The 229,701-nt window shown below is 66.8% G+C and carries 198 protein-coding genes, 2 tRNA genes, 2 rRNA genes and 1 other RNA gene (1 of these 203 only partly in view); 104 read left to right on the top strand and 99 right to left on the bottom strand.

All coding sequences use genetic code 11. The annotated features are described in order from the left end of the window. Nucleotides 1-149: the start of an NINE protein gene (locus tag ASD87_RS11245; RefSeq protein ID WP_056321190.1), read on the bottom strand. The gene continues 316 nt to the left of window position 1, outside the view; the window shows 149 of its 465 coding nt (coding positions 1-149); the start codon lies at nt 147-149; the stop codon falls past the left edge of the window. Between the two features lie 78 nt (nt 150-227). Between ASD87_RS11245 and ASD87_RS11240 the strand changes: the two genes are divergently transcribed. The 6 genes from ASD87_RS11240 (at nt 228) to ruvA (ending at nt 5,697) form a co-directional block, all read left to right on the top strand. Continuing rightward, the gene (locus tag ASD87_RS11240) at nt 228-1,397 is read left to right on the top strand and encodes a UbiH/UbiF/VisC/COQ6 family ubiquinone biosynthesis hydroxylase (RefSeq protein WP_056321188.1); all 1,170 of its coding nucleotides are present in this window, start codon (nt 228-230) and stop codon (nt 1,395-1,397) included. A gap of 116 nt (nt 1,398-1,513) precedes the next feature. Further along, nucleotides 1,514-2,539, top strand: a complete 1,026-nt coding sequence (gene dusB / locus ASD87_RS11235) for a tRNA dihydrouridine synthase DusB (RefSeq protein WP_056321185.1) — start codon at nt 1,514-1,516, stop codon at nt 2,537-2,539. Nucleotides 2,540-2,575: 36 nt separating this feature from the next. Next, complete coding sequence (locus ASD87_RS11230; protein ID WP_006217670.1) at nt 2,576-2,815, top strand: helix-turn-helix domain-containing protein; 240 nt, start codon at nt 2,576-2,578, stop codon at nt 2,813-2,815. A gap of 101 nt (nt 2,816-2,916) precedes the next feature. Further along, nucleotides 2,917-4,506: a bifunctional phosphoribosylaminoimidazolecarboxamide formyltransferase/IMP cyclohydrolase gene (gene purH / locus ASD87_RS11225; RefSeq protein ID WP_056321182.1), complete on the top strand. Its 1,590-nt coding sequence runs from the start codon at nt 2,917-2,919 to the stop codon at nt 4,504-4,506. Next, on the top strand, nt 4,506-5,054 hold the full coding sequence (ruvC, locus tag ASD87_RS11220; protein ID WP_056321180.1) for a crossover junction endodeoxyribonuclease RuvC: 549 nt from the start codon (nt 4,506-4,508) through the stop codon (nt 5,052-5,054). The genes purH and ruvC overlap by 1 nt, the downstream gene beginning before the upstream one ends. A 70-nt stretch (nt 5,055-5,124) precedes the next feature. Beyond that, the gene (ruvA, locus tag ASD87_RS11215; protein WP_056321177.1) at nt 5,125-5,697 is read left to right on the top strand and encodes a Holliday junction branch migration protein RuvA; all 573 of its coding nucleotides are present in this window, start codon (nt 5,125-5,127) and stop codon (nt 5,695-5,697) included. A gap of 6 nt (nt 5,698-5,703) precedes the next feature. Here the strand turns inward: ruvA and ASD87_RS11210 are convergent, their stop codons facing one another. From ASD87_RS11210 to ASD87_RS11190, 5 genes are all read right to left on the bottom strand, one after another. After that, on the bottom strand, nt 5,704-6,630 hold the full coding sequence (locus tag ASD87_RS11210) for a complex I NDUFA9 subunit family protein (RefSeq protein ID WP_056321172.1): 927 nt from the start codon (nt 6,628-6,630) through the stop codon (nt 5,704-5,706). Between the two features lie 104 nt (nt 6,631-6,734). Continuing rightward, nucleotides 6,735-7,700 carry a threo-3-hydroxy-L-aspartate ammonia-lyase gene (locus ASD87_RS11205; RefSeq protein ID WP_056321169.1) on the bottom strand — a complete coding sequence of 322 codons (966 nt, stop codon included), beginning with the start codon at nt 7,698-7,700 and terminating at the stop codon, nt 6,735-6,737. 103 nt (nt 7,701-7,803) lie between these two features. Next, entirely contained in the window at nt 7,804-8,877 is a 1,074-nt protein-coding gene (gene ruvB, locus ASD87_RS11200) for a Holliday junction branch migration DNA helicase RuvB (RefSeq protein ID WP_056321167.1), read from the bottom strand. Nucleotides 8,878-8,962: 85 nt separating this feature from the next. After that, nucleotides 8,963-10,549, bottom strand: a complete 1,587-nt coding sequence (locus ASD87_RS11195; protein WP_056321166.1) for an ATP-binding protein — start codon at nt 10,547-10,549, stop codon at nt 8,963-8,965. Continuing rightward, nucleotides 10,549-11,250, bottom strand: coding sequence for a response regulator (locus tag ASD87_RS11190; protein WP_056321163.1), 702 nt, complete (start codon nt 11,248-11,250; stop codon nt 10,549-10,551). The genes ASD87_RS11195 and ASD87_RS11190 overlap by 1 nt, the downstream gene beginning before the upstream one ends. A 219-nt stretch (nt 11,251-11,469) precedes the next feature. On the opposite strand from ASD87_RS11190, the gene ASD87_RS11185 reads away from it, so the two are divergent. Both ASD87_RS11185 and recQ read left to right on the top strand, forming a co-directional pair. Then, on the top strand, nt 11,470-12,807 hold the full coding sequence (locus ASD87_RS11185) for a fimbrial protein (protein WP_056321161.1): 1,338 nt from the start codon (nt 11,470-11,472) through the stop codon (nt 12,805-12,807). Nucleotides 12,808-12,900: 93 nt separating this feature from the next. Then, nucleotides 12,901-14,730 carry a DNA helicase RecQ gene (gene recQ, locus ASD87_RS11180; RefSeq protein WP_056321158.1) on the top strand — a complete coding sequence of 610 codons (1,830 nt, stop codon included), beginning with the start codon at nt 12,901-12,903 and terminating at the stop codon, nt 14,728-14,730. 52 nt (nt 14,731-14,782) lie between these two features. Here the strand turns inward: recQ and ASD87_RS11175 are convergent, their stop codons facing one another. Next, nucleotides 14,783-15,838: a cytochrome d ubiquinol oxidase subunit II gene (locus tag ASD87_RS11175; RefSeq protein WP_056321157.1), complete on the bottom strand. Its 1,056-nt coding sequence runs from the start codon at nt 15,836-15,838 to the stop codon at nt 14,783-14,785. After that, nucleotides 15,835-17,178 (bottom strand): cytochrome ubiquinol oxidase subunit I, encoded by a 1,344-nt coding sequence (locus tag ASD87_RS11170; protein WP_056321154.1) that lies wholly within the window; start codon nt 17,176-17,178, stop codon nt 15,835-15,837. The genes ASD87_RS11175 and ASD87_RS11170 overlap by 4 nt, the downstream gene beginning before the upstream one ends. Before the next feature lie 136 nt (nt 17,179-17,314). On the opposite strand from ASD87_RS11170, the gene ASD87_RS11165 reads away from it, so the two are divergent. The 4 genes from ASD87_RS11165 to minE all read left to right on the top strand — a co-directional run bounded on the left by ASD87_RS11165 (nt 17,315) and on the right by minE (nt 21,393). Then, nucleotides 17,315-19,081: a glutamine--tRNA ligase/YqeY domain fusion protein gene (locus ASD87_RS11165; protein WP_056321152.1), complete on the top strand. Its 1,767-nt coding sequence runs from the start codon at nt 17,315-17,317 to the stop codon at nt 19,079-19,081. 160 nt (nt 19,082-19,241) lie between these two features. Continuing rightward, nucleotides 19,242-20,174: a septum site-determining protein MinC gene (gene minC / locus ASD87_RS11160; protein WP_056321149.1), complete on the top strand. Its 933-nt coding sequence runs from the start codon at nt 19,242-19,244 to the stop codon at nt 20,172-20,174. 142 nt (nt 20,175-20,316) lie between these two features. Next, a complete protein-coding gene (gene minD, locus ASD87_RS11155; protein ID WP_008158705.1) occupies nt 20,317-21,132 on the top strand; it encodes a septum site-determining protein MinD in 816 nt (271 codons plus the stop codon). 3 nt (nt 21,133-21,135) lie between these two features. Further along, on the top strand, nt 21,136-21,393 hold the full coding sequence (minE, locus tag ASD87_RS11150; protein ID WP_006217654.1) for a cell division topological specificity factor MinE: 258 nt from the start codon (nt 21,136-21,138) through the stop codon (nt 21,391-21,393). A gap of 89 nt (nt 21,394-21,482) precedes the next feature. On the opposite strand, the gene ASD87_RS11145 is transcribed toward minE, so the two are convergent. The 4 genes from ASD87_RS11145 to ASD87_RS11130 form a co-directional block, all read right to left on the bottom strand. Then, complete coding sequence (locus tag ASD87_RS11145; protein WP_056321146.1) at nt 21,483-21,707, bottom strand: glycine zipper 2TM domain-containing protein; 225 nt, start codon at nt 21,705-21,707, stop codon at nt 21,483-21,485. 193 nt (nt 21,708-21,900) lie between these two features. Further along, a complete protein-coding gene (locus tag ASD87_RS11140; protein WP_056321142.1) occupies nt 21,901-22,434 on the bottom strand; it encodes an isochorismatase family protein in 534 nt (177 codons plus the stop codon). Between the two features lie 181 nt (nt 22,435-22,615). Then, nucleotides 22,616-24,289, bottom strand: coding sequence for an energy-dependent translational throttle protein EttA (gene ettA / locus ASD87_RS11135; protein ID WP_056321139.1), 1,674 nt, complete (start codon nt 24,287-24,289; stop codon nt 22,616-22,618). Nucleotides 24,290-24,381: 92 nt separating this feature from the next. Next, complete coding sequence (locus ASD87_RS11130; RefSeq protein ID WP_056321137.1) at nt 24,382-25,302, bottom strand: DMT family transporter; 921 nt, start codon at nt 25,300-25,302, stop codon at nt 24,382-24,384. Between the two features lie 220 nt (nt 25,303-25,522). On the opposite strand from ASD87_RS11130, the gene ASD87_RS11125 reads away from it, so the two are divergent. Next, nucleotides 25,523-26,041, top strand: a complete 519-nt coding sequence (locus ASD87_RS11125) for a hypothetical protein (protein ID WP_056321133.1) — start codon at nt 25,523-25,525, stop codon at nt 26,039-26,041. A gap of 51 nt (nt 26,042-26,092) precedes the next feature. Here the strand turns inward: ASD87_RS11125 and ASD87_RS11120 are convergent, their stop codons facing one another. From ASD87_RS11120 to ASD87_RS11095, 6 genes are all read right to left on the bottom strand, one after another. After that, the gene (locus ASD87_RS11120; protein WP_056321130.1) at nt 26,093-27,088 is read right to left on the bottom strand and encodes an ABC transporter ATP-binding protein; all 996 of its coding nucleotides are present in this window, start codon (nt 27,086-27,088) and stop codon (nt 26,093-26,095) included. Further along, nucleotides 27,085-28,071 (bottom strand): ABC transporter ATP-binding protein, encoded by a 987-nt coding sequence (locus ASD87_RS11115; RefSeq protein WP_056321127.1) that lies wholly within the window; start codon nt 28,069-28,071, stop codon nt 27,085-27,087. Before ASD87_RS11115 ends, ASD87_RS11120 begins: the two co-directional genes overlap by 4 nt. Nucleotides 28,072-28,079: 8 nt before the next feature. After that, a complete protein-coding gene (locus tag ASD87_RS11110; protein WP_056321125.1) occupies nt 28,080-28,994 on the bottom strand; it encodes an ABC transporter permease in 915 nt (304 codons plus the stop codon). Then, a complete protein-coding gene (locus ASD87_RS11105) occupies nt 28,994-29,983 on the bottom strand; it encodes an ABC transporter permease (protein ID WP_008158681.1) in 990 nt (329 codons plus the stop codon). The genes ASD87_RS11110 and ASD87_RS11105 overlap by 1 nt, the downstream gene beginning before the upstream one ends. A 58-nt stretch (nt 29,984-30,041) precedes the next feature. After that, entirely contained in the window at nt 30,042-31,613 is a 1,572-nt protein-coding gene (locus ASD87_RS11100) for an ABC transporter substrate-binding protein (RefSeq protein ID WP_056321122.1), read from the bottom strand. 187 nt (nt 31,614-31,800) lie between these two features. Continuing rightward, nucleotides 31,801-32,298, bottom strand: coding sequence for a MarR family winged helix-turn-helix transcriptional regulator (locus tag ASD87_RS11095; protein WP_056322688.1), 498 nt, complete (start codon nt 32,296-32,298; stop codon nt 31,801-31,803). 367 nt (nt 32,299-32,665) lie between these two features. Between ASD87_RS11095 and ASD87_RS11090 the strand changes: the two genes are divergently transcribed. The 14 genes from ASD87_RS11090 to ASD87_RS11025 all read left to right on the top strand — a co-directional run bounded on the left by ASD87_RS11090 (nt 32,666) and on the right by ASD87_RS11025 (nt 50,136). Continuing rightward, nucleotides 32,666-34,912 (top strand): indolepyruvate ferredoxin oxidoreductase subunit alpha, encoded by a 2,247-nt coding sequence (locus ASD87_RS11090; protein ID WP_056321119.1) that lies wholly within the window; start codon nt 32,666-32,668, stop codon nt 34,910-34,912. 13 nt (nt 34,913-34,925) lie between these two features. After that, nucleotides 34,926-36,470, top strand: a complete 1,545-nt coding sequence (locus ASD87_RS11085) for an indolepyruvate oxidoreductase subunit beta family protein (RefSeq protein WP_056321116.1) — start codon at nt 34,926-34,928, stop codon at nt 36,468-36,470. Between the two features lie 27 nt (nt 36,471-36,497). Further along, complete coding sequence (locus ASD87_RS11080; RefSeq protein WP_056321115.1) at nt 36,498-37,475, top strand: PDR/VanB family oxidoreductase; 978 nt, start codon at nt 36,498-36,500, stop codon at nt 37,473-37,475. Between the two features lie 20 nt (nt 37,476-37,495). Further along, the gene (locus ASD87_RS11075; RefSeq protein ID WP_056321112.1) at nt 37,496-38,815 is read left to right on the top strand and encodes an aromatic ring-hydroxylating dioxygenase subunit alpha; all 1,320 of its coding nucleotides are present in this window, start codon (nt 37,496-37,498) and stop codon (nt 38,813-38,815) included. Beyond that, the gene (locus ASD87_RS11070) at nt 38,812-39,303 is read left to right on the top strand and encodes an aromatic-ring-hydroxylating dioxygenase subunit beta (RefSeq protein WP_056321109.1); all 492 of its coding nucleotides are present in this window, start codon (nt 38,812-38,814) and stop codon (nt 39,301-39,303) included. Before ASD87_RS11075 ends, ASD87_RS11070 begins: the two co-directional genes overlap by 4 nt. A 9-nt stretch (nt 39,304-39,312) precedes the next feature. Next, nucleotides 39,313-40,953, top strand: a complete 1,641-nt coding sequence (locus ASD87_RS11065; protein WP_056321106.1) for an AMP-binding protein — start codon at nt 39,313-39,315, stop codon at nt 40,951-40,953. After that, complete coding sequence (locus ASD87_RS11060) at nt 40,950-42,119, top strand: thiolase family protein (protein WP_056321104.1); 1,170 nt, start codon at nt 40,950-40,952, stop codon at nt 42,117-42,119. The genes ASD87_RS11065 and ASD87_RS11060 overlap by 4 nt, the downstream gene beginning before the upstream one ends. Beyond that, the gene (locus tag ASD87_RS11055; RefSeq protein ID WP_056321101.1) at nt 42,116-43,363 is read left to right on the top strand and encodes an SDR family NAD(P)-dependent oxidoreductase; all 1,248 of its coding nucleotides are present in this window, start codon (nt 42,116-42,118) and stop codon (nt 43,361-43,363) included. Before ASD87_RS11060 ends, ASD87_RS11055 begins: the two co-directional genes overlap by 4 nt. Before the next feature lie 161 nt (nt 43,364-43,524). Further along, the gene (locus ASD87_RS11050; protein ID WP_056321098.1) at nt 43,525-44,310 is read left to right on the top strand and encodes a cyclase family protein; all 786 of its coding nucleotides are present in this window, start codon (nt 43,525-43,527) and stop codon (nt 44,308-44,310) included. 38 nt (nt 44,311-44,348) lie between these two features. Further along, nucleotides 44,349-45,077 carry an SDR family NAD(P)-dependent oxidoreductase gene (locus tag ASD87_RS11045; RefSeq protein ID WP_056321097.1) on the top strand — a complete coding sequence of 243 codons (729 nt, stop codon included), beginning with the start codon at nt 44,349-44,351 and terminating at the stop codon, nt 45,075-45,077. Between the two features lie 162 nt (nt 45,078-45,239). Further along, a complete protein-coding gene (locus tag ASD87_RS11040) occupies nt 45,240-46,391 on the top strand; it encodes an ABC transporter substrate-binding protein (RefSeq protein WP_056321094.1) in 1,152 nt (383 codons plus the stop codon). A gap of 165 nt (nt 46,392-46,556) precedes the next feature. After that, a complete protein-coding gene (locus tag ASD87_RS11035) occupies nt 46,557-47,597 on the top strand; it encodes a branched-chain amino acid ABC transporter permease (protein WP_056321092.1) in 1,041 nt (346 codons plus the stop codon). Continuing rightward, the gene (locus ASD87_RS11030; protein ID WP_056321089.1) at nt 47,594-49,390 is read left to right on the top strand and encodes an ATP-binding cassette domain-containing protein; all 1,797 of its coding nucleotides are present in this window, start codon (nt 47,594-47,596) and stop codon (nt 49,388-49,390) included. Before ASD87_RS11035 ends, ASD87_RS11030 begins: the two co-directional genes overlap by 4 nt. Next, nucleotides 49,387-50,136, top strand: coding sequence for an ABC transporter ATP-binding protein (locus tag ASD87_RS11025; RefSeq protein ID WP_056321087.1), 750 nt, complete (start codon nt 49,387-49,389; stop codon nt 50,134-50,136). Before ASD87_RS11030 ends, ASD87_RS11025 begins: the two co-directional genes overlap by 4 nt. On the opposite strand, the gene ASD87_RS11020 is transcribed toward ASD87_RS11025, so the two are convergent. Next, the gene (locus ASD87_RS11020) at nt 50,101-51,036 is read right to left on the bottom strand and encodes a glycosyltransferase family A protein (RefSeq protein WP_056321085.1); all 936 of its coding nucleotides are present in this window, start codon (nt 51,034-51,036) and stop codon (nt 50,101-50,103) included. The genes ASD87_RS11025 and ASD87_RS11020 overlap by 36 nt on opposite strands. 223 nt (nt 51,037-51,259) lie before the next feature. Here ASD87_RS11020 and ASD87_RS11015 point away from each other — a divergent pair, with 223 nt between their 5' ends. After that, nucleotides 51,260-52,225: a LysR family transcriptional regulator gene (locus ASD87_RS11015; RefSeq protein WP_056321082.1), complete on the top strand. Its 966-nt coding sequence runs from the start codon at nt 51,260-51,262 to the stop codon at nt 52,223-52,225. Between the two features lie 100 nt (nt 52,226-52,325). Here ASD87_RS11015 and ASD87_RS27495 read toward each other — a convergent pair whose 3' ends face one another. The 4 genes from ASD87_RS27495 to ASD87_RS11000 form a co-directional block, all read right to left on the bottom strand. Then, on the bottom strand, nt 52,326-52,454 hold the full coding sequence (locus ASD87_RS27495; protein ID WP_006226408.1) for a hypothetical protein: 129 nt from the start codon (nt 52,452-52,454) through the stop codon (nt 52,326-52,328). A gap of 129 nt (nt 52,455-52,583) precedes the next feature. Beyond that, nucleotides 52,584-53,516 carry a sugar kinase gene (locus tag ASD87_RS11010; protein WP_056321080.1) on the bottom strand — a complete coding sequence of 311 codons (933 nt, stop codon included), beginning with the start codon at nt 53,514-53,516 and terminating at the stop codon, nt 52,584-52,586. Then, entirely contained in the window at nt 53,509-54,159 is a 651-nt protein-coding gene (locus ASD87_RS11005; RefSeq protein WP_056321077.1) for a bifunctional 4-hydroxy-2-oxoglutarate aldolase/2-dehydro-3-deoxy-phosphogluconate aldolase, read from the bottom strand. The genes ASD87_RS11010 and ASD87_RS11005 overlap by 8 nt, the downstream gene beginning before the upstream one ends. Nucleotides 54,160-54,181: 22 nt before the next feature. Then, nucleotides 54,182-54,967 (bottom strand): IclR family transcriptional regulator, encoded by a 786-nt coding sequence (locus ASD87_RS11000; RefSeq protein WP_056322686.1) that lies wholly within the window; start codon nt 54,965-54,967, stop codon nt 54,182-54,184. A 227-nt stretch (nt 54,968-55,194) separates the two neighbouring features. On the opposite strand from ASD87_RS11000, the gene uvrA reads away from it, so the two are divergent. From uvrA to ASD87_RS10985, 3 genes are all read left to right on the top strand, one after another. After that, nucleotides 55,195-60,990, top strand: coding sequence for an excinuclease ABC subunit UvrA (gene uvrA, locus ASD87_RS10995; protein WP_056321074.1), 5,796 nt, complete (start codon nt 55,195-55,197; stop codon nt 60,988-60,990). Nucleotides 60,991-60,996: 6 nt separating this feature from the next. Further along, a complete protein-coding gene (locus ASD87_RS10990) occupies nt 60,997-62,133 on the top strand; it encodes an aminodeoxychorismate synthase component I (RefSeq protein WP_056321071.1) in 1,137 nt (378 codons plus the stop codon). A 68-nt stretch (nt 62,134-62,201) separates the two neighbouring features. Then, nucleotides 62,202-62,834 (top strand): aminotransferase class IV family protein, encoded by a 633-nt coding sequence (locus tag ASD87_RS10985; protein WP_056321068.1) that lies wholly within the window; start codon nt 62,202-62,204, stop codon nt 62,832-62,834. Between the two features lie 24 nt (nt 62,835-62,858). Here the strand turns inward: ASD87_RS10985 and ASD87_RS10980 are convergent, their stop codons facing one another. Beyond that, nucleotides 62,859-63,761 (bottom strand): LysR family transcriptional regulator, encoded by a 903-nt coding sequence (locus tag ASD87_RS10980; RefSeq protein ID WP_056321065.1) that lies wholly within the window; start codon nt 63,759-63,761, stop codon nt 62,859-62,861. A gap of 211 nt (nt 63,762-63,972) precedes the next feature. Between ASD87_RS10980 and ASD87_RS10975 the strand changes: the two genes are divergently transcribed. Genes ASD87_RS10975 through ASD87_RS10965 form a run of 3 tightly spaced genes read left to right on the top strand, consistent with a single transcriptional unit; the run spans nt 63,973 to nt 66,033 of the window. Beyond that, nucleotides 63,973-65,232 carry an aromatic ring-hydroxylating dioxygenase subunit alpha gene (locus tag ASD87_RS10975; protein ID WP_056322683.1) on the top strand — a complete coding sequence of 420 codons (1,260 nt, stop codon included), beginning with the start codon at nt 63,973-63,975 and terminating at the stop codon, nt 65,230-65,232. Between the two features lies 1 nt (nt 65,233). After that, a complete protein-coding gene (locus ASD87_RS10970; RefSeq protein ID WP_056321061.1) occupies nt 65,234-65,707 on the top strand; it encodes a nuclear transport factor 2 family protein in 474 nt (157 codons plus the stop codon). A 14-nt stretch (nt 65,708-65,721) separates the two neighbouring features. Further along, entirely contained in the window at nt 65,722-66,033 is a 312-nt protein-coding gene (locus tag ASD87_RS10965) for a non-heme iron oxygenase ferredoxin subunit (RefSeq protein WP_056321058.1), read from the top strand. 90 nt (nt 66,034-66,123) lie between these two features. On the opposite strand, the gene ASD87_RS10960 is transcribed toward ASD87_RS10965, so the two are convergent. The 4 genes from ASD87_RS10960 to ASD87_RS10945 all read right to left on the bottom strand — a co-directional run bounded on the left by ASD87_RS10960 (nt 66,124) and on the right by ASD87_RS10945 (nt 72,120). Beyond that, a complete protein-coding gene (locus ASD87_RS10960; protein WP_056321055.1) occupies nt 66,124-66,972 on the bottom strand; it encodes a ThiF family adenylyltransferase in 849 nt (282 codons plus the stop codon). Between the two features lie 570 nt (nt 66,973-67,542). Then, nucleotides 67,543-68,970: an efflux transporter outer membrane subunit gene (locus ASD87_RS10955; protein ID WP_056321052.1), complete on the bottom strand. Its 1,428-nt coding sequence runs from the start codon at nt 68,968-68,970 to the stop codon at nt 67,543-67,545. A gap of 5 nt (nt 68,971-68,975) precedes the next feature. Then, complete coding sequence (locus tag ASD87_RS10950; RefSeq protein WP_056321048.1) at nt 68,976-70,934, bottom strand: MacB family efflux pump subunit; 1,959 nt, start codon at nt 70,932-70,934, stop codon at nt 68,976-68,978. A gap of 1 nt (nt 70,935) precedes the next feature. Continuing rightward, a complete protein-coding gene (locus ASD87_RS10945; RefSeq protein ID WP_056321046.1) occupies nt 70,936-72,120 on the bottom strand; it encodes an efflux RND transporter periplasmic adaptor subunit in 1,185 nt (394 codons plus the stop codon). A gap of 311 nt (nt 72,121-72,431) precedes the next feature. Between ASD87_RS10945 and ASD87_RS10940 the strand changes: the two genes are divergently transcribed. The 6 genes from ASD87_RS10940 to purU all read left to right on the top strand — a co-directional run bounded on the left by ASD87_RS10940 (nt 72,432) and on the right by purU (nt 77,639). After that, a complete protein-coding gene (locus ASD87_RS10940) occupies nt 72,432-73,640 on the top strand; it encodes an MFS transporter (protein WP_128830020.1) in 1,209 nt (402 codons plus the stop codon). A gap of 2 nt (nt 73,641-73,642) precedes the next feature. Next, a complete protein-coding gene (locus ASD87_RS10935) occupies nt 73,643-74,299 on the top strand; it encodes a gamma-glutamylcyclotransferase (protein WP_155721867.1) in 657 nt (218 codons plus the stop codon). A gap of 114 nt (nt 74,300-74,413) precedes the next feature. Further along, complete coding sequence (gene pdxH / locus ASD87_RS10930; RefSeq protein WP_056321041.1) at nt 74,414-75,043, top strand: pyridoxamine 5'-phosphate oxidase; 630 nt, start codon at nt 74,414-74,416, stop codon at nt 75,041-75,043. Nucleotides 75,044-75,112: 69 nt separating this feature from the next. Continuing rightward, complete coding sequence (locus tag ASD87_RS10925) at nt 75,113-75,637, top strand: flavin reductase family protein (protein ID WP_056321038.1); 525 nt, start codon at nt 75,113-75,115, stop codon at nt 75,635-75,637. Next, nucleotides 75,634-76,743, top strand: a complete 1,110-nt coding sequence (locus ASD87_RS10920) for an NAD(P)/FAD-dependent oxidoreductase (protein ID WP_056321035.1) — start codon at nt 75,634-75,636, stop codon at nt 76,741-76,743. Before ASD87_RS10925 ends, ASD87_RS10920 begins: the two co-directional genes overlap by 4 nt. 41 nt (nt 76,744-76,784) lie before the next feature. Beyond that, nucleotides 76,785-77,639 (top strand): formyltetrahydrofolate deformylase, encoded by an 855-nt coding sequence (gene purU, locus ASD87_RS10915; RefSeq protein ID WP_056321032.1) that lies wholly within the window; start codon nt 76,785-76,787, stop codon nt 77,637-77,639. A gap of 3 nt (nt 77,640-77,642) precedes the next feature. Here purU and ASD87_RS10910 read toward each other — a convergent pair whose 3' ends face one another. Continuing rightward, entirely contained in the window at nt 77,643-78,554 is a 912-nt protein-coding gene (locus ASD87_RS10910) for a LysR family transcriptional regulator (protein WP_056321030.1), read from the bottom strand. A 120-nt stretch (nt 78,555-78,674) separates the two neighbouring features. Between ASD87_RS10910 and ASD87_RS10905 the strand changes: the two genes are divergently transcribed. The 4 genes from ASD87_RS10905 (at nt 78,675) to ASD87_RS10890 (ending at nt 84,143) form a co-directional block, all read left to right on the top strand. Continuing rightward, the gene (locus ASD87_RS10905) at nt 78,675-80,375 is read left to right on the top strand and encodes an acyl-CoA dehydrogenase family protein (protein ID WP_056321027.1); all 1,701 of its coding nucleotides are present in this window, start codon (nt 78,675-78,677) and stop codon (nt 80,373-80,375) included. A 70-nt stretch (nt 80,376-80,445) separates the two neighbouring features. After that, nucleotides 80,446-81,423: a tripartite tricarboxylate transporter substrate binding protein gene (locus ASD87_RS10900; RefSeq protein ID WP_056321024.1), complete on the top strand. Its 978-nt coding sequence runs from the start codon at nt 80,446-80,448 to the stop codon at nt 81,421-81,423. A gap of 14 nt (nt 81,424-81,437) precedes the next feature. Further along, a complete protein-coding gene (locus ASD87_RS10895; RefSeq protein WP_056321022.1) occupies nt 81,438-82,565 on the top strand; it encodes a CaiB/BaiF CoA-transferase family protein in 1,128 nt (375 codons plus the stop codon). A 186-nt stretch (nt 82,566-82,751) separates the two neighbouring features. Further along, a complete protein-coding gene (locus ASD87_RS10890; protein WP_056321019.1) occupies nt 82,752-84,143 on the top strand; it encodes an APC family permease in 1,392 nt (463 codons plus the stop codon). A 66-nt stretch (nt 84,144-84,209) separates the two neighbouring features. On the opposite strand, the gene ggt is transcribed toward ASD87_RS10890, so the two are convergent. Beyond that, nucleotides 84,210-85,970, bottom strand: coding sequence for a gamma-glutamyltransferase (gene ggt / locus ASD87_RS10885; RefSeq protein WP_056321016.1), 1,761 nt, complete (start codon nt 85,968-85,970; stop codon nt 84,210-84,212). 127 nt (nt 85,971-86,097) lie between these two features. On the opposite strand from ggt, the gene ASD87_RS10880 reads away from it, so the two are divergent. Then, the gene (locus ASD87_RS10880) at nt 86,098-87,063 is read left to right on the top strand and encodes a LysR family transcriptional regulator (RefSeq protein ID WP_056321013.1); all 966 of its coding nucleotides are present in this window, start codon (nt 86,098-86,100) and stop codon (nt 87,061-87,063) included. 78 nt (nt 87,064-87,141) lie between these two features. Here the strand turns inward: ASD87_RS10880 and ASD87_RS10875 are convergent, their stop codons facing one another. Next, nucleotides 87,142-88,134 (bottom strand): tripartite tricarboxylate transporter substrate binding protein BugE, encoded by a 993-nt coding sequence (locus ASD87_RS10875; RefSeq protein ID WP_056321009.1) that lies wholly within the window; start codon nt 88,132-88,134, stop codon nt 87,142-87,144. A gap of 161 nt (nt 88,135-88,295) precedes the next feature. Here ASD87_RS10875 and ASD87_RS10870 point away from each other — a divergent pair, with 161 nt between their 5' ends. Further along, nucleotides 88,296-89,273 carry an AEC family transporter gene (locus ASD87_RS10870; RefSeq protein ID WP_056321006.1) on the top strand — a complete coding sequence of 326 codons (978 nt, stop codon included), beginning with the start codon at nt 88,296-88,298 and terminating at the stop codon, nt 89,271-89,273. Between the two features lie 67 nt (nt 89,274-89,340). Here ASD87_RS10870 and fumC read toward each other — a convergent pair whose 3' ends face one another. Further along, the gene (gene fumC / locus ASD87_RS10865; protein ID WP_056321003.1) at nt 89,341-90,738 is read right to left on the bottom strand and encodes a class II fumarate hydratase; all 1,398 of its coding nucleotides are present in this window, start codon (nt 90,736-90,738) and stop codon (nt 89,341-89,343) included. Nucleotides 90,739-90,899: 161 nt separating this feature from the next. On the opposite strand from fumC, the gene tsaE reads away from it, so the two are divergent. Together tsaE and ASD87_RS10860 are read left to right on the top strand one after the other, a co-directional pair. Then, complete coding sequence (gene tsaE / locus ASD87_RS26570) at nt 90,900-91,439, top strand: tRNA (adenosine(37)-N6)-threonylcarbamoyltransferase complex ATPase subunit type 1 TsaE (RefSeq protein WP_082586257.1); 540 nt, start codon at nt 90,900-90,902, stop codon at nt 91,437-91,439. After that, nucleotides 91,367-92,749 carry an N-acetylmuramoyl-L-alanine amidase gene (locus tag ASD87_RS10860; protein ID WP_056320999.1) on the top strand — a complete coding sequence of 461 codons (1,383 nt, stop codon included), beginning with the start codon at nt 91,367-91,369 and terminating at the stop codon, nt 92,747-92,749. Before tsaE ends, ASD87_RS10860 begins: the two co-directional genes overlap by 73 nt. A 98-nt stretch (nt 92,750-92,847) precedes the next feature. On the opposite strand, the gene ASD87_RS10855 is transcribed toward ASD87_RS10860, so the two are convergent. Beyond that, nucleotides 92,848-93,486, bottom strand: coding sequence for a VTT domain-containing protein (locus ASD87_RS10855; protein WP_156403411.1), 639 nt, complete (start codon nt 93,484-93,486; stop codon nt 92,848-92,850). A 99-nt stretch (nt 93,487-93,585) separates the two neighbouring features. Here ASD87_RS10855 and mutL point away from each other — a divergent pair, with 99 nt between their 5' ends. Together mutL and miaA are read left to right on the top strand one after the other, a co-directional pair. Next, the gene (gene mutL / locus ASD87_RS10850) at nt 93,586-95,586 is read left to right on the top strand and encodes a DNA mismatch repair endonuclease MutL (protein WP_056320997.1); all 2,001 of its coding nucleotides are present in this window, start codon (nt 93,586-93,588) and stop codon (nt 95,584-95,586) included. Between the two features lie 25 nt (nt 95,587-95,611). Then, nucleotides 95,612-96,547, top strand: coding sequence for a tRNA (adenosine(37)-N6)-dimethylallyltransferase MiaA (gene miaA, locus ASD87_RS10845; RefSeq protein ID WP_056320994.1), 936 nt, complete (start codon nt 95,612-95,614; stop codon nt 96,545-96,547). Between the two features lie 187 nt (nt 96,548-96,734). Here miaA and purM read toward each other — a convergent pair whose 3' ends face one another. After that, nucleotides 96,735-97,784 carry a phosphoribosylformylglycinamidine cyclo-ligase gene (gene purM, locus ASD87_RS10840; RefSeq protein WP_056320991.1) on the bottom strand — a complete coding sequence of 350 codons (1,050 nt, stop codon included), beginning with the start codon at nt 97,782-97,784 and terminating at the stop codon, nt 96,735-96,737. A 281-nt stretch (nt 97,785-98,065) separates the two neighbouring features. Here purM and hda point away from each other — a divergent pair, with 281 nt between their 5' ends. From hda to ASD87_RS10820, 4 genes are read left to right on the top strand one after another with little or no spacing between them, the layout of a single operon-like run. After that, on the top strand, nt 98,066-98,767 hold the full coding sequence (hda, locus tag ASD87_RS10835) for a DnaA regulatory inactivator Hda (RefSeq protein WP_056320988.1): 702 nt from the start codon (nt 98,066-98,068) through the stop codon (nt 98,765-98,767). Continuing rightward, complete coding sequence (locus ASD87_RS10830; RefSeq protein WP_056320985.1) at nt 98,764-99,462, top strand: HAD family phosphatase; 699 nt, start codon at nt 98,764-98,766, stop codon at nt 99,460-99,462. Before hda ends, ASD87_RS10830 begins: the two co-directional genes overlap by 4 nt. After that, on the top strand, nt 99,463-100,824 hold the full coding sequence (gene pcnB, locus ASD87_RS10825) for a polynucleotide adenylyltransferase PcnB (RefSeq protein ID WP_056320983.1): 1,362 nt from the start codon (nt 99,463-99,465) through the stop codon (nt 100,822-100,824). It begins immediately after the preceding gene. Nucleotides 100,825-100,829: 5 nt separating this feature from the next. Beyond that, entirely contained in the window at nt 100,830-101,318 is a 489-nt protein-coding gene (locus ASD87_RS10820; RefSeq protein ID WP_056320980.1) for a 2-amino-4-hydroxy-6-hydroxymethyldihydropteridine diphosphokinase, read from the top strand. Between the two features lie 33 nt (nt 101,319-101,351). Here ASD87_RS10820 and ASD87_RS10815 read toward each other — a convergent pair whose 3' ends face one another. The 4 genes from ASD87_RS10815 to ASD87_RS10800 all read right to left on the bottom strand — a co-directional run bounded on the left by ASD87_RS10815 (nt 101,352) and on the right by ASD87_RS10800 (nt 105,165). Then, nucleotides 101,352-102,248 carry a sugar kinase gene (locus ASD87_RS10815; protein WP_056320976.1) on the bottom strand — a complete coding sequence of 299 codons (897 nt, stop codon included), beginning with the start codon at nt 102,246-102,248 and terminating at the stop codon, nt 101,352-101,354. Nucleotides 102,249-102,314: 66 nt separating this feature from the next. Further along, nucleotides 102,315-103,148 carry a CoA ester lyase gene (locus ASD87_RS10810; RefSeq protein ID WP_056320975.1) on the bottom strand — a complete coding sequence of 278 codons (834 nt, stop codon included), beginning with the start codon at nt 103,146-103,148 and terminating at the stop codon, nt 102,315-102,317. After that, entirely contained in the window at nt 103,145-104,338 is a 1,194-nt protein-coding gene (locus tag ASD87_RS10805) for a CaiB/BaiF CoA-transferase family protein (RefSeq protein ID WP_082586256.1), read from the bottom strand. Before ASD87_RS10805 ends, ASD87_RS10810 begins: the two co-directional genes overlap by 4 nt. After that, nucleotides 104,335-105,165 (bottom strand): MaoC family dehydratase N-terminal domain-containing protein, encoded by an 831-nt coding sequence (locus ASD87_RS10800; RefSeq protein ID WP_056320972.1) that lies wholly within the window; start codon nt 105,163-105,165, stop codon nt 104,335-104,337. Before ASD87_RS10800 ends, ASD87_RS10805 begins: the two co-directional genes overlap by 4 nt. Nucleotides 105,166-105,353: 188 nt before the next feature. On the opposite strand from ASD87_RS10800, the gene ASD87_RS10795 reads away from it, so the two are divergent. Further along, the gene (locus tag ASD87_RS10795) at nt 105,354-106,247 is read left to right on the top strand and encodes a LysR family transcriptional regulator (protein WP_056320969.1); all 894 of its coding nucleotides are present in this window, start codon (nt 105,354-105,356) and stop codon (nt 106,245-106,247) included. Between the two features lie 60 nt (nt 106,248-106,307). Here ASD87_RS10795 and paaG read toward each other — a convergent pair whose 3' ends face one another. The 3 genes from paaG to ASD87_RS10780 are packed head-to-tail and all read right to left on the bottom strand — an operon-like array spanning nt 106,308 to nt 109,447. Further along, nucleotides 106,308-107,114: a 2-(1,2-epoxy-1,2-dihydrophenyl)acetyl-CoA isomerase PaaG gene (gene paaG / locus ASD87_RS10790; RefSeq protein WP_056320967.1), complete on the bottom strand. Its 807-nt coding sequence runs from the start codon at nt 107,112-107,114 to the stop codon at nt 106,308-106,310. Further along, on the bottom strand, nt 107,111-108,223 hold the full coding sequence (locus ASD87_RS10785) for an acyl-CoA dehydrogenase family protein (RefSeq protein ID WP_056320964.1): 1,113 nt from the start codon (nt 108,221-108,223) through the stop codon (nt 107,111-107,113). The genes paaG and ASD87_RS10785 overlap by 4 nt, the downstream gene beginning before the upstream one ends. Nucleotides 108,224-108,256: 33 nt before the next feature. Beyond that, a complete protein-coding gene (locus ASD87_RS10780) occupies nt 108,257-109,447 on the bottom strand; it encodes an acyl-CoA dehydrogenase family protein (RefSeq protein ID WP_056320962.1) in 1,191 nt (396 codons plus the stop codon). Between the two features lie 213 nt (nt 109,448-109,660). Between ASD87_RS10780 and ASD87_RS10775 the strand changes: the two genes are divergently transcribed. From ASD87_RS10775 to ASD87_RS10745, 6 genes are all read left to right on the top strand, one after another. After that, nucleotides 109,661-110,065: a Zn-ribbon domain-containing OB-fold protein gene (locus ASD87_RS10775; RefSeq protein ID WP_056320959.1), complete on the top strand. Its 405-nt coding sequence runs from the start codon at nt 109,661-109,663 to the stop codon at nt 110,063-110,065. Continuing rightward, a complete protein-coding gene (locus tag ASD87_RS10770; RefSeq protein ID WP_056320958.1) occupies nt 110,062-111,234 on the top strand; it encodes a thiolase in 1,173 nt (390 codons plus the stop codon). The genes ASD87_RS10775 and ASD87_RS10770 overlap by 4 nt, the downstream gene beginning before the upstream one ends. Nucleotides 111,235-111,251: 17 nt before the next feature. Beyond that, a complete protein-coding gene (locus ASD87_RS10765) occupies nt 111,252-112,769 on the top strand; it encodes a class I adenylate-forming enzyme family protein (protein WP_056322671.1) in 1,518 nt (505 codons plus the stop codon). Between the two features lie 56 nt (nt 112,770-112,825). Beyond that, a complete protein-coding gene (locus ASD87_RS10760; protein ID WP_056320955.1) occupies nt 112,826-113,800 on the top strand; it encodes a tripartite tricarboxylate transporter substrate binding protein in 975 nt (324 codons plus the stop codon). A gap of 19 nt (nt 113,801-113,819) precedes the next feature. Beyond that, nucleotides 113,820-114,785 (top strand): nitronate monooxygenase family protein, encoded by a 966-nt coding sequence (locus ASD87_RS10755; protein ID WP_056320953.1) that lies wholly within the window; start codon nt 113,820-113,822, stop codon nt 114,783-114,785. Between the two features lie 588 nt (nt 114,786-115,373). Next, the gene (locus ASD87_RS10745; RefSeq protein ID WP_056320949.1) at nt 115,374-116,042 is read left to right on the top strand and encodes a lysozyme inhibitor LprI family protein; all 669 of its coding nucleotides are present in this window, start codon (nt 115,374-115,376) and stop codon (nt 116,040-116,042) included. Nucleotides 116,043-116,099: 57 nt separating this feature from the next. Here ASD87_RS10745 and ASD87_RS10740 read toward each other — a convergent pair whose 3' ends face one another. Together ASD87_RS10740 and ASD87_RS10735 are read right to left on the bottom strand one after the other, a co-directional pair. Continuing rightward, nucleotides 116,100-117,083 (bottom strand): tripartite tricarboxylate transporter substrate binding protein, encoded by a 984-nt coding sequence (locus ASD87_RS10740; RefSeq protein ID WP_056320948.1) that lies wholly within the window; start codon nt 117,081-117,083, stop codon nt 116,100-116,102. Nucleotides 117,084-117,377: 294 nt separating this feature from the next. After that, entirely contained in the window at nt 117,378-118,277 is a 900-nt protein-coding gene (locus tag ASD87_RS10735; protein WP_056320945.1) for a LysR substrate-binding domain-containing protein, read from the bottom strand. Nucleotides 118,278-118,429: 152 nt separating this feature from the next. On the opposite strand from ASD87_RS10735, the gene ASD87_RS10730 reads away from it, so the two are divergent. From ASD87_RS10730 to ASD87_RS10720, 3 genes are read left to right on the top strand one after another with little or no spacing between them, the layout of a single operon-like run. Further along, complete coding sequence (locus ASD87_RS10730; RefSeq protein WP_056320944.1) at nt 118,430-119,344, top strand: SDR family NAD(P)-dependent oxidoreductase; 915 nt, start codon at nt 118,430-118,432, stop codon at nt 119,342-119,344. A gap of 9 nt (nt 119,345-119,353) precedes the next feature. Next, nucleotides 119,354-120,214: a MaoC/PaaZ C-terminal domain-containing protein gene (locus ASD87_RS10725; RefSeq protein WP_056320941.1), complete on the top strand. Its 861-nt coding sequence runs from the start codon at nt 119,354-119,356 to the stop codon at nt 120,212-120,214. Beyond that, the gene (locus ASD87_RS10720; RefSeq protein WP_056320940.1) at nt 120,211-121,440 is read left to right on the top strand and encodes a CaiB/BaiF CoA-transferase family protein; all 1,230 of its coding nucleotides are present in this window, start codon (nt 120,211-120,213) and stop codon (nt 121,438-121,440) included. The genes ASD87_RS10725 and ASD87_RS10720 overlap by 4 nt, the downstream gene beginning before the upstream one ends. An 18-nt stretch (nt 121,441-121,458) precedes the next feature. Here ASD87_RS10720 and ASD87_RS10715 read toward each other — a convergent pair whose 3' ends face one another. The 3 genes from ASD87_RS10715 to ASD87_RS10705 form a co-directional block, all read right to left on the bottom strand. After that, nucleotides 121,459-121,905, bottom strand: a complete 447-nt coding sequence (locus ASD87_RS10715; RefSeq protein ID WP_056320937.1) for a carboxymuconolactone decarboxylase family protein — start codon at nt 121,903-121,905, stop codon at nt 121,459-121,461. A 153-nt stretch (nt 121,906-122,058) separates the two neighbouring features. Further along, on the bottom strand, nt 122,059-123,582 hold the full coding sequence (locus tag ASD87_RS10710) for a fumarate hydratase (protein WP_056320934.1): 1,524 nt from the start codon (nt 123,580-123,582) through the stop codon (nt 122,059-122,061). A 245-nt stretch (nt 123,583-123,827) separates the two neighbouring features. Then, nucleotides 123,828-124,595 carry a crotonase/enoyl-CoA hydratase family protein gene (locus ASD87_RS10705; protein ID WP_056320931.1) on the bottom strand — a complete coding sequence of 256 codons (768 nt, stop codon included), beginning with the start codon at nt 124,593-124,595 and terminating at the stop codon, nt 123,828-123,830. A gap of 337 nt (nt 124,596-124,932) precedes the next feature. Between ASD87_RS10705 and hisD the strand changes: the two genes are divergently transcribed. The 12 genes from hisD to def all read left to right on the top strand — a co-directional run bounded on the left by hisD (nt 124,933) and on the right by def (nt 136,935). After that, nucleotides 124,933-126,195: a histidinol dehydrogenase gene (gene hisD / locus ASD87_RS10700; RefSeq protein WP_056320929.1), complete on the top strand. Its 1,263-nt coding sequence runs from the start codon at nt 124,933-124,935 to the stop codon at nt 126,193-126,195. A gap of 45 nt (nt 126,196-126,240) precedes the next feature. After that, complete coding sequence (locus ASD87_RS10695) at nt 126,241-127,215, top strand: tripartite tricarboxylate transporter substrate binding protein (protein WP_056320925.1); 975 nt, start codon at nt 126,241-126,243, stop codon at nt 127,213-127,215. 38 nt (nt 127,216-127,253) lie between these two features. Continuing rightward, entirely contained in the window at nt 127,254-128,762 is a 1,509-nt protein-coding gene (locus tag ASD87_RS10690) for a M81 family metallopeptidase (protein ID WP_056320923.1), read from the top strand. Nucleotides 128,763-128,832: 70 nt separating this feature from the next. Beyond that, a complete protein-coding gene (locus tag ASD87_RS10685; RefSeq protein WP_056320920.1) occupies nt 128,833-129,381 on the top strand; it encodes a cupin domain-containing protein in 549 nt (182 codons plus the stop codon). 94 nt (nt 129,382-129,475) lie between these two features. Continuing rightward, the gene (glyQ, locus tag ASD87_RS10680; protein WP_056320918.1) at nt 129,476-130,387 is read left to right on the top strand and encodes a glycine--tRNA ligase subunit alpha; all 912 of its coding nucleotides are present in this window, start codon (nt 129,476-129,478) and stop codon (nt 130,385-130,387) included. Further along, nucleotides 130,388-132,526: a glycine--tRNA ligase subunit beta gene (gene glyS, locus ASD87_RS10675; protein ID WP_056320915.1), complete on the top strand. Its 2,139-nt coding sequence runs from the start codon at nt 130,388-130,390 to the stop codon at nt 132,524-132,526. After that, nucleotides 132,523-133,062 carry a D-glycero-beta-D-manno-heptose 1,7-bisphosphate 7-phosphatase gene (gene gmhB / locus ASD87_RS10670; RefSeq protein WP_056320914.1) on the top strand — a complete coding sequence of 180 codons (540 nt, stop codon included), beginning with the start codon at nt 132,523-132,525 and terminating at the stop codon, nt 133,060-133,062. The genes glyS and gmhB overlap by 4 nt, the downstream gene beginning before the upstream one ends. A gap of 4 nt (nt 133,063-133,066) precedes the next feature. Beyond that, nucleotides 133,067-133,795 carry a 1-acyl-sn-glycerol-3-phosphate acyltransferase gene (locus ASD87_RS10665; protein WP_056320911.1) on the top strand — a complete coding sequence of 243 codons (729 nt, stop codon included), beginning with the start codon at nt 133,067-133,069 and terminating at the stop codon, nt 133,793-133,795. Next, nucleotides 133,782-134,792 (top strand): M48 family metallopeptidase, encoded by a 1,011-nt coding sequence (locus ASD87_RS10660; RefSeq protein ID WP_200952180.1) that lies wholly within the window; start codon nt 133,782-133,784, stop codon nt 134,790-134,792. Before ASD87_RS10665 ends, ASD87_RS10660 begins: the two co-directional genes overlap by 14 nt. Before the next feature lie 45 nt (nt 134,793-134,837). Continuing rightward, nucleotides 134,838-135,980 carry a 2-aminoethylphosphonate--pyruvate transaminase gene (locus ASD87_RS10655; protein WP_056320908.1) on the top strand — a complete coding sequence of 381 codons (1,143 nt, stop codon included), beginning with the start codon at nt 134,838-134,840 and terminating at the stop codon, nt 135,978-135,980. An 11-nt stretch (nt 135,981-135,991) separates the two neighbouring features. Further along, complete coding sequence (gene gloA / locus ASD87_RS10650; protein WP_056320907.1) at nt 135,992-136,387, top strand: lactoylglutathione lyase; 396 nt, start codon at nt 135,992-135,994, stop codon at nt 136,385-136,387. A gap of 14 nt (nt 136,388-136,401) precedes the next feature. Next, nucleotides 136,402-136,935: a peptide deformylase gene (gene def / locus ASD87_RS10645; protein WP_056320904.1), complete on the top strand. Its 534-nt coding sequence runs from the start codon at nt 136,402-136,404 to the stop codon at nt 136,933-136,935. Here the strand turns inward: def and ASD87_RS10640 are convergent. Then, complete coding sequence (locus tag ASD87_RS10640; protein WP_235512685.1) at nt 136,932-139,337, bottom strand: acyl-CoA dehydrogenase; 2,406 nt, start codon at nt 139,335-139,337, stop codon at nt 136,932-136,934. The two genes, def and ASD87_RS10640, sit on opposite strands and share 4 nt — an antisense overlap. Nucleotides 139,338-139,480: 143 nt before the next feature. On the opposite strand from ASD87_RS10640, the gene ASD87_RS10635 reads away from it, so the two are divergent. After that, nucleotides 139,481-140,710 carry a nucleoside recognition domain-containing protein gene (locus ASD87_RS10635; RefSeq protein WP_056322665.1) on the top strand — a complete coding sequence of 410 codons (1,230 nt, stop codon included), beginning with the start codon at nt 139,481-139,483 and terminating at the stop codon, nt 140,708-140,710. A 10-nt stretch (nt 140,711-140,720) separates the two neighbouring features. On the opposite strand, the gene pyk is transcribed toward ASD87_RS10635, so the two are convergent. After that, a complete protein-coding gene (gene pyk / locus ASD87_RS10630) occupies nt 140,721-142,163 on the bottom strand; it encodes a pyruvate kinase (protein WP_056320902.1) in 1,443 nt (480 codons plus the stop codon). A gap of 105 nt (nt 142,164-142,268) precedes the next feature. Between pyk and ASD87_RS10625 the strand changes: the two genes are divergently transcribed. After that, nucleotides 142,269-143,411, top strand: a complete 1,143-nt coding sequence (locus ASD87_RS10625; protein ID WP_056320900.1) for a glycerate kinase — start codon at nt 142,269-142,271, stop codon at nt 143,409-143,411. 148 nt (nt 143,412-143,559) lie between these two features. Here ASD87_RS10625 and rsmA read toward each other — a convergent pair whose 3' ends face one another. From rsmA to ASD87_RS10610, 3 genes are read right to left on the bottom strand one after another with little or no spacing between them, the layout of a single operon-like run. Then, nucleotides 143,560-144,351, bottom strand: coding sequence for a 16S rRNA (adenine(1518)-N(6)/adenine(1519)-N(6))-dimethyltransferase RsmA (gene rsmA, locus ASD87_RS10620; protein WP_056320897.1), 792 nt, complete (start codon nt 144,349-144,351; stop codon nt 143,560-143,562). Nucleotides 144,352-144,369: 18 nt separating this feature from the next. Further along, on the bottom strand, nt 144,370-145,962 hold the full coding sequence (locus tag ASD87_RS10615) for a peptidylprolyl isomerase (protein WP_056320896.1): 1,593 nt from the start codon (nt 145,960-145,962) through the stop codon (nt 144,370-144,372). Further along, nucleotides 145,959-148,340 carry an LPS-assembly protein LptD gene (locus tag ASD87_RS10610; protein WP_056322662.1) on the bottom strand — a complete coding sequence of 794 codons (2,382 nt, stop codon included), beginning with the start codon at nt 148,338-148,340 and terminating at the stop codon, nt 145,959-145,961. The genes ASD87_RS10615 and ASD87_RS10610 overlap by 4 nt, the downstream gene beginning before the upstream one ends. Before the next feature lie 168 nt (nt 148,341-148,508). On the opposite strand from ASD87_RS10610, the gene ASD87_RS10605 reads away from it, so the two are divergent. The 6 genes from ASD87_RS10605 to ASD87_RS10580 all read left to right on the top strand — a co-directional run bounded on the left by ASD87_RS10605 (nt 148,509) and on the right by ASD87_RS10580 (nt 153,540). Beyond that, nucleotides 148,509-149,549 (top strand): aminoglycoside phosphotransferase family protein, encoded by a 1,041-nt coding sequence (locus tag ASD87_RS10605; protein ID WP_056320893.1) that lies wholly within the window; start codon nt 148,509-148,511, stop codon nt 149,547-149,549. After that, nucleotides 149,549-150,235, top strand: coding sequence for an N-acetylmuramate alpha-1-phosphate uridylyltransferase MurU (gene murU, locus ASD87_RS10600; RefSeq protein ID WP_056320890.1), 687 nt, complete (start codon nt 149,549-149,551; stop codon nt 150,233-150,235). Before ASD87_RS10605 ends, murU begins: the two co-directional genes overlap by 1 nt. 146 nt (nt 150,236-150,381) lie before the next feature. Further along, nucleotides 150,382-151,080: a DUF6776 family protein gene (locus ASD87_RS10595; protein WP_056320887.1), complete on the top strand. Its 699-nt coding sequence runs from the start codon at nt 150,382-150,384 to the stop codon at nt 151,078-151,080. Nucleotides 151,081-151,223: 143 nt separating this feature from the next. Then, a complete protein-coding gene (locus tag ASD87_RS10590) occupies nt 151,224-152,849 on the top strand; it encodes an FAD-dependent monooxygenase (protein WP_056320884.1) in 1,626 nt (541 codons plus the stop codon). Next, nucleotides 152,846-153,088: a hypothetical protein gene (locus ASD87_RS10585; RefSeq protein WP_056320882.1), complete on the top strand. Its 243-nt coding sequence runs from the start codon at nt 152,846-152,848 to the stop codon at nt 153,086-153,088. Before ASD87_RS10590 ends, ASD87_RS10585 begins: the two co-directional genes overlap by 4 nt. Next, nucleotides 153,085-153,540 carry a MarR family winged helix-turn-helix transcriptional regulator gene (locus ASD87_RS10580; RefSeq protein WP_056320881.1) on the top strand — a complete coding sequence of 152 codons (456 nt, stop codon included), beginning with the start codon at nt 153,085-153,087 and terminating at the stop codon, nt 153,538-153,540. Before ASD87_RS10585 ends, ASD87_RS10580 begins: the two co-directional genes overlap by 4 nt. Before the next feature lie 30 nt (nt 153,541-153,570). Here ASD87_RS10580 and ASD87_RS10575 read toward each other — a convergent pair whose 3' ends face one another. Continuing rightward, nucleotides 153,571-153,897 (bottom strand): 4a-hydroxytetrahydrobiopterin dehydratase, encoded by a 327-nt coding sequence (locus tag ASD87_RS10575; protein WP_056320878.1) that lies wholly within the window; start codon nt 153,895-153,897, stop codon nt 153,571-153,573. 70 nt (nt 153,898-153,967) lie between these two features. Further along, a complete protein-coding gene (locus ASD87_RS10570) occupies nt 153,968-154,612 on the bottom strand; it encodes an OmpA family protein (protein WP_056320876.1) in 645 nt (214 codons plus the stop codon). A 145-nt stretch (nt 154,613-154,757) separates the two neighbouring features. Here ASD87_RS10570 and ASD87_RS10565 point away from each other — a divergent pair, with 145 nt between their 5' ends. Further along, nucleotides 154,758-155,108, top strand: coding sequence for a hypothetical protein (locus ASD87_RS10565; protein ID WP_056320874.1), 351 nt, complete (start codon nt 154,758-154,760; stop codon nt 155,106-155,108). A gap of 56 nt (nt 155,109-155,164) precedes the next feature. Here the strand turns inward: ASD87_RS10565 and ASD87_RS10560 are convergent, their stop codons facing one another. Continuing rightward, nucleotides 155,165-157,090 (bottom strand): bifunctional UDP-sugar hydrolase/5'-nucleotidase, encoded by a 1,926-nt coding sequence (locus tag ASD87_RS10560; RefSeq protein ID WP_056320871.1) that lies wholly within the window; start codon nt 157,088-157,090, stop codon nt 155,165-155,167. A gap of 437 nt (nt 157,091-157,527) precedes the next feature. On the opposite strand from ASD87_RS10560, the gene ASD87_RS27550 reads away from it, so the two are divergent. Continuing rightward, nucleotides 157,528-159,438: a bifunctional diguanylate cyclase/phosphodiesterase gene (locus tag ASD87_RS27550; protein ID WP_056320868.1), complete on the top strand. Its 1,911-nt coding sequence runs from the start codon at nt 157,528-157,530 to the stop codon at nt 159,436-159,438. An 87-nt stretch (nt 159,439-159,525) separates the two neighbouring features. On the opposite strand, the gene ASD87_RS10550 is transcribed toward ASD87_RS27550, so the two are convergent. Continuing rightward, a tRNA-Lys gene (locus ASD87_RS10550) sits at nt 159,526-159,601 on the bottom strand. Between the two features lie 138 nt (nt 159,602-159,739). Continuing rightward, nucleotides 159,740-160,486 carry a 3-oxoacyl-ACP reductase family protein gene (locus ASD87_RS10545; protein WP_056320866.1) on the bottom strand — a complete coding sequence of 249 codons (747 nt, stop codon included), beginning with the start codon at nt 160,484-160,486 and terminating at the stop codon, nt 159,740-159,742. A 116-nt stretch (nt 160,487-160,602) separates the two neighbouring features. Here ASD87_RS10545 and ASD87_RS10540 point away from each other — a divergent pair, with 116 nt between their 5' ends. Together ASD87_RS10540 and ASD87_RS10535 are read left to right on the top strand one after the other, a co-directional pair. After that, complete coding sequence (locus ASD87_RS10540) at nt 160,603-161,250, top strand: TetR/AcrR family transcriptional regulator (protein ID WP_056320863.1); 648 nt, start codon at nt 160,603-160,605, stop codon at nt 161,248-161,250. An 11-nt stretch (nt 161,251-161,261) separates the two neighbouring features. Then, nucleotides 161,262-162,848 carry a sensor domain-containing diguanylate cyclase gene (locus tag ASD87_RS10535; RefSeq protein WP_056320860.1) on the top strand — a complete coding sequence of 529 codons (1,587 nt, stop codon included), beginning with the start codon at nt 161,262-161,264 and terminating at the stop codon, nt 162,846-162,848. Nucleotides 162,849-162,910: 62 nt separating this feature from the next. On the opposite strand, the gene ASD87_RS10530 is transcribed toward ASD87_RS10535, so the two are convergent. Continuing rightward, the gene (locus ASD87_RS10530; RefSeq protein WP_056320857.1) at nt 162,911-164,986 is read right to left on the bottom strand and encodes an AsmA family protein; all 2,076 of its coding nucleotides are present in this window, start codon (nt 164,984-164,986) and stop codon (nt 162,911-162,913) included. Between the two features lie 350 nt (nt 164,987-165,336). Between ASD87_RS10530 and ASD87_RS10525 the strand changes: the two genes are divergently transcribed. Beyond that, nucleotides 165,337-167,241, top strand: a complete 1,905-nt coding sequence (locus ASD87_RS10525; RefSeq protein WP_056320854.1) for an LTA synthase family protein — start codon at nt 165,337-165,339, stop codon at nt 167,239-167,241. Here the strand turns inward: ASD87_RS10525 and ASD87_RS10520 are convergent. Then, entirely contained in the window at nt 167,238-167,855 is a 618-nt protein-coding gene (locus ASD87_RS10520; RefSeq protein WP_056320852.1) for a DNA-3-methyladenine glycosylase I, read from the bottom strand. The genes ASD87_RS10525 and ASD87_RS10520 overlap by 4 nt on opposite strands. Before the next feature lie 220 nt (nt 167,856-168,075). Between ASD87_RS10520 and ASD87_RS10515 the strand changes: the two genes are divergently transcribed. Then, on the top strand, nt 168,076-168,537 hold the full coding sequence (locus ASD87_RS10515; protein ID WP_056320849.1) for a YkgJ family cysteine cluster protein: 462 nt from the start codon (nt 168,076-168,078) through the stop codon (nt 168,535-168,537). Nucleotides 168,538-168,570: 33 nt separating this feature from the next. Here ASD87_RS10515 and ASD87_RS10510 read toward each other — a convergent pair whose 3' ends face one another. Beyond that, on the bottom strand, nt 168,571-169,353 hold the full coding sequence (locus tag ASD87_RS10510) for an AraC family transcriptional regulator (RefSeq protein WP_082586255.1): 783 nt from the start codon (nt 169,351-169,353) through the stop codon (nt 168,571-168,573). Between the two features lie 107 nt (nt 169,354-169,460). Between ASD87_RS10510 and ASD87_RS10505 the strand changes: the two genes are divergently transcribed. From ASD87_RS10505 to ASD87_RS10495, 3 genes are all read left to right on the top strand, one after another. After that, nucleotides 169,461-169,901 (top strand): transcriptional repressor, encoded by a 441-nt coding sequence (locus ASD87_RS10505; RefSeq protein ID WP_056320848.1) that lies wholly within the window; start codon nt 169,461-169,463, stop codon nt 169,899-169,901. Beyond that, nucleotides 169,898-170,317 (top strand): hypothetical protein, encoded by a 420-nt coding sequence (locus ASD87_RS10500; RefSeq protein ID WP_056320845.1) that lies wholly within the window; start codon nt 169,898-169,900, stop codon nt 170,315-170,317. Before ASD87_RS10505 ends, ASD87_RS10500 begins: the two co-directional genes overlap by 4 nt. Before the next feature lie 108 nt (nt 170,318-170,425). After that, a complete protein-coding gene (locus ASD87_RS10495; RefSeq protein WP_056320842.1) occupies nt 170,426-170,716 on the top strand; it encodes a ClpX C4-type zinc finger protein in 291 nt (96 codons plus the stop codon). A gap of 11 nt (nt 170,717-170,727) precedes the next feature. Here the strand turns inward: ASD87_RS10495 and ASD87_RS10490 are convergent, their stop codons facing one another. Both ASD87_RS10490 and ASD87_RS10485 read right to left on the bottom strand, forming a co-directional pair. Further along, nucleotides 170,728-172,179, bottom strand: coding sequence for a GntP family permease (locus tag ASD87_RS10490; protein WP_056320840.1), 1,452 nt, complete (start codon nt 172,177-172,179; stop codon nt 170,728-170,730). Between the two features lie 2 nt (nt 172,180-172,181). Next, on the bottom strand, nt 172,182-173,168 hold the full coding sequence (locus ASD87_RS10485; RefSeq protein ID WP_369818535.1) for a patatin-like phospholipase family protein: 987 nt from the start codon (nt 173,166-173,168) through the stop codon (nt 172,182-172,184). A 423-nt stretch (nt 173,169-173,591) separates the two neighbouring features. Between ASD87_RS10485 and ASD87_RS10480 the strand changes: the two genes are divergently transcribed. After that, on the top strand, nt 173,592-176,681 hold the full coding sequence (locus ASD87_RS10480) for an autotransporter outer membrane beta-barrel domain-containing protein (protein ID WP_082586253.1): 3,090 nt from the start codon (nt 173,592-173,594) through the stop codon (nt 176,679-176,681). Nucleotides 176,682-176,821: 140 nt separating this feature from the next. On the opposite strand, the gene ASD87_RS10475 is transcribed toward ASD87_RS10480, so the two are convergent. The 5 genes from ASD87_RS10475 to ASD87_RS10455 all read right to left on the bottom strand — a co-directional run bounded on the left by ASD87_RS10475 (nt 176,822) and on the right by ASD87_RS10455 (nt 181,969). Then, nucleotides 176,822-176,897, bottom strand: a tRNA-Lys gene (locus ASD87_RS10475). 131 nt (nt 176,898-177,028) lie between these two features. Beyond that, nucleotides 177,029-177,826 (bottom strand): MetQ/NlpA family ABC transporter substrate-binding protein, encoded by a 798-nt coding sequence (locus ASD87_RS10470; protein ID WP_056320831.1) that lies wholly within the window; start codon nt 177,824-177,826, stop codon nt 177,029-177,031. Nucleotides 177,827-177,871: 45 nt separating this feature from the next. Continuing rightward, nucleotides 177,872-178,525: a methionine ABC transporter permease gene (locus ASD87_RS10465; protein ID WP_056320830.1), complete on the bottom strand. Its 654-nt coding sequence runs from the start codon at nt 178,523-178,525 to the stop codon at nt 177,872-177,874. Then, a complete protein-coding gene (locus tag ASD87_RS10460) occupies nt 178,482-179,570 on the bottom strand; it encodes a methionine ABC transporter ATP-binding protein (RefSeq protein ID WP_056320827.1) in 1,089 nt (362 codons plus the stop codon). The genes ASD87_RS10465 and ASD87_RS10460 overlap by 44 nt, the downstream gene beginning before the upstream one ends. Nucleotides 179,571-179,794: 224 nt before the next feature. After that, the gene (locus ASD87_RS10455) at nt 179,795-181,969 is read right to left on the bottom strand and encodes a TIM-barrel domain-containing protein (RefSeq protein WP_218895441.1); all 2,175 of its coding nucleotides are present in this window, start codon (nt 181,967-181,969) and stop codon (nt 179,795-179,797) included. On the opposite strand from ASD87_RS10455, the gene ASD87_RS27300 reads away from it, so the two are divergent. Continuing rightward, the gene (locus ASD87_RS27300) at nt 181,898-182,281 is read left to right on the top strand and encodes a hypothetical protein (protein ID WP_235512699.1); all 384 of its coding nucleotides are present in this window, start codon (nt 181,898-181,900) and stop codon (nt 182,279-182,281) included. The two genes, ASD87_RS10455 and ASD87_RS27300, sit on opposite strands and share 72 nt — an antisense overlap. A 7-nt stretch (nt 182,282-182,288) precedes the next feature. Here the strand turns inward: ASD87_RS27300 and mnmD are convergent, their stop codons facing one another. After that, entirely contained in the window at nt 182,289-184,160 is a 1,872-nt protein-coding gene (gene mnmD, locus ASD87_RS10450; RefSeq protein WP_056320822.1) for a tRNA (5-methylaminomethyl-2-thiouridine)(34)-methyltransferase MnmD, read from the bottom strand. Between the two features lie 136 nt (nt 184,161-184,296). Here mnmD and ASD87_RS10445 point away from each other — a divergent pair, with 136 nt between their 5' ends. Continuing rightward, nucleotides 184,297-185,172, top strand: a complete 876-nt coding sequence (locus ASD87_RS10445) for an inositol monophosphatase family protein (RefSeq protein WP_056320819.1) — start codon at nt 184,297-184,299, stop codon at nt 185,170-185,172. 9 nt (nt 185,173-185,181) lie between these two features. Here the strand turns inward: ASD87_RS10445 and ASD87_RS10440 are convergent, their stop codons facing one another. After that, nucleotides 185,182-186,882 carry an AMP-binding protein gene (locus tag ASD87_RS10440; RefSeq protein WP_056320817.1) on the bottom strand — a complete coding sequence of 567 codons (1,701 nt, stop codon included), beginning with the start codon at nt 186,880-186,882 and terminating at the stop codon, nt 185,182-185,184. Between the two features lie 77 nt (nt 186,883-186,959). Between ASD87_RS10440 and ASD87_RS10435 the strand changes: the two genes are divergently transcribed. Then, nucleotides 186,960-188,156 carry a M20 aminoacylase family protein gene (locus ASD87_RS10435; RefSeq protein ID WP_056320815.1) on the top strand — a complete coding sequence of 399 codons (1,197 nt, stop codon included), beginning with the start codon at nt 186,960-186,962 and terminating at the stop codon, nt 188,154-188,156. A gap of 7 nt (nt 188,157-188,163) precedes the next feature. On the opposite strand, the gene ASD87_RS10430 is transcribed toward ASD87_RS10435, so the two are convergent. Then, a complete protein-coding gene (locus tag ASD87_RS10430; protein ID WP_056320812.1) occupies nt 188,164-189,054 on the bottom strand; it encodes a LysR family transcriptional regulator in 891 nt (296 codons plus the stop codon). A 115-nt stretch (nt 189,055-189,169) separates the two neighbouring features. On the opposite strand from ASD87_RS10430, the gene ASD87_RS10425 reads away from it, so the two are divergent. From ASD87_RS10425 to pagP, 4 genes are all read left to right on the top strand, one after another. Then, nucleotides 189,170-190,264: a YeiH family protein gene (locus tag ASD87_RS10425; RefSeq protein WP_230965007.1), complete on the top strand. Its 1,095-nt coding sequence runs from the start codon at nt 189,170-189,172 to the stop codon at nt 190,262-190,264. 97 nt (nt 190,265-190,361) lie between these two features. Then, nucleotides 190,362-190,772 (top strand): acyl-CoA thioesterase, encoded by a 411-nt coding sequence (locus tag ASD87_RS10420; RefSeq protein ID WP_056320808.1) that lies wholly within the window; start codon nt 190,362-190,364, stop codon nt 190,770-190,772. Between the two features lie 10 nt (nt 190,773-190,782). Further along, complete coding sequence (gene mgtE / locus ASD87_RS10415) at nt 190,783-192,255, top strand: magnesium transporter (RefSeq protein WP_056320805.1); 1,473 nt, start codon at nt 190,783-190,785, stop codon at nt 192,253-192,255. A gap of 133 nt (nt 192,256-192,388) precedes the next feature. Then, on the top strand, nt 192,389-192,943 hold the full coding sequence (gene pagP, locus ASD87_RS10410; protein ID WP_056320803.1) for a lipid IV(A) palmitoyltransferase PagP: 555 nt from the start codon (nt 192,389-192,391) through the stop codon (nt 192,941-192,943). 5 nt (nt 192,944-192,948) lie between these two features. Here pagP and ASD87_RS10405 read toward each other — a convergent pair whose 3' ends face one another. The 9 genes from ASD87_RS10405 to ASD87_RS10365 all read right to left on the bottom strand — a co-directional run bounded on the left by ASD87_RS10405 (nt 192,949) and on the right by ASD87_RS10365 (nt 203,499). Further along, the gene (locus ASD87_RS10405) at nt 192,949-193,560 is read right to left on the bottom strand and encodes a gamma-glutamylcyclotransferase (RefSeq protein ID WP_056320800.1); all 612 of its coding nucleotides are present in this window, start codon (nt 193,558-193,560) and stop codon (nt 192,949-192,951) included. A 161-nt stretch (nt 193,561-193,721) separates the two neighbouring features. Beyond that, entirely contained in the window at nt 193,722-194,180 is a 459-nt protein-coding gene (locus tag ASD87_RS10400; RefSeq protein ID WP_056320797.1) for an Lrp/AsnC family transcriptional regulator, read from the bottom strand. 17 nt (nt 194,181-194,197) lie between these two features. After that, nucleotides 194,198-194,977, bottom strand: coding sequence for an SDR family oxidoreductase (locus ASD87_RS10395; protein ID WP_056320795.1), 780 nt, complete (start codon nt 194,975-194,977; stop codon nt 194,198-194,200). Between the two features lie 176 nt (nt 194,978-195,153). Further along, nucleotides 195,154-196,848 (bottom strand): thiamine pyrophosphate-binding protein, encoded by a 1,695-nt coding sequence (locus tag ASD87_RS10390; RefSeq protein WP_056320792.1) that lies wholly within the window; start codon nt 196,846-196,848, stop codon nt 195,154-195,156. A 68-nt stretch (nt 196,849-196,916) separates the two neighbouring features. After that, a complete protein-coding gene (locus ASD87_RS10385; protein WP_056320789.1) occupies nt 196,917-197,903 on the bottom strand; it encodes a tripartite tricarboxylate transporter substrate binding protein in 987 nt (328 codons plus the stop codon). Beyond that, on the bottom strand, nt 197,903-198,664 hold the full coding sequence (locus ASD87_RS10380; protein ID WP_056320787.1) for a GntR family transcriptional regulator: 762 nt from the start codon (nt 198,662-198,664) through the stop codon (nt 197,903-197,905). Before ASD87_RS10380 ends, ASD87_RS10385 begins: the two co-directional genes overlap by 1 nt. A 196-nt stretch (nt 198,665-198,860) precedes the next feature. Next, the gene (locus ASD87_RS10375; protein ID WP_056320784.1) at nt 198,861-199,580 is read right to left on the bottom strand and encodes a VOC family protein; all 720 of its coding nucleotides are present in this window, start codon (nt 199,578-199,580) and stop codon (nt 198,861-198,863) included. 18 nt (nt 199,581-199,598) lie between these two features. After that, a complete protein-coding gene (secA, locus tag ASD87_RS10370; RefSeq protein WP_056320781.1) occupies nt 199,599-202,334 on the bottom strand; it encodes a preprotein translocase subunit SecA in 2,736 nt (911 codons plus the stop codon). Between the two features lie 190 nt (nt 202,335-202,524). Then, entirely contained in the window at nt 202,525-203,499 is a 975-nt protein-coding gene (locus ASD87_RS10365) for a M23 family metallopeptidase (RefSeq protein WP_056322654.1), read from the bottom strand. 129 nt (nt 203,500-203,628) lie between these two features. Between ASD87_RS10365 and ASD87_RS10360 the strand changes: the two genes are divergently transcribed. Continuing rightward, entirely contained in the window at nt 203,629-204,036 is a 408-nt protein-coding gene (locus tag ASD87_RS10360; protein WP_081101088.1) for a DciA family protein, read from the top strand. Between the two features lie 204 nt (nt 204,037-204,240). On the opposite strand, the gene lpxC is transcribed toward ASD87_RS10360, so the two are convergent. The 16 genes from lpxC to rnpB form a co-directional block, all read right to left on the bottom strand. Continuing rightward, nucleotides 204,241-205,164, bottom strand: coding sequence for a UDP-3-O-acyl-N-acetylglucosamine deacetylase (gene lpxC / locus ASD87_RS10355; protein WP_056320776.1), 924 nt, complete (start codon nt 205,162-205,164; stop codon nt 204,241-204,243). 240 nt (nt 205,165-205,404) lie between these two features. Further along, complete coding sequence (gene ftsZ, locus ASD87_RS10350) at nt 205,405-206,589, bottom strand: cell division protein FtsZ (RefSeq protein ID WP_056320774.1); 1,185 nt, start codon at nt 206,587-206,589, stop codon at nt 205,405-205,407. Between the two features lie 187 nt (nt 206,590-206,776). Continuing rightward, nucleotides 206,777-208,003, bottom strand: a complete 1,227-nt coding sequence (ftsA, locus tag ASD87_RS10345; RefSeq protein WP_006217473.1) for a cell division protein FtsA — start codon at nt 208,001-208,003, stop codon at nt 206,777-206,779. Between the two features lie 4 nt (nt 208,004-208,007). After that, the gene (locus ASD87_RS10340; protein WP_056320771.1) at nt 208,008-208,832 is read right to left on the bottom strand and encodes a cell division protein FtsQ/DivIB; all 825 of its coding nucleotides are present in this window, start codon (nt 208,830-208,832) and stop codon (nt 208,008-208,010) included. A 12-nt stretch (nt 208,833-208,844) separates the two neighbouring features. Continuing rightward, on the bottom strand, nt 208,845-209,795 hold the full coding sequence (locus ASD87_RS10335) for a D-alanine--D-alanine ligase (RefSeq protein WP_056320769.1): 951 nt from the start codon (nt 209,793-209,795) through the stop codon (nt 208,845-208,847). Continuing rightward, nucleotides 209,792-211,198 carry a UDP-N-acetylmuramate--L-alanine ligase gene (gene murC / locus ASD87_RS10330; RefSeq protein WP_056320766.1) on the bottom strand — a complete coding sequence of 469 codons (1,407 nt, stop codon included), beginning with the start codon at nt 211,196-211,198 and terminating at the stop codon, nt 209,792-209,794. Before murC ends, ASD87_RS10335 begins: the two co-directional genes overlap by 4 nt. Beyond that, entirely contained in the window at nt 211,195-212,271 is a 1,077-nt protein-coding gene (gene murG / locus ASD87_RS10325; protein ID WP_056320763.1) for an undecaprenyldiphospho-muramoylpentapeptide beta-N-acetylglucosaminyltransferase, read from the bottom strand. The genes murC and murG overlap by 4 nt, the downstream gene beginning before the upstream one ends. Further along, nucleotides 212,268-213,461 (bottom strand): putative lipid II flippase FtsW, encoded by a 1,194-nt coding sequence (gene ftsW, locus ASD87_RS10320; protein WP_056320760.1) that lies wholly within the window; start codon nt 213,459-213,461, stop codon nt 212,268-212,270. The genes murG and ftsW overlap by 4 nt, the downstream gene beginning before the upstream one ends. A gap of 55 nt (nt 213,462-213,516) precedes the next feature. After that, complete coding sequence (gene murD, locus ASD87_RS10315; protein WP_056320755.1) at nt 213,517-215,049, bottom strand: UDP-N-acetylmuramoyl-L-alanine--D-glutamate ligase; 1,533 nt, start codon at nt 215,047-215,049, stop codon at nt 213,517-213,519. Next, entirely contained in the window at nt 215,046-216,215 is a 1,170-nt protein-coding gene (gene mraY / locus ASD87_RS10310) for a phospho-N-acetylmuramoyl-pentapeptide-transferase (protein WP_056320752.1), read from the bottom strand. Before mraY ends, murD begins: the two co-directional genes overlap by 4 nt. Continuing rightward, nucleotides 216,205-219,060, bottom strand: coding sequence for a bifunctional UDP-N-acetylmuramoyl-L-alanyl-D-glutamate--2,6-diaminopimelate ligase MurE/UDP-N-acetylmuramoyl-tripeptide--D-alanyl-D-alanine ligase MurF (gene murF / locus ASD87_RS10305; RefSeq protein WP_056320748.1), 2,856 nt, complete (start codon nt 219,058-219,060; stop codon nt 216,205-216,207). Before murF ends, mraY begins: the two co-directional genes overlap by 11 nt. Beyond that, nucleotides 219,057-220,787 carry a penicillin-binding protein 2 gene (locus tag ASD87_RS10300; RefSeq protein ID WP_056320746.1) on the bottom strand — a complete coding sequence of 577 codons (1,731 nt, stop codon included), beginning with the start codon at nt 220,785-220,787 and terminating at the stop codon, nt 219,057-219,059. Before ASD87_RS10300 ends, murF begins: the two co-directional genes overlap by 4 nt. Then, nucleotides 220,784-221,077 (bottom strand): cell division protein FtsL, encoded by a 294-nt coding sequence (gene ftsL / locus ASD87_RS10295; protein ID WP_056320744.1) that lies wholly within the window; start codon nt 221,075-221,077, stop codon nt 220,784-220,786. Before ftsL ends, ASD87_RS10300 begins: the two co-directional genes overlap by 4 nt. Then, nucleotides 221,077-222,174, bottom strand: coding sequence for a 16S rRNA (cytosine(1402)-N(4))-methyltransferase RsmH (gene rsmH, locus ASD87_RS10290; RefSeq protein WP_056320742.1), 1,098 nt, complete (start codon nt 222,172-222,174; stop codon nt 221,077-221,079). The genes ftsL and rsmH overlap by 1 nt, the downstream gene beginning before the upstream one ends. 7 nt (nt 222,175-222,181) lie before the next feature. After that, on the bottom strand, nt 222,182-222,610 hold the full coding sequence (gene mraZ / locus ASD87_RS10285) for a division/cell wall cluster transcriptional repressor MraZ (RefSeq protein WP_056322651.1): 429 nt from the start codon (nt 222,608-222,610) through the stop codon (nt 222,182-222,184). A 357-nt stretch (nt 222,611-222,967) separates the two neighbouring features. After that, an RNA gene (gene rnpB / locus ASD87_RS14345) (RNase P RNA component class A) lies at nt 222,968-223,373 on the bottom strand. A gap of 128 nt (nt 223,374-223,501) precedes the next feature. Between rnpB and ASD87_RS10280 the strand changes: the two genes are divergently transcribed. Further along, nucleotides 223,502-225,328: an ATP-binding cassette domain-containing protein gene (locus ASD87_RS10280; RefSeq protein WP_056320739.1), complete on the top strand. Its 1,827-nt coding sequence runs from the start codon at nt 223,502-223,504 to the stop codon at nt 225,326-225,328. A gap of 100 nt (nt 225,329-225,428) precedes the next feature. Here the strand turns inward: ASD87_RS10280 and pyrC are convergent, their stop codons facing one another. Both pyrC and ASD87_RS10270 read right to left on the bottom strand, forming a co-directional pair. Then, the gene (gene pyrC / locus ASD87_RS10275; RefSeq protein ID WP_082586252.1) at nt 225,429-226,493 is read right to left on the bottom strand and encodes a dihydroorotase; all 1,065 of its coding nucleotides are present in this window, start codon (nt 226,491-226,493) and stop codon (nt 225,429-225,431) included. A gap of 10 nt (nt 226,494-226,503) precedes the next feature. Beyond that, entirely contained in the window at nt 226,504-227,697 is a 1,194-nt protein-coding gene (locus ASD87_RS10270; RefSeq protein ID WP_056320737.1) for a M20 aminoacylase family protein, read from the bottom strand. Between the two features lie 147 nt (nt 227,698-227,844). On the opposite strand from ASD87_RS10270, the gene ASD87_RS10265 reads away from it, so the two are divergent. Next, nucleotides 227,845-228,123 (top strand): SWIB/MDM2 domain-containing protein, encoded by a 279-nt coding sequence (locus tag ASD87_RS10265; RefSeq protein WP_006217453.1) that lies wholly within the window; start codon nt 227,845-227,847, stop codon nt 228,121-228,123. A gap of 550 nt (nt 228,124-228,673) precedes the next feature. Here ASD87_RS10265 and ASD87_RS10260 read toward each other — a convergent pair. From ASD87_RS10260 to rrf (ASD87_RS10250), 3 genes are all read right to left on the bottom strand, one after another. After that, on the bottom strand, nt 228,674-229,039 hold the full coding sequence (locus ASD87_RS10260) for a hypothetical protein (protein WP_056320734.1): 366 nt from the start codon (nt 229,037-229,039) through the stop codon (nt 228,674-228,676). Between the two features lie 162 nt (nt 229,040-229,201). Beyond that, a 5S ribosomal RNA gene (rrf, locus tag ASD87_RS10255) occupies nt 229,202-229,314 on the bottom strand. 38 nt (nt 229,315-229,352) lie between these two features. Then, nucleotides 229,353-229,464, bottom strand: a 5S ribosomal RNA gene (gene rrf / locus ASD87_RS10250). Nucleotides 229,465-229,701 lie beyond the last annotated feature (237 nt).

The raw sequence follows: 229,701 nt of genomic DNA, 5'->3' as shown, positions 1-229,701 counted from the left end.
GTCACCAGCCAGGCGTGGCGCCGGCCCAGATACCACCAGTGCGCGCCAAACGCGCCGAACAGGCAGGCCAGGAGTCCCACCGCGACCTTGCTGCGGGGGCGGCGCGCGGAGACGGCGGAAAGCGAAGAGGAAGCCTGAGCCTGCGTCATGTCAATCAACCGGAAAAGGGGCGTAGGCGCCAAGCGGCGGCGGCTGCCGCGATTGTAGTGGACGGTTAAAATCCGGGCATGACTTCCTCCGCCTTCGACATTGCGATTCTTGGCGCCGGCCCCGTGGGCCGCGTATTGGCCCTGATGCTGGCGCGCGTGGCGCCGGACCCGGCGCGCATCGCCCTGCTCGCGGGCAGCGCACCGGCACCCGTCACCCCGGCCGCGGCCGTGCCCGCCGCCGATCCGCGCGTGCTGGCCATGAACCACGGCAGCCGGGTGCTGCTGGAGTCGCTGCATGCCTGGCCCGAACGCTCGGCCGACATTCGCAACATCCACGTGTCGCAGCGCGGCCGGCTGGGCCGAACGCTCATCCAGAACACCGATTTTGGCGTGCCCCAGCTGGGCAGCGTGGTGACCTATTCCGGCCTGTACGCCAAGCTGGACGACTGCGTGGCCGCGTGCGGCGTCTCCGTGCTGGCCGGCCCCCCGGCGCAGATCGGCATGCAGGACGCCGACGGCGTGCGCATCCAGCAGGGCGACACGGAAATCCTCTGCGGCGTCGCCGTGCAGTCCGACGGCGCCGGCGCCACGGATGTGCGGCGCGATTACGACCAGCACGCCGTGCTGACCACCGCCCACGCCACCCTGCCGCGGCGCGGCTGGGCCTGGGAGCGCTTCACCTCCGAAGGTCCGCTGGCGCTGCTGCCGCACCCGCAGACCCCGGATGCCTACTCCGTCGTCTGGTGCAGCGCGCCGGACCGCGCGGCCGAACTCGCGGCCCTGGACAACGTCGCTTTCTCGCATGCGCTGACGCAGGCTTTTGGCGACCGCCTGGGCCGCCTGACCAGCCATGCGCCGCGCCATGTCTTTCCGCTGGCGCTGTCCGCCCGGCGCGCCCAGGTGCACGGCCGGGTCGCGGCCATCGGCAACGCCGCGCAGACCCTGCACCCGGTGGCGGGCCAGGGATTGAACCTCGGCCTGCGCGATGCGGCGCGCCTTGCCCAGACGCTGACCGGCTGGCTGGCCCGTCCCGGCGCCAATCCCGGACCGGCCCTGGCCGAGTTCGCCAGCGCGCGCCATCTGGATCGCTTCATCACGGCCGGACTTACCGATTTCATGCCGCGCATCTTCGCCACGGGGCTGGCGCCCGTGGAGCACGCCTGCGGCGCCGCCCTGCTGGGGATGGATCTGGCCTCCCCGTTGCGCGCCCCGCTCGCCCAGCACCTGCTCCAAGGATTCCGCGCGTAAATCCCCGTCGGATCCGGCCCCGTTCAGGGGCCGGCTTCCCCTCGTTCCCCCCATCTGTTACCAGGCCATCGCCCCTCCAAAAATGAGGGTTCGATCGAGCCGGTTAAAATGTGAGCATGCGCATAGGCCAGTGGACCCTTCCCAACAACGTTCTTGTCGCGCCCATGGCGGGCGTGACGGACCGTCCTTTCCGCCAGCTTTGCAAGAAGCTGGGGGCGGGTTACGCGGTGTCCGAGATGGCCGCCAGCAACCCCAAACTGTGGGATAGCGTCAAGACATCGCGCCGCCTGAACCACGACGGCGAGATCGCCCCGATTTCCGTGCAAATAGCGGGGGCGGATCCGGCCATGATGGCCGAGGCCGCGGCGTTCAACGCCAACAAGGGCGCCCGGATCATCGACATCAACATGGGCTGTCCGGTCAAGAAAGTGTGCAACGTGGCGTCCGGGTCGGCGCTGTTGCGCCACGAAGACCTGATCGTCCGCATCCTGGACGCCGTGGTGGCCGCCTGCGCGCCGCTTGGCGTGCCCGTCACCCTGAAGACCCGGACCGGCTGGGACCGCAGCAGCCGCAATGCGCTGCGCGTGGCCAAGCTGGCCGAAAACGCGGGCATCGCCGCCCTCACCCTGCACGGGCGCACGCGGGCCGACCTCTATACGGGCGAGGCGGAATATGACACCATCCGCGCCGTCAAGGCTGAAATCGGCATCCCCGTGATTGCGAACGGAGATATCGACTCGCCCGCCAAAGCCAGGCACGTCCTGGATTACACTGGCGCCGATGCGGTCATGATTGGCCGGGCGGCCCAGGGCCGCCCGTGGATCTTCCGCGAAATCGACCACTACCTGCGCACGGGCGAAACACTGGCCCCTCCCTCTTACGGGGAAATGCGCGAGCTGCTGCTCGAACATCTCGACGACCACTACCGTTTCTATGGCGAGCACACCGGCGTACGTACCGCGCGCAAGCACATAGGCTGGTATGTGGACGGCCTGCCGGGCGCGGATTCGTTTTGCGCCCGCATGAACCTGATCGACAACACCCGCGACCAATGGCGGGCGGTGGCGGACTGGTTCGACACCCTCTCAAGCGACGGCAGCTGTACCCCGGCGCCGGCCGCAGAAGCCCTGCTGGCGGCATGACCGCCTCAACACCAACATAAAAATATCTGTACTCAAATGAGCAAGAAAGATGTCCTGGAAGAATGCGTGCGCGCCAGCCTGGAGCGCTATTTCGAAGACTTGGGCGAGTCCGAGCCCCACGATATGTGGGACATGGTCATGCGCTGCGTGGAGCGCCCGGTGCTTGAAGTAGCGTTGGAGCGGTCGGGCGGCAACCAGTCCCGGGCGTCCGAGATGCTGGGCATCACCCGCAACACCCTGCGCAAGAAGTTGCTGGCGCACAATATCCAGGTATAGATTTCCCTCGCGCGGGCGGCGCACGCGTCGCGCCGCCGCCGCTTCCAGATTTCCCATCCGACCAGAACGAGAAAGGCGCTCCCGCCCCACTCCGTCCCATCATGAAAATCGAAACCGCCCTGCTTTCGGTGTCCGACAAGACCGGCATCGTTGAATTTGCCCGCGCCCTGGCCGCGCGTGGCGTGCGCCTGCTCTCGACCGGCGGCACCGCCAAGCTGCTCGCCGAATCCGGCCTGACCGTCACCGAAGTGGCCGCTCACACCGGTTCGCCCGAGATCCTGGACGGCCGCGTGAAGACGCTGCACCCCAAGATCCACGGCGGCCTGCTGGCCCGCCGCGACAGCGCAGAGCACATGGACACCATCAAGGCGGCTGGCATCGATCGCATCGACATGCTGGTGGTCAACCTGTATCCGTTCCGTGAAACCGTGGCCAAGCCCGATTGCACGTTTGCCGACGCCGTCGAAAACATCGACATCGGCGGGCCCGCCATGCTGCGCGCCGCCGCCAAGAACCACGGCACCGAAGCCGGCGGCGTCACGGTCGTGATCGACCCGGTCGACTATTCGCGCGTCCTGGCCGAAATGGACAAGGGCGGCGCCACCTCCTACGGCCTGCGCCTCGCGCTGGCCGCCAAGGTCTACGCCCACACGGCCGCCTACGACGGCGCCATCGCCGCCTACCTGACCAGCCTGACCGCGGCCGAGCCCGAGCAGGACGCCGTGCCCGCCCGTAACGAATGGCCCGGCACGCTGACCCTGCAGGTCAAGCAGGAACAGGCGCTGCGCTACGGCGAGAACCCCCATCAAAGCGCCGCCTTCTACGTGGACGCGCAGCGTCCGGCGGGCCTGCTGGGCAACTACCGCCAGCTGCAGGGCAAGGAACTGTCCTACAACAACATCGCCGACGCCGACGCGGCGTGGGAATGCGCGCGCAGCTTCGAAGCGCCCGCCTGCGTCATCGTCAAGCATGCCAACCCCTGCGGCGTGGCCGTTGCAGCCGACACGCTGGGCGCGTACCAGCAAGCCTTCAAGACCGACCCGACGTCGGCCTTCGGCGGCATCATCGCCTTCAACCGTCCGGTCGACGCCGCGACGGCCGAGGCCGTGAGCGCGCAGTTCCTGGAAGTGCTGCTCGCCCCCGCCTACGACGGCGCCGCGCTGGCCATCCTGGCCGCCAAGAAGAACGTGCGCGTGCTGGAAGTGCCGATGGGCACCGGCCAGAACGCCTTCGACATCAAGCGCGTGGGCGGCGGCTGGCTGGTGCAGACGCCGGACGCCTACAACGTGCCGCGCGACGCCCTGAAGGTCGTCACCAAGCGCCAACCCACCGAGCAGGAAATGAACGACCTGTCGTTCGCCTGGAAGGTTGCCAAGTACGTCAAGTCCAACGCCATCGTGTTCGTGGGCGGCGGCATGACCCTGGGCGTGGGCGCAGGCCAGATGAGCCGCATCGACTCGGCGCGCATCGCGTCCATCAAGGCGGAAAACGCCGGCCTGACCCTGAAGGGCTCGGCCGTGGCATCCGACGCGTTCTTCCCGTTCCGTGACGGCCTGGACGTGGTGGTGGCGGCGGGCGCAACCTGCGTGATCCAGCCCGGCGGCAGCGTGCGCGACGACGAAGTCATCGCCGCCGCCGACGAGCACGGCATCGCCATGGTGCTGACCGGCACCCGCCACTTCCGCCACTGATGCGCGTCCTCGGCATCGATCCCGGCCTGCGCCGCACCGGCTTCGGTGTGATCGATGCCGAAGGCTCGCGGCTGCGTTACGTGGCCAGCGGGACCATCGTGGTCCCGCCGGCGCTGACGCTGTCCGAACGCCTGAAGGTCATCCTGGACAACCTGCGCCAGGTGGCCCGCGACACGCAACCCGACGTGGCCGCGCTGGAAATCGTCTTTCTGAACACCAATCCCGCTTCCACCCTGCTGCTGGGCCAGGCCCGCGGCGCGGCGCTTTGCGCGCTGGCCGACAGTTCGCTGGACGTGCACGAGTACACCGCGCTGCAGATCAAGAAGGCCGTGGTCGGCACCGGCCGCGCCGCGAAAGAGCAGGTGCAGATGATGGTGCAGCACCTGCTGGCGCTGGATGGCATGCCGGCCCCCGACTCGGCCGACGCGCTGGCCTGCGCGATCTGCCACGCGCACGTGGGACCGCTGCAGGACAAGCTGGAACGCCTGGGCAGCGCGCTGCGCATGGGTGGCAAGACCCGCATCCGCAATGGCCGGCTGATCGGCTGAGCGCCCTCCCGTATAGAATCCCCGCATTCGCCGCGCGTTCCGCGGCCGCCACCATTGCAGGCCTCTCACCATGATCGGAAGAATCACCGGAACCCTGATCGAAAAACTGCCCCCCACGATCTGCGTGGATGTGGGCGGAATCGGGTATGACATCGACGTGCCCATGAGCACGCTGTATTCGCTGCCCGAGACGGGCGCGCGCGTCACGCTCTACACGCACCTGACCGTGCGTGAAGACGCGCACATCCTGTATGGATTTGCCTCGGCCGGCGAGCGCAGCGCGTTCCGTGAGCTCATCAAGGTCAGCGGCATCGGCGCGCGCACGGCGCTGTCCGTGCTGTCCGGCCTGTCGGTCGCGGACCTGGCGCAAGCCATCACACTGCAGGAATCGGGCCGCCTGACCCGCGTGCCCGGCATCGGCAAGAAAACCGCGGAACGGCTGCTGCTGGAGATGCGCGGCAAGCTGGGCGCGGACATCGGCGCAACGGCGCACGTCACGCACGACAACCAGTCCGACATCCTGAATGCCTTGCTGGCGCTGGGTTACTCGGAAAAAGAATCGCTGTCGGCGCTGAAGACGCTGCCCGAAGGCGTGGGCGTGTCCGACGGCATCAAGCAGGCGCTCAAGGCGCTGGTGCGTTAACTGGCGCTAGGCTGCCTTGCCGTGCTGCAGGTAGCGCGGCGCCACAGCCTCCAGGCCCGTGGGCACCACGTGCAACTCGGGGGCGATGGGCCCGCCGCAGACGTTGTCGCGGCGCAGGGAGTCCAGGTTGTCCCGCGACATCAACGGCGTGCCCGGCATGCATTCGAACAGCCGGGCCTGCATGCGCCCCACTCCCATCGGCATGCTGATGACGGGGCGCGGATGCCCGCTCCAGGCGGCGCACAGCCGCGCGATCTCGCCCAGCGTGTAGACCTGCGGCCCGCCCAGTTCGTAGGTCTTGCCGCAGGTGTGGGTGTCGGCCAGCGCGTTGACCATGGCGGTCACCACATCGCCCACATAGATGGGCTGCATGCGCGCATTGGCGCCCGCCAGCGGCAGCACCGGCAGCCAACGCGCCAGCGACGCGAACATATTGGTGAAGTTGTCGTCGGGTCCGAAAAGCACCGACGGGCGGAAGATGGTCCAGCCAATGTCGCGCCGGTCCTGGTAGGCCGCTTTGATGGCTGCCTCGCCGTCGCCCTTGGAACGCTGGTACATGCTGTCGCCGCTGGAGTCGGCGCCCAGCGCGCTGACGTGAAGCAGGCGCCGCACGCCATAGCGCACACAAGCCTGCGCAATGCGCTGCGGCAGATGCACGTGAGCGCGCGCGAAATCGGACCCATACGGCCGGCCCACGTTGCCGTGCAGGATGCCCACCAGGTTCACGACGGCATCGCACCCTTGCACCATGCCATCGAGCGCGGCGTCGTCGTGGATGTCAGCCTGAAGCAGGGTGACGGTGGGAAGTAATTGCAGGTCGCGTCCGCGGGCAAGAAGCCGCGTGGGCACGACGATCTGATGCGGGTCCGCGCAAAGCCGTGCTACCAAGTGGCGGCCGATGAAGCCCGTGCCGCCAATGACAAGGATACGCATGGCGTAGCCTCCGGTTCGTCAGGATCGAGGTTCGATTCTGCCCTGCAAGGTCGGCATGCGCAAGCGCGCGCGAGCGAGGCGCCGCGCGCGCCGCTTGATGCGCGTCAGCCTGCCAGCAGCTTTGCGTAGGCCGGAAGATCGACGTTGCCGCCGCTGATGATGACGCCAACCCGGGCCCCGCGCACCGGCACCACGTTCTGCATGACGGCCGCCGCCGCCAGGCAGCCCGTGGGTTCCACGACCATCTTCATGCGTTCGGCAAAGAACTTCATGGTCGTCACGAGCTGTTCATCCGTCACCGTGACGATGTCGCGCACGTACTTCTGGATGAGGGGGAAGGTGAGATTGCCCAGATGCGTGGTGGCGGCGCCGTCCGCCAAGGTCTTGGGCGCGGGGATTCGGACGATTTCACCCTTGCGCAAGGACTGCTGCCCGTCATTGCCGGCTTCGGGCTCCACGCCGTAGACCAGGCAGCGCGGGCTGAGCGCGAAGGCGGACAGGGCCGAGCCCGACAGCAGGCCGCCGCCGCCCAGGCACACGAAAAGATAATCGAGCTCGCCGACTTCCTCGAACAATTCCTTGGCGGCCGTGCCCTGCCCCGCGATCACGTCTTCGTGGTCGTACGGCGGGATCAGCGTGGCGCCGGTTTCGGCCTGGATGCGGCGGGCGATGGTCTCGCGGTCTTCGGTGTAGCGGTCGTACGTGACGATCTTGCCGCCGTAGCCTTCGGTGGCCGCGCGTTTGGCCGCGGGCGCGTCCAGCGGCATGATGATGGTGGCCTGGACCCCTTGCAGCCGGGAGGCCAGCGCGATGGCCTGCGCGTGATTGCCCGACGAGAATGTCACGACGCCCGCGGCCCGTTGCTCGGGCGTGAGGCGCGCGATCGCGTTGTAGCCGCCCCGGAACTTGAAGGCGCCCATGCGCTGGAAGTTCTCGCACTTGAAGAACAGCGACGCGCCGGCGATGGCATCGGCGGTGGCCGAGGTCAGGACGGGCGTGCGGTGTGCGTTGCCGGCCAGGCGCTCGCTGGCGCGCGCGACATCATCATAGGAGGGCAATTCGGGCTGCATGGAATAAGGTCCTTAGATCGCGAGGGGGAAACGAAACCCTCGGATCATAAACCCGCCGGCGCGATTTGCGCGCCGCCCGAAGGCATGACGGCGCGAGGGCAGCCTATTTGCCGAAGAGGTCGCCGCTGCCGCCCGTGGTGCCTGCGGGCGGCGCGAGGCCCAGGTGGCGCCACGTGGTCAGCGTGGCCGTGCGGCCGCGCGGCGTGCGTTGCAGATAACCGTGCTGGATCAGGTACGGCTCGATGACGTCCTCGATCGTGTCGCGCTCTTCGCCGATGGCCGCGGCCAAGCTGTCCACGCCGACCGGACCGCCATCGAACTTGTGGACGATGGCTTCGAGCAGCTTGCGGTCCATCAGGTCCAGGCCCTGCGGATCGACTTCCAGCATGGCGAGCGCGCGGCCCGCCACGTCGGCGTCGATGGTGCCGCCCGCCTTCACTTCGGCGTAGTCCCGCACGCGGCGCAGCAGGCGGTTGGCGATACGCGGCGTGCCGCGGGCGCGGCGCGCCACCTCGGCCGCGCCGTCCGGCGTGATGACGGCATTGAGCAGGCCCGCGCTGCGCGTCACGATGCGGCCCAGATCCGCGGCGTTATAGAACTCGAGCCGCGACACGATGCCGAAGCGGTCGCGCAGCGGATTGGTCAGCATGCCCGCGCGGGTCGTGGCGCCCACCAGCGTGAAGGGCTGCAGGTCCAGCTTCACGCTGCGCGCGGCCGGCCCCTCGCCGATCAGGATGTCGATCTGGAAGTCTTCGAGCGCAGGGTAAAGGATTTCTTCGACTACGGGCGACAGGCGGTGGATCTCGTCGATGAAGAGGACGTCGTTCTTTTCCAGGTTGGTCAGCAGCGCGGCCAGGTCGCCCGGGCGTTCGAGAACGGGGCCGGACGTCTGCCGCAATTGCACGCCCATTTCGTGCGCAATGATGTGCGCCAGCGTGGTCTTGCCCAGGCCCGGGGGGCCGAACAGCAGCACGTGGTCCAGCGCCTCGCCCCGCTTTCTGGCCGCGGCGATGAAGATTTCGAGCTGTTCGCGGGCGCGCTGCTGCCCGACATATTCTTCCAGCGCCTTGGGCCGCAACGCGCGTTCGATCGACTCCTCGTTGGGCGACACCGGCTGCGGCGTCACGATGCGGGGGGCGTCGGGACGGGAGGAAAGCGAATCGGACTGGATGGCCATGGTGCGGGGTACGGGCAAAGGACGAAGCAGGATGAATCGTACCGTAGCGCGGGCTGCCCCGGGGCCGTCCCCGGGGCCAGGTCGGTCAGGCGGCCTGGGAAAGCGGCAGCCGCACGCGCACGCACAACCCGCCGGACGGAGCCTCGCGCAATTCGAGCGATCCGCCATGCGCCCGCGCAATGGCCTCGGCCAGCGCCAGGCCCAGGCCCACGCTGCCGGTCCGGGTACGCGCGTCGTCAAGCCGGCTGAAGGGCCGCAAGGCTTCCTGGCGGCGTTCCGGCACGATGCCCGGCCCGTGATCGGCCACGTCCAGGACCGCGTAGCCTTCCTCGCGCCGTAGCGCGACGTCCACCGGCGGCGCGCCGTGATTCAGCGCGTTGCCGATCAGGTTGTCCAGCAGGCGCCCCAACGCCACGGCGTCGGCCTGCACCACGGCGCCGCTGGCCTGAGCATCGGTGTTCAGGCCGATCGCGGTGCCGGCGCCCTGCCAGGCGCCCACGCGCTCGGTCAGCCATTCGGACAGCACGATGGGCGCATAGCGGTAGGCCGCCGGATCGGTGCCGCGCACGAAACCGATGAACTGGTCCACCATGTGCTGCATGTCGCGCAGGTCGGTGCGCAGCCCTTCCTTCAGCGTCGAGTCGTCGGCCATCTCGACGCGCAGCCACATGCGCGACAGCGGCCCTTTCAGGTCGTGCGGCAGCCCGGAAAGCAGCGTGCGCCGCACGGAATCGGACTCGGACAAGGCGTCCAGCATGGCATTGAAGCGTTCGCCCAGCACGCGGGTTTCGTGCGGACCCGAGGGTTCCACGCGCTGGGGCTGGCCCGCGGCAAGCTGGTCCGCGGCGTCGGCCAGCCGTGTGATCGGGCGCGTGATGTGCCACGAAAAACCCACCGCCAACAGCAGCAGCAATCCCAGCCCGCCCAGCCAGGCGGCGATGAAGGGCGTGGCGACGGGCGGATCCAGCCGGTCCAGCGGAATGACCAGCCACTCGCGCAGCCGCGGCGCATCTTCGGTGGCCGGGTTGGGCGCCAGCGAAATGAAGATCTCCGGCGTGGGGCCGCGCGACAGCGCCACGCGCGTGCCGTCGTTCAGGCGTTCGTTGAGCTGCTGAACCAGCACGCGCAGGTCGCGGCGAATATCGTCGGGCTCGGGCTCGGACTTGTGGCGGCGCGCGTGCTCCTCGCGGGCACGGTCGCCGTCGCGCTGGGCATCGCTGCCAGCGTCTGCTTGCGCCGCATCGGTTTCGCGTTCGTCGCCGTGCACCTCCGGCGGGGGCGGCGGCGGCGGACCGTGCAATTGCGAATCCTGGGCGGGCGGGGGTGCGGGAGGCGGCGGGCGCGGCGCGGCACGCGGCGGCGGACGGCGGCCATTGAAGCGCTGCAGCTTGGCTTCGGCGGGCAGCACGCGCGACCACAACCGCCACTGGTTCTGCGATGCGGCGCGCACGAAGTCGGCGCGGTCTTCGGCCGGCACCTGTGACACGGCGGCGCGCAGCGTGCGGATGGTGGTGACGATATAGCCGATGGCCACGTCTTCCATGAACTTGTGCCGGAAGTACGACACCGTCACCAGCGTGGCGGCCTGCGTCAGCAGGACCGATCCGAGGATCAGCAGGATCAGCCGCGCCCGCAGCGAGCGGGGCACGAGAATGCCGGGGGAAAAGCGCATCAGGGAGAGAACCGGTAACCGATGCCCCAGACGGTCTGGATCCAGCGCGGCTGCTTGGGATCGTCCTCGATCACGCGGCGCAGGCGCAGGATCGCGATGTCGATGGCGCGGTCGTTGCGCTCGCCGGCGTCGTCGTCGCGGGCCAGCGCCAGCAGGCGTTCGCGCGACAGCGGCTTGCCCGCATTGCGCACCAGGGCTTCAAGCAGGTTGATTTCACCGCCGGTCAGCTTGACCACGGTGCCCTCGCGGGACAGCTGACGCGTGGAGGGGTCAAAGACAAACGGGCCGAAAGCGACCGGCGCGTCCTTGGTGAGCGCGGACGGGCCGCGCTTGCGGCGCAGCACGGCCTCGATGCGGGCCAGCAGTTCGCGGGGGTCGAAGGGCTTGCCAACGTAATCGTCGGCGCCGGCCTCCAGGCCGATGATGCGATCCACGGCTTCGTCGCGCGCGGTCAGCAGGATGACGGGGATGTCCTCGCCCTGCTCGCGCAGGCGGCGGCAGGCATCGGCGCCGTCGCCGCCGGGCAGCATGCGGTCCAGCACCAGCAAATCGGGCGCGTAACGGGTGATGCGCGAGGAGAGGTCGGTCGCGTCCGGGGCCAGCAGCGTGTCGTAGCCATGCCGGTTCAGGTAGTCGGCCAGCAGCTGGCGCAGCGCCGGATCATCGTCGACGACCAGCAGCTTGGTGTGGGAATTGTCCATGGGCGTGATAGTGCGGCGCGGCGCGCTAGCCTGCAAGGGGCAGGAAATCATCTGAAATATACCCGTTGCACGATGTTGGCCGGATGTTTCGGGCTTTTCGCGATCGGACGTGCCCCAGACACGCGACTGCCCTAGAATGGCGCTTCGCCTGCCGCCCCTCGTGGACTTTTCTAAAGATCGTTTACAGATGCGCGGCAGCGCGCTCTCTACACTGTCCCCATGGTCGCCACAGCTAACATCTGGCGCAGAGGGCTGTTGCACGCGGCGTTGACGGCGGGCCTTGCCTGGCCGATGGCGCCTGCGTTTGGCGACGAGCCCGACGTGCCCCCGTTTACCTTGACGCCGCCCCCGGCGGGCGAGGTCACGCGCGTGGCGCGCGGCATTGGCGTGCTCTCGCCGGTTCAATCCCTGCCGGTGCGCCCCGCCCCGTCGCTGGACGACCGGGCCGTGCCGCTGGACCCCACGCCCTGCGACCTGCACGCGACCGAACCCGGCATGGACACCTCGGTGCGCGACGGCGGCCCGGATGCGGCCGACGGGTTCATCCCCGGCACGGGTCTGGGCCTGACCGGCAGCGCACCGCCGGTACCGCTGACGTGCGATCCGCTGGCGGCGCCCGCGTCCGCGGCGGACATCCCGCCGGATTATTCCTTTGCGCTTGAAGACGGCGACCTGCCGAGCGTGCCGGTCGTGGTGATCTCCGGCGTCTCCCGCCCCTCCCGCCCCTGGTTTTCGTCGGTGAGCGGACAGGACGGCCTGCGCTATGGCGGCAGCCGCAACTGGGTGTACCGCAATACCTCGGGCCCGTCCCTCACGGTGGGCAACGTCAACCCCAATGCGCCCGCCTGGGGCAGCGGCGCACCGGTGGGCGGGCTGCAGATCGCCAACTGGGGCGGCAGCGGCGCCACGTTGCCGGAAGGCAGCTTCGGTTATTCGTCCTCGCTGGGCAAGCTCAATCTCATGGACCCTGCCGCCCAGTCCGGGGCCGTGGACTACGGCGCGTCCGTCGGCAGCGGCAGCGTGCGCTACGGGCTCACGCCGGTGCTGACGGTGGAAGGCCAGATGCAGAGCGCGCCGTCGCTCACCACGCGCGGCGTGGGCACCACCTACAACGCCGGCGAATTCGGCACCTTCCGGGCAGGCGCCACGCAAAGTTCGTTCGACGCGGCCAGCGGCTACCGCTACCGCTTCGGCTACAGCGTCGATGTGGCCGACTCCGTGACGCTGGGCTACACCAACGAACAGATCGGCGCGGGCTACGGCGACCTGTCGACCTATTCCGACGGCGTCGCGTCCGCCCCGCAGACCCGCAATACGGTCTCTGCGGGCGTGCCGCTGTCGGGCTGGGGCACGTTGAGCGGCACGTATTCCGGCCTGCGTGAAGGGTCGGTGCTGGCCGAGCAGCGCGTGGGCCTGTCCCACAGCATGTTCGTCGCCCCCAAGGTCAAGCTGGCCGTGGGCGCGGACCGCGACATCGTGACGGGCGACTATGGCTGGCGCGCCAACCTGAGCATGCCCGTGGACACCTTCATGCGCGGCACCTGGCTCAGTTGGTAAGCGCCGGGAACGCGGACCAAAAAATCCCCCTGGGATGGGACCGGCCGGAATTGGGGCTTAAAATCCCTGCCATGATGCTTCCGGCCTACCCCCATGTCTGACGCGCGCGCCCTCGGCGTGTTGCAGCGCGTTTTCGGTTACGAATCCTTCCGCGGCGACCAGCAAGCCATTGTCGATCAGGTGATCGGCGGCGGCGACGCGCTCGTCCTCATGCCCACCGGCGGCGGCAAGTCGCTGTGCTACCAGATTCCCTCGCTGGTGCGCGAAGGCACGGGCATCGTCGTGTCGCCCCTGATCGCGCTGATGCAGGACCAGGTCGACGCCCTGACGGAACTGGGCGTGCGCGCGGCGTTCCTGAATTCGACGCAGGAATGGCGCGTGGCCCGCGACGTGGAGCAGGCGTTCCTGGATGGGGAGCTCGACCTTCTGTATGTCGCGCCCGAACGCCTCCTGACCGACCGCTGCCTGCAGTTGCTGGACCGCGGCCGCATCGCGCTGTTCGCCATCGACGAAGCGCATTGCGTGTCCCAATGGGGTCACGATTTCCGTCCCGAATACCTGGGCCTGTCCATGCTGCACGAGCGCTGGCCGGACGTGCCGCGCATCGCGCTCACGGCCACGGCCACCGCCGTCACCCGTACCGAGATCGCGCAGCGCCTGTCGCTGGACGAAGCGCGCCATTTCGTCTCGAGCTTCGACCGCCCCAACATCCGCTACCGCATCGTCGAAAAGAACGAGGTGCGCAAGCAGCTGCTGGACATGATCCGCACCGAGCACGAAGGCGAATCCGGCGTGGTGTACTGCCTGTCGCGCGCCCGGGTGGAAGAAACGGCCGAATTCCTGTGCAACCAGGGCATCGATGCGATGCCCTACCACGCGGGCCTGAGCGCCCAGGTGCGGGCGGCCAACCAGTCGCGCTTCCTGCGCGAGGACGGCGTGGTGATGGTCGCCACCATTGCGTTCGGCATGGGCATCGACAAGCCGGACGTGCGCTTCGTGGCGCACATCGACCTGCCCAAGTCGGTCGAAGGCTACTACCAGGAAACCGGCCGCGCCGGCCGCGACGGCCTGCCCGCCACCGCATGGCTGGCCTACGGCTTGCAGGACGTGGTGCAGCAGCGCCGCATGATCGACGAATCGCCTGGCGACGAGTCCTATCGGCGGCGCCTGGGCCAGCAGCTCGACGCCATGCTGGGCCTGTGCGAAACCGTGGAATGCCGGCGCGTGCGCCTGCTGGCGTACTTTGGCCAGCAGATCACCGCGTGCGGCAACTGCGACGTCTGCCTGGACCCGCCCCAGGCGTGGGACGGCACCGTCGCGGCGCAGAAGGTGCTGTCGGCGGTGTACCGGCTCTGGAAGGAACGCGGCCAGCGCTATGGCGCCGGCCACATCATCGACATCCTGCGCGGCAAGGTCACCGACCGCACCCAGCAGCATGGCCACGAGACGCTCAGCGTATTCGGCGTGGGCGCCGACCTGTCCGACACCGCCTGGCGCGGCGTGCTGCGACAGCTTTTGGCGCAGGGCCTCTTGACGGTGGACAACGAAGGCTTCGGCACGCTGGCCCTGACCGAAGGCAGCCGCGCGGTGCTCAAGGGCGAACGCCAGCTCATGCTGCGGCGCGAGTCCGAAAAGAAACCGCGGTCCGGCAAGACGGGCAGCGGACGGCCCAAGGCGGCGGCGATCGACCTGCCGGCCGAATTGCAGCCCGTGTTCGAAGCCCTGCGCGCGTGGCGCGGCGAAGTCGCCAAGAGCCACGGCGTGCCCGCCTACGTGATCTTTCACGACGCCACGCTGCGCGAGATCGCGCTGGCGCAGCCCGAGTCCATGGACGACCTGAGCCACATCAACGGCGTGGGGGCCCGCAAGCTGGAAGCCTACGGCGAAGAAATCCTGCAGCGGGTGGCGCGGCCGGTGCTGTAGCGCCGGCCCGGGCGCCACGCCTTTGCGGCATGGCGCCCGGCCCGCAAGACCCTTAGTAAGACGGCGGCGGCAGCAGCGGCACGCGGCGGCGTTCCTTGCCGAACACGGACCGGTACGCCAGGATGTTGAACACCAGCACGACCGGTATCCCCACCACCGCGCCGGCCATCACGAGCCGCATCGAGCCCAGCGCGCCCGCGCCGTCCCACAGCGTCATGTCGTCCAGGATCAGGTACGGGAACAGGCTGTAGGCCAGTCCGCTCAGCATCAGCAGGAACAGCGCGACCGTCAGCACGAACGGCAGCCAGCTGAAGCGGTCGGCGCGGCCGGGCAGCCGTGCCAGCAGCATTTCCGCGGCCACGAAACCGGCCAGCATCAGCACCCACACCGACGCCGCGAGGCTCAGGTGCGCGATGTTGCTCCATTTGTAGAAGATGCCGGCATTGGCCAGGCCCAGGGTGACCGCGATCGACACCATGCCCACGGCGGTCCAGCGGATCGCGTGGCGCGCCCAGTTGGCCGCGCGGCGCTGCAGGTCGCCATCGACGCGCATGACCAGCCACGCGGCGCCCAGCAGCACGTAGGCCGCCACCGCGCACAGGCCCACGAACATCGCGAACCAGCCATAGCCCGCATCGGACTGGTAGCCCGTGGCAATGCGGCCAAGCAGCACGCCCTGGCCAAAGGCGGTGATGAGCGAGCCCGCCCAGAAAGCGAAGATCCAGCGCGGCTTCAATTCGTTGCGGGCGCGGATGCGGAATTCGAACGCAACGCTGCGCAGCACCACCCCCAGCACCATGAGCGTCAGCGGTCCGTAGAGTTTGCCCAGCACGGCGCCCCAGGCAAACGGAAACGCCGCCGCGAACAACCCCATGCCCAGCAGCAGCCAGAATTCATTGGCGTCGCGCCACGGGCTGAGCAGGCTCATCATGCGGCCGCGCTCGTGCTCCGGCGCGATCTGCAGCAGGATGCCCACGCCGAGATCGAAGCCGTCCAGGACCATGCCCGCGGCAATCACGACGAACAGCAGCGCCATTAAGGCGAGCGGCATCCAGAAAGAAGGATCGTCGGGGCTCAGGCCTTGGGAGGCCGCCAGCATGGCGATCATGGCGCACCTCCGCTCAGCTTGCGCACGGGCACGACGCCGTAGCGCGCGGCATGGAACAGCATGCCGGCGAACGCGGCGAGCAGCAGCGCATACAGCACCCCGTAGCCGGCCAGGCCATACAGCACGGTGCTGGACGGCATGGAGCCCAGGACTTCGGATTGCGTGACCGTGCCGTTCACGACGAAGGGCTGCAGTCCGATGATGGACACCCACCAGCCCGCCACGACGGCGATGCCGCCGGAAAACATCATGCCGCACAGGACCCGCTGCCACCACGGCGGCAGGGCCGACGGGTCCAGGCCGCGGCGGAAGGTCCACAGGAAGGTCACGCAGGCCACGGCCAGCATCAGCAGGCCCAGGCCCACGGCCACGCGCACCGACCAGAAGGTCACGGCCACCGGGGGCAGCATGCCCGAATACTTGTCCAGGCCCTGGTAGGTGCCGTCCGCATTGCGGTGCAGCCACATGCCGCCCGCATTGTTGAAGGTAAGGTCGCCGACATTGACGTGCGCCCGGGCGTCCGGCCAGCCGAACAGCACCAGCTGCGGCACGGGACCGCTCTGCCAGAAGCCCGCCGCGGCGGCGGCCTTGGCCGGTTGCAGCTTGGCCATCATCTGGCCCGCGCCGGTTGCGACCGGCACTTGCAGGAAGGCGGCCACCACGGCCACCACCAGCGCCGTCTTGAACGCGCTGCGCTCGCCCTCGCCCAGCGGCCGGCGCAACGCCTGCAGCGCGGTCACGCCCATCATCAGGAACGAGGCGGCCAGCGCCGCGCCGACCATCACCACGGCCAGACGCCAGCCGACCGAGGGATTGAGCACCACTTTCATCCAGTCGTAGACCTGATAGCGGCCGTCGACCAGCAGCGCGCCATCGGGCGTCTGCATCCAGGATTGCAGGGCCAGCACCCAGAACACGGCCACGACCTGCCCCACCGCCACCATCAGGACGGCCAGCGTGTGCGCGCCATCGGACACGCGGCGCTGGCCGAACAGCATGACGCCCAGGAAACAGGATTTGAGAATGAAGACCGACAGGATGCCGTAGCCCAGCAGCGGACCGGCCACGTTGCCGATCTTGTCCATCAGCCCCGCCCACAGGCTGCCGATCTGGATCAGGACGGGCACGCTGGCGGCCAGCGTCAGCACGAAGGATAGGGCGAAGATGCGGACCCAGAAGCGGTAGGCCGCCGTCCAGCCGCCATGGCTGGACCACCGCGCGCGGATCTTGAAGAACAGCAGCACCCAGGCCAGGGCCAGGGAGACGGCGAGAAACAGCGCCAGGAAGCTAAGACTGGCCACGAACTGCGCCCGGGCCAGGGATAGGGTCGAGATATCCATAATGGCCCGTAGTGTAGAGCCAGTTACACGACTACGGGGGCGGATTGAAACCGGTTGCAGGCGTGACGAAAAGGGGCGCGGTGCGGAACGTGGCAAAATTGACGCTTTGTCGCTGCTTTTTCCTATTCTTTCAAGAATGACCTCCGCCACGACGCCGACCCCCGCCGCATCAAACTTCCTGCTCAACATCGTCCAAGACGACCTCGAAGCCAACCGCTTCCAGGGCAAACGCTGGGCGGGCAAGCCTGGCCCGGCGGCCTTGCAGCAGCAGGGGGAAGCGGACCCGGCCCGCATCCGCACGCGCTTTCCGCCGGAGCCCAACGGCTACCTGCACATCGGCCACGCCAAGAGCATCTGCGTGAACTTCGGCCTGGCGCGCGACTTCGGCGGTGTCTGCCACCTGCGCTTTGACGACACCAACCCCGAGAAGGAAGACCAGGAATACGTCGACGCCATCATCGAGGCCGTCCACTGGCTGGGCTTCGACTGGAAGGCCGACGGCCGCGAGAACCTGTATTTCGCCAGCGACTACTTCGGCTATATGTATGAGTTCGCCGAAGCCCTGGTCGAAGCCGGCCATGCCTACGTCGACGAGCAAAGCGCCGACGAGATTCGCGCCAATCGCGGCACCCTGACCGAACCCGGCACGGATTCGCCCTGGCGCAACCGCCCGGCCGCCGAGTCCATCGCGCTGTTGCGCGAGATGCGCGACGGCAAGCATCCGGACGGCAGCCTGGTGCTGCGCGCGAAGATCAACATGGCTTCGCCCAACATCAACCTGCGCGACCCGGTCATGTATCGCGTCCGCCACGCCACGCACCACCGCACCGGCGACCAGTGGTGCATCTACCCGATGTACAGCTGGGCGCACCCGGTGGAAGACGCGCTGGAAGGCATCACGCACAGCGTCTGCACGCTGGAATTCGAAGACCAGCGTCCGTTCTACGACTGGATCCTGGCGCGCCTGGCCGAACTGGGCAAGCTGGCCCAGCCGCTGCCGCATCAATACGAATTCGCCCGCCTGAACCTGAGCTACGTGGTCACCAGCAAGCGCAAGCTGCTGCAACTGGTGAAGGAAGGCCACGTGGACGGCTGGGACGATCCGCGCATGCCCACCATCTTCGGCCTGCGCCGCCGCGGCTACACGCCCGCGTCGATCCGCCTGTTCTGCGACCGCACCGCGGTGTCCAAGTCCGACTCGCGCATCGACTACAGCCTGCTCGAGCAAGCCGTGCGCGACGATCTGGACCCCATCGCAGCGCGTTCGGTCGCCGTGCTGGACCCGATCAAGCTGGTCATCACCAACTACCCCGAAGGCCAGACCGAAACCTGCACCGCGCCGCGCAATCCGCATGACCCCGAAGCCGGCGTGCGTGAATTCCCGCTGTCGCGCGAACTGTGGATCGAACGCGACGACTTCCGCGAGGAAGCGCCCAAGAAGTATTTCCGCCTGTTCCCGGGCAACACCGTGCGCCTGAAGTACGGCTACGTCGTGCGCTGCACCGGCTTTACCAAGAACGAAGCCGGCGAGGTCGTCGAAGTGCAGGCCGAGTACCTGCCCGACACCAAGAGCGGCACGCCGGGCGCGGACAGCGTCAAGGTCAAGGGCAACATCACGTGGGTGAGCGCGGCGCACGCGGTGCCTGCCCAGATTCACCTGTACGACCGCCTCTTTGCCGATCCGCGTCCGGACGGCGGCGACAAGGACTTCCTGGCCTGCCTGAACCCCAACTCCAAGCAGACCGTCACGGCCTGGCTGGAGCCCGGCACCGTGGCCACGCCCGGCGCCACCTGGCAATTCGAGCGCCTGGGCTATTTCACGGCCGACCTGAAGGACTCGACGCCTGACGCGCCGGTGCTCAACCGCATCGTGACCCTGCGCGATTCCTGGGCCCAGGGTTGACGCGCCCACGCGCGCAATACCGGGAAAAGGCGCCTTGCGGCGCCTTTTTCTTTCGCCGTGCGCCCGGCGCAGGCCGTCCCGGGCGGGTTATCATCCCCGACATCCCGCAGCCGGTCGAGGACGCCGTTTTCCGGCGTCCAGACCSCCAGCCAAAATCAAGATGAACACTGAATCGCTAGCCCTGGACTTCAAGAGCGCCACCCTTTATGCCATCCGGGTGGTTTTGCATAGTGCCGATCCCGAACGCCTGAACGCTGCGCTCGCCAAACGCATGGCCGATGCCGGCAGCTTCTTTGAAAACGAGCCCGTCGTCATCGACGCCAGCCGCGTCGAGGAAAAGATCGATTGGACGGCATTGGTGGCGGCGCTGCGCGGCCACAACCTGCCCCCGATCGGCGTGGTGGCCGAAGGCGCCAACCTGCAGGCCGCGCGCGAAGCCGGCCTGACGCCCGTCGAACTGTCCACGCCGGCAGCGCGCCCCGCCCCCGTGGTGGACACCGCGCCGCCCAACGACGTCGCCACGCCGGTGCCGTCCGTGCCCGCGGCTGCGGTCGAAATCGCGCCCGCGCCCACCGACACCTCGGCCCAGGCCGCGCCGGCGCCTGCGTCCGATGCGGCCGCGCAAGACAAGCCCGCGGCCGATGAAGCCGCCGATGCGCAGGCTGCCGCCCCGGCGCCCGATGCGGATCCCCTGCCCGCCCGCGCGGCCAGCAGCACCACGTCCGCGTCCAGTCCGACGGCCGCGGCGCCGCACTCGTCTTCGGCGCTGGTGATCACGCGCCCGCTGCGTTCGGGGCAACGCGTCTATGCCCGCCACACGGACCTGGTGGTGATCGGCATGGTCAGCCAGGGCGCCGAGGTCATCGCCGACGGCAACGTGCACGTCTACGGTCCGCTGCGCGGCAAGGCCATGGCCGGCGCGCGCGGCGATACGTCGGCGCGCATCTTCACGACGCATCTGGATGCGGAACTGCTGGCAGTGGCGGGCGTGTATCGCGTGGTCGAGGACAAGCTCGACCGCACGCTGCAGAACCAGCCCGCGCTGGTCCGGCTGGATGGCGACACGCTGCGCATCGAAGCGCTGAAGGCCTGATGCCGCGCGCTGTGTGCGGCATCCTGCAAGACGGCGGCCCGGCAGCGGCCCGCTCAAATCTCAACACATCCTGTAAGAAGCCTTACACGGGCTTTTTGCTTTACGATAACGCGATTTATTCGAACATAAGGGTTTGATCGTCATGACACGCATTGTTGTGGTGACTTCCGGCAAAGGCGGCGTGGGCAAAACCACGACGAGCGCCAGTTTTTCCGCGGGCCTCGCGATGCGGGGCCACAAGACCGCTGTCATCGACTTCGACGTCGGCCTGCGCAACCTCGACCTCATCATGGGTTGCGAGCGTCGCGTGGTGTATGACTTCGTCAATGTGATCCAGGGCGAGGCGACCCTCAAGCAAGCGCTCATCAAGGACAAGCAGCTCGAAAACCTTTTCATCCTGCCGGCTTCGCAAACGCGCGACAAGGATGCGCTGACGCAGGAAGGCGTGGAAAAGGTCATCAACGACCTGAAGGAAATGGGTTTCGACTACATCGTCTGCGACTCCCCCGCGGGCATCGAGACCGGTGCGCTGATGGCGGCCTACTTCGCGGACGACGCGCTGGTGGTCACCAACCCCGAAGTCTCGTCGGTGCGCGACTCCGACCGTATCCTGGGCATCCTGGCCGCCAAGTCCAAGCGCGCCGTCGAGGGTGACGAGCCCGTCAAGGAATACCTGCTGCTCACGCGCTACAACCCCAAGCGCGTGTCCGACGGCGAAATGCTGTCGCTGACCGACATCGAAGACATCCTGCGCATCAAGCTCATCGGTGTGATTCCCGAATCGGAAGCCGTGCTGCAGGCCTCGAACCAGGGTTTGCCGGCCATCCACCTGAAAGACACCGACGTCTCGGAAGCCTACAAGGACGTGGTCAGCCGTTACCTTGGCGAAGACAAGGCCCTGCGCTTTACCGACTACGAAAAGCCGGGTTTCCTGAAACGCCTGTTCGGAGGCAAGTAAGCGATGTCCTTCCTGTCGTTTCTGCTCGGTCAAAAGAAGACCTCCGCGTCCGTCGCCAAAGAACGGTTGCAGATCATCCTTGCCCACGAGCGTGGCCGCGGGGATTCCCCCGATTACCTGCCGCAACTCCAGCAGGAACTGATCGCGGTCATTTCCAAGTACGTGAAGATCAATCCCGAAGACATCAAGGTGCACCTGGAACGCCAGGACACGCTCGAGGTGTTGGAAGTGAAGATCGAAATGCCGCAGAACGAGACCTGATGTCTCTGCTGTGCGCCGGCCTTGCCGGCGCGCATTGCGCAAAAAAAACGCCCGGCATTGCCGGGCGTTGCTTTTGGGGCGACGAAGGCTTAGCGCTTGCCCACCTGGTCGCCGATCACACCGCCGATCGCCGCGCCGCCGACCGTGCCGAGCACGCCGCCGTTGGTGATGACGGCGCCCGCCACGCCGCCCAGTGCGGCGCCGCCCACGGTACTCTTCTGGCGATGGCTCATGCCATCCCACGATGAACAACCCGCCATGGTGGCAGCCAGCGCCACGGCGGCACAGATCTTGGAAAGCGATGCGATTTTCATGATGAAGCTCCTGTTCTTTTACCCGGGGCCGCACCGGTGAACCCAAACGCGAGCGCGCGGACCTTTTTTGGGGTTAGGAGCCTTCAGGATCGCAAAATATCCGGGGACATGGTGTTAGGTTTGCCCAGGAATTGTGTCAAAGGGAGAGCAAATCGTTGCGCTCTCCTGGGGACGATGTTGCAGGCGCGGGCCGCTATTTGACCAGACGTAACACGTCGCGAAAGCGCGGGTGCTCGCAGGTTTCCATCCAGTCGAAAATCGCCATTTCCGACGTGACGATTTCCGCGCCGTGCGCGCGGGCGCGGCGCAACGCGGCATGATGGTCCGACGGCTTGCGCGAGCCTGCCGCGTCCGCGACCAGCACGGCCTTGTAGCCCAGTTCCACCAGGCCGATGACGGTTTGCAACACGCAGATGTGCGCCTCGCAGCCGGCCACCAGCACCGTGCGGCGCGAGGCCGGCAGCCAGCCGTCGAAACCCGGTTCCCGGGCCGAGGAAAAGTGCATCTTCTGGAAGGTGGCCTGGACCAGTTCGCGCAACGGGTCCACGGTCACGCCCAGCATCTTGCTGTGGTGCTCGGTGGCCACGACCGGCACATCAAGCAGCCGCGCCGCCTGCGCCAGCTTGTGCGCGGCGTTGAGCACGGCATCGCCGTCGTGGATGACAGGCATCAGGCGGCCCTGCATGTCGACGATCAGCAGGGTGGAATCGGTGGCGGACAGCAGCATGGTGAAGACTCCCAGGACAAGCTGTCAGCATAACGCCTGGCCGAAAAAAATCCCGGCGCTTGGCCGGGATGCTTGGCGTGTATTCCTACTGGCTGGTGGTCTGACACCCTTGCGGCGGCGTCTTGAATTGACGCCAGTGCCACCTGGGTGTCAGACACCAGAGGAATCGGCTTTCGTCTTTTTACTTCAGCGCCTTGTAGCGCAGGCGCTTGGGCTTGGCGCCCTCTTCGCCCAGGCGGCGCTTCTTGTCGGCTTCGTATTCCTGGTAGTTGCCGTCAAAGAACACGACTTGCGAATCGCCTTCGAACGCAAGGATGTGCGTGGCGATACGGTCCAGGAACCAGCGATCGTGGCTGATGACCATGACGCTGCCCGGGAACTCGAGCAGCGCGTCTTCCAGGGCGCGCAGCGTTTCGACGTCGAGGTCGTTGGACGGTTCGTCAAGCAAGAGGACGTTGCCGCCAGCGATCAGCGTCTTGGCCATGTGCAGGCGGCCGCGTTCGCCGCCCGAGAGCTGGCCCACGACCTTGTTCTGGTCGCCGCCCTTGAAGTTGAAGCGGCCCAGATAGGCGCGCGACGACATTTCGAACTTGCCCACGGTCAAGAGGTCGGCGCCGTCAGCCACCGCGTCGAATACCGTCTTCTTGTCTTCCAGCGCGTCGCGCGACTGGTCGACGTACGCCAGCTTGACGGTCTGGCCGATCTTCACTTCGCCCGAATCCGGTTGCTCGCGGCCGGCGATCATGCGGAACAGCGTGGACTTACCGGCGCCGTTCGCGCCGATGATGCCGACGATGGCGCCCGGCGGCACCTTGAAGCTGAGGTTGTCGATCAGCAGGCGGTCGCCGTAGGCCTTGCTGACGTTGTTGAACTCGATGACCTCGTTGCCCAGGCGCTCGCCCACGGGAATGAAGATTTCCTGGGTTTCGTTGCGCTTCTGGTATTCGTACGAAGACAGTTCCTCGAAACGCGCCAGACGCGCCTTGGCCTTGGCCTGGCGGCCCTTCGGGTTCTGGCGCACCCACTCCAGTTCCTTCTTGATGGTCTTCTGGCGCGCGGATTCGGAGGACTCTTCCTGCTTGAGGCGGTCTTCCTTCTGTTCGAGCCACGAGCTGTAGTTGCCCTTCCAGGGGATGCCGTAGCCGCGGTCCAGTTCCAGGATCCATTCGGCCGCGTTGTCCAGGAAGTAGCGATCGTGGGTCACGCCGACGACGGTGCCGGGGAACTTGTGCAGGAATTGCTCCAGCCACTCCACGCTCTCGGCGTCCAAGTGGTTGGTGGGCTCGTCCAGCAGCAGCATGTCGGGCTTGGACAGCAGCAGGCGGCACAGGGCCACGCGGCGCTTTTCACCGCCGGACAGCTTGCCGACGATGGCGTCCCAGGGCGGCAGGCGCAGCGCGTCGGCGGCGATTTCCATCTGGTGTTCGATGTCGTCCGCGCCGCTGGAAGCGGCGGCGGCGATGATGGCTTCGAGTTCGGCCTGTTCAGCGGCCAGCGCATCGAAATCGGCGTCGGGTTCCGCGTACGCGGCGTAGACCTCGTCCAGGCGCTTCTTGGCGGTGACGACGGCGCCCAGGCCTTCCTCGACCGCCTGGCGGACGGTGTGCTCGGGATTGAGCTGCGGTTCCTGCGGCAGGTAACCGATGTTCAGGCCGGGCATGGGCACGGCTTCGCCTTCGATCTCGCGGTCGACGCCCGCCATGATCTTCAGCAGCGTCGACTTGCCCGAGCCGTTCAGGCCCAGCACGCCGATCTTGGCGCCAGGAAAAAACGAAAGCGAGATATCGCGCAGGATCTGCCGCTTGGGCGGCACGATCTTGCCGACGCGGTTCATGGTGTAGACGTATTGGGCCATGGGCTCGTAGGTGAGATATAGCTGAGAAACCGTTGATTGTAGGCCGGAACCCTGACCGGCGTGCGGCAGGCGTGATCCGGCCCCATGCCGCCTCAGCGGGTTTTTGCCGCGCGCCCCGGCATGCCCGGCGTGCGCATCTGCGCCAGCATCACGCCGGCCAGCGCCAGCGCGCCGCCGGCGATGTGAAAGAGATGCGGCTTTTCATCGAGGAACAGCGCCGCGATGGCCACCGTGAACACGGGCATGACGTTCAGGAAGATGCTGGCGCGGTTGGGCCCCAGATGGCGCACGCCCTGCATCCACAGATATGGCGCGAACAGCGACGGGAACACCGCGGCATACAGCACCAGCGGCACGTTGGCGGCATTGAGGGGCGACGGCGCGGCCATCAGGAAGGCGGGAAGCTGGAACAGGATGCCGAACGCGACCTGCACGTACAGCGACTGCCACGGCCCCACCGGCAGCGCCCAGCGCCGCAGCAGCACGCCGTACAGCGCATAGGCCAGCGCGCCCAGCCCCATCAGCACGTCGCCATGGTTGGCGCCCACCGACAGCAGCCGGGCCGGATCGCCCTCGCCGATCAGCAGCGCCAGCCCGGCCAGCGAGACCAGGCTGCCCAGCACGGCCATCGCCGAGGGCCGCTCACGCATGATGACCGCCATGACGGCGATGGTCATGAGCGGAATCATCGCGGTGATGAAACCCATGTTGGTGGCGGTGGTCGAGGCGGCCGCCACGTACGCGAGGCCCTGATACAGCGCCATGCCCAGTCCGCCCAGCACCGCGAACTTCGGCAGATGCGCCAGCACCTGGCGTCGCTGCGCCCAGACGCCAGGCAACGCAAAGGGGGTGAGCACGATGCCCGCCAGCGCCCAGCGGTAAAAGCCGATGGCGGCGGGCGCGATCACGCCGGCCGCCATCTTGGTCACGATCATGTTGACCGACCAGATCAGGGCGGCCAGCAGGGGAAACAGGAAAAAGCGGAGGGGAAGCTGCGGAGCGTCGGCGCGCATGTTTGAAACGGAAAGGCAGGAAGACGAAAGCCGGCCAGTGTAGGCCTCGTCCGGCTTGATGTATACGTCACCGATATGCAGCCGCCCCGGCACGCCATCCGGATACCGCACACGTTTGTTCGTAATCCAAGCGCCCGATGCAACGCAGCGCCGTTCGCGCGACAATAGCGCCTGACGTATCTGCCGTGCCGTCGCGGCTTCATCGCGCCCAGGAACCAACATGTCCGCCTCAGCCACTCCGCCCGCTTCCTTGACCCATTTCAGCGCCCCCGAACTGGACATGCTGGCCAAGACCGCGGACGCCCTCAGCGCCTATCTGGGCAAGCCTGTGCTGGCGGAAGTGGTGCTGGGCGACGAAGGCACCGAATGGGTGACCTACGGCGTCCCAATGGACGAGAAAGCCGAGGCCGACGAGGAACAGACGCACGTGCAGATGGGCGGGCCGGGCGCGCGCCTGCTCGGCAACCGCGGCGGCCTGCCGCAGTCCGATGACGACACCTACGACTGCCTGTACCTGTGGGCGATCCAGATCTCGCTGAACGACGGCGAGCGCTTCATCAAGCTGGACCACGACGGCGAAGAATCCGCCTGGTCCGACAACCTTGAGGAAGTGCTGCCTTTCGCCCTAACCGAGGAGCCGCAGCCCGATCCGGACGAAGAAGACGAGGAAGAGGACGACGACGCGGACGACGAGGACGACGACACGCCCTACGACGACGTCCACAACCACCGCCATTGAGCGCGGCGCGCCGCAGCCCGGGCAGGCGCCCGGTCCGCGGCGGCGGCAGGATCACACGGTGATCCGGCCTTCCTCGACGGCATGGCAGGCCACGATCGACACCCCCGCCAGCTTCGCGGCCGGCGCCTCGGCCTTGCATCGGTCGTTGGCGTGCGGGCAGCGCGGATGGAAGGTGCAGCCGGACGGCGGATTCAGGGGATTGGGCACCTCGCCCGCCACCGCCGTGCGCGGCTTGCCCGCGCCGTTGATGTCCGGAATCGCCTCGAGCAGCATCCGCGTGTAGGGATGCCGCGGCCGTGCAAAGAGTTCGTCGCGCGGCGCCACTTCCACCATGCGCCCCAGGTACATCACCCCCACGCGGTCGGCGACGTGGTGCACGACGGCCAGGTTGTGGGAAATGAACAGGTACGTCAGCCCCAGCTTGCGTTGCAGGTCCTTCATCAGGTTCAGCACCTGCGCCTGCACCGACACGTCCAGCGCCGAGGTGGGCTCGTCGCACACCAGGAACTCCGGATTGACCGCCAGCGCCCGCGCGATCGAGATGCGCTGGCGCTGACCGCCCGAGAACTGGTGCGGATAGCGGCCCTGGTCCGCCGGGTCCAGCCCCACCTGCCGGAGCAGATCGCCCACGCGCGCGACGCGCTCGTCTTGCGTCATCTGTGTGTGGGTCAGCATCGGCTCGGCGATGATGCGGCCCACGCGCCAGCGCGGATTCAGGCTGGCATAGGGATCCTGGAAGATCATCTGCAGGCGCTTTCGCAGGACGCGGCCGCCCGACTCGGACATGCGCGACAGCGGCTGGCCATCGAACTGGATGTCGCCGCGGGTCAGGCCGTACAGCCCCACCAGCATGCGGGCGACCGTCGATTTTCCGCAGCCGGATTCGCCCACCAATGCGAGCGTCTCGCCGCGGGCGATGTCGAACGACACCCCGTCCACCGCGCGCAGCATCACTTTGGGCTTGCGCGCCAGCGTGCGCTCCAGCCAGGGCGGCGACACGTCGAACCAGCGCGCCGCGTCCTTTACTTGAACCAAGGGCGTGCTCATGCGGCCACCTCCAACGTATTGCCTTTGTCATGCAGCCAACAGGCCGCGCGCGACGTGCCCGCAGGCATCAGCTCGGGGCGGTCGTGCGCGCAGCGCGGCAGGCGCTGGCCGCAGCGCGGGTTGAACGCACAGCCCGGGGGAATGGCGTTCAGCCGCGGCATGCTGCCGTCGATCTGCACCAGCCGCTCGATGTGGCCTTCGAGCGTGGGAATGGACCCCATCAGCCCCGCCGTGTAGGGGTGGCGCGGCTTGTGGATCACGTCGGCCACCGGCCCGATCTCGGCCACGCGGCCGGCGTACATCACCGCCACGCGGTCGGCGGTCTCGGCGATCACGCCCATGTCGTGCGTGATCAGCATGACGGCCGTGCCGTTCTCGCGGCACAGGCGCTTGAGCAGTTCGATGATCTGCGCCTGGATCGACACGTCCAGCGCGGTGGTGGGTTCGTCGGCCACCACCAGCTTCGGCTCGGCGGCCAGGGCCAGCGCGATCACCACGCGCTGGCGCATGCCGCCGGAAAACTGGTGCGGGTAGTGGTCGATGCGCTCGCGCGCGGCGGGAATGCCAGTGGACGCCAGCAGTTCCACCGCGCGGTTGCGCGCCTGCGACCACGTCATGTCCAGATGCGTGACGATGGTTTCGGCCAGTTGCCTGCCCACCGTGTACAGCGGGTTCAGGGAGGTCAGCGGGTCCTGGAACACCGCGCCGATCTCGCGGCCGCGCACGCGGCGCATCTGTTCGTCGGGCAGATTGTCGATGCGCCGGCCCGCCAGCAGGATCTCGCCGGCGGCAATGCGGCCCGGCGGTTCGAGCAGGCCGATGATGGAAGCGCCGGTCAGCGATTTGCCGGCGCCGGATTCGCCCACCACGCCCAGGACTTCGCCAGCCTGGATGGAAAAGGACACATCGTCCAGGGCGCGTAGCGTGCCGCGGCGCGTGGGAAATTCCACGCGCAGGTTGCGGACTTCGAGTAATGCGCTCATGGTTACCCTCAGTTCAGACGCGGGTTGAGTGCGTCGCGCAGCCAGTCACCCAGCAGGTTGACCGACAGCACCAGCAGCACCAGCGCCGCGCCCGGGAAAATGGTGATCCACCACTCTCCGGAAAACAGGAAATCGTTGCCGATCCGGATCAGCGTGCCCAGCGACGGCGCGGTCGGCGGCACCCCCACCCCCAGGAACGACAGCGTCGCCTCGGTGATGATGGCGGTGGCCAGGTGCACCGTGGCCAGCACCAGCACCGGACCCAGCACGTTGGGCAACACGTGGCGGAACATGATGACGGGCGAGGCCACGCCGATCACGCGCGCGGCCTGCACGTATTCGCGGTTCTTTTCGACCAGCGTCGAACCGCGCACCGTGCGGGCGTACTGCGGCCAGCCGGCCAGCGCGATGGCGCCGATCAGCACCGGAAAGGCGATGATCTCGTGCATCTCGCGCGGCACCGCCGCCCGCGCCACGCCGTCGATCAGGAGCGCGATCAGGATGGCGGGGAACGAGAGCTGCACGTCGGCGACCCGCATGATGAAGGCGTCGATGCGGCCGCCGGCATAACCCGACACCAGCCCGAGCACGATGCCGATCAGCATGGACAGCAGCACCGAGGCCAGGCCGATCAGCAACGACACGCGCGTGCCGTACAGGATGGCCGAGTACAGGTCGCGGCCCTGGCTGTCGGTGCCCAGCAGGTACGTGGCCTGCCCGTTGGGTTCCCAGGCCGGCGGCAGCAGCGCGTCCAGCAGTTCAACCTTGGTCAGGTCGAACGGATTGTGCGGCGCGACCCAGCCGGCCCCGAAGGAGCCGATCAGAAGGGCCGCGAGCAGCAGGGTGGCCACGATGGCCACGGGCGCCCGGCGCCAGGCCCAGGCAATGTCGCTGTCCCACCAGCGTTTGAGTACGGCGCGCATCAGTGAGCCCCCCCGCCGCGAGTCAGCCCGGAACGCAGCCGCGGGTCCACGACGAAATACAGAAGATCGACGATCAGGTTGATGACCACGAACACCAGCGCGATCAGGCACAGGTAGGCGGCCATCACCGGCACGTCGGCGAATTGGACGGCCTGGATGAAGAGCAGGCCCATGCCCGGCCACTGGAACACGGTCTCGGTCACGATGGCGAAGGCGATGATGCCGCCCAGCTGCAGGCCGGTGATGGTGATGACGGGCACCATCGTGTTCTTGAGCGCGTGGCCGAAGTGGATGGCGCGGCGCTTCAGGCCCCGGGCGCGCGCGAACTTGATGTAGTCCGAGCGCAGGACCTCCAGCATTTCGGAGCGCACCAGCCGCAGCACCAGCGTCATCTGGAAGAGCGACAGCGTGATGGACGGCAGGATGAGATGCTTCCAGCCCGTGGCGGTGAACAGGCCCGAGGTCCACCAGCCCAGGCTGACGGTATCGCCGCGCCCGTAACTGGGCAGCCAGCCCAGTTGCACCGAGAACACCAGGATCAGCAGGATGCCGATCAGGAAGGTCGGCAGCGACACGCCCAGCAGCGACCCGGCCAGCAGCATCTGCGAGACCAGGCTGTTGCGCTTGAGCGCGGTGTACACGCCCAGCGGCACGCCCACGACCAGCGCCAGCAAGGCAGCCACCATCGACAGCTCAAGCGTGGCGGGCAGGCGGGATTTCAGCAGGGTGGAAACGGGTTCGCTCTGGCGCAGGGAGATGCCGAAATTGCCCTGCACGGCGTTGGCCACGAAATGGCCGAATTGAACGATGGCGGGCTCGTTCAGGCCCAGGCGTTCACGCAGTTCGATGCGCTCGGCATCGGTGGCGTCCTGTCCCAGCATGATGGTGACAGGGTCGCCGACGTATTGAAAAAGCACGAAGGCCAGTAGCGCGACGGTGAGCATCACCGCTACGGCCTGCAACAGGCGACGCAGTATGAAAGCGAACATAGGCGGAAAAAAGCAAGACGGCGGAACCGGGTAGGTCCCGCCGTCTGGTTAGCCTGGATCAGTCAACCTTGACCCAATCGGCAACGAGGCGGTTGTCGGCACGGTGGATGACCGTGACGTTCTTGCGCATGGCCCAGGGGATGACCTGGTCATGCAGCGGGATGTGCCCGAAGTCCTTGGCGTGCCCTTCCAGCACGGTGATGATGTCGGCGTCGCGCTTCTTCGGATCGGTCTCGGTCTTGATCCGGTCGATGATGACGTCCAGTTCCTTGTTGCTGTAGTTGCCCAGGTTGTACATCCCGTCCGCGCCCTCGCCCTTGGTGCGGATCAGGTTCTGCAGCGTGTACATGGCGTCGAACGTGGGCACGCCCCAGCCGAACAGGTAGGCGCTGGTGTCGAACGACTGCACCTTCGGGAAGTAGGTGGAACGCGGCATGGCATTCATGGTGGCCTTGACGCCGACCTTGGCCCACATGCCGACGACAGCCTGACAGATGGCTTCGTCGTTGATGTAGCGGTTGTTCGGGCAGTCCAGCGTGAAGTTCAGCGTGCCGTCGTAGCCGGCTTCCTTCAGCAGGGCGCGGGCCTTTTCGGGGTCGTAGGGCACGCGCTTGTGCAGAGATTCGGCCCAGCCATGCACCTGCGGCGCGATCATCGTGCCGGTGGGCGCCGACAGGCCGCGCATCACGGCGCGTTTGATGGCGTCGACGTCGATGGCGCGGTACAGCGCTTCGCGCACGCGCACGTCCTGGAACGGGTTCTTGCCCTTGATGTTGGAGTACTGCAGCTCCGGACGCTTCTGGTCCAGGCCCAGGTAGATGGTGCGGTATTCGTTGCCCTCGACGACCTTCTGCGACTGGCGCAGGCGGTCCAGGTCTTGCGCGGCCGGATCCAGCACGAAGTCGATCTCGCCGGACAACAGCGCGGCGGTGCGCGTGGCGTTCTGCTTGATCGGGGTGAACACGACTTCGGTCACGTTGCCGACCTTGCCGGCCTTGTTCCACCAGTCCTTGTTTTCCTCGAAGACCGTGCGCACGTCGACTTCGCGGCTCTTGAGCTTGTAGGGACCGGTGCCGTTGGTGTTGCGCGCGCCGTAGGTTTCTTCCTTGTTGACGAAGTCCTGCGGCTTGGCGATTTTGTTCTTTTCGGACCAGGCCTTGTTCATGATGAACACGTTGGTCAGCTGGCGCAGCAGCACGGGGTTGGGCGCGGAGGTTTCGATCTCGACCGTCAGGTCGTCGATCTTGCGCGCTTCCTTGATGCCGGTGGTGTAGGCCTTGTAGTTGGACGTGGGCGCCATGGCGCGGTGGATCGAGAACACCACGTCGTCGGCGGTGAACGCGGCGCCGTCATGGAACTTGACGTTGGGGCGCAGCTTGAAGCGATACAGCGTGGGCGACACCTGCTCCCATTCCGTGGCCAGTCGCGGCGACACCTTGAAGGACTTGTCGTAGTCGACGAGCGGCTCGTAGATGTAGCTGTTGGCGGCGATCGTCATGCCCTCGTTTTGCGAGTGCGGATCGAACGTGAGGATGTCGCCCTGGGCGGCCCAGCGGAAGGTCTTGGCTTGCCCGATCGAGGGCACTGCCACGGCGGCGGCGATCGCGATAGCAATCAAAGTGCGGCGCATAAGTGTCAACTCCTGACAGTAGTCTGAATACCGGCGCGAGTGTGCCTAGCGGCGAGACCCGCGTCAATTCAGGGTTTGTGCGTACCGGAGGGGGTTTTCAGAGAGCGGGAGCAATCAGGGACGCATAAGCATGTAACGAAATAATCGGACCGAACGATGTTCGAGTGCGTGCTTGCAACGGAAGGCGTCACTCGTCGGTGTCGATGGGCAGTTCCAGCGGCACGTGCTCGGTCATCAGAACATCGAGCATTTCGATCAGCATCGCGGCCTTGGCTTCGCCGAAGGGCGCGAGCACCGCCTTTTGATGCTGCAAGGCCTGCTCGCACAGCCCGCCGATGAGGTTTGAGCCCTTGGCCGTGATGCAGACCCGCGTCTGACGGCGGTCTGCGCGTACGCCGGTGCGGGCCACCAGCCCGTCGGCCTCCATGCGCTGCACGACCTTACTGAGCGTGGGCTGCTTGGTGATGGCCAGCACCGCCAGGCTGCCGATGGTTTCGCCGGCGCTGCCCTGAAGACTGGCCAGCACGCGCCATTCGGTCACGGACAACCCGGCGGCCTTGACCTGTTGATGGAATTCCGCCGAGATGCGCTGGCTGGCCTGCGCGAGCAGGTAGGCCAGGTAGCCATCGACGAACCGCGGGCCCGTTGCGGCCGCGCGCGTGCCGCGTGGCTTATCTGCCTGCATGTTGGTTTGCTCCCACGCACCCATTTCGAAGGTCCGCCCCGTTGCCGAAAAGCGCATTGCACCACGACGGCGCAGCCGCGCGCCATGATGTACCGCAATGCTGTTGCGCAGCACAGGGTATACCCCAAATCGCAACCCGTTTTTGCACCATTGCAGCGCTCCGAAACCGTCAAAAAGCTAAAGGACAACCAGTATATACACCCTTGTTTTTGCGTGATATTTTTTAATTTCCATGAAATTTCATCTTTTTTATTGACAGCTAAAACGTTGACTCCTAAAGTATTTTTCAGGCGATGTTTTCGTGGCAGGACGATGCTGCACGGCAGCACGGATTAAGGACCCGCCCGGGTCCGCGTAAGGGATCCAGATGGCGGAAAGATCTTTCAAGAAAGAAGTCCAGCAGCTGCGCATCGGCGCGGGTGAGGAATTTCGCGGCGAAGGGATTCTTGCCGTCACGAAGGCGCTGCTTCAATCGGGCGTGGGCTACGTCGCCGGCTATCAGGGTTCGCCGATCTCGCATCTGATGGACGTGCTGGCCGACGCCAACGACATCCTGCAGGAACTGGGCGTGCACTTCGAGGCCAGCGCCTCGGAAGCCACCGCCGCGGCCACGCTGGCCGCCTCCGTCATGTACCCCATCCGCGGCGCCGTCACCTGGAAATCCACGGTGGGCACCAACGTCGCATCCGACGCGCTGGCCAACCTGGCGTCGGGCGGCGTCACGGGCGGCGCGCTGGTCATCGTGGGCGAAGACTACGGCGAAGGCTCGTCGATCATGCAGGAACGCTCGCACGCGTTCGCCATGAAGTCGCAGATCTGGCTGCTGGACCCGCGTCCGAACCTGGAAAGCATGGTCAAGGCGGTGGAAGACGGCTTTGCGCTGTCCGAAGCCAGCAAGACGCCCGTGATGCTGCAACTGCGCATCCGCGGCTGCCACGTGCACGGGCGCTTCATCGCCAAGGAAAACAAGCGCCCGGCCTTCAGCCTGGCCGAGGCGCTGGAAAGCCCGGCGCGCGACACCAGCCGCATCGTGCTGCCGCCGGCGTCGTTCCTGCACGAACAGGAAAAGATCAAGGAGCGCTGGCCCGCGGCCATCCGCTACATCAAGGAACACCAGCTCAACGAACACTTCGACGGCGAGCAGGACGATATCGGACTGATCCTGCAGGGCGGCCTGTACAACGGCGTGATTCGCGGGCTGCAGCTCCTGGGCCTGGCGGACAACTTCGGCAACAGCCGCATCCCGCTGTACGTCATGAACGTGACCTACCCCGTCATCGAGGACGAGGTCATCGACTTCTGCCGGGGTAAGCGCGCCGTGCTGCTGCTGGAGGAAGGCCAGCCCGACTACATCGAGCAGAACCTGCATGCGGTGCTGCGCCGCGCGGGTGTGAGCACGCAGTTGTCCGGCAAGGACGTGCTGCCGATGGCAGGCGAATACACCACCCAGGTCATGCGCGACGGCCTGCGCGAATTCCTCAAGCGCAACCGGCCCGAATCGCTGCAGACGCATCCGGCCGTGGCGGCGGATGGCCAGGCGCAAGCCCCGGCTGAACCGCAGGCGGAACCTGCCGCGATCTCGATCACCGAAATCTCGCGGCCCAAACCGCCGCGCCCCGCCGAGCAGCCCATCACCTTCCACAAGCACGTCGAAGGGCTGGCCGCCGTGGTGCCGCCGCGGCCCGCAGGCTTCTGTACGGGCTGTCCGGAGCGGCCGATCTTTTCGGCGCTGACGCTGGCGCAGGAAACGCTGGGCCAGCACCATATCTCGTGTGACATCGGCTGCCACCTGTTTTCCATCCTGCCGCCGTTCAACCTGGGCGCCACGACGATGGGCTACGGGCTGGGCGCCTCCAGCGCGGCCGCGTTCAACGTGCCGGCCGCCAAGCGGCCCATCTCCATCATGGGCGACGGCGGCTTCTGGCATAACGGGCTGGCGTCCGGCATCGGCAACGCGGTGTTCAACAAGTACGACGGCGTCATCGTCATCGTCGACAACTTCTACGCCTCGGCCACCGGCGGGCAGGACATCCTGTCCTCGCGCGCCGACAATCCCGACCGCTCGACCAACAACCCGATCGACCAGGCCGTGCGCGGCGTGGGCGTGAAGTGGGTGCGCACGCTGGACCGGACCTACGACGTCGCCAAGGTGCGCGCCACGATCGAAGAGGCGCTGACCACCGACATCAAGGGTCCGAAGGTCATCATCGCGCAGTCCGAGTGCATGCTGAACAAGCAGCGGCGCGTGAAGCCGCTCTTCAATAAGGCGGTCAAGGAGGGCAAGCGGGTCGTGAAGGAACGCTTTGGCGTGGATCCGGATGTCTGCACGGGCGACCACGCCTGTATCCGGCTGTCCGGCTGCCCGTCGCTGACGGTCAAGGACAGCGGCGATCCCCTCAAGGAAGATCCGGTCGCGCACGTGGAAAGCAGCTGCGTGGGCTGCGGCAACTGTGGCGAGGTCGCGCATGCGGCCGTGCTGTGCCCATCGTTCTACCGCGCCGACATCATCCACAACCCGACCGGCGCCGACCGCTTCGTGGCGCGCCTGCGCGGCGCGGTGATCGGCTTTCTGCAACGGCGCCGCGCGGCGCGCCTGGCGCACGACGCCCTTTGAGGAACCCAGCACCATGAACGCGGCGGTGATGCAACAAGGCAACCCCATCAAGATCGCCATCCTGGCCATGGGCGGCCAGGGCGGCGGCGTGCTGGCCGACTGGATCGTCGACATGGCCGAGCACGCGGGCTGGTGGGCGCAGACCACCTCGGTGCCGGGCGTGGCGCAGCGCACCGGCGCCACGATCTACTACCTGGAGCTGCTGCCCGAGGCCGACGTGCAGCGCGCGGGCCGCCAGCCGGCCCTGGCGCTGATGCCCACGCCGGGCGACGTGGACCTGGTGGTGGCCGCCGAATTGATGGAAGGCGGCCGCGCCATCCAGCGCGGTCTTGTGACGCCCGAACGCACGGTCCTGATCGCGTCGTCGCACCGCAGCTTTGCAGTCAGCGAAAAGTCCGCGCCCGGCAACGGGATCGCGGACCCGAACAAAGTGCTGGAAGCGGGACGCGCCGCCGCGCGCCGCTTCCTGTGTTTCGACCTGCAGGATCTGGCGGACCGTGCCGGCAGCGTCATCAGCGCCAGCCTTTTTGGGGCGGTGGCCGGCAGCGGCGCCCTGCCCTTTAGCCGCGACGACTTCGAGGCCACCGTGCGGCGCGCGGGCCTGGGCGTGGACGCGAGCCTGCGGGCGTTTGCGCTGGGCTTCGAGTCGGCCGACAAGGCGCCGGACGCGCCCGCCGCCATCGACCTCGCGCGTCCCGTTCCGCCTGTGCCCGAGCGCGCCGCCAGCCCGCGCGCGCAGGCCTTGCTGGACGCCATCCGGCGCGACTTTCCGGCCTGTGCGCAGCCCATGCTGACCGCGGGCGTGCGCCGCCAGATCGAATTCCAGGACCTGGCCTACGCCGAAGACTACCTGCGCCGCATGAAGGCGATCCGCGACCTGGACGCGCAGCACGGCGGCGACGCCCGCCAATGGGCGCTGACCTGTGCCGCCGCGCGCTACGTGGCCACGGCCATGGCGTACGACGACGTGATCCGCGTGGCGGACCTGAAGACGCGCGGCGCGCGCTTTGACCGCGTGCGTTCGGAAGTCGGCGCGCGCCCCGGCCAGCTCGTGGACACAACCGAATTCATGCACCCCCGGCTGGAAGAGATCTGCGGCACGCTGCCGGCGCGGCTGGGCCGCTGGCTGGAGGGCTCCAAGGCCTTCAGCGGCTTCGTGGGGCGCCGGCTCGGCAAGGGCCGCCGCCTGCGCAGCGGCACGCTGGGCGGATTCCTGATGCTGTACACGCTGGCCGGCATGCGGCGCTTCCGGCGCGGCACGCTGCGCCATCAGATCGAAGCCGAATCCCTGGAAACGTGGCTGGCGCTGGTGGCCCGGCTGGCGCCGCGCGACTACGCGCTGGCGGTCGAGACCGTCAACTGCCGCCGCCTGGTCAAGGGCTACAGCGATACCCATGTGCGCGGCGGCGGCAAGTACCGGCAGCTCATCGCGGCGGCGGACCAGCTGGCCGGCCGTCCCGACGCCGCCGACGCGCTGCGCGCGCTGCGCGACACGGCGCTTGCCAACGTGAAGTGCGAGCCCATGGAACGCCAGATTGCGGAAAAACTGGCCGCCTGAGGCCGCCAACAGAAAGAGACAGACATCGTGCAGACACTCAAACTGATCGTCCGGGAAGTCCGGCAGGAATCGCCGCTGATCCGCTCGTTCCGGCTGGCGCGCGAAGACGGCGGCGCGCTGCCCGCCTTCGGCCCCGGCGCGCACCTGAAGGTGACGATCCCCAGCCTGCGCGACCCGCGCTGCTATTCGCTGGTGCAATTGGCGCCCGAGGCGGGACGCTTTGCCGAACCCGCCGAGTACCGCCTGGGCGTGCGGCTGGAAGAAACCAGCCAGGGCGGATCGCGCCACATGCACGCGCTGGCGGAGGGCGACGTGCTGACCGTGGAAGGCCCGAAGAACGACTTTCCGCTGCACGAATCGCCTGCCGGCGACGAGCCGGTCATTCTGATTGCGGGCGGCATCGGCATCACGCCGATTGCGTCCATGGCCGCCGCGCTCAAGTCCGCCGGCCGCGCGTTCCATCTGCATTACTGCGGCCGCAGCAAGGATCAGCTTGCCTTCCTGCCCGAGCTGCAGGCGCTGGCGGGCGGCGACCTGACGGTGCACGCCGACGACGATCCCGCGAGCCGGTTCGACCTGCAGGCGCTGCTGGCATCGGCCACGCCGCGCCAGCACCTGTACGTCTGCGGACCCAAGGGGCTGATCGACGCCGTCATCCAGGGCGCGCACGCGCGCCACTGGCCCGACGCCCACATCCATTTCGAGCTTTTCGCGACGGCCGCGCCGCAGGCTGGCGACCAGGCCTTCGAGGTCGAACTGCGCCAATCCGGCCGCGTGCTGACGATTCCTGCCGACAAGACCATCGTCGAGGTCATGGAGGAAGAAGGCTGCGACCCGATGGTCGACTGCAAGCGCGGCGAATGCGGCGTGTGCCAGGCCACCGTGCTGGAAGGCGAGCCCGACCACCGCGACTATTACCTTTCCGACACCGAGAAGGCGAGCGGCAAGATCATCCAGATCTGCATCTCGCGCGCCAAGTCCGCGCGCCTGGTGCTGGACCTGTAGTCCCCGACAAGGAAGCGACCATGGGCAAATACCGCGACAATCCCGACGCCATCCGCGCGCTGCTCCGCGACACCGAGGTGCACAAGGACCTTTTCATCGACCAGGAACTGTTCGACCTGGAAATGGAGCGCCTGTACGCCAACACCTGGGTCTATGTCGGCCATGACAGCCAGGTGCCCAACCCGGGCGACTACATCACCACCACCGTCGGCGACCAGCCGGTGGTGATGATCCGCCACAGCGACAAAACCGTGCGCGTGCTGCACAACCGCTGCCCGCACAAGGGCACCATGGTCGCGGGCGAGGCCTGCGGCAACACAGGCAAGTTCTTTCGCTGCCCTTATCACGCCTGGACGTTCAAGACGGACGGCAGCCTGCTGTCGATCCCGCTGAAAAAAGGCTACGAGAACACCGGCCTGGAAAACTGCGAAGCCAGCCAGGGCATGGCGGCCGTGAAAGACGTGCGCAACCATCGCGGTTTCGTCTTCTGCCGCCTGAACCCCGAGGGCCAGTCGTTCGAGGAATTCTTCGGCGATTCGCTTTCGACGCTGGACAACATGGTCGACCGCTCGCCCGAAGGCCGCCTTGAGGTCGCCGGCGGCGTGCTGCGCTACATGCACCGCTGCAACTGGAAGATGCTGGTCGACAACCAGACCGACACCTGCCATCCGATGGTCGCGCACGAATCCTCGGCGGGCACGGCGGTCAAGGTCTGGGAACAGGCGCCCGAAGGCACGCCCAAGCCGATGGCGGTCGAGCTGTTCGCGCCGTTCATCTCGCCCTACGAGTTCTTCGAGAACATGGGCATCCGCGTCTGGGAAAACGGACACGGGCACACCGGCGTTTCCGACTCCATCCACGCCTCGTATTCGGGCATCCCGGGCTATTGGGATTCGATGGTGCAGGCCTACGGCGAAGACCGCGCCAAGGCGATCCTGGGCGACGTGCGCCACAACACGGTGTACTTCCCCAACATCATGGTCAAGGGGCCGATCCAGACGCTGCGGATCTTCAAGCCGATCGCCGCCGACCGCACGCTGGTGGAGTCCTGGACGTTCCGCCTGGTGGGCGCGCCGGACCTGCTGCTTGAACGCACGCTCATGTACAACCGGCTCATCAACGCGCCGACGTCCGTGGTGGGCCACGACGACCTGGAAATGTACGAACGCGCCCAGGACGGCCTGCACTCGCGCGCACGCGACTGGGTCAACGTGGGACGGCTCTACGCGCCCGGCGAAGCGGACCAGAAGAACGTCGTCACCAATGGCACCAACGAATGGCAGATGCGCAACCAGTACCGCGCATGGGGCCGCTACATGACCGGATCGGAGTCGGTATGAGCGCAAGCGACCGCGAGTTGATCGATTTTGTCTATGCCGAGGCGCGCATGCTGGACGAGCTGCGCTTCGAGGAATGGCTGAACCTGTACACGGACGACGGCTATTACTGGATGCCGCTGGCGCACGGCCAGACCGATGCCAAGCTGCACGCCTCGCTGATGTACGAGGACAAGCTGCTGCTGCGCGTGCGCGTCGAGCGGCTGGCGGGCCAGCGCACGTTCTCGCAGCAGCCCAAGAGCCGCTGCCATCACCTGCTGCAGGCGCCCACGGTCGAACATGACCATCCCGAATCGGCGCCTGCCGAAGGGCGGCACGTGGTGCGCACCGCCTTCCATTACGTCGAAACGCGGCAGGACACGCAGACCCTCTTTGCGGGCTGGGCCACGCATCACCTGGTGGAACAGGACGGCGCGCTGCGCATCCGCCTGAAACGCGTGGACCTCGTCAACTGCGACGCGGCCTTCGGCAACATCCAACTGTTCATGTAGGAGCGGACCGTGACCGCCACCGTCCACCAGGCCTTTGCCGACACCGCATCCCGCCACGGCGGCCAGCCGTTCCTGTGCATCCTGCCCGAAACGGCGGATGCCTATGGGATCGAGGCCGGCGAACTGACCTACGGCAAGGCGGCCGACGCCATCGAGACGCTGCGCGCCGCGTATGAGAGGGCTGGCTATGGCCACGGCCACCGCGCTGGCCTGCTGCTGGAAAACCGGCCCGCGTTCTTCCTGCACTGGTTTGCCCTGAATGCGCTGGGCGTGTCCGTCGTGCCGATCAATCCGGATCTGCGCGCCGCCGAACTGGAGTATCTGGCCGGCCATTCCGAGATCGCGCTGGCGGTCGCGCTGCCGGGACGCCACGCGGACCTGCTGGCGGCAGCGGACCGGGCGGGCCGGGAACTGCGCGTGATGGGCCCGGACGACGCGCCGCCCGCCGCGCCCTTCCCCGCGCCCCAGCAAGGCACGCCGCCTTCCGAACTGACCGAGTGCGCGCTGCTCTACACGTCCGGCACCACCGGCCGGCCCAAGGGCTGCATCCTGCCCAACCGCTATTTCCTGCATGCGGGCGGCTGGTACGCCCGCATCGGCGGCCTGGCCGCGCTGCGGCCCGGCCAGGAACGCATGCTGACGCCGCTGCCGCTGGTGCACATGAACGCCATGGCCTATTCCGCGATGGCGATGGTGCTGACGGGCGGCTGCCTGATCCCGCTGGACCGCTTTCATCCGCGCTCATGGTGGGACAGCGTGCGCGAATCGCGCGCCACCGTGCTGCACTACCTGGGCGTCATGCCCGCCATCCTGATGAAGGCCGAGCCTTCCCCGCGGGACCTGCAGCCGGCCATCCGCTTCGGCTTCGGCGCGGGCGTGGACCGCAAGCTGCATGCGCCCTTCGAGGCGCGCTTCGGCTTTCCGCTGCTGGAGGCCTGGGCCATGACCGAGACCGGCGCGGGCGCCGTCATCATCGCCAACCAGGAACCGCGCCACGTCGGCACCAGCAGCTTCGGCAGCGAGGAAGCTGACGTCGAGGTGCGCATCGTGACCGACGCGGGCGAACCGGCCGCCATCGGCGAACCGGGCGAACTGCTGGTGCGCCATGCCGGAGAGGATCCGCGCTATGGCTTTTTTGCCGGCTACCTGAAGGACGAGGCCGCTACCCGCGAAGCCTGGGAGGGCGGCTGGTTCCACACCGGCGACATCGTGCGCCGCGAGGCCGACGGCGCCCTGCGCTTTGTCGACCGCAAAAAGAACGTCATCCGCCGCAGCGGCGAGAACATCTCGGCTGTGGAAGTGGAAAGCGTGCTGATGCAGCATCCGCTGGTGAAGGCCGTGGCGGTGGCCGCCGTGCCGGACGCCGTGCGCGGCGACGAGGTGTTGGCCTGCGTCGTGCCGGAAACGCTGCCCGACGGCGCGGACGCGATGGCCGAGGCCGCGCGCAGCATCGTGCAATGGTCGCTGTCGCAGTTGGCGTATTACAAGGCGCCCGGGTATGTCGCGTTCGTGGACAGCCTGCCGCTCACCACCACCAACAAGATCCAGCGCGGCGAGATGAAGGCCCTGGCGCCCACCCTGCCGGGCACGGCGCGCTGCGTGGACACGTGCCACATGAAGAAGCGCCCGGCCGAGGGGACTCGCCCATGACCCGCCTGGGCTACGACGGCGTCGTGGCGGCCCTGCCCGTCACCATTCCCTATGAACGCTATTCCACGCACGCCGCGCACTGGTGGCTGGGACGCGCGCTGGGCGCGCTGATCCGGCAATCCGGGCTGGCCAAGACCGACGTCGACGGCCTGTGCGTGTCCAGCTTCACGCTGGCGCCGGACACGGCGGTCGGCCTGGTCCAGCATCTGGGCATGACGCCGCGCTGGCTCGATCACATTCCGATGGGCGGGGCGAGCGGCGTGGCCGCGCTGCGCCGCGCCGCGCGCGCCGTGCAGGCGGGCGATGCCGACATCGTGGCCTGCCTGGCCGGCGACACCAACCACGTGGACTCGTTTCGCAACACGGTCAGCCAGTTCTCGCGCTTTGCGCAGGACGCCGTCTATCCGTATGGCGCCGGCGGCCCGAATGCGAGCTTTGCGCTGCTGACCGCCAACTACATGCGCCAGACCGGCGCCACGCGCGAGGACTTCGGCAAAGTCTGTGTGGCGCAACGCGACAACGCCCTGCGCTATCCGCACGCGCTGATGAAAAAGCCGCTGACGCTCGCCCAATACCTGGACGCGCGCGTGATCACCGAACCGATCCACCTGTTCGACTGCGTCATGCCGTGCGCGGGCGCCGACGCGTTTCTGGTCATGCGCGAGGACCGGGCACGCGCGCTGAACCTGCCTTATGCGCGCATCCTGTCCACCATCGAGCGCCACAACGCATGGATCGACGATCCCATCCAGACCCGGGGCGGCTGGACGCTGGACATCGATGAACTGTATGGGCAGGCCAATGCCGGCCCCGCGGACATGGACTTCCTGCAGGCCTATGACGACTATCCCGTCATCAACCTGATGCAGATGGAAGACCTGGGGTTCTGCGAGAAAGGCGCCGCGCCGCAGTTCGTGCGGGACCACACCTTCACCGTGGACGGCAGCTTTCCGTTCAACACCAACGGCGGCCAGCTGTCGGTGGGCCAGGCCGGCGCGGCCGGCGGCTACCTGGGCATGGTCGAGGCGCTGCGCCAGTTGACGGGCACGGCCGGCGGCACGCAGGTGCGCGAGGCGCGCATGGGGCTGGTCAGCGGCTTTGGCATGATCAATTACGACCGCGGGCTGTGCACCGCCGCGGCCATCCTGGCAAGGAGCGACGCATGACCGAGCCGCTGGCCAAGCCGCCTCGCAAGAACCCCGTCGCCCGGACGCGGCAGCCCACGCTGCCGCCCGGCTCGCGCAGCCGCGCCGCGCTGGGCCTGACCGCCGCCGCCGCCGAGGGGCGTTTCGATCTGCAGACCTGCGCGGAATGCGGCACGGTGCAGTACCCGCCGCGCGAGGTGTGCGGCCATTGCCTTTCCGAGCACCTGCCCTGGCGGCCCGCCGACCCGAACGGCGTGCTGCTCGTCAGCACGACGTTGCATCACAGCAACGACCTGTACTTCCGCGAACGCCTGCCGTGGCGCGTGGGCACGGTGCGGATGGACGCCGGTCCCTCCGTGGTGGCGCACGTCCACCAGGACTGCGCCGACGGCGCGCGCGTGCGCCTGGCCCTGAAGCTGGACCGCAGCGGCCAGGCCGTGATGATCGCCCTGCCCGAAAGGAATACGCCGAACATGGAAGACGACAAGACACTGCGCGAGACCTCGTGCGATCCGAAGTTCCGCCGCGCACTGGTCACCGACGGCAAGTCGGCCGTGGGCCAGGCCGTGGCGCGCGCGCTGCTCGATGCGGGCAGCCCGCTGGTCTTCCTGGGCGACCCGCAGGCGTGGCGGCGCGATGCCGCGTTCGACGCCCTGGCGGCGGACCCGCGCGTGCAGGCCGTAACGCTGGACGTGACCGACACCGATTCCGTGGAGCGCGTGGCCGCGTCCATCGGCGGCAAGGTCGAGATCCTGGTCAACACGGCCGACCTGGAGCGCGAGGGCGGGCTGCTGAGCCGCAAGGACGTGAACACCGCGCGCGACGCCATGGACGTCAATGTGCTGGGGCTGATGCGGCTGGCGCAGAGCTTCGGCCCCGCGCTGTGCGGCCGCGCCGCCGACGGCGTGAACAGCGCCGCCGCGTGGGTCAACGTGCTGTCGATCTACGCGCACATGAACCTGCCGGCGCGCGGCATGTGGTCGGCATCCAAGGCCGCCGCGCTGTCGCTCGCGCAATGCCTGCGCGCGGAAATGCGCGGCGCGGGCGTGCGGGTGGTGAACGTGTTTCCCGGCCCCGTCGACCACGAATGGGAACAACGCACCCCGCCCCCGCGTGTTGCGCCAGCGGCCATCGCCGCCGCCATCGTGCGCGCGCTGAAGGATGGCATCGAAGACGTGTACGTGGGCGACGTGGCGCAGGAATTCCGGGCGCGACTGGCTGAGAACCCGAAGGGACTGGAACGGGAGCTGGGCGCGGGCGGCTGACCGCTGGATCACGCGGTGTCAGACACCTACGCAGCAAAAGAACCCGGTGTCTGACACCCTGGGGAGACAGCCGGCAGCTTGGCACGGCGTCTCAAAGGGTGTCTGACACCTACGAAGCAAAGGGTGTCCGACACCCGCAGGAACCAACAGGAGAGCGCATCGTGAGTCAACCTATCCTTGCCCAGTTCATGACCGAGCTGGTCTCCGGGCGCATCCGCCTGGTGGACCTGACCGAAACGCTGACGCCGGAGTTTCCGACCATCGTGCTGCCGCCGGAATTCGGGCAGGCCTGGCCATTCCGGATCGAGGAAATCTCGCGCTACGACGAGCGCGGTCCGGCCTGGTACTGGAACAACTTCTCGTGCTCCGAACACACCGGCACGCACTTCGATGCGCCCGCGCACTGGGTCACGGGCAAGGACCAGCCGGACAACACGGTGGACACGATTCCCATCGACGCCTTCATCGCCAGCGCCTGCGTGATCGACTGTTCCGCCCAGGCGGCCGGCAACCCGGACTTCCTCTTGACGATCGACTTCGTCAAGAAATGGGAAGAACAGCACGGCCGCATCCCCGCGCGGTCCTGGGTGCTGATGCGCACCGACTGGTCCAAGCGCGCCAAGCCCGCCGACTACCTGAACATGCAGGCGGACGGCGCGCATTCTCCCGGCCCCGACGCCGACGTCGTGCCCTGGCTCATCAAGGAGCGCGACGTGCATGGGTTCGGCACCGAATCGGTGGGCACGGACGCCGGGCAAGCCCAGCATCTGGATCCGCCCTATCCCTGCCACTACTACATGCACGGCAACAACCGCTACGGCTTGCAGTGCCTGACCAACCTGGACCAGTTGCCGGCCACCGGTGCGGTGATCTTCTCGGCGCCGCTCAAGATCCGCAGCGGCTCGGGCAGCCCGCTGCGCGTGCTGGCGCTGGCGCCCACGGCCTGACGCCGTCCCGCCCACACCAATAATCAAAGGGGGAAACCATGACGCAAACCCATGTGGCCATCGTGACCGGCGGCAGCGCCGGCATCGGCGCGGAAATCTGCCGCAGCATGCTCGACGCGGGCTACGAGGTGATCTCGATGGCGCGCCGCGCAGCGGATTTCTCGCATCCGCGGCTGCACAACGTGCAGGTGGACCTGCTGGACGCCGCCGCCACCGCGCAGGCGGGCGCCGACGTCGCCGCGAAGTTTCCGGTCAGCCACGTTATCCACAACGCCGGCGTGATCTGGCCGAATCTGCTGCCGCAAGTCACGCAGGAAGAACTGCATGGCTTGACGCAGATCCACCTGGGCGCGGCGATCAGCCTGGTCCAGGCGGCCCTGCCCGGCATGCAGGAACGAAAGTTCGGCCGCATCGTGATGATGTCCTCGCGCGGCGCGCTGGGCCTGCCCACGCGCACCGCCTACTCGGCCACCAAGGCCGGCATGATCGGCATGGCGCGCACCTGGTCGCTGGAACTGGCGCCTTACGGCATCACGGTCAACGTGGTGGCGCCCGGCCCCATCCAGACCGACATGTTCTACGAGGTGATCGAAGCCGGCAGCGAACGTGAACGGCAGCTTGCCGAGGGCATCCCGGTCAAGCGGCTGGGCCGTTCGGACGACGTGGCGCGCGCCGTCATGTTCTTTGCCGATCCGGCCAACAGCTTCGTGACCGGCCAGACGCTGTTCGTCTGCGGCGGCGCAAGCGTCAGCTCCATCACCATCTGACCGTCGCTTCGGGTTTTGACGGATAGGTAAGCACCGGGACCCGGGTCTACAGTGCTGATCCTTGAAGGTAAGAAACTTTAAGCAACAAGTATTCCCGCAGTTCCCGTTTTCTCCGCTTTCCAGCCGCACTCCCACTCTGCTCCCTACCCCGGAGGTTTTGCCATGCTGTCGAAGAAACTCCCCCTGGCCGCCGCCGCTGCCGTCGCCGCCCTGTTCGCCCTGCCCGCCCTGGCCCAAGTCAAGGTCGGCGTGGTCACCTCGTCCACCGGCCCCACCGCGCTGGTCGGGATTCCGCAAAAGAACACGGTGCCGCTACTGCCCAAGAAGATCGGCGACCTGACCGTGGAATACATCTCGCTGGATGACGCCAGCGACTCGACCAACTCGGTCACGGCCTTCAAGAAACTGATCACGGAGCAGAACGTGGACGCGCTGATCGGCCCGTCGGGTTCGCCCAACGCCATGGGCGTGATCCAGTTCGCCGCCGAGGCCGGCGTGCCGATGCTGGCGCCGGTGGGCACCGCCGCGGTGGTGCTGCCGATGAACGACCAGAAGAAGTGGGTGTTCAAGACCACGCAGAACGACGACATCATCGCGCGCGCGCTGGTGGACCACATGGCCAAGACCGGCATCAAGACCGTCGGCTTCATCGGCCTGAACGACCCGTACGGCGAGAACTGGTACAAGGTTTTCTCGGGACTGGCCGCGGAAAAGGGCATCAAGATCACCGCCAACGAACGCTACCTGCGCTTTGACAGCTCGGTCACGGGCCAGGCGCTGAAGATCCTGTCGGCCAAGCCGGACGCCGTGCTGGTGGCCGCGCCGGGCGCCGCCAGCGTGCTGCCGCAGACGACGCTGTTCGATCAGGGCTACAAGGGCAAGTTCTACCAGACCCACGGCGCCGCGCTGCCCGACTTCCTGAAGCTGGGCGGCAAGAAAGTCGAAGGCACCGTGCTGGCCGCCAGCCTGATGCTGGTGCTGCCCGAAATGCCGGACAGCAATCCGTCCAAGAAGGTCGCCGCCGACTACATCGCCGCCTACGAAAAGCTCAACGGCTCCAAGCCCGCCACCTTCGGCGCCAACGTCTACGACGCTGGTCTGCTGCTGGAGAAGGCCGTGCCGATCGCCGAGAAGGCCGGCAAGCCGGGCACCAAGGAGTTCCGCAGCGCGCTGCGCGATGCGCTGGAGCAGACCAAGGAGCTGGTCGGCACGCAAGGCGTCTACAACATGAGCGCGGCAGACCACAGCGGCTTTGACGAACGCGGCCGCGAGCTCATCACCGTCAAAGACGGCAACTGGACGCTAGTCAAGTAAAAGGATCTCCCCCCACGCTCACATGCGCTGCGGGCGTCGCCAGAAAGCAGGCTCTGCGCGTCCCATCGGGATGCCGCGGATCCGGGCTCCGCCGGTCCGCAGGCATGCCCCCTGGGGGGAAGCGCGCAGCGCTTCGGGGGGGACATCCGCTTATTGGAATTTTGTATGAATGCTCAGATTGCCTTGATACTCGGGCAGGACGGCATCACCAATGGCGCCATCTACGCGCTCTTGGCGTTGTCCATCCTGCTCGTCTTCACCGTCACCCGCGTCCTGTTCATCCCGCAGGGCGAGTTCGTCGCCTTCGGCGCGCTCACCATGGCCGCCATGCAGGCCGGCAAGCCCATCCTGCTGGTGTGGCTGCTGCTCGCGTTCGCGCTGGCCGAGACCGCCGCCGACCTGATGGCGCGCCGCAAACGGCCCGCCCGGCGCGGCGCCCATTGGCGCATGGCGGCCAAGGTGATCTATCCGCTAGCGCTTGCGCTGCTGCTGTACCGCCTGCCGCTGGCGCAGTTGCCGATGGCCGTTCAGGCGCTTCTGACGTTGCTGCTGCTGGTGCCGATGGGACCGCAGCTCTATCGCCTGTTCTATCAGCCGATCGCGTCGGCCTCGACGCTGGTGCTGCTGATCGTGTCCATCGCGGTCCACCTGGCGCTCGTCGGCCTGGGGCTGCTGGCCTTCGGCGCGGAAGGCGCGCGCACGGCGCCCTTCAGCGACGCCAGCCTGACACTGGGTCCGGTCAACGTGAACAGCCAGGCGCTGTGGGTCGTAGCGGTGTCGGTGGTGCTGATCGTCGTGCTGTACCAGTTCTTTGAACGCTCGATGTACGGCAAGGCGCTGCGCGCTGCGGCGTTCAACCGGATCGGCGCGCGCCTGATGGGCATCTCGCCCGTGTTCGCGGGCAAGGCCACGTTCTTTCTGGCGGCGCTGATCGGCACCGTGTCCGGCATTCTCATCGCGCCGATCACGACCATGTATTTCGATTCGGGCTTCATGGTCAGCCTGAAGGGCTTCGTCGGCGCCATCATCGGCGGGCTGGTGAGCTACCCGCTGGCCGCGGCGGGCGCGGTGCTGGTCGGCCTGATCGAAGCGTTCTCGTCGTTCTGGGCCAGCGCCTACAAGGAGATCATCGTGTTCACGCTGATCATCCCCGTGCTGCTCTGGCGTTCACTCAACAGCCATCACGTCGAGGAAGAAGACGAATGACCCCGCGCCACATCCTCCTCGCCTTCCTGGCTCTGCTGGCGCTCGGCCCCCTGGTGCTGCCGCCTTTCTACGTGACGCTGCTGAACTACATCGGCCTGTATGCGCTGGTGGCCCTGGGCCTGGTGCTGCTGACCGGCGTCGGCGGCCTGACCAGCTTCGGGCAGGCCGCCTTCGTGGGCGTGGGCGCCTACACGACGGCGCTCTTGACCACCCGCGCGGACACGCTGCCGTCGTGGCTGGGCTGGCTGGGCGCGTCGCCCTGGCTCACGCTGCTGGCCGGCCTGGCGCTGACGCTGGCGCTTGCGTACCTGCTGGGCGCCATCACGCTGAAGCTGTCCGGCCACTTCCTGCCGCTGGGCACCATCGCCTGGGGCCTGTCGCTGTATTTCGTGTTCGGTTCCGTCGAAGGTCTGGGCGGCCACACCGGCATCCCCGACATTCCGGCCATCAGCCTGTTCGGCTGGACGCTCAACCAGGGCGGCAACATCTACTACCTGATCTGGGCCTTCCTGCTGGTCGCCATCTGGTCCACGCAGAACCTCCTGGACTCGCGCGAAGGCCGCGCGATCCGCGCGCTCAAGGGCGGACGCGTGATGGCCGAATCGATGGGCGTGGACACGGCGCGCTCGCGCATGGTGATCTTCGTCATCGCGGCCTTGCAGGCCTGCGCGTCGGGCTGGCTGTACGCGCACATGCAGCGCTTCGTGAACCCCAATCCCTTCGGCCTGCAGATGGGCATCGAGTACCTGTTCATGACCGTCATCGGCGGCGCCGGGCAGGTGTGGGGCGCGCTGGTGGGCGCGGGCGTCTTCACGGTGCTCAAGCAATGGCTGCAGGACCTCTTGCCCAAGGTATTGGGCCAGACCGGCAACTTCGAAGTGATCGTCTTCGGCTTCGGCATGGTGCTGCTGCTGCACCGCGCCCGCAGCGGCCTGTGGCCCGTGCTGACGCGCTGGGTGCCGGTCAAGCGCAAGCCGCGCACGGTCGACATGACCGCCGAGCCGCTGCCCCGCCGCACCATGCCGCCGCGCGGCGAGGTGGTGCTCAAAGCCGTGGACGTGACCCGCAAGTTCGGCGGCCTGGTCGCCAACAACGCCATGAACCTGGAGATCCGCGCGGGCGAAGTGCTGGCGCTGATCGGCCCCAACGGCGCGGGCAAAAGCACGATGTTCAACCAGATATCCGGCGTGGACACGCCGACCTCGGGACAGGTCACGCTGCTGGGCCAGCCGGTGGCCGGCGTGGGCGCGCGCAAGATCGCGCGCCTGGGACTGTCGCGCACCTTCCAGCATGTGCGGCTGCTGGGCCGCATGAGCGTGCTGGAAAACGTGGCCATCGGCGCGCACCTGCGCGGGCATCGCGGCGTGTTGCCGGCTGCCTGGCGGCTGGACCGTCCGGAAGAAGCCCGCCTGCTGGCCGAGGCCGCGCGCCAGGTCGAGCGCGTGGGACTGGGCAAGCATCTGCACGACGAGGCCGGCTCGCTGGCGTTGGGTCAGCAGCGCATCCTGGAAATCGCGCGCGCCCTGGCGTCGGACCCGTGCATCCTGTTGCTGGACGAACCTGCGGCGGGCCTGCGCTACCAGGAGAAATGCGAGCTGGCCGAATTGCTGAAACGCCTGCGCGCCGAGGGCATGGCCATCCTGCTCGTCGAACATGACATGGATTTCGTGATGGGCCTGGTGGATCGCGTGGTGGTCATGGACTTTGGCGAGAAGATCGCCGAAGGCCTGCCGGCCGAGATCCAGCAGAATCCCGCAGTGCTTGAAGCCTATCTGGGCGGAGTGGAAGAATGAGCGCGAAACTGCTGCAAGTGCGCGACCTGCGCGTGGCCTACGACAAGGTGGAAGCGGTCTCGGGCGTCAGCCTGGAAGTGGGCGAAGGCCAGATCGTCACCGTCATCGGTCCCAACGGCGCGGGCAAGACCACGCTGCTGTCGGCCATCATGGGCGTGCTGCCGTCGCACGGCGGCATCGTCTTTGGCGGCAAGACGCAAGCGCACGCCGAGATCGAGGAAATGGTCGCCGCCGGCATGAACCTGGTGCCGGAAAAGCGCGAGCTCTTTGCCGAGATGACGGTCGAGGACAACCTGATGCTGGGCGCTTTCGACCGCTACCGCCGCGGCCTGCGCGACCAGGACCAGACGCTGGCCGAGGTCTATGACCTGTTTCCCCGGCTGCGCGAACGGCGGGTCCAACTGGCCGGCACGCTGTCCGGCGGCGAGCGCCAGATGCTGGCGGTGGGCCGCGCGCTGATGGCCAAACCCCGCCTGTTGATGCTGGACGAACCCAGCCTGGGGCTTGCGCCGCGCATCGTGCGCGAGGTCTTTCGCATCGTGGCGCGGCTGCGCGAGATGGGCGTGTCCATCCTGCTGATCGAACAGAACGCGCGTGCCGCGCTGCAAGTGGCCGATTACGCCTACGTGCTGGAAACCGGCGCCGTCACGCTGGAAGGCCCCGCGGCCGACGTGGCGCAGGATCCGCGCGTGGTGGAGGTCTATCTGGGATTAGGCCACGCCGCGCCGCCGGTCGCGGCGGTATAGCGCGTAGCCCAGCGGGTACATGACGGCCACGAGGAACGTCGCGACCGGATGGGTAAGGCGGTAAGCCTGGACGGCCGTGGGCACGCCTGAATGTTTCAGGTGCAGCCTGAAGCGCGTGTAGCGCGCCGCGGCCATCATGAATTCCCGCGGACGGTAGCGGAAGAATTCCAGGTGATGCTGCAGCATGTCCCAGGCCAGCAGATACAGACCCTGGGCGTTGTTCGCCACCGATACCGCCCCCTGGCTCAGCCCGCCGGGCGTGTCGTGATACGTGCGCACGACGCGGTTGATGAAGCGGCTTAAATAGCCGGCGCGGGCGACGGCCCACCACACCAGGCTTTCGGGCACGAAGCCCGCCACGTCCTCGGGAAACGGATACTTGCGCAGGATGTCGGTGCGCATACAGCCGAATTTCTCGCCCTTGATGCGATAGCGGAAATACACGTCCACCGCCGTGCTGTCGAAGACATCCTGCGGATAGCGGTCGCCCACGATGCTGCCGTCGGGCCGCGCGCACAGGCCGGTGATGGCGAAGTACGAGTCGCGGCGCGCGGGCGGAATGGCGTTCCAGGCTTCATGGAAGATGGCCAGCGCGTCGGGGGGCATCTCGTCGTCGCTGTCCAGGCCAACGATCATCTGGCCGCGCGCCTCGCGCACGCCACGGTTGAAGGCGGTCTTCTTGTGCTGGTTGTTCTGCCAGACATAGCGGATCGGAAAATCCGCCAGCGACTGCCAGTGCAGGATGGACTCGTGCGTGTTGTCGGTGGAGCCATCGTCCACGACGACCCATTCGAAATCCCGGAAGGTCTGCCGGCAGAGCGATTCGTAGACGCGGTGCAGGGTCCCTGCCCGGTTGTAGGTCGGCGTCAGAACAGTGAAAAAAATCGGTGTATCGGTCATGCCTGCTGTGCCCCTTGCGATCTTCCAGAAACCGCTGCGGTCTTGGTTCTTATGATTTCGCCTGAAGTGTAGGGGATATGCCTGCGCCAACCGATGGCACGTCTTTGGAATTTGCAATCAAATCTGACAAACCGTGCGGTTTTTTTTGAGACCGCGCCCGGCCGCGGCCGTTGGCGCGCGCAGCGGACTGGCGTAAACTCGGGCGGCCCAATTCGGAACGCCTATGGAAGCCTCGCCCGTCCAGCTCAATGACATCGCCTTGTTCGTCGAGGTGGCCAAGCGCAAGAGCTTCAGCCAGGCGGCGCGCGCGCTGGACATGCCCACCTCCACGCTTTCCCGCCGGATCAACGAACTGGAGCGCGCGATTGGCCTGCGGCTCATCAACCGCAACACGCGCCGGCTCGATCTGACGGATGCGGGCGCGGCCTACATGCGCCGTTGCCAAGGCCTCATCGACGAAGCCCGCCTGGCGCACGAGCAGCTGCTCTCGCTGTCGGGCGGCCCGTCGGGCAATCTGCGCGTGTCCATGCCCTATAGCCTGGCCATCTGGCTGCTGCCCGAGACCATCAGCGATTTCACCGATCGCTATCCCGACGTGGAGTGCGAGTTCGACCTGAGCATGATGACGGCATCGGACGCGCAGGGCACGCCATTCGACGTGGTGCTGCGGTTTGGCCGCGAGGCCGACTACCCGGGCGCCTCCGCCGGGAACGGCAATGGCAACGGCACGCCGCATCGCGCCATCGAAGGCGCCGTGGTGCAGGAGCTGGTTTCGCTGGAAACACACCTGTATGCGTCCGACCGCTATATAGAACGTCATGGCACGCCACAGACGCCGGCCGACCTGTCGCAGCATCAATGCCTGCGCACGACGATCGACGAGGAGCACTCGTACTGGACGTTGAACAACGGCGCGATCTCGCAGCGCGTCGCGGTCACCGGTCACCTGGCCGCCAACAACATGAGCATCGCCGGCACGCTGGCCGGCCTGGACCTGGCCATCACGCGGATGCCGCACTGCCATGCCCTGGAGCCCATCATCCAGCGCAATTCGCTGCGGCGGGTGCTGCCCGGCTGGTCGGTGGATCCGATCTCCATCTACGTGGTGTACCCGTCCAGCATTCAGCCGGCCAAGACCCGCGCATTCATGGATTTCATCCGCCCCAAGCTCGGCCCCCCTCAGGGCTGACGCGCCGCGCAGACGAAAAAAAACCGCAAGGCTCGCGCCCTGCGGTTTTTTTTTGATCAGGCGCAGCAGGTCTTGACGACCGCCGAGCCAGACGCGTCATTTAGACGCGCTTGATCTTTTCCAGCATCTTGAACACACCCTTGGGCGACTTGACGAACAAGCGCTTGAAAGCCTTGCCCAGGCAACGGCGTTCCAGGGTGTTACGACGCACGCGTTTGCGTTCAGCCATGTTGATTTCTCCTGTTGAATTCGCGGAAATTGGCCCGCACAACCGGAAATCGGGCTGGCGGAAAAAAATTCGGATAACTTGGCATTTTAGCCTGAAATCCGGAAAGGACGCCAACCGGCCGGTTTTTGGCTACGTTGAGGCGTCTTTCAGCCGTTCCCAGACCTGCTCGGCCCGTGGCAGCGGATCGACCGCGCCATAGCCCAGGGTGGACAGCGCTGCCGCCGCGTTGGCGTAGCGCACGGCGTCTTCCCAGGCGTCGCCCTGGCAACGGCGCGCCAGCAGGCTGCCGGCAAAGCAATCCCCGGCGCCCGTCGCGTCGACGGCCTGCACGCGCAGCGCCGGCATCGGGGTGCGGGTGTGGCCGTCGTCGATGATGGAGCCGTCCTTGCCCAGCTTGAGCACCACCACGCCCGGCGCGCCGCCGTCGCGGATCCAGTCCAGCGTGCGCTCCGGGTCGTCGTTGCCGGTGAGATGCTGCATGTCGTCCATGCTGGGCAGAAACACGTCCGCGGCGCGCATCGCCTCGCGCAGGATGGCGCGGGCCCGGTCCACGGGCCACAGGCGCAGCCGCAGGTTGGAATCCAGGCTGACCTGCACGCCGGCGGCATGGGCCCGCGCGATGGCCGCAAACGCCGTGTCGCAGGCCGTGGTGCTGATGGCCATGCTGATGCCCGAGACGTGCAGGAACCGGGCGCGTTCGATCAGGCCGGCATCCAGGCTGGCGGGCGTCATCAGGCTGGCGGCCGAACCGCGCCGCAGATAGCTGAAGGCGTGGCCGTCCGGCCCGTGCTGCACGAAGTACAGGCCAGTGTGGGCATCGTCGTCGACCTCGACGGCGGTGGTGTCCACGCCCTCGGCCTGCCACAGGTCCAGGAACTGCTTGCCGAAGGCGTCATTGCCGACCCGGGTCAGATACGCGCAGCGCGCACCCTGCCGGGCCGCCGCGATGACCGCGTTGGAGGTGTCGCCCCCGAACCCCTGCAGGTATTGCCGCTGGCCCTTGTGCGTCTGGTTCAGTTCGACCAGCGGCTCACCCAGTGCCACGATATCGAAATCAGCCATGGGCGGCCTCGCGTGTCTGGGTGATCTGCGCCACCAGCGCGGCGGTGTCGCGCGACGCGAAGGCGGCCTTGTCGTAGAGATTGCTGCCGATGCCCACGAGCCCCGCGCCCGCGGCGAAGTACGTGCCCATGTTTTCCTGCGTGATGCCGCCCGTGGGGCAGAAGATCGTGTCCGGAAACACCGACTTCAGCGCGGCCAGGTGCTTGGGGCCGCCTGTGTCGGCCGGAAACACCTTCACCACGTCCACGCCCGCGCGGCGCGCCGCCAGGACTTCGGTCGGGGTGAAGGCGCCCAGCATGCACAGCGCGTCGGCGGCGTGGGCCATGTCCACGATCTCGTGCGCCAGGGCGGGCGACACCAGGAAGTCCGCGCCCGCCACCAGCGCCTCGCGCGCCTGGGCCTCGTCCAGTACCGTCCCCACGCCGAGCAGCAGGCTGGCGCCGTGCTTGTCCCGCAGGGCGCGCACCAGGTCGGTGACGTTGGGAATGGTCCAGGTCAGTTCCAGCGTGGTGCAGCCGGCCGAGACCGCGACTTCCGCGGCATAGGCGGCAGCCGCCGCGTCGGTGTAGCGCAGCACGGGCACGACGCGGGCAGCCAGCAGGGCGGCGAGCTTGGAGGCGATGGGAGCAGCGGTTGCGGTCATGGATTTCCTCTGGAGCGAACGGTCAGATGCCGCCGGACGATACCGGCAGGACGGCGAGTTTGGCCGCGGCCGCGTCGCGCAGCCGCAGCAAGGGGTCGATGTAGGCGGACTGCGGGTCGGCCGCCCGGCGGAACAGCAGCGTGCTGACGCTGACGCCCGCAACCGGCCGTCCCGCCCCGTCGCACAGCGCGACGCCGTAGCAGACGATGCCGGGTTCGTTTTCCTCGTTGTCGATAGCGTAGCCCTGCTCGGCCGCCGCGCCCAGCGCCTCGCGCAACGCGGGCAGGCTGGTCAGCGTGGCGGGCAGCCGCGACGGGAGGGGCAGATCCTGCAGCAGGCGTTCCCGCGAGGCCTCATCCAGCGCGGCCAGGTAGGCCTTGCCGACGGCGCTGGAGTGCAGCGCCACCGACGCGCCCACGCGCGACACCATGCGCACGGGGCCGGGGCTTTCCAGCTTGTCGATGTAGATCATTTCGTGGCCGGCGGGAACCGCCAGATGGACCGTCTCGCCGGTCTGGTCGCGCAGCGCCTGGAGTTCCGGCGCCAGCGCGGCGCGCAGGTCGAACTGGGACCAGGCCTTGCTGGCCAGCGACATCAGGCGCGTGCCCAGGCGATAGGCGCCCCCGCTTTCCGCGACCATCCCCTGCTCGGCAAGCGCCGCCAGGATGCGGTAGACGGTGGGGCGGGGATAGCCGCAGGTGCGGGCCAGCACGGGGGCCGTCGGCGGCTGCGGCGCATCGGCCACCGCTTGCAGCACCGCCATGAATTTTCCGAACGCCGCCGCGCCGGCCACCTTGGATTCCTGCACACACGTCCCCAAATAAAGGCGATAGCCCAGGCAGATGCGCAACGCGACCAGCGCGATTTTCAGACGAATCTGCGATACTGTTTATTTGTACAGCTACCGAGGTGCTGGTTGTCCACATTATGGACTGGCGCCTCACAATATAGTCAATTATTCCATATCGACGCGCCCGGAACCAGCGATGGGTCGCCGCGCCGGCATGCTCCCTTCGTCAGGCTACGATACCGTCCATGAGCTCCCATATCCGCATCGTTGGCGCCCGCCAGAACAATCTCAAGAACCTGGATCTGACCATCGCCACCGGCGAACTGGTCGTCGTCACCGGGGTGTCGGGGTCCGGCAAAAGTTCGCTGGCTTTCGACACCCTGTACGCGGAGGGGCAGCGGCGTTACGTGGAAACCTTCTCGCCCTATGCGCGCCAGTTCCTGGACCGCATGGACAAGCCGCAGGTGGACCGCATCGAGGGCATTCTGCCGGCCATCGCCATCGACCAGACCAATCCGGTGCGCAGCTCGCGCAGCACGGTCGGCACGATGACCGAACTGAACGATCATCTGAAGCTCTTGTTCGCGCGCGGCGCCAAGCTCTATTGCCGCGGTTGCGGTAAGCTGGTGCGGCGCGACACGCCCGAATCCGTCTATCACTCGCTGGCCGAACGCGCCGCGCAGGCGGGCGACCCGCGCCTGGTCGTGACGTTCCCGATCGCCGTGCCGGCCAACTTCACCGAAGACGAAGTGCGCGGCTTCCTTGAGCAGCAGGGTTACACCCGCGTGCACGCCGAGGAAACCGCCGTGCCGCGCGCCGCCGCCCCCGCCAAGGGCGCCAAGAAGGCCAAGACCACGAAGACCGCCAAGGCCGCCCCCGAGGAACGCCGCATCCTGCACGTCATCCAGGATCGCTTCCGCTTCGCCGGCACCGAACGCGAACGCATCATGGAAGCGCTGGACACGGCGCTGCGCATGGGCGCCGGCCACATCGCCGTCTACGTCATGGATGCCGACGGCGGCAACGCGCATATCTGGAAGTACAGCGACCGGCTGCACTGCGCCGACTGCGACATCGAATACACCGACCCGCTGCCCAGCAGCTTCTCGTTCAACTCGCCGCTGGGCGCCTGCGAGGCCTGCCGCGGCTTTGGCCGCGTCATCGGCATCGACTTCGGCCTGGTCATCCCCGACGAGAAAAAAACCCTGCTCGAAGGCGCCATCAAGCCGTGGACCACGCCGTCCTACAAGGAATGCCAGGACGACCTGCAAAAGTACGCGCCGCGCGCGGGCGTGCCGCTGGGCGTGCCCTGGAAGGACATGAGCGACGAGCACAAGCGCTGGGTCCTGTACGGCACCCCTGACTGGAAGGGCGGCAACGACGCCTGGAAGCATCAGTGGTACGGCGTGCAGCGCTTCTTCGACTGGCTGGAAACCAAGGCCTACAAGATGCACGTGCGCGTGCTGCTGTCCAAGTACCGCAGCTACACGCCCTGCCCCACCTGCAACGGCGCGCGCCTGAAGCCCGATGCCCTGCTCTGGCGCCTGGGCAACAAGGAGGAAGCCGACGCCGTGCTGCCGCCGGAAGACGGCCGCTACAAGCGCTTCATGCCCGTCGGCACCACCTGGAGCCGCGAACAGCTCAACGGTCTGGACGGGCTGTGCCTGCACGACGTGATGCTGCTGCCGATCGAACGCGTTCGTAAATTCTTCGACACGCTGTCGTTCTCGGGCGCGCTGGACGCCGCCACCGACCTGCTCATGACCGAGGTGCGCGCGCGCCTGAAGTTCCTGTGCGACGTGGGGCTGGGCTATCTGACGCTGGACCGTCAGAGCCGCACGCTGTCCGGCGGCGAGGTCCAACGGATCAACCTGACCACGGCGCTGGGCACCTCGCTGGTGAACACGCTGTTCGTGCTGGACGAGCCCTCCATCGGCCTGCACCCGCGCGACATGCACCGCGTGGTGGAAGTCATGCACCGCCTGCGCAACGCCGGCAACACGCTGGTCGTCGTGGAACACGATCCGCAGGTCATGGTGGCCGCGGACCGCATCATCGACATCGGCCCCGGCCCCGGCGAACGCGGCGGCCGCATCGTCTTCGACGGCACGCCCGCGCAACTGCGCGCCGCGCCCTCGCTGACGGGCGACTACCTGGGCGGCCGCCTTCGCGTCGAAGCGCCGCGCCCCATGCCGGTGGCGGCCAACACACCGCGCCTGCTGCTCGAAGGCGTCAATGCGCACAACCTGAAGAACGTGTCGGTCGAGCTGCCGCTGGGCCGCCTGGTCTGCGTGACCGGCGTGTCCGGCTCGGGCAAGTCCACGCTGGTGCAGGACGTGCTCTACCCCGCCCTGCTCAAGCAGAAGGGCAAGCCGTCGGAAGCGCCGGGTGCATTCGACCGCCTGCTGGGCGCCGAGCAGATTGCCGACGTCGTGATGGTGGACCAGACGCCCATCGGCAAGACCGCGCGCTCCAATCCGGCCAGCTACGTCGGCGCGTTCGACGCCATCCGCAAGCTGTTTGCCCAGGCCCCGCTGGCGCGCGAGCGCGCCTACACGGCGGGCACATTCAGCTTCAACGGCGGCGACGGCCGCTGCCCGACCTGCGGCGGTACCGGGTTCGAACACGTCGAAATGCAGTTCCTGTCCGACGTCTACCTGCGCTGCCCGGATTGCGACGGCAAGCGCTTCCGTCCCGAAGTCCTGGAAGTGCGCGTCGAGCACCTGGGCAAGAGCGCGTCCATCGACGAAGTGCTGGAAATGACCGTCAGCGAGGCGCTGGACTTCTTCAAGGGCCTGCGCGACGTGCAGACCGGTCTGGCGCCGCTGGCCGACGTGGGCCTGGAATACGTGCGGCTGGGCCAGCCCGTGCCGACCCTGTCGGGCGGCGAGGCGCAGCGCCTGAAGCTGGCCGGCCACCTGGCCGAGGCGGCGCGCAGCGGCATCTCCACCGCGAAGGTCGCCAAGAAGGGCAGCCTGTTCCTGTTCGACGAGCCCACCACCGGCCTGCACTTTGACGACGTGGCGCGCCTGATGCGCGCGTTCCGCAAGCTGCTGGCCGCGGGCCATACGCTGCTCGTCATCGAACACAACCTGGACGTGATCCGCGCGGCCGACTGGCTGATCGACCTGGGACCGGAAGGCGGCGACGCCGGCGGCCTGGTCATGGGCACCGGCACGCCGCAAGATCTGATGGACAACCCCAAGTCGCACACGGGCGCCGCCCTGCGCGACTACGAGGTCAGCATCCTGCCGGCCGACGCCGTCGCCGGCGGCGCGGCCGACGTGGTGGTCAGCAGCGACGCCGACGCGCAGATAGCCGAGCAGGCGGGCCTGACCGCGCGCATCGCCGAGCCGCAGGCCGAATACGGCGCGGGCGTGGGCACGCCGCTGCAATCCTTGGTGCGCGAACGCCGCCAGGGCAGCATGGCCATCGAGATCCGCAACGCGCGCGAACACAACCTGAAGAACATCAGCGTCGAGATCCCGCACGACAAGTTCACGGTCATCACGGGCGTGTCCGGATCGGGCAAGTCCACGCTGGCGTTCGACATCCTGTTCAACGAAGGCCAGCGGCGCTATCTGGAATCCCTGAACGCCTACGCGCGCGCCATCGTGCAGCCGGCGGGCAAGCCGGACGTGGACGCCATCTTCGGCATCCCGCCCACCGTGGCGATCGAACAGCGCACCAGCCGCGGCGGCCGCAAGTCCACCGTGGCCACGATGACGGAAATCCACCACTTCCTGCGCCTTCTCTACGTGAAACTGGGCACGCAGTACTGCCCGGACTGCAACGTCGCGGTCGAGCCGCAGAACACCGACCAGATCGTGGCGCGCCTCTTGCGCGAGCACAAGGGCGTACACATCGGCCTCCTGGCCCCGCTGGTCACCGCGCGCAAGGGTTACTACACGGATCTTGCCAAGTGGGCCGGCTCAAAGGGCCATTCCCATCTGCGCGTGGACGGCGAGTTCATTCCCGTGGCCCCGTGGCCGCGCCTGGACCGCTACAAGGAACACACGATCGAACTGCCGGTGGCGGACGTGGTCGTGGACCCGGCCAACGAGGCCGAGCTGCGCGCGGCCGTCAAGAGCGCGCTGGAAAACGGCCAGGGCGTGATGTCGGTGGTGTGGCCGGTCAACAAGCTGCACGAGGCGCTGAACAGCGAACTGCAACAGCAGCACTTCTCGGTCAAGCGCGCGTGCCCGTCCTGCGGCACCAGCTTCCCCGAACCCGATCCGCGCCTTTTCTCGTACAACTCCAAGCACGGCTGGTGCACGGGCTGCTACGGCACGGGCCTGCAACTGCAGGGCTTTGACGAAGAGCAGACCGGCGAGGAAACCGCCTGGAACGCGTGGTACGAAGGCGAGGCCAAGACCTGCACGCAGTGCGACGGCCAGCGGCTGAACCGCGTGGCGCGCGCCGTGCGCTGGCGCGACAAGTCGATTGCCGAACTGGCCTCGCTGCCGGTGTCGGACGCGCACACCTTTTTCACCGGCCTGGTGGCGCGTGGCCGCGAAGGCGAGATCGCCCGGGACATCCTGGCCGAGATCCGGGGCCGCCTGAACTTCATGCAGGAAGTCGGCCTGAACTACCTGGCGCTGGACCGCGCCGCGCCCACGCTGTCCGGCGGCGAGGCGCAGCGCATCCGGCTGGCCGCGCAGCTGGGCTCCAACCTGCAGGGCGTCTGCTACGTGCTGGACGAACCCACCATCGGCCTGCATCCGCGCGACAACCGCATCCTGCTGGACGCGCTGGCGCGCCTGGAAGGCAACGGCAACACGCTGGTGGTGGTCGAGCACGATGACGACACCATCCGCCGCGCCTCACACGTCATCGACATCGGGCCGGGCGCGGGCATCCGCGGCGGCCGCGTGGTGGCGCAAGGCACGGTGCAGGACGTGATCGACGCGCCCGAATCCGTGACGGGCCGCTACCTGAAGACGCCGCTGGCGCATCCGCTGCAGGGCCGCCGTCCGGTCGAGGCCGACACGCCCATGATCGAGATCCGTGGCGCGCGCCTGCACAACCTGCGCAGCGTGGACGCGCGCATTCCGGTGGGCCGCCTGAGCGTGGTGACCGGCGTGTCCGGCTCGGGCAAGTCCACGCTGGCGCGCGAGGTCCTGCTGGACAACCTGACCCAGGCCGTCTCGCAGGGCAAGGCCCCCGGCTGGGCGGGCTGCGAAAGCATCAAGGGCTGGGAAGCCATCGACCGCGTGCTGGAAGTGGACCAGACGCCCATCGGCAAGACGCCGCGTTCGTGCCCGGCCACCTACGTGGGCTTCTGGGACGACGTGCGCAAGCAGTTCGCCGACACCCGCGAGGCCCGCATGCGCGGCTGGACGGCGGCGCGCTTCTCGTTCAATACCGGCGACGGCCGCTGCCCGATCTGCGAAGGCCAGGGCATGCGGACCATCGAAATGAACTTCCTGCCCGACGTGAAGGTGCCGTGCGACGCCTGCAACGGCGCGCGCTTCAACAACGACACGCTCAGCGTGCAGATGCGCGGCAAGAACGCCGGCGATCTGCTGTCCATGGAAGTGGACGACGCCATCGGCTACTTCGCGGCGCATCCCAAGATCCATCGTCCGTTGCAACTGATGCAGGACGTGGGGCTGGGCTACCTGACGCTCGGCCAGCCGTCGCCGACGCTGTCGGGCGGCGAGGCGCAGCGCATCAAGCTGGTGACCGAGCTGTCCAAGGCCCGCCTGACCGATGGGCTGATCAAGACCGGCCGCGCCTCGCGCATCCCGCACACGCTGTACGTGCTGGACGAGCCGACGGTCGGCCTGTCGATGGCGGACGTAGAAAAGCTCATCCACGTGCTGCACCGCCTGGTCGAGGCGGGCAACACGGTGGTGGTGATCGAACACAACCTGGACGTGATCGCCGAGGCCGACTGGCTGCTGGACCTGGGTCCCGAGGGCGGCACGGGCGGCGGCCAGCTGGTGGGCGAAGGCTCGCCCGAGCACGTGATGACGCTGGCCGACCATTCCCATACGGGCCGCGTCCTGACGGAGTTCCTTGCGCAACAACAGCCGTAAGCCATCATGGATTGTCGTTTTGAAGACCGGCTGGCCGGGCGCGCCCTGCGCCTGGACGGCTTTCGCGCCCGGATCGAGGCGCGCTCGGCCGCCGAGGTCGCGCCCGCGCTGGCCGCCATCGAGGCCGCGCGGCGCGAAGGCCGCTGGATCGCGCTGTTGCTGGATTACGAGCTGGGCGAATGGCTGCTGCCCGAGGCCACTCGTCCCGCGCCGGCCGGCCCGTGGACGCCGCCGCGCGACGACGGGCCGCCCCGCCTGACCGCGCAGGTGTTCGACCGCAAGATCGACGAGACGCCGTGGGAAGCGCCGGCCCCCGACGCGCCGGCCGCATCCATCAGCCTGCCCGCGCCGCGCATGACCGAGGCCGCCTACGTGCGCCAGATCGACGCCATCCGCGGCCTGATCCAGGACGGCGAGCTGTATCAGGTCAATTTCACGCAGCCGCTCGATGTGGGCTTTCAGGGCGACCCGGCCACGCTGTACCGCCGCATCGCGGCGCGCAATCCGGTCGCCCATGGCGCCTACATCCAGGACGGCGCCCGCACGGTGCTGTCCTTTTCGCCCGAGCTGTTCGTCCGGCGCGATGGCGCGCAGCTGACGACCCGGCCCATGAAAGGCACCGCTCCACGCCATCCCGACCCGGCCGAAGACGAACGCCTGGGCCAGGAACTGCTGGCCAGCGACAAGAACCGCGCCGAAAACCTGATGATCGTGGATCTGCTACGCAACGACCTGGGCCGCCTGGCCGACCCCGGATCGGTCAAGGTCGACGCGCTCTTTTCGCTGGAGCGCTACCCCACGGTCTGGACGATGACTTCAACCGTATCGGCCACCGCGCCGCACGCCACGCTGTCGGACGTGCTGCACGCCCTGTTTCCCTGCGGGTCGATCACGGGCGCCCCGAAAGTCGCGGCCATGCGCCGCATCCGCCAGATGGAGGCCGCGCCGCGCGGCCTGTATTGCGGCAGCATCGGCTGGCTGGCCCCGGATGGCGATTTTTCGTTGAACGTCGCGATCCGCACCCTGGTCCTGGACCAGCACGGCCACGGCGTCTACAGCGTCGGCGGCGGCATCGTTTACGATTCGGACCCCGCCGGCGAATGGCAGGAATGCCACTGGAAGGCCCGCATCCTGCGCGCCTGACGGCGCAAATCCCCCGGCCGGTAGTAGCATAGAGCGCGGCTTGGACCGGCTTATTCCAGGAGAGTCCCATGCAACCCGAACTGATCGAGACCATCCTGGTGGAATCGTCCGGCAACGTGCCCCTGCTGGCGCGCCACCTCCAGCGCCTGGAAGCGTCCTGCAAGGCGCTGGGTTACGTCTGGGGCGGCCGCGACGTCGAAGGCGACATCCTTCTCGCCGTCATGGCCCTGTCCTCCGCCGGACCGCATCGCCTGCGCCTGCTGGTCGCGCGCGACGGCAGCCGCCACATCCAGACGGCCGTCCTGCCGCCGCTGCCCGCGCACCAGGAAGTGATGCTCGCGCCCGAGGCGCTGCGGTCCTCGGAACCCCTGCTGCGCTACAAGACCACGCACCGCCCCTGGTACACCAAGACGATCGAATGGCTGCCTTCGCACCCGCACATCTTCGACCTGGTCTACCTGAACGAGCGCGGCGAACTCTGCGAAGGCAGCCGCAGCAACGTCTACCTGCGCATGGACGACAACTGGTACACCCCGCCCGTCGACAGCGGCTGCCTGCCCGGCGTGCAGCGCGCGCAGCTGCTCGATGCCGGCGAGGCGAAAGAACGCGTGCTGACCCTGGCCGACCTGCATGCCGCCGACGAGATCCGGTTGTCGAACGCGCTGCGCGGGTGGTTCACGGTGTCGCTGCGCGAGGCGTAGCGCAGCCCCCGGCCCACCGCGGCATCAATCCGCAAACACGTCCACCACCACCTGCCGCAGCCACTGATTGGCGGCTTCGCGGTGGTTGCGGGCGTGCCAGAACACGTTGATGACGGATTCCGGGATCTTCACCGGACAGGGCGCGGACGCCAGGCCAAAAGGGCCGCAGGCGCAGTCGGCAAAGCGCTGCGGCACCACCGCAATCATGTCGGTGGCCTGCAGCACCGGCCCCACCGCCATGAAGTGCGGCACCGTCAGCCGCAGCCGCCGGCGGATGCCAGCGCGCGCGATCACTTCGTCCACCACGCCGTGGCCGGTGCCCTCGGACACGATGGCCACGTGTTCGGCCGCGCGAAACTGCCGCGCCGACACCCCCGAGCGCGCCAGCGGATGGTCCTGCCGGAAGATGCAGACGTACGGCTGACGGAACAGCCGGCGCTGGAAGAATCCGCCTTTCAGCCCGGGCAGAAAGCCCATCGCCAGATCCATACGCCCGCGCTCCATCTCGTCCCGCACGTCGATCGACGTCGTGCGCACCGTGCGGATGGTCACGCCCGGCGCGACCTGATCCAGCGCCCGCATCAGGCGCGGCAGGAAGTAGGTCTCGCCCACATCGTTCACCCCGATCACAAACGCCCGCTCGCTGCGGGCCGGATCGAACGCCACCCGCCCGTTCAACGTGCCGTGCAGCGCGGCAAGCGCATCGGCAATCGGCTGGGCCAGGCTTTCGGCATAGGGCGTCGGCACCATCCCGCGCGAGGTCCGCAGAAACAGCTCGTCGCCCAGCAGCTTGCGCAAGCGGGCGAGCGCGTTGCTGACGCCCGGCTGTGAAATCCCCAGGCTTTCCGCCGCCGCCGACACCCGGCCATGCTTGTGCAATTCATTGAAGACGACGAGCAGATTCAGATCCACGTCTTTCAGGTTCATGCGTTTGTCTCCACCAATATTGATTTTGGTGATTTATGTAATAAGCCAGATTCTATTTATTAATCTCTGGGCGTGCCCGATGATGCAGAAAAATGCCTGCGCCCATGCCGCGCAAGGCACTGCCCGGCCGCCGCGCGGCCAGCTGAAAATGGAGACAAATCATGCGCATCCGCACGCATCGCCGCCTCACGTCCTGTCGCAGGGGCCGTCCATGAACGCCCCCGAACATCCCATCCATGTCGTCCCGCCCTGGAAAGGCGACGGCTCGCATCGCATCCCGTTCGGCGTCTACACCGATGCGGCGCTGCACCAGCGGGAACTGGAGCGCTTCTTCTACCGCGGCCACTGGAACTACGTGGGCCTTGAAGCCGAGGTCCCCAATCCCGGCGACTTCAAGCGCACGGTCGTGGGCGAGCGCTCCGTCATCCTGCTGCGCGACAACGACGGCCAGGTGCGCGTCGTGGAAAACGTCTGCGCCCATCGCGGCGTGCAGTTCTGCCGCGAACGCGCCGGCAACCGCAGCGAGTTCGTCTGCCCCTACCACCAATGGAATTACGACCTGCAAGGCAACCTGATCGGCGTGCCCTTCCGCCGCGGCGTCAAGCAGGACGGCAAGATCAACGGCGGCATGCCGCCCGACTTCAAGCCCGAGGAACACGGCCTGACCAAGCTGGCGGTGGCCGCGCGCAACGGCGTCGTCTTCGCGTCGTTCGACCATGACGTCGAACCGCTGGAAGACTACCTGGGGCCCGACATCGCGCATTACTTCGACCGCGTCTTCGACGGCCGCGAACTGGTGATCCACGGCTACAGCCGCCAGCGCATTCCCGGCAACTGGAAGCTGATGCAGGAGAACATCAAAGACCCCTACCACCCCGGCCTCCTGCACACCTGGTTCGTCACCTTCGGGCTATGGCGCGCGGACAACCGGTCCGAATTGAAGATGGACCGCCACTTCCGCCACGCCGCCATGATTTCCACGCGCGGCCAGGGCGGCAAAAGCACCGTCACCAGCGGCGTGTCCAGCTTCAAGGAGCAGATGTCGCTGAACGACGACCGCTTCCTGGACATCGTGCAGGAACCCTGGTGGAACGGCCCCACCGCCGTGCTCATGACGCTGTTTCCCAGCGTCATCATCCAGCAACAGGTCAACTCGCTATCCACCCGCCACATCCAGCCCGTCGGCCATGACGCCTTCGACTTTGTCTGGACCCATTTCGGATTTGCCGACGACACCCCCGACATGACCCAACGCCGCCTGCGCCAGGCCAACCTGTTCGGGCCCGCCGGTTTCGTGTCCGCCGACGACGGCGAGGTCATCGAATTCTCGCAATCCGGCTTTGAACAGAAGCCGTGGCACCGCAGCGTCGCCGAACTGGGCGGCAAGACCGCCGAAAACACCGACCACATGGTCACCGAGACGCTCATACGCGGCATGTACGCGTACTGGCGCCGCGTCATGGAGGCGTGACATGCTGGACTTTCCGCTTTATTACCAGCTCACCCGCCTCTACACCGACTACGCCGCCGCGCTGGACGCCGGCGAATGGGAGAAATGGCCCGACTTCTTCGTGGAGGATTGCGTCTACAAGGTGCTGCCGCGCGAGAACCACGAACGCGGATTTCCGCTCGCGACCATGGCCTTCGAGAGCCGCGGGATGCTGCGCGACCGCATCTACGGCGCCACCGAAACCATCTTCCACGACCCCTACTACCAGCGCCACGTCGTCGGCGCCCCACGCGTGCTGCTGGCGCAGGATGGCCGCATCGAATCCGAGGCCAACTACGCCATCTTTCGCACCAAACCCAGCCAGCTCACCACCGTCTTCAACGTCGGCCGCTATCTGGACGTCATACGACAGACGCCCGACGGCCTGAAATTCGAATCGCGGCTATGCATCTTCGACAGCGAGCTGATCCCGAACTCGCTGATCTACCCCATCTGACCAGGAGACGAATCATGAGTGTGCAATGGATCAAGGCCATCGGACGCGATGACGTGCCCGAAGAAGACGTCATCGCCGTCGAGGCGGGCGGCAAGGAAATCGCGCTATACGGCGTCGACGGCGAGGTCTACGCCACCGACAACCTCTGTACGCACGGCAATGCCAGACTCTGCGACGGCTTCCTGACTGGCCACGAAATCGAATGCCCCCTGCACCAGGGCCGCTTCGACATCCGCGACGGCCGCGCCCTGTGTTCCCCGCTGCGGGAAAACATCGCGACGTATCCCGTGCGGATCGAGGATGGCGTGGTGTTTGTGGCGCTATGAGTCATTTGCGCGCCGGACGCAGCGACGTGGCGTCTGACCGTTGAGGCACCGCGGCGCTCGGGCATCGAGGCGCCCCCACCCCGGCGGCCCTCAGACCGCCAACCGCAAAGCCTCGTTCGCCGCCGCCATGCCCATGGCGGCGGTCACGGTAACCACCGACCCATAACCCGCGCAGGACAGCCCCTGCGGCGCCAGGTTCAACCCCGACGCACCCATATCATCTTCACCTTCAAGAGGGCGGGTCCACGCATCCGGCAAAATCGCCGGCTGGTCGAACCACAACGCATGCACGCCCATCTTCGGCACCCGCTTGAGCGCCTTGCCGTTCTTGTCCGACGCCCGCGGAAACCCATGCTCGCGCCGCAACTTGTTGCGCAGCTTCGAGAGCAGCGCATCATTGACCGCCCCCGACAGATCCCCCGCCCGCAACGCCAACGGATCCGTCTTCCCGCCCGCACCGCCGCACAGCAGCATCGGCACCCCAAGCGCCCGCGCATGCAAAATCATCGCAATCTTCGCGGCCGCCTGATCCGTGCAATCGATGATGACCGTATAAGGCCCCGGCAACACCTCGCCCACGTTCTCCGGCGACACAAAGTCGTCCACCCGTGTGATGCGGCATTCCGGATTAATCGCCAACACCCGCTCGGCCATCGCGTCGACCTTGGATTGCCCAAGCGTCGAACTCAACGCATGGATCTGCCGATTGACGTTGGATTCGGCAATGTGATCCAGATCGATCAACGTCAACGCCCCCACCCCGCAACGAGCAAGCGCCTCCACCGTCCACGACCCCACGCCGCCAAGCCCGGCCACGGCAACATGGGCATTACGGATACGCGAAGGCGCCTCAGGACCATAGAGGCGCGACAGCGCGCCAAAACGACGGTCGAGATCGGCGGGTTCAGGAATGAGTTCGGGCGAGTTCATGGACCGCATTTTATGGCAGCCGGCCGCCAACCCAACCGCCCCATTCAAGCAGACAAGGTATAGACAAGGTGTCTGACACCCTGCAGAGACTGCCGTCATGCCAAGGATGTGCCCCAAGGGTGTCAGACACCGGAAGCAGCGGCGCCCGGCCCCCACCGCAAGCGCGAAGCGTCATCCCCGGACGCAAGACACCGCGTAAGCGCCCGGAGGCCGCCCGCGCGGCCAACCGGGCGCGGGCCCCGCAAAATGCTTCAAAGCCGCGCAAACCCAGGCAAGAACCTTAAGAACCCCACCCGCCCCGGCGTCCGCCAAGCTGAACTCACCCGAGCCCGGCGTGGCGGCGGCCTGGGGTGCGCGGGGCGTGTAGATGCGCCCGAGGGAATCGGAAGGCAGTCGCCGGAGGCGACAACGACGATGACGACGGGGGGGGCCGCCTAGGCCAGTCCGGAGCGAAGGCTCCGGACCGCAATCGTAGCCCCGCGCGCCCCAGGCCGCCGACGCGCCGGGCGTCAAAAGAACCAAGATCGATGCCTGCCACCGCCTTCCGACGCAAAACGACGCGCCGGACTGCTGCAAACCTCACCTCCGCAGCCCATCCCCGTCAACAGCCACCACATCATCCCCCCCCAACGCCTGATAAACCGTCACCTGATTCACCAACCGGTTCAGCATGTTCTCGTCCCGCGCCACCTCAGCCACCCGGCGCTTTTCCTGCGCATCCAGCCAATCCCGCAGCGGCACCGCCCCCGCCCGGTACCGTACTTCGTACAGCCGCTCAGCCTCCCGAGCCGCCCGCAAAGACAGATCCAGCTGCTGCGCCCGCACCGACAACTGCGTGCGATTCGACAACGCGTTCTCCACATCCGCCATCGCCTGATACAGCGCCTGCCGGAACGTCACCACCCGTTCCTCGTAATCCGTCTTCGAGATCTTGATGTTCAGCTGCATCTGATTCCACTGCAGGAATGGCAGCGTCAACCCCGCCCCCAGCGTCCCGATCGGATTTTTCAGCACATCCGACAACGTCGGGCTCGAACTGCCCAGCGCCCCCGTCAACGTCACCGGCGGATAAAAGCTTGCCCGTGTCGCGTCAACGTTTGCCAGCGACTCCCGCAACCGCAACTCCGCCGCGCGCAAGTCCGGACGGCGCCCCAGCAACTCCGCCGGCACACCCGCCCGCGCCTCGGGCAGTGCGCTGGACGGCAGCCGCGCCGGATCCGCCGTGATGCGATCCGGCGGGCCATCGAAAAGAATCGTCAGCGCATTGATGTATTCCACCCGCTGCTGCACCAGCAGCGCATGCGCCGCCTGCTGGCTTGCCACCGTCTGCTCCGCCTCGGCAAGCTCCAGGGCCGACGCCCCGCCCGCCGCGTACTGCGCCCGCACCAGATCCTGCGTGCGGCGCGCGTAGGCGATGCTCTCCTCGCTGCTCGCGATGCGCTGATTGATGAATGCCGTCTGCCAATATAGCGTCGCCGTCGTGCCCACCAGCGACAGGGCGGCGCTCTGGCGGTCCTGTTCCGTCGCCAGCGCCTCCCACTGCGCCGCGTCGCGCTGGCGCGCCAGCTTGCCCCAAAGGTCGACCTGATAGCTCACCGTCAGCTCGGCCGAATTGGCTCGCGTGATCGTGCGGTCGCCATACAGATTGCGCACCCGCGACACGTTCGCGTCGCCACCGAACTGCGGCATCAGCTGGTCATCCGCCAATCCCGCCTGATACTGCGCCCGGCGCACGCGAATCGCCGCCGCCGCCAGATCGTTGTTGCGCGCAAGCGCCGCCTCCACCAGCCCATTGAGCACCGGATCGTCGAAATTGCGCCACCAGGCCCCGCCCTCCGCCAGCCACGCCGCTGCGCCGGCATCGGAAGCCGGGCGCGCGTGGGTCCAGGACGCCGGCACGCTTGCGGCCGGCGGCTCGTAATCGGTGCGCAGCAGGCCGCCGCAACCGCCCAGCGCCAGCAGCAGCGCCACGCCCAGCGGTTTGCACAAAAAAGAAACTGCTCTCATCTTCCTCATTCCCGGGCCAACGCCTCGACGGGATCCAGGCGCGCCGCATTGCGCGCCGGCAGATAGCCAAAAATCACACCGATCAGCGTCGAGCACGTGAATGCCGCCACCATCGATGCCGTGGAATAGATCATCTGGAACGAGCCGCCCGTGGCCTTGCTGACCAGCACGCCCAGTCCCAGCGACAACAGGATTCCGACCGCGCCGCCGATCAGGCACACCAGCACCGCCTCGATCAGGAACTGCTGCATGATGTCGCTGCGCCGCGCGCCCACCGCCATGCGCACCCCGATCTCACGCGTGCGCTCGGTGACCGACACCAGCATGATGTTCATCACCCCGATACCGCCCACCATCAGCGAAATCAGCGCAATCAGCGACACCAGCAGCGTCATCGTCGCCGTCGTGCGTTCGATCGTCTTGCGCACCGCGTCCGTGTTGAACACGAAAAAATCCTTCACCACGTGCCGGCGCGTCAGCACCCGCACGATGGCCTGCTCGGCTGCGGCCGGCGGCGTCGCGTCGTTCACGCGCACCGTGATGCTTTTCAGGTGCTGCTGCCCCAGCACCCGCGACAGCGCCGTCGTGTACGGGATCCACACGTTCAGCGAATCGTTGTTGCCGAACACCGTGTCCTTCTTTTGCGTCACCCCGATCACCCGCGCCGGCATCGACCCCAAAAAGATCACCTGCCCGATCGGTTCGGTGTGCGACCCGAACAGCGCGCGCCGCGTGCCCTCGTCGATCACCACTTCCTGCGCCCGGCGCGCCACGCTGGTCTCGTCGAAGAACTTTCCTTCAGCCAGCTTGATCGCGCGCACGCGGAAGTACTGTTCGCCCACGCCCTGGATCGAACCGTTCACCGATACATTGCGGTAGCGCAGCGTATTGCTCGTGCCCACTTCCGGCGTCACGCTGTCCACATACGACTCGCGCGCCAGCGCGTCGGCATCGGCCGGCACCAGCGTGCGGATGTTCACCGCCTTTTCATCGCCGAAGTCCTTGCCCGGGAAGACCTCGACCGTGTTCGTGCCGATCGCGCTGATGTCTTCCAGAATCTTGCGCCGCGAGCCCTCGCCCAGCGCCACCACCGACACCACGGCGGCGATGCCGATGATGATGCCCAGCATCGTCAGCGACGTGCGCAGGCGGTGCGCGTTCATGGCCAGCAAAGCCATGCGCAGCGCCTCGCCGCAGCGGTCCAGATAGGCCTGCCACGCCGGGCGCTGGGCCATGTCCGGGGTCTCGTCACGCGCCATCTGATGGCGCGGCGCGTCGGGGTTGCGCTTGTCCGCGACGATCTCCCCGTCGCTGATCTCGATGATGCGCTGGGCGTGGCGCGCCACGTTCATATCGTGCGTGACGATGATGATCGTGTGCCCCGCCGCGTTCAGTTCCTCCAGGATGCGCAGCACTTCCTGGCCGGTATGCGTGTCCAGCGCGCCGGTGGGCTCGTCGGCCAGGATGATGTCGCCGCCGTTCATCAGCGCCCGCGCGATACTCACGCGCTGCTGCTGGCCGCCCGACAGCTGGCCGGGCCGATGGCCGGTGCGATCGGCCAGCCCCAGCCGCGCCAGCAGCGCCGAGGCGCGCTCCAGCCGGGCCTCGCGGCGCTTGCCCGCGTAGACGGCCGGCACCTCCACGTTGCCCTGCGCGCTCAGGTCCGCCAGCAGGTGGTAACGCTGGAAAATGAATCCGAAGTGCTCCCGGCGCAGTTCGGCCAGTTCGTCGGGGTCCAGTTCGCCGGTGCTGCGGCCGCCGACCTTGTAGTCGCCGCGCGTGGGCCGGTCCAGGCAGCCCAGGATGTTCATCAGCGTGGACTTGCCCGAGCCGGACGCCCCCACGATGGCGACCATCTCGCCCGCCTCGATCGACAGGTTGACGTCCTTCAGGACCGCAATCGTCTGGTCGCCCGCGGGAAACTCGCGGCGCACGCCAGACAGGGAAATGAGCGGGCCGCCCATGTCAGGCTCCCGGCTTGGCGACGGCCGGCGAGGAATCCGCCGACACGACGCGTTCGCCCACCTCCAGGCCTTCCAGCACCTGCGCCTGCACATTGTTGTTCATGCCGATGCGCACTTGCCGCGTCTCGGTCTTGTTGCCGTCCAGCACCACGCGCACCTCGTAGCGCCCGTCCTTGCCGCGCTTGCCCAGCGCCGAGGCGGGCACCACCACGGCGTCCTTGGCCTCACCCAGCACGATGAAGACCTGCGCCGTCATCGAGATGCGCAGCTTCTCGTCGGGATTGGGCACGTCGAAGAGGCCGTTGTAATAGACCGCGGCGCTGGTGGAGGTGCTGGATGAAGTGGTCAGCGACGACGCCGCGTCTTCCTTCTGGATGGAATCCGGGGCCGGTTCCACCGCGCTTAGCGTGGCGCGGTAGCGCTCGTCGGGTTCGCCGAGAATGGTGAAGTAGACCGGCAGGCCGGGCTTGACCCGCGTCACGTCCGCCTCGGAGATCTGCGCCTTGATCGTCATGGTGTCCACCTGCGCCACCTTGATGATGGTGGGCGCGCTCTGAATCGAGTTGACGGTCTGGCCTTCCTTGGTGACCACCGCCACCACCATCCCGTCGATTGGCGAGACGATCCGCGTGTAGCCCAGGTTGACCTGCGCGGTGTCGACCTGGATCTCGGCCTGGGCGATCTGCGCGTCCAGCGAGGCGATCTCGGCGCGGGTCACGGCCAGCGTGGCCTCGGCCGTTTCGTAGGCCTCGCGCGAGCTGGCGTCGGCCGCCAGCATCTGGCGCTGGCGCTTGAACGCCAGCTCCGCCTGTTTCAGCGTGGCCACCTTGGCGGCCCGCTCGGCGCGCCGGGTCTGCAGCGCAGCTTGCGCGTTTCGCAGCTCGTTCTGCTGGGTCAGGTCGTCGATCTCGGCCACCAGCTGGCCCTTCTTCACCCGGTCGCCCAGTTCCACCTTCAGGGACTTCAACTGGCCGGTGGCCTGCGCGCCCACGCTGACCCGCTCGATGGCATCGATGGTGCCGCTGGCCAGCACGCTGTCCTCCAGGTCCGCGCGCGACACCTCGGCCACGGCAAACGTGGGCGGCGGCGGGGCCGAGAAGAACGCGGCGCGCGCGCCAACAACGAGAAGCAGGAGGATGGCGGCTATCAGGGCGTAGCGCTTGAACTTGCTGCGGGACTTTTTCATTGAACCTGGACGATGGGAACGGCGGGCGCCATCTGCGGCGCCGTAATGCGGCAAAAAAGCGGTGGAAACCAGAGACGGATTGCACCGTGCGGAAGGTTCCGTTGCGTGAACGATACAACGATCCCCGGGAGGTTGCGGAACCGTTTTACCGCACCTGCCGTGAACGTGCCGTCATCTTGCCGAATAAGCGCGGGACTTGTCCGCTAGAGCCTGTTAACTCCGCAGAGTGACTAGTCACCCGATGACGCAGCGCAAAAAAGCGTCGCCTCGACATAGACGGATGTTACGAACAGAATGAATGCAGTTAAGCCGTGTCTACCTCCAACAGATCCCCCTCCTCGCCATCCAGTTCCCCGGAATTTTCCGGGGCGGTGCTTTTGTGCCTGCTGGCAATGATGAATCATGTGGCGCTGACCGGGGGACGGATCACCGTTTCCCTGACGGCGCTGCAGATGGGGCTGTCCACGTTCACGGTCGGCACGCTGGTCGCCGTGTTTGCCGTGCTGCCGATGCTGTTCTCGGTGCGCGCGGGACGCTGGGTGGACCGCGTCGGCATCGTGCGACCGCTCGTCATCGGCACCACTTTGGTCGCCTTCGGCACGCTACTGCCCTCTATCTCGCAAACGCAGTCCGCACTGTTGGTGGCGTCCTGCGCCATCGGGATCGGCTTCATGCTGCACCAGGTGGCCACACAGGATCTGTTGGGGCACGCCGAGCCCGAGCAGCGGCTGCGCAACTTCTCCTTCATGTCACTGGCGCTGGCCGGGTCAGGCTTCTCCGGTCCGCTGATTGCCGGGCTGGCGATCGACCACCTGGGCACGCGGACGGCATTCGGCCTTCTGGCGGTCGGCCCGCTGCTGTCGGCGGTCGGCCTGTACAGCCTGCGTCATCAATTGAAGGCCGTGGATGCGGCCATCACCGGCGTGCGCGAGGCCCAGCGCCGTCGCGTGACCGAATTGCTGGCCGTGCCCGCGCTGCGCCGCATTCTCATGGTCAACACGATTTTGTCCGGCGCATGGGACACCCACCTGTTCGTCGTGCCGATTTTTGGCGTGGCGATCGGGTTGTCCGCCACCACCATCGGCCTCATTCTTGCCTCCTTCGCGGCGGCAACGTTCGTCATCCGCCTGATTCTGCCCCTTATCCAGCGCCGCGTCCGGTCCTGGACCTTGGTGCGCGTGGCGATGGCGACCGCGGCCATCGACTTCATGCTTTACCCGCTGTTCACCGACGTTACCGTCCTGATCGTGTTGTCTTTCATCCTGGGCCTGGCCCTGGGCTGCTGTCAGCCCAGCATGCTGGCCCTGCTGCACCAGCACTCGCCCCCCGGTCGCGCGGCCGAGGCGGTGGGCCTGCGCATGGCGCTCATCAACGGTTCGCAGGTCTCCCTGCCGTTGACCTTCGGGGCGCTGGGTGCGGTAATTGGCGTTGCCCCGCTTTTCTGGGCCTACTCCGTGGCGCTGATGGCCGGGGGCTGGGCCAACCGCAACCCTCCGCACGAGTCTGAACGGAATACGTAGTCGTGAACAAGCAGTCATCCCACTCTGACCTCTCCGGCGCCACTTTGCCCTTCCGGCTCTGGACGCCCGAGGAACGGCAAGCCTCGCTCGACGATGCGCTGCGGCACTGGCCGGCTGGGGAAGATGTATGGGTATTCGGGTACGGATCGCTTATCTGGCGCCCGGATTTCGATTTCATGGAACGCCGCCTGGCCACGCTGCGCGGCCACCACCGGGCGCTTTGCCTGTGGTCGCGGGTGAACCGGGGCACGCCCGAGTGCCCGGGACTGGTTTTCGGCCTGGACCGCGGCGGATCCTGCCGGGGCGTGGTGTACCGCCTGGCCGGCGAACAGGTCCCCCATTACTTTCCCGCCCTCTGGGAGCGCGAGATGTCCACCGGCGCCTATCTGCCCCGCTGGATCAACTGCGCCACGGACGAAGGCGTCGTCCGGGCGCTGGTCTTCATCATGAACCGCGACAACCCCGCCTATATCCGGGCCCTGCCCGAGGCGGAACTGCTGGCCATCGTGCGCCGCGCGGCGGGACGCTACGGTCCCTGCACGGATTACGTGGTGCAGACGGCCCAGGCCTTGCGGGCCGCCGGCATCCACGACGCCCGGCTCGACGCCATTGCCCGCCGGCTGGAGCTGGACGGCCACCCGCTGCCCGAGGGCCCGTGACGCACCCACGCGGCTGGAGGCGGCAAACTTGTCCGGCGCCTGCGCGGGGTCAATGAGGGGCCGGTCTCCCAGGCGGTATAAACTCCGTGTTATCAACGCTGAACCCCCAAGACCATGTCCGTCTCTGATCTGCGTCAAAGCTACGAAAAGAATGTGCTGCTGGAAAGCCAGGCAGCCTCCTCGCCGTTCGAGCAATTCACCCGTTGGTTCGACGAGGCCCTGGCCGCCAAGGTGCCCGAACCCAACGCCATGACCCTGGCCACGGTGGATGCCAGCGGCCAGCCCAGCGCCCGCATCGTCCTCATCAAGGGGTTTGACGAGCAGGGTTTCACGTTCTTCACCAATTACGAATCGCGCAAGGGCCTGGACCTGCAAGCCGAGCCGCGCGCCAGCCTGCTGTTCTTCTGGCAGCCGCTGGAACGCCAGGTCCGCATCGAGGGCGTGGTCGAAAAGGTGGCGGCCGAAGAGTCGGACGCCTACTATCACAGCCGCCCGGCCGGCTCGCGCATCGGCGCCTGGGCTTCGCGCCAGAGCCAGCCCATCACCCGTGAAGAGCTGGAAGCCCGCGAAAAGGAATTCCGCGAGCGTTTCGGCGAACAGCCGCCGCGTCCGCCGCACTGGGGCGGCTACCGCCTCAAGCCCACGGCCTTTGAATTCTGGCAGGGCCGCCCGTCCCGCCTGCACGACCGCCTGCGCTACGTGGCGGACGGGGCGGGCTGGAAGATCGAACGCCTGTCTCCCTGATACGGGGCGCCCCGACGCGGGGCGTCCATCCGCCGGGCGCCTCCTGCGCCCGACCGAACTGTCTATTGCATGTCCGCCTCCTCCCCTGATTTCGACTCCGTCTTCTTTCGCACCGCGTTGGGCCGATACGCCACCGGCGTGACGGTCGTGACGACCACCGGCCTGGACGGCGCCCCCATCGGCCTGACCGTCAGCTCGTTCAACTCGGTCTCGCTGAATCCGCCGCTGGTGTTGTGGAGCCTGTCGCTGGGCTCGTCGTCGCTGGACGCCTTCGAACAGTGCGAGCGCTACGTCGTGAACGTGCTGAGCGCCGACCAGATCGCGCTGGCGCGCCGCTTCGCGACGGGCAAGACGCGGGACCGTTATGCCGGGCTGCAGGTGCACCATGCCCCGGGTGGCACGCCGATGCTGGACGGCCACTGCGCCGCCTGGTTCGAATGCCGCAACCGCAGCCGCTACGTCGAGGGAGATCACGTCATCATGGTCGGAGAAGTCGAACGTTGCGGACATAGCGGCGAACCGCCGCTGGTCTTTCACGCCGGCGGGTTCGACCTGACCCCGGCCGGCACCCGCGCCGAAAAGGCCAAGCCATGAGCGCCGACGTCGATTGCGTCGTCATCGGCGCCGGCGTCGTCGGCCTGGCCATCGCCCGGGCACTGGCCCAATCGGGCCGCGAAGTCCTGGTCGCCGAAGCCACCGAGGCCATCGGCACCGGCACCAGCTCGCGCAACTCCGAAGTCATCCACGCCGGCATCTACTACCCCGCCGGCAGCCTGAAGGCGCGCCTGTGCGTGCGCGGCAAGCATCTGCTGTACGCGTACTGCGCCGAACGCGGCGTGCCGCACAGCCGGCTGGGCAAACTCATCGTGGCCACCAGCCCCGAGCAGGCCACCCAGCTTGAAGGCATCGCCCAGCGCGCCCGCGCCAACGGCGTGGACGACCTGCAATTCATTTCGGGCGAAGAAGCCATGCGCCTGGAACCGGCGCTGCAATGCACCGCCGCGCTGGTGTCGCCGTCGACCGGGATCGTCGACAGCCACGCGTTGATGCTGTCGTTCCAGGGCGACGCCGAGAACGCGGGCGCCCAGTGCGTCTTCCATACGCCGCTCGCGTCGGGCCGCGTCCGGCCGGAAGGCGGCTTCGAGCTGCAATTCGGCGGCGACGACGCCATGAGCCTGACCTGCAACGTGCTGATCAATTCGGCCGGCCTGCAGGCGCCCGCGCTGGCGCGCCGCATCGAGGGCGTGCCGGCGGACAGCATTCCCACCGATTACCTGTGCAAGGGCAGCTATTTCACGCTGTCCGGCCGCGCGCCGTTCTCGCGCCTGATCTACCCGGTGCCGCAGCATGCCGGGTTGGGCGTGCACCTGACGCTGGACATGGGCGGCCAGGCCAAGTTCGGCCCCGACACCGAATGGGTGGACACCGAGGACTACACCCTCGATCCCTCCCGCGCCGATGTGTTCTACGAAGCCGTGCGCAGCTATTGGCCCGCCCTGCCCGACGGCGCGCTGGCGCCCGGCTACACGGGCATCCGCCCCAAAATCTCCGGTCCGCACGAACCGGCCGCGGACTTCGTCATCGCGGGGCCCGCCGTTCACGGCGTGCCCGGCCTGGTGAACCTGTTCGGCATCGAATCCCCCGGGCTGACCTCCAGCCTGGCCCTGGCGGAAGAAACCCTGGCGCGCCTGTCCGCCTGACCCCGCCCGCTTCCCTTTTTTCTTATTCAGCCATTCCTGCCATGCAGCACAACGACTACATCCTGACCCTGTCCTGCCCCGACCGCACCGGCATCGTCTACCGCGTCAGCGGCCTGTTGTTCGAACTGGGTTGCAACATCCTGGATTCGCAGCAGTTCGGCGACGAAGAGACGGGCCGCTTCTTCCTGCGCGTGCACTTCGACCTGCCGGTCAGTGCGTCCGCCGACGACCTGCGCGCCCGCCTGGACGCGATGTCCGCCGACTACGGCATGGAGCTCAAGCTGCACGACGCGCGCCGCAAGGAGCGCCTGCTCATCATGGTCAGCAAGCAGGGCCACTGCCTGAACGACCTGCTGTTCCGCGTACACAGCGGCCACCTGCATGCCGAAGTGGCGGCCATCGTCTCGAACCACAACGACTACGCCAGCCTGGCGGCAACCTACAACATTCCGTTCCACTACCTGCCGGTCACGCCCGACACCAAGCTGGAACAGGAAAAGCAGGTGCTCAAGATCGTCGACGAGGCAAACATCGACCTGGTCGTGCTGGCCCGTTACATGCAGATCCTGTCGGCCGACATGTGCCGTGCCCTGACCGGCCGCGCGATCAACATTCACCACAGCTTCCTGCCCAGCTTCAAGGGCGCGCGCCCTTACCACCAGGCGCATGCGCGCGGCGTGAAGATCATCGGCGCCACGGCGCACTACGTGACGTCGGATCTGGACGAAGGCCCGATCATCGACCAGGACATCGAACGCGTCGACCACACGATGACGGCGCAGGACCTGACCCAGGTGGGCAGCGACATCGAATCCCTGGTGCTCTCGCGCGCGGTGCGCAGCCACGTCGAACACCGCATCCTCCTGAACCGCAACAAGACCGTCGTGTTCCGCTGATTTTCAGGCCCTTGCAGGGGCGGGTTGCAACGGCGCAAACGCCTGCGCCACCAGCGCCACCGCGCGCTCCTGCAACGGCGAGCGCGCCGCATCCGGCCAGATCACCTGGCTGATCGAGCGCGCCTCGTGCTCGAACGCGATGAACCGCGTGCCCGCCAGCCCGCTGCGCGACAGGCAGGCCGGCACGATCGACACCCCCAGGCCCTGCGACACCAGCGAGGCCACGCTCAGCCAGTGGCGCACCTCGTGCCGGATCGCCGGCATGAAGCCGGCCGACACGCACATGGCCAATACCGTTTCGTAATAGCTGGGCGACGCCGCGCGCGCGAAGAAAACGAAGTCGTCCCGCGCCAGTTCCGTCAGCCGCAGGGTCTGGCGATCTGCCAGCGGATGCGCATCGGGCAGGCACACCACGAAGGGCTCGGCCATCAGGTCGCGCGCCTGCACGCCTTCCGGCACCGGATTGGCGTGGATGAAGCCCAGGTCCTGCTCGCCGCGCCGCACCGCCTCGATCTGGTCGTTCGAGTTCAGTTCGGTCAGCACGTGTTCCACGTCGGGCAATTCCTTGCGCATGACGTTCAAGAGCGCGGGCAGCCCGCGATACAGCATGGATCCCACGAAGCCGATGCGCAGCCGGCCGCGCAGGCCCGCATCCACCTGGCGCACCAGCGTGCGGACCTCCTCGGCCTGGCGCAGCAGGATCACCGCTTCGTGGTACAGCGCCTGGCCGGCGTCGGTCAGCTCGACGTGCCGGCTGGTGCGGGCCAGCAGGCGCGCGCCGATGTTCTCTTCCAGTTGGCGGATCGCGTAGCTGAGCGGCGGCTGCGAAATATGCAGGCGCGCCGCCGCCCGGCTGAAATGGCGCTCTTCGGCCACGGCGATGAAGTAGCGCAGCAGACGCGGTTCGAGATCCATGCGTCCCTCCTTTGGGCATATCTATATTTATTTTGGATTGATCTACATCAAAACAGTATTTGAGTAGATGAATCAACCCCCGCAACATAGGGCATCTCCCGTCCCGACCCGGATGCCGCCATGGATACGCCCGTCTTGCCTGTTGCCGCCACCGTCACGCCCGTACCGGACTCCCGGGGGCTGAATCTGTTCGATGCCGACCCCTACGCCGAGGCGCTGAGCCGACGCTACCTGCCCGCCGAGCTGCATGCGCACCTGCTGCCGCATCTGAGCCGGCTGGGCGAACTGGCCGGCGGCGTCATGGACGAACTGGCGTCGGTCGCCGACAAGCACCCGCCCACGCTATCGGTGCGCAGCCGCGCCGGCACGGACGAATCGCGCATCGACAAGCATCCCGCCTACGTCGAACTTGAACGCCTGGCCTACAGCGAATTCGGTCTGGCGGCGCTGTCCCACCGGGGCGGCGTGCTGGGTTGGCCCGAGCCCATGCCCGCCGCGGCCAAGTACGCGCTCAGCCATCTTTTCGTGCAGGCCGAATTCGGCTTGTGCTGCCCCGTCAGCATGACCGACTCGCTGGCGCGCACCCTGCGCAAGTTCGGCGATCCCGCGCTGGTCGAGCGCGTGTTGCCCCAGGTGACTTCGCAGGATTTCGACACGCTGCGCCAAGGCGCCATGTTCATGACCGAACAGGGCGCGGGCTCGGACGTCAGCGCCACCGAGGTCACGGCCCAGCCGCAGGATGACGGCACCTGGCGCATCCACGGCGACAAGTGGTTCTGCTCGAACCCTGACGCCGGTTTCGCAATGGTGCTGGCACGCAGCGAACCGGACGCGGGCCTGAAGGGCGTGTCGCTCTTTCTGCTGCCGCGCGACCTGGCCGACGGCACGCACAACCACTACCGCATCCTGCGCCTGAAGGACAAGCTGGGCACGCGTTCGATGGCCAGCGGCGAGATCCGCCTGGAGGGCGCCGTCGCCTGGCTGGTCGGTGAACGCGGCCGCGGCTTCAAGCACATGGCCGACATGATCAACAACTCGCGCCTGTCCAACGGCATGCGCGCCGCGGGCCTGATGCGCCGCGCGGTCACCGAGGCCATCTACGTGTCGCAGCACCGCCGCGCGTTCGGCAAGCGCCTGATCGACATGCCGCTCATGCAGCGCCAGCTGGTCAAGATGACCGTGTGGGCGGAACAGGCGCGCAGCGTCATGTTCCAGACGGCGCGTGCGCTGGCCGACGCCGATCAAGGCGCGGCAGACCCCGCGCTGGCCCGGATCCTGACGCCGCTGATCAAGTTCCGCGCGTGCCGCGACGCGCGCAAGGTCACGGGCGACGCGATGGAAGTGCGCGGCGGCTGCGGCTACATCGAGGAATGGACCGAGCCGCGCCTGGTGCGCGACGCGCATCTGGGCTCGATCTGGGAAGGCACCAGCAACATCGTCGCGCTGGACGTGCTGCGCGCCATCAAGAAAGAAAACTCCCTGCCGGCGCTGCGCAGCCACATCGACCGCCTGCTGGCGGACGGCGCGCCCTGCCCGCCCGAACTGGCCGGCATGCAGGCCAGCGCCCTGGAAAAGACCTATGCGCTGGCGGAACACGCCGCGCAGGGCGACCACGCGCAGCTGGCCCGCCAGGCCGCGTCGCTGCTTTATCACGCCGTATCCATGGCCGCGCTGCGCTGGGAAGCCACCGGCGCGGGATTGGAAACCCGTGCCCGGCTGGCCGACCAGGTGCTGCTGCACCGCCTGGCGCCGCGCGATCCCTACGCCATCCCGCCTGACGAAAGCGCGGCCTGCCAAGCCATCCTGCACTACGCGCTGTAGCCCCTGTCAGGGCTTTCGCTGTAACCCGACGCCGGCGGCACAGCCGGCGCGTCATCCACTGGAGACACGCATGAAACGCTATTTTGCCCCCCTGTTCCTGGCGGCCGCCGCCATCGCCGCCACGCCCGTCGTGGCAGCCGACGCCTTCCCCACGGCCCGCCCGGTCACGCTGGTGGTGCCCTTTCCGCCGGGCGGCCCCACCGACGCGCTGGCGCGCCGCCTGGCCGAAAAGCTGCGCGAGCCGCTCATGCAGAACGTCATCGTCGAGAACCGCAGCGGCGCGGGCGGCAACATCGGCTCCGAATATGTCGCCTCGGCCAAGCCCGACGGCTACACCATCCTGTTCGGCACGTCCGGCCCGCTGGCCATCAACGTCAGCCTGTACAAAAAGCAGAACTACAACCCCGAGACCAGCTTCGCGCCCATCATCCGCATCGGCCACCTGCCCAACATCCTGGTGGTGAACCCGTCTGTGCCCGCCAACAACCTGCAGGAACTGATCGCGTACGCCCAGAAGAACCCGGACAAGCTGAGCTACGCCTCGTCCGGCAATGGCGCGTCGTCGCACCTGGCCGGCATCCTGTTCAACCGCATGGCCGGCACCAAGATCATGCACATCCCGTACAAGGGCACCGGCCCCGCGCTGAACGACCTGCTGGGCGGACAGGTGTCGATGTCGTTCACCGACATCCTGACCGCGCTGCCCTATATCAAGGCGGGCAAGCTGCGCCCCATCGGGCTGGCCAGCGCCCAGCGTTCGGATGCGCTGCCCGACCTGCCCACGCTGTCAGAGCAAGGCCTGAAAGGCTATGACGTCAGCGTCTTCTTCGGCATCGTCGCCCCCAAGGACACGCCCGCCGATGTGGTGAACACGCTGAACCAGGCCTTCAAGACCGCCCTCGCCGATCCCACGATCGCGCAGACGCTACGCACGCAGGGCATCGTCGAGGCGCAGGACAAGACGCCGCAGGGCCTGTCCAGCTTCATCACCACCGAAGTCCCCAAGTGGCGCGAACTGATCCAGAGCGCCAACGTTTCCATCGACTGACGCGAAGCATAGCCATGGCCCAAACCCTACCCAATGCCGGCGCCCTCGCGGGCTGCAAGGTGATCGATCTGTCGCGCGTGCTGGGCGGCCCGTACTGCACCCAGATCCTGGCCGACCACGGCGCCGACGTGCTGAAGATCGAGCCGCCCGGCGGCGACGAGACGCGCGGCTGGGGCCCGCCCTTCCTGGGCGAGACCGCCTCGTATTTCGTCGGCGTGAACCGCAACAAGGACGGCATGACGCTGGACCTGTCGCAGCCCGCCGGACAGGAACTGCTGCGCCACCTGCTGGCCGACGCCGACGTGCTGGTCGAGAACTTCAAGCCCGGCACGCTGGAAAAGTGGGGCCTGGGCTACGACGACCTGAAGCAGGCCTTCCCCGCGCTCATCCATTGCCGCGTCAGCGGTTTCGGCTCGGATGGTCCGCTGGGCGGCCTGCCGGGCTACGACGCCTGCGCGCAGGCCATGTGCGGCCTGATGAGCGTGAACGGCGAGGCGGACGGCGAGGCAACCCGGGTGGGGCTGCCGGTCGTGGACATGGTGACGGGCCTGAACGCGGCGGTGGCCATCCTGCTGGCCCTGAATGAGCGCACGCGCAGCGGGCTGGGACAATTCCTGGACATCACGCTGTACGACTGCGCGCTGTCGCTGCTGCACCCGCATGCGCCGAATTACTTCTACAGCGGCAAGGTGCCGCAGCGCAGCGGCAACGCGCACCCCAACATCGCCCCTTACGAAACGCTGCCTACCGCAAGCGGCCCGATCTTCCTGGCCGTCGGCAACAACCGCCAATTTGCCATGCTGGCGCAGACCCTGGATGCCCCGGCGCTGGCCGAGGACCCGCGGTACGCCACCAACGCGGACCGCCTGCGCAACCGCCAGGCCCTGCGCGATGACCTTTCCGCCCTGCTGGCCCGCCACGAGGCCGCCGCACTTTCGGACCAGCTGCTACGCGCGGGCGTGCCTGCCGCCGCCGTGCAGACGGTGGACCAGGCGCTGGCCCATCCGCACACCCGGCATCGCGGCATGGTGCTGGAACAAGGCGATTACAAGGGCGTGGGCTCGCCCATCAAGCTGTCGCGCACGCCCGCCACGCTGCGCAAGCTGCCGCCAGACCTGGCGCCGCCATCTGGACAGGGCTGATCCCGCATCGATGAACCGCCCGGCGCCCGCCGGGCTTTTTTTTCCCAAGCGAGCCGCCGCCCCACGCGCAACAACTTAGACATTTGGTTTCAGCACGCCGCCCGATTGCCGCCTTAGACTTTTTTCCGCATCTCGCGTTGCTCCCCGCACGCTTTTCCCGAGCCACATAAGAGGAAATAAAAGACTATGGCCACGAACGACTCACAAGACCACGGCCAGCTGAAACGGGTGATGGGCCCGAAACTGCTGCTGCTATTCATTGTTGGCGACATCCTGGGCACCGGCGTGTATGCGCTGACCGGGCAGGTGGCCGCCGAAGTCGGCGGTGCGGCCTGGCTGCCGTTCCTGGTGGCCTTCGGGGTGGCCCTGCTGACCGCGCTTTCCTACCTTGAACTGGTCACCAAGTACCCCCGCGCCGCCGGCGCCGCGCTCTACGTCCACAAGGCGTTCGGCGTGCACTTCCTGACGTTCATCGTCTGCTTTACCGTCATGTGTTCCGGCCTGACGTCGGCCGCCACCGCCTCGCAGGCCTTCGCCGCCAACCTGTTCGCGGCGATGGGCATCGAGGCCGAAAAGCACTGGATCACCCTTGGCGCGCTGGGCTTCATGACGCTGGTCATGCTGGTCAATTTTCGTGGCGCGACTGAAAGCGTGCGCGCCAACGTCGTGCTCACGCTGATCGAGCTGTCGGGCCTGCTGATGGTCATCCTGCTGGGCTTTTACGCCATCTCCGACGGCCAGGCGGATTTCTCGCGCGTCGTCGCGTTCGATACGCCCGAGGACAAGAGTGTGTTCCTGGCGGTGACCTCGGCCACCGCGCTCGCGTTCTTCGCCATGGTCGGCTTCGAGGACTCGGTCAACATGGCCGAGGAAACGCACGATCCCAGCCGCATCTTCCCGAAGGTCATGCTGACCGGCCTGGGCATCACGGCGCTCATCTATGTGCTGGTGTCCATCTGCGCCGTTGCGCTGGTGCCGGTGGGCGAACTGGCCAAGAGCAGCACGCCGCTGGTGCTGGTGGTCAAGCGCGCCGCGCCGGATCTGCCGGTGGAATACATCATGCCGATCATCTCGATGTTCGCCGTGGCGAACTCGGCGCTCATCAACATGATGATGGCCAGCCGCCTGCTGTACGGCATGTCGCGCCAGGGTGTGCTGCCGTCCTTCCTGGCGCACGTGCACCGCAAGAACCAGACGCCGTGGACGGCCATCCTGTTCACGACGGCGCTGGCCTTCGGCCTCATCATCCTGGTCTCGCTGACCGACTCGCAGGCCATCCGTGCGCTGGGCGGCACCACCGCGTTGCTGCTGCTGGGCGTGTTCGCCTTCGTGAACGTCGCGGTGCTGGTCCTGCGGCGCGACAAGGTCGCGCATCGTCACTTCTCCATCAACCGCCTCGTCCCGTGGGTGGGCGCCGCGGCCTGCCTGTTCCTGGTCACCCCGCTGACCGGCCGTGACGTGATCCAGTACCAGGTCGCCGGCTGGCTGCTGCTGCTGGGCGTGGTGATGTGGTTCGTGACCTGGCTGGCGCGGCGCCGCGAGTCCAGGATGGAACTGGACCCGTCGTCGCTGGAGTGATACCGCAAGGGCCGCAGGCTCCCGGACCGCTGGCGCGCGGCTGCGCGGCGCGGGTCCGGGCGCGCTTCAGCCGCCCACCGCAAGCCCTTCGCGGCGCGGATCCGCGCCGCCTTCCAGTCCCTTGGCGTCAATGACGATGCCGTGGATGCCGCTGGGAAACTCGGTGATCCGCACCGGGTGTCCCATGCGCTCAAGCTCTGGCGCCAGCGCTTCCAGCGCCGTGCCCTTCTCCAGTTCGGTTTCCTTGTTGCGGCTGCCCATGTTGGGCAGGTCGATCGCCGACTGGATGTCCAGATTCCAGTCCAGCACGCCCACCAGCGTCTTGGCGACGTAGTTGATGATGGCGCTGCCGCCCGGCGAGCCCACCAGCAGGTACGGCTTGCCCTCCTTGAGCACCATCATCGGCGCCATCGAGCTGCGCGGCCGCTTGCCCGGTTCGATGCGATTGGCCACGAGCCGGCCTTCGGGGTCCTTGAACGACGACGAAAAATCGGTCATCTCGTTGTTGAGCAGAAAGCCCCGCACGAAGATCTTGCTGCCGAATTCGCTTTCGATCGTGGTCGTCATGGTCAGGGCGTTGCCCTGCGCGTCGACCGCCACCAGGTGGCTGGTGGACGGCAGCTCCAGCGCGTTGTCCTTGCCCAGCGACAGCAGCTTGCCTTCGGGATCGCCGGGCAGCGCCACCTTCATGCTGCGATCCGGCTGGATCAAAGCGCCGCGCGCGCGCAGATACGCCGGGTCCAGCAAGGCGCGCACCGGCACGCGCACGAAGTCGGGGTCCGCCACGTAGAAATCGCGGTCGGCAAAGGCCAGCCGGCCAGCTTCCGAGAAATAGTGCACGGCCTGTACCGTGCCGGGCGCATACCGGCTGAGCGGGAACTGCTCCAGCTCGCCCAGCATCTGCAACACGGCAATGGGCCCGCTGCTGGGCGGCCCCATCCCGCAGAGCTGATAGCCGCGGTACGCGCCGCAGACCGGATCGCGCGTCTTGGCGCGATAGTCCGCCAGGTCCGCCAAGGCCAGATCGCCGGGCTTCTCGTGGCCCTGCACCGCCGCCACGATGTCGCGCGCGATGTCGCCCTGGTAGAAGGCGTCGGCGCCCTGCGAGGCCACGGCGCGCAGGGTGCGCGCGAACGCCGGATTCTTCAGCACGTGCCCCACGGGCCACGGCGTGCCGTCCGGCGCGTAGAAGTACGCGGCGGCGGCGGCCTGTTGCGGCAGCGCCTTGTTGCCGGCCAGCAGCGTATGCAGGCGCGGCGACACCGCAAAGCCCGATTCGGCCAGTTCGATGGCCGGCTGGAACAGATCGGCCCAGGGCAGCTTGCCCTGCGCCTTGTGCGCCAGTTCCAGCCCGCGCAAGAGGCCGGGCACGGCGACCGACATGCCGTTGTTGACGGCCTGTGCAAAGGGCAGCGGCTTGCCCTCGGCATCCAGGAAGCGGTCGGGCCGCGCCGCCGCGGGCGCGGTCTCGCGGCTGTCGTACGTGCGGATCTGTCCGTCCGCCGCCGAATACACCACCATGAAGGCGCCGCCGCCGATGCCCGACGATTGCGGCTCGACCAGATTGAGCACCAGTTGCGTGGCAATGGCCGCGTCGACCACGCTGCCCCCGCGTCGCAGCATGGCTTCGCCCGCACGGCTGGCAAGGGGGTTGGCGGACACCATCATGAAATGCGGCGCGCGCACGAGCTCGCGCGTCTGGACGCCGCTGGCGGCTTCGGGATTCAGGTCTTCCGCCGCTGGCGTGCGCGCCCAGCTGGCGGATGCGAACGGCAGGCCGGCGATGGCGGCGGCGAGCAGCAGGGCGGCGTGGCGGCGTAGGCGCATGGAAAGCTCCAGTGATCGCCGGACGTCCGGCAGGCGTCCATGATAGTCAAAGGCCCGCGCCGCTGCCCATGCGCGCCTTCCGGCTTAGAATCGCGGTTTACGGATCACCAGAGCCCCCGTTTGCGCCATGCGCCTGCGCCACATCGAGATATTCGAAGCGATCCGCCGCACCGGATCCCTGACCGAAGCCGCCGCCGCGCTGCACATTTCACAGCCCGCCGCCAGCAAGCTGCTGGCGCATGCCGAAAGCCAGCTTGGCTTCAAGCTGTTTGACCGGGTGAAGGGCCGGCTGGTCGCCACGCGCGAGGCAGAGATCCTGACGCCCGAGATCGCGCGGCTGAGCCAGGACCTGAGCAGTGTGCGCCGGCTGGCGTCCAACCTGCGCGACCGGCCCAACGGCCACCTGCGCCTGGGCTGCGCGCCCGCGCTGGGACTTGGCCTGCTGCCCGGCGTCGTGCGCGACAGCCGCGACGCGCAGCCCGGCATCACGTTCGATATCCACACGCATCACAGCGCCGAGCTGGTGCAGGGGCTGCTGACGCGCGAACTGGATCTGGCCATCACGTTCGACACCAACGACTATCCCGGCCTCACGCGCATGGGGCTGGGGCACACCGAGCTCGTGCACCTGAGCCGCCGCGCCGCGCAGGGTCCGCTGCGATTGTCGGAGCTGTCGGAAGCTAGAGGCGTAGAAGCGTCGGGCGCCGCGGCGTTGGGCGCCAGTGCGTCGGGTTCCCCCGCGGCAGCCGATACGCTGATCGTGCTGGACGCCAGCGACGCCTCCGGGGCATTGCTGCAACTGGCGCTGGACGCCCAGGGCCTGGCGCCGCAGGTCGCCATCCAGGTGCAGACGCATTACGTGGCGTGCGCGCTGGTGGACGCGGGTTGCGGCGACGCCATCGTCGACGCCATCACCGCGCAAGCCATGCTGCGTCCCGGCATGACCCTGCGCCGCCTGGATCCCGCGCTGCGGGTGCCGATCAGCATCATGACGCGCAACCAGGATCCGCTTTCCGCCCTGCACCGCGACCTGATCGAGCGCCTGCGCGCCGCCTGCGCCGCACTCCTGGAAGGACTGGACGCGCGGGTCTGATAGCCACAAAGCACAACGGGCGCCCGAAGGCGCCCGCTGCAATGTCGATCGGGGCAGACCCGCCTGCCCCGCGAAACATCAGTCCAGCTTGATGTTTTGCTTCTTCACGACGTCCTGGGCCCAGTCGAACTGTTCCTGGATTTCCTTGGCGAACTCTTCCGGCGTGTTGCCCGACGGCGCCGAGCCTTGCTCGTCCAGCGCCTTGATGACCTTCGGGTCCTTCAGGGCGACGACGGCGGCGTCACGCAGCTTGTTCACGACTTCCATCGGCGTGCCCTTGGGCGCGAGGAGGCCATACCAGACCGGCTGGTTCAGCACCGGGTAGCCGGCTTCCTTGAAGGTCGGAACGCCCTTGACCGCGGCGATCTGCTCGGGCCAGGCGATGGCCATGGCGTTCAGCTTGCCGGCCTGGATCTGCGGCATCGACGACGGCAGGTTGTCGAACAGGATTTCGATCTGGCCGCCAACGGCATCGGCCAGCGCCGGGCCCGAACCCTTGTAGGGCACGTGCACGATGTCGGTGCCGGTGGCCATCTTGAAGGATTCGCCCATCAGGTGCAGCACGCCGCACGTGCCCGAGCTGCCGTACGAGTACTTGCCCGGATTCTTCTTCAGCTCTTCGATGAAGCCCTTGAAGTCCTTGGCGGGGAACTTGGGGTTCACGGCCACGACGTTGGCGGTGTTGGCGAAGTTGGTGACCGGCTGGAAGTCCTTGATCGGATCGTACGGCAGGTCCTTCGGACGGCAAGCGGGGTTCACGGCCATCGTGGAGACGGTGGCGATGGACAGCGTGTAGCCGTCGGCCGGCGCGCGCGCGGCTTCGGCCGCACCGATGGCGCCGCCCGCGCCGCCCTTGTTCTCAACGACCATGGGCTGGCCGAGTTCCTGGCTCATGCGCTGCGTCACGAGACGCGCAATGATGTCGGTGGAACCGCCAGGCGCGAACGGAACGATCACGCGGATGGCCTTGCTGGGGTACTTGTCTGCGGCGTGCGCGACCGAAGCGCCCAACGTGCCGGCTGCGCCGGTAGCAAGGGCGATGGCCACGGCCAGAGAGCGGACCTTATTCATAGATGTGTTTCCTCCAAGAGTGCGAGCCCGTTTGTAGACGGCCCGTTGTGTGTTGTGTCCGCCTGTAGACGGACCAGCAGATAACGGTGCGGGCGCATTGCTTGTGCGCAGCGTGTCGGCGCTGCATTTATGAGTTGCTTGTGGCACAAGCGCCCGCCAGAATGTCGGAGAATAGCAGCAAACGCTTACACCCGCATAGCGCGCCGGTCACCGCCCGGCGCTCGGCAAAAACCTCTTCTCCCATGTCTGTTGCCCTCCTGGTTTTCCCCGATTTCATGCTGGTCGCGCTGGGTTGGGCGCTACGTCACAAGCTGGGTTTCTCGCGCGAATTCTTCGCCGGAACGGAACGCCTCGTCTACTTCGTGCTGTTCCCCGCCTTGCTGTTCCAGGCGATCGTGCGCACGCCCATCACGGCGGGCAACGCGGCGCTGCTGCTGCAGGCTTCTGCCGCGGTCGTGGCTGCGGGCGTGGCGATGGCGTGGCTGGCGGGCCCGGTGCTGCGGCCCTCATCCCTCGGGCTGGCCTCGTCGGCGCAATGCGGCTACCGCTTCAACACCTACATCGGCCTGGCCTTGTCGGCCAGTCTGGCGGGCACCCAGGGCCAGACCGTCATGGCGCTGATCGTCGGGTTTGCGGTGCCCATGGCCAACGTCGCGGCCGTGTACGGCCTGGCGCGGCACAACGGCGGCAACCTGCTGCGGGAACTGGCGCGCAATCCGCTCGTGGTCTCCACGCTGCTTGGCCTGGCCTGCAATCTCGCGGGACTGCAACTGCCCGGCGCCGTGGACACCGTGCTTGCGCGGCTGGGCGCGGCGGCGATCGCGCTGGGCATCCTCTGCGTGGGGGCCAGCCTGGCATGGGAAGGCGGCAAGGGCTATGGATCGCTGATTGCCTGGATGTTGGGGGTCAAGCTCGTCGCGTTGCCCGCGGTCGCGCTGCTGGTGGCGCACCTGCTCGGCCTGCCGCCGCTGGAAGCGCGCATGCTGCTGCTCTTCGCGGCGCTGCCGACGGCCTCCGCGGCCTACGTGCTGGCGATGCGCATGGGCGGCGATGGCCGCATGGTGGCCGTGCTGATCTCGCTGGGCACCTTGTTCTCGGCCGTCACGATCCCGATGTGGCTGCTGCTGGCCGGCGGCTGACCTTCCCCCCCAAAAAAATGGCCGCCCCGGCAAGGGCGGCCATCTCATGCGGGTGGCGCAAGCCCGTTCAAGAAGGCTTGTGCGCGTTCGTCATCGAGCCCGGCACGACCCATTCGGCAAACTGCGCTTCGGTCACATAACCCAGCGCCAGCGCCGATTCCTTCAGCGACAGGCCTTCCTTGTGCGCCTTCTTGGCGATCTGCGCGGCCTTGTCGTAGCCAATGTGCGGATTCAGCGCGGTCACCAGCATCAGCGAACGGTCCACGAGTTCGGCAATGCGCTCGTGGTTGGGCTCGATGCCCGCGGCGCAATGCTTGTCGAAGCTGGCCATGCCGTCCGTCAAAAGGCGCACCGACTGCAGGAAATTGTGGATCACCAGCGGCTTGTAGACGTTCAGCTCGAAGTTGCCGCTGGCGCCGCCGATGTTGATCGCCACGTCGTTGCCCAGGACCTGCGCAGCCAGCATCGTGATGGCTTCGCACTGCGTCGGGTTGACCTTGCCCGGCATGATCGAACTGCCCGGTTCGTTCTCGGGGATGCTGATCTCGCCCAGGCCCGACCGCGGGCCGCTCGACAGCCAGCGCACGTCGTTGGCGATCTTCATGAGGCCGGCCGCCAGCGACTTCAGTGCGCCGTGGGCGAACAGCAGCGCTTCGTGCGAGGCCAGCGCCTGGAATTTGTTGGGCGCCGAGACGAACGCCGTGCCCGTGGCATGGGCCAGATCGGCCGACACTTTGGCGCTGAATTGCGGGTGCGCGTTCAGGCCCGTGCCCACCGCCGTGCCGCCGATGGCCAGCTGGTGCAGGCCCGGCAGCGTGGCGCGGATCTGCTGTTCGGCCAGATCAAGCTGCGCCACGTAGCCCGAAAGCTCCTGGCCCAGCGTCAACGGCGTGGCGTCCTGCAGGTGGGTGCGGCCGATCTTGACGATGTCGTAGAACGCGGCGCTCTTTTCCGCCAGCGTGGCGCGCAGCGCCTTCAGCGACGGCAGCAGGCGATGCTCGACCTCGACGGCGGCCGCCACGTGCATGGCAGTCGGGAACGTGTCGTTGGACGACTGCCCGCGGTTGACGTGATCGTTCGGATGCACCTTGCGCGCTTCGCCGCGCTCGCCGCCCAGGAGCTCCGAGGCGCGGTTGGCCAGCACCTCGTTCATGTTCATGTTGCTCTGCGTGCCCGACCCGGTCTGCCAGACGGACAGCGGGAATTCGTTGGGCCACTTGCCAGCGATGACTTCGTCGGCGGCGCGCATGATCGCGTCCGCGATCTGCGCGTCCAGCTCACCCAGGTCGGCATTGACCTTGGCCGCAGAACGCTTTAGCCGCGCCATCGCATTGACCAGCGGCTCCGGCATCTTTTCGGTGGAGATCGCGAAGAAATGCAGCGAGCGCTGCGTCTGGGCTCCCCACAGATGGTCTTGCGGCACCTCGATGGGGCCAAAGGTGTCTTTTTCGATGCGGGTCTTCATGGCGCGTACAACTCCGTGGCGGCGTCAGTCGCGGGCGGCGGGACGCCGTCGGTCACGACATATTGAGAATAAATATCAGTTATAGGTTAGCAGAAACCCGCATTCCTATAATTGCTCCAAACTGTGCTCCGATCCTCGTTTTTTACCACTCGCCCCGCGCCATGTCCGCCCCCCTTGCCACCCTGACTTTGCACCTGCCCGACGAAGCCGCCACCGAGGCGCTCGCGCGCCAGCTGGCGCCGATGGTCACGGGCGCCAAAACCGGCCTGCCAGGCGCGTGTATTCATCTCCAAGGTGACCTCGGCTCAGGAAAAACGGCCTTCTCCAGGGCATTGTTGCGTGAAAGCGGCATCACAGGCCGAATCAAGAGTCCAAGCTACGCCCTGCTTGAATCCTATAAACTTTCTAACTTATACTTCTATCACCTTGATTTTTATAGATTTAGTGATTCGCGCGAATGGTTGGACGCAGGATTTCGGGATTTACTGCGTGACGATGCGGTCGTTTTGATCGAATGGCCGGAGCGGGCAGAAGGCCTTTTGCCCCCGCCGGACCTGCTGATCTGCCTTGCGTATGCAGGCGACGGACGTGACGCCACCCTGACCGCGTACACCGCCCGAGGACAAACATGGTTGAACGCGATTGTCCCCCCGCCCCTGACGGCGCCCTCCCCTCGGCAGGCGCCACCCGCCGACGCCTGATCAGCGTCGCCGCCACGCTGCTCGTCCTGCCGGTCGTGCCGCGGCTGGCGCAGGCCGCCACGATCCTGGCCGTACGGACCTGGCCTGCCGACGAATACACCCGCGTCACGCTGGAACTCGACAGCGAACTCAAGGCTGAACAGTTCACGCTGGAAAATCCCCACCGCCTGGTGGTCGACATCGAGGGACTGACCCTCAGCGCGGCCTTGAACGACCTGGTCTCCAAGGTCCGGCCCGACGATCCCTACATCCAGAGCCTGCGCGTGGCGCAGAACCGCCCGAACGTCGTGCGGCTGGTGTTCGATCTGAAGCAGCCCGTGGCGCCGCAGGTGTTCACGCTCAAGCCCGTTGCCGACTACCAGTACCGCCTGGTGCTGGACCTGTACCCCAAGATCGCCCAGGATCCGCTGATCGCGATCCTGAACAAGTCCAGCGGTCCCGATGTGGACGATCCGCTGGCGCGCATCCTGGAAGACATCCAGCGCAACCCGGTGACCCGCGCGGATCCGCCCGAGCCGCCCCGCGTGCGCGGCCAGCAGCCGGCGCCCGCCCTGCCGACCCCGCCCAAGCCCCCTGCCACCGCCAGCCGCGGCAAGCCGCGCATGCTGACCATCGCGCTGGACCCCGGCCACGGCGGCGAAGACCCGGGCGCCATCGGCAAATCCGGCCTGCGCGAAAAAGACGTGGTGCTGCGCATTGCGCGGCGCCTGAAGTCGCTGATCGACAGCCAGCCGTACATGCGTGCTTATCTGACGCGGGACGACGATTACTTCGTGCCGCTGCACGTACGCGTGCAGAAGGCGCGCCGTGTGCATGCGGACCTGTTCATCTCCATCCACGCGGACGCCTGGGTCAAGCCCTCCGCCAACGGCTCGTCGGTCTTCGCGCTGTCCCAGCGCGGCGCCACCAGCGCGCAGGCCCGGTGGATGGCCGACAAGGAAAACGCGGCCGACCTGATCGGCGGCGTCAACCTGGGCAGCCACGACCGCCAGGTCGCGAAGGTGCTGCTGGACCTGTCCACCACGGCCCAGATCAACGACTCGCTCAAGGTGGGCAACGCCTTCCTGGACGAGATCAAGAAGATCAACCGCCTGCACAAGAACAGCGTCGAACAGGCCGGCTTTGCCGTGCTGAAGGCGCCGGACATTCCGTCGGTGCTGGTCGAGACCGCCTTCATCAGCAACCCCCAGGAAGAAGCCCTGCTGCGCAGCGCAGGGCACCAGGACAAGCTGGCGCAGGCCATGATGACCGGCATCCAGCGCTACTTCACGGCCAACCCGCCGCTCGCGCGCCTGGGCGACGTGAGCTAGGTTTTACGCGCGATCCCGGGCCCTTTGGCCGGGCCCATGAAAAAAAGGCTATGCACCCTTTGGCGCATAGCCTTTTTGTTTGGGCGCGTCGCGCCGCCCTAGTGCGCCCGGCGCGCGCGCACCAGCTTGACCAGGCCGGCCCCCACGACCGGCACGACGGCCGCCGCCAGGCCCACCAGGACGATGGTGTTCAGGTGATCGCGGATGATCGGGATATTGCCGAAGAAGTAACCCGCCGCGACCAGGCTGATCACCCACAGCAGCGCGCCCATGATGTTGAACATCTGGAAGCGCGCCATCGACATCTCGGCCACGCCCGCCACGAAGGGCGCAAAGGTACGCACCACCGGGATGAAGCGCGACATGACGATCGTCTTGCCGCCGTGCTTTTCATAGAAGGCATGCGTGCGCATCAGCGCGCCGCGGTCCAGGAAGCGCAGGTTCATCGAGAACACCCGCGGTCCGATGTAGCGGCCGATCGCGTAGTTCAGCGAGTTGCCGGTCACGGCCGCCACGATGAGCAGCACCGACATCAGCATGGGGTCGATATGGCCCGTGGCGCCAAAGGCGCCGGCGATGAACAAGAGCGAGTCGCCCGGCAGGAAAGGCAGCACGACCAGTCCCGTCTCGGCAAAGACGATGAGAAACAGCACCAGGTACACCCACACGCCGTATTGCTCGACCCAGAGACCCAGCGTCTGGTCGATGTGGAGCACCATATTGAAAAACTCGAGCATTGAAGCGGCCCTGATATCCGATGTGAATTTGTCAGCGACTATAGCCCACCGGAGCATGACGCTAAAATCGTCCGCACTGCTACATAAGATCTGGGCCTCATGACCGAACGTCGTTCCATCCTTGCGCTTCCTGACCTGCTGATCAGCCAGATCGCCGCTGGCGAGGTCATCGAGCGCCCCGCGTCCGTGCTCAAGGAAATCCTGGAAAACGCGATCGACGCAGGCGGGCGCGCCATCGAGGTCCGTCTCGAAGGCGGCGGCATCCGGCGTATTGCGGTGACGGATGACGGCGGCGGCATCCCGCCCGAGGAACTGCCGCTGGCGCTGGCCCGCCACGCCACCAGCAAGATCCGCTCGCTGAACGAGCTGGAATCCGTGGCATCCATGGGGTTTCGCGGCGAGGCCCTGGCCTCGATTGCGTCCGTGGCCCAGGTGTCCATCATTTCGCGCACCCGCGACGGCGACCATGCCTGGCAGATCGACGCGGGCAGCATGCAGGTCAGCCCCGCCTCCGGCCCGCCCGGCACCACCGTCGACGTGCGCCAGCTCTTCGACGCGGTGCCCGCGCGCCGCAAGTTCCTGCGCTCCGAAGCCACCGAATTCGGCCATTGCGTCGATGCCATGGAGCGCATCGCGCTGGCGCATCCGCAGATTGCCTTCCGCCTGTTCCACCACGACCGCGCGCAGCGTCAGTGGCTGCCGGCCGAACCGCCGCAGCGCATCCGCGACGTGCTGGGCGCCGAATTCGCCGAGCACGGCCTGCTGCTGTCGCATTCGGTCGGCACGGTCAGCCTGGTCGGCATGATTACCCGGCCAACCGCCGCCCGCGCCCGCGCCGACCGTCAGTACCTCTACGTGAATGGCCGCTACGTGCGGGACCGCACCGTCAGCCACGCGCTGCGCGCGGCCTACGCCGACGTGCTGCACGGCGACCGCCAGCCCGCTTATGTGCTGTTCCTGGACATCGATCCGGCCGCAGTGGATGTGAACGTCCACCCGGCCAAGCACGAAGTGCGTTTCCGCGACAGCGGCGCCGTGCACCGCTTCGTCTCGCACGCGGTCAGCCAGACGCTGGCGCAGACCGGCGGCTCGTCGGCCGTGGCGCCTGCGGCACAGGCCGATGACGGCGGATTCGAAACCGTCGCGCGACCGGCGGGCGACGCCGCCTCCTCCGACGCCGCCGCCCCCGCCTACCGCCCTGCGATGCCGGCCCCGGCCGAATCGCCGCGCCCTGGCTATGGAGGCATGAATGGCGGCACCGCAGGCAGCACAGCGGGCGGCGCGCATGCAGGTGCACACCCCAGCTCGGGCAACGGCGCCGCCTACGGCCTGCGCCCGTCGCCTACCCCGCAGCGTCCGCATACCCAGGTGCCCTTCCGCCTGCACGCCGAACCGGCCGGCATTCCCGCCGCCGACTGGCAATCGCTCTACCGCCCCCTGACCGACGACACCGCCGCCCGGGCCGCGCCCCTGCGTGAACCGGCGCCCCCGCCCGCCGCGCTGCCCGCCGACGAAGAACACCCGCTGGGCATGGCGGTGGCGCAGCTGCACGGCGTGTACATCCTGGCGCAGAACCGCCGCGGCATGGTGCTGGTCGACATGCACGCCGCCCACGAGCGCGTGGTGTACGAACAGCTCAAGCAGGCCCTGGACGCGCGCAGCCTGCCGCGCCAGGACCTGCTGGTGCCCGTGGTGTTCCACGCCCAGGAAAAGGACGTGGCGCTGGTCGAGGAATTCGAGGAACAGTTGAACGACCTGGGCTTTGAGATGCGTCCGTCCGGCCCCACCTCGATCGCGGTTCGATCGGTGCCGGCCATCCTGGCCCGCGGGGACATCGAAACCCTGGCCCGCGCCGTGTTGCGCGATCTGGGCGCGGTGGGCGTCTCGCGCCTGTTGACCGAACAGCGCAACGAACTGCTCTCGACCATGGCCTGCCACGGCTCCGTGCGCGCCAACCGCAAGCTCACCCTCGAAGAGATGAACGGCCTGCTGCGCCAGATGGAATCCACGGAACGGGCCGACCAATGCAATCACGGCCGTCCCACCTGGGTGCAATGGTCGATGTCCGACCTGGACAAGCTCTTCCTGCGTGGGCAATAGCTTGCCGGCGACCCGCTCCCCCGTTTTGCCCCCGGTCATCTGCCTGGCGGGCCCCACCGCAGCCGGTAAGAGCGCCTCGACGCTGGCCCTGGCCGAACGCTGGCCGCTCGAGATCGTCAACGTGGACTCGGCCACGATCTACCGCGGCATGGATATCGGCACCGCCAAGCCCTCGCCCGAAGAACAGGCCCGCGTTCCGCAGCACCTGCTGGACATCCTGGACCCGGCGCAGTCGTATTCGGCCGCGGAATTCCGCGCCGACGCGCTGCGCCTGATCGCCGGCATTCGCGCGCGCGGCCGCATCCCGCTGCTGGCGGGCGGCACGATGATGTACTACAAGGCGCTGCGCGACGGCCTGGACGATCTGCCGCAGGCCGATCCCGCGCTGCGCGCCGAACTGGAAGCGCGCGCCGCCCGGCTGGGCTGGCCCGCGCTGCACGCTGAACTGGCGAAGCTGGACCCCGTCACGGCCGCGCGCCTGGCGCCCAACGACAGCCAGCGCATCCAGCGCGCACTCGAAATCTGTCAGCTTTCCGGCCAACCCATGTCGGCCCTGCTGCAACGCGCCCAGCGCACGCCGGACGACGACGGCAACCGCTACGTGACGATCAGCCTGGAGCCCTCGGACCGCGCCGCGCTGCACGCCCGCATCGAGCAGCGCTTTGACGCCATGCTGCGCCAGGGCCTGCTGGACGAGGTGCGCGGCCTGCACGACCGCGCCGACCTGCACCCGGGCCTGCCCTCCGTGCGCTGCGTGGGCTATCGTCAAATGTGGGCACACCTGGACGGCCAGATCGACCTGGACACCGCCCGCGAACAGGGCATCGCGGCGACGCGGCAGTTGGCCAAGCGCCAGATCACCTGGCTGCGCGCGCAGCCCGATCGCGTCATCGTCGACTGCCTGGCCGCCGACGCCGTGGCGCAGACCATCGACGCCGTGGCGCTGGCGCTGGCGGACTGACGGGCTGTATTCAAAGGTGTCTGACACCCCAACGAGACCGACTTCATCCTGCGATGCCGTCTCAGGGGGTGTCAGACACCTTTGAATGAGCCGCCCAGACGCCCGCCCGTGGCATCAAACGCCGCGCCAAAAAAAAAATGACCGCCATCACGGCGGTCATCTTCATTGCAGCGCGATCGCCGCGGCGTCACACCACGAAGGTCTGCGCCATGCCGGCTTCCTGGGGCACGATCTCGCCCAGCTTGCTGACGGTCTCGCCCTGCTCGCGCAGCGTGGCGGCAATGGCGTCGGCCTGGGCCGGATCCACCACCAGCACCATGCCGATGCCGCAGTTGAAGACGCGGTACATCTCGGTGTCCTCGACGCCGCCTTGCTCTTGCAGCCACTGGAACAGCTTGGGCATTTCCCAGGCGTCGCGATGCAGCTTGGCGGCCAGGCCGTCCTGCAGGATGCGCGGCACGTTGTCCAGCAGGCCGCCGCCGGTGATGTGGGCCAGGCCCTTGATGTCGGTGCCGTGCTTGGCCAGGGCGGCCAGCACCTGCTTCACGTAGATGCGGGTCGGGGCCATGACCACGTCGACCATTTTCTGGCCGTGGAAATCGTCATCGGGCTTGGCGCCCGCGCGTTCCAGGATCTTGCGCAGCAGCGAGTAGCCGTTCGAGTGCGCGCCGCTGGAAGCCAGGCCCAGCACCACGTCGCCCGCCTTGATGGACTTGCCGTCGATGATCTTGGACTTTTCCACCGCGCCCACCGCGAAACCGGCCAGGTCGTATTCGCCGTCCGGGTACATGCCCGGCATTTCGGCGGTCTCGCCGCCGATCAGCGCGCAACCCGACAATTCGCAGCCCTTGGCAATGCCGCCCACCACTGCCGCCGCCGTGTCCACCGACAACTTGCCGCAACCGAAGTAATCCAGGAAGAACAGGGGTTCTGCGCCCTGCACCAGGATGTCGTTGACGCTCATGGCGACCAGGTCGATGCCCACCGTGTCGTGGCGGTTCCAGTCGAACGCCAGGCGCAGCTTGGTGCCCACGCCGTCCGTGCCGGACACCAGCACGGGCTCCTTGTAGGTCTTGGGCACTTCGAACAGGCCGCCAAAGCCGCCGATACCGGCCAGCACCCCGGGGCGCATCGTGCGCGCGGCAAGGGGTTTGATTCGGTCGACCAGGGCGTCGCCTGCGTCGATGTCGACACCGGCGTCGCGGTAGGTCAGGGGGGCTTTAGGTTGGTTCGTCATGAGAAATGCCGTGGGGTATGTAACAATTGCTGGGATTTTGGTGGAACGCCCTGCATTTTACGATGACCCGGCCGCGGACAGGCGCTAAAGGGCGCAAACCCCCGCCAGGCCAAGAGTTCGGACGCGACACCATCGCCTCAGGTGGTTTAAAGTGTAGGGTTGGCCGGTATTGATTTTGCCAGTTTCTACATGGCCCTTGTATCACCGATTTTTCTTGGCTTTTTGCGGCGGCCCGGCCTGGACCTTCCGGCGCCCCCGAAAACGCCTGATTGCTAACTCTCATGAACCGCCAGCTGCTGCTCGACGTTCTCCCCGCGCCAGCGCCATCGCTGAACAACTACATCGCCGGCCCCAACGGAGAAGCGGTGGCAGCCGTACGTGCGCTCAAGCCAGGCCGTGCCCTGTACATCTGGGGCGCCGCCGGCTGCGGCCGCACCCATCTGCTGCGCGCCCTGACCGCGCGCCCGGACGCCGTCTACATCGACCCGGCCAACGGCGAAAACATGCTGCGCCGCCTGGCCGAAGCCGATTCCAAATCGCCGATGCCCCACTTTGTGGCCGTCGACGACGTGCACCGCATGGACGACAGCCGCCAGGCCGCCCTGTTTGCGCTGTACAACCGCTGGCGCGAATCGGCCGCCACGCAGCGAGCCTTTGCGCTTGCGCTGGCCGGCGACCGCGCGCCGCTGTCGATGCCGCTGCGCGAAGATCTGCGCACGCGCCTGGGCTGGGACCTGGTGTTCCGGCTGGATCCGCTGTCCGACGCCGACAAGCTGGCCGCGCTGTCGGCGCAGGCCGCCGAACGCGGGCTGCACCTGGCGCCCGAAATCATCAACTGGATGCTCACGCACCACGAGCGCGACATCCGCAAGCTTGCGGCGTTGCTCGACGCGCTGGATCGTTATTCCCTGGCCACCGGCCGCCCCATCACCCTCCCCCTGCTGCGCGCCATGCTCGCAGATCCTGATTCACAACGCACATGACCACCCGACGTCTTGCCCTGTTCGACCTTGATCACACCTTGCTGCCGCTCGACAGCGACTATCAATGGGCCGACTATCTGGCGCGCACGGGCCGCGCGGGCGATCCCGAGCAAGCCCGCCGCCTGAATGACGATCTGATGGAGCGCTACAACCGCGGCGAACTCACGGCCGAACAGGCCGCCGAATTCATGCTCGGCCTGCTGGCCGCGCACGCGCCTCACGATCTGGCCGTCTGGCACGAAACCTTCATGGGCGAAGTCATCCGCCCGTCCATCACCCCCGCCGCGCGCGACCTGGTGGACGGCCACCTGGAAGCCGGGGACCTCTGCGCCATCGTCACGGCCACCAACAGTTTCGTCACCGCCCCGATCGCGCGCGCGTTCGGTGTGCCCCATCTGGTCGCAACCGATGCCGAGTACCTGCGCGGCCGCTACACGGGCCGCATCCTGGGCACGCCAAGCTTCAAGGAAGGCAAGGTGGTGCGCGTGAACGACTGGCTGGGCAGCATGGGCTTGGGGCTTGCGGATTTCTCCGAATCGTTTTTCTATAGCGATTCGGTCAATGATGTGCCGCTCCTCGAAAAAGTGACCCGTCCGATTGCCGCCAACCCCAGCCCCGCCCTGCGCGCCATTGCGCAGGAACGCGGCTGGCAAGTGATCGACCTGTTCGACCACATGGAAGATTCGAAGTCCTAAATGATCACTGAAACCATAAAAAAATTCGTCGGCCGGCTATTCGCGCCGACACCCAGGGGGCCGTTGCGCATCGGGCGCGACAAACACGGCATCGACCGCCGCAACGTGTCGCGCCACGCCATCAAGGTGTGCGAGGTGCTGCGCCAGCATGGCTACGAAGCCTATATCGTCGGCGGCGCGGTGCGCGACCTGATCGTCGGGCTCGAGCCCAAGGACTTCGACGTGGCCACCAACGCCACGCCCGAACAGATCCGTCCGCTGTTCCGCCGCGCGCGCATCATCGGCCGGCGCTTTCAGCTGGTCCACGTGGTGTTCGGCCAGGAGATCATCGAGACCTCCACCTTCCGCGCGCCCGCCTCGGAAGACCAGGAAACCGACGAGCACGGCCGCATCCTGCGCGACAACGTGTTCGGATCCCAGGAAGAAGACGCCAAGCGCCGCGACTTCACCATGAATGCGCTGTACTACGACCCGCACAACGAGGAAGTCATCGACTACCACAATGGCGTGGCCGACCTGAAGAAACGCCAGATCCGCATCATCGGCGATCCCGTCAAGCGCTACCGCGAAGATCCGGTCCGCATGCTGCGCGCCGTGCGCTTTGCCGCCAAGCTGAACGGCACGATCGATCCGGCCACGCGCGAGCCCATCAGCACCATGGCCGACCTCATCGAGAACGTGCCGGCCTCGCGCCTGTTCGACGAGATGCTCAAGCTGCTGACCTGCGGCCATGCGATGGACTGCCTGCGCCAGCTGCGCGCCGATGGCCTGCACAACGGCCTGCTGCCGCTGCTGGACGTGGTGCTTGAACAACCCGGCGGCGAACACTTCGTGGAACTGGCGCTGGAACGCACCGATGCGCGCGTGCGCGCCGGCAAGACCATCAGCCCCAGCTTCCTGTTTGCCGCGCTGCTGTGGCAGCAGGTCGAAGTGCGCTGGAAGCAGTTGCGCGCGCAGGGCGAGCACACCATTCCGGCCCTGTCGTCGGCCGCGGACTCGGTGCTGGACGAACAGACCGAGAAGCTCGCCATCCAGCGCCGCTTCTCGTCCGACATGCGCGAGATCTGGTTCATGCAGCCGCGTTTCGAACGGCGCATGGGCAAGACCATCTACCGCATGATCGAGCAGCCGCGTTTCCGCGCCGCCTGCGACTTCCTGCAGCTGCGCGCCGCCGCCGGCGAGTTCGACAGCGTGCTGGCGCAGTGGTGGATGGATCTGGCCAATGCCGACGACGCCACCCGTGCCGACATGATCGAAGAAGTGTCGCGCCAGCCGCGCGAAGCCAGCGACGACGCCGCGCCCGCGCGCCGCCGCCGCCGCCCGCGCCGCAGCGGGCCGCGCAGCGCGCCCGCCGGCGAGTAACCGCTGTGCCGCAGCCGCCTGTCCGCGCCTACGTGGGCCTGGGCGCCAATCTGGGCGACAGCGCGGCCACCCTGCGCCAGGTCCTGGCGCAGCTTGAGGCCACGCCCGGCGTCTCCGGGGTGACGGCCTCGCCGTTCTACCGCAGCGCGCCGGTCGACGCCACCGGCCCCGACTTCATCAATGCCGTGGCCGCCGTGGATACCGTCCTTGCGCCGCTGGCGCTGCTGGATGTCCTGCAGGCGCTGGAGCACGAACACGGCCGCCTGCGTCCCTACCGCAATGCCCCTCGCACGCTCGATCTTGATCTGCTGCTGCACGGCGATGCGCAGCTTGATCACGAACGGCTGATCCTGCCCCATCCCCGTCTGCATCTGCGCGCCTTCGTGCTGCTGCCGCTGCGCGACCTGGCGCCTGACCTGTCGGTGCACGGCAAACCGCTGGATGCGTGGATCGGTGCGATCCACGACCAGCCCATCGAACGGCTCGCGGGCTGATCACGCCCATCGGGACGCGCCGCCTGCCTGGCGTCAGGGCTTGGGCGTGAAGGCCATCATGGCGCGCTCGACGTCTTCCACGTCCGGCAGCCCCGCCTCATTGCCCAGATGCTGGATCTTGTGCGCCGAGGCCGCGCGCGCGAACGTGAAGTGCTCGATCCAGGGCTGGTCCGGCCGCGTCAGGTAGGACCATACGTAGGCGCCGTGAAACACGTCGCCCGCCCCCGAGGTGTCGATGATCCGCGAGGCGGGCACATCCAGCGAAGGCAGCGTGTCGACGCGCCCCGTTTCGTCGTACCAGAGCATCCCGCGTTCGCCCATCGTCACGGCGCCGATGCGGCAGCCGCGCGCCTTGAGCAGGTCCAGCAGGCCCTCGGGCGGCAGGTTCAGTTGTTCGCACATGCGCTCGGCGCACACGGCCACATCGATGTAACGCAGCAGTTCGTCGGTGTTCTCGCGCACGCCGCCTCCGTCCAGTGACGTCAGCACGCCGGCCTGGCGGCACGCCCTTGCGTAATGCAGCGCGGCATCGGGCTGATGGCCGTCCAGATGCAGCGCGCGATAACCGGCAATGTCCAGTCGGGGAAAGTCGTTCAGGTAATCGGCATCGCGGGCGCGCAGGATGGCGCGCTTGCCGTTGTTGGGCATGATGAACGACAGCGACGACCGCCGCACGTGCCGCGCGTGCAGCGTGACACCATGCGCGGCGGCCATGTCCGTGTACATGTGCCCCAGCCAGTCGGGCGCCAGGGAACAGATCAGATCGGGCGGCAATCCCAGCCGCGCGCAGGCAAAGGCCGCCGTGACCGCATTGCCGCCGAAAGACACCGCGTAATCGCGCGCCACGCTTTTCTGGTCGCCCGTGGGCCATTCGTCGGCCAGCACGGTTACGTCGATGTAGGTATGTCCGATAAAAAGCGCATCACCCATGGGCCCGCCCTGTAAGTTGCCCGCGGGGCGCCTCGGTGTGGTCTGGACGAGGCGCCGGCGCGAGAATCAGCCGCGCGCGGACTCGCCCGCCTGCGCCAGCACCAAACGCGCCCGTGCGATGACGGGCGCGTCGACCATCTTGCCATCCAGCATGAACGTGCCCGCGGCCGTGTCGCGGTGCGCGGCGACAACGCGCCGCGCCCAGTCCAGTTCCTGCTGCGCCGGCACGAACGCGGCGTGAATGACCGGAACCTGCGTGGGATGGATGCACAGCATCCCGCCGAAACCCATTTGCTGCGCGCGGCCCGCGGCGGCGGCCAGGCCCGCCTGATCCTGCACGCCCGGAAACACGCCGTCCAGCGCAGGCGCCAGACCCGCCGCGCGCGTGTGGAGCAGCACCTGCACCCGCGCGTGGTCCAGCACCGTTTCGGCGCCCGGCGTGTCGGGCGTCAGGCCCAGATCCAGGCCGTAGTCCAGGCTGCCGAACGCCAGCCGCGCGACGCCGGGGGTAGCGGCGATCTCGCCCGCATTGAGAATGCCCTGCGCGGTTTCAAGGATGGGGATCACCGGACAGCCGGCCTGCGCCGCGTGCCGCACCTGCATCATGCTTTCGGCCTTGGGCAGCAGGATGCCCGCCACGCCGGCCTTGCCGCGGCAGGCCTTCAGATCGTCGTCGTGCCAGGAGGTGGAGGCGTCGTTGATGCGAACCCAGAGGCGGGCCTCGCGATGCATGCCCAGGAAGTCGCACAGGGCTTCGCGGGCCGACGCCTTGGCCAGGTGTTCCACGGCGTCTTCCAGGTCCACGATGACGGCGTCCGCACCGGCGGCCAGCGCTTTGGGGATGCGCTCGGGCCGCGAGGCCGGCACAAACAGGGCGCTACGAACGACGGGATGTGTCACACGACCTCCGAGGCATGGAACTGCGCCACCTGATCCGGCGCGTATCCCAGAGATGCTAGCACCGCATCGGTGTTTTGGCCCACCGCGGGCACCGCGCCCATGCGCGGCGCGAACGCGTTGCTGCTGGCGGGCGGCAGCAGCGCCGGCAGCACGCCGGCCGGGCTGTCGACCTCGCTCCAGCGCTGGCGCGCCTGCAATTGCGGATGCGCCCACACCCCCGCCATGTCGTTGACGCGGGCATTGGCGATCTGCGCGTCTTCCAGGCGCTGCGTCACTTGCTCGATCGACAGGTCCGCGAACGCCGCCACGATGAGCGCGCGCAGGGCGTCGCGGTTGGCGGTGCGCAGCGAGTTGGAAATGAAGCGCGGGTCTTCGGCCAGATCGGCCTGGCGCAGCACCTGAGCGCAGAAGACGCGCCATTCGCGTTCGTTTTGCAGGCCCAGCATGATGGTCGACCCGCCGCCCACCGGGAACGGCCCGTACGGATAGATGGACGCGTGGGCCGCGCCCGCGCGCACGGGCGGCGCCGCGCCATCGAAGGCGTAGTACATGGGAAAGCCCATCCACTCGACCATGCTTTCGAGCATGGAGACGTCCAGGCGGCTGCCCACGCCAGTGCGCTGGCGCAGCAGCAGCGCGTTCAGGATGGCCGAATACGCGTACATACCGGCAGCGATGTCCGCGATGGAACACCCCGCCTTGACCGGATCGTCCTTCGTGCCGGTGACCGACAGGAAGCCGCTTTCGCTCTGGATCAGCAGGTCATAGGCCTTCTTGTCCTGGTAGGGGCCGCCCTCGCCGTAGCCCGAGATGTCGCAGACGATCAGGCGCGGATGCTTCGCGTGCAACGCCTCGAAGGACAGTCCCAGACGCGCGGCGGCGCCGGGCGCCAGGTTCTGCACCAGCACGTCGGCCGATTCCAGCAGGCGGTCCATGATCCCGGCCGCTTCGTCGCGCTTCAGGTCCAGCGTCAGGCTCTCTTTGGAGCGGTTGGTCCAGACGAAGTGCGAGGACAGCCCGCGCACGCGCTCGTCGTAGCCGCGGGCGAAGTCGCCTGTGCCCGGACGTTCGATCTTGATGACGCGCGCGCCCATGTCCGCCAACTGGCGGGTGCAGAAAGGCGCGGCGATGGCGTGTTCCAGGCTGACGACGGTGATGCCGTCCAGAGGGCGGGAGGCCTGCATGTTCATTCGGTGAACCTCAATTCGGCTTGGTGGGCGAGCGTGCCGTCCTGCTCGGCCCAGAGCTGGGCGACGCCCGGCTCGGACAGGCGGCCGGCAACCTGGAAAGGCGTGGGGGAAATCAACGGGCGCAAGCCGCGGTAGGCCAGGTGCGTGAGACGGGCCTTGGGATGGGCGCGGACAAACGCGGCAACCATCTCGGTGGCGATGAGCGGACCGTGCACGACGAGGCCGGGATAGCCTTCCACGCCGGTGACGTAGGGGTGGTCGTAATGGATGCGGTGGCCATTGAACGTGACCGCCGAATAGCGAAACAGCAGTACGGACGTGGGGTTGACCGTGTCGCGCCATTCGGCCTGCGGCGCGGGTTCGCTGCCCGTCAGCTTGGGCGGCGAGGGCTGGCGGTACACGATGTCCTGCTCTTCCAGAATCGCAACCTCGCCAGACTGCCGGTATTCGTGGCGAACGGTCACGAACAGCAATGCCCCGGTGCGGCCCGCCTTCTCCTTGACCTCGGCCACGGTGGAGACGCGCTCGGCCGGCACGCCGACCTTGAGCGGCTGGCGGAATTCCACCCGGCCGCCGGCCCACATGCGGTTGCGGTCCTGCGCGGGCGGCAGGAACCCGCCGCGCGAGGGATGCCCATCCGTCCCCAATCCATCCATGCCGACTGTGGCAATGAAGAACGCCCATTGCCACAGCGGCGGCAGGTCGTCTCCCTGGGCCGGCACCGGTCCGCCCAAGGTGGCGGCGATACGCGCGGCGTGGCCGGGATCCATGGCGTCCGCCTTGCGCTCGCCGCTGCCGATCCATGCGGCCGGATCTGTAGATGTCATGCCGAGTTCCTCTGGTGGTGTTTTTACAGACTGAAGCATGCCCGCAAGCCGTCTGGGCTGTGAATTCGTTTTTCCTCAAGGCGGGGTTTGCTGCGCCTGAATCGGCCATCCGCGCCCCGGCTAGCCGTCGCAAATCGATCCCTATCCCGAATGGCCGCCCCCCGGCGCCACGCCGTAATATATGGACCATGCACTTCGACCTTGCCGACCTCCGACTGTTCATCCACATCGCCGAATCCCCCAGCCTGACGCAGGCGGCCAAGCGGGCGCATCTGTCCCTGGCCGCGGTCAGCGTGCGGATCAAGGCGCTGGAAAACCAGCTCAATTCCCGCCTGCTCTACCGCGACAGCCGCGGTGTCGAGATCACGCCCGCCGGGCAGAAACTCTTGCAGCACGCGCGCGTCATCATGCGGCAGGTGGACCACCTGAAGCACGATTTCCAGGAACAGTCCGACGGCGATGCGGGCCACATCCGCATCTTCGCCAACACCACCGCCGTCACCGAATTCATGCCGGACATCCTGGCGCAATTCCTGTCGGGCCACCCCGGCGTCACGGTGGACCTGCAGGAACGCCTGACCCGCGACATCGTGCGCGGCGTGCTGGACGGCACCACCGACCTGGGCATCGTCGCGGGCCCGGTGGATGCGCCGGAATTGCAGACCATCCACTTCAGCACCGACCGCCTCGTGCTGGTCGTGCCCAATGGCCATCCGCTGCAGGATCAGGACAAGGTCAAACTGGCGGACGCCGTGCGCTACCCGTTCATCACCATGCACGAAGGCTCCACGCTGGTGGCCTTTCTGCGCGACCAGCTCGAACGCATCGGCCAGCGCCTGCCGCAGCGCATCCAGCTCTACAGCTTTGACTCGATCTGCCGCATGGTGCAGGCGGGCGTGGGCATCGGCGTCATTCCCGACTCGGCCGCGCGCCGTTACGGGTCGGAGACCAAGCTGCAAGTCGTCGAACTGGACGAACCCTGGGTGGTGCGCGAGCGCAAGCTGCTGGTGCGCGACATCGACGCCCTGCCCGGCTGCGCGCGCGAACTCATCGATCAGATCCAGACGCCGCGACAAGCCTGAATCCAGCGCGACTGCTTTTCCGGGGCGCCTTTTTTCCGGGGCGCCATTTTTCGCCGCGCCTCATTTGCCCGTGAACGCCGGCGGCCGCTTTTCCGCGAACGCGCGCATCCCTTCGAGGTAATCGTCGGTGTACCCCAGTTCGCGCTGCAGCCCGCATTCCAGATCGAACTGCTGCGCCAGCGTGTTGCCGCTGGAGGCCTGCAGCGCCGCCTTGGTGGCCGCGTAGGCGCGCGTGGGGCCGGCGGCCAGCGTGTCCGTCACCTGCCCGATCGTGTCCGCCAGCGCCGCGTCGGGCACGACGCGCCAGATCAGTCCCCAGGATTCCGCCTGCGCCGCCGACACCGGTTCGCCGAAAAGCGCGGCCCCCATCGCGCGCGCCGATCCCACAAGGCGCGGCAGGAACCACGTTCCGCCCGCGTCGGGCAAGAGGCCGATCTTGCTGAACGCCTGCACGAAGCGCGCCGATTCCACCGCAAACACCACGTCGCAGGCCAGCACCAGGCTTGCGCCCGCGCCGGCCGCCACGCCATTCATGACGCACACCACCGGCACGGGCAAGGCGCGCAGGCGGTTGATGAGCGGCCGGTAGCACTTGTCCAGCATGACGCTCAGGTCCCGGCGCGAGCCGTCCTCGGCGGGCTTGCGTTCACCCAGATCCTGCCCGGCGCAGAACCCGCGGCCGGCCCCGGTGATCACGAGCCCGCGCAGGCCCGCGTGCCCTTCCAGCAGGTCCAGCGTGCGCGACAGCTCGCCGTGCATCACCTCGGTGAAACTGTTCATGCGATCGGGCCGGTTCAGCGTGATGACGCCCACGCCGCGATCCAGCGTGAACAGGATCTGCGTGAAGGCCGGTGCGTGCGCGCTCATGCCAATTCCTCCAGAACGGCCAGTTGCTCGGCGGTATCGCCCATCAGTTGATCGACCACGGTCAGCCGCTTGAAGTAGTCGCCCACCTCCAGTTCGTCCGTCATGCCCATGCCCCCGTGCAACTGCACGGCCAGCTGCGCAACCAGGCGCCCGGCGCGGGCGGCCTCGAGCTTGGCCGATGCGATCATGCGGCGCCGCTGCGCCGCGTCGGATTCCGTCAGCGCCGCGACGGCCACATAGGCCATCGACAGCGCAAGCTCCTTGGCCACCAGCATTTCGGCCAGCCGGTGCTGCAAGGCCTGAAACGACGCCAGCGGCTGGCCGAACTGCTTGCGGGTCTTCAGGTAATCGACCGTGATTTCCAGCAGGCGCTCCATCGCACCTGCCGCGTGCGCGCACAGCGCGGCGGTGCCCCACAGCAAGGCCTGCGCCAGCGCGTGGTCGGCCGCCTCGCCTTCTGCCAGCAATGCCTGCGCCGGCACCGGCACCGCGTCCAGGTCCAGCCGCGCGCAGCGCGCGCCGTCCAGCGTGGGCGTATCCGTCACACGCACGCCGGCGGCATCGGCGGGCACCGCCAGCAGGACCGTCTGGCCGTCCTCGCCCTTTGCACTGACGAACCACGCATCGGCCGCCGCGCCGTGCCACACCAGGTGCTTGGCGCCGTCCAGCCGCCAGCCTTCGGCCGTGCGGGCAGCGCGGCAGTCCTGCGGGTTGGCGGCGTAACGGCGGCCGGGCTCCTGCCACGCCACGCTGACGATGGCCTCGCCCGACGCAATGGCCGGCAGCCAGCGCCCTCGCGTTGCCTCGCCGCAGGCGTCGGCCAGCGCCGCGCCCATCACCGCGCTCGGAATGACCGGCTCGGACACGAGCCCGCGCCCCAGCTCGACGTGCACCGGCAGTAGGCTGGCGGGCACTTCGCCGAAGCCGCCGTGATCTTGCGAGATGTTCAGGCCCAGCACGCCCAGTTCGGCCAGCGCCTGCCACGCCTGCCGGTCCAGCTTGCCCGCGGCCTGCCGGGCCCGCCGCTGCGGAAAGGTCCATGCCTGGTCCACCAGGCGGCGAAGGCTGTCGGCCAGCATGCGCTGTTCTTCGGTGTAGATGAAATCCATGCGTCGTGTTCCTGTCGAGGTTGCGCGGCGGGCCTACACGCCCAGCACCAGGCGGGCGATGATGCCCTTCTGCACTTCGGTCGTGCCGCCGTAGATCGAGGTCTTGCGCATATCCGCGTAACCGGCGCCCGCGGCCGCGGCCATCTCCGGACCCGGGCCATGAAACGCGCTGCCGGCCTCCATCCAGTCCGGGTCGTACGGCCACGCGTCCGGCCCCGCGACCTCCATCTGCAACATGGCCAGGTCCTGCTGGATCTCCGAGCCGCGGATCTTCAGCACCGAGGCCTCCGGGCCCGGCGTGCCGTCGTTGCTGGCGGCCACGCGCAGCAGCAGCATCTCCAGCGCCATGATGTCGACTTCGATGCGCGAGATGCGGTCGCGCATGCGGCTGTCCTGCAAGAGCGGCTTGCCGCGCGTTTGCGCGCGCGCCGCCATGTCCTTCAGGATGCCCAGTTCGCGGTGGCAGTGGCCCAGTCCCGCGATGCCCGTGCGCTCGTGGCCCAGCAGGTACTTGGCGTAGGTCCAGCCCTGGTTTTCCTCGCCGACGAGATTGGCGGCCGGCACGCGCACGTTTTCCAGCCAGACCTCGTTGACGTCGTGACCGCCGTCCAGCGTGCGAATCGGCCGCACCGTGACGCCCGGCGAACGCATGTCGATAAGCAGCATGGAGATGCCGCGTTGCGCGCGCGCCTCGGGGTCGGTGCGCACCAGGCAGAACATCCAGTCGGCGTATTGGGCAAGCGTGGTCCAGGTCTTCTGGCCATTGACGACGTATTCGTCGCCGTCGCGCACGGCGCGCGTCTTGAGCGACGCCAGGTCCGACCCCGACCCGGGCTCGGAATAGCCCTGGCACCACCAGTCCTCTACGCGGATCATGCGGGGCAAGAAGCGGGCCTGCTGCTGCGCGCTGCCGTACTTCATCAGCACGGGGCCGATCATCGACAGGCCGAACGGCAGCAGCCGTGGCGCGCCCGCCTTGAAGCATTCCACTTCGAAGATCAGGCGCTGCAAGGCGTTCCAGTCTGTGCCACCGTGTTCGACCGGCCAGTTCGGCGCGCCCCAGCCCTGGTCGGCCAGGACGTTGTGCCAGCGCACGTAGTCGTCGCGTTCCAGCCGCTGGTGCCGCAGCACCTTGGCGCGGATGTCCTCGGGCAGTTTGTCGGCGGCGAAGGCGCGCACGCTCTCGCGGAATTGGCGCTCTTGCGGCGTCCAGGTCAGGTTCATGGTCCACCTCCTTTGCCCGGTATCTAGCCACGGCGCGCACGGCCGGACAATCTGCCTCTTCCGAAGACGGGCTTCGCGCTGCGTGTAGGGCGCGCCGCCCACTACGGATTGGCAAAAGTCCTGCTTCAGCAATGAAGAATGGCCGAAGCGGGTGGCAGTGCGGACACTAGGGCCTGTTCCGTTTCACCCGATCCACAGGAATCCCATCGCACCATGACTGCTCCCGATCAGACGGATGGCGTGTCGCAAGGCGTCGAGGCGCAGTACCGCCAGGCGCTCGACGACGGCCGCTTCCTCATCCAGCATTGCGCCGGCTGCGACCGCGCCGTGTTCTATCCCCGCATGATCTGCCCGCACTGCGGCGCGGACAAACTTGGCTGGGTCACGCCCGACGGACGCGGCACCGTCTATTCCACCACCGTCGTGCGGCGCAAGCCCGACGCCGGCGGCGACTACAACGTGGCGCTGATCGACCTGCAGGAAGGCGTCCGGCTCATGAGCCGCGTCGACGGCGTGGCGCCGGACGCAGTCCGCATCGGCATGGGCGTGCGCGCGCAGGTGATCCAGCAGGACGGGCGCGGACTGGTGGTTTTCGTGCCCAACAAGGAGGCGCCATGACGCTGAACGAATTGCGCGGCGCCGTCGCGGTGGCCGGGGTCGGCCACGCCGGCCTGGGACAGGCCGCTGGCTTTACCGAAATGGAAATCCTGGTCCAGGCGGCGCAGCGCGCCGTCGCGGACGCGGGCCTGACGATGCGAGACATCGACGGCCTGTGCACCGCCAGCGTCGCGGCCCCGATGTGGGCCATGCCGGTGATCGAACACCTGGGCATCCGCCCCACGTTCATCGACAGCACCATGCTGGGCGGGTCCAGCTTCGTGGCGCACCTGATGCCGGCGCTGCATGCGCTGGCCTCGGGCCAATGCAACGCGGTGCTGGTCTGCTACGGCAGCACGCAGCGCACGTCCACGCTGAGCCGCGCCGAGATCGGGCGCGTGCGCAAGCAGTTCGACCCGCAACCGTATGAAACGCCCTACGATCCGCTCAGTCCGCTGTCCTCGTATGCGCTGGCGGCGGCGCGGCACATGCATCAGTACGGCACCCGGCGCGAAGATCTGGCGCGCGTGGCGCTGGCGGCCAACCAGTGGGCGCAGCTGAACCCCGAGGCGCAATTGCGCGAACCGGCGACGCTGGATCAGATCCTGTCCGCGCGCATGGTGTCCGATCCGCTGAGCGTGCGCGACTGCTGCCTGGTCACCGACGGCGCCGGCGCCTACGTGCTGGTGCGCGCCGACCGCGCGCGCGACCTGCCGCGCCCGCCCGTGTACGTGCTGGGCAACGCGACGGCGGTGTGGAACCGGCAGATCTCTTCCATGGAAGATCTGACCCTCACGGCCGCCGCCGAATCCGGACGCCGCGCCCATGCGATGGCGGGCGTCGCGCCGCGCGACATCGACGTCGTGGAACTCTACGACGCCTTCACCATCAACACGCTGCTGTTCCTGGAAGACCTGGGCTTTTGCGCCAAAGGGGAAAGCCGCGACTTCATCGCGGACGGGGCCATCGCGCCCGGCGGCAGGCTGCCCGTCAACACCAATGGCGGCGGCCTGTGCTGCGTGCATCCGGGCATGTACGGCGTCTTCATCATGATCGAGGCGGTGCGCCAGCTTCGCGGGGAATGCGGCGAACGGCAGGTCGCGGATGCGCAGCTTGCGCTGGTGCATGGCAATGGCGGTACGCTGTCCAGCCAATCGACCGCCATCCTGGGCACCCAGGCAACCCTTTGATCCCCACGTATCAACCCATGTCTCACGCTGAATCGATCACCCGCATCCACGAGGTCCTGGCGCTGCAGGCGCGCCGGCAGCCCGACGCCATCTGTCTGTACGAGGAAGGCGGCGGCACGCTGACCTACGGGCAGTTGTGGCAGCGGGTGCAGGATACGGCCGACTGGCTGCGCGGCCAAGGCGTGCAGCCCGGCCACCGCGTGATGATGGTGGGCGAGAACTGCACGGCGATGATCGCCACGCTGTTTGGCTGCGGCGTAGCAGGCGCATGGCCGGTGGGCGTGAATGCGCGCCTGTCGGCGCGCGAGGTCGAGAATATCCGCCACCATGCGCAGCCCGAATTGGTGCTGTACACCAGCGGCGTGTCGACGGCGGCTGCCGCGCACGCCGCAGCGGCGGGCGCTTCCGATGCCGACGCTGCCGTCTGGGGGCCGGGCATCGCTGCCGCGCGCGCGCCCTCTCCCACCCAGGCCGAGACGGGCGATCTGGCCGGCGAGGTGGCCACGGTGATCTACACGTCCGGCACCACCGGCGCGCCCAAGGGGGTGATGGTGCCGCACCGGGGCCTGGTGCATTTCGCGCGGGTGTCGGCGGCTTCGCGGTGCCTGACGCCGCACGATATCGGCTATGCCGCGCTGCCCATGTCGCACATCTTCGGCATCGCAACCGTGCTGATGGCCACGCTGCATGCGGGTGCCAGCCTAGTGCTGCGCAGCCGCTTCGATCCGCAAGACGTGTTCAAGGCGCTGGCGCATCCCGGCGTCAGCATCCTGCAGGGCGTGCCGACGATGTTCAGCCGCCTGATGGCTGCGGCGCCGCCCCGCGCGGAACTGCGTGCGCCGGCCCTGCGCTACCTCTACACCGGCGGCGCCGCGCTCGACCCGACGCAAAAGCGCGATGCGGAACGCTACTTCGGCGTGCCGATGCATCACGGCTACGGCATCACCGAATATGCGGGTTCGATGTTCATCACCGACATCGACGCGCCGCGCGACGACTGCTCGGCGGGTCATGCGGTGGAAGGCGTCGAGCTGCGCATCGGCAGCCCGGATGTATTCCCTGAGCCCGGCACGCGCGGCGACCTGCTGATCCGCGGGCCGGGCGTGATGCTGGGCTACTACCGCAATCCGGACCAGACCGCGCAGGCGCTGCTGCCGGGCGGCTGGCTCAATACGGGCGACATCGGCTACCTGGACGCGAGCGGCGCGCTGTTCATCGCGGGCCGGTCAAAGGACCTCATCATCCGCTCGGGGTTCAACGTCTACCCGATCGAGGTCGAGTCGGTGATCAATGCGTTTCCCGGCGTGCGCCTGTCCGCCGTGGTAGGCCGCGACACCGCCGATCACAACGAAGAAGTCATCGCGTTTGTCGAGCCCCTGCCCGGCGCGACGATCGACACGAATCTGCTGATGCTGCACCTGCGCGCCCAGCTTGCGCCGTACAAGCGGCCGGCACAGATCATTCCCATCGAGACGATTCCCACCACCGTCAGCGGCAAGATCCTGAAGCAGCCGCTGAAAGAAAGGCTGGCGTAGGCGCGGGCTGACGTTCCGCTCCACGACCGACCACCCATGCACAAGGAGACAAGAGCGTGAACATCAAGACCCTTATTGCCGCGGCCGCCGCCGTGGCTGCGCTGGCCGGCGCCCAGAGCGCGACGGCGCAAACGTATCCCGACCGTCCCATCCGTCTGCTCGTGGGCTACGCGCCGGGCGGTCCGGTCGACACGACGGCCCGCGTCTTCGCCAAGTACCTGGGAGACAAGCTGGGGCAGGCGGTGGTGGTGGAGAACCGCGCGGGCGCGAGCGGCATGATCGCGTCGGATGCCACCGCCAAGGCAACGCCGGACGGGTACATGCTGGGCTTTGCCGCCAGCCCCACGCTGACGATGTCACCGCTGGTCCAGCGCAGCACGCTGTTCGATCCGCGCAAGGATTTCTCGCTGATCGGCCTGGTGGTCGATTACGCCAACGTGCTGCTGATCGGCCCGCAGATTCCAGCCAAGAACGTGGGCGAACTGGTGACCTACGCGCGCGAGCATCCGGACGCGGTGTCGTTCGGGTCGGCGGGGATCGGCGCCTCGAATCACCTGTCGGCCGAGCTGCTCAAGAAGCAGGCGCAGGCGTCGATGCTGCACGTGCCGTATCGCGGCAATTCGCCGGCGATGATGGACGTGGTGAGCGGCAAGGTGACGTTCATGTTCGACATCACGAGCACGGCCATTCCGTTCATCAAGAGCGGCAAGGCGCGGGCGCTGGCGGTGACGTCCAAGACGCGCAATCCCGAGTTGCCCGACGTGCCGACGATGAGAGAGGCGGGCATGAAGGACTACGAGGTGGTGGGGTGGTATGCGCTGGTCGGCCCCAAGAAGCTGCCCGATGCCGTCACCGCGCGTCTGACCCGCGCATTGGCCGAGGTGTCGAAGGATCCCGCCTTCCGCCAGGCAATGACCGAAGGCGGCTATTCGATCAACACGGGCGATTCCCAAGCCCTGCAGGAACGTATCGACCGCGAGTACGCGTTGTGGTCGGACGTGATCCAGACCGCCAACATCCAGGCCAACTGACCTACCCCGGAGCAACACGATGAATCCCCCGTCCGCCCTGCGCGACCAGATCCGCCTGCCTGTGATCGGCGCCCCGATGTTTCTGGTCTCGGGGCCGCAACTGGTGGTCGCGCAGTGCGCGGCGGGAATCATCGGGACGTTCCCGTCGCTGAACGCGCGGCCGCAAGAGCAGTTGCACGCGTGGATCACGCGGATCGAGGACGGGCTGGCTGCGCGGCGGCTTGCCGCGCCGTCCGAGAAGGTGGCGCCGTATGGGGTAAATCTGATCGTGCATCCAAGCAATCCGCGCTGGCAGGGAGACCTGGCAATCTGCGCGGAACGCCGGGTGCCGCTGCTGATCACATCGCTGCACGCGCCGGAGGCGGTGGTGAAGGTGGCGCATGCCTATGGCGGCCTGGTCTTTCACGACGTGACGAATGTGCGGCATGCGAAGCGGGCGCTGGATGCGGGGGCCGATGGGCTGATCCTGGTTGCCGCGGGCGCGGGCGGACACGCGGGGCAGATCAATCCGATCGCGCTGGTGAACGAGATCCGGGCGTTTTACGACGGGCCGTTGGCGCTGTCGGGGTGCATCAGCCACGGGAAGGACATTCTGGCTGCGCAAGTCCTGGGATGCGATTTTGCGTACATGGGGACGCGGTTCATTGCGACGCAGGAGTCGTTGGCGGGAGATGCTTACCGGGAAATGGTGATGGCGGCGCAGGCGGCTGATGTGACCTATACGCCGTACTTCTCGGGGGTGCCGGCTAATTACTTGTCTGAGAGCATTTTGGCGGCGGGGTTGGATCCTGTTGTGCTGGCCAGCAATGGAGTGGCCCCGCCCGCGAACATGGACAAGAGTTCGCGGCCGAAGGCTTGGAAGGATGTCTGGAGTGCTGGGCAGGGGGTGGGGGCTGTGCAGGAAGTGTTGGCTGTGGCGGAGTTGGTGGCGCAGTTGGAGGGGGAGTATCTGGGGGCTATTGCTGCTGTGCCGGGGAAGGGTTGAGTTCTTTTGACGCCCGGCGCGGCGTCGGCCTGGGGCGCGCGGGGCTACGATTGCGGTCCGGAGCCTTCGCTCCGGACTGCCCCTTCGTCAACCTCGTCCGCCTTCGGCTCCCTTCGGTTTCCCTCGGGCGCATCTACACGCCCCGCGCGCCCCAGGCCGACGCCACGCCGGGCTCCGGTGGTTTGAACTTGGCGGTCGCTGGGGTGGGTGGGGTTCTTTAGGTTCTTGCCTGCGTTTGCGCGGGTTTGGAGCTTCTTGCGGGGCCCGCGCCCGGTTGGCCGCGCGGGCGGCCTCCGGGCGCTTACGCGGTGTCTTGCGTCGGGGGATGACGCTTCGCGCTTGCGGGGGCCGGTTCGAGATCGGGTATCTGCTCGCTTATCTGCTGGGGTATCTGCTCGGGTGTCTGACACCCTTGACGTACATCGTCGGCATCGCTCGGGTGTCTGACACCCTTGGGGCACACCGTATGCCCGACGGCAGTCTTCGCAGGGGGTCTGACACCGACTCCAAGATGACACCGGTAAACTGCGCGCTCATGCGGCGCCGGTCGGCGGTCCGACTTGTACATCCTCTGGAGAGCTTCACACCATGATCCGTCTTCTGGTCCTTTCCGCTTCGCTGGCGATGGTTGGCAGCGCGGTAGCCGCACCATCGTTCAATTGCGCCAAGGCTTCCACGCCGGTTGAGAAATCCCTTTGCGGCAATTCCAGGCTTGGGGATCAGGATGCTGCGATTGCGCAGCAATACAAGGCTGTGCGCGATCAAATGGATGCGGAGTCGGCCAAGGCGTTGATGGCCGATCAGAAGTACTTTCTGAGCGTGCGCGACGCGGCCTACGCGGAACCGTACGTGCAAAGCACACCGTTCGAGGCGCTTACCGACACCATGCGTTACCGGCTGGCGTTCCTGAAGGCGATCAATCCCAAGCCGGCAGCGGGCTTTGTGGGCAAGTGGAAGAACATCGAAGGCGAGATCGAGATCACGCGAAACGCCCACGGCGAGCTGCTGGTGGCGGCCAATTCCGCGCCCTATGACGGACGCTGGGTGTGCGATCTGAGCGGCAAGGCCGTGGTGTCGGGCGACACGCTGACGGTGACCTATCAGGATGGGCCGCCGTGGACGTTGACGCTCAAGCGCCAAGGGGCAGTGCTGGTGGCACGGGTGGCGCCGCCGCCGGGGGGCAAGGATGACGGCTTCGGGCCGCCGTTCTGCGGCATGAACGGCAACCTCCACGGCGACTGGTTCGCGGTGCGCTGATCGGGCTTTCTTGGGATGCACGGGTGAGCCGCGATGTGCTCACCCGCCGCGCACGGGTCACTCCAGTTTGATGTTCGCGGTCTTGATGAGGTCGCGCCACTTTGCGATTTCGTCGCGCACGAATTTGCCGAATGCTTCCGGCGATCCGGGCTTGGGCTCGGCGCCGGCCGCGATCATCGCCTTTGCCGTGCTGTCGTCGGACAGCACTTTCACCATGTCCGCATTGATGCGCTTGACGATGTCGGGCGGCGTGCCTTTGGGCGCCATGACTCCGCTCCAGGAGTAGGCCTCGTAGCCCGGCAGGCCGGATTCGGCGATAGTGGGGATGTCGGGCACCATGCTGGATCGCGTGGGGTTGCCGACACCGAGCGCGCGGATCTTGCCGCCCTTCAGGTGAGGCACGGCAGAGGGGCCGTCTGCGAACATGACCTGGACCTGGCCGCCGAGCAGATCCTGCATGGCGGGCGCGCTGCCGCGGTATGGGACGTGCTGGATGCGCACGCCGGCCATGGCGTTGAAGAGTTCACCGGCCAGGTGCGTGCCGCCGCCGGTGCCGGACGAGCTGAAGGACAGCTTGCCGGGGTTCTGCTTGGCGTAGGCGATGAGTTCGCCGACCGTGTTCACCGGCAGCGACGCGTTGACGACAAGAACGATGGGGAATACGGCGGCCATGCCGACCGGCACGAAGTCGGTGGTGATGTCGTAGCTGAGGTTGTTGCGCAGGCTGGGCAGCACGGCGTGATGGATGGACGCGAAGAAAAAGTTGTAGCCGTCCGGCTCGGCCTTGGCGGCGAATTGCGCGCCGACGATGCCGCCGGCGCCGGATTTGTTGTCGACCACGGTGGGCACGGACCATAGCTGGCCGAGCGGCTGCGTCGTGAATCGTGCGGTGGTATCCACCGGTCCCCCTGCGGGAAAGGGAACGATGAAGGTGACGGCGTGGCCCGGCCAGGTGGCGGCGCGGGCCCAGGAAGGAAGCATGGCGGCGGCGCATGCAGCGCCCAGCCCCGCGAGGACGCGGCGGCGGTCTTGATGGATCACGGCAGTCTCCTGAGTCTTGTTCTGGTCGCGGTCAGGCCTTCAGCACTGCCACCCGCCGCGTTTTTTTATTATTTGCCGAATGCCGGGATACGCCGCTACGTATTTGCAAAAGCCCCTCTTTCGCGCGGGCTGAAGCAGGCCGCGGATGTGCGCGTGCGCCCCTGTGGCGCGGCACTACGGCGCATGGGCTACGGCATAGGGGTCAGGGCAAACCCCGATCCGGACGGGGGCTGCCGGCGCCGCGCCATTGTCCGCGCCCTGGCGCGCAGCGTGGACTGGATGCGCCGGGGTGCGTTATTGGCCGCGTGCGGCCCGCTGCACGTGGCCGATGAAGCACTCGGCGAAGCTGGGCAGGTCGCGGCCGCGTTGGCGGCACAAGAGGCGATCGCGCATCGCCCAGGCGTCATCCAGCTTGAGCACATGCAGCCCGTCGGGGCGGCTGTAGCGCGCCGCGCAGGCGCGCGGGACGACGGCGATGCCCGCGCCGGCCTCGACCATGCGGCACACGGCTTCGAAACTGCCCACGTGCACACGCTGGCAAATGCGCTTGCCCAGGCCGCTTGCGATGTCTTCAAGAAACGTCTGGATGGCGCTGTCCGGGTGGATGCCGACGAACTGGTAGGCATCGACCAGGTCGGCGAAGTGCGCGGTCTTCTGCGCGGCAAGCGGGTGGTCCAGCGACGTGACCACGGTGAGCTCGTCGCGAAAGAGCGGGGTGACGTCCAGGCCTTCGACGTCGATGTTGCCCGCCACGAGGCCCAGGTCCGCCGCGCCGGCGCGGATGGCGATGACGATGTCGCCGGAGATTTTTTCCTCCAGCTCGACGTCGACGTCGGGGTTCTCGGACAGGAACGTGGACAGCGCATCGGCCAGGAAGGAGTTGGTGGCGGTGGTGTTGGCCAAGAGGCGCAGGCGTCCCTTCAGGCCGCTGGCGTAAGGCTGCAGATCCGCATTCAGGCATTCAAGCTGGCGAAAGACGGCATTGGCGTGCTTGAGCAGCACTTCGCCTGCCGGCGTCAGCGCCACGCCCGTGGCCATGCGCACCAGCAGCCGGGCCTTGAATGCCTCTTCCATGTGCTTGACCCGCGCGCTTGCCGCCGGCAAGGACAGGAAAGTGCGTTCCGCAGCACGGGTCAGATTGAGTGTTTCGCCCACGTTCAGAAACAAACGCAGGTCCGTCAGATCATGTCTCATGTTCCACCACGCAGAAGGGGGGCATTTCTAATTTTGAATTCTTCGAATGCCGGGTCGAATCTACCATGAGGCCATGCCCATCAACCAGACGGGTTGATGCGGAACTGTTTTCCACAGACGGCGTGCGCGCCGCAGCACAGGAGTCAGAGGCAATGAGCGGCTTGGTATCCGGAAAGGTGGTGATCGTGACGGGCGCGGGCGGAGGGATCGGCCGCGGCGTTGCACTGGCGATGGCCGAGGCGGGCGCGAAGGTCGTGGTCAACGACATCGGCGTCTCGCTCACGGGCGAAGGCGGGGCGGACGGTCCCGCGCAGGCGGTCGTCAAGGAAATCGTGGACGCGGGCGGCGCGGCCGTGGCCAACACCGACAGCGTGGCGGCGTACGACAGCGCAAGCCGCATCGTGCAGACGGCCATCGATGCATTCGGCCGCGTCGATGCCGTGATCAACAACGCGGGCAATCTGCGCGACCGGGTTTTCCACAAGATGAGCGAAGAGGAATGGCGCCAGGTGATCGATGTGCACCTGAACGGCTCGTTCTACATGAGCCGCGCGGCCGCGCCCTATTTTCGCGAACAGGAATCCGGCGCCTTCGTGCACATGACCTCCACGTCGGGATTGATCGGCAATTTCGGCCAGGCCAACTACGCGGCGGCCAAGCTGGGCATCGTGGCGTTGTCCAAGTCGATTGCGCTGGACATGGCGCGCTACAACGTGCGCTCGAACTGCATCGCGCCGTTTGCCTGGAGCCGCATGACCAGTTCGATCCCCGCCGAAACGGACGAAGAGAAGGCGCGCGTCGAAAAGCTGAAGAAGATGGAAGCCGGCAAGGTGGCGCCTATGGCCGTGTTCCTGGCCAGCGACGCGGCCAGCGAGATCACGGCGCAGATCTTTGCCGTGCGCGCCAACGAAATCATGCTGATGAGCCAGCCGCGGCCCTTGCGCACGGTGCATCACGGCGAAGGCTGGACGCCGGAGCGCATTGCCGAGATCGCGGCGCCCGCCATGCGCAAGCATTTCTACGCGTTGGAGCGTTCGCCCGACGTGATCGACTGGGATCCCATCTGAGGCCGCCACATGCCGTTGGACTATGCAACCGTGAAGGACTGGCGCTTTGACGACGTGCGCCAGCGCTACGACCAGAAGGACACGATGCTGTATGCGCTGGGCATCGGCCTGGGGCAGGACCCCGAAGACACCGGCCAGCTTCGTTATGTGTACGAGAAGGACCTGCGCACGTTTCCGACGATGAGCGTGATCCTGGGCTACCCGGGGTTCTGGGTCAGCGACCCGCGCTCGACGGTGGACTGGGTGAAGGTCGTGCATGGCGAGCAGCGGCTGACGCTGCATGCGCCGCTGCCGGTGGCGGGCGTCGTCACGGGCAGGACGCGCAACACGCACGTCATCGACAAGGGCGCGGACAAGGGCGCCATCATCGTCAGCGAACGCACGCTGCACGACGAAGACGGCCAGTGCCTGGCAACCCTGCAGTCCAGCACGTTCTGCCGCGGCGACGGCGGCTTTGGCGAGGGCGACGCCAGCCCTCAGGCCCTGCCCGCCGCGCCCGATGGCGACCCCGATTCGCGCTGCGAGCTGCGCATTCCGCCCAGCGCGGCGCTGCTGTACCGGCTGAACGCGGACCGCAATCCGCTGCACGCGGATCCCGACGTGGCGCGTCAGGCGGGTTATCCCCGGCCCATCCTGCATGGCCTGTGCTCGTATGGCGTTGCCGCGCACGCCCTCGTCAAGACGTACTGCGGCTACGACGCGGCGCGGCTCACCAGCCTGAACACGCGCTTTTCGGCGCCCGTCTATCCGGGCGAGACGCTGCAATGCGACATGTGGCGCATGCCGGACGGCCAGATCCGCTTCATCGCCCGCGCCAAAGAGCGCGGCATCGTGGTCATGAGCCACGGCACCGCGACGGTGCAATCATGACGCGCCCGCCTCCGCTTGACGGCATCCGCGTGCTGGACCTGTCGCGCATCCTGGCCGGCCCGTGGTGCACGCAGAACCTGGCCGACCTGGGCGCCGACGTCATCAAGATCGAACGCCCCCGCGTGGGCGACGACACCCGCGCGTGGGGGCCGCCCTACCTGAAGGACGGCAACGGCCAGGACACCAACGAATCGGCCTATTACCTCAGCGCCAACCGCAACAAGCGCTCGGTCGAAGCCGACATGGCCACGCCCGAGGGCGCGGCGCTGATCCGGGAACTGGCCGCTGTCAGCGACATTCTGGTCGAGAACTTCAAGGTGGGCGGCTTGGCCAAGTACGGGCTGGACTACGAAAGCCTCAAGCAGGTCAACCCGCGCCTCATCTATTGCTCGGTCACGGGCTTCGGGCAGGATGGGCCGTTTGCGCAGCGCCCCGGCTACGACTTCATGATCCAGGGCATGGGCGGGCTGATGAGCATCACGGGCGAGCGCGACGACCTGCCCGGCGGCGGACCGCAGAAGGCGGGCGTGGCCGTCACCGATATCGTCACCGGCATGTACGCCACCGTGGCGGTGCTGGCGGCCCTGCAAGAGCGCCATCGCAGCGGCCAGGGCCAGCACCTGGACATCGCGCTGCTGGACAGCCACGTGGCCCTGCTGGCCAACCAGAACTCCAACTACTTCAGCTCGGGCGTGGCGCCCACGCGCGCCGGCAACGCGCATCAGAACGTGGTGCCCTACCAGGTGTTTGCCGCCAGCGACGGCCACCTGATCGTGGCCACGGGCAACGAATCGCAGTACCGCGCCTATTGCCGCGCCATCGGCGTGCCCGAACTGGGCGACGATCCGCGCTTTGCCACCAACCGGCTGCGCGTCACAAACCGCGTGAAACTGATCGGGATCCTGACGGACATCATGCGAGAAGGCCGGCGCGACGACTGGATCGCCAAGCTGGAAGCGGTGGGTGTGCCGTGCGGGCCGATCAACGACATTGCGCAGGCCTTCGCCCATCCGCAGGCGCAGGCGCGGCAACTGCGGCGCGACATGCCACATCCGGCCGGCGGCGTGGCGCCCGTGACGGCCAGCCCGCTGCGGTTTTCGGATTCGCCGGTCGTCTACCGGCGCGCGCCGCCGATGCTGGGCGAACACACCGAGGAAGTGCTGCGCGACGTGCTGGGCAAATCGGCGCAGGCGATTGCGGCGTTCAAGGGTAAAGCGCAGGCGTGACGGCGCGTTGTAATCCCATCACGCCTTGGCGGCGACGGGCAGCCGAAACGGCGCGCCCAGCCGATTGAATGCATTCATTGCGGCAATCGTGATCGTGAGGTCGACAAGGTCCTTGGGCTCGAACGCGGCCGAGGCGGCGGCGTACGCTTCGTCAGAGGCGTGGGTTTCGCTCACCCGCGTGACCTCCTCCGCCCACGCAAGCGCGGCGCGTTCCTGGTCGGAGAACAGATGCGGCACCTCGTCCCAAACCGGCAATAGCGTGATCTTGTCGACCGACATGGTTTTGCGCAGGTCCCGGCTGTGCATGTCGATGCAGTGCGCGCAGCCATTGATCTGCGAGACGCGCAGAAAAACGAGATGAACGAGCTCTTGCGGCAGGTTCGTGCGTGTCGTGACGTAGTGGTGGACGCCAAAGAGCGCCTTCGCGCCTTCCGGTGCAATCTCTTGCCAGTTCATGCGGGTCATTTCAGTCCTTTGCTGTCGAAAAGTGAACCCCGCCACCTTACACGCCGGCGTTTCGGTGAAACAGGTCCAAGAATCGGCAAATCGACTGATCCAAGATTGGCCCGGACCCCATAAAAAATTGGCCGCTGTTTCCAGCGGCCAATTCATCTTCACTTAGGCAACGGCAACCGGGATCTTGCCGATCTTGGCCTGCCACTCCTTGGGTCCGGTCGTGTGGACCGAGGTGCCCTGGGCGTCCACCGCCACGGTCACCGGCATGTCCTTCACGTCGAACTCATAGATGGCTTCCATGCCCAGGTCGGCGAAGCCCAGCACCTTGGCGCCGCGGATCGCCTTGGACACCAGGTAGGCCGCGCCGCCAACGGCCATCAGGTAGGCCGAGCCGTGCTTCTTGATGGCTTCGATGGCGACCGGGCCGCGCTCGGACTTGCCGATCATCGAGATCAGGCCGGTCTTCTCCAGCATCATGTCGGTGAACTTATCCATGCGCGTGGCGGTGGTGGGGCCGGCGGGGCCGACCACTTCGTCGCCCACGGGATCCACCGGACCCACGTAGTAGATGACGCGGTTGGTGAAGTCCACGGGCAGCGGTTCGCCCTTGGCCAGCATGTCCTGAATGCGCTTGTGCGCGGCATCGCGGCCGGTCAGCATCTTGCCCGACAGCAGCAGCGTCTGGCCCGGCTTCCAGCTGGCGACTTCTTCCTTGGTCAGCGTGTTCAGGTCGACCTGCTTGGACTTGTTGTAGTCCGGCGCCCAGTGCACTTCGGGCCATTCGGACAGCGACGGCGGATCCAGGCGCGCGGGGCCCGAACCGTCCAGTTCGAAGTGCGCGTGGCGCGTGGCCGCGCAGTTCGGGATCATGGCGACGGGCTTGGAGGCCGCGTGCGTCGGGAAGGTGTTGATCTTGACGTCCAGCACGGTCGTCAGGCCGCCCAGGCCCTGCGCGCCGATGCCCAGCGCGTTGACCTTTTCGTAGAGCTCGATTCGCAGCTCTTCCAGCTTGTTCTGCGGGCCGCGGGCCAGCAGCTCGTACATGTCGATGTCTTCCATCAGCGACTGCTTGGCCATCAGCATCGCCTTTTCAGCGGTGCCGCCAACGCCGATGCCCAGCATGCCGGGCGGGCACCAGCCGGCGCCCATCGACGGAACGGTCTTGAGCACCCAATCCACCAGCGAATCGCTGGGATTGAGCATCGCGAACTTGGTCTTGTTCTCGGAACCGCCCCCCTTCGAGGCGATCTGCACGTCGACCTTGTCGCCCTGGACAAGCTCGACGTGCAGGATACAGGGCGTGTTGTCGCGCGTGTTCTTGCGCGCGAACAGCGGATCGTCCAGCACGGAAGCGCGCAGGGGATTGTCCGGGTTCAGATAGCCGCGGCGCACGCCTTCGTCACAGAGTTCCTGCAGGGTGCGCTTGGTGTCAAAGCGCACGCTCATGCCGATCTTCAGGAAGACGTTGACGATGCCGGTGTCCTGGCACAGCGGACGCTTGCCTTCGGCGCACATGCGCGAGTTGGTCAGGATCTGCGCCATCGCATCGCGCGCGGCCGGGCTTTCCTCGCGCTCGTAGGCGCGCGCCAGGTGGCGGATGTAATCGACGGGATGGTAGTAGCTGATGAACTGGATGCCATCGGCAATCGACTGGATCAAGTCTTCTTCTTTAATGATGACGGACATGGCGGTTTGCAGGTCTGGATGGAAAACGTGAAAACGCGGCTGATCAGGTAATCAGCCGCAGGTGAAAAGAACTATTTTGCCGCCGGGCCGCCCCAAGGCAAAATGCGCCCCCCTCGGGGGGCAGCAAGCGCGCGAAGCGTGCGCGGCGTGGGGGCTCCTTTTGCCGCCGGGCCGCCCCAAGGCAAAATGCGCCCCCTCGGGGGGCAGCAAGCGCGCGAAGCGTGCGCGGCGTGGGGGCCAACCACTTATTTGCCTTGCCACACGGGCTTGCGCTTTTCGGCAAAAGCCGTCGCGCCTTCCTTGGCGTCGGCCGACGTAAAGATATGCGCGATCAGCGGACGCTGGCGGTCGAACATGTCTGCCTGGTCCCAGTCACCGCCCTGCGCCACGATGCTCTTGGCGGTCTGCACGGCCAGCGGGCCGTTCTCGACGATGGCGCGGGCCAGTTCCAGCGCGCCGGCCAGGGCGCCGCCCGGCTCGGTCAGGCGGTTGACCAGGCCAAAGGCGTGCGCGCGCTCGGCGGTCAGCATCTCGCCGGTCAGGATCACTTCCATGGCGATGTGGTACGGCAGGCGGCGCGGCAGGCGCAACAGGCCGCCGGCGCCGGCCACCAGACCGCGCTTGACCTCGGGCAGCCCGAACTTGGCGTTGCTGGCGGCCACGATCAGGTCGGAAGCCAGCGCCATTTCGCAACCGCCAGCCAGGGCATAACCCTCGACCGCGGCGATCAGCGGCTTCTTGGGCGGACGCTCGTTCAGGCCCGCGAACCCGCGACCTTCCACGTAGGGGCGCTGGCCCGACGCGGCAAACGCCTTCAGGTCCATGCCCGACGAAAACGTGCCGCCGCCACCCGTCAGGATGCCGATGCGAACGTCGTCACGGCTGTCCAGCTGGTCCAGCGCGGCGGCCATGGCCACGGCAGTTTCCAGGTTGATGGCGTTCTTGGCCTCGGGACGGTTGATCGTAATGATCTGGATGCCGTCAGTGACTTCCACCGTGATCAGGTCGGACATGGGACTGCTCCTTTTTCGCGAATTCTCGGAATCGGGTTCCGGGTTTTATATAAGACTCAAGACTCAACCTGGAATCATACGACCATTGGCCGGCGGGTGCTGGCGCAACCGGCCGATCACAATATTCACCAGCAGTGCGCGTTCCGTCCCCAGACCGCAACGCGCGCCAAGTCTGCGCCGCGTCGCATTGCCCGATGCGCCGGGAAGCCGATATCTGCGTCCGGGACAGCCCGTCCCGTTCAATATAGTGACCACACGCGTCCGGGCATGAAACAAGCGCCGGAGCGGCTTTTATAGTGGCCTTCACCCGCAACACTTAAGCCACAAAGAGCCCTTCATGCCCGCAACAACCGATCGAAACTACATCAAAGCCCCCGCCGCCCGCGCCGAGGACAGCGCCAGCGCCATCGAGGACACCGTGCGCGAGATCATCGCGCAAGTCCGGGCCCGCGGCGACGCGGCGGTGCGCGAGTATTCGCAGAAATTTGACGGCATGGAGACGCCGGCGCTGGAAGTATCCATCGAGGCGCGCCTGCAGGCGGTTGCCGACCTGGACGAGCAGACCCGCAAGGACACGGAATTTGCCATCGATCGCGTCCGCGCCTTTGCCGAAGCGCAATTGGCAACGGTGCTGCCCTTGGAAATCGAGACGCTACCCGGCCTGCACCTGGGCCACCGGGTCATCCCGGTGCAACGCATCGGCGCGTACGTGCCCGGCGGCCGCTATCCGATTCTGTCGGCCCCCGTGATGACCATCGTGCCCGCCAAGGTCGCCGGATGCGATGAGGTCATTGCCTGCCTGCCGCCTGGCGCCCATCCTGCGATGATCGCGGGCTGCCACCTGTCCGGCGCCGACCGCATCTTCCTGGTCGGCGGAGCGCAGGCCATCGCCGCCATGGCGTGCGGCACGGAATCCATTCCTGCCGTGGACAAGATCGTCGGCCCCGGCAACGCCTACGTGAACGAGGCGAAACGCCAGGTGTTCGGCGAAGTCGGCATTGACCAACTCGCGGGGCCCAGCGAGATCTTCGTCGTCGCGGACGACAGCGGCGACGCGGACATGATTGCGACGGATCTGCTGGCACAAGCCGAGCATGATGTGCGCACGCGCGTCGGCCTGATCACCACCAGTGAGCGTCTAGCCCGGGAAACGCTGCGCGCCGTGGAACGCCAGCTCGAGGATCTGCCCACCGCCCCCGTGGCGGCCCGCGCGTGGACGGATTATGGAGAGATCGTGTTGTGCGACACCGAGGACGAGATGCTGGCGTACTCGGATTACGTGGCCGCCGAGCACCTGCAGGTCCACACCCGCGATCCGCACGCGACCGCCGGCCGGTTACGCAACTACGGATCGCTTTTCATCGGCACGCTGGCCAGCGTTGTGTACTCCGACAAATGCTGCGGCACCAACCATACCCTGCCCACGATGCGGGCAGGCCGTTACACCGGCGGCTTGTGGGTGGGATCGTTCCTGAAGATCTGCACGCACCAATGGCTGGATGCGCGGGGCGTGGCCGCCGTCGCACCGCCGGCCGAGCGGCAGAGCCGCACCGAAGGCATGGAAGGCCACCGCCGCGCCGCTGCGCTACGCCTGGGCTGAAACAGTCCGGCAGCCATTCTAAAAATTGTCCACAAGGGGAAAACAATGAAGCTTGGCATCATCTTCAGTGCGCTGGCGATCGCCGGCGCAAGCCTGGCGGTACCTGCCCAGGCACAGTCGTCCTATCCGTCGCGTCCCATCAAATTGGTCGTGCCCTTTCCGCCCGGCGGCACGACCGACGTGCTGGCCAGAACCATCGCCGACCCGCTGGGCAAGCTGTTGAAACAGACGGTGGTCGTCGAAAACCGCAACGGTGCGGCAGGCCGCATCGGTAGCGAGTACGTCATCCGAGCCGATCCCGACGGCTACACCTTGGGCATTGCCACGGTCAGTTCGCACGCGGTCACGCCGGTCGTGTACGACAACATCTCGTATGACGTCACGCGCGACCTGGCACCCATCACCAAGCTCGCATCGGTGCCCAACGTCCTGACGATCGGCCCGAAGGTGCCTGCCTCGGACATGGCCTCCTTCGTGAAGCTGCTCAAGGACAAGCCGAACGTCTACACCTATGGGTCGGCCGGCGCCGGGTCCGAGGCCAACATGATGGGCGAGTTATTCAAACTCAGCACAGGCACTGAAATGATGCACGTGCCCTACCGCGGCTCCAGCCCCGCGCTGCAGGACGCATTGGGGGGCCAGATCGCCGCGGTATTCGACAACCTGCCGTCGTCGTTGCCCTTCATCCGCAGCGGTGACTTGAAAGCGTTGGCGGTTGCCTACCCGCAACGTCTGAATGCGCTCCCCGATGTGCCGACGTTTGCCGAGGTAGGACTACCCGATGTGAACGACGCTTCATGGTTCGGTCTGGTGGCGCCGCGCAATACGCCACCCGCCGTGGTGGAGCAGATCTACCAGGCAGTCGCCCAGGTTCTGGCCATGCCGGACGTGAAGGAAAAGCTGGCAGGCTTCTCGGCCGTGCCGGTGGGCAACCCGCCCGCAGAATTCGCCGAACAGCTCAAAGCCGAGATCGACAAGCAGCGCGCCACGGCGAAGCGCGCCAACATCAGCCTAAAGTAGATCCCGGGCGTGTTCCGCCCGCATCAGGAGACCGAGACATGCCTGCCCGCTACCGCGTCCTGGTGGCCCAGTTGTTCCAGGAGACGCACGGATTCACGCCTGTGAATACCCCGCTGTCCGCGTTCGAGATTGAACGCGGACGGACCATGTTGACCGCCAATGCCGACGCCGACTCGGTACTGGGGGGCATCCTGCGCACCTTGAAGGCGCAGGAATGCGAGGCCGTGCCCACCCTCGCGGCGCGCGCCCGGCCAGGCGGCCGGGTCGACGATGGCGCGTACTCGCTGCTGCGCGAGGGCATTCTGGACGGCGCGCGCGCCGGCGACTTCGACGCCATCGCGCTGTGCCTGCACGGATGCATGCAGACTGTCGGATTGGATAGTGCCGAAGCCGACCTGCTGGAAGGCCTGCGCGCCATCGTCGGGCCCGCCATGCCGATCGTCGCGGGCTTCGATCTGCATGCCCACGCCGTGCCGGCGCTGCTGCGCCAACTGGATTTTGCCTCGGCCTACAAGACCAATCCGCACGCGGATGCCGCCGAGACCGGCGCGCGTGTGGCGAAACAGCTGCTGCATATGCTGGACACGGGTGAGCGGCCCGCGGGCGTCAGCGTCCTGGTGCCCATGCTGACGCGCGGCAACGACGAGACGTCGCATGGCCCACTGGCCAAACTGCATGCCAAGGCGCAGGCCGCCGTGCAAGCGAACAAGGGTGTGCTGGACGTCTCCCTTTTCAACGTCAATCCCTTCATCGACGGCGAAGGCGTGGGGCAGACCGTCCTGGTTTACGCACGCACGGCGGACCATATGGCCGAGGCGCGCAAGCTGGCAGGGACGCTCGCTCGCGCACTGTGGGACGAACGCGCCGCCTTCGTGCACGACCTGCCAGACATCGATACGCTGCTGCGCGGTCATGCAGACGTTGGGCGCAGGCTCATCGTTGGCGATTTCGGGGACCGCGTGCTTGCCGGCGGCCCCGGCGACAGCCTGCATGTGATGGAGCGGGCGCTTGCGTTGACGCAGGGACGGATCGCCGCCATCGTGACGGACCCGGCCGCGCTCAGTGCCTGCGAAAGGGCCGGCGTCGGCGCTCACGTGCAGTTGCGGGCGGGCGGGCTGTACAGCGTGGACTGTCCGCCGATGCGGGTGTCGGGGCACGTCGCAGCCCTGGGCAGCGGCGTCTTCCGCAACCGCGGCGCGTTCATGCGCGGGGCCACGCTGCGCCTGGGCCCGTACGCCGTTCTGAGCAATGAGCGCTATGACCTGCTGATCACGCAGGACGCTGTCATGTCGCAGGATCCTGGCTGTTACCTCGACGCCGGCATCAATCTCAACGACGTGGACCTGATCGTGGCCAAGTCCGGCTATCACTTCAAGCTGGCCTTCGATGAATGGGGGGACTGCGCCTGCGCCGAGACGCCTGGCCTGACCGGCTACCATCCCGAACGCCTGCCGTTCGACAAGGCCAGGCCGCTCTACCCGCTCGACGCCCCTGCATACCGTCCCCAAATAGTGGAATTGCGGGTTCCGCAAGCGGTGGCGGGTTGAGCCACCGCCCCGTGTATCCTGCAGACCACGTCGACCGCCGGCCCCCGCCCGGCTCGCAGGAGGAGACACGATGCCGAGAATTGGCGAAGACATCAGGGAATTACGCCGCCGCCGCGGTCTGGGCATCCGCGAGGTTGCCCAGCGCTCCGGCGTTTCGCACGCCTCGATTTCGCTGATCGAGCGCGACAAGATCAGCCCATCGCTCGACACCCTGGCTGCGGTGCTGGACGCCTTGGGCACGACCATCGTAGGGTTTTTCTCGAACAGCCGGCTGCTGGTGGCGGAATCGCCCTTCTACTCGCCGGAGGACCTGCCGGAAATCGGCAATCCCAACGCCATTTCCTACCGGATGATCGGCAGCCGCTTCTCCAACCGCGCCATGCTCATGATGCAGGAGCGCTACCAGCCAGGCGCCGACTCAGGCGAGCTCTTCAGCCATCCGGCCCAGGAAGCCGGTCTGGTGCTGTCCGGGGCGGTGGAAGTGACCGTCGGCGACAAGAACCGGGTGCTACAGGCTGGCGATTCGTACTACTTCGACAGCCGGGTTCCCCATCGATTTCGCAACGTTCACGACGGCCCCAGCGAAATCGTCAGCGCGGTCACGCCGCCGACCTACTAGGCCTCTTCGGGACGAGCCGCTCGCCGCCGGTTAAAATGCCGGGTTTCCCACGCGCAGGGCAGCCCTTGCCCGGCGGCCGAATTCCAAGAATCCTATGCTCACCTTTCAGCAAATCATCCTTACGCTCCAGGAATACTGGGACAAACAGGGTTGCGCCCTGCTGCAGCCCTACGACATGGAAGTCGGCGCCGGCACCTCGCACACGGCCACGTTCCTGCGCGCCATCGGGCCGGAGCCCTGGCGCGCCGCCTACGTCCAGCCTTCGCGCCGCCCCAAGGATGGCCGCTACGGCGAAAACCCCAACCGCCTGCAGCACTACTACCAGTACCAGGTCGTGCTCAAGCCCGCGCCCCCTGAAATCCTGGACCTGTACATCGGTTCGCTGAAGGCGCTGGGCATCGATCCCACGCAGCACGACATCCGCTTCGTCGAGGACGACTGGGAAAACCCCACGCTCGGCGCCTGGGGCCTGGGCTGGGAAGTCTGGCTGAATGGCATGGAAGTGACCCAGTTCACGTATTTCCAGCAGGTCGGCGGCCTGGACTGCACGCCCACCACCGGTGAAATCACCTACGGCCTGGAACGCCTGGCCATGTACCTGCAGGACGTGCAAAGCGTCTACGACCTGGTCTGGACGGAAGGCGCCAACGGCAAGCGGGTGCTGTACCGCGACGTGTTCCACCAGAACGAAGTCGAGCAATCCACGTACAACTTCGAGCACTCGTCGGCCGACATGCTGTTTGCGCATTTCAACGACTACGAAGCCGAGGCCAAGCGCCTGATGGACGTGCCGCTGGCGCTGCCGGCCTACGAGGCCGCGCTGAAAGCCGCGCACACCTTCAACATGCTGGACGCGCGCGGCGCGATCAGCGTGACCGAGCGCGCCGCCTACATCGGCCGCATCCGCAACCTGTCGCGCGCCGTCGCGCAGGCCTATTACGATTCCCGCGAACGACTGGGCTTTCCCATGCTGGGCCGCGACAAGGCCGCCGGGGAGGCTGCATAAATGACGACGAACATCCGCCCGCTGCTGGTCGAACTGCTGACCGAAGAACTCCCGCCCAAGGCCCTGCAGAAACTGGGCCAGGCCTTTGCCGAAGGCGTGCGCGCCACACTGGACCGCCACGGCCTGCTGGCCGAAGGCTGCGCCGTGGCGCCGTATTCGACCCCGCGCCGCCTGGCCGTCCACCTGTCCGCCGTGCTGGCGCAGGCGCCGGACCAGGCCTATGCCGAAAAGCTGATGCCCGTGAAGATCGGCCTGACCGAAGACGGCAAGGCCACGCCGGCGCTGCAAAAGAAGCTGGCCGCCAAGGGCCTTGAAAACATCGATGTCGCCACGCTGGACCGCGAATCCGACGGCAAGCAGGACTACCTGGTGGCGCGCGGCACGGCCGCCGGTGCGCAACTGGCCGCCGGCCTGCAGGAAGGCATCGAGGCCGCCATCGACGGCCTGCCCATCCCCAAGGTCATGCGCTACCAATTGGCCGACGGCGTCACCACCGTCAAGTTCGTGCGCCCGGCGCACGGCCTGATCGCGCTGTTTGGCGCCGACGTGGTGCCGGTGCAGGCACTGGGCCTGTCCGCTGGCCGCGAGACGCTGGGCCACCGCTTCATGAGCCAGGGCGCCGTTGCCATTGCCGACGCCGACGCCTATGTCGCCACGCTGGCCGAAAAGGGCCACGTCGTGGCGTCGTTCGAAGCGCGCCGCGCCGAGATCCAGCGCCAGCTGCAAGAAGAAGCGACCCGCCTGTCCGCCACGCTGGGCGACGACCCCGAAGTGACCGCGCTGCTGGACGAAGTGACCGCGCTGGTCGAACACCCCACCGTCTACGTGGGCCAGTTCGAGGAACAGTTCCTGCAGGTTCCGCAGGAATGCCTGATCCTGACCATGCGGCTGAACCAGAAGTACTTCCCGCTGTTCGATCCGGCCACCGGGCGCCTCACGCACCGCTTCCTGATCGTGAGCAACATGCGCACGGACAACCCGGTGAACATCGTCGAAGGCAACCAGCGCGTGGTGCGTCCGCGCCTGGCCGATGCGCAGTTCTTCTTTGAAACCGACCGCAAGACGCCGCTGGCCGCGCGCGTCGAGCAACTGGGTTCCATCGTCTATCACAACAAGCTGGGCACCCAGCTCGAACGCGTGGAGCGCGTGCGCGCGATTGCCCGCGGCATTGCCGGCGAACTGGGCGGTGACGTGTCCGCCGCCGACCGCGCCGCCATGCTGGCCAAGGCCGACCTCGGCTCCAACATGGTGGGCGAATTCCCCGAGCTGCAAGGCATCATGGGCGCTTACTACGCCGCCGGCGACGGCGAGCCCGCCAGCGTCGTCGAGGCCCTGCGCACCCAGTACCGCAACCGCTACGACACGCCGGTGACCCAGGACACCCTGACCGCCGCCACGCTGTTCATCGCCGAACGCGTCGAAACGCTGGTCGGCATCTGGGCGATCGGTCTTGCCCCCACCGGCGAGCGCGACCCCTTCGGCCTGCGCCGCGCCGCGCTAGGCCTGATCAGCGCCTTCGAACAACTGGCCGCGGGCGGCTGGCTGAAGATCAGCCAGGACGGTCCGCTGACCCTGGACGGCCTGCTGCAGCTGGCCGCCAGCACGTTCGCGGACGGCAAGATCCCGTCCGGCACGCTGGCCGAGGTCCGCACCTTCATCTACGAGCGCTACCGCAACCAGCTCATCAACGACTTCGACCGCAATGCCGTCGAGGCCGTGATCGCGCTGACCCCGCCGCTGCATCAGGTCGCCGAGCGCGTGCGCGCCGCCGCGGCATTCGCGCAATTGCCCGAAGCCGCCAGCCTGGCCGCCGCCAACAAGCGCATCGGCAACCTGCTCAAGAAGGCCGAAGGCGAGATCGGCACGGTGAACGACGCGGCGCTGGTGGAACCGGCTGAAAAGGCCCTGGCCGCCGCCGTGGCCGCCCTGCGTCCGAAGGCCGAGGCGCAACTGGCCGCCGGCGACTTCACCGGCAGCCTGTCCACGCTGGCTCAGGCCCGCGAACCCGTGGACGCGTTCTTTGCCGACGTCATGGTCATGGCCGAAGACCCGGCCGTGCGCGCCAACCGGCTGGCCCTCCTGGCCCAGCTGCATGGCCTGATGAACCAGGTCGCTGACATCTCCAGGCTCGCCCAGTGAAGCTCATCATCCTCGACCGCGACGGCGTCATCAATCAGGACAGCGACGCCTTCGTCAAGACGCCCGACGAATGGATCGCGCTGCCGGGCAGCCTTCAGGCCATCGCGCGCCTCACGCAGGCCGGCTGGAAGGTGGTGGTTGCCACCAACCAGTCGGGTCTGGCGCGCGGCCTGTTCGACATGGACACGCTGACCGCCATCCACACCAAGATGCGGCGCGAACTCGCCGCAGTGGGCGGCAGCATTGACGCCATCTTCATGTGCCCGCACGGCCCCGACGACGACTGCACCTGCCGCAAGCCCCGTCCAGGCATGTTCGAGCAGATCGGGCACCGCTACGACGTCGACCTGGCCGGCGTGCCGGCCGTGGGCGATTCGCTGCGCGACCTGCAGGCCTCTTCGGCAGCGGGATGCTCGCCGTGGCTGGTGCTGACTGGCAATGGCGCCAAGACGCTGGCCAAGGGCGGCCTGCCCGACAACACGCGCGTCTGCGACGACCTGTCGGCCCTGGTCGACGCCCTGCTGCAGGACGCGTGACCCGATGGCCTGGCTTCGTTCGTTCCTGTACTTCGTGTTCCTGGCCGTCACGGTCATTCCGTATGCCTTCGCCTGTGTCCTGTGGGCGCCGCTGCCGCTGCACTGGCGCTACAAGCTGACGGTCGGCTGGCCCCGGCTGGCCATCTGGGGCGCCAAGGTGTTCTGCGGCATCCGCTGGCAGGTCAAGGGCTGGGAAAACCTGCCCGACGGCCCCGCGGTGCTGCTGTCCAAGCACCAGTCGGCCTGGGAAACCCTGTTCTTCCCGGCCTACATGCCGCGCGAGGTCTGCTTCGTCTACAAGAAAGAACTGCACATGGTGCCGTTCTTCGGCTGGGGCCTGGCGCTCTTGCGCATGATCGCCATCGACCGCGCCAAGGGCCGCGACGCTTTCGAGCAGGTGGTCAAACAAGGCCAGACCCGCCTGAACGAAGGCCGCTGGCCGCTGCTGTTTCCGGAAGGCACGCGCGTGGCGCCCGGCCAGACCGCACGCTTCAAGATGGGCGGCGCGCTGCTGGCCTCGCGCACCGGCGCCGTGGTCATCCCGGTGGCGCACAACGCCGGCGAATGCTGGCGCCGCAACGCCTTCGTCAAGTATCCCGGCATGGTCACCCTGTCCATCGGTCCCGCGATAGAATCCAAGGGACTCACCCCCGAGGAACTGAACAAGAAGGTTCAGGACTGGATCGAAGGGGAAATGCGGCGTCTCAACCCTGAAAGGTATGCCCAGCACTGATCAGCTAGAACTCCTGTTCAACACGCAGGAAGACGACGCGCCCGCGGGCGCGCCGCCGCTGATCGCCGTGCCGGCGGCGCCGGCCGCCCCGCGCGCGCCCTCCGCCGGGCCCGGCACGGCCCGCCCCGTCACGCCCCCCAACCTGTTTCCCGACGCCGCCAAGGCCCCCGCCCCCGCGGGCGAGCCGCTGCTGACGCTGTCGCCCAATGCGGCGTCGCGCGTGCCCACGCCCTGCCCCGACCCGCTGCCGCCCGGCGCGCGCTGGCGCGAGGTGCCCACCGATCAGCAGACCATCGGCTTCGTGCTGCTGCGTTCGCGGCGGCGCAGCATCGGCTTCGTCATCACCGACGACGGCCTGCGCGTGACCGCCCCCAATTGGGTGACGCTGACGCAGATCGACGACGCGGTGCGCGAAAAATCGCGCTGGATCCTGACCAAGCTGCGCGAATGGCACGCCCGCAAGCAGCAGCTGGCCATGGCGCACACGCGCTGGCAGGCGGGCGGAGAACTCCCCTATCTGGGCCGGCGCATCGTCATCGGCGTGGGCGGCGACAGCCGCCAGGCCAATCTGTCCGGCAACGCCGACGCGCCGCAAGATGGCGACACCCTGTGGCTGGCGCTGCCGTCCCACGCCGACCAGGGCCGCATCCGCGATGCGGCCCAAGCGTGGCTGCAACAGCGCGCGGGCGCCTGGTTCGGTGCGCGGCTGGCGCACTTTTTGCAGGTGAGCGGCCTGAAGATCCGCCGCTGGCGCCTGTCGTCGGCCGCCACGCGCTGGGGGTCGTGCACCAGCGACGGCAACATCATGCTGAACTGGCGCCTGATCCACTTCGCCCCGGCCATCATCGATTACGTCATCGCGCACGAGCTTGCCCATTTGCGCGAGATGAACCACAGTCAGGACTTCTGGCGCGAAGTCGGCCAGATCCTGCCCGACTTCGAAGACGCCAAGAACATCCTGCGGCGTCACGATCCCGCTTCGCTGCCTCAGTTCTGAAGCGCGCGGCACCCAGCGCCTGTTGCGATCCCAAGGAGAATCGAAATGTTGCTGCTGATTCCGGGCCCGGTCACCACCGACGCGCGGGTGAAGGCCGCCATGGCGCAGGACTACGCGCCGTGGGACAACGATTTCCGCACGCTGTACCGGCAGGTGTGCGACGGCGTGCTGGCAATTGCGCAGGCCGGCGCGGACGAGCACGTGGCGCTGGCCTTGCCGGGCTGCGGCCACTTTGCCGTCGAGGCCGCGATCCGCACCTTCGTGCCGCCCGGCGGCCGCATGCTGGCCCCGTCCACCGGCGCTTACGCGGCCCGGCTGCAAAAACTGGCCGCCGAGGCAGGCCGCATCGCCGTGCCGCTATCGGTGGGCGCCGCCGAGCGCGTGGATCCGCAGGCGGTGGCCGACGCCCTGGAACGCGACCCCACGCTCACGCACCTGGCGCTGGTCTACAGCGAAACCGGCAGCGGCATCTGCCACGACGTCCCCCATCTTGCCCGCATCGCCCACGCGCTGGGACGCCGCGTGATCATCGACGCCGTGTCGGCATTCGGCGCGTTGCCGCTTGAATTGCGCGCCCTGCCCGCGGTCGACGCCGTGGTGCTGACCGCCAACAAATGCCTGGAAGGCCTGCCGGGCGCGGCCTTCGTTGTCGCGCGCCGCGACAGCCTGGATGCCGCGCGCGGCAATGCGGGCAGCTGGTCGCTCGACCTGGCCGACATCTACCAGCACACGCTGGCGCCCAACGCCGGCCCCCGCTTCACGCCCGCCGCGCCCACGCTGGCCGCGCTGGCCGTGGCGCTGGAACTGTTCCGCCTGGAAGGCCGCGAGGCCCGTCTGGCGCGTTACACGGCCAACATGCGCACGCTCTATGATGGCGTGATCGATCTTGGCCTGACCCCATACCTGCCGCCCGAGCTGCAAGGCCCCATCGTCGTCAACGTCCGCGCGCCGGATGCCCCGACCTGGCACCTGCAGCTCTTCGTGGACGCGCTCAAGCAGCGCGGCTACGTGATCAGCAACTTCACCAACACCGAAGAACCCACGTTCCGGGTCGGCTGCATCGGCGCCTTTGGCGCCGGCCAGATGCGGCAGGCGGTCGACGCCATGGGCGGCGCGCTGCGCGACATCGGAATCTCCCGGGAACACGCCGGAACCCCCCAGCGCTTCCCCCAACCTCTCATCGCTTAAGGAATCCTCCCATGCGTCTGCTCCACACCATGCTGCGCGTCGGCAACCTCGACAAGTCCATCGACTTCTACACCAACGTGCTGGGCATGCGCCTTCTGCGCCGCAACGACTATCCGGACGGCAAGTTCACGCTGGCCTTCGTCGGCTACCAGGACGAAGCCGACGGCGCCGTCATCGAACTGACCCACAACTGGGACACCGACAAGTACGACCTGGGCAACGGCTACGGCCACATCGCCCTGGAAGTCGACAACGCCTACGAAGCCTGTGACAAGGTCAAGGAGCGCGGCGGCAAGGTCACCCGCGAGGCCGGCCCGATGAAGCACGGCAAGACCGTCATCGCCTTCGTGGAAGACCCCGACGGCTACAAGATCGAATTCATCCAGAAGAAAGACCGCCAGGACTGAGCGGAACGCCAGCCATGATCCATCCCATCCTGAAAATGGGCGACCCGCGGCTGCTGCGCGTGGCGCCCCCGGTCGACCGTTTCGACACGCCTGAGCTGCACGCCCTGATCGACGACATGTTCGAAACCATGGCGGCCGCGCAGGGCGTGGGCCTGGCCGCGCCGCAGATCGGCGTGGACCTGCAACTGGTGATCTTCGGGTTCGATCGCAACGACCGCTATCCCGACGCGCCGCCGGTGCCGCAGACGATCCTGTGCAATCCGGTCATCACGCCGCTTTCGGACGAGATGGAAGACGGCTGGGAAGGCTGCCTGTCGGTGCCGGGACTGCGCGGCCTGGTGCCGCGCTACCGCCATATCCGGTACAGCGGCCGCGATCCGTATGGCCAGTTGATCGAGCGCGAGGCCGAAGGCTTTCACGCGCGCGTCGTCCAGCACGAATGCGACCACCTGATCGGCCGCCTGTATCCGTCCCGGATCCAGGATTTCTCGAAGTTCGGCTTCACGGAAATCCTGTTCCCGGGCATGGACCCGAATCAGGACGACTAGGCGTTATCGCCGGGTCTTGCAGCAGCGGGGGGCTCGTCCTCCTGCTGTTGCGGCGGCTGCGGTTGCTGCGGCGGCTCCGGCTGTTGCGGCGGCTGCCATTGTTGCGGCGGCTGCGACTCCGGCTGCTGCGGCTGCTGCGGCTCCGGCTGCGACTCCGGCTTCTGTTCCTGCGCCTGAACCGGCGCGCCTTCGTCCAGCGGCGTCAGCGCTTCCGGCGCAAAATCATCCACCTGCAATACCTTCAGCACCGTCGCTTCCGCGGCTTCCAGCTGCGCCGCCTGCGCGTCCGTGATGGCGCCGCGCTGATGGGCTTCGCGCCAGTTGCGCACGTTGGACTGACGCAGACGGTCGCGAATCGGCTGCACCGCATCGGCCAGCGCAAAGGCGCGGGTCAACAGGCCCAGCGGATCCTCCCCGGGTTCGCGCTGCAGGTCGGCCGCCAGACGCACATGCGTGGGCGACGGCTTGAGCAGCAATTCGGCGCATTCCCGCGTGAGCGCGTCGTCCGGCCCCTTGGCTCGCCGCAACGGCAGGATGGCCGCCCGCAACGCCCAGGACAGCGCCTTGACCGGCAGGTTGCGCAGCACCTGATCCATGCTCTTCTCGATGCTGGCGAAACCCTGCGCCATGCACCAGCGCACCAGCGGCAGGTCATCGTGCTTGCGCCCCTCGTCTTCCCAGCGCTTTAGCACCGCGGACAGCAGATAGAGTTCGGACAGGATGTCGCCCAGGCGCGCGGAGATCATTTCGCGGCGCTTCAGGCCCCCACCCAGTTGCGCCAGCGTGGCGTCGGCCAGCAGCGCGAAGCCCGACGCATAACGGCCCAGCCGGCGGTAATGACCCGCCACCGGTCCCGAGGCCGGCGCGGGCGCCAGCATGCCGCCCGTCCACGCGCGGCCGATCGCGCGCAGCGTGTTCATGCCCGCGTGGCGCAGATGGCGCCAGAACACATCGTGGAAGACCTCGATGCCGCGTTCCTCGTCGGGGTTGCCCAGCGCCAGGATCTCCGGCATCAGATAGGGATGCGCGCGAATGGCGCCTTGCCCGAAGATGATCAGATTGCGCGTCAGGATGTTGGCGCCCTCGACCGTGATGGCGATGGGCACGGCGCGGTACAAGGAGCCCAGGTAATTGCTGGGGCCGTCCATGACGGCGCGGCCCGCGTGCACGTCCATGGCGTCGTTCACCGACACGCGCATGCGCTCGGTGGCGTGGTATTTCATGATGCCGGACACCACCGCCGGCTTGACGCCCTGATTGAGCGCGGCGCAGGTCAGGCGGCGCGCGGCCTCGACCAGATAGGCGTTGCCGGCCAGGCTGGCCAGCCGCTCCTGCACGCCCTCGAACTTGCCGATCGGGATGCCGAACTGCTCGCGCACCCGCGCATACATGCCGGTGGTGTGCGCGCACATCGCCGCGGCGGCGGCCGACAGCGACGGCAGCGAAATGCCGCGCCCGGCGGCCAGGGCGCTCATCAGCATCTGCCAGCCCTGCCCGGCGCGCTCGACGCCGCCGATCAGCGCATCCAGCGGCACAAAAACGTCGCGGCCCGAGTTGGGCCCGTTCTGGAACACCTGCATGGCGGGCAGGTGGCGCCGGCCGATCTCGACGCCGGGCGCGTCGGTGGGAACGAGCGCCACCGAGATGCCGATATCCTTGGGCCCGCCCAGAATGCCGTCGGGGTCCGACATCTTGAACGCCAGCCCCAGCACCGTGGCCACCGGCCCCAGCGTGATGTAGCGCTTGTGCCAATTGAGCCGGATGCCGATGAGCTCGCGCCCATCCACGACCTGGCGGCACACGACGCCGGTATCCACCATCGAGGCCGCGTCCGAGCCGGCTTCGGGACTGGTCAGGCCAAAGCACGGGACTTCCCGGCCGTCGGCCAGCCTTGGCAGCCAGTAATCGCGCTGCGCCTGCGTGCCGAACTGCATGAGCAGTTCGCCCGGCCCCAGCGAGTTCGGCACCATGACCGTGACGCCCGCCGTGATGGAATAGGCGGAAATGCGCCGCACTACTTCGGAGTGCGCATAGGGCGAGAACCCCAGGCCGCCGTGGCGGCGCGGAATGATCATGCCGAAGAAACGCTGCGTCTTGAGGTATTCCCAGACGCGCGGCGGCAGATCGCGCCGGTTCCAGGAAATATCCCATTCGTCCAGCATGCCGCACAGTTCGCGCACGGGCCCGTCGATGAAGCGCTGTTCATCCGGCGTCAGCGTGGCCGGCGGCACACTGAGGAGCTTGCGCCAGTCGGGATTGCCCGTGAACAGGTCGGCGTCCCACCAGCTGTCGCCGGCCTCGATGGCCTCGCGTTCGGTGGCCGACATGGCCGGCAAGGCATTGCGGGCCCAGCGGTATGCGGGTTCCGAAATGCGGCGCCGGCGCCAGGCGTTGAAATCCATGGGTCCCCCTGTTGTTCGCTACAAGACGTATCGGGCCAAAGTACCAGAATTGGCGCGGCCCGGCCAAGCTGCGGCTTACCGACTCTGCGACAATGGGCGTCGCCGCGCAGATGCGCAATCAACCGCTGTCCGGGCACGTCCGCATGCTGAACAAACTCTGGCTTGGCTTCTTCCTTACCGCTGCCGCGGCCGCGCTGTACCGCTGGCTCGTCATCGGGGACCCGGAAGTCTTTCGCCAGATGGTCGCCAGCCTGTTCGACATGGCGCGCGTGTCCGTGGAAGTGATGGTGCTGCTGTTTGGCACGCTGACGCTGTGGCTGGGTTTCCTGCGCATCGCCGAGGGCGCGGGCCTGGTCGAAAAGCTTGCGCGCGTCCTGGGCCCCCTGTTCGCGCGCCTGATGCCCGAGGTGCCGCGTAATCACCCAGCCATCGGCCTGATCACGCTGAACTTCGCGGCCAATGGCCTGGGGCTGGACAACGCCGCCACCCCCATCGGCCTGCGCGCCATGCGCGAGCTGCAAGCGCTCAACCCCAAGCCGGACACCGCCACCAACGCGCAGATCCTGTTCCTGGTGCTCAATGCATCGTCGCTGACGCTGCTGCCCGTCACGCTGTTCATGTTCCGCGCGCAGCAGGGCGCGCCCGATCCCACGCTAGTCTTTTTGCCCATTCTGCTGGCCACCAGCGCGTCCACGCTGGCCGGCTTTCTGGCGGTCGCGCTGTGCCAGCGGCTGCGCTTGGCCGATCCGGTCATCCTGCTGTGGCTGGGCGGCGCGGCGCTGGTGCTGGGCGGATTCATGGCGCTTCTGGCCAGCATGTCGGCAGCCGCCATCGCGTCGCTGTCTTCGCTGCTGGGCAACCTGACGCTGTTTGGCATCCTGCTGGCGTTTCTGGTCGTCGGCGCGTGGAAAAAAGTGCCTGTGTACGAGGCCTTCATCGAAGGCGCCAAGGAAGGGTTCGATATCGCCAAGAGCCTGCTGCCGTATCTGGTGGCGATGCTGTGCGCCGTGGGCGTGCTGCGCGCGTCCGGCGCGCTGGACTTCCTGTTGGATGGCATCCGCTGGCTGGCGCAGCAGGCAAATTGGGACACGCGCTTCGTGGACGCGCTGCCCACGGCGCTGGTCAAGCCGTTCTCGGGCAGCGCAGCGCGCGCGATGATGCTGGAGACCATGACGCACTTCGGCGTGGACAGCTTCCCGGCGCTGCTGTCCGCGGTGGTGCAAGGCAGCACCGAGACCACCTTCTATGTGCTGGCGGTGTATTTCGGGTCGGTGGGGATTCTGCGCGCCCGGCATGCAGTCGGCTGCGCGCTGATCGCCGACCTGGCCGGGGTGCTGGCCGCGATCGGCGTCTGCTACTGGTTCTTCGGCTAGGCGCCCTGCTTCAGTCCACCAGCAGGATCTTCATCCCGTTGGTGCCGCCGCTGTCGCGATAGAAATCGCCCTTGGTCAGGATCACCCAATCGCCGGTCTGCACCAGATGGCGCTTGCGCAGCTCGTCGATGGCGGCGTTGGAAAGATCGGCCGGATCGTAGTCCGACGGCGCGAACGGAATCGTGTACACGCCACGGAACATCGTCACGCGGTTTTGCGTCACGCTGTGCGGGCTGTAGCAGTAGATGGGCACGCCCGAGCGGATGCGCGACATGATGAGCGGCGTGTGGCCGCTTTCGGTCAGCGCGATGATGGCCTTGACGCCGGGAAAATGGTTGGCGGCATACATGGCCGCCAGCGCGATGGTTTCGTCGCAGCGCGTGAAGGTCTCGCCCATGCGGTGATGCGACTTCGTGGACGTGGGATGCTTTTCCGCGCCCAGGCACACGCGAGCCATCGCTTGCACGGTTTCGACCGGGTACTGGCCCGAGGCGCTTTCAGCCGACAGCATGACGGCGTCGGTGTAGTCCAGCACGGCGTTCGCCACGTCGGAGACTTCGGCGCGGGTGGGCATCGGGCTGGAGATCATCGATTCCATCATCTGCGTGGCGGTGATGACCACCTTGTTCAGCGTGCGCGCGTGCTGGATGATGCGCTTCTGGATGCCCACCAGCTCGGCGTCGCCCACTTCCACGCCCAGGTCGCCACGCGCCACCATCACGCCGTCGCTTGCGCGGATCAGCGCATCCAGGGCCTCGTCGTCGGCTACTGCCTCGGCGCGTTCGATCTTTGCGATGATCCATGCCTGGCTGCCGGCCTCGGCAAGCAAGGTGCGGGCCTCGTCGATGTCGCTGCCATAGCGCGGGAACGACACCGCCACGTAGTCCAGCTCCATTTCGGCGGCCAGCTTGATGTCGACGCGATCCTTGTCGGTCAGGCTGGGCGCGGACAGGCCGCCGCCGCGGCGGTTGATGCCCTTGTTGTTGGACAGCGGACCGCCCACCGTGACGGTGGTGTGGACTTCGTCGCCTTCCACGCGATCCACGACCAGCACGACGCGGCCGTCATCGAGCAGCAGCTCGTCGCCCACGCGGCAATCGGTCACGAGTTCCGGATAGTCGATGCCCACGATGCTGGACGTGCCCGCATCCTTGGGATGCACGCGCGACAGCGTGAACGGCTGGCCCACGTGCAACTGCACCAGCTTGTCGACAAAGCGGGCGATGCGGATCTTGGGACCTTGCAGGTCTCCCATGATCGCGACGAAGCGGCCCTGCTTGGCCGCGATCTCGCGCACCAGCCGCGCGCGCTCGCGGTGGTCGTCCGCGCTGCCATGCGAGAAGTTCAGCCGTGCGACGTCCAGCCCCGCGCGGATGAGCGCGTCGATGCGTTCGGGCGACGAGGTCGAGGGTCCCAGGGTGGCGACAATTTTTGTGCGGCGCAATACAGGCATGGCGGTCCACTCTCGCAAAAGCAACGAAAGCGCTATGGTACGCCGGCCGCGTTGTCACGGGTATCATGGGTGACACATCGATCACTAACGCGCCCCCTTCCGACCGTGAAAATCGTCATCGCTCCCGACTCGTTCAAAGAAAGCGTTTCCGCGCCCGATGCGGCGGCGGCCATTGCGCGCGGCGTCAAGGCCGCCTTTCCCGGCGCGCACACCGTGTGCATCCCGATGGCCGACGGCGGCGAAGGCACCGTCGAAGCCGTGCTGGCGGCCACCGGCGGCAAGGAACATCAGATCACCGTGAACGACGCGCTCGGCCACAAGGTCGACGCCGTGTGGGGTTTGCTGGACGACGGCACCGCCGTCATCGAGATGGCCGCCGCGGCGGGCCTTGAATTGATCTCTCCTTCCAAGCGCGACCCGATGCGCGCCAGCAGCCACGGCGTGGGCGAGCTGATGCGCGCGGCGCTGGACGCGGGCGCCAAGCGCATCATCCTGGGTTTGGGCGGCTCGGCCACCAACGACGCCGGCGCCGGCATGCTGACGGCGCTGGGCGTGCGACTGCTGGACGCCGGCGGCAACAGCCTGCCGCCGGGCGGCGGGGCGCTGGGCCAACTTGCCTCCATCGACACGCATGGCCTGGACCCGCGGCTCGCCCAGGTGCGCGTCGACATCGCCTCCGACGTCGACAATCCCTTGTGCGGCCCGCATGGCGCGTCGCACGTGTTCGGGCCGCAAAAGGGCGCGACGCCGGAACAGGTGCAGACCCTGGACACCCTGCTGAGTCACTTCGCCGACGTGTGCGCAAAGCACCTCGGCGCCGACCACCGCGACGCGCCCGGCGCGGGTGCGGCCGGTGGCCTGGGTTTTGCCGCCAAGGCGTTCCTGAACGCGCATTTCCGGCCGGGCGTGGAGATCGTCGCAGAGCTGGGCGGTCTGGCCGACGCCGTGGAAGGCGCAACGCTGGTGTTCACCGGCGAAGGCCGGATGGACGCACAGACGCTGCGCGGCAAGACGCCCGCGGGCGTGGCCCGGATTGCCCAGCGCGCGGGCGTTCCCGTCGTGGCGCTGGCCGGTTCGCTGGGCGAAGGCTACGAGGCCCTGCACACCTGCGGCATCAGCGCCGCATTCAGCCTGGCCCCCGGTCCCATCACGTTGCAGCAGGCCTTGGCCGACGCCGAGCGCCTGCTTGCCGACCGGGCACGCGATGTGATGCAGTTGTGGATGGCGGCGCAGAAACGCATGCTGTGATCGGGCGCCAGGGGCAACCCGCTGAACCGCCGTCACAGGCTGACGCCCATGTCCCCTGGGTGTCTGACACCGTCTCACGCTCCCAGCACCCAAATGCAAAAAGGCCCCGCGGGGCCTTTTTGCATTGCCATGCCATACCGAAAAGACGTCAGTCCCGCGCCAGCACCCCGGCTTCGACCAGCGCATCCGACAGGCGCATGTAGCGGTCCACCGAAATGTCCTCGGCGCGCGCGGTGGGCGCGATGTCCAGCGCTTCCCAAGGCACTTGCGCGGCCCAGTCAGCCAGCACCCGCCGCAGCATCTTGCGGCGCTGCGAGAAGGCGCGGGCCACCACGGTTTCGAAAGCGCGCTCGCTGATGGGCCGCTGGCGGTCCGCCGGCAACGGCACCATGCGCACGATCGCCGACACGACCTTAGGAGGCGGATCGAAGGCCTCGGGCGGCACGTCGAACAGCTTGTGCATGCGGTAGCGCGATTGCAGCATCACGGACAGGCGGCTGAAGTCGCCCGAGCCGGGCTTGGCCACCATGCGGTCGATCACTTCGCGCTGCAGCATGAAATGCTGATCGCGGATGTGGTCGGCCCACGTCATCAGGTGGAACAGCAACGGGCTGGAAATGTTGTAGGGCAGATTGCCCACGACGCGCAGCGCGCCGCCGAACTGCGAGAAATCCACCGTCAGCGCGTCGGCCTCGACCACCGTCAAGCGTGATGCGTCGAACTGCTTGCGCAGGCGGGCGGCCAGGTCGCGATCGATTTCGACCGCAGTGAGATGGTCCAGCCGTTCGAGCAGCGGCCGCGTCAGCGCGGACAAGCCAGGGCCGATCTCGACCACGGCATCGTCGCGGGCGGGCGCAACCGCCCGGACGATGGACTCGACGACGCTGTCGTCGGTCAGGAAGTTCTGGCCAAAGCGCTTGCGCGCCTGGTGTTGAGACATGAAAAGCCCGTAATGCGTTTAGCGGTTGTTCTGCTGGATTTTCTGCTGCTTTTCGAAGCGGTTGTCGACGTACGCCTGTGCGCGCAGTTGCTCGAGCCAGTCTTCGAAGGCCGGCTGGGCGCGGCGCTCGAACAGCGTCTGGCGGGCGCGCATGCGCGCCAGGTCGTCGGTCGCGTCGTGCTCGCGGCGCTCTTCCACCTGGATCAGGTGCCAGCCGAACGGCGACTGCACGGGCTGGCTGATTTCGCCAGGTTGCAGCGCGTTCATCGCGGCCTCGAACGGCGGCACGGTTTCACCCGGGTTCAGCCATCCCAGCTCGCCGCCTTGCGGCGCGCTGGCGTCCTGCGAATACTGGCGCGCCATTTCCTCGAACGTGGCGGCGCCATTGACCAGGCGCTGGCGAACCTGCTCCAGGCGCTGGCGGGCCAGATCATCGCTCATGACGGTCGACGTCTTGATGAGGATGTGGCGGGCGCGCGTCTGCACGACCTGCGTCGGGCCCTGGGGCGCCTGCTCGCGTGCGGCCGGCTGAGGCGCCGGTTGCGGCGCGGCTTGCGGTGCCGGGGCGCGGGCCGTGCGGCCGGGCGCGGGCTGGGCGGTGCCGCGGTCCATCACCTTGATGATGTGAAAGCCATTGCCGCTTTGGATCAGCTGGCTGACCTGGCCCTTTTGCAGATTGCTGATGGCCTTGACGAAAAGGTCAGGCCAGCCGTCCAGCGGGCGCACGCCCATGACGCCGCCCTGCAGCGCCTCGGGGCCGTCGGACGATGCCGCGGCCAGGCTGGCGAAATCGTCGCCGCGCTTGGCTCGCGCCAGCAGGCCTTCGGCCTTCTTGCGCAGCAGCGCCAGTTGGTCGGGCGACGATCCTTCCGGCACGCGCACCAGAATCTGCGCCAGCGCGTAAAGCATGGGGCCGGCAGGCGCAGCGGCCTGCTCGGGCGCGGGCTGCGGCTGCACCTGGGGCTGCGCTTGCGCCGCCTGCGCAGGCGCCGCGCCAAAAGCCGGGTTGCGGCGCTGGTCTTTCAGGAAGGCGTCGACTTCCGCGTCGGAAATGACGATGGTCGAGTCGACCGCGCGCTGGCGCAGGCGATCCGAACGGATCTCGTCGCGCAGCGATTTGCGGTAGTTTTCCCAGGTCGTGCCGGACTTTTCCAGTTCCTGGCGCAGTTGCTGCACCGTGATCTTGTTGCGCGAGGCGATCGCCTGGATGGCGGTGTCGATCTGTTTGTCGTCAACCCGGATGCCAAGGCGGTCGGCTTCATGGCGCTGCACGCGTTCCATGATGAGACGCTGGAGCACCTGGTGCTGCAGCGTCTGGTCATCGGGCACCTGGATGCCGCGCGACTTCAGTTCGCCGGCAATGCGCTGGGAAGCGTCGCGCAGTTCGCGCAGCGTGATCACGTCCTTGTCGACGATCGCGGCGATGCCGTCCACGAACTGCTCGCCCTTGGGCGCCGGCGCGTCCTGTTTCTGCGCGGCGGGAGCGGCCTTGGCGCTGTTGGCGCCGCGGCTGGTCTGCTCGGCCGCATGGGCGGCGGGCAAGCCGGCGCACAGGGCCAGCAGCAGCGCGTTGCCGGAGAGGCGGCGCAAAGAGTGCAACCTACGCATCATTCATACCTTTCAAATGTGGTCCCGGCCTGCGCGGGCGGCGTGACGCGCGTGTAACCGGGGATACTTCTGTTCAGCAGGCTCATGGGGTCGGTTCCGAGGGAACCCAGGCCCGTGAGCTCAAGCTGGAAGAACAGCGCGGAATTGGTGTCCGCCGCCGATACGGCGTAGCGCTGGTAGACCATGCGGCCCACCCAGCAGCAGTCGCCCTTGTACTCCAGGCCGGCGATGGCCTGCGTCACGCGCGGGGATTCCGTCGTATTGGCAATCGTACTGGACGGTCCGGAACGCAAAGAATAGTCGACCCGGCCCACACCGTACCAGCGCTTGCTGAATGGCCATTGAACGGCCAGGCTGACCTGGTTCTGACCCTGCGGCTGATAGAACACGCCCGGCTGCGGATCGCGCTGGTAGCGGTAGGCCACCGCCACCGTGGTCAGGCGCTGGGGCGACCAGCGCGCGCTGATGAGCCCGCGCGACCAATTGTTGTCGTAGGGGTTGTACTGCGCGGCGAGGTCCGTGTTGAGCGTATCGGTCAACGCGGCGCTGACGCCCACCAGGAAGTCGGAACGCACGTCCGTGCGCGGGGTTTCCAGCGGCAGCGTGACTTTCTGGTCTTCGAAGTACAGACGCTGCGCCACGCCCACCGACAGGCGCTCGAATCCGCTGTCGGCATCGAGCCAGCGCGTCGTCAGGGCCGCGGTCAGCTGGTTGGCGTTGGCGATACGGTCCCAGCCGCCCGAGTAGATGTTTTCCTCAAACGCCTGGGTGAAGCTGAAATCGGCCAGCGACGTGTCGAAGACAGGAATCTTGGACTGGTCGCGGTACGGCACGTACAGGTAATACAGCCGCGGTTCGAGCGTCTGCGTGGACGATTTGCCGAACAGCGTGGTGTCGCGCTCGAAGATCAGGCCCGAGTCCAGCGACAGGATGGGCACCGTGCGGGACTGCGAGCGCGGCAGGCCATTGGCCGTGCCGCCATTGAGCCCCTGCGCATCCACTCCATACCATTTGGTCTGATACGACGTGTAGTTCACGCCCGCCTTCGGGGTGATGAACCAGCCGGGGCGGACGATCGGATACGAGATCGTCGGGTAGGTCTGGAAGCGGTCGCCATCGGGGGCTCGCAACGCCGCGCCATACTCCGGCATGCTGAAGCGCACCGCGGTCGAGGTCCAGTCCAGGTCGAAGCCGCCGACGTCGTACCGCGAACCGCGCAGGTAGATCTCGGGTTCCTTGTTGTACGGCGGAACCAGCGGCGCATCGGGATCCTGCAGCGTCTGGAACTTGTAGACCTGCGCGTAGGCGCTCCAGTAGTTGGAGACCCAGCCCACGCGGCCGCGTTGCGGCAGGTACGTCGTGGAGGCCTGGTTCAGGCCCAGCTGCGAAATGTCGCGGAAGTAATTGTCGTCCGAGACCTTGGCGATATCCCAGTCGGCGTAGAAACCGTGCGAGAACTGCTGCTGATGGCGCCACCAGTACATCCAGCGGTCGTTGCCCGTCACGTCGTCATTGGGCAGGTAGGTGCCGTCCATAATGCCGCTGTACCCGTAACCCAGATAGCGGAACTCGCCGCCCAGCTGGGTGCCGCGCTTGGAGAAGTAGCGCGGCTGCACCGTCAGGTCGTAATTGGGCGCCAGGTTGAAGTAGTACGGAATCGAGATGTCGAAACCGCCCTGGCTGGTCGTGCCGTAAGTCGGGATCAGGAAGCCGGACTTGCGTTCGCGCTTGACCGGGAAGGTCATGTAGGGCGACGCCAGGATCGGCACATCCTTGAAGTACAGGACGCCGCCGCGGGCGACGCCTTCGTTTTCGTCGAAATCGATATCGACCGAATTGGCCTTGATGTACCAGGACGGGTTTTCGCACGGGCAGCCGCTGTAGGTCACCGTGTGCAGCCGCATCTGCGACTTGCTGAAAATGTCCGCGTGGTCGGCGACGGCAAAGCCGCCGGTGGCGCCCAGCCAGAAGTTGGGCTTTTCGACCTCGCCGGAATACCGGTCCACGTTGAACGTGGCGGACGGGCCCGTGACCAGGGTGCCATCGCGCATCATGCGGGCATTGCCGCGGACGTCGACCTTGCCGGTGTCCTTGCGGTAATTGATCGCGTCGCCCTTGATCACGCCGTCGATGCGGCGCACCTGCGCGTTGCCGGTCAGGTTGAGCTCGTAGTCGGGATCGCCCGAAATCGTGTCCGCTTCCATGAAAGCGGGAATGCTCTCGTCGGGCAACCGGTGCATGCGCAGGCCGGGCGAGGTGCGCAATTGCGGGGTTGACGTGACCGACGGCGCGGAAGCAGCGGCGCCCGGGCTACTTTGAGCCTGGGCGGCTCCGGCGGCGACGCTGACTACGGAGAGGATCAACCACGGAACCTTGCGCACGAATGAAAACAGCCCTTTATGACCATGGGAGAGCCGCACAAAGACGCCCACGCGGCGCCAATGCTGACGGAAACGAGCCGGTATTATAGAGAAGCCGCGAACAACGCCCAGCCTTATGTTCGCCAAATCGAAAATTCCCCAATTTTGCCCTTCTGACACGGATCTTCCTTGAAAAACGATCACGACCCCCGCTTGGCGCAGGTGCGCAACTGGCTGCAAGGCCTGCCCCCTGCCCTGAACCTGGCCGTGGAGACGCTGCGCCCCGCGTCGGCTGACGCAAGCTTTCGCCGGTACTTCCGGCTGGACGCGGGATCGCGGACCCTGATTGTCATGGACGCCCCGCCCCAACACGAGGACTGCCGCCCGTTCCTGCATGTGGACAAGCTGCTGGCGGACGCCGGGCTGAACGTGCCGGCCGTGCTGGCGCAGGACCTGGACCAGGGCCTGCTGCTGCTGTCCGATCTGGGCGAACAAACCTATTACCAGCGCATCCAGGACGGCCTGGACGACGCCCAGTTGCAGACGCTGTACCGCGAGGCGCTGGCCGCCCTGGTCAAGCTGCAACAGGCCTCGACCGCCGGGCTGGGCGTCTACGACGGCACGCGGCTGGCCGACGAGCTCAAGCTGTTCCCCGAGTGGTACGTGCAAAAGCACCACGGCGTGACGCTGGACGACAAGACGGCCAATGCGATGGAAAAGATCTTCGCCCTGCTGTCGGCCAGCAACGCCGGGCAGCCGCAGGTGCTGGTGCACCGCGATTTCCATTCGCCCAACCTCATGGTCTGCGACCAGCCGCAATACGGCCCCAACCCGGGCATCATCGACTTCCAGGATGCGCTGGCCGGTCCCATCACCTACGACCTGGCGTCGCTGGTGACGGACGCCCGCACCACCTGGGAAGAACCGCAACAGCTCGACTGGGCGATCCGCTACTGGGAAATGGCGCGTGCGGCCGGCCTGCCGGTCGACGCCGATTTCGCCGAATTCCACCGCGCCTATGAATGGATGGGCCTGCAGCGCAACCTGCGGATCCTGGGCGTCTTTGCCCGCCTGAACCATCGCGATGGCAAGGCCCACTACCTGGCGCACATTCCCCGCGTGAACGGCTATGTCCGCCAGGTGGCGCAGCGCTATGGCGTTTTCACGCCGCTGCTGCGCCTGCTGGACCGCCTGGACGACCGCCAGGTCAGCGTCGGGTACACGTTCTGATGCGCGCCATGATCCTTGCCGCGGGCCGCGGCGAACGCATGCGCCCGCTGACCGACCGCCTGCCCAAGCCCATGCTGCCGGTCGGCGGCAAGCCGCTGATCGTCTGGCATCTGGCGCGCCTGGCCGCGGCCGGCATCCGCGACGTCGTCATCAATCACGCCTGGCTCGGCCACGAAATCGAACGCGCGTTGGGCGACGGCGCCGCGCACGGCGTGCGCATCAGCTATTCGGCCGAAGCCACCGCGCTGGAGACCGCGGGCGGCATCGCCCAGGCGCTCCCCCTTCTGGGCGACGAACCGTTCCTTGTCGTCAACGGCGACATCTGGTGCGACTGGAACCCGGCCGACGCGCACGACGCCGCCGGCCTCGTGACGCAGGGCGGCGCATGGCTGCTTCTGGTGGACAATCCCGCGCACCATCCTGCCGGCGACTTCGTCCTGACGGCCGAGGGGCGCGTGCTGGCGCAGGGCGAGCCCCGTTTGACCTTTGCAGGCGTCGGCGTCTACCATCCTTCGTTGTTCGCGGACGTCCCGCGCGGCCAGGCCGCGCCGCTGGCGCCGCTGCTGCGGCAGGCGATGGGCCAGGATCAGGTGCGCGGCGCGCGGCATGCCGGCCGCTGGACCGACGTCGGCACCCCGCAACGGCTCGCCGACCTGGACGCGGAACTGGCCAGCACGGCCGCGTGACGCTCACATATTTCACAATATCAAGGTGCGCAACGAGGCTTGTCCGCGCACGCAACGCCCCCGGCTAACGGGGTATTCTCTGACGCTTTGGCATGCGCGCGCGCCTGCCCACGAGCACATACACAGGAAGTTTTCTAGGAATGGGGATGTTTGGAAGATCGCAACGGGCCACGTTCAAGCCCTCCGTATACCAACCGGGACAACGCACGCGCCGCATGCCGCGCTGGCTCGTTCTGCTGCTGGTTGGCATTGCGCTTGGCGCGGGCGGCGTGCTCTTCCTGCAAACCAACTACGGTCCGCAACGCCTGACCGTCGAACAATCCGAACAGCTGCACAGCGAGCTCAGCGCCTCCAACATGGAGCGCCAGCGCCTGCAAACCCAGCTTGAAGAAGCCACCCAGCAGCGCGACGCCAACAAGGCCGGTCACGAAAAGCTGACCACCGACCTGGCGGAAAGCCGCGCCAAGATCGAAACCCTGAACAAGGAACTGGTGCTGTTCCAGGACGCCATGCCGCCCGACCCCCGCGGCGGCAACCTCGGCATCCGTTCGGCCACCTTCAAGCGCGCCCCCGGCCTGCTCGACTACCAGGTGCTGGTGATGCGCGAAGAACGCACGGGCGCGCCCTTCAAGGGCACGCTGACCTTCGCCATCGAAGGCTCCTACCCCAACGGCCGCTCCGCCACCGTGACGCCGGAAGGCCCCGCGCTGACGGTCGACCGCTACGACTACGCGCTGGGCCAGCTCAAGCTGCCCGACGGTTTCACCGCCAAGGTCGTGGTGCTGCGCGTGCTGGACGCCAATCAGAAGCAGCAGGCGATGCGGATCTACAACGTACGCAACTGACACGCGCCACTGATGGCCGCCAACCGGCCTGAACCGGCCCCCAAACCCGCCCCTCGGCGGGTTTTTTATCGCCTTCAAAAATTGGTTGCGCGCGCAACATACCGGGCATATAGTTGCGCAAACAACCAAATTCTGGAGACAGCATGACGCTCCCCTCGCACGTTCCCGTCCTGATCGCCGGCGGCGGTCCGGTCGGGCTGACCCTGGCCGCCCTGCTCGCCGAGTACGGCATCGCCTCCCTCACCGTCGAGGCCGATGAAGGCTATTGCAGCGGCAGCCGCGCCATCTGCATGTCGCGCCGGTCGCAGGAGATCCTGGGCTGGATCGGCGCCGACCGGCCGCTGATCGACACGGGTCTGGCCTGGACGGGCGGGCGAAGCTACTACCGCGACCGCGAAGTCCTGCACTTCCAGATGCCGCACGATCCCCTGCAGCGGTATGCCCCGATGGTGAACATCCAGCAGTACTACGTGGAGGAATTCGCGCACCAGGCCATGCGGCGCCATCCCGGCTTCGCCACGCTTGCCTGGTCGGCACGCGTCACGGCCGTGCAGCCCGGCCCGGACGGCGTATCGGTCGAGGTGGAGGCGGACGGCGCCCGCCAGACGGTGCGCGCCGATTGGCTCGTCGCCTGCGACGGCGGCCGCAGCACCGTGCGCGACGCGATGGGCTTGAAGCTGGAAGGCATGCAGTACGAGGGGCGCTACGTCATCGTCGACATCGAACAGGAATCGCAACGGCCCGTCGAGCGCCTTGCATGGTTCGATCCGCCCTCCAATCCCGGATCCACGCTGCTGATGCATCGCCAGCCCGGCAACGTGTGGCGCGTCGACTACCAGATCCGTGACGACGAAGACCCCGACGAAGCCGTCAAGCCGGAAAACGTGCTGCCGCGCGTGCAGAGCCATCTGGACATGATCGGCGAGACCGCGCCCTGGAAGCCGCTCTGGATCTCGATCTACAACGCCAAGTGCCTGACGCTGGATCGCTACCGCCACGGCCGCGTGCTGTTCGCGGGCGACGCGGGCCACCTCGTGCCGATCTTCGGCGTGCGCGGGCTGAATTCCGGGCTGGACGACGCCGGCAACCTGGCCTGGAAACTTGCCTGGGTGCTGAAGGGCCAGTCGCCCGACGCCCTGCTGGACAGCTACAGCATCGAGCGCGTCCATGCCACGCGCCAGAACCTGGCCTACGGCGCCAAGAGCACGGAATTCATGGCGCCGCCGGACTTCGGCTTCCGGCTCATGCGCGAGGCCGCGCTGCGCCTCGCGCTGGTGGACGACGGCGTGCGCTCGCTCATCAATCCGCGCCAGTCCGCGCCCATCTCGTACGACACCTCGCCCTTGAACCGCGAGGACCGCGCCCCCGAGGCCGGCCCGGCCGCCGCGCCGGGCCAACCCGCGCCCGACGTGCTGCTGCAGGATGGCGACGTGCCGCAATACCTGACCGCCCATTTTGGCGCGGGCTTCGTGGCGCTGGCCATTTCGCCCGACCCGGCCGTGTCGGCCGCGCTGGATGCGCTGGCCGCGGCCACGCAGGACGCCCCGAGTCCGCTGCAGGTGTTGCGCGCCGGCCCGGGCGGACTGGCCGACCCGCACGGCCAGCTCGCCTTGCGTTACGGCAATCAGGCCGGCGCCGTCTACCTGCTGCGCCCCGACGGCTATGTGCTGGGACGCTGGGTTGCGCCTGCCGCCGCCGACCTGCGCGCCGCGTTGGCGCCCTACTACCCCTCGCTTACTTCCACCGCCACCTCGAAAGGCCACGCATGAATCCCGAAGCCCTGGACCAGGTCTACACCAGCATGGCGCAGACGCTCACGCGCGTCGGCGAATCGCGCGCGCCGCTTTTTCTGTCGATACTCGGCTTGTCGCTGCTCAGCCGCCTGCCGTCGGCCGAAGAAGCCCTGTCGCTGCTGGCGCAGGCCGAAGCCGCCAGCCTGGATGACGGCGCTGTGGCAAACTATCCGGCCTCATCCTGCGCGGGCGCCGATCCCGCCCGTCCGACGTGAAAACGCCCGCCCTGGAACGATTCCTCACCTATCGCCTTCACGTGCTCAACAAGATCACGGACCGCGACACGACTCGTGCCTATCTCAAGGACTGCGACATTCCGCTGGGCGAGGCGCGGTGCCTCGCCGCCATTGGCCGGTTTGCGCCGCTGTCCGTCAACGACCTGGCACGCGCCGCCAACCTGAACAAGGGCCAGGCCAGCCGCTCGGCGCAGGCGCTGGTGGATCGCGGGCTTGTCGAAAAGACGGTCTCCGCGTCCGACGGACGCGGCGTGGTGCTGGCGCCGACCGCCGACGGCCTGACGCAGTACCGCCGCATCGTCGACCTCATTGCGCGCCGCAACGACGAAATCTTCGGCTGCCTGACCGCCGATGAACAGCAGCAATTCGGCGACATGCTCGACCGCCTGATCGGCCACCTGCAAGCCGAAGCCGGCGACACCGCGGACTAAGTCACGGGCCGCGCAGCCGGGCAACTCAAATCAGGGCCGCGCTTTGGGCGCTGTCGCGCCCGCGTGTTCGGCCGCCTCATCCATGAACTGCGCCATCCGCACATCCAGCTCGGTCACACCGCCCGCGTCATGCGTGGTCAGCGTCACGTCCACGCGGTTGTAGACGTTGGTCCACTCGGGATGATGGTTCAGCTTTTCCGCGAACATCGCCACCCGCGCCATGAAGCCGAACGCGGCGTTGAAGTTGGGAAAGCGATAGCGCTTTTCGATGGCATCGCGCATGGCCACGGCCTGCCAGCCGGTGAGCGCGGCAACCGCGGTATCGGTACCGATGCAGGCGGGAGGAAAATCGCTCATGACAGACTCCGGAAAGAAAAGGCGGCCGCGCATCGCGCCAGCCGCCTGACAGCAAGGAACGCGCCCGTGCTTACTGCCGGACCGCGTACAGGTAGATCTCCACGCGCCGGTTCAGCGCGCGCCCTTCGGCCGTCGCATTGTCGCCGATCGGATCGTTCGGACCGCGGCCTTCCACGGACAGACGCGTGCCCGCCACACCCTGCTTCGCCAGGTAATCGGTCACGCTCTTGGCACGGTTCACCGACAGCGTCTGGTTGTGCGCAAGCGAACCCGTGCTGTCGGTATGGCCGACCACCTTGGCCCGCAGCTCGGGATGCTGGTTCAGCGAACGCGCCACGCTATCGAGCACCGGCAGCAACGCCGGCTTGAGCTGCGTCTTGTCCGTATCGAACGACACGCCGCTGGGAATATTGACCTTCAGGCTGCCGTCGGGCATTTCCACGACGTCGATGCCCAGCGACGAGGCGCCGGAACTTTGCACGTCCTCCTTGACCACCTTCCAGTTGTAGCCCACCAGGCCGCCCGCCACCGCACCGATGCCCGCGCCGATCGCCGCGCCCTTGCCGTGCCCGATCAGCGCGCCAATGCCAGCGCCCAACGCCGCGCCCGCGCCCGTTCCGACAGCGGTATTCGTTTGCTGTTGCGTCGCGCAACCGGCCAGCAGCACGCCCGCGGTCGCAAGCACGGCGATCCGGTTGATTGTTCTTGAGTTCATGGCAACCTCCACTGTCCATCCAGATACCGGTTCATTCCGGCGAGGATCATGCTAGCAAGGGGCTGCGGGGCGTCGGGCAACATTTTGTACGCCCCCGATTCCCGTCGCGCCGAGCGATATGATGCCGCTATCAGCGGAGGCTCCCATGACCGTGGCACGCACTTACTTTCCAGATAGAACCAGCGCCGAACAGCTTGCCGGACTATGCAGCAACCGGCAGGACTTCCATCTGGAAAACGTCGAGGCCCTGAATCCGACGCTTGCGCGCCTTCAGGCCTTGTTGAGCGAAAGCGGCCTGAGCAGCGAGGTCATTCAGGCGCCGCTCAATCCGCCGCCAGGCGTGGACGACCTGCTGAACGTGGCCGCGCCGGCCTTCGGCCTGCTGTCCGGACTGGTCCGCGCCGCAGGATGGGCGACGCGTCCGGCCAGCGACGTGCAGCTACGGGTAACGTCGGCGCATTCGCTGAGTGTGGTGTTCGCCAACGCTGCCAAATGATCGATGTTTTCTAGACGGCCGCGCGCCGGGCCGCCCCCCTGGCGCGCGGCCCATGATCACGGCTGCCAGTTATGCGTGCTGTAGCGGTCGTTATCGATGCGGTTCAGGATCGGCAGTCCGGCGCCCGCGTCCTTGGTCTGCATGTCGATGTAGGCCTGGAACACGTCGGCGTCCAGCACACCGATGTCGGAACGGCGCTCGGACGGCACGTTGGCCAGCGTGGCGTAACCATCGCCGCCCGTCGCATTGAAGCTCAGCACGAAGAGGCGATAGGTGCGCGCATTGTCCAGCGGCAGCCACGTGCGGGTTGCCTGATCCAGGTACTGAAAGTTGCTGGCGCGGCTGCCCTTCGCGTTGGAGGCCGTCACGTCCCAGCGCAGGCCTGCCGCGTAGGGATAAGGACCGTCCTTGCCGCCCGGCTTGTACGTCGCGTCCAGACCGTCCTCGACCATGGACCGGACCTCATTGGCGGTCAGGTCCAGGCGCCACAGCATGTTGCCAAACGGCACGACGGCGATCACGTCGGCCGCCGTCACGGTGCCATTCAGGGCGCGCCGCACACCGCCGCCGCTTTGCAGGGTCATGTCGGCGCCGCCGTATTCGGCATTGGCCACATCAAGATACGCTTGCGCCACCAGTTGCTGGATGTCGCCGCCGCGCAGGGCGACGTTGCCTTCGCTTTCGCAAGCCGGACTGGCTGCATTGCTGGCGGGCGTGGGGCCCGGAATGCGGCGAAAGCACAGCTCCAGCGGCACCTGCGCAACGTTGGTCTTGCTGAAGACGTCGATCTTGTCCTTGAAGGGTTGCAGCACCGACAACGCCGCAGCGTCCGGCGTCTGCTCACGCAGGAAGCCGCTGGCCGCAACCTCGGCCTTGAAGGCGGCGCGGTCGGCGTCGGAGGCCGCAACCAGGGCGCTGCCCGACTTGACGCGGTAGTCGGTGTCGATCAGCACGTGGGGCGTGCCGGCGCAGTTCGTCACATCGCCGTTGGCATCGAAGCTGACCTTCAGTTCGCCCACGACTTGCGAGTATTCCCATGCCTGCACCAGGCAGACGGGTTTGCCGTCCTTGTCGGCCAGACGGGTCGGATAGGCGCCGCCCGGCGTGCCCACGGCCATCGTCTTCATCGAGTCGGGACCCAGCAGCGTGTGCGAATCGCCGCCCACCACCACGTCCACACCGCTCAGCTTGGCAATCACTTCCTTGTCATAGCCGTAGCCGATGTGGCTGAGCAGGATGATCTTGTTGACGCCATCGGCGCGCAGCGCGTCGATCTGCCCCTGCGCGGCCACGGCTTCGTCGGTGAACGTCGTGTCCGCATTGGGGCTCGACGATTCTTTGGTCTTGCTGGCGATGGTCAGGCCGACGATGCCGATCTTCTGGGCGTCGCGCTCGACGACAATGGCAGGCTTGATCAGATCGGTGCCCTGCAGCGGCGAACTGGCGCCAAACGCGACGTTCGCACTCAGGACGGGCGTCTGGCACGCGCCGGCATGCAGGAAGTCCACAAAGCGCTTCAGCCCGTCGTCGCCCTTGTCGAATTCATGGTTGCCCACCGCCATGGCATCGAAGCAGACCGTGTTCATCAGCGCGGCATCGGCCTCGCCCGGCGCGCCGGCGCGGTTGAAATACAGCGTCCCGGTCTGCGCATCGCCCGCATGCAGCTTCAGCACGTTCGGCAAATTCGCGGCCAGCTGGTCGATGGCGGCTTTCACGCGCGGCATGCCCGCGGCCGACACGGTCACGTCGGTATCGACCCCGGCCGCATTCTTCAAGGTCAGCGTCTTGTCCTTGCCGTCCAGCGTGGAATGGTGGTCGTTGATATGAAGGATCGTCAGTTCCAGCGGCCGGGCCTGCGCGGGCGGCTCCTCGATGACCGGCGGCGTTTCGTCATCGCTGCCATTGTCGCCACCGCAGCCCGCGATCAGCGTCATCGCACTCATGACGGCGCAGGCGAGCACATTCCGATTCCAGAACTTCATTTCCTTTTTCCCGTGGAAGCAATTCGAGGCCCGCATTCTGTGTGCCGCGCATGACGCAACGATGAATGCAAGCTGAAAACCTTCCACGCAAAAAAATGATTGTTTTCGGCCGGCGGGTAATGGTTTTGACTCGTTTTTTGCGTACCGCGCGGGCTCGCGCGCGCGACCTTGGCGCCCCGAGTGATCGCGCAATCGCGTCCCGCCGCGCGCTGGCAAACGGAAGAAAGCTGCGCTAAATTCGAAAACGGAATATTCAGTTACAGGTGTGTCGGGGAATCTTTCATGATCGCGTCACACTTCGATACTGGTTCTTCGGCGCCTCCCGCGCGCCAAAACAGGCCACCGGCCAGGACGGTGATACGTTGCGCGGCTCGGCCAAGCAACGCCGGGAAATCCAGAACGTCGCAGGACAAGGAGAAATAAAAAGGAGGCTGTAGATGAAATGCCCCCCACCTTTGCCAAGCGAGACCGAAAGACTGCGCGCCCTGTCGGAATATGGGCTGGATGCGCGGCGCGCGCTTCCCAGTCTTGATCCGGTGGTTCGCATTGCGTCGCGCATGTTCAACATGCCGGTGTCGGCCATCAACATGATCGGCAGCGATCACGTCTTCTTTGCGGCCAGCACGGGCTTCGAAGAGACGGACATGCGCCGCGACGTCTCCTTTTGTGCCCACGCAGTCTTGCAGGACGACGTCATGGTCGTGCCGGATGCCCGGCTGGACGATCGCTTTTACGACAACCCCCTCGTCTGCGGGGCGGCGAGCATCCGGTTCTATGCCGGCGTGCCACTGAATTCCCCCGAAGGCCATCCGCTGGGCGCGCTGTGCGTCATCGACACGGAACCGCACACCGACTTCAGCGAGGAAGACAAGGACCGGCTGCGCGAACTGGCCCGAATGGCCTCCGACCGCCTGGAGCTTCGGCGTGTCGAGGTCAACGCCGAACGCGCCCGAAAAATAAGCGATCTGGCCTCGGTCGAGCGGCAGACGCATCTGGCCGCGCCGCGTGCCGGTGCGGACCCCGCGCCCATGCGGCATGACGAGGACGCACGCAAATTCACCGGCTTCGATCCGCTGACCGGCCTGGCCAACCGCGGCGTCTTCTATCGGCGCGTGGAAGAAGTCCTGGCGCGCCCGTCTCCCGCCGCCATCCTGATGCTGGATCTGGACGGCTTCAAGGACATCAACGACACCCTGGGCCACGCGATCGGCGACGCGATCCTGCGCGAACTTGCGGCGCGCCTGGAGCGCACGGCGGATCCCTGCGACACCGTCGCCCGCCTGGGCAGCGACGAATTCGCCATCCTGCAACAAGACGCCGGCGACCTGACGCAGGCGACGGAATTGGCGCAACTGGCCCTCGCGCGGATTGCCGAACCTTTCCACATCGGCGGGCAGGAGCTTCGGCTTACCGCAAGCTGCGGCGTGGCCCTTGCGCCGCTGCACGCCCACGAAGCGCTCGAGCTCGTCGGCAATGCCGATCTCGCCTTGGTCAAGGCCAAGGCGGTGGGCCGCGGCCGCGTCTCCGTCTTCGCCCCCAACCTGCGCCTGGAAGCCGTCGCACGCCGCCTGTATGGCATGGAGCTGCACCGCGCGGTCGCCAAAGGCGAGTTCCTGCTCTTCTATCAACCGCAGATCAACCTGGCCACCGGTGCGCTGACCGGTGCCGAAGCGCTGTTGCGATGGCGTCATCCTCAACTGGGCCTGCTGGCGCCGGCGGTATTTCTTCCCTCCTTGGAGAGCGGACCGCTGGCGGCCACCGTCGGCTCATGGGTGTTGAACGAAGCATGCAGCCAAGCCGCGTTCTGGCGGCGCAGCGGCTTGCACGACTTTCGCATCGCCGTAAACCTTTTCGGCGCGCAGTTCCGCGAAGGAGACCTGGCGGCCGAGGTTGCGCAGACCCTCGCCCGGCACGGCCTGCCGCCCGAGGCGCTGGAACTGGAGATCACTGAGAACATCGTGCTGAACCACGACGCCGCGGTGCTGGAAATGCTGCAGCGCCTGCGCGCGCAAGGCGTGGGCATCTCGTTCGATGACTTCGGCACAGGGTATGCGTCGCTGAGCCTGTTGAAGACCCATCCCATCACGCGCATCAAGATCGACCGCTCGTTTGTCAGCGGCATGCTGGACTCGAACCGCGACGCCACCGTGATCCGCGCCATCGTGGACGTCGCACGCAGTTTTGACCTGAACACCATCGCCGAAGGCATCGAAACGGATGCGCAACGCGAACGGCTGCTGGCCGAGCATTGCGAAGAGGGACAAGGGTATCTGTTCGGCAGACCCCTGCCGGCGCAGCAGTTTGCGCAGGCGTTTGGGATCGAGACGGCGCTGCGGATATTGGCGTAAGGGTTGCGCGCGCCAAGCCAATAATTGCGAAGCAATGCAAAAAGCCCACCGAAACCGGTGGGCTTTTTGATGTACTGCCAAGAATTCTGGTGGGCTGTGAGTGGCTCGAACACTCGACCTACGGATTAAGAGTCCGCTGCTCTACCAACTGAGCTAACAGCCCTGCGCGTCACTCACTTTGATCTGCTGCCGCGCTGTGCGCCGTAGCGTTTCGTTATGTGTGTGCTGCGAAGAAGAAAGATTATATGGGGCTTTTTTTATTTGTGCAAGTCGAGGGGCGAAAAAATTTCGACGAACCGCATCAAGCCGCGTAGCCGCCGTCCACCGCGAGGCTCGCGCCCGTGACGTAGCGGCCTTCGGGTCCTGCCAAGAATGCGACCATCCCGGCGATATCGCGCGCGTGGCCGTAGTGGGGCAAGGACAGCACCGCCACCATGTCGGCGGCGCGGTCGCCGTCGGCCGGGTTCATGTCGGTGTCGATGGGACCGGGGTGCACGACGTTTACGGTGATGCCGCGCGGACCCAGGTCGCGGGCCAGGCCTTGCGTCAGGCCGACCAGCGCGGATTTGCTGGCCGCGTACAACGCGACGCCTGCCCGGCCGGTGCGGGCTGCCAGGCAACTGCCGATGTTGATGATGCGTCCGCCATCGGGCATGGCGGCCTGAACCGCCTGGATGGCGACGAAAGGCGCGCGCACGTTGACGTCCATCGTCCGCTCGTAGTCGTCCAACGTGTTGTCCGCGATGTGCCCGGACAGGAAGATGCCGGCGTTGTTGACCAGCACATCCACCGGCCCGAGTTCGCGGATGGCGGTTTCCACGGCGCGCCTGACGGCGGCGGCGTCCGCGGAATCGGCCTGGATCGCTGCGGCACGGCGGCCCTGCGCCTTCAGTTCGTGCACCAGCGCCTCTGCGGGCGCGGCCGACGACGCGCTGACGTACGTGAAGGCCACATCCGCGCCGTCGGCCGCAAGCCGGCGCACGATGGCGGCGCCGATGCCGCGGCTGCCGCCGGTGACGAACGCCACTTTGCCGTTCAAGTTCTGCATGGCCAAACCTCGTTTTGTAGTGATCGGTACAAATATCATCGCCGGGCGCGTTGTGACTGGTCAATGAATTTTTTATCGATCAACACAAAATAGTCGGCACGGGTAAAATCCCCGGCATGGCTGAACGAGGGCGCCCGCGCAACTTCGACCGGGACCAAGCCTTGCAAAAGGCCATGGAAGTCTTCTGGTCGAAGGGATATGAAGGGGCATCGCTGTCCGATCTGACGGAAGCGATGGGCATCAACTCGCCCAGTCTCTATGGCGCATTCGGTTCCAAGGAAGGCCTTTTTCGGGAAGCCGTCCAGCTGTACCGCGACACTGAAGGCGGCTCGGCGCGGCGCGCGCTGCTTGCGGCGCCGACCGCGCGTGATGCCATCGAGGCAATGCTGCTGGCCTCGGCCGAGCGCTTCACTGCGCCGGGCTTGCCCCCCGGCTGCATGATCGTGCTGGGCGCACCGGCCGGTTGCGACAACCAGGCCAGCGTGGGGCATTTTCTTGGGGACAACCGGCGCGAGATGCAAAGCCGCATCCTTGCCCGCCTGACCGCGGGCGCCGCGCAGGGTGAATTGCCCGCCGGGACTGACTTGAAGGGATTGGCCGCGTTCTACACGACGGTGCTGCATGGCATGTCGATCCAGGCGCGCGACGGCGCCAGCCGCAAGACATTGCAGGCCGTGGCCCGGCAAGCGATGCGCGCCTGGGACGCACTTGCCTGCGACGCCTCGCCGCCTTCCGGCGAGCCCCCGGGCCGCGCCCGCAACTGACGGATGCCGTCATGTTTCGTGTCGACCTGCGGCGTCTCATCCTGTGGATCAGCCTGCTGTCGGTCCTTGTGGTGCTTGCGGGCGGCCTGCATGCCAGCTATCTGGTGCAGCGCGACCTGCTCTTGCGCAACGCGATGGACACGAATCGCATCTATGCGTCCAAGCTGGCGCTGACCACCAATGCGCTGCTGAACGACATCCATCGCTACCTTTCCTACAGCGCCGACGAACTGGCCGACATGGAAAGCCATCCAGAGCGCATGGCGGCGGAGACGCGGCGGCTGGAACAGCAGATGGGCCACTTCAACTCAAGTTTCGTGGCGTCGCCGCAAGGCAAGGTGCTGGCCGTGTCGCCGTCGTATCCGCAATTGCTGGGCCATCAACTGGTCAGCGATGCGGTCAAGCAGGCGCTCGCCACCCGCCACCCCACGATCAGCGAACCCTTTCAGGCCAGCAACGGCCGCTGGCAGATCCTCTACACCCAGCCGATTTTTTCGCGCGACTACCGCTACCTCGGATTCATCGCGGGGTCACTCTACCTGCACGAAGACAACGTGCTGGACCGCTTGCTGGACGAGCATTTCTACCGCGACGATTCGTTTCTCTACGTCATCGACCGCAAGGGCACGCTGATCTACCACCCGGACCGCGCGCGGCTGGGCAAGCCCGCCCCCGACAACGACTCCTTTGCCGCGGCACGGCGCGGCGAAACGGGGGAACAGCGCTTCATCGACAGCGATGGCCGCGACATGCTGGCCGGTTTTGCGCCGGTTCCCAGCACCGGCTGGAGCATCATCGCGCAGCGCCCGGTGGACAGCACGTTGCGCCCGATGGCCGACCTGCTGATGGCCACGGTCCGCAACACCCTGCCGCTCTTGATGCTATCGGTCGTTCTGATATGGCTGTTGTCGCGCTGGATCGCACGCCCGTTGGGGCAGATGGCAAGTATTGCCAAGCGCATGCAGGACCCGGATTCCGCGGACCGGATCCGCGCCGTGCGCTCATGGTATTTCGAGGCCGCGCAGTTGCGGCGGGCGCTGCTGACGGGTCTGGCGTCGATGCATCACAAGCTCAGCGACCTGCGCCAAGAGAGCACGACCGACACGCTGACGGGCCTTCTGAACCGCCGCGGCATGGACGAGGCGCTGGCGCTGTTGGGCGCCGAGGGGACGCCGGTGGCCATCGTGGCGATCGACGTCGACCACTTCAAGCGCATCAACGATCGCTACGGCCACGCGGCGGGCGACCAGGCCTTGCAGGCATTGGCCGGCGTCATGCGCGAGGGTTCACGCAGCGGCGACGTGCTGACGCGGCCGGGCGGCGAGGAATTCGTCATGCTGCTGCCGGGCGCCAGCATGGCGGCGGCCATCGGGATCGCGAAGCGCCTGCGCGCGCGCCTGGCCTTCACGGAAGGCTCGCCCCTGCCCACTTCCATCACGATCTCGGTGGGTGTGGCGCATTACCCGGATCAAGGCGCGACACTGGATGCCGTGTTCGAGCGCGCGGACCAGGCGCTCTATTACGCCAAGAATCACGGCCGCGACAGGGTCTGTGCGGCCGACGACACCGCGCCGGAGGGCTTCCGGACGATGCCCTGAGCGGTAACGTCGCACGCCGATGACAGCGAGAAGGCCGGCAATGTGCCGGCCTTCTTGCCTATTTACTTCTTGGCCGGCGCAGGCGCCTTGGGCGGCTTGCGCATCTGCTCCAGCAACGGACCGCAAGCATTGTCGTCATTCGCGCTGGGCGCGATCAGCGCCAACAGCCCGGCCGCCGGCGTCAGCAGCACGCCCAGCGCCACCATGCCCGCGCCACGCGCCGCCAGCGGCGCGACGTGCACGCCCACGTCGGGCGAACCGAACGTCCCGCGCACGTACAACGGCGAGCGCAAGGAGAAGATGCGAAAGCCCTTGCTGTCCGGGTCGATATCCAGATCCAGGGTCTCGTCCTTGAAGCTGGCCGAGCCGGTGATGGTGATCAACGCGTTGTCGGTATCGAACACAAACACGCGCGGCGTCATCACGCCCCGTTTCAGCTCCAGGTCGGCCGCGCCGCAGTTGATCTTCACTTCATCGTCGCCGAACAGCTTGGAGACCACATAGTTGGCGACGTTCAGTCCCGCCAGCTCCATCAGGCTGCGGCTGATGACGCCGTCGTTGACCAGCATCTTGACGTCGCCCGTCGCCGTGCCCAGCAGGGCCGCCACGGAATTGCCAGTGCCGCTGATCGCCAGGTCGCCGTTGAGCTCGCCCAGTGTTTTCTGCATGGCTTCGGCAGACGGAAACAGCTGCTTGAGCTGCAACCGGCGCGCGTGCATGTCGATGCGGCCGGTAAGCGGCGCTTTCGAGCCGTCCAGTCGCGCCGTCGCGTTCATCGTGCCGCCGGCCATGCCGAAGCGCAGCGGATCAAGCGTGAGCTTGCCGTCCTGCAGGATGACGTGGACCGACAGATCGGACAGCGGCAGTTTGCTGTCGTGGACGATGCGCGCCGCATCCAGCGACACATCCGCATCCATGTCGCGCCAGCGGTCGGTGCGGAACTCCTGCGTAGGCAGAACCTTGCCGCCCTTGGGCTTGGCTGGCGCGTCCTTGGATTTGTCCGTGTCGGCCTTCGGGCCGCCGCCGGACGGCACGCCGATCAGCGGGCCCAGGTCGGCCATTTGCAGCAGCTTGGACGACAGCTTGCCCGTCAGCTTGGGACGGGGCGCGCCCAGCGCGAACCTGATGTCGCCATGCAGATCGCTGTCGCCGACCTTGCCGTTGAAATTCTTGTAGTCGAACACCGCACCGCCGGGGTTCTGCAGTTTGGCCACCAAGTGGCCGTCGGTGCTGTAGGGCGGCGTGTCCGGCAGCGTGACACCCGTCAACGGATACAGCTGCGCCATGGACGAGCCGGACAGTTTCAGGTGCAGGTCCAGCGCGCCCAGATGCACGGGATCGGTCAGCGTGCCCGCGACCGAGGCGCGCGTGCCGCCGATGGCCACGTCGGCCTGCAAGGGAAACGGCTGCTTGGGATCCTGCAGGGCCAGCATGCCGCCGACCTTGCCCTCGCCCTTGGTGGACAGCCCCTTGTATTTGCCGTCGACCTTCCATCCGAACACGTAGTCGCGCGGCGCGACGGCCGAACCGTCCTCGGGCACGAAGGATTTACCGGCCACGTCCGCGAATGGCACGGGTTTGCCCAGCGGATCGACCAGCACGGTCAGGTCGGCCTTCATGACTTCGTCGGCATAGCCGACGCGCCCCTTGTCAAAGCCGATCTCATTGATGTCCAGCACCCACGGGGACGGCTCGCCGGACTCTGGCAGCGTGAAGACCCAATTGGCGCGGCCGTCTTCCAGCCTTTCCAGGTCAGCCGCGGGCTCGGTCAACTGGATATGACGGATGACGACGTGCTGGGCCAGCAGCGGCAAGGGGGACAGGCTGAACTCCGCGCGCTTGAGGGTGGCGAAGTGCGGCGCCTTGCCCCATTCGGTATTGGCGATGGTGATGTCGTTGGCGACCACACGCGGCCACGGCACCCAGCTGCGCCAGCCGCCCTCTCCCGCCTCGCGCTGCCATCGCACGCTCAGGTCGCCGTTGATGGCAAACGGGCGGCCCATGGCCGCCGTGGCCCGTTCGTTGATCATGGGCTTGGCGCGGTTCCAGTCGAACGTGGCGATCACGATCACCATTACCGCCACCAGCAGGGCAATGCCCCCTACAATCCCGATCGCTATTTTTCTTGTTCGCGTCATGGTTACTATCCTTGGCTTTGCTGCCCGGCCGAACTGCGCTGGCCGGATCACTACCCCAGGGTATCGCGGCCGGCAGCGACGGTCGGACGGAACGACGCCATAATGTGTGCGGATTTTTCCGGGCGAACTCGCCATGCAGGCATGCCAACGGCGCGAACGTCCGCACCGGTGCGCAGCAAGCGGCGTGCCCGTGCGATGGGAGCGCCGTTACAAAGAGAGACGACTGCGGCTGGGCGGTAGTAACCGTATCCGGCCCGGTTGCCGAATTTTTGACGCCGGCGGCGGTTCCAATGCCAAATGACCAAATCCGCCCCTGACCGGGCGCAAGTGCAGGACAACCTGGAGGCCCGATGCGGCACTCGACTTTGATATTCGTGTTGGCGGCCTTCGCGCTGCTGACGCTCAGCCGCCTGGCGCTGGCGCTTTGGCAGTGGCAGCGCGTGCGCAACGCCGGCGGCCTGGCGCCTTTGCTGCTGCGGGGACTGCGGATCGATGCGCATCAGATCGCGGTGCTGGCGGCGCTGCCGGCCGTGCTGTCGCCGCTATTCGGCCACTTTCCCGTGGCGGCGGACTTCACCGCTGTCTGGTACATCGTGGCGTTCGTCCTGCTGGCGTTCCTGGAAGTGGCGACGCCGCCCTTCATCATCGAATACGACTCCCGTCCCAACCGCCTGTTCGTCGAATACCTGAAGCACCCGCGCGAAGTCTCTGGCATGCTGTGGCGCGGCTACAAGGGCGCCCTGCTGGGCGGGCTGGGCGCGCTGGCGCTGATTGGCTGGGCCGCATGGGCGCTGCTGGGCCACGCGCGTCCGGATGCGCCGCTGACGTGGTGGCAGATGCCGCTAGCCAGCGTGGCGGTCCTGGCGGTGGTGATCCTGGCCATCCGCGGCACGCTGGGCCACCGTCCCATCAACCCGTCCTCGGTGGCCTACAGCTCCGACGGCATGCTCAACACCTTGGCGTTGAACTCGCTGTACAACGTGTTCTATGCGGTCTACAGCATGAAGAACGAGAAGTCGGCCTCCGCCGTATATGGCGGCATGGACGACGACGAAATGCACGCCCTGGTGCTGGCGAAGTCCGGGCTGCCGTTTCCCCCGCCGAATCCCGATTACCCCAGCCTGCATCGCCAGCCGGCCACGCGCAAGACGCATCGCCCGCTCAATCTGGTCATCATCCTTGAAGAAAGCCTGGGCGCGCAGTACAGCGCGGCCTTGGGCGGCGCCAACCTGACGCCGGAGCTGGACGCGCTGGCGCGCGAGGCTTGGACTTTCACGCGCGCCTACGCCACCGGCACCCGCTCGGTGCGCGGACTGGAAGCTGTCACCACCGGGTTCCTGCCCACCCCCGCGCAAGCGGTGCTGAAACTGCCGCGCTCGCAGCGCGGGTTCTTTTCGCTGGCCGACCTGCTGGGGCGCCACGGTTATCACTCGCGCTTCATCTATGGCGGCGAGTCGCACTTCGACAACATGAAGGGCTTCTTTCTGGGCAACGGCTTCAAGCAGATCGTCGACCGGCCGGATTTTGTCGACCCCGCGTTCGTCGGCACGTGGGGCGCGTCGGACGAGGACATGTTCAACCAGCTTGACCGCCTGCTGCGCGAAGATGGCGACCAGCCGACCTTCACGCTGGCGTTCAGCGTGTCCAACCATACGCCTTGGGAGTACCCGGCGGGCCGCATCGAAACCGACGGCAATCCCGCCACCGTCGAGAACACGGTGCGCTACGCCGACTGGGCGCTGGGCCGGTTCTTCGAACGCGCCAAGGCGTCTCCGTATTGGGAAAACACGGTCTTCCTGGTGGCGGCGGACCATGACTCGCGCGTGTTCGGCGCCAGCCTGGTGCCGGTGCGCCACTTCCACATTCCTGCCGTGATCCTGGGCGCCGGCATCGAGGCGCGGCGCGACGACCGCATCGTCAGCCAGATTGATCTGCCGCCCACCCTGCTGTCGCTGATCGGCGTGGATACCGAGCACCCGATGATCGGCCACGACCTGACGCGCAGCACGCCCGGACGCGCCATCATGCAGTACGACAGCACCTACGGTTATCTGAAGGGAGACGACCTGCTGGTGCTGGCGCCCAACAAGCCCCCGGTGCAGTACCGCTACACGGCCCCCGAGGACTACGCGCCCGCGCCGCTGAACGCCGAACTGGCAACCGAGGCGCTGGCCCACGCGTTGTGGCCAAGCTGGGCTTACCGCGAGGGGCGCTACAGCTTGCCCACGCAGGCGCCGGTGCAGACCGCGCCCTAGCCTGACCGGCCACCCGGCCGAACAAACGCCTTGCGCTTCTTTTCGACGAGCGGATGGCAATGGCAGCCGGGGCTGTGGTCGTTGACCATGCCCACGGACTGCATGAAGGCGTACACCGTGGTCGGCCCCACGAACTTCCAGCCCAGTTTCTTGAGCGACTTGGACAGCGCTTCGGACAGTTCGGAGGTCGAAGCCCCGTAGGTGGACACCTTGGAGGGCGGCGCTTCGAAGCGCCAGAAATACGCGGCAAGGGACCCTTCGCGGTCGATCATTTCCAGCGCGCGGGCCGCGTTGTTGATCATGGCTTCGATCTTGCCGCGATGGCGCACGATGCCCGGATCGGCCAAGAGCGCCTGGACTTCGTGTTCGCCAAAGGTGGCAAGCCTGGCCGGGTCGAAGTTGGCAAAGCCGCGGCGGAAGGCCTCGCGCTTGTTCAGGATGGTGCGCCAGCTGAGCCCGGACTGGAACCCTTCAAGGCAAAGCTGTTCGAACAGCGCGCGATCGTCGCCTTCGGGGCGGCCCCATTCGGTGTCGTGATAGGCCATGTATTCGGCGGACGTGTCCACCCAGCCGCAACGGGCAAGGCCATCTGGGAAATCGGTTTTGGCGGACAAGAGATCGCTCCTTACGGCTGACGGGCTACCGATGCTACTCCAGCAACGTCCCTGAAAAAAGTCGTAGCGGCCGCAACGCAAATCCAGATAATATTTCCGGCCTTGATTCGGCGCCGGCCTGTGCCGCGCGCACCGTCGGATCAGCGCGGCGGGCCGGCGCATCGCAGGCCAGACATGCGCCAAGACGGGGAGCCGGACAGGCCATTTCGGACCTTGCCCCATGTCCCTGCCACTGACTTCACTCGTTACCTTCGTGTCGCCTGCCGTGCTGGCCGGCGACGACCCGTCCGCCAATCCCTGCCTGGACTGCGGCGCATGTTGCGCGCACTTTCGCGTGTCCTTTTACGTCGGTGAACTGGCCGGCGAAAACGGCGGCCAGGTGCCACTGGAACTGGTCACCCAGATGAGCCCCCTGCGCGCCTGCATGAAGGGCACGGAGATGGGCGGCGGGCGCTGCATCTCGCTGCGCGGAGAACTCGGCAAACCCGGCATTCACTGCGACATCTACGACAACCGGCCCACGCCGTGCCGCGACTTCGACATCTGGATGCCGGACGGATCGCCCAATCCGGATTGCCAGCGCCTGCGACTGGGATTGGGTCTGGCACCCGTGCCGCCCCGTCCCGACGCCGAGAACGACCCGCAGGGCCCGCTGCATCCGGACCAGCCCGCGGCCGCCTGACGCGCGCCGCGGCGAACCCTTCGCGGTCATGTCCTAGGCGCGCCCCGCCAGATAGCGCGTGGGCGTCATGCCGAACGCCGTGCGAAAGCTGCCGATGAATGCGCTGGTGCTTTCGTAGCCCACCGACAGCGCCACCTGCGTGACGGATCCGCCGCGAAACAGCATCTCCAGCGCCCGCAGCAGCCTGGCCTGCTGACGCCACTGCCCCAGCGTCACGCCGGTTTCCTGGCGAAAGCGCCGCATCAGGGTGCGCGAAGACATGTTCAACCGCTGCGCCCATTCGTCGATGCCCGCCGTGTCGTCCGGCGTATCCAGCAGCGTGTTGGCCAGATCCTGCAGGCGCGGGTCGGCCGGCATCGGCAGCGGCACGGTCGCCTCGGCGCTGCGCTGCCTTAGCTCTTCCAGCAGCACGTCAAAGAGTTGCGCCTGATAAGCCGCCGGGGTCTCCCGCGACGTGCCTTCGATGAAGCGCTCGACCAGCGCCTCGATCAGCCGCGAGGACGGCCACGCCCGGCAATGCGGCGGCAAGCGCGCGCACACGTCGGGGTGCACGTGCAGGAACGAGCCGCGCGCCTCCCCAAACCAGCGCGCGCCATGGCGCACGCCGGGCGGAATCCAGCCCAGGCTGCCCGGCAGCACCGTCAACACGCGGTCGCCCGACTGCACCATGACAAGTCCCTCGTGCACCAGCACCAGCATGCCCTCGGCGTGGACGTGCGCGGGCACCGAAATGCCCTTGGATTCCCGGCGCCGGCGCAGGCTGTACGGCGTCAGAAGGACGTCGGGCAGAGGGGGAGAGGCAGCCGCTTCACGCATGGTTGGCAGGTTTGAGGTACAGGTTGACGGGTTCCCGTTAGCGGGTCCATTTGAAAATGTACATCATTCTCATCATTGGGATATCCGCCCACGAATGGAGAAATTTCATGGACCACGCACGGCTGCGCGACGCCGGCATCAAAGCCACCTTTCCGCGTCTGAAGATCCTAGACATCTTCTACCGCCATGCCGACGAGCACATGAGCGCCGCGGACATCTACCGCCGCCTCATCTCCGACCACAGCAATATCGGCCTGGCCACGGTGTACCGGGTGATCACGCAACTGGAGCACGCCGGCCTGCTCAAACGCACCCAGCTCGATTCGCACACCAACGTGTTCGAACTGAACGACAAGGGGCATCACGACCACCTGGTCTGCACGCGGTGCGGCCAGATCCGGGAGTCCAGCGATCCCGCCACGGCGCAGCGGGTCAGGAAGATCGCGCGGCGCTGCGGCTTTGAACTGGATTCCTACAGCCTCGTGCTTTACGGCAGCTGCGGCTGCGCCACGGACGACCCTGCCCTGCCCCACGGAGCCTTCGAATGAACCACGACCAATTCTTCTTTCACGACCTGTCGCAGTTTCCCATCGTGACGGCCCGGCACGGCGGCGCGCCGCTCGGCTATTCGGCCACGTGGATCCGGGAAATGGAGCTGCTGGTGGAGAACCCGCGCACCTTTGTCATGGTGGTGCCCGACACGCGCCATGAGGCCGCGCACGAGGACCGCAGGGCCATGATCGAATGGCAGACCGCCAACATGCCGCGCCTGCGGGCGCGATGCCGGGCGTTCATCGCCGTCGAACGCGATGCCCAGGCGCTGGACAAGCTGCGCAAGCGCGGCGAAAAGATGGCTCGCGCCTTCGGCCTGCCGTTCCTGGCGGTCGCGACACCGGGAGAAGCGGTCCAATGCGCGCGGGAATTGCTTGGGCACGCGGGGCCGGGCGGCTTCAATGTCGATTAAGGCGCCAAGCCCCGCGATTTAAGACTGGGCGTGCGCGGCCGTTGTTCAATGACAGGCCCCGTCGTTTCCGTGGCCGTTTTTGCCAACTCTCGTCCCGCCGCCCGACGCATGAACCACGCCCTCGCCTGTCAGTTTTGCCAATCGACGCTCGCGCAGGGCGCGCCGCTGCTCGAGCAGAACGGCGCGGCCATCTGCAAATCGTGCGTGGACCAGTTTGCCGTGCGCTTTGCGGACCGGGCATGGGCGATGGCCGCCACGCCGCAAGAGCAGCTGGACGTGCTGCTGGAGGAAAGCAGCCGCGCCCTGGCGCAGAGCGAAACGCTGGCCGAGCGGGCGCGGTGCTGCGGCCTGAGCCTGAACGACCTGTCGGCGGCGCTGCCCGCGCGCACGCTGTCCTGACGGGCGTCGCGTCAGAACGATCCCACCGCGCTGCCCAGCGCGATGACCGCCGCCAGCCCGATGATGGGTCCCACGATGCCCACCACAACGATATTCATGTAGCCATCCCGGTGGTTCGACCCGCACACCGCCAGCAAGGTCACCACGGCGCCGTTGTGCGGCAAGCTGTCCAGCGTGCCCGCGCCAATCACCGACACGCGGTGCATCAGCGCCGGATCGATGCCCAGGGTCTGCGCCAGCTCCATGTAGGTGCCGGCCAGCGATTGCAGGGCGATGGTCAGGCCGCCCGACGCCGATCCGGTCAACGCCGCCAGCACGTTGGTGGCCACGGCCAGCGACACCAGCGGCCCGCCCTCGATCGACAGCACCCAGTCGCGCACCGCCGCAAACGACGGCAGCGAGGCGACCACCGCGCCGAATCCCACCAGGCTCGCGACGCTCAGGAGCGGCAGCGCGGACGCGTTCACGCCGGCGTCCATCGTGTCGCGCAGCGACGGCAGGCGCCGGAAGTTCAACACCACCAGCACCACGATCGCGGCCAGCAACGCGGTGATCACCGACCAGACGCCGCCAACCGCGGCCAGGCTGGTGCCGCCCCAGCGCGCCTCGGCGAGCCACGCGGTGTCCATGCGCGGCAGGACGATCAGCGTCATCAGCAGATTGACCAGGATCACCACGACCAGCGGCGTCGCCGCCACCAGCGCCGAGGGCGCGTCCGGGCTGCGCTGGCCATGTTGCATTTCGGCCGGGTCGAACTCGCGCGCGGCGGTGGCGCGCTCGCGCACCAGCACGTCGTCGGCCACGTCGCTGGCCATGCCCGCGGGCGCAACGTAGCCTTCACCCGCCCGCCGCGCGGCGGCTTCCGCGCGGCTCAGCCACCACAGCCCGAAGCCCAGCATGATTGCGCTGGCAACGATGCCCAGCCCCGGCGCGGCGAACGGCGTGGTCGCAAAAAACGGCATGGGAATGGCGTTCTGCACGGCTGGTGTGCCCGGCAACGCGGACATCGTGAAGGTTGACGTGCCAAGCAGGATGGCCGCCGGCATCAGGCGTACCGGAATGCCGGCCGACCGGAACAGCGCATGCGCCATGGGCGCCAGCACGAAAAACGCCACGAACAGGCTGACGCCGCCGTACGTCACGATGGCGCCGGCCAGCACCACGGCCAGGATGGCGCGCCGCGCGCCCAGCTTGCGCGTCATGGCGTCGGCAATCGCAGTGACCGAGCCGCTGTCGGCCATGAGCTTGCCGAACAGCGCCCCCAGAAGGAACAAGGGAAAGAACTGGGCGACGAACCCGGCCGCGCCGCCCATGAAGGTCTGCGTCCAATGGGCCAGCAGCGGCTCCCCCGCCGCGGCAGCCGTCACCATGGCCGCGGCCGGCGCCAGCAGCAGGATGCTCCAGCCGCGATAGGCCAGCCCGATCAGCAGGACCAGCGCCAGCAGAATACCGAACAGTCCCATGATCAGACCTCGCCCAGCAATTCGTCGATATCCAATGACGACCGTTTGCCCAGGTCGTCGCCGTGTTCGGCCAGGAAACGCTCGGCCGCCTTTCTGCCCTCGTCGCGCAGCATGCACAGGAACGGCCATTCGGCGTTGAGCTTGGACGAATACCCCAGCTCCACCATGAGCTCGGACGAGATCCGGTGTATCCGCATCTGCGCCCACATCCTGCCCTCGCCATTGCCGGGGTCGGCCACCTGACGCAGCAGCGCGATCATGCGCAGCTCCTTCAGGAGCGATGCGTTGAAGGTGACTTCGTTCAGGCGGTTCATGATCTCGCGGGCGCTGCTGGGCAACCCGGCCCGCTCCACCGGATTGATCTGCACCAGGATCGTGTCGTGCGACTGGCAGTCCCGCACCAGCGGCGTGATGGTCGGATTGCCGCTGTAGCCGCCGTCCCAATAGGGATCGCCGTCGATCATCACGGCGCGGAACAGCGTGGGCAGGCAGGCCGACGCCAGCAGCACGTCGGCATTGACCTCGGCATTCTTGAATACCCGGCCCCGGCCCGTGCGCGCGTTCGTCGCGGTGATGAACAGATGGATGGGCGCGCGCGCCAGTTCGTCGAAATCAATGACCTCCCGCAGGATGGCGGCCAGGGGATTGGCCCCGGACGCGCTTAGGTCATAGGGAGAGAACACCCGCGACGCCATGTCAAAGGCGATGAACATGGGGGAATTGTCCAGCGACCACGAGCCCATCAGGATGTCGAGCGGGCTGCGGCGAAAGGGACTGAAGCGGGCGGCGTCGGACACGCGGCGCCAGAAGTCCTCGAGCGCGGCGCGGGCGCCCTGCGCGCCCCCGCGCGCATGTCCCAGCACCAGCACGGCGGCGTTCATGGCGCCGGCCGAGGTGCCGGAGATGCCATCGATGCCAAGCCACGATTCTTCCAGCAGCCGGTCCAGCACACCCCAGGTGAAGGCGCCGTGCGCGCCTCCCCCCTGCAGCGCAAGATCGATCAAGACGGGATCGCGGGCAGTCGCTGACGCTTTGGATCGGGCCACGGCGGAACTCCTTGCGGGAGGCTGGGGGTGAGCTTGCGATCGGTGTGACTGCGACATGCGCCATGTTGCGCTGCACATATCGTTCGGAAGTTATACGCGATGCGCCTGGAAAACGGAAGACTACGCCCTCGGGATAGAAATTGGGGTCGCATCATAATAAGAAAAATAGCCGTCAACACCGGTGTTTTTTTGGGTTTTGGCTTTTTCAGCAAATCGTAAGATCGATTGCGCGCGCCCCAACGCGCAGGCTTCCCAAGCATCGAGGCCGCAGCATCCCTCGCATCCCCGCTTTCCCTTCACGTGCGCCATGGCTTTTTCAGGATTTGCGCCATTCCGCCTCAGCTAAATTCACTTCTGAAACGCGAAATGCCTCGACAAAAACTGAAAAAAAGGGCGATTGTCATTGCCTTGCAAGCGCTTGGCCTGTCCGGGTCCGGCATGCTGACCTTGGGCGCCGCGCCTGCAATTGCGCAGAACATCACCTGGAACGGCACGCAGAGCGCAGACTGGCAAGACGTGCAAAACTGGTCGTCGGCATCGCTTCCGGGCTCGACCGGCTATCTGTTCATCAATAGCGTTACGCCGTACGCGCCGGTTATCTCCAGCGGCAGCAACCAGGCGGGCGTCATCTTTCTTGGCGCGATTGGCGGTCCCTCGCTCAACGTGGAACATGGCAGCCGTTTGACCAGCGGTTCGGCCATCATCGGCAACTCCACGAATGGTTTCACGCCCGGCACGTCCGAACTTCAGTCCGGCACGGCCACCATCAACGGCGCGGACTCTCAGTGGACCGCAGAGGCCTTCAGCGTCGGCTTCTATGGCACGGGCACGCTGAACGTGACCCGCGGCGCCAAAGCCATCGCATCGACGGCCGTCACGCTGGGTTCGCACACCGGCTCTCTCGGCACCCTGAATATTTCTGGCCTGGGCAGCTCCCTGAACGCCGGGCAAATCACCGCAGGTGACAACGGCACCGGCGTCGTCACGATCTCCGACAAGGGCACGGTTCAACTTACCGGCCTGCTGGTGGCCAACTCGGCGGGTTCGACGGGCACGATCGAAATCACGGGCGCTGGCTCGTCGATGCAGACAGTCAGAAGCATGTCGATCGGCTCGCGCAGCACTGGCACGCTGGACATCAAGGGCGGGGCCACGGCCACTTCCGGCGCCCAGACCTATGTGGGCATGTACGCGGGCGGCGACGGCAAACTGCTGGTTTCCGGCGCCGGCAGCCAGCTCTCCTCGCTGACCAGCTACATTGCGCTGGGCATGTATGCGGGTTCGAGGGGCCATCTGGCTGCGACGGACGGTGCGATGATCGATGCCTACCAGGTGGTCGCCGGCTTCAGCGCAGGCAGCGAAGGCACCCTCGTCGCGGACGGCCCGCAGACCCGGCTCAGGACCTCCAGCGCCTTCCTCGTCGGCTATCAAGGCACGGGCGCCGCCACCTTGTCCAACGGCGCCACCCTTGAAACCGCCAACCGCGTCCGAATCGCCGATGCGGCGGGATCGGTGGGCACCTTGAATATCGGCGCCGCCGCCAGCGATGCCGCTGCCGCGCCGGGCGTCGTGCAGGCCGCGCTTGGCGTGCGCTTTGGCGACGGGACCGGCAAGCTGGTCTTCAACCACTCCAGTTCGAACTACGTCTTCGCCCCCGGCATCAGTTCTCTGTCGCCGGGCAAGGGCACCATCGACATGCTGGCGGGATCGACCACCTTGACCGGCGATTCCAGTGCCTTCAGCGGCCAAACCAATCTGCTGGGCGGCGCCCTGACGGTCAACGGCGCCCTGGGCGGCACCCTGAACGTCGCCAGCGGCGCATCCCTGCGCGGCTCGGGAACGGTCGGCACGACCACGCTGCAAAACGGCGCCACGCTGGCCCCTGGCGCGGCCGGCACCACCCTGAACGTCGCGGGCGACCTGACGTTCTCGCCAGGTTCGGTCTATCAGGTGACGGCCGATTCCCAATCGTCGGCAAGCAGCCGTGTCGTTGTCAGCGGCACGGCAAACCTGGCGGGTTCGGCGGTGCATGTCGGGCCGGACGGCGGGTTCCAGACCCGGCGCGAATACGCCATCCTCAGCGCGGGCACGGTCAATGGGCAGTTCAACAGCGTCTCGTCCAACTACGCCTTTCTGGATCCGGCCCTGCGTTATGACGGCCAGAACGTCGTGATGCAGCTTGGCCGCAAACAGGTGCCCGTGACCCCGGAAACCCCGGAAACCCCGGTCACCCCGGAGACCCCAGTGACTCCGGTTACCCCGGTCACGCCGGTCACCCCCAGCGTTCCTGAAACGCCGACTCGCCCGATCGCCTTCGCCGACGCGGCGCAAACCGGCAACCAGCGCGCCGTGGCCAACGCCCTGGACAGCCTGCCCGCCGGCAACCCGCTGCACGAATACATCCTGACGCTGCCCGAAGGCGCCACGGCCGCGGCCTTCAACAGCCTGTCCGGAGAAGCGCACGCCAGCGTCACCTCCACCCTGACGGGTCTCAACAACTCGGTACGCGCGGTGCCCCTCGCCTACCTGCGCGCCAACCTGGGCGCCGGCATGCGCGCAGGCGCGCCGACCGCGCAACTTGGCGGCACCCCGTCCGCGTCCGCCCTGCCTTCCTCCAATGCGCAGCCCGCCTGGGCCGAAGTCATCGGCAACTGGCAGACCTGGAAGGGCGACGGCGACTCGGCGCAAGTGCGCCAAAACACCGGCGGCGTCTTCGCCGGCGTCGACCACGCCTTGGGCGGCGGCTGGCGCCTGGGCGGCGCCCTGGGCTTCACCGACAGCAAGATTCGCGTGGACGACCGTTCGTCGCAGGCCGACATTGCCGGCTACAGCGCGGCGGTGTTTGGCGGCAAGGTGTTCGAGGTCGGCCCTGGCAAGCTGAACGTGATGGCCGGCACGGCCTACACCTGGCACGACATCTCCACCGAACGCCGCGCCAGCGTCTCCGGCGTGTCCCAGACGCTGACTGCCGACTATGGCGCAAGCACCACCCAGTTGTTCGCCGAACTCGGCTACGCCCTGCCGATGTCCGAGCGCGTCAGCATCGAGCCCTTCGCCGGGCTGTCCTGGAGCGATACGCGCAACCGCAGCTTCTCGGAGTCCGGCGGATCGGCCGCCTTGAACGGGCAGAGCGACAGCAACAAGCAAACCACCTCCACGCTGGGCTTACGCGGGCTGATGAACTTCACGGTTGGCCAGACCGAAGGACGCGTGCAGGCCACCTTGGGCTGGCGCCACGCCTTTGGCGACGTGCAGCCCGAAAGCACCATGTCCTTCGATGGCGGCCAGGCCTTCACCGTGGCCGGCGCTCCCATCGCGCGCGATGCCGCGCTGGCCGAGCTCGGCGTCGAAACCGCGCTCACGCGCAATGCAACCATCGGCCTGAACTACACCGGCCAGTTCGGCGGCGGCAACCGGGAAAACGCCGGTTCCGTCCATATGACCTGGCGGTACTAAGACGTACACGAACGCCAGGCAAAGCAAAACGCCGCTATGTCGATAGCGGCGTTTTTGTATTTGGCACAAATATTTGTGCACCAACAAAAAACGCCGCTAACGAAATAGCGGCGTTCGACTTGATGTTGCGCGAATTGGGGTGGTGGGTTGTGCGAGACTCGAACTCGCGACCAACGGATTAAAAGTCCGCTGCTCTACCGACTGAGCTAACAACCCGACCGAAGCCCGAAATTATGGCGGATTTCGAAGGGCTTGTCAAAAAATGACAGCGTGCCATCCTGCCAGCGGAGCCAGGCAAGCAAACGGCCGCTCGCGGCGGCCGTTTGCGGGTGGTGCGGCGTGCTGGATTACCAGGCAGCCACCACCGCGCCCTTGAACTTGGTTTCGATGAACTGCTTCACTGCCGGGCTGTGATAGATGGAGACCAGCTTGGCGAACTCGGGACGGTCCTTGTCCTTTTCACGCACGACCAGCACGTTGGCGTACGGCGAGTCGGGCGATTCCTGGGCGATGGCATCCTTGGTCGGATTCAGTCCGGCTTCCAGCGCGAAGTTGGTGTTCACGGCCGAAGCGTCGGTGTCATCCAGCGAGCGCGGCAGTTGGGCGGCGTCCAGTTCGATGAAGCGCAGCTTCTTGGGATTCTCGACCACGTCGATCGGCGTGGCCTTCAGGCCCGCTTCCGGACGCAGCTTGATCAAGCCATTGGCCTGCAGCAGCAGCAGCGCGCGGCCGCCGTTGGTCGGGTCGTTCGGCAGCGCGATGCGGGCGCCTTCCTTCAGTTCGGACAGCGACTTGATCTTCTTGCTGTAGATGCCGATCGGGAAGATCACGGTCTTGGCGATGCTGACCAGCTTGTAGCCGCGGTCCGCGTTGGCGTTGTCCAGGTAGGGCTGGTGCTGGTAGCTGTTCAGGTCCAGGTCGCCGGCGGCCAGCGCCACGTTCGGCTGCACGTAGTCCGAGAACTCGATGACTTGCAGATTCAGGCCCTGCTTGGCGGCTTCGGCCTTGACCACATCAAAGATCTGGGCGTGCGGACCGGCGGTGACGCCGACCTTCAGCGGCTTGTCCTGAGCCAGCGCGGGCTGGGCGAATACGGCGGCGCCCAAAGCGAACGCGGCCAGCGACTTCAAAACCTTGATGCTCATGTTGCGATATCCCGATATGACGGAAGTAGGAAAAAACGAAGAAGATCAGCGATGCGACATGCGGCGCACGAAGCGGTCGCCCAGGCTCTGGATGGCTTGAACCAGAACGATCAGCACGATCACGACCGCGGCCATGACGTCGGACTGGAAGCGCTGGTAGCCATAGCGGATCGCCAGGTCGCCCAGCCCGCCGCCGCCGATGGCGCCGGCCATGGCCGAATAACCGATCAGGCTGACCACGGTGACGATGGTGGCGGCGATGAGGCCCGGCAGGGCTTCGGGCAGCAGCACCTTCATGATGATCTGCATCGGCGATGCGCCCATGGCGCGCGCCGCGGTGATGAGGCCCGGATCGACCTCGCGCATGGCGTTTTCCGCGATGCGCGCCATGAAGGGAATGGCGGCCACCGACAAAGGCACGATGGCGGCGGTGGTGCCGATGGACGTCTGCGCCACCAATCGCGTGAACGGGATGATCGCGACCATCAGGATCACAAACGGCACCGAACGGGTCGCGTTGATGATGGCCCCCAGCACGTGGTTCACGGGCTGGTTTTCAAGCATGTTGCCGCGCGCGGTCACCGTCAGCATGACGCCAAGCGGAATGCCGATGATCACCGCAATGGCGCTGGCCACGCCCACCATCAGCAGGGTGTCAAGCAGCGACGTAATAAGCAGGTCGATCAGTTGCGGACTCATGAGCTATTTCTTCAACGGTAATGTCACGGGCGTTCAAGGCGGCAATCCCGTCCTTGAGCGCGGCGGGCGCGCCTTGGGCCAGCACAAACATCGTGCCCACGGCCACGCCCTGGATGTCTTCGACGCGCGCCTGCACCAGCCCGACGTCCAGGCCGAATTGCCGGGTCAGGTCAGACAGGAAAGCGCCCGATGCGTCGGTGCCGGTCAGCGACAGGCGCAACAGGCGCACGGTCTGGCCGGGTTTGGCGGCGGCCAGCGCCTGGATGCGTTCCTTGACGGCGGCCAGCGTGGCGTCGGTCAGTTCCGAGGCGGTGGCGGCCGACACCATGTTGCGGGTCACTTCATGACGGGGTTGGGCAAAGACCTCGCGGGTGCTGCCGATTTCGACGACCTCGCCCTGCGACAGCACGGCGACGCGATCGCAGACCTCGCGCACGACTTCCATCTGGTGCGTGATCATGACCACGGTCACGCCGGTCTTGCGGTTGATGTCGCGCAGCAGCGCCAGGATGTTGTGCGTGGTTTCGGGGTCTAGCGCCGACGTGGCTTCGTCGCTCAGCAGCACGTCCGGGTTGTTGGCCAGCGCGCGGGCGATGCCGACGCGCTGCTTCTGGCCGCCGCTGATCTGGCTGGGATAACGGTCGCGCAGGTGTTCCAGCCCGACCAGCGCCAGCAGGCGCTCCACGCGCGCCGGAATTTCAGCTTTGGACACGCCCGCGATTTCCAGCGGGAGGGCGACGTTGCCGTACACCGTGCGCCGCGACAGCAGGTTGAATCCCTGGAACACCATGCCGATGCGGCGGCGCTGTTCACGCAGCTGCGCTTCGGTCAGGCCGGTCAGCGCCTGGCCGCCGATGGAGATGTTGCCCTGGTTGGGACGTTCCAGCAGGTTGATGCACTGGACCAGCGTGCTTTTACCGGCCCCGCTGGGACCGATGATGCCAAAGACCTCGCCCTGCTCGATGTGCAGGTTGATGCCTCGCAGCGCCTGGAATTCCCCATGCGGCGTGGCGTAGGTCTTGGATAGGTTCTCGATGTGAATCATGGCAAGCGATTTTGTATCTTTTCTCTTCTAAAGAGAACGACCGTTTTTTCCATTTTTAATAACTACAAGAAATATCAACTGCCCGCCCGGCGCCGCGAGGCTTCTGGAAAGCCGCGCAAACGCCTCGACAATGGCGATCCGGCAAAGACACAAAGGGCAGCCGGGAAGGAAAGCCTTCCTGACTGCCCTTTCTTTTCGGCGGCCGGCTTGCGGCCGACCCGGGTTCAGCGTGCGCGCGAGATGCGGACTTCCGCGCCGCGGCGCTTCACTTCCAGGCCTTCGGACGGCGAGATCCGCAGCCCCTCCAGCCCCTTGATGTAGCTCGAACCCTGCATCTGCATCACGCGGATCTTGTTGCGCATGACGACCGGGTTATGCACCGGCATGCCGAACATCCAGACCTCGTCCAGGATGCGGGCCGAGTTGAACTCGCCCGTATGCTGCGCGGCGGGACCGAGACAGAGCATGTGACCTTCGCGGCCGAACACCGGGAACTGGCCAAGCTCGCAATCGATGGTCCACGTGGTGCCGCCCTCGTAGCGATGGCCGGTGTTCAGATCCCACCACGCCTCGCCCTTGGGCAGGTACACGCGCACCTGATTGCCCGGTTCGGTGACCGGCGCCACCAGCAGGGCGGGACCCAGCAGGTATTGCAGATCCCATTCGTGGGCGTGCGGATCGTTCGGGAACGACAGCGCCATGGAGCGTTGCACCGGCAGACCGGTGCGGGCCGAGTCCTCGATGGCGCCCAGCACATAGGGCACCAGGCGGTAGCGCCACTGCATCCAGGTCTTGGCGTGGGACAGGGTTTCGTCGCCGAAATCCCAGGGCATCAGCCCTTCCACGCCCTGGAAGGCGAAATTGGCCGAGAACACGCCGGCGGTCAGCCAGCGCAGGTAAAGCTCGGGCGTCATGCCGGCGCGGTCGCGCGCGGCCGAACCAATGTTGTGCACCTGGACGGGCACGCCGCTGGAACCGATCGACAGGGACGTGCGCAGCGTGTGCCGCAGGCCTTCCCAGGTGTTGTCGACCTGCGGGCCCACCTGCCACGGCAGGCGCTGGGCCGCCGGGAAGAGGTCCGCGCTGGGCACGACGCCTTCGGGCGGCACCTTCAATCCGGCCACCGCGTCGAACAGCGCGCGGCGCACCAGCAGGGGATACATCGTGCGCAGGGCCGGGCCGGTCTCGCCGTTGCGGGCGGTCACGCCATCGGGGATGGCGATCTGCGCGTCGCAGGCGGGCGCATCCAGACCGTCTTCCACCAATTGGCGGTGGCGCTCGACCCACAGGTTGTAGATGTCGCGATAGGTCAGGTCCAGCAGGCCGTAGGGCTGGCCGGACGTCGCCGCGTTGCCGTCGAACACCTGGGCAGCGCCGTCGTCCTTGGTCAGCAGCCAGCCGCGGTCTTCCAGCTCTTCAAAGAGCGGACTGGTCTTGATGACGCCCGGAAAGCCGGAGGCCGCCACATGCACGTTGTGTTTGTGAAAGAGCGCCAGCATCTGCTTGGCGTCGGGAAAGCGTTGGGCATCCCATTCAAAAACCGTCTTGTCCGCCTGGAAGCCCCACGCGATTGGCTGGGCCAGCGTCACGGCATCCACCGGAATCTGGTTTTCGCGCATGCGCGCCACCAGGGCAACCGTTTGCGTGGGCATTTCGCCCGCGGCCTGCTGCAGCCACGCGCCCATTGCCCACAGGACGGGCTGGCCGGCGCGGCCGGTCAGCGCGGTGTATTGATTCAGGATTTCGGCGGGTTCGCCGGCGAACAGGAACAAGTCCAGCACCGCGTCATCGACGGTCAGCACATAGGCCGAGTCCGCCGGCGCGACGCCCACCGAATGTTCCACGCGGCGCATCGTATTGGCATAGACGCCCCAGCCTCGGGGACTCCAGGCCAGCGGCAGCGCGCGGTGCTCCGGGTCGTCGGAAACCACCGATTCCTCGCGGCGGTTCAGGTCCCCCGGGGTTTCGCCCAGACCGTAGACACGCTCGTCGGCGGCCAACGTGAAACCGGCCGTCCACACGGCGTCATCGGCCTGGTCCAGCGCGTTGTGCCCGAATGCGGGCGTATGCGCGGAAACCTCGGATTCGAAGACGCGGTCTTCGTTGCGGTACAGGGCGATGCGAACAGGATTGGCCTGGATCTCCAGGGCCACGTCGCCCTGGGTGATCCGCCAGCCGTCCCCGCCATCGCGAGGCGCGATGGTCGCTTCGCCCACCGCCTCCTGGCGCGCGAGCAGCATTTCGGCCACGGCGCGCGCACGCGCGCCCGGCTTGTCATCATTGAAGTGGTTCGCCTCGCCGCAGCGCAGGCGAAAAACTCCAGGCGCATGCGCCTCGACTACCAGATGCAACCCATCGCCCGCGTCGAAATCGATGCGACTGGGGCGGGACGTCAGCAGCTCGGCATTATCGAGCTGGGTAGTATGGGCAAAGTCGAACTTGGGCGGCACAGAGCATCCCCCGGCTTAAGCCAAAAACCATCAAAAGACGCTATTTTGACGGATTTGAGCTTTGAAATAAACTCGATCCCTCTTTTGGACGGTTATTTCATCCAAAAAAGGGGCATAAAGCCCTTGGCCTGCATCAGGCGCGCAGATGCCGCCGAGTCGCCGAATTGCCGGCCCGAAAGGTCAATTGCGGCCTATTGGCGCCAAATTCCGGCAATTCTTACAATTCTACGCCAGCCGGGCGTGCCGCCCCGGGCGCATTAATTTTTTTTCATCGTGGTGAAACAAGCTGGACCAGATCGGTCTCCAGCGGCAGCGGTTCGCCCATCAGACGCGCGGCGATCAGGTCCCCCATCAGCGCCGACCACGACAATCCGCGCGACGCGTAGCCGGCGGCCAGCCACAGACCCGGTGCGTGGGGCAGCTCGCCGACGGCCGGCAGACGGCCCGGCCGGACGGCGCGCCATCCGGCCCAGCCGGGCAGATCGCCCGGAACCAGCGCGTCGAATGCCGGGAAGTGGCCGGCAAGAAGCCCCGCCGCCTTGCCCAATGTGACACGCTGCCCTTCGGCGCCCACCGAGGCCTCGGCGGCGCCATGGACATAGGTGCTGCCGACCACGCAGCCCACGCCAATATCCGGCAGAAGATAGCCTTCGCCGCCGACGATGCACCGCGGGCCGCCGTCCAGGGCCGCCGCGGGGATCAGCGTCACCTCGCCGGCCAGCGCGTGCATCTGGGCGACGCGTGGCAGCGGGTCCAGCAGGCCGCTGGCCGCCAGTACCTCGCGTGAACCGGCGGCATTGGCCAGGATCACGGTGTCCGCCCGGGCCAGTTCCGTCCCCGACGCATCCTGCACCCGCCAGCCCTGACCTGCGGGCGACACCCGGTCGGCCCGTCCCGCAATCACCGCAGCCCCGGCCGCGGCCAGCAGCGCCTCGATCAACAGCCCGGGCTGCACCAGCATGCCTTGTGAAAAGAACACGCCGCCCCGCGCCACGGGCAATCCGGCCAACGCGCCAGCCTCTTCCCGCGTCACCTGGCGCACCCAGTCCGCCGGAAATGCCAGCGCTTCCAGGGTGCCCGCCAGCGCCGCCGACCGGCCGGCGTCGCGCTCGACCTGGACGGTGCCGCAGACCCGGGGCGCCGCGCCCCCCGGCAGCCCCTGCCAGCGCGCCAGCGCCCTTTCGCTGCCCGCCCGCGACAGCCGCGCCCGCGCGTTGTCGTCACGCGCCACGACCGGCGTGAGCGCGGCGGCCAGGTGGCCGGCATGGGCCGGCGCGCCCTGCGCGCGCCCCGCGTCCAGCACGGTGACGCGCCACCCGCGCAGCGCCAGCGCGTGGGCGATTCCCGCGCCAGCCAGGCCGGCGCCCACGATCACGGCATGCTGTCCGGACGAGACCGCCGCGGGCTGCGCGGCAGTTCCCGCCTGGCGGACCTGCCCCACTGTCATATGCCATTTGCCGCCGAAACCGGGCGCGCGCCTCACGTCAAAGCCGGCGTCGGCCAGATTGCGGCGCAGTTCGCCGGTGCACGCCCAGGTGGCGACCGTGGCGTCTGGCGCCGCCAGATCGGCCAGGGCGCGCAGCAGCGGTGTCGCCCACATCTGCGGATTGCGCTCGGGTGCAAAGCCATCCAGGAAAAATGCGTCCACCCGCGCGCCCAGCCGGGGGGCCAGCGCCTGCGCGTCGCCAAAGCCCAGTGTCAGCGTGACGGCGCCGTTCTCGAATTCCAGCCGGTGCAACCCCGGCAGCAGCGCCGGCCATTGCGCGGCCAGCGCGCGCGCCATGCCGGCCAGCGGCTCGGGCGCATGGCGCGCCAGCAAGGTGGCCATGTCGTCCCCCGAAAAGGGGTGCGCTTCCATCGAGACGACATGCAGCGCCGCCGGCCGTTGCGGGTCATCGCGCCAGGCCTTCCACAGCGCCAGGAAGTTCAGCCCCAGCCCGAATCCCGTCTCGCAGACGGTGAACGACGCGCGCCCCCGCCAGCGCTCCGGCAGTCCGTTGCCCCGCAGGAAAACGTGCTCGGCCTGGCCCATCGCCCCGGACGGGGAGTGGTAGACGTCCCCATAAACGGCGCTGACCAGCCTGCCGTCGGCGTCGACATCCCCCGTTGCGGGGACCAGCGGAACATAAGTCACAGACATTCAGCCCAAAGATACAAACATGATGAAGCGCGAATTATCCGGCCACATGGCCGTTCGCGTTGGATGCGCACCACGCGGCGAAGGGATTAGTCCGTTTGCTACAGGTTTGCCGCATTGGTGGGCTTACACTGAACCAATGGATACCTACGATCAGCCCCAATCGCTGGCATCGCCCATCGACCTGTGCGCCGCGATCGACGCGGCCGTCACGGCAGCTCATGCTGGCGCAGCCATCCTGCAATCCTACGCGCACCATCGCGCCGATCTCGTGATCGATCGCAAGGCCCGCAACGACCTCGTGTCCCAGGCGGACCGCGAGGCGGAGGCCGCGATCATCCAGGAATTGAAGGCCCGCACCCCCAAATTCGGCATCGTCGCCGAGGAAACGGGCGGCAAGGCCCAAGGCGTGGCCACCTGGTACATCGACCCGCTCGACGGCACCACCAACTTCCTGCACGACATCCCGCACTACGCCGTGTCGATCGCCCTGATCGCGCATGCCGGCACCACGATGTCCGCCAACGAAACGCTGGCCGAAGACACGCCGGTCATCGGTGTGGTCTACGACCCCAGCCGCGAAGAGCTCTTTACGGGCGTGTACGGCGTGGGCGCGTGGCTTAACGGCCGCCGCATCTCGTGTTCGCGCACGCAGACGATCGAAGACGCCGTGCTGGCCACGGGCTTTCCGTTCCGCGATTTTTCGTTCGCCGCGCAATACATGCCGATGCTGCACGACGCCATCAACCGCGCGCGCGGCGTGCGCCGCATGGGCGCGGCCGCGCTGGACCTGGCCTGGACCGCCTGCGGCCGGTACGACGGCTATTGGGAAATGGGCCTGGCGCCCTGGGACGTGGCCGCGGGCACGCTGATCCTGCGCGAGGCGGGCGGCGTGTGCACCGACATGCACAAGCAGGATCCCTGGCCGATCGGCGGGCGCGTCGTGGCGGGCAATCCCGCCATCGAACGCGCGCTGCACGAAATGATTGCGCCTCACCTGAACAAGCAAGGCTGAGGCGCCCCGCTAGGCGGACGTCTTCGCGGGCGCCGCGGCCTGCGCGTCAGGCCGCAGTTCGCGGCGCAGGATCTTGCCCACGTTGCTCTTGGGCAGCTCGTCGCGGAATTCAACGAAGCGCGGCCGCTTGTAGCCCGTCAGCTTGTCCTTGCACCATTGCTGCACCTGGGCTTCGGTCAGCGACGGGTCTTTCTTCACGACAAACACCTTGACCGCCTCGCCGGAGTGCTCGTCCGGCACACCGATCGCCGCGCATTCCAGCACGCCCGGATGCTGCGCGACCGCGGCCTCGACCTCGTTCGGGTAGACCTTGAAGCCGGACACCGCGATCATGTCCTTCTTGCGGTCCACGATGCGGGTGTAGCCCTGCTCGTCCATGATGCCGATGTCGCCGGTCCGGAAGAACCCATCGGCCGTCATCGAATTACGCGTCTCGTCGGGCTTGCGCCAGTACCCCAGCATGACCTGCGGCCCGCGAATCCCGACCTCGCCACGTTCTCCGAGCGGCACCTCGTTGCCGGCATCGTCCAGGATCGCGACGTCCGTCGACGGCAGCGGCAGCCCGATGGAGCCGGAATACGCGGTGGCGTTGGTGGGATTGACCGTCGCCACCGGCGACGTCTCGGACAGGCCGTAGCCCTCGATCAGCGGCCGGCCCGTGATCTTCAGCCAGCGCTCGGCCACCTGCTGCTGCACGGCCATCCCGCCGCCCAGCGTCAGCCGCAGGCCCGAGAAGTCCAGGCGCGCAAAGTCCTCGTTGTGCGCCAGCGCGTTGAACAGCGTATTGACGCCGGGAAACACATTCACCGGCGTCTTGCGCCACGCATTGATGAGCGAAGGCTGGTCGCGCGGATTGATGATGAGCACGTTGCGCATGCCCGCGTGCAGGGCATAAAGACCGCACACCGTCATGGCGAACACGTGATAGAGCGGCAGCGCGCTGATGATGGTGAGCTGCTGGTCCGCCATGTCGTGCACGACCGGCTGCGCGACCGCCTCGGTCTGCAGCACGTTGGCCACCAGGTTGCGGTGCGACAGCATGGCGCCCTTGGGCACGCCGGTGGTGCCGCCCGTGTACTGCAGCACCGCCACGTCGTCCATCGAGATGGCCGGCGGATTGAAAGGCAGATGCGCGCCCTCGTGCAGCAGCTTGGGCAGCGCCAGCGCGCCGTCGATACGCCACGGCGGCACGATCTTCTTGATGTAGCGCGCGGCCAGGTTGACCAGCGGCGCCTTCAGGCCGCCAAGCAGATCGCCGGGCCCCGTCACGACGATGTGCTTGAGTTCGCCGCGATCGGCGACCTGCTGCAAGGTATGCGCAAAGTTTTCCAGGATGACGATGACGGACGCGCCGCTGTCCAGCAACTGGCGCTGCAATTCATCGGCGGTGTAGAGCGGATTGACGTTCACCAGCGTCATGCCCGCGCGCAGCGCCCCCAGCATGCACACCAGATAGGCCGGCACGTTGGGCATCATCAGCGCGACGCGCGCGCCCTTTTCAAGGTTCAGCCCTTGCAGCCAGGCCGCGAACGCGCGCGCGTGCCCGTCCAGCTGCGCATAGGTGATGTCGCTGCCCATCGCCGTGCAGGCGATGCGCGTCGCGTACCGCTTGCAGGCCCGGTCCAGCAAGTCGGTCAGCGAGGAATATTCCTCGGTGGAGATCTCCGCAGGAACGCCTTGGGGATACTGAGCAAGCCACGGACGCGTCATGGTATTTGTCTCCATTAAATTGATTTTTGAATGATGATACCCTTTGTCCGTTCCCCCTATTCCCCCCGAGTTCGCTCATGAAACTCCTTGAACCCATCGTTGCCTGGCACCAGGATATTTCCAAGATCCGACGCGACATCCACGCGCATCCCGAACTGGCCTTCGAAGAGTTCCGCACCGCCGATGTGGTGGCGGCCAAGCTCGAGGAATGGGGCATCGAAATCCATCGCGGATTGGGCGGCACCGGCGTCGTGGGCATCATCCGCGGCAACCAGCCCGGCGATCGCGCGGTGGGCCTGCGCGCCGACATGGACGCGCTGCCCATGCAGGAAGCCAACACGTTTGCGCACGCCAGCAAGAACGACGGCAAGATGCACGCGTGCGGCCACGACGGCCACACCGCCATGCTGCTGGCCGCGTCGCAATACCTGGCCGAGCACCGCGATTTCGCGGGCACGGTCTATGTGATCTTCCAGCCCGCCGAAGAAGGCGGCGGCGGCGCCAAGCGCATGATCGACGACGGCCTGTTCACGCGCTTCCCGATGGAAGCGGTGTTCGGCATGCACAACTGGCCCGGCATGAAGCCCGGCCAGTTCGGCCTGACGCCCGGCCCCATCATGGCGTCCAGCAACGAATTCTCGATCGTCATCAAGGGCAAGGGCACGCACGCCGGCATGCCCCATCTGGGCATCGACCCGGTCATGGCGGCGGTGCAGATGGCGCAATCGCTGCAGACCATCGTCACGCGCAACCGCAATCCGCTGGACGCGGCCGTGCTCAGCATCACGCAGATCCATGCGGGCAGCGCCGACAACGTGGTGCCCAACCATGCCGAATTGCGCGGCACGGTGCGCACCTTCACGCTGGACGTGCTGGACCTGATCGAACGCCGTATGGAAGAAATCGCGCGCCACACCAGCGCGGCGATGGACTGCGAGGTCGAATTCACCTTCCAGCGCAACTATCCGCCCACCATCAACCACCCCGAGGAAGCGGCGTTCTGCGCCGACGTGCTCCGCGACATCGTCGGCGACGCCAACGTCAACGCGAACGTGCAGCCAACCATGGGCGCCGAGGACTTCGCCTTCATGCTGCAGGAACTGCCGGGCTGCTACGTCTGGATCGGCAACGGCACCGGCGAGCACCGCGACAGCGGCCACGGCCTGGGCCCCTGCATGTTGCACAACGGCAGCTACGACTTCAACGACGATCTGCTGCCGCTGGGCGGCACGTACTGGGTGCAGCTCGCGCTCAAGCGGCTGGCCAAGGCCTGAGACCGGCCTAGCCCTCCTGCCCGCCGACCGCCAGGCACATCGCCAGGAAGCGCTCGGCGGCGCGGGCGGCGGCATCGGCGTGCGGCACCAGGATGCTCAGGGTCCGCGTGAGCGGTTTGGGCAACAGCCGCAGCGCCGCCAGCGCGCCGTCTTCGTGCCGCATCGACATCACCGACACGAAACCCACGCCCAACCCTGCCCGCACGGCCTGCTTCACGCCTTCCACCCCGGCCAGTTCAAGGCCGACAGACGGGGCCAACCCGCCATCGCTGAAGGCCCGTTCCACCAGCCGGCGCACGCCGGAACCCGGTTCACGCATCACCAGCGGCGAGGCCGCCAGATCCCGTAGCGTCACGGCGCCCTTGTGCGCCAGGGCATGATCGGCCCGCACGATTGCCACCACTTCGTCCTGGCGCCACGCATGCACCGCGGTATCGGCAGGCAATCCGGCGGGCACATCCCCTTCTATGAACGCCAGATCCAGCGCGGGCAGGCGCTCGACGATCTCGCGCGTGTTGCCATCGGACAGGTGCAGGCTCACGGCGGGGAAGTCGTGGCGAAAGTCCGCAACCAGACGGGGCAGCAGATAGCTGGCCGGCGTGGTGCTGGCGCCCAGCCGCAGCGCGCCGGTTTCCAGTCCGCGCCACGATTCCCGCACGGCCTGCGCCTGCCGGTACACCTGCCTCAGCTGACGCGCCTGCTCGGCAAGGCGTTCGCCGGCTTCGGTCAGCGCGATGCCGTGGCCGCTGCGGCGGTACAGGGGCTCGCCAAACCACTCCTGCAAGGCGCGCAGCTGGCCCGAAACCGCCGGCTGCGATAAATGCAGCGCCTGGGCGGTGCGGCTGATATTGCCGGTATCGGCGACCGCGGCGAACGTAAGCAATTGATCCGGCGTCATGAGCGACCTGATATCAGATTTTCTGATATTCAATATTTAGATTGAAGATTTTTCAAATAATACGGCCGGATCTAATATTTCGTCTAGTTATGTAGTTATGCCCAAAGGGCCAGTAATGAATACCTCCACCACCACCGCCGTTCCGCTTCCCTCCACCCCTGCTGCCGCCCCGGCTGCGCCCGCTGCCGCGGCCACGCCCTGGCGCGACAAGCTCAATGGCGTGTTGTTCGTGGGCTTGATGGCCGGCGCAGTGATGCAACTGGCCGATCTTCCCTTCATCCGCCAACTAGGCTTCTCGCCGCTGGTCGTGGGCATCGTCGTCGGCATGCTGTACGGCAACTTCCTGCGCGGCACCATGCCCGCAGACTGGGGCGTGGGCGTGAACTTCACGGCGCGCCGCCTGCTGCGCATTGCGGTTGCCTTCTACGGCCTGAACATCAGCATCCAGCAGATTGCCGCCGTGGGCATGCCGGGCCTGGCGGTCTCGGTGGCCGTGGTGGTGGGCACGCTGCTGATCGGCACCGTGGTCGGCCAACGGCTGCTGGGCCTGGATCGCGACACGGCCATGCTGACCGCCGCCGGCAGCGCCATCTGCGGCGCGGCCGCGGTGCTGGCCTTCGAACCGACGCTGCGCGCCGCCCCCCACAAGAGCGCGGTGGCCGTGGCGACCGTGGTGCTGTTTGGCACGCTGTCGATGTTCCTCTACCCGGTCTTCTATCACGCGGGCTGGCTGAACTTCGATACCCAGGCGCTCGGCATCTATATTGGCGGCACCGTCCATGAGGTGGCGCAGGTGGTTGGCGCGGCCAGCAACATCGACCCCGCCACGACCGAAGTCGCCACCATCGTCAAGATGACCCGCGTGGCGCTGCTCGTGCCCGTGCTGCTGATCCTGGGCATGTACCTGCGCAGCGCCGCCTCGCACGCGGGCGGCGGCCAGGGCAAAGGTCAAAAGCTGCCCATCCCCTGGTTCGCCGTGGGCTTCCTGGCGCTGGCCATCGTCAATTCCCTGAACATCATTCCCGCCGATATCGTCGCCGCCATCCGCCGGCTCGACGTCTTCGCGCTGACCATGGCCATGACCGCGCTGGGCATCGAAACCCGCTTCGCCCAGATCCGCAAGGCCGGCCCGCGTGTCATGGCCCTGGGCTTCATCCTTTACGTCTGGTTGTTGGTTGGCGGCTACGGGATCGTCAAGCTGGCGACCTGATGACCACGCAAGGCGACGGCGGCGGGCGTCAACGCGCACGCCGCCGTCGCGTTTTTCCTGCATAATCGGCTGGTTCTCTAGCATTGGAGTCGGCCGCATGACCTCCAGCACCAAAACCCCGTTTACGACTCTGCCAGCCCATCGCGACGCGGTGTTGCGCGTCATGCCGATGCCGGCCGACGCGAACATCCACGGGGACGTTTTTGGCGGCTGGATCATGTCCCAGGTAGACATCGCAGGGTCCATCCCTGCCGCCCGCCGTGCCGCCGGCCGCGTGGCCACCGTGGCGGTCAATGCCTTCCAGTTCAAAGAGCCCGTGTTCGTGGGCGACCTGCTCAGCTTCTACGCCGCCATCGTCAAGACCGGCACCACGTCCATCACGGTATCCGTCGAGGTCTACGCGGAACGCCAGCGCCTGGACGCCGAAGTCGTCAAGGTCACCGAGGCCACGCTGACCTACGTCGCCACCGACGAAGCGCGGCGCAGCCGCCCTCTCCCCACACTTTGAGCCGTAACGCATGACGCAGTCCGCCGCCGCGCAGAAACCGCCCGCGACGCCCCGCCGCCTCGACCCGGAAGACGCCCAGACCGCCCTAGCGGAAGTCCAGGAGCGCTTGCGGCGCCAGCACCTCGTCGAAGAACTGGTTCACCGCCAGGAAGAAGGCGACGCCAAGGCGCCCCTGGTCGAAGACCTGGTGCACCGCCAGCACGAAGCCGAGTTGAAAACGCTTGTCGACGGCCTGCACCCCGCCGACATCGCCTTCATCCTCGAATCGCTACCCAAGGACGAGCGCCAGGCGATCTGGAAGCTGGTCAGCCCTGAGCACGACGCGGACGTCCTGCTCGAAGTCGAAGACTGGGTCCGCGAATCGCTGATCGAGGCGATGGACCGCCAGGACCTCGTCGCCGCGACCGAAAGCATGGACGCGGACGAGCTCGCCGACCTGGCGCCCGACCTGCCGCCCGACGTGGTGGCGGAAGTGCAAAAGGGCCTGACCGAGGAAGAACGCGCGCAGCTCCTGGAAGCCATGGGCTATCCGGAGGACAGCGTCGGCGCCATCATGGATTTCGAGATGGTGCGCGTGCGCGAGGACGTCACGCTCGAGGTCGTGCTGCGCTACCTGCGCCGGCTGCACGAACTGCCCGACCACACCGACCAGATCTTCGTCGTTGACCGCCAGGACAAGCTGCAGGGCATCCTGCCGCTGTCGCGCCTGTTGGTCAGCGAGCCCGAAACCGAAGTGCGGGCAGTCATGAATTCCGACTTCCTGACGCTGAACCCGCTGGATTCCGACGCCGACGCGGCCGGCGCCTTCGAACGTTATGACCTGGTGTCCGCCCCCGTGATGGACGACCAGGGCCGGCTGATCGGCCGCGTCACCATCGCCGACGTGGTGGACGTGATGCGCGAAGACTCGCAAGAGCAGGCGCTGTCGCGCGCCGGTCTGCAGGAAGAAGACATCTTCGCCCCCGTCAGCACCGCGCTGCGCAACCGTGCGCCGTGGCTGCTCTTCAATCTCTGTACCGCCGCCACGGCGTCGTTCGTGGCATCGCAGTTCGAAGGCACGGTCAGCCAGATCGTCATCCTGGCCTTCCTGATGTCGATCGTGGCGGGCATCGGCGGTAACTCCGGCAACCAGACCATGACGCTCATCATCCGGGCGCTGGCCATGGGCCGCATCACGGGCCGCAACCTGTGGCAGCTCGTCAAGCGCGAGCTCTTCGTGACACTGCTGGTGGGACTGTGCGGCAGCGTGGTGGCCGCCCTGTTCGCGTGGGTGATCTCGCACTCCGTGTCCATCGCGCTGGTGATGATGGCCGCCATGATCTGCAACATGCTGGTCGGCGCATCGGTCGGCGTGCTGGTGCCCATGGTGCGCGCACGATTCGGCAAGGACCCGGCGATGGGCTCGTCGGTGCTGCTCACCTTCGCCACCGATTCGCTGGGTTTCTTCATTTTCCTGGGCCTGGCCACCATCTTTCTGTTGTAGCGCCCCCGCCACGACACGCCGCCGGATCTGGCGGCAATATCCCCGAATGCGCGGGAATGACAGTCCACTGACAGGGAAGACGACACGCCCTCCGTTACAGTAACGGAACTGTCATCTTTTCCCTGGGGCCGCCATGACCACCAGACTCCGAGCCGCGCTGTTCTGCCTGCTGTTGTCCGTCTTCACCGTTACCGCCCACGCTTGCGACGACATGCCCTCATGGGCCAAGTCCGCGTGCAACCGCATCGACCAGATCTGGACCGAAGGCGGCAATGACCTGTATGTCAGCGGCTACGCCTGGCACAACCGCGCCAAGTACAGCGCCGAAAAGATTGACAGCTTCCGTGAACTGGCCTGGGGCGGCGGCTACGGTCGCAGCATCTACGACGAGGATGGCGATTGGCAGGGACTGTACGCGATGGCGTTTCTGGACTCGCATTCGAAGGTGCAGCCCATTGCCGGCTACGGCTTTCTGAAAATCGGCCAGGTCAGCGACAACTTCCGGCTTGGCGCGGGCTACACGGTGTTCCTCACCGCGCGCCACGACATCATGAGCTACGTGCCCTTTCCCGGCATCCTGCCGCTGGTCAGCGCGGGCTACAAGGACGCCATGCTTTACGCCACGTACATCCCGGGCTCAAGCGGCGCCGGCAATGTGCTGTTCGTGTTCGGCCGCTGGCAATTCTGACCGCCTCAGAACGCATGGCCTAACTTGCGCACCAGGTCTCCAAGGCGCCAGTCGTCGATGCCGTGCGCGCGCAACGCACGCGCCGTTTCCACCACGTAGTCCAGACAGGGCCCGGAATGCCCGACCGCATTGCGCACGGACGCCAGCAGGCGGTCGTCGCACAGGTCGGCTGCGTACTCGCGGCAGGCGCGGTTCAACAGGAACACCAGTCCGCGCACGGGCGCATCGTCCGTGTGGCAGGTCAGCCAGCGCGGGCTGTAGGCGCCCGTGACCATCTCGCGCCGCCATAAGGCCTGAAAGACCTGCGGCACGTCGCTGGCCGCGATCTGAAACGCGACGCCCCGGCAACAGCCGCCACGGTCCAGGCCGAACACCAGCCCCGGATTGTCCGGCGATCCGCGGTGGTCATGCGACCACAGGCAGAGCGAGCGATGATAGCCCCGCACCGTGGCCAGGCGCCGTTCGCGCCAGGCAAAGCCGGGGTGCCATATCAGGGAACCGTAGGCAAACACCCACAGGTCGTCGACGCCGTTCCAGCCGGCCAGCAGGTCATCCACCGATGCTGCTTGCCGCGTTTTCTGCAATCCGGCGCAGCCGGCGGGCACTGCCAACGACATAGGGTCCTCTGATATCCCAAATCACTCCAAGACTGGAGTGAGCGATATCCTACGCCGCCCCTCACGCAAAAGCATTGCCAGATTGGGCCCGCGCAACACGCAGAAAGAAATTTGCATCCGCGGCGGCGCGGACGCCAGAAAAAAATTTGCGCGCCGCGCGCCTACACCGCGTTCAGGGGCAATTCCGTGGTGCTTTTGATGACTTCCATCGAGAAGCTGGCGCTGACGTCCAGGAGGTCCACGGCCCCGATCAGCCGGCGGTAGAAGCGGTCATAGGCCGCCATGTCCTCGACCACCACCTTCAGCAGATAGTCGACGTCGCCCGCCATGCGGTGAAATTCGACGACGTTGGGCAACGCCATCACCGCGTTGATCAGGCTTTGCGTCCACTTCTCGTTGTGCTGGCTGGTGCGAATGGACACGAACACCGTCAGGTTCAAACCCAGCGCGCGCGGGTCCAGCAGGATGGCGTTGCGCGCGATGACGCCGTCATCCTTCAGCTTCTGGATGCGGCGCCAGCACGGCGTCACGGAAAGGTTCACTTGCTCGGCCACTTCGGCGACCGAACAGGTGGCGTCCTTTTGCAGCAGCGCGAGTATCTTGAGGTCCGTCTGATCCATGGATGTTTTCGATGCCATCAGTAGGTCCCGGGGTAACCGCCCCCGTCGATCAGCAGATTCTGCGCCGTCATGTAGCCGGCGTGGGCCGAGCAGACGTAAGCGCACAGCGCGCCCAGTTCCTCGGGTTGGCCGTACCGGCCGGCGGGATTGCTGCGCGCCCGCTCGTCCCACAGTTGCTCGAACGTCTTGCCGCCCTGCTCCACCATGCCCTGGATGTGCCGGATCTGCGCATCGGTGGCAAAGGCACCGGGCAAGAGGTTGTTGATCGTGACGTTGTGGCGCACGGTCTGGCGCGCCAGGCCGCCCACGAAGCCGATCAGGCCCGAGCGCGCGCCATTGGACAGGCCCAGCTCGGCGTGCGGCGCCTTCACGCTACGCGACACGATATTGACGATCCGGCCAAAGCGCCGCTCGACCATGCCGTCCACCACGCGGCGGATCATGTCGATCGGCCCCAGCATCATGGCGTCCAGCGCGGCAATCCAGTCGTCGTGCGACCAGTCCCGGAAGTCGCCCGGCAGCGGGCCGTCGGCGTTGTTGATCAGGATGTCCGGATGCGGACAGGCGGCCATGGCTGCGTCGCGGCCCTGCGGGAGCGTCAGGTCGGCGGACACCCAACCCACGCCGGTGCCGGTCTCTCGCGATATCTCGGCGGCGGCTTCCTCCAGCGTCTTCGGATTGCGCGCCGCGATGGTCACCGCCACGCCCTCGCGCGCAAGCTGCAAGGCGCAGGCGCGCCCCATGCCGCGGCTGCCGCCAAACACCAGTGCCTTTCTGCCGCTGATCCCCAGGTCCATGCCCGCCCCCTCTGCTGTCGCGTTGACGGCGCCGGGCGCCCGCGGCCCGCCGCTCCGAAGCGGTCCAGTATAGGAGCGCGTCCGCCGGCGTGGAATTTTTTTCTAATCCGGCCGGCCAAGAAAAATGGGGCCCCGCGAAAGGCCCCATCGGCAATGCAGCGAATGCGGCTAGCGCATCAGCCCATCCATTGGCTCACGGGCGCCGCGGCGTCTTGCAGCGGCTGCGTCACCACGTCGATCAGCGCGGGGCCATCGTGTTCCATGGCGGCCTTGATCGCCGCGTCCAGCTTGGACGGATCCTCGACGCGCCATGCCTTCACGCCGTAGGCTTCGGCAATGCGCGCATGGTCGGTGCGGTTGAAGTCCACGCTGTAGTAGCGCTTGTCGTAACCGGCCTTCTGGCTTGCCTTGATCCAGCCATAGACCGAGTTCGAGAACACCACCATCAAGAGCGGCGCCTTGTGACGCACGATGGTTTCCAGCTCGCCCACCGTAAAGCCGAAGCTGCCGTCGCCCATCACCGACACGCACTTGGACTGCGGACGGCCGACCCAGGCGCCCAGCGCCGCCGACATCGAAAAGCCCAGCGCGCCGTGAGCGCGGTTGGTGATGAAGTGGCGGCCCGGGCGCGAGACATCGTAGTACGCCGAAAAATACGGGCACGGCGTGCCAGGATCCGCGCACACCACCGCGTCGTCGGGCAGCAGGCGGTTCAGCGACTGCACCACGCGCTCGGGCAGAATCGGCGCATCCAGGCTGGCGGCCAGCGGTTCAAGCTGCGCGCGGCGCGCGGCCTTCGCGCGGCCGGCCAGCACGGCGCCGTCGGCCGCATCGGAGGGCCGGTGCTTGATACGCGCCTGCACTTCGGCGGACAGCGCCTCGAGCGCCAGCTTGGCGTCGCCAACCAGGCCGACTTCGGTCAGGTAGTTGGCGCCGATCACCATCGGGTCGATGTCGATGTGCAGGATCGGCACATCGCGATTCGGGAAGCGCCAATGCTCGGTCGAGGTCGACCCCGCACGGCAGCCCACGAAGAGCACCACGTCGGCGGCAGCCACCACATCACGCGTCGCCATCACGCCGCCGTTCGAGCCCACCACGCCCGCGTTCAGCGGATGGGTGTCGGCCAGGCTGCCCTGCCCGCTCACCGTCACGCAGACCGCGGCCTTCAGGGACTCGGCCAATTCTTGCAGCGCGCCGCTGGCACCGGCGATGACCACGCCGCCACCGCAGATGATGACCGGCGAACGCGCGGCCACCAGCCGCTGCGCCGCGCGGGCCACGTCGGCGGGGTCCGGCGCAAAGCGCATGGCCGGGAAGCTGCCGTGCTCGGGCTGCGCCCAGACATCGGACGCATCGACCTGCTGCTTCATCACGTCATAGGGAAAGCACAGGTGCGCCGAGCCGGGCTTGCCGGTCGTCATGGCGCGGAAGGCCGCGCGCACCATGCCCGGAATCTGGTCCGCGCGATCGATCGTGCGGTTCCACTTGGTCAGCGGGCGGTACAGCGCCTCCTGGTCCAGTTCGGTCAGCGGGTACTTGCCGCGCGAGCCGACAGCCACGTCCGACGTGATGCCCAGCACGGGAATCGACGATTCGTTGGCTTCGACCAGGCCCGGCAGCAGATAGGTCGCGCCGCCGCCGCTGGGGCCTTCGCACACGCCAACCTTGCCCGTCACGCGGGCGTAGGCATCCGCCATGTAGCCGGCGCTGCGCTCATCGCGCGTCAGGATGTGCTGCATGCCGTGATCCAGGCGGTACAGCGCGTCATACAGCGGCAGCGTGGTGTCGCCGCACAGGCCGAAAATGTGTTTGACGCCGTTGTGTTGCAGCATCCGCACCATCGCTTCGGCGCCGTTCATGTGTTCCATGTCATCTCCACGTAATTCAGGAGCCGGCCCGCAGCGGCGGCATTGCCGCCGCGCCGGACCGACGCCGTTCAGTTATCCAGATTGATGTTGCTGGTCTTGATGAAGGCGCTCCAGCGGTCGTATTCCGACTTCACGTACGCATCCAGCGCCGGGCCATCGGAGGCCACGATCTCAAAGCCCGCTTCCGTGATCTTCTTCTTGATCTCGGGATCGGCCAGCACCGCCTGGAAATCAGCCGTCAGCTTCTTGACGGTGGCCGGCGGCGTGCCCTTGGGCGCGAACATGCCGCTCCACGAATAGGCGACAAAGCCCGGAAAGCCCGATTCGGCCACGGTCGGCACATTGGGCAGTTCGGGCAGGCGCTTCTCGCCGGCAACCGCCAGCGGCTTGATCTTGCCGGCCTGGATCTGGCCGCGCAGCGCCGCAAAGCTCAGCCACGTCATGTTGGCCTGGCCCCCGACCACGGCCTGGATGGCCGGTCCGCCGCCGCCGTACGGCACGTGCAACAGCTCGACCTTGGACAACCGCTTGAGTTCTTCCGGCGCCAGGTGGTTCAGCGAACCGACGCCCGTGGAGGCGTAGTTGAACTTGTTGGGCGGCTGCTTGGCGGCCGCCGCCAGGAAGTCCTTCAGGTTGTCCCCAGGCACGCTCGGATTCGCGCCGATCACGAGCGGAAAGCGCACCGTCTGCCCGATGGCGACAAAATCCTTGAACGTGTCATAGGGCAGCTTGGGCTTCACGGCCGGATTGATGCCGTGATTGTCAAAGCTGACCAGCAGCGTGTTGCCGTCCGGCTCGGCCCGCGCCACGAATGCGGTCGCGATCTGGCTGGCTGCGCCCGGACGGTTTTCGACGACCACCGCGCGGCCGCCCATCTGCTGCGACAGGCGCGGCTGCAGGATCCGCGCCAGGATGTCGGTGCTGCCACCGGGCGGATACGGCACGACGAGAATCAGCGGCCGTTCCTCGGCCATCACCGGCGCGGCGACAAAAGCGCCCCCTGCCGCGGCCAGCGTGCATACCGCCGCCAGCGTCCGCTTGATCGTTTTATTCATCAGTTTTCCCCTGCTGTTGTGGTGTTGGCCGGCACTGCCTTGGCGGGTTCGGCCTGGTCCCGCATGTAAATGGTAGAAAAACCCGTGCGTATGACGTCGGTGATCTGGTCCAGCCGCCGGCCGATGTGCGCACTGATGAGGGCGGGCAACGCGTCGAGATCGCGCCGCTCCAGCGCATCCACGATCCGCAGGTGCTCGCCCTGCGTGTGGCTGCGGCGGCCCTGCTGCATGTCGATCCAGCGCACGAAATGAATGCGCGCATTGACGCTTTCCAGTGCGCGCACGAATTCCTCGTTGCGCGAGTAGCGCGCCAGCGCCAGATGAAAGGCTTCATCCAGTTCCAGCAGCCTGGCGGCATCGCTGTCTTCAGGTTCGTCGCGCGAACGCTCGACAAAGGCGCGCAGACTGGCCAGTTCCTCGTCGGTGGCGCGTTCGCACGCGGCCCGCACGATGCCGGCTTCCAGCACCGCGCGATATTCGTAAAGGCTGTGGATCTGCTTGGCATCCAGCAACCGCGCGATGAACCCGCGGTTGACCGACCGCGTCAGGAACCCCTCGACCATCAGCTGGTTCAGCACTTCGCGCAGCGGCGTGCGGCTGACGTTCAGGCGGCGCGCCAGTTCAACCTCGTTGATGCGTTCGCCCGGTTTGAATTCGAAACGCACCGCCATCGCCTTGACGGCGCCATACAGTTCGGCCTGTCCGGCCGACGTGCGGGCGGCGCGGGGAGCGGGTCGCGTCGAGGGTTGGGAGAGCGTCATACCGGATCGCGTGGGCAAATTTCCACTCGGGATGAAGTGCATACTAAAGTGCATACACTTTACGCGGCAACCCGGGTTTGCCCCAAGCGCGCAAGACCTGCGCCGTCTCACTGCGCGGACACCAAGGGAACGACAGGCATGAAAAAGCCCGCCGGAAAGCGGCGGGCCGATCGACGGGCAGGCATACGCGGGTAGCTTACAAACCCGTATCCAGCGTGTAATGCGCGCCGTCGCGGTTTTCGAGGGTCAGGGTGGACAAGACCGGCGTCTGCGCCGCATCGTCCTGCTGGACATGAATGCGCAGGTTCGCCAGCGGCACGTCCCAACCGCCGGTGGCGGCTTCGGCCGTCACCCCGGCCACCAGCGCCAGGCGCTCGGCCACGCCTCGGGCGTCCGCCGCGCGCGCGTCGATACGATGCAGGCTGCGGGCCCCGTTGGGATGCGCCATCAATGCCGGCGACCAGACGCACTCGGGCGTCAGGTGACGGCAGAAATACATGCGGATGCCGGGCAAGGGTTGCTCGGCAAAGCGCACGGTATGGAATCGGGCCTGAACTTCCTGGCCGTCCAGCATGGCCGGACGGGTCAGCTCTTGCACGGGGTTGACGGCAAAGCCGGCCTCACGCAACCGCGTATAGGTGGCCTCGGCGTCATAGGTGCGAAACACCAGCGCTTCCAGGCCAAAGGGCGAATCGGCAATTTCCTTGCGCGCGGGCGGCGCGCCGGGCGGCCACCCCAGCAATTCGACGTACGTGCCTTCCAGCACGATCAGGCGGTTGCACGACCCCAGGTTGTGCACGGCCTTGTCGCTGAGGTGAAAGCCCTGCCGTTCGTAATGGGGCGCCAGCGCATCCAGCCGGTCGCGCACCATGACGACGGCGTGGTCGAATTCAGTGCGGCCGACGGAATGCAGCATGAAGGCTAACCCCTTTTATCAGATCAGCTTACCGTGGCACTGCTTGTACTTCTTGCCGCTGCCGCACGGGCACGGATCGTTGCGGCCGACCTTGGGCATGGCGTTGCGCGCGGGCTGAGCGCCCGATTCCTGCGCGTCGGACGCCAGCGCCTCGTCGTAGTCCGAGTGGTGGTACTGCACGTTCTGCACGTGCGGTTGCGCCGCTTCGGCTTCGGCCTGCTCGACCTGCTCGGACGACTGCACGCGCACCGTCATCAGCACCTTGACCACATCGTCGCGCACGCGGTCCAGCATGCCCGAGAATAGTTCGAAGGCTTCGCGCTTGTATTCCTGCTTGGGATTCTTCTGCGCATAGCCGCGCAGGTGAATGCCCTGGCGCAGGTAGTCCAGCGCGGACAGGTGCTCGCGCCAGTGCGTGTCGATCGCCTGCAGCATGATCGAACGCTCGAACTGCGACCACGATTCCTCGCCCACCTGGTCGACCTTGGCCTGGTACGCATCGCGAGCCGCGGCGACCACGCGTTCGCGCAGTTCCTCGTCGTTCAGGTTGGGTTCCTTTTCCAGCATCTCCGTCAGCGGCAGATGCAGGTGCCAGTCGCCTTCCAGCGCATTTTGCAGCGCGGGGATGTCCCACTGTTCTTCCACCGATTCCGGCGGCACGTACGTGTTGAACAGGTCGGTCACCGCGGCGTCGCGCAGGTTGTGCACGGTGGCGCCGACGCTGGCGGCTTCCAGCACGTCGTTGCGCTGCGAGTACAGCACCTTGCGCTGGTCGTTGGCGACGTCGTCGTATTCCAGCAATTGCTTGCGGATGTCGAAGTTGCGGCCTTCCACCTTGCGCTGCGCGGTCTCGATCGAACGCGTGACCATGCCGGCCTCGATGGGCTCGCCCTCGGGCAACTTCAGGCGTTCCATGATGGCGCGCACGCGGTCGCCCGCGAAGATGCGCATCAGCGAATCTTCCAGCGACAGGTAGAAACGGGACGAGCCCGGATCGCCCTGGCGGCCGGCGCGGCCGCGCAACTGGTTGTCGATACGGCGCGATTCATGGCGCTCGGTGCCGATGATGCGCAGGCCGCCTGCCGCCTTGACCTGCTCGTTCAGCGGCTTCCATTCCGCGCGGATCTTTTCAATGCGCGCGGTCTTCTCGGCTTCGGACAGCGATTCGTCGGCGCGGATCAGGTCGACCTGCTTGTCGACGCTACCGCCCAGCACGATGTCGGTGCCGCGGCCGGCCATGTTGGTGGCGATGGTGATGTGGCCCGGCTTGCCGGCTTCGGCCACGATCTCGGCTTCGCGGGCGTGTTGCTTGGCGTTCAGGACCTCGTGCGGCAGCTTGGCTTTCTTCAGAAGGCCGGACAGCAGCTCGGAGTTCTCGATGCTGGTCGTGCCAACCAGCACGGGCTGACCGCGCTCGTGGCAGTCACGGATGTCTTCGAGGATGGCGTTGTACTTTTCGCCGTCGGTCTTGAAGACCTGGTCGTTCTGGTCCTTGCGGACCATGGGCTTGTTGGTCGGGATGATGACCGTTTCAAGCCCGTAGATTTCCTGGAATTCGTACGCTTCCGTGTCGGCCGTGCCGGTCATGCCGGACAGCTTTTCGTACATGCGGAAGTAGTTCTGGAACGTGATCGACGCCAGCGTCTGGTTCTCGTGCTGGATCTTCACGCCTTCCTTGGCCTCGACGGCCTGGTGCAGGCCATCGGACCAGCGGCGGCCCACCATCAGGCGGCCGGTGAATTCGTCCACGATCACCACTTCGCCGTCCTGCACGACGTACTGCTGGTCGCGGAAGAACAGGGTGTTGGCGCGCAACGCCACCATCAGGTGGTGCATCAGCGCGATGTGACGCGGGTCGTACAGCGATTCGCCTTCGGGCAGGATGCCCAGGCGGGCAAGAATGCCTTCGGCGTGTTCGTGGCCGGCTTCCGACAGGTAGACCTGCTGGCTCTTTTCGTCGACCCAGTAATCGCCTTCGGGTTCCGGCTCCTGCGGCTTGGGCTCGTGCGCCATGCGCTTGAGCAGCGGCGGCACCGCGTTCATGCGGACGTAGAGTTCGGTGTGGTCTTCGGCCTGACCCGAGATGATCAGCGGCGTGCGGGCCTCGTCGATCAGGATCGAGTCCACTTCGTCGACGATCGCGTAGAACAGCGCGCGCTGGCGGCGGTCCTCAACACGGAATTCCATGTTGTCGCGCAGGTAGTCGAAGCCAAATTCGTTATTGGTGCCGTACGTGATGTCGGCGGCGTAGGCAGCCTTCTTTTCTTCGTTCGGCTGCTGCGGCACGACCACGCCCGTGGACATGCCCAGGAAGCGGTACAACCGGCCCATCCATTCGGCGTCGCGGCGGGCCAGGTAGTCGTTCACCGTGACCACGTGCACGCCCTTGCCGGCGATCGCGTTCAGGTAGACGGGCAGCGTCGCCATGAGCGTCTTGCCTTCGCCCGTGCGCATTTCGGCAATCTTGCCGTTGTGCAGGGCGATACCGCCCAGCATCTGCACGTCGAAGTGCCGCATGCCGAAGACCCGCTTGCCCGATTCGCGCACCACGGCGAAAGCTTCGGGGAGCAGATCGTCCAGGGACGTGCCCTGGGCGTGGCGGGAACGGAATTCGTCGGTCTTGGCCGCCAGTTCCGCGTCGGAGAGCGCGGCGATCTTGGGTTCGAGCCCATTGATCTGGGTTACCAGCTTGCGATACTGCTTAAGCAGCCGATCGTTGCGGCTACCTATGAGTTTTTTGAGCAGAGAAACCATGCGTATTGTCGGCCGCACAAGCCATGCCGCACCGCCAAAGCGTGCGTGGCATCACCCGTGACTTGATGTTATTGGTTGAGCGGGAGTCCGCCGGGAAACGATCCAGTTTAACGCACCTGAAGCGTAATAGCCTGGACCTATGACCAGGGTATCACTGTTGGCCGGTTTGACCGGCCAACCCGCCGTGGGTTCACGGCGCGGCGGCTTGCGCGACGGCGGGCGGCGCCGGCTGTTGCTGGGGACCGAGGAACAGGCGCGGATCCAGCGGCTGTCCGGCAAGGCGGACCTCGAAATGCAGATGCGGACCCGTGGAACGGCCGGAGCTTCCCACGCGCGCGACCTGCTGGCCGCGTTCGACCAGATCTCCCTGCTTGACCAGCAGCGAAGACGCATGCGCGTAGCGGGTGATCAGGCCGTCGCCGTGATCGATCTCGACCATGTTGCCAAAGCCGGGCGCCCATTTGGCCTCAAGGACCACGCCCCCCGAGGCGGCCAGGATCGGCGTGCCCGAGGGCGCGGCGAAGTCCAGCCCTTCGTGCATGGCCGACCGGCCCGTCACCGGGTTGCGGCGCCAGCCATACGAGGACGTCAGATAAGGGTAATCGGTGATGGGCATGGCGGTCGGCATGCGCGCCTGATCCGCCGAGCGCTTGGTGAGCGCGGCGTCCAGCAGCTTCAGGTTGTCGGTTTGCTGCGAGAGCCGCGCCTGGATCTCGTCAAGCTGCCGGCCCAGCGCCTCGGCCGACGCCGCGGTGGGCGGCGGATGGTCGGTGAACAGATCGTCCATGACCTGCGTGGCCTCCGGGTGGGCCGGCGCTTCGGGCGCGGCCGACGCAAGCTGCTGGGCCAGTTCCGGGTCGGTGTAGGCCACGCCCGCCACCTTGGCCACGCGCTGGCCCAAGCCGTCGATGCTGACCAGCTTGGCCTGCAGCGCCCCCACCTTCGAAGCCAGCAAGTTCATGTTTTCACGCAGGAAATCGGCGTCGCGTCCGGGCTGTTCGGACAGCGGCCAACCCATCGTGTGCACGGCGGGAAGGATGGGAGTGATGTATCGTTGAAGCGCGGCGCCAAAAATGGCCGCGGTAATCAAGGCGCCCCCCAGAAACAACGCCAGTCGCGCGCCGCCCAGGGTGAAATGCCCGTCCTGCCCTTCGCGGGCGTGCATAATCACGATCTTCAAGGTTTGCTTCCTAAATCTTTTAAAGCCGGCATGAATAGACCCGCTTCATACCGTCAACGTTCCAGTTCCAGCCGGCGCGTAGAAAATACCGCCCTGGGATGGCTGGGTCATGACATGCGGGGCGCCGGCGTGTTGGCGACTGCCCGCAAGCATCTGCAAATTCAGTATGCGGTGGCGGCGGTGTTGCCCGCTCCGCTGGGTGCCGTGTGCCAGGTCGCCAAGCTGGAAAACCTGTGCCTGCACCTGGTGGTGCCCACGGCCGCGCACGCGGCCAAGATGCGTCAATTGGCGCCGCGCATTGCGCGGTCGCTGGCCGATCAAGGCTGGAACCTTAACGAAATTGCCATCAAGGTACAAGCGGGTTTGCCCAAGCCTGGCTCCCGTCAGCCGCGCCCTCCCAAAGAGGCGCAACCCCTGGGCGACAAGGCCCTGGGCGCGTTCGAAACGCTACACGGCAATCTGCGGCCGGGTCCTTTGGCCGACGCCGTCGCCAAGCTCTTGAAGCACCACAAGAGTAGCTGAGCCGACCGGCTTTGTCCGGCAACTGGCAGGGCTGGAAACGTCACGAAACCCACTTTTCAGACCAATGGCCACATGGTCTGCTACCGGTTTGCGACTATCGCGCCAGGGGATGACGGCCAGTGCCGTCCTTAAGCAGGAATCCAAACAGAAACCCGCGCGGAGTCGGGGTCAGGCCCCGGGCGCGGGTTCAAGGGCAAGCTGGCGTCAGGCCAGCTTCCATTCGTGGCGAAACGCCTGCGGCGCTTCTGCCTGCGATTCGTACGTGACGATTTCCCAGGCGTCGCGCTGCTCGAGCAGCGCGCGGGCCAGCTGGTTATTCAGGCCGTGGCCCGACTTGCACGCCACATAGCGCGCCACCAGCGGCTTGCCAAGCAGATACAGGTCGCCGATGGCGTCCAGGATCTTGTGCTTGACGAATTCATCGTCGTAACGCAGCCCGTCGCTGTTCAACACGCGGTACTCGTCCATGACGATGGCGTTGTCCAGGCTGCCGCCGCGGGCCAGGCCCATCGACCGCAACGCCTCGACTTCATTCACGAAACCAAAGGTGCGCGCCCGCGCGATCTCACGCACGTACGAGTGCGTGGCGAAGTCGATTTCCGCAAAGTTCGCCGTCGAGTCGATGGCGGGATGGCGGAAGTCGATCGAGAAGGCCAGCGCGTATCCCTCATGGGGTTCGAGGCGCGCCCACTTCTCGTTGCGGCCTTCACCTTCGCGCACTTCTACCGGCTTCAGGACGCGGATGAATTGCTTGGGCGCGTTCTGCTCGACGATGCCCGCCGAGCGCAGCAAATACACAAACGTCGCCGCGCTGCCGTCCATGATGGGGACTTCTTCGGCAGTGAGGTCGACGTGCAGGTTGTCGATGCCCAGGCCGGCCAGCGCCGACATGAGATGTTCCACCGTCGACACGCGGACATTGCCCTGCTGCAGCACGGAAGCCATGCGGGTATCGCCCACGCCCGTGGCTTGCGCGGGCAGGTCGACGACCTGCGGCAGATCCACACGGTGAAAGACGATGCCGGTGTTGGGCTGTGCCGGACGCAGGGTGAGCTCCACCCGCCGTCCTGAGTGGACGCCGACGCCTGTCGTGCGGACGAGATTCTGAATGCTGCGCTGTCGGAACATGAGACTTGGAATTTTGAACCCGGAAGCCGGCAAGATAAGTACGTATTGCCGGCGTAACCGAAGTATTGTAACGCTGTCCGATCCGTGCCGCCATCCAAACTGGGCGCGCAGACCGATGTATACCTCCGTCCCTTATTTATCGTGCAAGGGAAACACGGCCGCTCTGCCTCCGGTTCGCCTGTGGGGACGGGCGAACCGGAGATGAGGGAGTGCAGTTAGAGCCGTTGACCGGCTCTAGGTTCAGTCCGCCTGCTTGCGCAGGAAGGCCGGGATGTCGAAATGATCCATTCCCGAGCTTTCCAGCGCGCGCACCTGGGCCGACGCCTGGCTGCGCGGATTGCGCATGACCGACGGCATGTCCAGATTGCGGTAGTCACCACCTTGACCGGCCGGCATCGTGCCCATGGGCATGTTGTCGGTGCCGGTGCGCAGCACTTCAGCGGTGTTCTGCACCAGTTGCGGACGGGCTTGCGCACGGCCCAGGCCGGTTGCAACCACCGTCACGCGCAGGTTTTCGCCCATGGACTCGTCGTAGGCGGTGCCGAAGATCACGGTCGCGTCGTCCGAAGCGTAGCTGCGGATCGTTTCCATGATTTCGCGCGTTTCGCGCATCTTCAGCGAGCGGCTGGCGGTGATGTTGACCAGCACGCCACGCGCGCCGTTCAGATCCACGCCTTCCAGCAGCGGGCAAGCAATGGCGTGCTCGGCGGCCACACGTGCGCGGTCAGCGCCCGATGCCGACGCCGTGCCCATCATGGCCTGACCCTGCTCGCCCATGATCGTCTTCACGTCTTCGAAGTCGACGTTGACGTTGCCTTCGACGTTGATGATTTCGGCGATACCCGCGCACGCGTTGTGCAGGATGTCGTCGGCCGAACGGAAGCAGTCTTCCTGCGTCGCGTCCTCGTCCATCAGTTCATAGAGGTTCTCGTTGAGCACCACGATGAGCGAATGCACGTGCTTGGCCAGTTCCGAGATACCGTCCTCGGCCATCTTCAGGCGCTTGTTGCCTTCAAAGGAGAAAGGCTTCGTGACCACGCCAACGGTCAGGATGCCCAGTTCCTTCGCCACCTCGGCCACGACCGGACCTGCACCGGTACCGGTGCCGCCGCCCATGCCCGCGGTGATGAAGACCATGTGCGCGCCGTTCAGCGCGGCACGGATTTCCTCACGCGCGGTTTCCGCCGACGCGCGTCCCTGCTCGGGCTTGGCGCCCGCGCCCAGGCCGGTACGGCCCAGACGAATCTGCACCGGCGCATTGGTTGCCGCCAGCGCTTGCGCATCGGTGTTGGCGCAGATGAAATCCACCCCGTGCACACCGCTGCGAATCATGTGCGCGACGGCATTGCCGCCCGCACCGCCCACACCAACGACCTTGATTACGGTCCCTTTGGTGTTGTTCTCAAGCATCTCAAAGTTCATCATGATGACTCCCTCACAAGTCCGAATTTGCAAATCACAAAAATTCCCCGACAACCTATCTTTTGTGAATCGCCTCAAAGCCGACGCCGGCTACATAGGCCCGCCACGGGTTTGAGACGCCTCCTCTTTCTGGCGCTCCCCGCTAGACAGCCGCGGTTCGCACCAAGGAGCAGGCCCCAACCTGCACCCTTTAATTCATGAACCACTCCTTCATGCGCGCAAGCAGACTCTTGAAATTGCCCGTCTGCGCGGCCACCTTGCGGCCACGCACACGCTGCATGCGCGCTTCCTGCAGCAGCCCCATCACCGTCGAGAAGCGCGGATTGCGCATCACGTCGGCAAGGCTGCCTTCGTACTCGGGCACCGCCACGCGAACCGGCTTGAGGAACACGTCCTCGGCCAGTTCGATCATGCCGGGCAGCTGCGCGGATCCGCCGGTCAGGACCACGCCGGAAGCCAGCAGGTCCTCGTAGCCGGAATCGCGCACCACCTGCTGCACCAGGGTGAACAGCTCTTCGACGCGCGGCTCGATCACCGCGCCCAGCGCCTGGCGCTTGACCTGGCGCGGGCCGCGATCGCCCAGGCCCGGCACTTCCACGGACTCGTCCGGGCTGGCCAGCACCTGCTTGGCCACGCCATAGCGCAGCTTGATTTCTTCGGCATCGGGCGTGGGCGTGCGCAGCATCGCCGCAATGTCGTTGGTGATCTGATCGCCGGCGATCGGCAGCACGGCGGTATGGCGGATCGCACCGCCGGTGAAGATGGCGACGTCGGTCGTGCCGCCGCCGATATCGACGAGGACGACGCCCAGTTCCTTTTCGTCCGCCGTCAGGACGGCCAGGCTGGAAGCGAGCGGTTGCAGGATCAGATCCTGCACCTCGAGGCCGCAGCGGCGCACGCACTTGACGATGTTCTGCGCGGCGCTGACCGCGCCGGTCACGATGTGCACGCGCACTTCCAGGCGCAGGCCGCTCATGCCGATGGGCTCGCGGATGTCTTCCTGGCCGTCGACGATGAACTCCTGCGTCAGCACGTGCAGCACCTGCTGGTCGGTCGGGATGTTCACCGCCTTGGCGGTCTCGATGACGCGGGCGACGTCGGTGGCGGTGACTTCCTTGTCCTTGACGGCGACCATGCCGCTGGAATTGAAGCTGCGGATATGGCTGCCGGCGATGCCGGTGTAGACGTCTCGAATCTTGCAATCTGCCATCAGCTCGGCTTCTTCAAGCGCGCGCTGAATGGAATTCACAGTGGTCTCGATGTTGACGACCACGCCCTTACGCATGCCGCGCGATTCGTGCTGGCCCAGGCCTAGCACCTCGAAGCGGCCTTCAGGCAGGATTTCAGCCACCACAGCCACCACCTTGCTGGTGCCGATATCGAGGGCGACGATAAGGTCCTTGATGTCACGGGTCATGGCGTTAGCGTTTCTTGGGAGGTTTCGGTGTGGATTTGGATTTGGTTTCCGACGCGGGCAGCGGGGCCAGCGCCAGGGCGAAACCATTCGGATAGCGCAGGTCGGCCTGCGTGACGGTGCGCCCTTCCAGGCGCCCCGCCACGGTGGGCCACGCCTGCACAAAGCGTTGAATACGAGCCGCGAACGGCAAGGCGCCGGGCAGGCCATGCGGGTCCGGCGCGTCGGCGCCCGGATCGCGGCCCAGGTCCAGCAGCATGCCGTTGGACAACACCACACGCCAGGCATAGCGCGGGCTCAGTTCCAACTGTTCCACATGCATGTCCAGCGGCGCGAACCAGCGCGCCAGCTCGGCGTAGCGCTGCACCACAAGCGCTTCCGTGCCATCCGGCCCGGAGAACTGCGGCAGCACCGTGTCGTCGTCCACCTCGCCCGTGTTGGCCGTGAACGCCTCGCCCCAGGTGTTGATCATCTGGTTTTCGTTCCACAGCGCCAGCGGCTGCTGCTCTTCGATGCGCACACGCAGCACGTTGGGCCAGATCCGCCGCACGGTGGCGTGCCGGACCCACGGCACCGATTCGAAGATCTCGCGCGCGTCGTCCAGGTCCACCGTGAAGAAATTGCCCTTCACGCGCCCGGCGATCGCCGAACGCACCGCGCCCGTCGACACATAGTGCAGATCGGTGTCCGGCATCGATTCCAGCTCGATCGCCGTCAAGGTGAAGTACGGACGCTGCGCCACCCACACCACGCCCGCGATGAGCATGGCGGCAACCGCCAGCACGGCTAGCGTGTTGGCGATCAGGTTGGTAGTACGAGCGTCGTTCCACACGGAATATCCAGGTCAAGCGTTGCGGGCGTGGCCGTGCACCTTGCACGAAGCCTCGGACAGGATGGCCACGCACAATTCTGCATAGCTGATCCCCACGGCCTTCGCGGCCATGGGCACCAGGGAGTGGCCGGTCATGCCGGGCGAAGTATTCATTTCAAGCAGCCAGGGTCGGTTGTCGCCGTCGAGGATGAAATCCGCGCGGCCCCAGCCTTCGCAGCCCAGCGCCTGATAGGCCTTTACGGCAATCCGCGCGACTTCTTCAGCCACGTCCGCGGGCAAGGCGGCCGGGCAGAAGTACTGCGTGTCGTCGGAGAAGTACTTGTGTTCGTAGTCGTAGTTGCCGCCGGGCGCGGCGATCTCGATCACCGGCAGCGCGCGCGCGGCCTTGCCGGACCCGACGATCGCCACGGTCAGTTCGCGTCCGGTGATGAACTGTTCGGCCAGGACCTCGCTGTCGTAGCGCGCGGCAGCGGCGTAGGCTTCTTTCATGTCCGAGTAACCGACGACCTTGGTGATGCCCACGGTCGAGCCCTCGTGCGGCGGCTTGATGATCAGCGGCAACTGCAGGCGGTCCGGAACCAGGCGCAGATCGGTATCGGCGTCGAGCACTTCAAAGTCGGGCGTGGGCAGGCCATGCTGCAGCCAGATGCGCTTGGTCATGGTCTTGTCCATGGCCAGCGCCGATGCCATCGGGCCGCTGCCGGTATAGGGGATGCCCAGCAGTTCCAGCGCGCCCTGAAGCGTGCCGTCTTCGCCGTAGCGGCCGTGCAATGCGATGAACACGCGGTCAAAGCCTTCGGCCGCCAGCTCGGCAAGGCTGCGCTCGCCGGTGTCGAACAGGTGCGCGTCCACGCCGGCGCTGCGCAGGGCTTCCTGCACGCCCTTGCCCGACATGAGCGAGACTTCGCGCTCGGCGGACCGGCCGCCGTACAACACACCTACCTTGCCGAATTGCTTGCTCATGCCAGCTCTCCCACCTGGGCGGGGACCTTGCTGATCGAACCCGCCCCCATCACGATGACGACGTCGCCATCGCGCACAAAATCCACGACCGCCTGCGGCAGATCGGCCACATCTTCAACAAACACCGGCTCGACCTTGCCCGCCACGCGCAACGCACGCGACAGGGCGCGTCCGTCGGCCGCGACCAGCGGCGGCTCGCCCGCGGCGTAGACCTCGGTCAGCAACACCGCGTCGGCCGTGCCCAGCACGCGCACGAAATCCTCGAAGCAATCGCGCGTCCGCGTGTAGCGGTGCGGCTGGAAGGCCAGCACGATGCGGCGGTCGGGCCAGGCGCCGCGCGCCGCGGCCAGCGTCGCGGACATCTCGACGGGATGGTGACCATAGTCGTCGATCACCGTGAAGGTGCCGCCCCCGTGGTTGGCGGGCACTGCGAATTCACCCGTCTGCGTGAAGCGGCGTCCCACGCCCTTGAACGAACCCAGCGCCTCGCAGATGGCCGCGTCGGATACGCCCAGCTCGGTCGCCACGGCGATCGCGGCCAGCGCATTGCGCACGTTGTGCAGGCCGGGCAGGTTCAGTTCCACATTCAGCGGCGGCAGCAGCGTGTCGCGATGGGTGCGTTGCACGTTAAAGCGCATGCGCGTGCCGTCGGCCTGCACTTCATAGGCGCGCACCTGGGCGTCCTCGTTCAGGCCGTAGGTCGTGATGGGACGCGACACGAACGGCATGATCTCGCGCACGTTGGCGTCGTCCGAGCACAGCACGGCGCTGCCGTAGAACGGCAGGCGCTGCGTGAATTCGATGAAGGCGCTCTTCAGGCGCGCCACGTCGTGGCCGTACGTGTCCATGTGATCGGCATCGATATTGGTCACGATGGCCATCACCGGCAACAGGTTCAGGAACGAGGCGTCCGATTCGTCGGCCTCGACCACGATGTAGTCGCCCTGCCCCAGCCGCGCATTGGCGCCCGCCGAATTCAGCCGGCCGCCGATCACGAACGTGGGATCCAGGTCGCCCGCCGCCAGCACGCTGGCGACCAGGCTGGTCGTGGTGGTCTTGCCGTGCGTGCCCGCCACGGCGATGCCGCGCTTCAGGCGCATCAGCTCGGCCAGCATGATGGCGCGCGGCACCACCGGGATGCGCGCGGCGCGCGCCGCGATCACTTCGGGGTTGTCGCCCGCCACCGCGGTGGACGTGACGATGGCGCTGGCGCCCGTGACGTTGCTGGCGGCATGGCCGATCGCGATCTTCACGCCCAGACCGGCCAGGCGGCGCGTCACCGCCGACTCGTTCAGGTCGGATCCGCTGATGTCGTAGCCCAGATTCAGCAGCACTTCGGCGATGCCGCTCATGCCCGAACCGCCGATGCCTACAAAATGGATATGTTGAATTCTGTGTTTCATGATGAACGCCCCGCTGCTTGTTCACAGACGTCGGCGATATGGGCGGCCGCGTCGGGACGCGCATGCGCGCGGGCCCGGACGGCGACAGCCTCGAGTTCTTGTCGGGTGCGCTGGCTCAGCCAGTCCGCCAGCCACTCGGGCGTCATGACGGTCTGCGGCTGCAGCCACGCGGCCTGCGCGTCGCTGAGGAAGCGCGCGTTGGCGGTCTGGTGGTCATCGATCGCGTGGGGGTACGGCACGAACAGCGCCGCAACGCCGGCAGCCGCCACTTCGGACACCGTCATGGCGCCCGCGCGGCAGATCAGCAGGTCGGCGTCGGCCATGGCGCCCGCCATGTCGTCGATGAAGGCGCGGCAGTCGGCCTGAACACCCGCTTGGGCGTAGGCCTGCTGAAGCGCCGGCAAATGTTGTTCGCCGGCCTGATGGACGATCGTCGGCCGGCGCTCGAGCGGCAGACGCGCAAGCGCCTGCGGCACGGTGGTGTTCAAGGCTTGCGCTCCCAGGCTGCCGCCCACCACCAGCACGCGCAGCGGGCCGGTGCGGCCGGCATAGCGTTCGACGGGATCGGGCAAGGCGCACAGGTCGGCACGCACCGGGTTGCCCATGGCTTCACCCTTGGGCAGCACGCCGGGAAAACCGCTCAGCACGCGGCGCGACATCTTGGCCAGGCATTTGTTCGCGGTGCCCGCGACGGCATTCTGTTCGTGCACGACCAGCGGCGTGCCGCGCAGCGCAGCGATCACGCCGCCCGGGAACGCGACGTAGCCGCCCATGCCAAGCACCACATCGGGACGCACGTCGGACAGCCGCGACCACGCCTGCGCAAATGCGCGCAGCAACAGGAACGGCAGCTTGAGCAGCGCGGACGCGCCCTTGCCGCGCACGCCCTGGAAACGCAGCGGCACCAGTTCGATGCCGCGCGGCGGCACGAGACGGCCTTCCATCTTTTCGGGATTGCCCAGCCACAGCACGCGCCAGCCGCGTTCGCGCAGCACGTCGGCCACGGCCAGACCGGGCATGATGTGGCCGCCAGTGCCACCGGCCATGATGAGAATGGTGCGCGCGGCGGTCATACCCGTCCTCCGCGCATCATGATTCGATTTTCCACGTCGACCCGGATCAGCATGGCCAGCGCGCACAGATTCATCACCACGCCCGAGCCACCGTAGCTCATCAGCGGCAGCGTCAGACCTTTGGTGGGCAGCAGGCCCAGGCACACGCCCATGTTGATGAACGATTGCACGCCAAACCACATGGCCACGCCGTGCGCAACCAGCCCGGCAAACGTGCGCTCCATGGCGATGGCCTGCCGGCCGATGTCGAAACCGCGGTAGACGATGATGGCAAACAGCGTGATCACCAGCATCACGCCAGCAAATCCCAGCTCTTCGCCCACCACGGCCATCAGGAAGTCGGTGTGCGCTTCGGGCAGGTAGTGCAGCTTTTCGACGCTGGCGCCCAGGCCCACGCCAAGCCATTCACCGCGGCCCAGCGCAATCAGCGAATGCGACAACTGATAGGCGCTGCCGTATGCGTTGTCTTCGTTCCAGGGATCCAGGTACGCAAACAGACGCGCACGGCGCCATGGCGACAGCCAGATCAGCATCAGGAACGTGCCCACCAGCACGGCGAGCAGGCTGCTGAAATACTTGCCGTTGATGCCGCCCAGGAAGAGGATGCCGATGGCAATGGCCACGATCACCATGAAGGCGCCCAGGTCGGGCTCGAGCAGCAGCAGCATGCCCACGCCGGCCAGCGCAAACGCCATCGGCAAAAAGCCGCGGGCAAAGGCCTGCATGTGCTCCTGCTTGCGCACGGTGTAATCCGCCGCGTACAGCAAGGCTGCAAGCTTCATCAGTTCGGACGGCTGGAAGTTCAGCGGACCCAGCGGAATCCAGCGGTGCGCGCCGTTGACCTCGCGGCCGATCCCCGGGATCAGCACGGCCACCAGCAACACCATCGTCACCACGAAAAGCGGCACGGCCAGACGCTGCCAGACGCGGATGGGGATCGACAGCACCACGGCGGCGCCGACCAGCCCCGCGCTCACGAACAGGCCGTGGCGGATCACGAAGTAGTAGCGGCCATAGGACGCATAGCGCGGGCCGTCGGCCAGCGCGATCGACGCCGAATACACCATCAGCAGCCCGAGCAGCAGCAACGTCGAGGCCGCGATCACGAGCGGCATGTCGAAGTTGCGCATGCGGGTACGGCCGGGCCGTACGGCGTTGACGCTGGCGGTGAGGTCGGCGATCAGGCTCATCGTGCGCCCTCGGCGACGCGCGCCATGGAATTCGCCCGGGAAGCGGCGTTGCGGATCATGCCACCTCCCCACGGTCGCGGGCCAGGTCTTCGACCTCTTCCACGAACACCTGCCCGCGATGCGGGTAATTGCGGAACATGTCCAGGCTGGCGCAGGCCGGCGACAGCAGCACCACGTCGCCGGGCTGAGCCAGTTCGGCCGCGCCGCGCACGGCGTCGCGCAGCGTTTCGACGGTGATGCACTTGACGCCGGTCGGCTCCAGCACACGTCCGATCTCGGGGCCATCCAGGCCGATCAGCATCACCGCGCGCGCATGACGCGACACCCCAGGAATCAGCGGCGAGAAATCCTGGCCCTTGCCCTGGCCGCCGGCGATCAGCACCACAGGCTGACCCAGGCCTTCCAGCGCGGCCACGGTGGCGCCCACGTTGGTGCCCTTGCTGTCATTGATGTAATCCACGCCGCCGATCGTGCGCACGAAGGCGGCGCGATGCGGCTCGCCCGCGTAGTCGCGCAACGCGCGCAGCATGGCGCCCCAGCCCAGGTCCAGGCAGCGGGCAAGCTGCAAGGCGGCCAGCGCGTTCAACGCGTTGTGGATGCCGCGGATTCGCAAGGCGTCCACGGGCATCAGGCGGCTCATGCGGCCCTTGGCGCGCACAGGCTCGGGCGCATCCTTCTTGCGCCGCGTGGGCGGCGCCGGTTCGTCGAAATCGTTGGGTTCGCAGGCCGTCAGCCATGCCACGCCCTGCCCCAGTTCCAGGCCCATGTCGCCGACCAGTTCCGGCACATCGCGGCCGAAGCTGCGCACGTGCATGGCGTTCAGCGCGGACACCATCTCCACGGTAAGCGGGTCGTCGCGGTTGACGATGGCCACGCGCGCCATCTTCAACAAGCGCGCCTTGGCCTGGGCGTAAGCCTGCATGCCGCCGTGCCAATCAAGGTGATCCTGGGTCACGTTCAGCACGACAGCCGCATCGGCCATCAGCGTGCGCGTGGTTTCGAGCTGGAAGCTGGACAGTTCCAGCACCCACACCTGCGGCAGCGTGTCCGTGTCCAGTGCGTCCATCAGCGCGGCCAGCGCCGCAGGGCTGATGTTGCCGGCGGCCACCACCGTCAGGCCGCTGGCTTCGATCAGTTGCCGGGTCAGCGCGGTGACGGTGGTCTTGCCGTTGGTGCCCGTCACGGCCAGCAGCCGCGGACGGTATTCGCGGGCCGTGGCCAGATCCGCCAGCGCGCGGGCGAAGAGTTCGATTTCACCGACGACTTCGATGCCGCGGGCCTCGGCCTCGCGCAGCAGGTCGGCGGCCGGCGCCTGGGCAGGCGCCAGGCCGGGGCTCAGCACAACCTGCGACACGCCGTCCAGCAGATCGGTTGCGAACGACTCGTTGCAACCCAGGCGGTATTCCACTTCGTTTTGCGCCAGCGACTCGCGCAGCGCGGCAAGACCTCCCGGTTCCGCGCGCGTGTCGGCCACGCGCAGGCGGGCGCCCTGACGGGCACACCAGCGTGCGGCGGCGACACCCGTCTCGCCCAATCCAAGGATCAGAACGAGCGGCGCATCTACGCGGGGGGTTTCCATCATGTTCATCGCAACTTCAGCGTGGAGAGGCCAATCAGCACCAGCATCATGCTGATGATCCAGAAACGCACGACCACCTGGGTTTCCTTCCAGCCGCCCACTTCAAAGTGATGATGCAACGGGGCCATGCGAAAAATGCGTCGACCTGTTCCATAACGTCGCTTCGTGTACTTGAACCAGGTCACCTGGATCATCACCGAAAGGGTCTCGACCACGAACACGCCGCCCATGATGAACAGCACGATCTCCTGGCGCACAATGACTGCAATCGTGCCCAACGCGCCGCCCAGCGCCAGCGCGCCAACGTCGCCCATGAACACTTGCGCCGGATACGCGTTGAACCATAAAAATGCGAGCCCCGCGCCCCCGATCGCCGCGCACAGCACCATCAACTCCGATGCGCCGGGGATGTACGGAAACAGCAAGTACTTCGAATAGTCGACGCGGCCGACCACGTACGCGAAGATGCCCAGCGCGCTGCCGACCATCACGGTCGGCATGATCGCCAGGCCATCCAGGCCATCGGTAAGGTTCACGGCGTTGCTGGTGCCGACGATCACGGCCCACGTCAGCGCCACGAAACCGAGCACGCCCAGCGGATAGCTCACCGTCTTGAAGAACGGCACGATCAGGTCGGCGCGCGTCGGCAGGGACATCGTGAAACCGCTGCCCACCCATGCCTTGAAAAGGGGCCACAGTTCCGTGTTGGCGGGCGCGGACACCGCGAAGGCCAGATACACCGCAGCCACCATGCCGATGGTGGCTTGCCAGAAGAATTTTTGCCGCGCCGGCATCCCTTCGGGATCGCGATAGACCACCTTGCGGTAGTCGTCGCGCCAGCCGATCCAGCCAAACCCGAAGGTCACCAGCAGAACGACCCACACGAAGCGGTTCGTCCAATCCGCCCAAAGCAAGGTGCTGATGGCGATGGAAATCAGGATCAGGACACCGCCCATCGTGGGCGTGCCAGTCTTGACCAGATGGGATTCGGGACCGTAGGTGCGCACGGCCTGGCCGATCTTCATTTCGGTCAGCTTGCGGATCACGCGCGGCCCGGCCACCAGGCCGATCACCAGCGCCGTCGCGCACGCCAGCACGGCGCGCAGGGTGATGTATTCAAACACCCCCAGCGCGCGCACATCGTCAGAAAGCAGACGGGCGATCTCAAGCAGCATGCTGCTCTCCCTGCCCCGAGGCTGCCGAACCTTCATTCAAAGAAAAAGCCGTCACTACCCGCTCCATGCGCATAAAGCGCGATCCTTTTACCAATACGCAGGACGGGCGCAAGCCGCGCAAGGCGGCAACGACTTCGTCTACCGATGCGCAGGCGTGCGCGCCAGGGCCGAATGCGGCGGCGGCCGCCCGGCTGGCTTCGCCTAGCGTGATGAATGCGTCGAGCCCATGCTCGCGCGCGTAATTGCCCACCTCGACGTGCATGGCGGGGCCGTTGTCCCCGACTTCGCCCATGTCGCCCAGCACCAGGACGCGCGTGCCGGCAATACGCGCAAGTACATCGATGGCTGCGCGAACCGAGTCGGGGTTGGCATTGTAGGTGTCATCGATGAGCAGCGTTCCGTCACTCATTCGCTTGTGCTGCATGCGGCCGGCCACGGGGCTGAATCCGGCCAGCGCCCGCACCGCGGTCTCCAGCGGCGCACCCGCGGCGATCGCGCTGGCGATGGCCGCCAGCGCGTTGCGCAGGTTGTGCAGCCCCGCCACCGGCAGCGTCAGATCGGCAACACCGACCGGCGTCACGACACGGCAGCGCGTGGCGTCCACTTCCGCGATGATCTGCTCGGCATAGACATCCAACCCAGGCTGCAGCCCGAACCGCAGCACGCGGCGCGGCGCGGCCAGCGTGTCCCAGATGGCCGAGTAGGGTTCGTCTCCGGGATACACCGCGATTCCATCCGCCGGCAGCGCGGTGATCGCGGCGCCGTTCTCGTGCGCAACCGCCTCGACGGTGTGCATGAATTCCTGATGTTCGCGCTGCGCATTGGTGACCAGCGCCACGGTCGGCGCGGCAATGGCGGCCAGCTGCGCGATCTCGCCCGGATGGTTCATGCCCAGTTCGAACACGGCGGCGCGATGCTCGGGGCGCAGGCGCAGCAACGTCAGCGGCACGCCGATATCGTTGTTCAGATTGCCGGCCGTGGCCAGGCGCCCCGCTTCGCCCTGCCATTCGGCGAGCATCGCGGAGATCATTTCCTTGGTGGTCGTCTTGCCATTGCTGCCGGCCACCGCCACCACGGGCAGCGAAAAACGCGAGCGCCAGGCGGCGCCAATGCGCGTCAGCGCAACGCGCGTATCGCCCACGACCAGCTGCGTCAGCCCGGCATCGGCGACCCGATGCGCAACGAGCGCCGCGCAGGCGCCGCGCGAGGCGGCCTGGTCCAGATAGTCGTGCGCGTCGAAGTTCTCACCAACCAGCGCGACGAAGAGCTCGCCTTCGCCAATGCGGCGCGTGTCCGTGGATACGCCCGGCGTCTGCTGCAACAGCAGCGCCACGCGCGCCCACTCGCGGTCGTCGAACGGCAGCTTTTCACCGCCGATGTCCTGGTAGGTTTCGTGTCCCTTGCCCGCCAGCAGCACCACATCTTCGGGCGAAGCCGCCCAGATCGTCTGCAGGATGGCGCGCGCGCGGTCGACTTCCACGTCGGCTCGCACCGCTTCGGGAATGCCGGCCAGGATTTGCTGAACGATTGCCTCGGGCGACTCGGTACGCGGATTGTCGCTGGAGACAACGACGTGATCCGCCAGCTCCGCGGCGATCGCGCCCATGACGGGGCGCTTGCCCGGATCGCGCTCGCCGCCGCAACCGAACAGGCACAACAGACGCCCGGAACGCGCCGTGGCGACGGCGCGCAACGCCAGCAGCGCGCGCGAGAGCGCGTCAGGCGTGTGGGCGTAATCCACCACCACCAGCGGACCGCGGGCCGCATGCGCCGGCAGGCTGACAGCGGGCTCCACGGTCTGCAGGCGGCCATCGACCGGATCCGTCGCGGCCAGCTCGCGCGCAATCTGCGCGAACGGCAAGCCCAGCTTGTACAGCACGCCCGCCACCAGCAGCAGGTTCGAAACGTTATGCGCCCCCAGCAGGCGCGTCACGATCTGCGCCTCGCCGTGCGGGGACACCAGCGTGAAGATCTGGCCCTGCGACGTCGCCTGCAGATCGCGGGCACGCATCGCGGCGGGGATTGCGGGATCGTCGCTCAGGCTGTAGCCCATCGGCGACACGCCTTCCGGCAAGGCGGCGAGCATCCGCCGTCCCGCCTCATCGTCGGCGTTGATCACTGCCGCGGTCAGACCGGGCCAGCTGAAAAGGCGCGCCTTGGCCGCTTCGTAACGCTCCATCGTGACGTGATAGTCCAGATGGTCGCGCGTCAGATTCGTGAAGGCGGCCAGCGCGACGCGCACGCCGTCCATGCGGCCTTGTTCGATGCCGATCGACGAGGCCTCCATGGCCACGGCTTTCGCGCCGGCGTCGCGCATCGCGGCCAGGGTGCGATGCACCGTCAGCACGTCGGGCGTCGTCAGGCTGCCGCCCAGCGTCTGCCCGTCGGGCAGCACGGCGCCCAGCGTGCCGATCGTGCCGCACGCCTTCTCGTTGCGGCTCAGGGCATGCGCAATCCATTGCACCGAAGAGGTCTTGCCGTTGGTGCCCGTCACGGCAACCACCGCCAGCGCAGCCGACGGACGTCCATACCAGGTGTCGCCCAGTTCGCCCAGCAACGCGCGCAGGCCCGTCACGGCAAGCATGGGCGTGCCGGCCGACGCGGCCAGCACGGCATCGGTGGCCGGCGCTTCGAACAGCACCGCGCTGGCGCCCAGCGCCAACGCCTTGTCTATATAGAGACGGCCGTCGCTGGAAAGGCCCGGGCAGGCGACGAACACGTCGCCGGGCTCGATGTCGCGCGAGTCCAGCTTCAGATGCGCGGTCAGCGACACGCGCTCATGCAACCACGCCACGGTCTCGGCAACCGTGGCGACAGGGGAAGAGTGGAAGCCGTTGGCGCTCATCTGCCTGGCTCCTTGATACCAGCAACAATCGTGGATTCAAACGGTGCGTCTGGCCGCACCCCCATCAACCTCAGGCTCCCCCCCACGATATGGGAGAACACGGGCGCGGCAATGGCGCCGCCGTAATAGCCGCCGATTGTCGGTTCGTCGATGGACACGGCCACCACGATCTTGGGATCCGACACCGGGGCAAAGCCCACATACGAGCTGCGGTAACGTTGCGTGCTGTATTTACCGTCCACGATCTTGCGCGCGGTGCCGCTCTTGCCGGCCACGCGGTAACCCTGCACCTGCGCGGCTTTCGTGCCGTCGGGGCCCGTGGCCGCCTCAAGCATGGCGCGCACCAGCGCCGTCGTCTTGGGCGAGTAGATCTTCACGCTCGTCGGATCGCTGTCCCGCTTGACCAGGGTCAGCGACACCATGTCGCCGTTGCGGGCAAAAACGGTATAGGCGCGGGCCACCTGCAGCAGCGACACGGACAGGCCGTAGCCGTAGGCCATGGTGGCCTTTTCAATCAGGCGCCAGCGCTCCCACGGACGCAGACGGCCCGGCGCGGCGCCGGGAAATCCCACCTGAGGCGCCTGACCGAGGCCCAATTCGGTGAAGCGGTCCCACATTTCGCGGGATTCCAGCTTCTCGGAGATCATCGTCATGCCGATGTTGCTGGACTTGCGCAGCACGCCCGCGACGTCCAGCGTGCCGTTGCGGCTGACGTCGCTGATCGTGCTGCCCTGATACGTGAACCGGCCGTTGCCCGTCTCGAATTGCGTCGACGTGCTGATGCGCCCCAGGTCCAGCGCCAGCGCGGCGGTGAACGGCTTCATGATGGAGCCCGGCTCGAACGTGTCCGTGATCGCCTGGTTGCGCAGGTTGGCGCCGTGGAAGGTTTCGCGGTTGTTCGGATCGAAAGTCGGCACGTTGGCCAGCGCCAGGATCTCGCCCGTATGCACGTCAACGACCACGGCCGTCGCACCCTTTGCGCGGTGCTTGTCCATGGCGTCCTTCAGTTCCTTGAACACCAGGTACTGCAGGCGCGTGTCGATGGACAGGCGCAGGTCGCGGCCGTCCACCGGCAGCGTGACGGCCTGCACGTCTTCGATGACGCGTCCCAGCCGGTCCTTGATGACGCGGCGGCTTCCCGGGCGGCCCGACAACTGCTGATTGAACGTCAGCTCGACGCCTTCCTGGCCCTGATCCTCGACGCTGTTGAAACCCACCACGTGGGCCATCACATCGCCATCCGGGTAGTAGCGGCGCGTTTCGGGCTGCTGGTGCACGCCGGGCATGCCCAGCTGCTTGATCTTGTCGGCCACGTCCATCGAGACCTGGCGCTTCAGGTAGACGAAGTTCTTGTCCTCGTCGACGAAGCGGCGGCGCAGGTCGCCGACAGGCGTCTCCAGCAGCTTGGCCAGCGCGTCGACCTGCGCGGGCGTGGCCTGCTTCGCGTCTTCGGGAATGGCCCAGATGGCGCGCGCGGGCACGCTGGATGCCAGCACCGCGCCGTTGCGGTCCATGATCTTGCCGCGCGTGGCGGCCAATGTCAGTGTGCGCTCGTAGCGGCGCTCGCCCTGCTGCTGCAGGAACTCCGTCGACAACCCCTGCAGGAACAGCGCACGGCCGGCCAGCACGGTGAACCCGCCAAACAGCAGGATCAGGACCAGGCGGGCGCGCCACGTGGGCAGCTGCCCGCGCAGCACGGGGTTGTCGAAGAAGGGCACGCGCTTCATTGCGAGCCTCCGGCGGCCGCAGGCACGGGCGCCTGATTCATATAGAGGGTGCGATCCGGCACGATGGGAATCATCTTCAGGCCGTCACGCGCAATGGCGTCGACCCGCGCATTGCGGGCCAGCTCGGCGCGCTCTAGCTGCAGGCGCCGCCAATTGGTTTCGAGGTCGCGCGCATGCGCCTGATCGCGCCCCAACTCCACGAAGAGCTGGCGCGACTGATACCGGCTGGTGACCAGGGAAATGGCCGACAGCATCAGCAAAGCCGCAACGATCAGGTTGACGCGACCCATCAGCGGCGCCCTCCCTTGCCGCCGCGACGGGGCGGCGGGGCGAGGTCGCTGCCGGGCAGCGAGCCGATCTTTACAAATGCAAAGCCGCCCTCGGGGGGCAGCGGCGTTTCGGTGCGCTCGGCCACGCGCAGGATGGCCGAACGGGCACGGGCGTTGGACGAGACTTCATCGTCTTCGGCCACGACCTTGCCAAGGGAACGGACGACAGGCTGGGGCATTTCGCTTTCGCGCAGGGGCAGGCGTGCATGCGCCGCAGCCGGACGAGCCGCCGCCGCGATGCACTGCTTGACCATGCGGTCTTCAAGCGAATGAAAGCTGATCACCGCCAACCTCCCCCCTGGGGCAAGCAGGTCTAAAGCTGACGCGAGGGTGCGCGCGAGCTCTTCGAGTTCCCGATTGATGTAAATCCGTAAAGCTTGAAAGGTGCGTGTGGCCGGATGTTGCCCCTTTTCGCGCGTGCGGACGGCGCTGGCGACGCACTCGGCAAGCTCGAGCGTGGTGCGCAGCGGCCTTGTTGCGCGGCGAGCAGCAATCGCCTTTGCAACCTGAAAAGCAAACCGTTCTTCGCCATAATCCGCTATGACCTCCCCCATCTCATCCACACTGGCTTGCGCCAGCCAATCCGCCACCGTGGGACCACGAGTGGTGTCCATCCTCATATCGAGCGGGCCGTCTCGCATGAACGAGAAGCCGCGCTCGGCATCGTCGATCTGAGGCGACGAAACGCCCAGATCCAGCATCACGCCATCGACCTTGCCGATGCCGCGCTGCTCCAATTCTTCAGCCATGGTGGCAAAGCCCCCATGCACTACCGTGACTCGCGCATCCTCGGCCGCCAGGGCGTTGGCAACCGCGATGGCCTGCGGGTCCTTGTCAAACACGATCAGCCGGGCTTGCTTGCCCAGCCGGCCAAGCAATTCTCGGCTGTGGCCACCCCGTCCGAACGTGCCGTCGACAAAGACGCCACTTTCGATTCGCGTAGCCACATCCTGCCCACCCTGCGGCTGCGACCGTGCCGCGCCCTTGCCGCCGAAACCGGGCAGCAAAAGCGCGTCCACCGTCGGCGCCAGGAGGACGGGCCGATGTTCGAATTCCATAACTCTTTCAGAACGAAAACTGGTTCAACACGTCCGGCATACCCTTGGCCAAGTCTTCAGCCTCACGGCTGGCCAGGGTAGCGGCGTCCCACAGCTCGAAGTGAGAGCCCAGACCGAGCAGCATCACATCGCGCGTCATACCGGAAGCGTTGCGCAGTTCAGGAGCGATCAGGACCCGGCCGGAGCCGTCCAGTTCCACGTCCTGAGCGTTGCCCAGCAACAGCCGCTGCAGCGCGCGGGCCGTCATGGGAAAAGCCGCGATCTGCTCGCGCTTCTTTTCCCACTCGGGCCGCGGGTACACCAGCAGGCAGCCGTCGGGGTGGCGGGTCAGGGTCAGCCGGCCTTCGGCCTGCGACATGAGCGCGTCACGATGCCGGGTCGGAATCGAGATCCGTCCCTTGGCATCCAGCGTGAGCGCGCTGCTTCCCTGAAACACCACTTTTACCCCACTTAATTGCACAATTTCCTACTATTTCCCACTCTACGGTATGGGCACAGGGGCGGTCAAGCGCGTGGTTGCAATTTTTTCAATCACAACAAGGACTTAGATCAACTTGTAAATACGCAAAAAGAAAAACCTCCCAATAAATCAGGAGGTTGCGACATACTCTAAAAGTCCTACTTCAGAAGTAGCGGCTAATGGGGTCAAGTTACCGTCTGCCGCCCGGTCGATCCTTCCAGTTGGCGAGGCTTCCCGTCGGAGAGGCGACCCTGGAAGTGAAAACAAACTGGCGCGTGGGACGCCAGACGGCCGCGCGGCCTCGTCCAGATCCGCGCGCGCCGGAAGAATTCAATGCAAGACGGGTCTATAGGCCGGATTCTGTACGCCAGGTTGCCCTGGCGGACGATCATTCCTCTGCGCGGATCATTGCTGAGCCGCTGTAGCCATCTACCCGCATGCTCGGACGGAGCCGCCCGTCACGGCCGTGAGGCCGCACGCATGCCTATTTGATGTTGCTCCGGATAGAGGTTGCCGCGTTTCACCCTGCGATGCCGCCGCCCGTTGCCGGTCGGCGCAATACGGAGATGGCCGTATCAGTGCGCGCAAAGCGCGCCCGCGCCGCAGTCTCGTCTCTGTGGTCCTATTCCTCAGCCGTGCCCGAAAGCGCGACCGGACGGCCGTTAGCCGTTACCCTGCCCTGTGGAGTCCGGACCTTCCTCGATGAGCTCGCGCCCACCGCGATCGTCCAACCCGTCTTGCAGCACGTATTCTATTACAGGCGCCAGCTCTGTCCCCCGGGGTGCCCGCCGGCAGCAAGACCGGGGCCTCGTGTTCCTGCGACAATACGCGCTGATCCGCTTAGCTGCCGCAGACACCAACAACCACATGGCCCTCGAAACTCTCATCACCCTGACCGACGTCCAGCTCGCGTATGGGCACCATCCGCTGCTCGACCATGCCGACTTCGCCATCCAGTCCGGCGAACGCATAGGCCTCATCGGCCGCAATGGCGCAGGGAAGTCCTCGCTCCTCAGGCTGCTCGACGGCCGCACGCAGCCAGACGACGGCGCCATCGCCCGCAGCTCCAGCCTACGCGTGGCCACCGTCGAACAAGAGCCCGAGCTCGACGACAATGCCACGGTGTTCGATGTCGTGTGCAACACGGACGGCGACCACGAAGACTGGCAACGCCCCTCGCGCGCGCGCGCCGTCATCGAAAAGCTGGGCCTGCCCGCCGATGTGCAGATCGCGGGATTGTCCGGCGGCACCCGCAAGCGCGTCGCCCTCGCCCGCGCCTTGATCGACGAACCGGATCTGCTGCTGCTCGACGAACCCACCAACCATCTGGACTTCGAAGGCATTGCCTGGCTGGAAGACATGCTGCGCGCCTGGAAAGGCGCCGCGGTCATCATCACCCACGACCGTCGGTTCCTGGACGCCGTCACCACCCGCATTGTCGAACTCGACCGCGGTCGTCTCTTGAGCTTTCCCGGCAATTTCTCGCAATGGCAGGAGCGCAAGGCGCAGTGGCTAGAGTCCGAGCGGCTGGAGCAGGCGCGTTTCGACAAACTGCTGGCACAGGAAGAAGTCTGGATTCGCAAGGGCGTGGAAGCGCGCCGCACGCGCAATGAAGGCCGAGTGCGCCGCCTGGAAAGCCTACGCGTGCAGCGCGCCGAACGCCGCGAGCGCGTAGGCAACGTATCGCTGGCGCTGGCCGAAGGCCAACGGTCCGGCAAGCTCGTGGCGGAACTCGAGCACGTCAGCAAGCGGTTCGGCGACAAGATCGTGGTCGACGACTATTCCACAACCCTGCTGCGCGGCGACCGCATTGGCATCATCGGACCGAATGGCGCGGGCAAGACCACTTTGCTCAAACTCATTCTGGGCGAACTGCAACCCGACTCCGGCGCGACCCGCCTGGGCACCAACGTCGCGGTCGCCTACTTCGATCAGATGCGCGCGCAGCTGGACGAAAACGCCTCGCTCGTCGACATCATCAGTCCGGGTAGCGAATGGGTCGAGATCGGCGGGGTGCGCAAGCACGTGATGACCTATCTCGGCGATTTCCTGTTTTCGCCGGCACGCGCCGGCTCGCCCGTGCGCAGCCTGTCGGGCGGCGAACGCGCGCGCCTTTTGCTGGCGCGGCTCTTTGCGCGCCCCGCCAACGTGCTGGTGCTGGACGAGCCCACCAACGACCTTGACATCGAAACGCTGGAACTGCTGGAAGAGCTGCTGCAGGAATATGCCGGCACCGTGCTGCTGGTCAGCCATGACCGCGCCTTCCTCAACAACGTGGTGACTCAGACCATCGCCTACGAAGGCGACGGCCACTGGCGCGATTACGTGGGCGGTTACGACGAGTGGGTTTCACAGCGCCCCGCGCCCGGCACGCCGCAGACCGACGCCGACAAGACTGCCAAGTCCGCCGACGACAATGCCGCTCGCGCGAAAGCCGCGCGCCCCAAGCCTGCGAAGGCGGGCAAGATCAACGCCTGGGACCTGCGCGAACTCGAAGGCCTGCCTGACGCGATCGCCGCGCTCGAGGCCAAGCAGGCGGAACTGGCGGGCAAGCTGGCAGATGGCAGTCTCTATCGCGACGCACCGGACGAGGTCGAGCGCATCAACGGCGAACTGGCCAAACTGGAAGCCGAACTCGAAGAGAAATTTGCACGCTGGGAACTGCTCGAAGCGCGGCGCGACGGCACACTCTGACAGCACTGCTATATATAGATGGGCCGCTCGGCGGCACAAAAAAAGGGGTGAACGGCAAAGCCGCTCACCCCTTTTCACGTCGGCTCCAGCCGCAAGGCCCTCAAACGTGGGCGCGCCACTCCAGCGCTTCGCCGGCGGCAAGCGGGACGAGCGTCGTATTGCCGAACGCCAGTTCCTGAGGCACCTGGTAAGTTTCACGCGACAGCGTCAACGTGCCGTTGTTGCGAGGCAGGCCGTAGAAATCCGGACCATGAAAGCTGGCAAACCCTTCCAGCTTGTCGAGCTTGCCTGCCGCCTCGAACGCGGTGGCATACAGCTCCATTGCATGCAGCGCGGTGTAGCAACCCGCGCAGCCGCAGGCATGTTCCTTCAGACCACGCGCGTGCGGCGCACTATCCGTTCCCAAGAAAAAGCGCGGACTGCCGCTGGTTGCTGCCTCGACCAACGCAAGGCGGTGCGTCTCGCGCTTGAGAATCGGCAGGCAATACCAATGAGGCCGCACACCGCCCTGGAAGATCGCATTGCGGTTGTAAAGCATATGCTGCGGCGTGATCGTCGCGGCAATCGGACCTTCCGCATCGCGCACGTACTCGGCGCCTTCCTTCGTCGTGATGTGCTCGAAGACCACCTTCAATGCCGGAAACGCGCGCCGCAACGGCTTCATCACGCGCTCGACAAAAATGGCCTCGCGGTCGAAGACGTCAATCGACGGATCCGTCACTTCTCCATGCACGAGCAACGGCATCCCACACTTCTGCAAGGCTTCCAGCGCCTTGGTGCACTTGCCCAGCAAATCGGTCACGCCCGCATCCGAGTTGGTCGTGGCGCCCGCGGGATACAGCTTGACCGCATAGACGTGGCCCGATGCATGCGCGCGCACGATCTCTTCGGCCGGCGTGTTGTCGGTCAGGTAAAGCGTCATCAGGGGCGTGAACGAATCCGGGTTGACGCCCGTCTTCGCAAGCGCTTCCAGAATGCGGCCGCGATAGGCCAACGCCTGCTCCGTCGTCGTGACCGGGGGCTTCAGGTTAGGCATGATGATGGCGCGGGCAAACTGGCGCGCCGTATCGGCGACCACGGCTTCAAGCGCCGCGCCGTCGCGCAAATGCAGATGCCAGTCGTCGGGACGGGTGATGGTGAGTTGAGTCGTGCTTTGAGTAGACATGGGAGGCTTCTTAATCTGCCAGCGGCATGCCCCGTTCGGCCAGTGCGCAGAACATCGCGCTGCCCAGGGGAATGACGGCATCGTTGAAATCGAAATGCGGGTTGTGCAGCAAGCAGCCGGAATCGGCCCCGCCCTGGCCAAGGCGGAAATAGGCGCCCGGCTTGGCCTGCAACATGAACGAAAAGTCTTCGGAACCCATCGAGGGTACCAAATCGCGCACCACGTTTTCCTTGCCGATCATCTCGGTTGCGATGTCGGCCACCAAATTGGCGTGCTGAGGGGTGTTCAAAGTCGCGGGATAAATGCGCTCGTACACCACTTCGGCGGTGCCGCCGAACGCACCGGCAATTGCACTCACCAGCTCCCGCATGCGCGTCTCGACCATTTCCTGGACCGACTTGCGGAATGTCCGCACCGTCCCCACCATCCGAGCTTCGCGCGGAATCACGCTCATCGCGCCGGGGTGGCCGGCTTGCACCGAACCGATCGACAGCACCGCCGAATCCAGCGGGTTCACGTTGCGCGACACGATCGTCTGCAACGCCGTGATGATCTGACCCGCGATGGTGACCGGATCGATCGTTTGATAAGGATGCGCCCCGTGTCCGCCTCGACCTGTGATCAGTATCTCGAAACGATCAGCAGCCGCCATCATCGGCCCCGGGTTGATGCCGATGGTGCCCGGTTTCAGGCCCGGCCAGTTGTGCAAGGCGTAGATTGCATCGCACGGAAAGGTGTCGAACAGGCCGTCCTCGAGCATGGCGCGTGCCCCGCCGCGCCCTTCTTCCGCCGGTTGAAAGACCAACACGGCCGTGCCATCAAAATTGCGCGTCTGCGCCAGGTACTTGGCCGCGCCGATCAACACCGCCGTATGGCCGTCGTGACCGCAGCCGTGCATGAGTCCCGGCTTGGTCGACTTGTGCCCGAACGTGTTGTCCTCGGTCATGGGCAACGCGTCCATGTCGGCGCGCAATCCGATCATGCGGCCGCTGTCGCACCGTTTGCCACGGATCACGCCCACCACACCGGTCTTGCCGATCCCGCGGTGCACCTCGATGCCCAACGCTTCCAGCGCACCGGCGACTATGCCCGACGTGCGGACTTCTTCAAAACCCAATTCCGGATGAGCATGCAAATCGCGCCGAAGCGCCGTCAATTCGTCATGAAAAAGTCGAATCGATTCCAACGGAGAACGTGCGTACATAGGACGTTACAGAATGACGTGATAGAGGGGACGGTCGGTGCATTTTAGTTGCTACAGAGGATAAATGCCTTTGTCTTTACTGGAGAGACACGTTATGCTCCGGCCGCAGGACAATTTTTCCAACAGCCAGAGAAGGAGCGCCGCATTATGGCCACAACCTCCAAACCCGCGACCGCGCGCAAGCCGAACGCTGCATTCATGAAGCCGCTGACCCCCAGCGCCGAATTGGCCGCTGTCATCGGCTCGGAAGCCGTGCCGCGTACCGAGGTCACCAAGAAGATCTGGGAATACATCAAGAAGCACAACCTGCAAGATGCCAGCAACAAGCGCAACATCAACGCCGATGCCAAGCTGCGCCCGATCTTCGGCAAGGATCAGGTCACGATGTTCGAACTGACCAAACTGGTCAACGCACATCTGAAGTAAGCAGGCAAAGGGCGTACGGCGTACGTCCCTGCCTTTGGATTGTCGCGACGCCCTGGCTTCAGGCCGGGCGAGCTCAACGCCACCAAGCAAGCCCCCCCTCGCAGTGCCTCATCGCCACGTTCGTGGACATTCCCGCTTGATTGAAAAGCCAGTTCGCTTGGTCTGACGTGCCGCTGCATGCCTGCACGCCGCGCTTCCTTACCCGCGTCACCCGCTGCGCTCATGCCGCACGTCGACAGACACACGAGGCGCCGCTGAGCTCGCTTCACGGTGCCTCGTCGACCGCAAGGCCAGGCCGCGCTGGCGCACCGCCAGCCGTCGTGTCACACCGGCGCCCGCAGCTATCCCGCACCGCAGCTTTGACACCGCGTCACATCGAAGCTCGACGCACGCGCGGCAACGACACATCAACGACACCTCAACGACGTATCCCCAGACTTGCCGCTGATCGCGCCCTGAAGGTGGGCAGCTGGTGGGCATCACCCCACACGTTCATGCCATGCAAAAAGGCCGGCATCGCTGCCGGCCTTTCCAGGGGTACTACCAGTACTCACGCGTAAGACGTGGGCGCGCCACCTTCCAGCAACGACAGCCAGCCACGAATCAGGCGATAGAGCACCCACACGATGGTTGCGGCCACGCCAATCCATCCGATGAAGATGAGGGTCGCGATCCCGCTGATGGCCAGCCACAGCAACGCCCACCAGAACGTGCGCAGAAGCCAGTCAAAATGAGCGGCGTACACGGTGCCTGCGGCGTCCGATCGCTTGAGATACATGAGCACCACAGCCGCAATCGTGGCGATGCCCAGAAATCCACTCGTCAGAAAGCCCAAGGCATACAAGCCATAGGCCACGTGGGTCAACGTGCGAAGGTCCAATGTCGTACCGGGCACGGGGGTCTGGGGTTCACTCACGATAACGCTCCAACGAATTGACTCGAACAATCTTACCGCACAAAGCCACCCCACCCACGGCCGTTGTTATTTGTGCACATCCAACATTGGCGCGGCTCGCAGGCCAACTGGAGTGCCAAAGACAAAGCCCCACCGGATACCGGTGGGGCTTTGAGGATAAGAGCTTGACGATGACCTACTTTCACAGACGTCCGTCCACTATCATCGGCGCAAAGGCGTTTCACTGTCCTGTTCGGGATGGGAAGGAGTGGGACCACCTTGCTATGGTCGTCAAGCGTAACTGGGTCGTCATCGGCCGGTCGACAAGGACAGTTCTCGGCCAGGNCTACTTTCACAGACGTCCGTCCACTATCATCGGCGCAAAGGCGTTTCACTGTCCTGTTCGGGATGGGAAGGAGTGGGACCACCTTGCTATGGTCGTCAAGCGTAACTGCTTGAGCAGCTGACACAACGGTCAACCGTTCGAATCTGGGGTACTGCAATACGAACCTGAAGTTCGCGGTTAGAAAGGGTTCGCGACTCTCGCCACAATCAACCTCTCGCCGCAAGCGGCAGGCTCTCACTAAAGACAAAACCCCGCAGGGGATACCTGCGGGGTTTTGAGCAATAAAAGCCTGACGATGACCTACTTTCACAGACGTCCGTCCACTATCATCGGCGCA

It is taken from the genome of Achromobacter sp. Root170, from assembly GCF_001428165.1.
GTDB lineage: Bacteria > Pseudomonadota > Gammaproteobacteria > Burkholderiales > Burkholderiaceae_B > Achromobacter > Achromobacter mucicolens.
This window is presented reverse-complemented; position numbering and strand designations above follow the sequence as displayed.

Bases quoted from the DNA above. Each gene is read 5' to 3' on its own strand.
- ASD87_RS11240 (WP_056321188.1), top strand. From the start codon at position 228: ATGACTTCCTCCGCCTTCGACATTGCGATTCTTGGCGCCGGCCCCGTG.
- dusB (WP_056321185.1), top strand. From the start codon at position 1,514: ATGCGCATAGGCCAGTGGACCCTTCCCAACAACGTTCTTGTCGCGCCC.
- ASD87_RS11230 (WP_006217670.1), top strand. From the start codon at position 2,576: ATGAGCAAGAAAGATGTCCTGGAAGAATGCGTGCGCGCCAGCCTGGAG.
- purH (WP_056321182.1), top strand. From the start codon at position 2,917: ATGAAAATCGAAACCGCCCTGCTTTCGGTGTCCGACAAGACCGGCATC.
- ruvC (WP_056321180.1), top strand. From the start codon at position 4,506: ATGCGCGTCCTCGGCATCGATCCCGGCCTGCGCCGCACCGGCTTCGGT.
- ruvA (WP_056321177.1), top strand. From the start codon at position 5,125: ATGATCGGAAGAATCACCGGAACCCTGATCGAAAAACTGCCCCCCACG.
- ASD87_RS11210 (WP_056321172.1), bottom strand. From the start codon at position 6,630: ATGCGTATCCTTGTCATTGGCGGCACGGGCTTCATCGGCCGCCACTTG.
- ASD87_RS11205 (WP_056321169.1), bottom strand. From the start codon at position 7,700: ATGCAGCCCGAATTGCCCTCCTATGATGATGTCGCGCGCGCCAGCGAG.
- ruvB (WP_056321167.1), bottom strand. From the start codon at position 8,877: ATGGCCATCCAGTCCGATTCGCTTTCCTCCCGTCCCGACGCCCCCCGC.
- ASD87_RS11195 (WP_056321166.1), bottom strand. From the start codon at position 10,549: ATGCGCTTTTCCCCCGGCATTCTCGTGCCCCGCTCGCTGCGGGCGCGG.
- ASD87_RS11190 (WP_056321163.1), bottom strand. From the start codon at position 11,250: ATGGACAATTCCCACACCAAGCTGCTGGTCGTCGACGATGATCCGGCG.
- ASD87_RS11185 (WP_056321161.1), top strand. From the start codon at position 11,470: ATGGTCGCCACAGCTAACATCTGGCGCAGAGGGCTGTTGCACGCGGCG.
- recQ (WP_056321158.1), top strand. From the start codon at position 12,901: ATGTCTGACGCGCGCGCCCTCGGCGTGTTGCAGCGCGTTTTCGGTTAC.
- ASD87_RS11175 (WP_056321157.1), bottom strand. From the start codon at position 15,838: ATGATCGCCATGCTGGCGGCCTCCCAAGGCCTGAGCCCCGACGATCCT.
- ASD87_RS11170 (WP_056321154.1), bottom strand. From the start codon at position 17,178: ATGGATATCTCGACCCTATCCCTGGCCCGGGCGCAGTTCGTGGCCAGT.
- ASD87_RS11165 (WP_056321152.1), top strand. From the start codon at position 17,315: ATGACCTCCGCCACGACGCCGACCCCCGCCGCATCAAACTTCCTGCTC.
- minC (WP_056321149.1), top strand. From the start codon at position 19,242: ATGAACACTGAATCGCTAGCCCTGGACTTCAAGAGCGCCACCCTTTAT.
- minD (WP_008158705.1), top strand. From the start codon at position 20,317: ATGACACGCATTGTTGTGGTGACTTCCGGCAAAGGCGGCGTGGGCAAA.
- minE (WP_006217654.1), top strand. From the start codon at position 21,136: ATGTCCTTCCTGTCGTTTCTGCTCGGTCAAAAGAAGACCTCCGCGTCC.
- ASD87_RS11145 (WP_056321146.1), bottom strand. From the start codon at position 21,707: ATGAAAATCGCATCGCTTTCCAAGATCTGTGCCGCCGTGGCGCTGGCT.
- ASD87_RS11140 (WP_056321142.1), bottom strand. From the start codon at position 22,434: ATGCTGCTGTCCGCCACCGATTCCACCCTGCTGATCGTCGACATGCAG.
- ettA (WP_056321139.1), bottom strand. From the start codon at position 24,289: ATGGCCCAATACGTCTACACCATGAACCGCGTCGGCAAGATCGTGCCG.
- ASD87_RS11130 (WP_056321137.1), bottom strand. From the start codon at position 25,302: ATGCGCGCCGACGCTCCGCAGCTTCCCCTCCGCTTTTTCCTGTTTCCC.
- ASD87_RS11125 (WP_056321133.1), top strand. From the start codon at position 25,523: ATGTCCGCCTCAGCCACTCCGCCCGCTTCCTTGACCCATTTCAGCGCC.
- ASD87_RS11120 (WP_056321130.1), bottom strand. From the start codon at position 27,088: ATGAGCACGCCCTTGGTTCAAGTAAAGGACGCGGCGCGCTGGTTCGAC.
- ASD87_RS11115 (WP_056321127.1), bottom strand. From the start codon at position 28,071: ATGAGCGCATTACTCGAAGTCCGCAACCTGCGCGTGGAATTTCCCACG.
- ASD87_RS11110 (WP_056321125.1), bottom strand. From the start codon at position 28,994: ATGCGCGCCGTACTCAAACGCTGGTGGGACAGCGACATTGCCTGGGCC.
- ASD87_RS11105 (WP_008158681.1), bottom strand. From the start codon at position 29,983: ATGTTCGCTTTCATACTGCGTCGCCTGTTGCAGGCCGTAGCGGTGATG.
- ASD87_RS11100 (WP_056321122.1), bottom strand. From the start codon at position 31,613: ATGCGCCGCACTTTGATTGCTATCGCGATCGCCGCCGCCGTGGCAGTG.
- ASD87_RS11095 (WP_056322688.1), bottom strand. From the start codon at position 32,298: ATGCAGGCAGATAAGCCACGCGGCACGCGCGCGGCCGCAACGGGCCCG.
- ASD87_RS11090 (WP_056321119.1), top strand. From the start codon at position 32,666: ATGGCGGAAAGATCTTTCAAGAAAGAAGTCCAGCAGCTGCGCATCGGC.
- ASD87_RS11085 (WP_056321116.1), top strand. From the start codon at position 34,926: ATGAACGCGGCGGTGATGCAACAAGGCAACCCCATCAAGATCGCCATC.
- ASD87_RS11075 (WP_056321112.1), top strand. From the start codon at position 37,496: ATGGGCAAATACCGCGACAATCCCGACGCCATCCGCGCGCTGCTCCGC.
- ASD87_RS11070 (WP_056321109.1), top strand. From the start codon at position 38,812: ATGAGCGCAAGCGACCGCGAGTTGATCGATTTTGTCTATGCCGAGGCG.
- ASD87_RS11060 (WP_056321104.1), top strand. From the start codon at position 40,950: ATGACCCGCCTGGGCTACGACGGCGTCGTGGCGGCCCTGCCCGTCACC.
- ASD87_RS11055 (WP_056321101.1), top strand. From the start codon at position 42,116: ATGACCGAGCCGCTGGCCAAGCCGCCTCGCAAGAACCCCGTCGCCCGG.
- ASD87_RS11045 (WP_056321097.1), top strand. From the start codon at position 44,349: ATGACGCAAACCCATGTGGCCATCGTGACCGGCGGCAGCGCCGGCATC.
- ASD87_RS11040 (WP_056321094.1), top strand. From the start codon at position 45,240: ATGCTGTCGAAGAAACTCCCCCTGGCCGCCGCCGCTGCCGTCGCCGCC.
- ASD87_RS11035 (WP_056321092.1), top strand. From the start codon at position 46,557: ATGAATGCTCAGATTGCCTTGATACTCGGGCAGGACGGCATCACCAAT.
- ASD87_RS11030 (WP_056321089.1), top strand. From the start codon at position 47,594: ATGACCCCGCGCCACATCCTCCTCGCCTTCCTGGCTCTGCTGGCGCTC.
- ASD87_RS11025 (WP_056321087.1), top strand. From the start codon at position 49,387: ATGAGCGCGAAACTGCTGCAAGTGCGCGACCTGCGCGTGGCCTACGAC.
- ASD87_RS11020 (WP_056321085.1), bottom strand. From the start codon at position 51,036: ATGACCGATACACCGATTTTTTTCACTGTTCTGACGCCGACCTACAAC.
- ASD87_RS11015 (WP_056321082.1), top strand. From the start codon at position 51,260: ATGGAAGCCTCGCCCGTCCAGCTCAATGACATCGCCTTGTTCGTCGAG.
- ASD87_RS27495 (WP_006226408.1), bottom strand. From the start codon at position 52,454: ATGGCTGAACGCAAACGCGTGCGTCGTAACACCCTGGAACGCCGTTGC.
- ASD87_RS11010 (WP_056321080.1), bottom strand. From the start codon at position 53,516: ATGGCTGATTTCGATATCGTGGCACTGGGTGAGCCGCTGGTCGAACTG.
- ASD87_RS11005 (WP_056321077.1), bottom strand. From the start codon at position 54,159: ATGACCGCAACCGCTGCTCCCATCGCCTCCAAGCTCGCCGCCCTGCTG.
- uvrA (WP_056321074.1), top strand. From the start codon at position 55,195: ATGAGCTCCCATATCCGCATCGTTGGCGCCCGCCAGAACAATCTCAAG.
- ASD87_RS10990 (WP_056321071.1), top strand. From the start codon at position 60,997: ATGGATTGTCGTTTTGAAGACCGGCTGGCCGGGCGCGCCCTGCGCCTG.
- ASD87_RS10985 (WP_056321068.1), top strand. From the start codon at position 62,202: ATGCAACCCGAACTGATCGAGACCATCCTGGTGGAATCGTCCGGCAAC.
- ASD87_RS10980 (WP_056321065.1), bottom strand. From the start codon at position 63,761: ATGAACCTGAAAGACGTGGATCTGAATCTGCTCGTCGTCTTCAATGAA.
- ASD87_RS10975 (WP_056322683.1), top strand. From the start codon at position 63,973: ATGAACGCCCCCGAACATCCCATCCATGTCGTCCCGCCCTGGAAAGGC.
- ASD87_RS10970 (WP_056321061.1), top strand. From the start codon at position 65,234: ATGCTGGACTTTCCGCTTTATTACCAGCTCACCCGCCTCTACACCGAC.
- ASD87_RS10965 (WP_056321058.1), top strand. From the start codon at position 65,722: ATGAGTGTGCAATGGATCAAGGCCATCGGACGCGATGACGTGCCCGAA.
- ASD87_RS10960 (WP_056321055.1), bottom strand. From the start codon at position 66,972: ATGCGGTCCATGAACTCGCCCGAACTCATTCCTGAACCCGCCGATCTC.
- ASD87_RS10955 (WP_056321052.1), bottom strand. From the start codon at position 68,970: ATGAGAGCAGTTTCTTTTTTGTGCAAACCGCTGGGCGTGGCGCTGCTG.
- ASD87_RS10950 (WP_056321048.1), bottom strand. From the start codon at position 70,934: ATGGGCGGCCCGCTCATTTCCCTGTCTGGCGTGCGCCGCGAGTTTCCC.
- ASD87_RS10945 (WP_056321046.1), bottom strand. From the start codon at position 72,120: ATGAAAAAGTCCCGCAGCAAGTTCAAGCGCTACGCCCTGATAGCCGCC.
- pdxH (WP_056321041.1), top strand. From the start codon at position 74,414: ATGTCCGTCTCTGATCTGCGTCAAAGCTACGAAAAGAATGTGCTGCTG.
- ASD87_RS10925 (WP_056321038.1), top strand. From the start codon at position 75,113: ATGTCCGCCTCCTCCCCTGATTTCGACTCCGTCTTCTTTCGCACCGCG.
- ASD87_RS10920 (WP_056321035.1), top strand. From the start codon at position 75,634: ATGAGCGCCGACGTCGATTGCGTCGTCATCGGCGCCGGCGTCGTCGGC.
- purU (WP_056321032.1), top strand. From the start codon at position 76,785: ATGCAGCACAACGACTACATCCTGACCCTGTCCTGCCCCGACCGCACC.
- ASD87_RS10910 (WP_056321030.1), bottom strand. From the start codon at position 78,554: ATGGATCTCGAACCGCGTCTGCTGCGCTACTTCATCGCCGTGGCCGAA.
- ASD87_RS10905 (WP_056321027.1), top strand. From the start codon at position 78,675: ATGGATACGCCCGTCTTGCCTGTTGCCGCCACCGTCACGCCCGTACCG.
- ASD87_RS10900 (WP_056321024.1), top strand. From the start codon at position 80,446: ATGAAACGCTATTTTGCCCCCCTGTTCCTGGCGGCCGCCGCCATCGCC.
- ASD87_RS10895 (WP_056321022.1), top strand. From the start codon at position 81,438: ATGGCCCAAACCCTACCCAATGCCGGCGCCCTCGCGGGCTGCAAGGTG.
- ASD87_RS10890 (WP_056321019.1), top strand. From the start codon at position 82,752: ATGGCCACGAACGACTCACAAGACCACGGCCAGCTGAAACGGGTGATG.
- ggt (WP_056321016.1), bottom strand. From the start codon at position 85,970: ATGCGCCTACGCCGCCACGCCGCCCTGCTGCTCGCCGCCGCCATCGCC.
- ASD87_RS10880 (WP_056321013.1), top strand. From the start codon at position 86,098: ATGCGCCTGCGCCACATCGAGATATTCGAAGCGATCCGCCGCACCGGA.
- ASD87_RS10875 (WP_056321009.1), bottom strand. From the start codon at position 88,134: ATGAATAAGGTCCGCTCTCTGGCCGTGGCCATCGCCCTTGCTACCGGC.
- ASD87_RS10870 (WP_056321006.1), top strand. From the start codon at position 88,296: ATGTCGGAGAATAGCAGCAAACGCTTACACCCGCATAGCGCGCCGGTC.
- fumC (WP_056321003.1), bottom strand. From the start codon at position 90,738: ATGAAGACCCGCATCGAAAAAGACACCTTTGGCCCCATCGAGGTGCCG.
- tsaE (WP_082586257.1), top strand. From the start codon at position 90,900: ATGTCCGCCCCCCTTGCCACCCTGACTTTGCACCTGCCCGACGAAGCC.
- ASD87_RS10860 (WP_056320999.1), top strand. From the start codon at position 91,367: ATGGTTGAACGCGATTGTCCCCCCGCCCCTGACGGCGCCCTCCCCTCG.
- ASD87_RS10855 (WP_156403411.1), bottom strand. From the start codon at position 93,486: ATGCTCGAGTTTTTCAATATGGTGCTCCACATCGACCAGACGCTGGGT.
- mutL (WP_056320997.1), top strand. From the start codon at position 93,586: ATGACCGAACGTCGTTCCATCCTTGCGCTTCCTGACCTGCTGATCAGC.
- purM (WP_056320991.1), bottom strand. From the start codon at position 97,784: ATGACGAACCAACCTAAAGCCCCCCTGACCTACCGCGACGCCGGTGTC.
- hda (WP_056320988.1), top strand. From the start codon at position 98,066: ATGAACCGCCAGCTGCTGCTCGACGTTCTCCCCGCGCCAGCGCCATCG.
- ASD87_RS10830 (WP_056320985.1), top strand. From the start codon at position 98,764: ATGACCACCCGACGTCTTGCCCTGTTCGACCTTGATCACACCTTGCTG.
- pcnB (WP_056320983.1), top strand. From the start codon at position 99,463: ATGATCACTGAAACCATAAAAAAATTCGTCGGCCGGCTATTCGCGCCG.
- ASD87_RS10815 (WP_056320976.1), bottom strand. From the start codon at position 102,248: ATGGGTGATGCGCTTTTTATCGGACATACCTACATCGACGTAACCGTG.
- ASD87_RS10805 (WP_082586256.1), bottom strand. From the start codon at position 104,338: ATGAACATGCAGGCCTCCCGCCCTCTGGACGGCATCACCGTCGTCAGC.
- ASD87_RS10800 (WP_056320972.1), bottom strand. From the start codon at position 105,165: ATGACATCTACAGATCCGGCCGCATGGATCGGCAGCGGCGAGCGCAAG.
- ASD87_RS10795 (WP_056320969.1), top strand. From the start codon at position 105,354: ATGCACTTCGACCTTGCCGACCTCCGACTGTTCATCCACATCGCCGAA.
- paaG (WP_056320967.1), bottom strand. From the start codon at position 107,114: ATGAGCGCGCACGCACCGGCCTTCACGCAGATCCTGTTCACGCTGGAT.
- ASD87_RS10785 (WP_056320964.1), bottom strand. From the start codon at position 108,223: ATGGATTTCATCTACACCGAAGAACAGCGCATGCTGGCCGACAGCCTT.
- ASD87_RS10780 (WP_056320962.1), bottom strand. From the start codon at position 109,447: ATGAACCTGACCTGGACGCCGCAAGAGCGCCAATTCCGCGAGAGCGTG.
- ASD87_RS10775 (WP_056320959.1), top strand. From the start codon at position 109,661: ATGACTGCTCCCGATCAGACGGATGGCGTGTCGCAAGGCGTCGAGGCG.
- ASD87_RS10770 (WP_056320958.1), top strand. From the start codon at position 110,062: ATGACGCTGAACGAATTGCGCGGCGCCGTCGCGGTGGCCGGGGTCGGC.
- ASD87_RS10765 (WP_056322671.1), top strand. From the start codon at position 111,252: ATGTCTCACGCTGAATCGATCACCCGCATCCACGAGGTCCTGGCGCTG.
- ASD87_RS10755 (WP_056320953.1), top strand. From the start codon at position 113,820: ATGAATCCCCCGTCCGCCCTGCGCGACCAGATCCGCCTGCCTGTGATC.
- ASD87_RS10745 (WP_056320949.1), top strand. From the start codon at position 115,374: ATGATCCGTCTTCTGGTCCTTTCCGCTTCGCTGGCGATGGTTGGCAGC.
- ASD87_RS10735 (WP_056320945.1), bottom strand. From the start codon at position 118,277: ATGAGACATGATCTGACGGACCTGCGTTTGTTTCTGAACGTGGGCGAA.
- ASD87_RS10730 (WP_056320944.1), top strand. From the start codon at position 118,430: ATGAGCGGCTTGGTATCCGGAAAGGTGGTGATCGTGACGGGCGCGGGC.
- ASD87_RS10725 (WP_056320941.1), top strand. From the start codon at position 119,354: ATGCCGTTGGACTATGCAACCGTGAAGGACTGGCGCTTTGACGACGTG.
- ASD87_RS10720 (WP_056320940.1), top strand. From the start codon at position 120,211: ATGACGCGCCCGCCTCCGCTTGACGGCATCCGCGTGCTGGACCTGTCG.
- ASD87_RS10715 (WP_056320937.1), bottom strand. From the start codon at position 121,905: ATGACCCGCATGAACTGGCAAGAGATTGCACCGGAAGGCGCGAAGGCG.
- ASD87_RS10710 (WP_056320934.1), bottom strand. From the start codon at position 123,582: ATGTCCGTCATCATTAAAGAAGAAGACTTGATCCAGTCGATTGCCGAT.
- ASD87_RS10705 (WP_056320931.1), bottom strand. From the start codon at position 124,595: ATGTCCGACCTGATCACGGTGGAAGTCACTGACGGCATCCAGATCATT.
- hisD (WP_056320929.1), top strand. From the start codon at position 124,933: ATGCCCGCAACAACCGATCGAAACTACATCAAAGCCCCCGCCGCCCGC.
- ASD87_RS10695 (WP_056320925.1), top strand. From the start codon at position 126,241: ATGAAGCTTGGCATCATCTTCAGTGCGCTGGCGATCGCCGGCGCAAGC.
- ASD87_RS10690 (WP_056320923.1), top strand. From the start codon at position 127,254: ATGCCTGCCCGCTACCGCGTCCTGGTGGCCCAGTTGTTCCAGGAGACG.
- ASD87_RS10685 (WP_056320920.1), top strand. From the start codon at position 128,833: ATGCCGAGAATTGGCGAAGACATCAGGGAATTACGCCGCCGCCGCGGT.
- glyQ (WP_056320918.1), top strand. From the start codon at position 129,476: ATGCTCACCTTTCAGCAAATCATCCTTACGCTCCAGGAATACTGGGAC.
- glyS (WP_056320915.1), top strand. From the start codon at position 130,388: ATGACGACGAACATCCGCCCGCTGCTGGTCGAACTGCTGACCGAAGAA.
- ASD87_RS10665 (WP_056320911.1), top strand. From the start codon at position 133,067: ATGGCCTGGCTTCGTTCGTTCCTGTACTTCGTGTTCCTGGCCGTCACG.
- ASD87_RS10660 (WP_200952180.1), top strand. From the start codon at position 133,782: ATGCCCAGCACTGATCAGCTAGAACTCCTGTTCAACACGCAGGAAGAC.
- ASD87_RS10655 (WP_056320908.1), top strand. From the start codon at position 134,838: ATGTTGCTGCTGATTCCGGGCCCGGTCACCACCGACGCGCGGGTGAAG.
- gloA (WP_056320907.1), top strand. From the start codon at position 135,992: ATGCGTCTGCTCCACACCATGCTGCGCGTCGGCAACCTCGACAAGTCC.
- def (WP_056320904.1), top strand. From the start codon at position 136,402: ATGATCCATCCCATCCTGAAAATGGGCGACCCGCGGCTGCTGCGCGTG.
- ASD87_RS10640 (WP_235512685.1), bottom strand. From the start codon at position 139,337: ATGGATTTCAACGCCTGGCGCCGGCGCCGCATTTCGGAACCCGCATAC.
- ASD87_RS10635 (WP_056322665.1), top strand. From the start codon at position 139,481: ATGCTGAACAAACTCTGGCTTGGCTTCTTCCTTACCGCTGCCGCGGCC.
- pyk (WP_056320902.1), bottom strand. From the start codon at position 142,163: ATGCCTGTATTGCGCCGCACAAAAATTGTCGCCACCCTGGGACCCTCG.
- rsmA (WP_056320897.1), bottom strand. From the start codon at position 144,351: ATGTCTCAACACCAGGCGCGCAAGCGCTTTGGCCAGAACTTCCTGACC.
- ASD87_RS10615 (WP_056320896.1), bottom strand. From the start codon at position 145,962: ATGATGCGTAGGTTGCACTCTTTGCGCCGCCTCTCCGGCAACGCGCTG.
- murU (WP_056320890.1), top strand. From the start codon at position 149,549: ATGCGCGCCATGATCCTTGCCGCGGGCCGCGGCGAACGCATGCGCCCG.
- ASD87_RS10595 (WP_056320887.1), top strand. From the start codon at position 150,382: ATGTTTGGAAGATCGCAACGGGCCACGTTCAAGCCCTCCGTATACCAA.
- ASD87_RS10590 (WP_056320884.1), top strand. From the start codon at position 151,224: ATGACGCTCCCCTCGCACGTTCCCGTCCTGATCGCCGGCGGCGGTCCG.
- ASD87_RS10585 (WP_056320882.1), top strand. From the start codon at position 152,846: ATGAATCCCGAAGCCCTGGACCAGGTCTACACCAGCATGGCGCAGACG.
- ASD87_RS10575 (WP_056320878.1), bottom strand. From the start codon at position 153,897: ATGAGCGATTTTCCTCCCGCCTGCATCGGTACCGATACCGCGGTTGCC.
- ASD87_RS10570 (WP_056320876.1), bottom strand. From the start codon at position 154,612: ATGAACTCAAGAACAATCAACCGGATCGCCGTGCTTGCGACCGCGGGC.
- ASD87_RS10565 (WP_056320874.1), top strand. From the start codon at position 154,758: ATGACCGTGGCACGCACTTACTTTCCAGATAGAACCAGCGCCGAACAG.
- ASD87_RS10560 (WP_056320871.1), bottom strand. From the start codon at position 157,090: ATGAAGTTCTGGAATCGGAATGTGCTCGCCTGCGCCGTCATGAGTGCG.
- ASD87_RS27550 (WP_056320868.1), top strand. From the start codon at position 157,528: ATGAAATGCCCCCCACCTTTGCCAAGCGAGACCGAAAGACTGCGCGCC.
- ASD87_RS10545 (WP_056320866.1), bottom strand. From the start codon at position 160,486: ATGCAGAACTTGAACGGCAAAGTGGCGTTCGTCACCGGCGGCAGCCGC.
- ASD87_RS10540 (WP_056320863.1), top strand. From the start codon at position 160,603: ATGGCTGAACGAGGGCGCCCGCGCAACTTCGACCGGGACCAAGCCTTG.
- ASD87_RS10535 (WP_056320860.1), top strand. From the start codon at position 161,262: ATGTTTCGTGTCGACCTGCGGCGTCTCATCCTGTGGATCAGCCTGCTG.
- ASD87_RS10530 (WP_056320857.1), bottom strand. From the start codon at position 164,986: ATGACGCGAACAAGAAAAATAGCGATCGGGATTGTAGGGGGCATTGCC.
- ASD87_RS10525 (WP_056320854.1), top strand. From the start codon at position 165,337: ATGCGGCACTCGACTTTGATATTCGTGTTGGCGGCCTTCGCGCTGCTG.
- ASD87_RS10515 (WP_056320849.1), top strand. From the start codon at position 168,076: ATGTCCCTGCCACTGACTTCACTCGTTACCTTCGTGTCGCCTGCCGTG.
- ASD87_RS10510 (WP_082586255.1), bottom strand. From the start codon at position 169,353: ATGCGTGAAGCGGCTGCCTCTCCCCCTCTGCCCGACGTCCTTCTGACG.
- ASD87_RS10505 (WP_056320848.1), top strand. From the start codon at position 169,461: ATGGACCACGCACGGCTGCGCGACGCCGGCATCAAAGCCACCTTTCCG.
- ASD87_RS10500 (WP_056320845.1), top strand. From the start codon at position 169,898: ATGAACCACGACCAATTCTTCTTTCACGACCTGTCGCAGTTTCCCATC.
- ASD87_RS10495 (WP_056320842.1), top strand. From the start codon at position 170,426: ATGAACCACGCCCTCGCCTGTCAGTTTTGCCAATCGACGCTCGCGCAG.
- ASD87_RS10490 (WP_056320840.1), bottom strand. From the start codon at position 172,179: ATGGGACTGTTCGGTATTCTGCTGGCGCTGGTCCTGCTGATCGGGCTG.
- ASD87_RS10480 (WP_082586253.1), top strand. From the start codon at position 173,592: ATGCCTCGACAAAAACTGAAAAAAAGGGCGATTGTCATTGCCTTGCAA.
- ASD87_RS10470 (WP_056320831.1), bottom strand. From the start codon at position 177,826: ATGAGCATCAAGGTTTTGAAGTCGCTGGCCGCGTTCGCTTTGGGCGCC.
- ASD87_RS10465 (WP_056320830.1), bottom strand. From the start codon at position 178,525: ATGAGTCCGCAACTGATCGACCTGCTTATTACGTCGCTGCTTGACACC.
- ASD87_RS10460 (WP_056320827.1), bottom strand. From the start codon at position 179,570: ATGATTCACATCGAGAACCTATCCAAGACCTACGCCACGCCGCATGGG.
- ASD87_RS27300 (WP_235512699.1), top strand. From the start codon at position 181,898: ATGCGCCTCGACTACCAGATGCAACCCATCGCCCGCGTCGAAATCGAT.
- mnmD (WP_056320822.1), bottom strand. From the start codon at position 184,160: ATGTCTGTGACTTATGTTCCGCTGGTCCCCGCAACGGGGGATGTCGAC.
- ASD87_RS10445 (WP_056320819.1), top strand. From the start codon at position 184,297: ATGGATACCTACGATCAGCCCCAATCGCTGGCATCGCCCATCGACCTG.
- ASD87_RS10440 (WP_056320817.1), bottom strand. From the start codon at position 186,882: ATGACGCGTCCGTGGCTTGCTCAGTATCCCCAAGGCGTTCCTGCGGAG.
- ASD87_RS10435 (WP_056320815.1), top strand. From the start codon at position 186,960: ATGAAACTCCTTGAACCCATCGTTGCCTGGCACCAGGATATTTCCAAG.
- ASD87_RS10430 (WP_056320812.1), bottom strand. From the start codon at position 189,054: ATGACGCCGGATCAATTGCTTACGTTCGCCGCGGTCGCCGATACCGGC.
- ASD87_RS10425 (WP_230965007.1), top strand. From the start codon at position 189,170: ATGAATACCTCCACCACCACCGCCGTTCCGCTTCCCTCCACCCCTGCT.
- ASD87_RS10420 (WP_056320808.1), top strand. From the start codon at position 190,362: ATGACCTCCAGCACCAAAACCCCGTTTACGACTCTGCCAGCCCATCGC.
- mgtE (WP_056320805.1), top strand. From the start codon at position 190,783: ATGACGCAGTCCGCCGCCGCGCAGAAACCGCCCGCGACGCCCCGCCGC.
- pagP (WP_056320803.1), top strand. From the start codon at position 192,389: ATGACCACCAGACTCCGAGCCGCGCTGTTCTGCCTGCTGTTGTCCGTC.
- ASD87_RS10405 (WP_056320800.1), bottom strand. From the start codon at position 193,560: ATGTCGTTGGCAGTGCCCGCCGGCTGCGCCGGATTGCAGAAAACGCGG.
- ASD87_RS10400 (WP_056320797.1), bottom strand. From the start codon at position 194,180: ATGGATCAGACGGACCTCAAGATACTCGCGCTGCTGCAAAAGGACGCC.
- ASD87_RS10395 (WP_056320795.1), bottom strand. From the start codon at position 194,977: ATGGACCTGGGGATCAGCGGCAGAAAGGCACTGGTGTTTGGCGGCAGC.
- ASD87_RS10390 (WP_056320792.1), bottom strand. From the start codon at position 196,848: ATGGAACACATGAACGGCGCCGAAGCGATGGTGCGGATGCTGCAACAC.
- ASD87_RS10385 (WP_056320789.1), bottom strand. From the start codon at position 197,903: ATGAATAAAACGATCAAGCGGACGCTGGCGGCGGTATGCACGCTGGCC.
- ASD87_RS10380 (WP_056320787.1), bottom strand. From the start codon at position 198,664: ATGACGCTCTCCCAACCCTCGACGCGACCCGCTCCCCGCGCCGCCCGC.
- ASD87_RS10375 (WP_056320784.1), bottom strand. From the start codon at position 199,580: ATGCTGCATTCCGTCGGCCGCACTGAATTCGACCACGCCGTCGTCATG.
- secA (WP_056320781.1), bottom strand. From the start codon at position 202,334: ATGGTTTCTCTGCTCAAAAAACTCATAGGTAGCCGCAACGATCGGCTG.
- ASD87_RS10365 (WP_056322654.1), bottom strand. From the start codon at position 203,499: ATGCACGCCCGCGAAGGGCAGGACGGGCATTTCACCCTGGGCGGCGCG.
- ASD87_RS10360 (WP_081101088.1), top strand. From the start codon at position 203,629: ATGCGGGGCGCCGGCGTGTTGGCGACTGCCCGCAAGCATCTGCAAATT.
- lpxC (WP_056320776.1), bottom strand. From the start codon at position 205,164: ATGTTCCGACAGCGCAGCATTCAGAATCTCGTCCGCACGACAGGCGTC.
- ftsZ (WP_056320774.1), bottom strand. From the start codon at position 206,589: ATGATGAACTTTGAGATGCTTGAGAACAACACCAAAGGGACCGTAATC.
- ftsA (WP_006217473.1), bottom strand. From the start codon at position 208,003: ATGACCCGTGACATCAAGGACCTTATCGTCGCCCTCGATATCGGCACC.
- ASD87_RS10335 (WP_056320769.1), bottom strand. From the start codon at position 209,795: ATGAGCAAGCAATTCGGCAAGGTAGGTGTGTTGTACGGCGGCCGGTCC.
- murC (WP_056320766.1), bottom strand. From the start codon at position 211,198: ATGAAACACAGAATTCAACATATCCATTTTGTAGGCATCGGCGGTTCG.
- murG (WP_056320763.1), bottom strand. From the start codon at position 212,271: ATGACCGCCGCGCGCACCATTCTCATCATGGCCGGTGGCACTGGCGGC.
- ftsW (WP_056320760.1), bottom strand. From the start codon at position 213,461: ATGAGCCTGATCGCCGACCTCACCGCCAGCGTCAACGCCGTACGGCCC.
- murD (WP_056320755.1), bottom strand. From the start codon at position 215,049: ATGAACATGATGGAAACCCCCCGCGTAGATGCGCCGCTCGTTCTGATC.
- mraY (WP_056320752.1), bottom strand. From the start codon at position 216,215: ATGCTGCTTGAGATCGCCCGTCTGCTTTCTGACGATGTGCGCGCGCTG.
- murF (WP_056320748.1), bottom strand. From the start codon at position 219,060: ATGAGCGCCAACGGCTTCCACTCTTCCCCTGTCGCCACGGTTGCCGAG.
- ASD87_RS10300 (WP_056320746.1), bottom strand. From the start codon at position 220,787: ATGAAGCGCGTGCCCTTCTTCGACAACCCCGTGCTGCGCGGGCAGCTG.
- ftsL (WP_056320744.1), bottom strand. From the start codon at position 221,077: ATGGGTCGCGTCAACCTGATCGTTGCGGCTTTGCTGATGCTGTCGGCC.
- rsmH (WP_056320742.1), bottom strand. From the start codon at position 222,174: ATGGAATTCGAACATCGGCCCGTCCTCCTGGCGCCGACGGTGGACGCG.
- ASD87_RS10280 (WP_056320739.1), top strand. From the start codon at position 223,502: ATGGCCCTCGAAACTCTCATCACCCTGACCGACGTCCAGCTCGCGTAT.
- pyrC (WP_082586252.1), bottom strand. From the start codon at position 226,493: ATGTCTACTCAAAGCACGACTCAACTCACCATCACCCGTCCCGACGAC.
- ASD87_RS10270 (WP_056320737.1), bottom strand. From the start codon at position 227,697: ATGTACGCACGTTCTCCGTTGGAATCGATTCGACTTTTTCATGACGAA.
- ASD87_RS10265 (WP_006217453.1), top strand. From the start codon at position 227,845: ATGGCCACAACCTCCAAACCCGCGACCGCGCGCAAGCCGAACGCTGCA.